Consider the following 230686-nt stretch of genomic DNA (forward strand, 5'->3'; position numbering starts at 1 on the left):
AAAAATGCAGAAAATAAAATAAGTAAAGAAGACTTGGAAGGATTGAATGGCGAGATAACAAGACGCTTGCGAAGCGAAACTGATGTTCGCTTGACAGCTAGATGTGATGAAGTGTTTATGGATAAGTTTGATGAGAAAAAAGCGAAGAGTTGTCTAAAAGATACTGGTATTTGCATAGCGAGAGATTTTATAAACGAAAATGTCGTGGATGACGTTAATTTGGCCATTAAAGATATTGTTAGTAAATGTGTCAAGTTCGATTTGTCAGATAAAGATTTTGTAGAGGAAGAAAGTTATCTAATGCAAAAAGGAGGGGCTAAAGTGTCCGGCTATGCTGCTTTGGCAAGTTATGGGAAGCCTGTCATTCAAATCAGGCAGGGTGCTGATCAAGGCATGGTCGATATATTTAATGCAGACAAACTTGTTCCAAGTATAGAAAAAAATATTAGAAATATTTTTGAGCAAGAGGATGTTAAAAAAGCGCTAGGCAAAAAAGGCATGGAGGCTAAAAATTTAAATATCTATATAAATAGAGGAGTCGAGAAAACTCGCGGTTTTCATGTGGATTCCTATGGAGAGCAAATAAAGGGATTTGTCTACCTTACTGACGTTTTAAGGCTTGAGGATGGTCCTTATACATATGTGAAGAAAAGCCATAAAAAAAACCTGTACAGAAAAATCAATAAATTAATTTCAGAGCAGTACGAAAACGAGACCGAGGCTCCTATCGTCCCGTATGAAGATGTAATGCCTGTGCTGGCGCCCAAAGGGTCTTTAATTATCTCTGATCAAGGCGGTGTGCATAGAGGCTTTCCACAATCTTCTGAGGGGGAGCGAATTGTAGTTGTAATGAACTATAAGTGATAACTTGCTAACAAGGAGGCGAGGTGTTTACTAACGCATCTATTATGGTTACCGGCGGCACGGGCTCATTTGGTCATACCTTTATTCCCATGCTGCTGGAAAAATATAACCCCAAGAGGGTCATTATCTTTTCCCGCGATGAAATGAAACAATGGGAAATGGCCAAAAAATTTGTAGGCGATGAACGTGTGCGCTTTTTTATCGGTGATGTACGCGATCGCGAGCGTGTATATAGAGCGCTGGATGGTGTGGATTATGTTGTGCACGCGGCGGCAACCAAAATCGTGCCGACCGCCGAATACAATCCGTTCGAATGTGTCAAAACCAATGTCACTGGTGCCATGAACCTTATTGATGCCTGTATTGATAAGGGCGTCAAAAAAGTAGTCGCGCTTTCAACAGATAAGGCCAGCAGCCCCATCAATCTTTACGGCGCCACCAAGCTGACCTCGGACAAGCTCTTTGTCGCGGGCAACTCTTATGCCGGCGGCCACGAGACCCGATTTTCAGTAGTGCGCTACGGCAACGTGATGGGCTCGCGGGGTTCGGTCATTCCCTTTTTCATGTCGATCCGTGACAAGGGCGTGCTCCCCATTACCGACGATCGCATGACCCGGTTCATGATTTCCCTTGAAGAAGGCGTGGAGCTGGTCTGGCACGCCTTTGAAGACATGGAAGGCGGAGAGATCTACGTCAAAAAGATTCCCTCCATGAACGTGACGGATCTGGCCCGTGTGATTGCGCCTGAAGCAAAGCAGGAAGTGGTTGGGATTCGCCCCGGCGAAAAACTGCATGAGCAGATGATTGGCTCGGAAGATGCGCACTATACCTATGAGTATCCCGAGCACTTCAAGATCCTTCCGGCCATCAACAGCTGGGACAAGGATGCCAACCGCATCAAGGACGGTAAAAAGGTTCCCGAAGGGTTTGTCTACGCCAGCGACAATAATAGCGAATGGATGAGCGATGAGACGCTCAAGGCCTGGATCGCTGAAAACTGGGAAAAGATTGGGAGCATCTGATGATTCCATATGGTCGCCAGGACATTACCGACGCCGATATCGATGCTGTTGTTCAGGTATTGAAATCAGACTACCTGACTCAGGGGCCGACGGTACCTGCTTTTGAAAAAGCGCTTGGGGATAAGGTCGGTGCCAAACATGCACTGGCCATGAACAGCGCCACTTCAGCGCTTCACCTGGCCTGCCTTGCACTTGATCTTGAAGCAGAGGATTGGCTATGGACCTCACCTGTGACCTTCGTTGCCTCTGCCAACTGTGGGCTTTACTGCGGCGCCCGTGTCGATTTCGTTGATATCGACCCCGAGACGTACAATATCAGTCCGGATGCGCTCGAGAAAAAGCTGATAGAGGCAGAGCAACAGGGGCGGCTTCCGAGCGTCGTAGTGGCGGTACACCTGAGTGGCCAGCCCTGTGACATGCAGGCCATCCATGCGCTGGGGCAGCGCTACGGGTTTCGCATCATCGAAGATGCCTCCCATGCGATCGGGGGCAAGTATCTGGATGAGTACATCGGCAACGGTCTCTACAGCGAAATTACGGTATTCAGTTTTCACCCGGTCAAGATCATAACCTCTGCAGAAGGGGGCATGGCGGTCACCAATGACAGCGTTCTTTTCGAAAAGATGGCGCTGTTGAGAAGCCATGGGATCACGCGGGATGACGCTTCCATGCGCTCGGCGTCCCATGGACCCTGGTACTACGAACAGATTGCCCTCGGGTATAACTACCGGATGACCGAACTGCAGGCCGCTCTGGGGCTTTCACAGCTCGAACGGCTGGATGAGTATGTCGAACGTCGTCACTCACTGGCGCGTCGCTATAATGAAAAACTGGCCGGGTTGCCGCTCAAGACGCCTTACCAGACCGACACTGGCTATTCGGCATTTCATCTCTATATCGTTCGGCTGAATCTCACACGTATCGCCACAGACCACCGAACCGTTTTTGAGTATTTGCGCAAGCAGGGCATCGGGGTCAATCTTCATTATATCCCGGTGCATCTGCAGCCTTACTATGAAGACATGGGATTTGTCCGGGGCGATTTTCCGGCATCCGAAGCCTATTACCGGGAAGCCATCAGCCTGCCGCTGTACCCGGGGCTTACCGAAAGTGATCAGGATGAGGTTATCCGCGTTCTGACGCAGGCACTCGCGCCATGACAGGGGTGGCGATCATTCCCGCCCGCGGAGGCAGCAAACGTATTCCGCGAAAGAACATCAAGGTCTTTTGTGGTGCACCGATGATCGCGCACTCGATCCGTGCTGCGCTTGCATGTCCGAGCATCGAGCGTGTCGTGGTATCGACCGACGATCATGATATTGCCGAGACCGCTCGTCAGTACGGGGCAGAAACCCCCTTCATGCGGCCTGACGCGCTTTCCGATGACTTCACGGGAACGATACCGGTGATGGCTCATGCCGCGCAGTGGCTCAAGGATCATGAAACCCTGCCCGAGTTTGTCTGCTGCATCTATGCAACAGCGCCCTTTCTTTCATCGGAGTATTTAGAACGCGGGCTGGCTCAACTTCAGGGCAGTGACGACGTTGATTTCGCGTTTTCAGTCACCGATTACGCCTTTCCCATCCAGCGCGCCCTGAAAACGACCGACGATGGTCGTGTCCAAATGTTCAACCCGGAACATTTCTCGACCCGCTCTCAGGATCTGGAAGAGGCATGGCACGATGCCGGTCAGTTCTACTGGGGCAGGGCAGAGGCCTGGCTCGAGCAGCGGCCTTTGTTCAGTCCGCGCTCTTGCCCGGTAAGGCTTCCGCGTCACCGAGTGCAGGATATCGATACCCCGGACGATTGGGTGCGCGCCGAATGGCTTTTCAAGGCGATGCAGGCAGAACGCGAACATGGGGCGAGTTCATGAGCGCACAGCGTGATAACAGCCCGCGCGTTGTCGCCTTTCGAGTTGATGCCTCGCTGGAGATGGGCACGGGGCACGTGATGCGCTGCCTGACGCTTGCGCGCGCCCTCTCAAAGCAGGGAGCGACATGTCATTTTCTGTGCCGTGATCACACAGGGCATCTGATGAATGCGATCGAGACGAATGGTTTCTCGATACACGCTCTGTCAAACGCCGACTCGAATGACGCTGCACCTCAAAGCACCAAGGCGCCAGCGCATGCGCATTGGTTGGGGGCCAGTTGGCAGCAGGACGCCGAGCAGTCTCGATCGATCATTCAGGACATTGGCCCGGACTGGCTGGTGGTCGATCACTACGCCCTTGACGCGCGTTGGGAGAACGCGGCTCTACCCGACGCGACTCGGCTTCTGGTCATTGATGATCTGGCGGATCGACCGCACGCTGCCGATGCGCTGCTTGATCAGAACCTGGGGCGACAGGCCGAGGACTATGAACATCTGGTGCCCGGTCACTGCGACCTGATGATCGGGCCACAGTATGCGCTGCTCAGGCCGGAGTTTGCGCAGTGGCGGCCCTACAGCCTTGAGCGCCGTGAGCACCGTCGGGAATGTCAGGAGCTGTTGATCAGCCTTGGCGGCGTTGACAAGGATAATGTTACCGGCATTGTGCTGGATGCATTGCAGCAAAGCGACTTGCCCGCCAAGTGTCATGTCACGGTGGTCATGGGGGCAACAGCGCCGTGGTTGGGTACTGTCAGGGAGCAGGCGGCCAAACTGCCCTGGTCCACCGAGGTCGTAGTCAACGTCGATGATATGGCGCGTCGGATGGCGAATGCTGATCTGGCGATCGGCGCGGCTGGAAGTACGTCCTGGGAGCGCTGTGCTCTAGGTCTTCCTGCAATTATGATTGTCATCGCCGAGAACCAGAAGATGATAGCGAGGTATCTTGCAGAGCATGGTGCAGTGATATGTGCAGGAAACGCTTACAGCTCGGGCCTGAAATTTGAAATTTCAAATTCGATAAGCAATATCCAAAGACCATCGACTAAACTTGGTCATATGGCTGAAAGTTGTTTTCGTTTAGTTGATGGTCTGGGCACGGATAAAGTTAGCTCTACTATATTAAACTATGGTTGCCCATGAAAATTTCAATACTCTGTTCTGATAAAGATCATCCTATAAATCCTTGGGTTAATAGATGGATCGGTGATAATCGCGGAAGATGTGAAATAGATTTGGTCAGAGATGTCGAGGAGCTTAGGGGTGGCGACCTTCTTTTTTTGATTTCCTGCCATCAAATCGTTAACTCAAGTCATAGATCTAAATACTCAAGCACGCTGGTTGTCCATGCCAGTGATCTTCCAAAAGGCCGTGGTTGGAGCCCTTATATCTGGGATCTTTTGGAGGGCGCTGACTGCATTACTGTAAGTCTCTTGGAAGCAGAGGATGGTGTCGATACGGGTGCCATATGGGCAAAGCGGACGTTTGAAGTGAAAAATCATCAGTTGATCGATGAGATTAATTCTGAGCTTTTTGAGACGGAGCTCATGCTCATGAGCGAAGCGCTGTTGCTTTTTGGTTCGCAACATACACCTGAAAAACAAGATGAATCAAAAGCAACTTACTATCGGAGAAGAACGCCAGCCGATAGCGAAATAGATCCGGAAGATAGTTTGCGAACGTCTTTTAATAAAATCAGGTTGATGGATTGGAAGCGATATCCCGCTTTCTTTTATATGAACGGATTTAAATATTCAATAAAGTTGGTTAAGGAGTGATTTGTGCAAAATATAAGAATAGATGGTAGGGATATCGGTGAAAATCATGCGCCTTATGTGATTGCGGAGCTGTCTGCCAATCATAATGGTGATATTTCGAAAGCGTTGGAAATTATAAAAACCGCAAAAGAGTGCGGTGCTGACGCAGTTAAAATTCAAACCTATCGCCCGGATACCATTACACTTAAAAGTGATAAGCCAGACTTTCAGATCAATGATGGTCTCTGGAAAGGGCGAACTCTTTATGAGCTGTACGAGTGGGCACATACGCCGTGGGAGTGGCATGCCAGGCTGTTTGAATATGCCCGTTCACTTGGCATCACCCTGTTCAGTTCTCCCTTTGACACGACCGCCGTCGACCTGCTGGAAGAGCTTGGGGCCCCCGCCTACAAGATCGCCTCGTTTGAAGCCATTGATCTCCCTCTGATCGAGTATGTGGCGTCAAAGGGCAAGCCGATGATTATTTCCACCGGCATGGCCAATGATGAAGAGATTCAGGAAGCCGTCGATGCAGCCCGAGGCGCTGGCTGCAAGGAGCTTGCCATTTTGCACTGCGTCAGTGGTTATCCCGCGCCTGCAGAAGATTACAACCTGCGCACGATCCCGGACATGATCAATCGTTTTGGCTGTGTGACCGGCCTCTCAGACCATACCCTGGATAATACAACAGCGGTTACCAGTGTGGCCCTTGGCGCATCGCTTATTGAAAAGCACGTGACGCTCGACAGAAGTGGTGGCGGCCCCGATGACAGCTTCTCACTTGAGCCTGAAGATCTAACGGCCCTTTGTAGAGACACCAAAACCGCATGGGCGGCTCTGGGCAAGATCGACTATGGACAAAAATCGAGTGAACAGTCTAACGAAAAATTTCGGCGCTCTTTATACTTTATTAAGGACCTTAAAGTTGGCGATGTTGTTACAGAAGACTCAATAAAAAGTATTCGTCCCGGGTATGGCTTGCCTCCGAAGTTTAAAAAACAAATCATAAATAAAACGCTAAAAGAAAATGTTGAAAAGAATACTCCTGTGCGTAGAGATTTGTTTAAAGAAGATGATTTTTAATGAAGATCAAGAATATGCTAAGTTTGGCGCTAAAAGCTCTTTCTCAAGAGCCCGAGGTTTATATTGCATACCTGTTCGGCAATAAAACGCACGAATTATCGTTTCTGAACAAAAAAAAGAAAATGTATACCGGGAAATTGCAGCGAATAATAATTTTCTTCTGGATTGCCTTGAGGAGGTTTTCTTTATTACAGAAGAAAGTAAAAAGAGTGGATGTTGTATACTATGCTGAAACCAGTAATCAGTTTAATTCATTGATTCCTTCATACAATGAAATTTCGAAAATAGAAAAATGTAGCTTTATTCTCGATAAAGAAGCCGCTGGCAAAAAAAGTAAAGTTTGTAATAGTTATAAGCTTGGCTTCGATATGAAGCATCTCATAGGGTCCTTGTACCTTATGCTTGCACGTCATTCAAAATTGGATAAAGAGTTAAATGAAAAAAACCTCAGTAAAGAAATCAAGTATAACTTGGATAAATTTTATGTACCATATCCGTACTTGCTATTTTTTTTAAGTTTTTTAAAAAATGCTCAGCCTAGAGTTGTTGTAGTTTCAAACGATCACAACCCTACCAATAGATCTTTAAAGCTGGCCGCAGAAGTTTTAAAAATTAAAACTGCATACATGCAACATGCCTCGGTTTCTAATTTATTTCCTCCTCTTGAATTTGACTATGCTTTTCTAGATGGTGTTATTAGCCTTAATGAATATGTAGAATGCCAAAATAAAGCCAAGAGAATAAGAAAGTCTAAAAGTCGGGTTTATCTGTGCGGGCAACAGAAAAAAGTTTTAAAAAATAACTCTTCTATAAAAAAAAGAGGAGTTGGAATTGGTGTGAATAAACTGGATGATGTTAAAAAGGTTATATCTTTGATTGAGCGGTTGAATAGGCTGGATTGCAAAGTCTATGTTCGAGTTCATCCCTATCAGGGAAAAGAGTTTTTAAATAGTATCTCAAACCGCTTTAGGAATAACGAAAGCGTCGAAATAATAAATCCAAGGGACATTTCCTTAAGCGATTTTTTTGGATTTTGTTCTGTGCTGATTGCAGCAGATACCAGCCTGCATTTAGAAGCGGCATTAGCTGGAATTGAAACGTATTATTATAATATGGGAGGAGAGAAAACCGATTACTATGGCTTTGTACGTAATGGAGTTTCTAATTATCTTCCCAAGGATTTAAAAACGATAGAAATATCAAAAAATGATGAAAAAGGAAAAAGAGAGACAGCCATAAGAAAGTATAGCGAAAGTTATAAAACTTCATGGCAAGATAAAGAGGGTTGTTTGGTGGCAAGCATACTAAAGGACATCGTGAATGAAACAGATTGTTCAGACAGATTTTTCTATAGGCTTGAACCCAGTTTTTGTTTTGATAAGGTTTTTTTATTAAACCATAAAGGGTCAAATGATGTTGATCTTCAATAATAAATTAAGGCAACTGATTGTATTTTTTTACATTGCATTATATTGCGCTTCTACATCGCTAGCAAATCAGTATACGGATAAGCATACAGCTGTATTTTATTCAAACACAATTTTTTCGCTATTATCTTTCCTGGTTTTTGTATTTTTATACAGCAAGCAAAATATCAGAGGAGGGCTGCAAGTTGGAATAATAGGTTTGTGCATAATCTTACTTCTTTCTCCAGTGTATCTGACTTCAGGAAGTAACTGGGCCATAGCGTATTTTATATGTTTTTCATGCATGGCTTTTGTTTTCTCAACTTCAGATTTTGATTTAAAGGATTATTCTTCTTGCTTGGTTTTTAGTTATTTTTTAATAGTTTTTTTGTCGGTTTTTAATTATTTTTTTGGAGGAGTGTCCGGGGTTCGTAGTCTTAATTATACGGAAATAGATTTTTTTGGGTGGGGCATTAAATCTATTTATGGTTTTGAGGGAAGTACCGCCAATCTTGGCGGGTTAACCCCGATGGTTTTTTTGGTGTCTATTTTTTATTCAAAAGGGGTGGTTAGGTTTTTGGGCGTTTTTATTTCATCAATTATAATTTTTTGGACAGCAACTGATACTCCTTGGGTGGCAATTTTTTTCAGTGTGTTGATTTTTTTGTTGCCCTTGACCAAAGGGTATAAGTTTTCAATGATTGTGGCAGGCTTTTTAATTTTTTGCTTTTCTATAGTTTTGTATGGAAGTATCCCAAATTGGGTAGACAATGAAGTGCCTAAGTCTCAGCTCACTGAAAGCCAGATTTGGATAGAAAAGCACCTTAGAGAAGGTACTAACGGAAGGGTTGAGATTTGGACCAAGCAGATAGATTCAATTGCGAATAATTATGGTGTTTCCAATTATTTTTTTGGTGGCCCAGATTATGCTGTAGTACCAATAAGATGGGGTGAGGGTACTACTGAAAACCCACACAACTCATATATTAATATGTTTTTTAATGCGGGCGCTTTAGGGGTGGGAGGGCTGATGGTTTTGTTTTACTTTATTTCTATTGGTTCTGATAAAAAAGAGTTCTCTTTGTTTGTTTCTCTGTTAGTTGCTGGCATGACTAGTAGTGATATTTTTTACCCCAAAAACCCGTATTATTTTATTATGCTTGCTTTGCTTTTTGCAGCCTCTTTAAAGAGGCTGTATAAGCAAGATGTTTCTGAAACTTAGATTTAATACATAGGATTGGTAAAATTGAAAGTACTGCATATCGTTACTCAAATGGAAGCTGGAGGAGCTCAAGGAGCTGCAGTTAGGTTATCCAGAGAGATGAAAAAAGAAGGTATCGACTCGTCTGTATGCTTTCTTTATATTAAAAGAGAGTGTTATTTTGGTGATGATATCTTTAGCTTGTTTAAAAAACCAATCTCGGGTTTTTTTGATTACATTAAGCTAGTGATGGCTTTAGTTTTTTTTATACGAAAAAATAAACCAGATAATGTGGTGTGTTATACGCATTATGCAAATATAATTGGCGCCTTCGCAGCAAAAATTGCAAACACAAAAAATATAGTTATCTCACATCGTAACCCTGTAGAGACTTATCCTAAGTTATGTCGTTATGTTGATTGGTGTTTTGGGGTCTTTGGTGTTTATCATAGAATGATTGCTGTATCGGATACTGTTTATCGCTCTTTTAAAAAGTACCCTGAAAGGTACAAGAAAAAAATGAAAGTGGTGAAAAATGGGATCGATGTTAGTTCCTATGAAACAAAAGAAGTGAATGGAGCTGTCGGTTTTTTAGAAAGTCATGGTATTCCAAAAGAAAGCTTTAGGTTTATTACGTCAGGCAGGCTTCATCCTCAGAAAAATCAGTTGCTTCTCTTAAAGGCAATGGAGAATGTAAATGAAAATGCAGTTTTGATAATCGCTGGGGACGGGGAATTAAAAGAATCATTTGAAGTTTTTTTAAAAGAAAATGATTTGCAGAATAGAGTTTTTTTAATGGGTGAAATTTCTCCTGAGAGGATGGCTTTTCTTTTAGGCTTAGGAGATGTTTTTTTGTTTCCTTCTGTTTATGAAGCTTTTGGGTTTTCTGTGGTTGAAGCAATGGCGGCTGGGCTGCCTGTTGTTTGTAGTGCTATACCTGCAATGCATGAAATTGTCGGTAATGCAGGGATTTTATTGGATGAAAATGATGCTGGCACTTGGGCCTCAGAAATGAATAAAATAATGCAATCTTCTCAATGTCGGGAAAAAATGTCTTTAAAGTCTACGTCCAGGTCGAAAGAATACGATATCAGAAAAATGGTAGAAGGCTATGTAGAGGCGCTAATATGATATTTGATGTCCTCGAAAAGAAGCTTCTTTCTCAAGAAATTAGATGGGATGGTGTGGCTACTTTTTTAAATCCTTACACTTACTTGTATGCAAGGAAAAATCCTGACATCTATGATGATCTGGATTACATATATTGTGATGGTTTTGTTTTGTGCAGTGTTTTCTCATTCCTTCTTGGGAGAAAGATTTCCAGGGTTTCTTTTGATTTCACGTCAATAGCTGGTTTGTTTTTCAAAATGGCCGAAGATGATAAAAAAACCATTGCTATAGTGGGTTCGGATAAGGGGTCTATAAGTCGTTTTGAAGAATTTTTAGCGCGAGAATATCCTAATGCAGAAGTGGTGTTGATAAGAGACGGTTTTTTTTCTTCTGAAGAAGAAAAAAAATTATTTATTAAAGATGTCTGTTTGGCAAGGGCTGATTATCTTTTGGTCGGCATGGGTAGAGGGCTGCAGGAAGAAATGTTGCAGAAATATAAATCAAATAAGCTTGATGCCTGTGGTTTTAGCTGTGGCGGTTTTTTACATCAAACAGCATCAGCTTCTGGTGCATATTACCCAAAGTTTATCGACAAGCTAAGCTTGAGATGGGTATATAGGATATATGATGAGCCAAGGCTGTTTATAAGATATTTTTTCATATATCCGATGTCTCTTTTTTTAATGTTTTTTGATTACACCGTTTACCGGTTAAAGAGGAAATAATGAGATTGTTTCCTGTTATAATGGCCGGTGGCTCTGGCACACGTTTGTGGCCATTATCGCGTCCTCATTACCCAAAGCAGTTTATCGCGCTCACCGATGAAGGTGAGTCGATGCTCCAACAGACCATTAAACGCCTTGATGGTTTGGAGCATCTAGCGCCTTTGCTGATTTGCAACGAAGAGCACCGTTTTCTAGCAGCTGAGCAGCTGCGTGTGATGGGTGCGCAACACAGCGGTATTTTGCTTGAACCCTTCGGTCGTAATACGGCGCCGGCCATTGCACTTGCCGCCATAAAGAGTATGGCTAAGGGCGATGATCCTGTTTTATTGGTGCTGGCAGCGGATCATTACATGGACGATGTAAATGCATTCCAGAAAGCAGCGCTCCAAGCCCAAGCTGCTGCTGAAAAAGGATATCTAGTCACTTTTGGGATAAAGCCGACGCACGCGGAGACTGGCTACGGATATGTGAAAGCCGGTCAGCACGGACCGCAGGATTATGCATCAGTGTACTCTTTTGTGGAAAAACCGGATGCTGTGACAGCACAGCGCTACCTTGCTGAAGGTGGCTACTACTGGAACAGCGGCATGTTCATGTTCAAGGCCAGCCGTTACCTCGAAGAGCTGGGCAAATACCGGCCTGATATTCTCGAAGCCTGTCAGCGCAGCATGGCTCATGTCAGGGCTGATATGGACTTCCTTCGCATTGATACCGTCGCTTTTGAAGCCTGCCCATCAGAGTCTATTGATTATGCCGTCATGGAGCATACTGATAGTGCGGTCGTGGTTCCCATGGAGGCTGGCTGGAGTGATGTCGGAAGCTGGTCAGCTGTTTGGGAGGTCAATGACAAGGATGACGTCGGTAATGTCAGCCATGGCGATGTGGCCATCCATCAAAGCAGCAACTGTCTGGCGTATTCGCAAAGCCGTCTTGTGAGCCTTATCGGGCTGGATAACATCATGGTGGTGGAAACCAAGGATGCTGTACTGGTGGCAAGCCGTGACAATGCTCAGGAGGTCAAGACGCTGGTAGAAAGACTCAAGGCTGAGCAGCGCAAGGAAGTATCGCAACACCGTGAAGTGTACAGGCCGTGGGGAAAATATGACGCGATCGATTGCGAACCCCGTTATCAGGTCAAGCGTATTACGGTTAACCCGGGCCAAAGACTGTCGGTGCAAATGCATCATCACCGTTCAGAGCACTGGGTGGTCGTTTCTGGCACCGCATTGGTAGGGATAAACGGCGAAGAACAGCTGGTTGCTGAAAATCAGTCCGTTTACATTCCGTTAGGGGCGACCCATTTTATGGCGAACCCGGGCAAGATCCCTCTGGAACTGATCGAAGTCCAGTCAGGCGCCTACCTGGGAGAAGATGATATTGTGCGCTTTGAGGATATATATGGACGTCAGTAGCTTTGTGAGGTAACCAGGGTTGTGGCTAACAAAGGCGCGTTATTAATTGAACGAGCACCATTGCCACTGCTCGCAATGGTGCTGGATGCTATCGCTATCCTCACTGGCGGTATGGCCGCTTATTTCTATCGATTTGGTCACTGGGATGTTGAAGAGCGTTATTTCTGGGCGCTGACCGTCATTACCTTGCTGTTGTTGATGCTCAATAGTTCAGCTGACGCCTACCGGCGATGGCGTGCCCGCCGATTTTACGAAATTCTGTTCAAGCTAATGCTGGTATGGGGCGGCGTCACTGTTTTTGCTACTTCCATGATCTATTTCATTCATGTGGCAGAGCGTTATTCGCGGCTATGGCTTGTGATGACGATGGCGCTTTCTTTTGCCATTGCGGTCTGCGTACGCTGGGTGGCCAGAACTATTCTGGCCCGCTATCGATTGCGTGGACGCCATCGGCGCCACGTGTTCATGATTGGTCCCGGGGCTACTTTATTAAGCATTACGCGCCATATACGTGCCCAGCAAGTGGCCGGTTATTCCGTTGCTGGTGTGCACCGTTTAAATAATGCCATCGACTCAAAAGATCTGGCTTGCGTATCGCGTCGCGTCGCGCACTCTGGCTGCAGTGAGGTCTGGATCTGTATGCCATTAAGCATGGGAAGTGTCGTGCAGAGTCTGATGTATGCTTTGCGCCATCAGACGGTAGAAATACGTTTCTTTCCCGAGCTTTCTGACCTGCCACTGCTCAATCACCGTGTCAGTGAAATAGTGGGTCTGTATAGCATTGATTTGAGTGTTAGCCCCATGGCGGGTGGCGCGCGCCTGATCAAGCGGCTGGAAGATGTCGTTCTCGGAGCGATCCTGTCCGTTCTGGCATTACCGATATGCATCATTATTGCCATTGCAATTAAATGCTCGTCGCCAGGCCCCATACTGTTCAAACAGCATCGTACCGGGTTCAACGGAAAGCGTTTCAAGGTTTACAAGTTCCGCTCGATGAAAGTCCACAAGGAAAATGATGGGCAGGTGACGCAGGCGAGAAAGCGGGACAGTCGTCTTACTCCGATAGGATCCTTTTTGCGCCGTACTTCTCTGGATGAGCTACCGCAGTTTTACAACGTCTTACAGGGACGTATGTCGATCGTCGGCCCAAGGCCGCATGCTTTGGCACACAACGAGCATTACAAGGAGCTGGTTCAATCCTATATGCAGCGTCACAAGGTAAAGCCTGGTATTACGGGGTGGGCACAAGTCAGCGGTTTGCGTGGCGAAACTGACACTCTGGAGAAAATGCAAAAGCGCGTTCAGCATGATCTCTGGTATATCGATAATTGGTCAGTAATACTCGATCTAAAAATCATATTTTTAACGTTTGTCAAAGGCTTTGTCGGCAAGAATGCTTATTAGTCAATTTAGCGGTGCTGGGCATAAAATGGTCAGCCCCAACTTCTGGGAGTGGGGCCCGATTGAATGCAAGTCAATGTGATCTTAGAAAATTCGAACGTTGCCTTCGGCACCAGTGGTGCTCGTGGTCTTGTCGAACAGTTTACCGATAAAGTTTGTGCCGCGTTCACTGTGGCTTTCCTGACCCTAATGCGTGCACAGGAAGGTGCTTCTAAAGTAGCCATCGGATTTGACCATCGTCCGAGTAGCCCCGCCATGGCGGCGACCTGTACCGCGGCGGCTCGTAGTATGGGATTCGAAGTTACCGATTACGGCGTTTTGCCGACGCCGGCCCTGGCGCTACAGGCTATGGCTGATGGCGTGCCCGCTATCATGATCACCGGCAGCCATATTCCTTTTGACCGCAACGGCATCAAGTTTTACCGGCCCCAGGGGGAAATTACCAAGCAGGATGAGCAGGCCATTCTCGAAGTAACAGCGGAACTTCCCGAGCTGGATGGCATTATCAGAGCACCGGAAAGCGATGAGGCACGCACCCGCTATATCGCGCGGTATGTTGAGTGGTTTGAAGGAAAACCTATGACTGGCAAGCGGGTGGGGCTTTATCAGCACTCGGCTGCCGGGCGTGATCTCAATGTGCAGGTACTCGAAGCGCTGGGCGCTGATGTCATCGTACTCGGCCGTAGCGAGCAGTTTGTGCCGGTGGATACGGAAGCCGTCAGTGAAGAGGACCGTATACAGGCGCGCCAGTGGGCTCGGGATCACAACCTGGACGCGCTGCTGACCACGGATGGTGATGGCGATCGGCCGCTATTGGCCGATGAACGAGGAGAGTGGCTGCGTGGCGATATTCTGGGGCTGCTTTGCGCTCGTGAGTTGCAGATACAGGCGCTGGTCGTACCGGTAAGCTGCAACACTGCTATCGAGGTCTGCGCTGCCTTTGACGAGGTAACGCGTACCCGTATTGGCTCTCCGTATGTCCTTGAAGGCATGGCCTTGTTGTCTGATCGATATGAGCGAGTAGCCGGTTTTGAAGCCAATGGTGGTTTCCTGCTGAACACGGCCCTTGAAAATGGCCATCGTCGAATGGCCGCACTACCGACTCGCGATGCGCTATTACCCGCGCTGACCTTGATGGTTGCCGCGTCACACCGTCAGCAACCGCTATCAGCACTCGTAGCTGGTTTGCCAGAGCGCTATACCGCCAGTGATCGGTTAAAGGCGTTTCCCGTTGAACGCAGTCGATCGCTGATCACTTACTGGGAATCCCATCCGCAGGCAATGTGTCATACGCTGGGCCTAAAGGAAGGTATCAGTGCAACCGATGTGACGGATGGCCTGCGTGTGACTCTGGAAAATGGCGATATTATCCATCTACGCCCGTCGGGTAACGCGCCTGAATTGCGCTGTTACGCCGAATCAGGAAGCGAGAAAAAAGCGCAAGAGCAGGTTGCCCATGTACTCGGTAAACTGCGTGACATGCCCGGTTAATACCTGATTAGGTTTTGCGAGCTGACGCCTTTAGCCAACAATAGTCTTACGAAAAACGGCACCCATTCGGGTGCCGTTTTTTACTTCTTTCCGAGCTCAACTCGAAAACCGCTCAGACATTCTCCACCGTCTCTGTGGCTTGCTCGCTGTCTGCGTCATCAACCTGCTCATCGCCTTGCTCCTGACCACGGGCACGGGCCTTGAGTGCTTCGATACGCTCGGCATTTTCGGCAGTAGGCTGGGTGTCGCCCAGTTCCAGAACGCTGCTGGTATAAGCCCGGATCTCGTTGGTGAGCTGCTCGTTGCCATCCAGCTTCTGACCGTAGGAGGGAATCATGCGCTTGAGTGTGCCCTGCCACTGATCGGAGGCCAGCTGCTCGGGGAAGACCCGTTCCATCAGGCCCAGCATGATGGTTGGGGCAGTGGAGGCACCGGGTGACGCACCCAGCAGGGCCGACATGGTGCCATCCTGTGATGTCACGACTTCAGTGCCGAACTGCAAAACGGAGCCCTTTTCCGGGTCCTTCTTGATGATCTGGACGCGCTGGCCGGCGTTGATCAGCGTCCAGTCTTCGCGCTTGGCCTCGGGGTAGTACGCCTTGAGCGCTTCGAAGCGGTCATCTTCTGACAGCATCACCTGGCCCACCAGGTATTTGACCAGGCTGAAGTTGTCCAGACCGACCTTCATCATCGGCAGGGTGTTGCTGGTGGTCATGGAACCGAACAGGTCCGTCCACGAACCGTCCTTCAAAAACTTCGTCGAGAAGTTGGCAAACGGACCAAACAGGATGCGCTGCTGGCCGTCCAGCTTGCGGCTGTCCAGGTGCGGTACGGACATCGGGGGCGAACCGCTCGCGGCCAGACCATAGGCCTTGGCATGGTGACGGTGGGCAATCTCGGGGTTGCTGGTCACCAGGAACTGGCCACCGACCGGAAAGCCGGCGTAGATATTCCCTTCGGGGATGCCGGATTTCTGCAGCAGGGGCAGGGCAGCACCGCCGGCACCAATGAAGACATGGCGGGCGTTGATGCTGTGCTCCTCATTGTTGTCGTTCAGATCCGCCCACGTGACTTTCCAGCTGCCGTCATCGTTGCGCTCAAGATCACGCACTTCACTGCCGGTGCTCAGACTGAAGTTGTCATGCTTGTCTGACAGGGCGCTGATGAGCTGGCGGGTAACTTCGCCCCATTCGGCATCGGTGCCGGCTTCCATACGGGTGGCGGCGACTTTCTGGGAAGGATCACGGCCTTCCATCATCAGCGGCGCCCACTCACGGATGACCTCGGGGTCTTCCGAGTACTCCATGGCCTTGTACAGGCTGCTTTGCTGCATGCCTTCATAGCGCTTGCGCAAAAAGTCGATGTGGTCATCGCCCCAGACAAAGCTCATGTGCGGCGTGTTGTTGAGAAACGAGCCCGGGTCATGCATGACGCCGTTGAGTACCTGATACGACAGGAACTGTCGGGTGATCTCAAAGGCTTCGGTGATTTTGGGCGGACGGGACACATCAACGCTGCCATCGTCACGCTGCGGGGTGTAGTTCATTTCCGCAAAGGCGGAGTGACCGGTACCGGCGTTGTTCCAGCCGTTGGAGCTTTCCTCGGCCACATGGTCCAGGCGCTCGTACAGGTTGACCTTCCAGTCGGGCTGAAGCGCTTCCAGATAGGTGCCCAGGGTGGCACTCATGATGCCGCCGCCGATCAGGGCGACATCGATGGTCTCGCCCTCCTCGGTGGCCATCGCGTAGCCTGAAAATACACAGAGATTCAGGCACAGCGCCGCTGTCAGTTTCTTTTTCATGAAATGTTGTCTCGACTTGCAGAGTGAGGCCCGCCATCAGCGGCGAGCTACCCATCACGATCTGAAAACAAGGCGATGGGCAAAGTTGGTGCGCAAAATGAAGTGCGGCACTTTAACGCAGCTTTGCTTATCAAGACGGTTATGGATTTATAAAAAGCGCCTGTCGCATTTGTTTAATTCAAAAAGGAAGAGAGCGGGAGACAGGCTGAGAAACGCCGGGAAGGCTGAGGCAAGTATGTATTTAGGAAAGAAAAAATCCGCAGAAGGCGGATTCGAAAGATGTTGTTTTGATACGCCGGAGGGCGCTTTTTTAGCGGCGGATTGTTAGAGGATAAGCAGACAATAAGCGTGTCTTTAAAAGGGCGTCACGGATCAAATGGCTGTCCATTCGTGCCTGGCGCTGCGTACTGCTGCGGCGTCATATTCGTCATCGTTGGCACTGTCGCCATTCGAACGCGGTTTCGCAGCACCGATGATAATCAGGGCGTGTTCATCACCCATTGGGCGCTTTCGTGTCTGAGCGGCGCGCCCAAAGCTGTTGGCAAGCCACAGGCTGATACCGCACCACACCACCATGGCTACTGCCATTGTCATCAACAAGGAAGTCATGAGCGTTCTCCTGCGTGGGATATTGGTGCTCATGGTGGCGATATGACATGACGTCACGGCGTCAGATAAATGACGTTTTGGTGAATCATTGTGCTGAAAAAACGCTTCTCGGCCGCATTTTGAGGCGGCCGACCTTCCGATGCCGGTAGAAGCTGTTTGATGAAGTACCACAGTCTGAATGCCTCGAAAACGGGCCATCATGTCGCCCGTAAACAGTCTTTTTTTATCAATAGGTTAGCCGGATGGCTAATTCTTCATATTCCAGGAGGCTCATTAATTTAATGCTCTTCCCGGTCGTTGGTATGGCATTGATCAAATAATGCCCATTCTTTTGTTCAGTATAGCGTATGGGGCGGCCGGATATTTTTTGGCACAGACCGGTTAAAGCCCCTGATAACCGCCTTGATACTGCCGGCCTATTTTGGTGATTAGGCCGCAAATCTGCACATCTTGTTACCTCATGTTGCTCCATCTTTCGCTTGTTCACATTTACCGCATCAGACGGTGGAGACGGGGAAAATGAGTCAGGCAACTATCGCACTTCTTATCATCTTGTTCCTGGGCGGCACGGTTGCCTGGTGGAATGGCAATCGGCATGACAGTGGCAGCCATGGCGGCCACTCCGGCTATCATCAGGATCATGGTCACGGTGGCGGCAGCGGCGGTGGCGGTATCCACTTCCCCGACCCGCAGCAGTGCTCCTGATCGGGTAACCTCCGACAGAATTCAATCGTCATTGATGCGGTTGTCGCCACCATGGCATCAGTGGCAGTAAAAGGCCCATCGCACTGCGATGGGCCTTTTGCGTATGAGGTGTCGTTATATTTTGATACTGCGCATGTTACCGCCGCGTTGGCTGACACAGACGGTCGGCTCGGCCTGCCAGGCCAGCGTATGGTGTGTTTGGGGCCAAAGGGGCTATTCTCATTCCCCTGTTGCCAATAACGGCCTTTTCTTATAGAGCTGACACCATGACAACAACGTCACAACAAGCGCTGCTGGTGTTTACGGATTTGGATGGGTCCCTGCTGGACCATGCCACCTATGATTACACGCCGGCCATGGACTGGCTTGCGCGCCTCAAAAAGGACGCCGTGCCGCTGATCATTAATACCAGCAAGACGGCGGCTGAGGTCATGGTACTCCACCAAAGACTGGGGCTCGGCTCACCGTTTATCACCGAAAACGGCGCTTCCATTCATCTGCCGGCCTCCTGGTGTCTTGATGAAACGCCTGATGAGCGGGGCTGGGCGGACATCGTGCTGGGCGAGTCCTATCGTCGAATTCGCAGTGTGCTGGAGGCCATCCGGTCCACCGAAAGATTTCGCTTTCGGGGCTTTGGCGATTTCAGCATCGAGGAGGTGGCCGAGCATACCGGCCTGGATAGCCAGGGCGCCGAGCTTGCCCATCTTCGCGAGGCTTCCGAACCCCTGATCTGGGAAGACAGCGAAGAAGCACTCGAGCGCTTTCGGCTGCTGCTGATCGGCGCCGGACTGTCACTGACCCGGGGCGGGCGCTTTTATCATGTGCTGGGCGATAACAGCGGCAAGGGACGCGCCATTGCCTGGCTGGTCGATCGCTATCATCTGCTCAAGGGGCAGCGGCCGCTGACCGTCGGGCTGGGGGATGGCCCCAACGATGTGCCGATGCTGGAGAGTGTCGACCGTGCGGTGCTGATTTGCGGCGAGCATGACCTGCCGGTCAGTATCGTTGATACTGTCCAGCTCTATACAACAACACAAAAGGGTCCGGCGGGATGGTCGGAGGGTCTTGATCACTGGCTGGGCTGACAGCGACGGGAGAGAGACGCCATGAGCGATTTTTACCAGAACGGCATCATCACCAACTTCCATAACCTCACGCGGCGCCCGCTTGAAGCGCTGGAAAGTGATCTGGTGGGGTTTTCGAAGCGACGTCCGATGGGGCTGATCCTGCCCTCGCTTTATTCCGAGCTTGAAGGCCCGGCGCTCACCCGCATCATCGATCAGCTTTCGCAGGTCGAGTACCTGGGCGAGATCATCATCGGGCTGGATCGCGCCGATCGGGACCAGTTTCTTCACGCCCGGGAGTTCTTCTCCCGCCTGCCGCAGCGCCATCGCATTCTCTGGAACGACGGTCCGCGCCTGAAGGCGCTGGATGCCGAGCTTGCCGCCGAGTCCCTGTCGCCGCAGGCGCCGGGCAAGGGGCGCAACGTCTGGTTCTGTTCCGGGTATGCCATCTCGTCAGGCCGCGCCGAGGCGATCGCGCTGCATGACTGTGACATCACCACCTATGATCGCTCGATGCTGGCGCGGCTGCTCTATCCGGTCGCCAACCCGCACTTTAACTACGAATTCTGCAAGGGCTATTACGCCCGCATCGCCGACGGCAAGCTCAACGGGCGCGTCGGACGCCTGATGGTCACCCCGCTGTTGCGCGCGCTGAAAAAGATCCACGGGCCGCTGGATTATCTGAACTATCTCGACAGCTATCGCTATCCGCTGTCGGGCGAGTTCGCCATGCGCGCTGACGTGTTGAACGACATTCGTATCCCCAGCGACTGGGGGCTCGAGATCGGCGTGCTCTCGGAAGTGCACCGTAACTACTCCACCAAGCGGCTGTGTCAGGTCGATATCGCCGACAACTACGATCACAAGCATCAGCCGCTGTCGCCGGAAGACGCCTCCACCGGGCTTTATCGCATGAGCACCGACATCGCCAAGGCGCTCTATCGCAAGCTGGCAACGCTGGGGGTGACCATGAACGAGGCCCACTTTCGAACGCTCAAGGCCACCTACTACCGCACCGCGCTCGATATCATCGAGAACTATTACCACGATGCGATGATGAACGGCCTCAAGGTCGATCGTCACAGCGAGGAGCAGGCCGTGGAGCTGTTTGCCCAGAGCATCATGGAAGCCGGCGTCGCCTTTCTCGAAAGCCCCCGCGACAAGCCTTTCATCCCCAGCTGGAGCCGCGTGCAGTCCGCCTTCCCGGATATGCTCGAGCGGATGTATGACGCCGTGGAAGCCGACAATGCCGGTGACGTGTAAGTCCAGGGCGCTCAAGAGCCGGTACTCTTGCTGTCAGGGGCCGGCGCTACAAGGCATACCCACAAGAGTTACATTTTAAAACGCGATAGTGTCAGGGTCATCCGGAGGCTGTCATGGTTCTGTCATATCTGCTGCCCACGATACCCAGGTCAACCGCCCGGGCATTAGAGGTCCCTCATGGCAGCAGCAAAAAAGTCCAATGATCTGGCACTGGCTCTGAAAGCGTGTCGAAGCTCGTTCATGTCGGTGGGTGGTTTCAGCATGTGCATCAATCTTTTGATGCTGGTGCCGCCGCTTTACATGTTGCAGGTCTATGACCGGGTCATCACCACCCGCAGTGTCGATACCCTGATCATGCTGACCCTGATCGTGATGTTTCTATTCATGGTCATGGGCGGGCTTGAACTGGTGCGCTCGCGCATTCTGGTGCGTACCGGTAACCGGCTGGAAACGCTGACGAACACGCGCATCTATCGCGCCATGTTTCGCCGCAGCCTGCTGCGCTCGGGGCAGCAGACGGCGCAACCGCTCAACGATCTCACCACACTTCGTCAGTTTTTGACCGGCAACGGGCTTTTTGCCTTTTTCGACGCGCCCTGGATACCGATCTACATCGGCGTGCTCTTTCTCTTCAACGTCTGGTTTGGGGTGTTCGCCATCGTTGCCGGGCTGGTGCTGCTGGCGCTGGCCGTGGCCAACGAGCGCGCCACGCGCCGGCTTCTGGCCGAGGCCGGCAATGAACAGATTCAGGCCCAGGAGCTGGCCAATGCCAACCTGCGCAACGCCGAGGTCCTGCATGCCATGGGCATGGTGTCCGGCATCCAGGCGCGCTGGGGGCAGCGCCATCATGACTATCTGGTTCGCCAGTCGCAGGCCAGTGACCGGTCGGGGACACTGGCCAATCTGTCCAAGGTGCTGCGGCTGGCCTTTCAGTCCCTGATTCTGGGACTGGGCGCCTGGCTGGTCCTGCAGGGCAGCATCACCCCCGGCATGATGATCGCGGGCTCCATTTTGATGGGGCGAGCGCTGGCCCCCATCGACCAGATGATCGGCGCGTGGAAGGGCTTTGTCAGCGCCCGTTCGGCGCATCAGCGCCTCACCGGACTGCTGGAGGAAGTGCCTGCCGATAGTGAGCGCATGTCGCTGCCGGCGCCCCAGGGCGATATCCGCGTGGAAGGCGTCTCGGCGGCGCCGCCGGGGGTGCGGCTACCGACCCTGCGTGGCATCAATTTCACCCTGGCGCGGGGCGAACAGGTGGGGATTATAGGCCCCAGTGCCTCGGGAAAATCGACCCTGGCGCGGGTGCTGCTGGGCATCTGGCCTACCCAGGTGGGGACCGTGCGTCTTGATGGCGTGGATGTGTCCCAGTGGCCGCGCGAAGAGCTGGGGCCGCATATCGGCTATCTGCCGCAGGATATCGAGCTCTTCGACGGCACCATCAGTGACAACATTGCGCGTCTGGGCGAGGTCGATGCCGAAAAGGTGGTCGAAGCCGCTCGCATGGCGGGCGTGCATGACATGATCCTGCAGCAGCCGCAGGGCTATGACACTCCCATCTCGTCCGGCGGTGGCGCCCTGTCCGGCGGTCAGCGTCAACGCATCGGTCTGGCGCGGGCGCTCTATGGCCGCCCGGTCATGGTGGTGCTGGATGAGCCCAATGCCAACCTGGATGACAGCGGCGAGCGCGCGCTGATCCAGGCGCTGGCGCGGCTTAAGCAGATGAAAACGACCGTCTTTGTCATCTCCCATCGTCCCGCCACGCTCAAGGCCGTCGATCGGCTGCTGGTCATGAAGGAGGGGCAGGTCAGCGCCTTCGGCCCCCGTGATCAGGTCGTGGCCCATCTTCAGTCGCAAAAATCGAGCACCGTGCGTCCCATGACATCAAATACGACGGCACCCTCCGATACCCAGACAGCTGCGGCAGGCAACCAATGAGCACCTCATTCAGCACGACGGCCTCTTCCTCACAAAATACCACTTCACAAAATACCCCCTCACTGCCGATCAGCGATCGCGGCGCGCGGCGTACCGGCATCGTGATCGTGCTGGTGGCCTTTGGCATCTTCGGCGGCTGGGCGATGCTGGCCAACCTGGCGGTGGCGGTCGTGGCCACCGGCACCGTCTCGGTGGAGTCGTTCAAAAAGACCGTGCAGCACCTGGAAGGCGGGATCGTCTCGCAGATCAACGTCGACGATGGCGATCACGTCGAAGCCGGTGACGTGCTGATGGTGCTGGATGCCACCCAGGCGCGCTCCCAGTACGCCATCGCCCGCACCGGCTGGTTCATCGCGAGCGCCCAGGAGGCGCGGCTGATGGCCGAGCAGCAGCAGCTCGAACAGCTCGAGTTTCCTCCGGCGCTGCTGGAGATGGCCCAAAAAGAGGAGCGCCTGCAGCAGGTGCTCAACGTACAGCGCAGCCTCTTTTTCTCGCGCCGCCAGGCCCTGCAGGGGGAGCTGGAGGGACTGGATGAACAGAATCAGCAGCTGCGTGAACAGATTGCCGGTCTTGAGCAGACCATGCGTATCAACTCGCAACGTATCGCCTCGCTCAGCGATGAGGCCGATGACTATCGGGCGCTGTTTCGCGAGGGGCTGGGCAACAACCAGCGCGTGCGCGAGCTCGAGCGTCAGAGAATGCAGCTTGACTCCGACAGTGCCTCATCGAAGGCCCAGATCGCTCAGCTGCGCTCCCGGATCAGTGAAAACCGCGTCCAGATGGAGACGCGGCGACAGTCCTGGCAGCAGGAAGTGGGCGAGGGGCTGCGTCAGGCGCAGTCCGAAATCGGCGATACGTCCGAACGCATGACGGCGCTGTCCGATCAGATGCGTCGCACCGAGCTGCGGGCCCCGGTCGCCGGCACCGTGGTCGGCCTCGAGACGCACACCCTGGGGGCAGTGATCGAGCCGGGCAAGCCGGTGATGAGCATCGTGCCCAATGCAGAAGGCTTTCTGATCGACACCCGCATCGCCGCCCAGGACATCGACAATATCTACGTGGGCCAGCCTGCCGAGATTCGTTTCAGCGCCTTCAACCAGCGCCGCTCCAGCGTGGTGGAAGGGGAGCTGGTCAATGTCTCCGCCGACAGCTTTCAGGATGAGTCTACCGGTGAATCCTATTACCGCGGCCGGGTACGGGTTTCGGAGACCGGGCAGGAGAGCATGAGCGACGAAGAGATGCAGCTGCTTTCCGGCATGCCGGCCGAGGTCATGCTGCGCACCGGCGAGAAGACCCTGATGGGCTACGTCATGCAGCCGGTGACCGACATGCTGGCACGCGCCGTACGACAGGACTGATGAATGATCATGAAAGACAGAGCTTCTCATCAGACCCTGCGTGCCCTGCTGGTCAGCGTGTTGTTTTTTGGTACGACATGGCTGCCGGCAGTGGCACTGGCCGAGCCACAGACGAGTACAGAAACCGCCCTCGAGCCGCTGACGATGTATGGCGCGGCGCCGGCCGACGATGACCGGGCGCCCGGTGACGGGATTGATTCGGCCCGGGCCATCATTCCATCCCTGCCGGCGCTCTATGCCCATGCGCGCGATCATGATGCCGAGCTGCGCCGCCAGATGCTGGAGGCCGAGGCGACCGGGCTCGAGACGAGCCGGGCGCGGGCGGGGCTGTTGCCCTCGATCGATCTGACGTACTCCGTGGGCTATACCGACAGCGATAACTACTACTCCGATGGCGCCGACTCCTGCGAGGAGAACCCTCGCACCGGCGAGCTGCTCGGCGGCGATGATTTTGAAGCGCGCTGTCGCGGCCATTCCACCGATACCACCGCACAGGTGCAGCTGACCCAGCCGCTGTTTTCCATGGAGCGCTGGCGAGCGCTTGCCCAGTCGCGTGAGCAGGTGCAGGCCGCGCAGCTGCAGCTGGCGGTCGCCGAGCAGCAGCTGGCGCTGGAGACGGCCGAGGCCTACATGGACGGCTTTTACAACGCTCAGCAAAAGCGTCTGCTGGCCGGCAAGCAGCGCTCACTGGAGCTGCAGGTGAAACAGGCGCAGCGCGCCTATGAGCTGGGAATCGGCGATCGTATCGATCTGCTGGCGGCGCGTTCCCGGCTGGATCAGGCCGGGGCCGAAATCGCCGTGGCCGACAATCAGTATGCCGATGCCGTGGCGCGGCTGGAGCGTCTGACCGGCCAGACGCCGGACTTTACCCGGTTCGCCCTCGAGGAGCTGTCCGAGGCCCAGTGGCCGGTGCCCGAGGCGATGGAGTACTCCCAGGCCACTATCAGTGACAACGTTCGGGTCCGTCTGGCCGCACAACAGCTGGCCGTGGCCGATGCCGTGCAGTCCGTTCGTCAGGCCGGTTATTACCCCGAGGTGTCGCTGAACCTGTCATGGATGGACCGCAACAGTGACGATCCCTATCGCGAAAGCGAGGACCGCTCGGCCGTGATCCAGGCGCGCATGAACCTGTATCAGGGCGGGGCGACCAGCGCCGAGATTCGCCAGGCGGATCTGCGCCGTCAGTCCCAGAGTGCCGATGTGCAGCAGCAAAAGCGCCTGGCGCTGGAGGAGATCCGACGCCGCCATCGCAGCATCGGCGGTGATCTCTCGCGTTTGAAGGCGCTGTCCCAGTCGATCCGTTCCAGCGAGCTCTATCTGGAGGCGGCTGATCGCGGTGCGGCGCTGGGGCTGCGCGATCTCGTCGATGTGCTGGACGCCCGCGCCGATCTTTATGATCAGCGCATTCAGTATGTGGATGCCTTTCGTCAGCTGCTGCTGGATCGACTCAATCTCCAGGCCGCGGCCGGGCCGCTGGCCAGTGACGACATGACCGACGCCATGACCATGATCGGGCGCATTATCGGCCCGCCACACGACGATACGCCGTTGCCGAGCGGGGTTGAGGCGTCCTCGTAAAAAATACTTACATACTGTTGCCAATCATTGCGCCTTTAAACGCCGTGGTCATCTGGATGCAGGCAAATCGTCATGAGTGGCGGGCGAACATGATCGGGCGGGTGGATCAGCGCCCGGGCCTTGAACTCCAGACCCTGTTATCCGGACTGCGTCATTCTGACTACGTCATCCGGACCCTGTCATGGAGAAGGTCACTCTCATTAAATCGCGCATGGCCCGATGGCGGGCACATAACGACTCAGGAGAATGACGATGTTCGGCTACAGCAACGGCATGTTTGGCAGCAACGGTTCACTGTATGGCAGCAATGCGATGACCATGAACAGTGCGTCGTCCGCCATGTTCTCTCCCTTTCAGTCCCTGTCACCGCTATCAGGCCTGTGGTCAGGCAATGATTCGCCCTGGGCGTCCGAGCCGGCGCTGGTGCCGGCCTTTCTGGATGCCACGAAATCCATTCTGGATGGCTACAGCCAGGCGCTGGGCCAGCTGAGCAGCGCCTTCAGCGATGTGCTGGCCGGCCAGAACGGCACGCCGGGTCAGTCCCCGGAGATGCCCGGCCAGTCGCCTGAAATGCCCGGTCAGTCCCCCGGGGTACCCGAGCCGGAAGTGCCGGCCAATGACGACATGGCGCAAAACGTCATCTTCATGGTGCCCGACGGCTTCGGTACGGACTATTCCACGGCCTTTCGGACCTTCAAGGGCGGTGAGGAGCTGCCGGCCTGGGAAGCCGAGGACATGCTGACCGGGGCCATCAAGACGGAATCCGCCAACTCGCTGATCACCGATTCGGCGGCGGCGGGCACGGCCTTTGCCACGGGTCAGAAAACCGACAACGGCCGGATCTCCACGGCGCCGGACGGCTCCGATCTGACCACCCTGGTTGACCTGGCCAACGCGGCCGGCAAGTCCACCGGCGTGGTGGCCACCTCGACCATCACTCATGCCACGCCGGCCGTCTTTGGCGCCAACGTGGACGATCGCGACGATCAGCACCTGATTGCCCAGCAGTACATCGACGACAACAAGCTGGATGTCATGCTCGGCGGCGGCCGCGACTACTTTGTCGCCGAAGAGGACGGCGGGGCCGGCGTTGCCGACCTGCTGAGCCAGGCCGAGTCGCAGGGCTATACCCTGCTCGACAGCGCCAGCGATCTGGAAAGCGTGGAAGGCGATCGCCTGCTGGGCCTGTTTGCCGATGACGCGCTGGACACCAGCTACGGCGAAAGCGGTGATGACCAGCCGACACTTGCGCAGATGACGCAGACCGCGCTGGACACGCTGTCACAGAACGAAGACGGCTTTTTCATGATGGTCGAGGGCAGCCAGATCGACTGGGCCGGCCACGCCAACGATGCCGGCTGGGCCATGAACGATTCGCTGGCCTTTGAAGATGCCGTGAAGACGGCCCAGCAGTTCTCCGAGGACAACCCGGATACGCTGATCGTGATTGCCCCGGACCACGAAACCGGCGGCATGTCGGCACAGTCCACGCAGGACAACAACGCCTCGACCTATCAGAACTTCACCGCCACCTACGAGCAGATGTACGTTGAGGCCAGCGAGCGTATTGAAGCGGCCGGCATGAGCATGGACGACGACGGTGCTGCCTGGATCATGCAGGGTGCCGTGGCCGAGATGACCGGCGGTGACGTGCTGCTCACCGATGACGAGCTGTCCACGGTCCTGTCGGCTGAAGATTCAGATGCAGGACTTGCGGCCCTGACGCAGACGCTGAATGAATATGGCGGTATCAGCTTCAGCTCCGGCAATCACACGGCCGAGAATGTGCCGCTGTATGCCTCAGGCCCGGGGTCAGACATCTTTTCCGGTCTTCTGGACAACACCGAAGTGGGTCAGGGGCTGGCCACGGCGATGGGACTCGAGTTTGCGGACGCGGGCAGCGCCGAGGTGATGGGGGTGGACAACCAGCTCCAGGCCAATGAGATGGCGGTCGCCTGATCATCGATCAACGAGCCGGCGGCCCCGCCCGGGGCGCCGGTGTCGAACGATCAAAACAGCTTGATCAAAATAACCCGGTCAGAACAACAACAACGCAATACTTTCGATAACAAGAAAAACAGCATCAGAAAGGGCGCCTCGACGGCGCCCTTTTTATTGGTGTTTCCCGGCCGGTCTCAGAAGCCGGTAGCCGGCTGGGCATCCGCCCCCGGGTCGATGCCGATGATGATCGGGTCGTGGTCCGAGGCGCGGAAGGGGCCGTCACCGTAGAGGGCGTCGACCTGCGCGTCACTCTTGTACTCGGTGTTGTAGTCGAGCACCGTCGGCTCATCGGCGTTGATGTGCCAGGTGGTGGTGCCGGTGACCTGTTCACTCATCGAGGGGCTGGCCAGGGCGTGATCCAGCGAGCCCCACTGGCCGTCATAGCTGTAGGAGTAGTCGTCATCCAGCAGCGTATAGCCTTCGCCGGTCAGCGTGGTGATGGGGTCTTCCATGGCGTAGCTGTTGAGATCGCCGATGATCAGGACATCGCTTTCGCCGCTGTCGGTCGGGTCGGTCTCGACCCAGGCGGCGAGCTGCTCGGCGGCCTCGACCCGGGTCGGGTTGTTGTTGCCCTGACCGTCACCGATCGCCTCTTCACCGTTGATCACGCTGCCCTTGGACTTGAAGTGGTTGACCGCGATCGAAAGGGTCTCGCCGCTGTCGTTGTCCTGAAAGGTCTGCAGCATGGGCGCCCGGTTGCCGGTGGCAAAGGCGCCGCTGGTGTTGATGGCGGCGTCACCGGCGGGCGTGACGCTGTCGCTTTGATAGATCAGGCCGACGGCAATGGCGTCGCTGCCGGGGGAGACCACGCTGCCGCTGTCATCCCGGGGCGTGATGAAGTCCCACTGCGCGTCATCCCGGGCGTTGAGCGCCTCGACCAGTCCGGCAATCGAGCTGTCTTCGCCATAGCCGTCGTTGGCCACTTCCATGAGACCGGCGATATCGGCATCGCTATCGACAATGGCGTTGACCAGCTTGTCCTGCTGGCGGGTCAGCTCCTGCTCACTGTTGGCGCCGCGCGGGCTGTGCTCGGTGCCTTCCGGCGTGGTGATCTGATTGCCTGACTGATCGAGTGTTTCGAAATAGTTCAGCACGTTGAAGGAGGCGACCTTGAGCGGGGCATCACCCAGCGCCCGGTCATCGGGCTGCTCAGGGCGCGCATTGGCGGGCTGGAAGTCGAGCCCTTCGTCGCTCTGGAGGCGCCACTGCTGGTAGGCGAAATCGAGCACGCCGGTGGCCTGGTCCAGCGTGTCGCCGCCGCGCAGGGTGTTGTCCGCCGACAGCGGCTCGCCGCCGCGGCCGAACAGGATCTCCTCCGGATTCTGCACGTTGCTGGCGTCATCGAGGAGGATCGAGCGACTTTCGAGCTGGTCCAGCCACTGCTGGTTGCCGGCCTGGTCCGGGGCGTTGACTTCGGTGAACTGCTCCAGACGCCCGCCGCTCGAGAGCGTGACCGTACCGTAGCGGCCCAGCTCATAAGTGTCGGTGACCGTCAGCGGTTCGCCGTCGGCGCCCTGAAAGCTCACCCGCATGCTTTCGCGAGCGGCCAGCGACGACTTGTCGTCGATGGGCAGGTCCAGCTCGGTGATCGTGGGCAGCGGCTGATCCCGAGCAGTGACGTCCAGTGATCTCACATCGGTCAGCTCGGTCTTGCCCTGGTACTGCTCGACCGTGCCGGTCAGACGGACCCGATCACCCACGGTGAAGTCGGCGACGTTGCTGTCATCGGGCAGGTAGACAAAGATCCCCTCGGAGGTGGTCTCGTCACCGTCACGGTCGGCGTCTTCCTCCTGCAGGAAAAAGCCGTCCAGGCCGTCGCGGGCGTCCAGCGTCACGATCGCCTCGAGGCTGACCTCATCGCCCACGCGCTCGCTGCTCATGGTGCTGCCCTGAATGGTGGAAATCAGTTCCACGGGGGGAAGGTCCATAGGGTCTCCGTTACTGTCCGGGAGGTCATTGCCCGGCGCTTCGTTGTTGGCGTCATCGCCCGGGGCGTCATCGTTGGCGCCGTCACCGCCCAGGCCGTTGAAGGTGTCCTGCGGATACTCCTGCCACTGGTCGGCGTCGAAGCGGTCACTGCCCTCGGTGATGGCCTCGTCACGGCGCAGGGTGACATCGCGACCAAAGTACGCGTCATCGCCGACGGTGCCGACTATGTCCTGAATCTCCCCCGCGCCGTCGGTCAACACAAGGGCATCGTTGCCGTTGTAGCTGGTCACGCCGCTGGTGTCATCGCTGCGATCCAGCAGGGCCGGTTCGGCCTGACTGTTGGCCAGCACCAGCGTATCACCGGGCGCCAGGCTGCCATACTCACCCAGTGCCTGCGTGGCGTTGGCCTCGGTGTTGCCGTTGGAGTAGAGCGACAGCGTGAAGCCTGCCAGCGACAGATCGCTGCCGCCGCGGTTGGTCAGCTCGATCGCCTTGTTGTAGCCGCTGCCTTCAACGTATTCGCTGATCAAAAGACTTGCTGGCATGTTATCCCCGCTGTCACTGCCCGGCTGGCGGCCGGGCGCGGCCACGGCCGGCATGTCGCCGTCGTCACCGCCGAAGGTGTCGCTGACCACGCCGCCGTTATCGCGCGTGGTGAAGCGCTGATGAATGACATCCCAGGAGGCGCCGTCAAAGCCGGTCGTATCCGGATAGGCTTCGCGGGCGGCCAGGGTCTCGCGGCCGGGCTCGCCCAGCCACAGCGTGACCTCATCGCCGCCCTGGCCCAGACCCGCGGCGCTGCCGGTATGGCCGATTTCGACCGAGCTGCCCTCAAGGGTGCTCTGCCAGGCGTTGCGGAACTCGGCGACATCCGCCGCGTCACCGTTGGCCACCACCAGGGCCGTGGCGCCCGGCGCCAGCGTGGTAAGGCCTTCAATCATGACGGCGTCATTGGGGTCGGCGCTGTCATCATCGTAGTACAACGGCGTGGTGGTGAAATCGAGGGTGTCGCTGCCGGTATTGACGATTTCAAACCAGTCCTCGGAGAGGTTGCTGCCGTTCTGGCCGGGCCAGATTTCGGTGACCGCGATGCCCAGATCCTGCGGCTCGGGCGGCGGCAGCGGGATGTGGCCGGTATTGACGGTGAAATCGCCCTCCTGACTGTCGCCGCTCTGCCAGGCATCGCTGTCGTTCAGCGCTTCGCGCAGGTCCTCAAGGCTGCCTTGCCGGTCACCGGCGTAGTGCCACTGAGTCTCGCCTGCGGGCAGGGAGAGATCGGCGCCGTCGTCGCGGCCCAGACGATACAGGGGGGTGCCTTCGCCATCGCGCACCGTCAGGCCGGCATCAAGGGACAGCGGTAGGCGAGCGTCGAACTGCTCGCTGTCGATGAGCGCGCCGGCCGGCACGCCATCCTCGGGGGCCGTCCAGGTGATCGGCTCGCCACCGCTTTCAAATGTCAGGGTAGCGCCGGGCGTTACGGGGGAGAGGGCGACCAGGCTGAAGGTATCGGCCTCGGTGTCGATCGCGGTCAGGGCAATATCGCCGCGTTCCAGCGCCAGGCTCGGCAGGGCGTCGAACGTCAGCGTGCTGGAGGTGAAGGTCTGCAGGTCATCGTCGAGATCCTTGGAGCGGGTGCCGTCGTCGGACCAGTCGCTGGTGCCGTTGTCGTAGGCGACGTCCAGGCTGACCGAGCCGTCTTCATTGACGCGAATGTTGCTCAGGGTTTCGGCGGTGCCGCCGGTGGCCTCAACGTTGGTGTTGAGATCGACCCCCTCGACCTGAACGGCCTTGTGGGCGCCGTCCCAGCGGTAGAGCTGAAAGTCGTTGTTGGTGTCGTCGCCGTCGTCCTCCTCGGCGGGGCCGGCGCTGATCAGGTGGGTGCCGTCACCGATGGGGACAATGTCGCGAATCGTGCGACCGTCCAGATCAAGGCGCAGGGGCGCGCCGAATTCGGCACCGTCGGCGCTGCCGGCGGCCATCAGCGCTTCCACGTTGGTCACGGTGACCACGCTGGCCCGGCCATCATCGCCGATGGGCTCTCGCATTCCGAGATGGAGTGTGCCGTCGCGATAGAGGGCGCCTTCGACCTGAAAGCCGTCGGCCAGGTTGAGTTCGGGGGCCTCGCTGGCCGACCAGCGCATGACGGCATCATGGAGCCCGCTGAAACGGCCGGTGACCGCTACCTCGAGATCCTCGGCGCTGTCACCGGTAATGCGGGTGGCAAAAATCATCGAGCGTTCGCTGTTTTCCAGCGAGCCCAGCCAGTAGTAGTGCCCATTACCGGCATCAACTACCGATTCGATGTCGACCTCGTCGCCGTCTTCCAGGCCCAGGGCGTCATTGAGATCGAACGATTTCAGCGCCGCGCCGGACTGGTCCCGATCGTAAAGGCGCAGGGTCTGATCCTCGTCGTCACCGGCCAGAAAGAAGTTGTCGCCGATGGCAATGGCAGCCGAGGTGTCCGAGGCACCGGTGTGAAAGCGCGCCTGCTGGTTGGTATCGCGGCCGTCGGCGGCGGCGTAGTCGATGGTGTACTGGCTGTCGCGCTCGCCATCGCTGACCGTCACGGTGATGGTGGCATTGCCGGCATTGACCGGGGCGATGCGCAGCACGTCCTGATCGTCGAGCGCGGCGCGGGCCACGCTCGGGTCGCTGCTGTCGATGGAGACCGTGAGCTGCTCGCGCGGGGTGTCGTCATCGGTAAAGGCGAACGCGATGCCGCGTGTCGAGGCCGGGTCGGTCGGGTCGCCCATCACGCCGCGGATACTGGCCCCGGCGTCATCGAAGGTCAGACCTTCCGAGCGTTCGGTGTCCACCGTGATCACGGGCGTCGCTGGCGCTCCCGGGTTGTTCTCCGGAGGTGCAGGTTGTGCAGGCGTCTCGGGGAAAAGCTTGTCGCCGATGCGCTCAATCAGACTGTCGAGACGCGCGCGCAGTGATTCGAAGGGCGAGCGCCACTGCTCGGTCCAGTTCGTGATGAGCTCAAGGCCATGGTTAAGCTGCTGGGCGTCCTGATGAAAACTCCAGGGGGCGGGGAGACGGGAGAACAATGACATGGGGGCATCCTTGCAAAATGTTGTCGGTTGTCATGGCTCGGCGTTGGCATGAACAGGACTGTTACGGACAGCGCCGGGCATTCTGCATCCTGAAACATTCTTGTTGCAGCCCCGTGAAGCGGACATTGCAGCCCCAACTTTAGAACTAGTCCCAGCTGATCAGCCAGCAGCTGCGGTAGGGCTTGAGCACGGGGGCGTCGCTCTCCGGGTCGATGCGCCCCAGCAGATCACGCCAGTGATGTCGGGCATACGCTTCCGGCAAATTCAGGGGATGGGACCGGTCGGTCACATTGTGCACGGCCAGCAAGCGTCGGCCGTCAGGCAGCGGGCCGCGCAGGAAGGCAAAAAAGTGCGGACCCAGGTCAATGATCTTCTGCGGTGCATCGGGATGGAAGCAGGGCTCCTGGCGACGGGTCTTCAGGCGCTCTGTCAGCGCCTCGAACACGATATGCGTCGGCGTGCTGTAGGCCTCCAGCAGCGGTTCCAGCGCCTCACGCTGCCAGCGCTTGCGGTTGATCGCCCGCAGCCGGCCGGTGCGGGTGACGCCTTCGTGGTCGTTGAGTGTGGCCAGCAGGCTGTGAACATAGACTGCCGGAATGCCCTGAAGGCCCAGCATGATGGTCTGGGAGCAGATGAAGCGGGCGATCTGCCACGGGTCGGCCCCGCGTCGCGTGCCCTTGAGGGCGTCAAAATAGGTGATGTTGATCTCGTAGGGTGAGTCCTGCCCGTCAGGGCCGGTCTTCATGCTGATGAAACCGCCAAAGCGCTGCATCAGCTCCAGCAGGGTCTCGATGTCATGAGGCGCCAGCAGGCCCTCAAGCGCTCTGACGCCGACACCGTCATGGCTGGCGGTAAAGTTCAGATAGGTGCAGCCGCTGGGCAGTGGCGGCAGGGTGGCCGCCCATTCGGTCAATGCCCGGGCATCATTGGTGGTGAGGGTGTGCAGCAGCAGCGGCGGCAGAGTGAACTGATAGACGATGTGCGCCTCATCGCCGTTGCCGAAATAGCTCAAATTTTCCAGGTGCGGGACGTTGGTCTCGGTCAGCAGCAGTGCCCCCGGGGCAACACGCTCCATGACGGCGCGCAGCAGCCGTACAATGGCATGGGTCTGGGGCAGGTGGATGCAGCTCGTGCCCAGCTCCTTCCACAGATAGGCGATGGCATCGAGTCGAATCAGGCGTGCGCCCTGGTCCAGGTAGTACAGCAGCACGCCAACCATCTCGATCAGGACATCAGGGTTGGCAAAATTGAGATCGATCTGGTCCTCGGAGAAGGTGGCCCAGACGTGCTGCATGCCGCGCCGCGTCGAGACCGGCGCCAGAAGTTTGGTGTTGCGTGGTCGGGTGACGCTTGTAACGTCGGTCTGCTCGGGCAGCTCGATGAAGTAGTCACGCCCCGGCGGCGTGTCGGAGAGATAGTCGATAAACCACAGCGATTCCCGCGAGACGTGGTTGATGACCAGATCAAACATCAGATTGAAGCGCCCGGCCAGGTGGCGCACCTGCGGCCAGTCCCCCACGGTGGGGCTGACCCTGCGGTAGTGGATGACCGAAAAGCCGTCATCGCTGCTCCAGGTGAAAAAGGGCAGGATATGGACGGCACTGAAGGTCTCTTCAAGATGCTCGCGCAAAAAGCGCTCCAGCACTTCCAAAGGAACGCTGTCCTCGGCTTCGATGATGCTGTCGCCATAGGTGATCATCATCTGGGTCTGCTCGCTCCACAGGGGGCGTGGCTCGCGGGCGGTGCCGGCCTGATGCTGGTCAATCAGCGCCTCCAGACGCTGCAGGATGTCGGGGGCGTGCTCGCCATAGACGAAGGCAAGTTCGGCACGGGCGCGGGCGTGAAAATCATCGCGGGAGAGGGCGGCAACCAGGGGGGCGGCAGACATGGCAGGACTCCGGCTTCTATTATTGTCGTCTTCTTATCAAAGCCCTTGGCGGACAGGAATTCAAACTGTATCGGGTTTGAAAAAACCTTAAGGCTTAATTATCAGCTTGCGCTGATGTAAAACCTGACTGACACTTGCCGCTGTTGAAGGAGGGGAGTATTCCCTGCAGGGCGCAGCGCTCGTTATCAGGCCTGCGTTTTTTCTATAGCGGTGTCGTCATCACGGTAGTCTGTTGTTATCAGACAGTTGCCCGGTGCCGCTGGTCCGTGGTGTTGCCATGCAGGAATGGGGCAACCCCGGGCGGAAGAGACCTCCGGTAAATCTTCTTTGCCGGAGAACCGTGCATGAACGTTCCAGCCTGGGTCTGGGGAGCTACCGTTGCGAGCTTCGCTGCCATCTTTTTGTTTGATTTCTTCTCGCATGTGCGCAAGCCGCATGCGCCCACCCTGCGGGAATCCGCACTCTGGTCGGTCTTCTACATCAGCCTGGCCGCCATTTTCGGCGTCGGGCTCTGGATGGTGTGGGGCCACGATCATGGGGTGGAGTACTTCGCCGGCTTTATCACCGAAAAGAGCCTGTCGGTCGACAATCTGTTTGTCTTTGCCATCATCATGGCGAAATTTGCCGTTCCCCGAATCTATCAGCAAAAGGCGCTTTTGATCGGCATCATCATGGCGCTGGTCATGCGCGGTATCTTTATTGCCGTGGGCGCGGCGGCCATCAACCGGTTCAGCTGGGTCTTTTATCTTTTTGGCGCGTTTCTGCTCTATACCGCCTTCAAGCTGGCGATCGAAAGTGCGCAGCACAAAAAGCAGGGTGCCGATGATTTTGAGCCCAACGCGCTGGTGAAGTTTGCCCAGCGCCATTTGCCGGTGACCGATCAATTCCACGAGCAGCGTCTGCTGGCCCGCGAAAACGGCAAGCGTGTCCTGACTCCGCTGTTTCTGGTGGTGCTGACGCTGGGCGTCACCGATCTGTTATTTGCGCTGGACTCCATTCCGGCCATTTACGGCCTGACCCAGGAACCCTATATCGTCTTCACCGCCAACGCCTTTGCGCTGCTGGGGCTTTTACAGCTCTATTTCCTGCTGGGCGGGCTGCTGGACCGGCTGGTGTATCTGGGCTTCGGGCTGTCGCTGATTCTGGGCTTTATCGGGGTGAAGCTGGTCATGCATGCCATGGTCGAAAATACGCTGCCCTTTATCAACGATGGTCAGCCGCTTGAATGGGTGCCGCACATTTCGACAGTGCTGTCCCTGTCCGTCATTATCGGCATTCTGGTGGTGACGACCGTGGCCAGCCTGCTCAAGAGTCGCGCCGCCGGTAAAACCGCTTCCGACGCCGTCCACTGACGTTGTAGCCCTACCGGCCGAACGCCCTGATGTCGCACTGCGTCATCAGGGCGTCACCTGACGTCAAATCACTGTCCTTCGAACACCGGATACTGGAGGTCCTCTCCAGCCATCGAAGGATCTGTCATGAATCAGGATGTCATTTTGACCTGCGCCGTTACGGGGGCAGGTGACACGCCATCACGCAATCCCGCCGTCCCCGTCACGCCGAAAGAGATTGCCGATGCGGCCATCGAGGCTGCAAGGGCCGGTGCCAGCATCGCGCATATCCACGTACGTGACCCGGCCACCGGCGGTGTGAGTCACGACAGTGACTATTTCCGTGAGGTCGTGGAACGCGTACGCGCCGCCGATACCGATATCGTCCTCAACCTGACCGCCGGTGGCGGTGGGGATCTTTCACCTGAGCTCGGCAACGGCGTACTGCGTGCCGGTTCGGGCAGCGACCTGCAAACGCCGGCCGAGCGCCACGCGCCAATCAAGGCGCTGCTGCCCGAAATCTGCACGCTGGACTGCGGCAGCATCAACTTCGGCGATATGGTCTATCTCAACAGTGCCGGGTGGCTGCGCGAACAGGCGGCGCTGGTTCAGGCGGCCGGCGTCAAGCCCGAGCTTGAGTGCTTTGATACCGGTCACATCCGTTTTGCCCGCCAGCTGATCGACGAGGGGTTGATCGAGGGCGCGCCGCTGTTTCAGCTGTGTCTGGGCATTCCCTGGGGCGCCGAGGCGCAGGCGCAGACCATGCTGACCATGCGCGATCTGCTGCCGCATAATGCCCACTGGGCGGCCTTTGGCATCGGTCGAATGCAGATGCCGATGGTGGCGCAGGCCATGCTGCTGGGCGGCCATGTGCGCGTCGGGCTTGAAGACAATCTGTATCTCTCCAGAGGCGTCAAGGCCGACAACGCCGGCCTGGTGGAGAAGGCCGGCGGCATTATCGAAGCCCTCGGCGGGCGGGTCATGAGCCCGAGCGACACGCGTCGGCATCTGGGGCTGCGCTCGCCGGGAGGTGAGGCATGAGCCAGGCACAGACCCCGAAAGACACCATGGCGGTGATCGGCTGCGGCGTGATCGGCAGCGGCTGGGCCGCGCGGGCGCTGGCGGCCGGCATGACGGTGCAGGCGTGGGATCCGAATCCCGAGGCGGTCACGATACTTCAGAACCAGATCGATACCGCCTGGCCGGCGCTGAGCCGCCGCGGGCTGGCAGAAGGTGCTTCCCGCGACAATCTTCACTTCACCACCGATCTTGACCAGGCGCTGGCAGGGGCGGATCTGGTCCAGGAAAACGCGCCCGAGCGTCTGTCGCTCAAGCAGTCCCTGCTGGCGGATATCGATGCCCGCGTGCCGGAGCAGGTACTGATAGGATCATCGACCTCGGGCATCAAGCCCAGCGAGCTTCAGGCACAGTGTCGTCACGTCCCCGGGCGGGTCATCGTGGCGCATCCGTTCAATCCGGTCTATCTGCTGCCGCTGGTCGAGCTGGTGGGCGGCGAGCATACCGAACCGGCGCAACTGGCAGCGGCCGGCACGCACTATGAGCGGCTGGGCATGCGGCCTCTGATCGTGCGCCGCGAGATCGAAGGTCACATTGCTGATCGGCTGATGGAAGCGCTATGGCGCGAGGCACTGCATCTGGTCAACGACGGCGTGGCCACCACCGAGGAGGTCGATGCCGCCATCGTCTACGGTGCCGGCCTGCGCTGGGCGCTGATGGGCACCTTTCTGACCTTTCATCTGGCCGGCGGCGAGGGCGGCATGCGCCATATGCTCGAGCAGTTCGGCCCGGCGCTGAAGCTGCCCTGGACGCGGCTGGAAGCGCCCGAGCTGACGCCCGAGCTGGTCGAGCGGGTCGCCAGCGGCAGCGAGTTCCAGGCCGGCGGTCGGTCGGTTGCCGAGCTGGAAGCCCGACGCGACCGTTTTCTTGGCGAGCTTCTCGAGGTGGTGGAGCGCTACTGGCCCGAGCAGGAAGGCCTGGGAGGGCGGATCTGATGGCGCTGTCGCTTTTGACACGGCCCGTGCTGCCGGCATGGGTCGATTACAACGGCCACATGAACGATGCAGCCTACGCACTGCTCTTTTCGCACGGGGTCGAGGCGCTGATGGCGCATCTCGGGCTGGACGAGCGTGGTCGTGGTATTCACGAATACACGATCTTTACCCTCGAGACCCATCTTTGCTATCTGCAACAGGTGCAGGAAGACGTGCTGGTGAACTGCGACATGCAGTTGCTGGCAAGTGATGCCAAACGACTGCACGTCTTTTTTACCCTGACAGATGACAAGGGCGCGCGACTGGCCACCAGTGAGCAGTTGCTGATGGGCATCGATATCCGCACCGAGCGACCTGCGGCCTTTCCTGGCGAAATCGCGGCCCGGGTCGCATGGCTGCCGGACGCCGAGCCGGGGGACTGGCCTGATCAGGCCGGGCGGCGTATCGAGATCCGTCGCCGAAAGTGACCTACGGTGTGTCCGCATCTGTGTTCGACCGGCGATAATGCCCGGGGGCATGGCCGTAGTGACGCTGAAAGGCGTGGCCCAGACCCGAGGCCGAGGTGAAGCCGCAGGCCAGCGCAATGGCGGTGATGCTCATCTCACTCTCTTCAAGCAGCGCGCGCGCCCGATGCAGCCGAAGAGACAGATACCAGGCCGCCGGCGTGCTGCCGAGCTGTTCCGAGAAGAGCCGCTGCAGCTGCCGACGTGAAACGCTCGCCTTTTGTGCCAGCGTCTCGATCGGTATTGGTTTCTCGAGATGCTGTTCCATCAGGTGGAGGGTCTCGATCAGAGGTCGCTGGTGCAGATTCAGGCGTCGTGCGATCGACAGGCGCTGGTGATCTTCACGGCCGCGCACCCGATCGTGAATCAGCTGTTCGGCCACGGCATTGGCCAGGTCCTGACCGTGATGTTGCGCAATGGCGGCCAAGCTCATGTCCATGGCCGCGGCGCCTCCGGCACAAAAAAAGCGGTTCCGGCCCAGTTCGAACAGCGCTTCACTGGTCTGCAGGTGTGGCCATCGCTCCCTGAAATCCGGCAGGCTTTCCCAGTGCAGGGTGACTCGATCCTTCGGGTCAATGAGCCCTGCCGTGGCCAGTACAAAGGCTCCCGTATCGATGCCGCCCAGACGACAGCCCTGCTGATCAAAATGATGCAGCCTTCGATACAGGGCGCGGGTGGGCAAATTCAACGGGGTAAAGCCTGCACAGATCGCCAGCGCATGAGGTGTGTCGATATCCTCGGGCGTGCCATCAGCCATTAAACGCATGTCGTTGGAGGCAGTGACGGGGTGGCCGTCAACGCTGAGCACTGTCCAGCGATAAAGAGAGTGTTCGGCGATGCGATTGGCAATTCGAAGCGGCTCGACGGCGGAAAAGAATGCCATCATCGAAAAACGCTCGATCAGTAAAAAGGCGATATGTCGCGCGGGTGGCGAAAGGGAAACCGCAGAGGTTGAAAAGGGGGGCAGGGCCATGGTGGGAAAGCTCCGAGCGGCTGCCCCGAGGCAGCCGCTGTCGGGCAGGCGCTACTTTTTAACCACACGATAAAGGAACAGCAGAACCAGAGCGCCGATGACGGCCACGGCAAAACTGCCGATATTGAAACCATCGACACTGCCAAAGCCCAGTGCAGTACCGATCCATCCGCCGACCAGAGCGCCCAGAATACCGATGATGATGGTCACGATAATGCCACCGGGATCCTTGCCGGGCATCAAGAGTTTGGCGATGGCGCCTGCAATCAGGCCAAAGATGATCCACGCGATAATACCCATACTCAACTGCTCCTTGCCGTTTTCGTGTTCTGCACTTTCGGATACTGAAAGGCCTGAAGGTCGCGATATTTTTTGAACGCTATCCTTGGCTGAGCTTAAGACTAGATTGGGTGTGGAAAACTGGCAAGCTGGCAGTATTGCAGTATGTCACTGATTGCAAACTAAAATCGCTATTTATCGTTTGTTGTAGCGCATCATCCAGAGCGTCATGACGGCGATGGCGCCCAGCGCGCCGGCCACGGCGGCAGCAAGGCTTCGAACATCGAATTCAAGTTCGGCGGCAAATCCAGCCACCGTCACCATAAAGGCCAGCACCACGCCACCCAAAACGCCCATGCCGGCAGTGCCGAGAAAGCCGACACTCAGACGCCGGGGAATGATCAGGTTGACCAGCATGCCCACGGCGATGCTGGCGAAAATCCAGGAGATAATGTTCATGTGCTTTCTCTGTCGGTAGGCATCAACGACTCCAACATAGCGCTGTGGGCGGCCGCTCTCAACTGCACAGCGACTGTCGAGGTGTGGGCATGAGGCCAGGAGGCAGGGAAATGAGACTGAAAGGAAAAGGCGTTGAGTGTTCTTTTCGGGAATAAACATGCACGTTCGCGCCCTGGGCGCGGGGATACGTTTCCGAACACAGGGTAAAACGTTACAATATTGGGCCCGTGTATGCGTCGACATGTCGCAACAGACGCCTGCAAAACGGATCGCGTCATGACGATGGAGGCCGCTGCCTTGCGACTGACGTATCACGTTTTCATGGCCACGGGGTATTAAAGGCTCTCGGGGCACCGGTTGCCGGGTCTTTCATCGACGGGACAGAGAACACTCATGCATTGCCCCTTTTGCGGTGCGCAGGATACGCGAGTTACTGACTCCCGGCTGGTGGCCGATGGCGATCAGGTCCGTCGCCGCCGCCAGTGTCTGGCCTGCGGTGAGCGTTTTACCACGCATGAAGCCGCCGAACTGGTCATGCCGCGAGTCGTCAAGGCCGACGGTTCGCGCGAAAGCTTTGATCCTGCCAAATTGCGTGCCGGCATGCTGCGGGCACTGGAAAAGCGTCCGGTCTCCAGCGAGCATATCGAGGCGGCCATCGAGCGTATCCGACAGCGTCTTCGAGCCCGCGGTGAGCGTGAAATCAATGCGCTGGCGATCGGTGAGGAAGTCATGGGTCAGCTTAGAGCGCTGGACCAGATCGCCTATATCCGCTTTGCTTCAGTGTATCGGCGCTTTCAGGACATCGATGAGTTTCGTGCCGAAATCGAACGCCTTTCCAGTGAGCCCGCACCGTCATCGGCTGCTGGCACCACGGGCAGGGATCAGGAGTCTCATGAGCATTGAGGACACCGCAGAAGGCGCGGTCGTACCCTTTGGCAGCATAGAGGGAAGGTCGGACGTGACACGGCAACCCGAGGATTACATGGCTCGCGCGTTGCATCTGGCGCGTCGCGGTCTTTATACGACCGACCCCAATCCGCGTGTGGGCTGTGTGCTGGTGCGCGGCAATCAGATCGTCGGAGAAGGGTGGCACGAGCTGACCGGTGAGCCCCATGCCGAAATTCACGCCCTGCGCGCGGCCGGTGAGGCGGCGCGCGGTGCCACGGCCTATGTCACGCTGGAACCATGTTCACACTACGGTCGCACCGGGCCCTGTGCCAAGGCACTGGCGGAGGCGGGGGTGGATGTGGTCGTGGCCGCCATGCTCGACCCCAATCCTCAGGTCTCCGGCCGCGGCATTGCGATGCTGGAAGCCGCCGGCGTAGGCACCCGTGTCGGCATGCTGGAGGCGGATGCGCGTGAGCTCAACGTGGGGTTTATCTCCCGCATGTCGCGCTCGCTGCCCCATGTTCGACTCAAGATGGCAATGAGTCTGGACGGTCGTACGGCCATGGCCAGCGGCGAATCCAAATGGATTACCGGTGAGCGCGCGCGGCGCGACGTGCAGCACCTGCGCGCGCGTTCAAGCGCGATCCTCAGCGGCGTGGCCTCGGTCATCCGCGATGACAGTCGATTGACCGTGCGCGCCGAGCAGCTGGGCAGCCGGCCGGACTCCCAGGCCGTACAGGTCTCGCATGAACGGGGCGTGCGTCAGCCGCTGAGAGTCATTGTCGATTCGACGCTGTCACTGCCGGCCACGGCGCGCTGTCTGACGGAGCCGGGCCGCACGCTGGTCGCCACGGTCTCGCCGACCGGGCCCGGGGCGCTGGATAATCGGGACCATTTTCGAAGGCGGGAAACGCTGGTGGCGGCCGGCGCTGAAGTGGTCACGCTGGCCGCCAGTTCGGGCGGGCAGGTCGATCTGGAAGCCCTGATGCAGTATCTGGCCGATGTCGAGCAGTGCAACGAGGTACTGCTCGAGAGCGGCTCGCGCCTGAGCGGCGCCATGCTGGATGCCGGCCTGGTCAACGAGCTGGTGATCTACATGGCACCGATACTGATGGGTGATGAAGCCCGCGGGCTTTTGACCCTGCCGGGCCTTCAGAAACTGTCGCAGCGTCGGCAGCTTTCCATTGTCGATGTTCGCGCCTTCGGCCCTGACTGGCGTATTATCGCGCGCCCCGTGAACGATCACGAGGCGCCCTGATCCGTGCATGTTCGCCGCCCCGGTCGCGAATGTTGATTTCCATCCCAGCTACCCTGCATCGAAAGGAGCGGCTTAGCCGGCAAGCGTTATGAGTCAGTCAACGGGCAACTTCGCTTCCGTGGAAGCGCTGATTGAAGATATCCGTCAGGGCAGTATGGTCATTCTCATGGATGACGAGGACCGTGAAAATGAAGGCGACCTGATCATGGCCGCCGAGTGTGTGGAATCCTCGCACATCAATTTCATGGCCCGTTATGCCTGTGGTCTGATCTGTCAGCCCATGCTGCGCGCGCGCTGCGAGCAGCTTGGCCTGTCGCTGATGGTCAATGATAATGGCTCCGGCTTTGGTACCCGCTTTACGGTGTCCATCGAGGCGGCCACCGGCGTCAGCACCGGTATTTCAGCCGCTGATCGGGCGCGCACGGTACGTGCGGCCGCCGCTCGTGACGCCAGGCCCGGCGACGTTGTCCAGCCCGGCCATATCTTTCCGCTGATGGCGGAAGCCGGCGGCGTGCTGCGCCGGGCCGGCCATACCGAGGCGGCCTGTGATCTGGCCGCCATGGCAGGTTTCGAGCCGACCGGGGTGATCTGCGAGATCATGAACGAGGATGGCACCATGGCGCGGCGCCCGGAGCTTGAGCGCTTTGCGGCCAGCCACGACATCAAGATCGGCACCATTTCCGATCTGATCCACTATCGCATTCACAATGAGCAGACCGTTGAACACGTGGAGTCACATCCGGTAGAAACGGATGCCGGCCCCTTTCAGCTGCACTGCTTTCGTGACCGGATTCAGGGCTCTCATCACCTGGCCCTGGTCAAGGGCTCGCCCGAGAGCGATCAGGCCACGACCGTGCGCGTTCATGTCGCTGATGCCATGCGCGACCTGCTGGGGCTGCGCGGCAATGGCCATCAGAGCTGGTCATCGCGCGATGCACTGGAAGAGATCGCGGCCAGCGAGACCGGCGTGCTGGTACTGCTTGGCGATCAGCGGGGCATGACGGACTTTCGCGATCAGCTGGATCTTTTTCTGGCACGGCGTCCGCGGGCTCAGGACCCGCAGACCGATGGTGCCGGCAACTATTTGAGTATCGGCACCGGGGCGCAGATCCTGCGCAGCCTGGGGGTCGGTCGAATGCGTCTTTTAAGCTCGCCCTGGCGGTTCTCGGCGCTGGCAGGGTTTGGTCTTGAAGTCATCGAACAGATCAGCAGCGTTGATGACAGCCGCACGGCGCGGCACTGACAATAGCAACCAATGGCAACGACAGGTTTCCGGAAGGGCCCGAAAGTGACGGGCTCGATGGCTTACATTACACGCTGATGCGTTTTATCAGAGATAACAGGAATTCATGACATGCAACCGATTGCACAACTGGAAGGGCGTTTCAACGAGATCGATGGCCGCTACGTCATCGTGGTCGGGCGCTTCAACCATCACGTGGTCGACTCTCTGGTAGAGGGCGCCGTGGACGCGCTGGTTCGTCACGGCGTTGATGATGCCAATATCGACATTCTTCATGTTCCCGGCGCCTGGGAGCTGCCGCTGGCCGTCAAGCGCGCGCTGACCCGCATTCAGCCGGATGCCATTATTGCTCTGGGTGCGGTCATTCGCGGCGGGACACCGCATTTCGAGCATGTGGCAGGGCAGTGCAATGCGGCCCTCAATCGGCTGCAGCTTGATTTTGATACCCCCATCGCCAACGGTGTCCTGACGGTCAATTCGATCGAGCAGGCCATTGAGCGTGCCGGGACCAAGGCCGGCAACAAGGGCTTTGAAGCGGCCATGGCGGCCATGGAAATGGTCTCTTTGCTGCGTCAGCTGGGCGGCAATGACGCCTCCGATGATGCCGATCACGGGGGTGTGGCGTGACCCAGCAGAAACGGGCCCCTTCAAAGCAGCAGCAGGCCCGAAGGGCAGCACGCGAGCTGACGGTACAGGCGCTGTATCAGTGGGAAATCACGGGGACCTCGATTTCCCAGGTTGAGACCGAGTTTCGCGCCCAGACCGCCGATGATGATCTGGAGCCGCATGAAAACTGGGTTCAGGTCATGAAGATCGCCGATCTGGGACTGTTTCATCAGCTTCTGCACGGCGTGGCCGGACACTGCGGCGAGATGGACAATCTGATCGCCCCGGCCCTGGATCGCAAGCTGGATGAGCTGGATCGCATTGAGCTTTCCATCCTGCGTCTGGGGGCCTATGAGCTGGCGCACCGCCCGGAAGTGCCCTACATCTCGGTCATCAATGAAGGGATTGAGCTGGCACGATCGTTTGGCGCTACCGAAGGGCACAAATACATCAATTCCATTCTTGATCGACTGGCCAGGCAGCTGCGTGAGGTTGAGGTTCAGGCACGCAGGCGCCGTGACTGATCATGGTCTGTCAGGATCATGGCCTGTGCACACCGATCAACATTGATCAGCGCTTTCCTTCACCTGTCAGGGAGATGCCCGGGCGATGAGCGATGCAGCCACTCCTGGCGAGTTTGAACTCATCAGGCGTTATTTCATGCAGGATGTTGAGCACGCCTGCAGCTCGGATCATGTGTCGCCGTCTCAGGCACGCGCCGGTATCGTACTGGGGCAGGGCGATGACTGTGCACTGCTGTCGCCGTCCCCCGGCCGCCGTCTGGCGGTCAGTGTGGACACGTCGCTGGCTGATGTGCATTTTCCGCGTGATGCCTCTGCAGAGGCGATCGGTCATCGTGCGCTGGCGGTCAATTTAAGTGATCTGGCCGCCATGGGCGCCAGACCGCGCTGGTTTGTGCTGGCACTGACGCTGCCCGACGTTGACGAGCAGTGGCTGGAGGGCTTCGCGCGCGGTCTCTATGGCCTGGCGCGCGAGCATGATATCGCCCTGGTCGGGGGAGACATTACCCGCGGACAGGAACTCTCCATTACGATTACCGTACATGGGGAAGTAGACGATGACAGCGCCATTACCCGTCACGGCGCCCGTCCCGGTGATCTTCTGGCCGTCACCGGGACGCTGGGCAGCGCTCATGGCGGTCTGCGCGCCTGGTTTAACGGACAGCGCGACGAGCGTCACCCGCTGGTAGCGGCCTATCTGCGACCCGCACCGCGTATCAAGGAGGCCATGTCGATTCAGCAGAGGGTCTCGGCGGGCCTTGATATCTCCGATGGGCTGCTGGCCGATCTGGGCCATCTCTGTGCGCGCTCGGGCGTCGGCGCCTGTCTTGACGCCACGGCCCTTCCGCTTGATCAGGCACTGGTAGCCTCGCTGGGGGAGCATGAAGCACTTGAAGCGGCGCTCAACGGCGGTGACGACTACGAGCTCCTGCTGGCGCTGGACCCGGAGCAGGAAGACGCGGTTCGTCAGGCGCTTGAGACGCTGGGCGGCGCGCTGCACGTGATTGGTCGGGTGACAAGCGAGCCCGGGATTTCAGGGGTCGCGTCCACCGGGCGGGGCTGGCAGCACTTCCATGCAGCAGATCACGGCACGGGAGCCTCACCATGAACCGTGCACCTGCAAGCGTCTGGCGTCGTCCCGTCCACTTTCTGGCCTTCGGGCTTGGCAGCGGCGCCGCCCCCTTTGCTCCGGGCACCTTCGGCACCCTGGCAGCCATTCCCTTTTACTGGCTGATGTCGACACTGCCGCTGGGGATTTACCTGGCGGTACTGGGTGTGGCCACCATCATCGGTATCTATCTGTGCGATCGCACCTCGAAGGATCTGGGGGTGCATGATCACTCGGGGATCGTGTGGGACGAGTTTGTCGGCTACTGGTTGACCATGGCCGCCGTACCCTTTTCCTGGCAGTCCGCCCTGTGGGGGTTTGTCATTTTCCGGGTCTTTGATGTCATCAAGCCATGGCCGGTGCGGACGGTGGATCGCCGTGTGGCGGGCGGCTTTGGGATCATGGCTGATGACGTTCTGGCCGGTATCTACGCCTGGAGTGTAATGCACGTGTGGCTTTGGCTACATTAATGTTAGCGAAGCACGAGTATTACCACTGTCGAGGCCGCCTGCACGAGTAAAGCTCGTACTGGCCCGGCCTGGCGCGTCGATCTCCAGGGAGTGTTGATGAAAAGGAAAGTGGCAACGTCATTGATGGCCCTTGCCGTACTGGCACTGGTGCTCTGGCTGGGGGCACTGGCCTGGAGCCGCCATGAGGTACAGTCCCGCATGGCCGAGCAGGTCGCTGACATCAATGCGCTGTCGGGGGTTCGTGCCATCAATGCTGTTGAGGATGACGGCTTTTTTTCCTCTCGCGGAACGCTCAGGGTCATTACGACCGACCGTGAGGCGAACACGCCCGCCGCCGTCATTGACTGGCGCGTCGCCTATGGCGTCCTGAGCACCCGCTTTTCAGGCCGTGGCGATATTGAAATCCGCCCCGGCACGGCACTGCTGGCCGATGAGTTATCCGATGGTGATCGAGTCGATTTCGATGCCCGGATCAAACATCTGAGCCATGATCTGACGCTCAATGCCATATTCCCCGAAAGCCTGCACTATCAGGACCAGGGCATGACGTTTCGTCTGGCCGGCGCTCGTATCAGCGTGGTCGACGATGAACAGGGACTGCGTCTTGAGGGGCAGTGGTCCGCGCTGGAGCAGGAAAGCCCCCTGCGTCGTGTGCGTCTGGGCGAGACGCACTGGTCGATGCGCTTCCCGGCTCATGACGACGACGCGTCGGCCGCCGACGGTGACAGGCCCGGTCGACTCGATACCGTGGATATTGAAAGTGCCCGACTGCAGCGACAGGGCGGGCTGCCCCTGACGCTGAGCGATCTGCATATCGAGGGCAGCACCCGTCATGACCAGCAGGAGCTCAGCTATCTGTTGACGGCGCAGCTGGGCAATGCCGCGTTTTCCGAACAGCAGCTGGGCAGTGCCTCGCTTGACGCTGTCATCAGGCGCATCAACGAACAGGCCGCCCGCGCACTGCTGCAGACCGTCGGCCAGGATATCGAGCAGCGCTGGCAGGGCAGGCACGAGCAGGCAGAATCCCAGGCTCCCGTCCCGGCGGATGACGCCGCTGACGTGCAGGATATTGGTGCGCTGATCGCGCCCTGGCAGGAAGCGTTTTTTGCCGTGCTGACCGACTCGCCTCAGCTGGTGGTCAGGAACCTGCAGCTGGAAAGCCCGATGCTGGATCAACAGATGCATCTGGATGGCGAGCTGACCCTGGATGGCACGAATATTACCTCGACTCGCATCGAACGGTTGAGAACGTCCTGGGGGCGAGCAGCCTTCAAGCGCCGGCTTGATGGTCAGTTCACTCTACACAATACGCCACCGCTGCTGGCCCTGATCGCCGGACAGGCGCCCGATCAGGGCACGCTCGAGCTGACCATCCGCAAGGGGGTCTTTCTGATCAACGATGAGCCCTGGTTTTTATTGAACTAGGCTTCTGAGAAGGATAGGGATGCATCAGGAATGTATTGCGCGGCTGCCAGGGGCAGCCGCTGTCGTTTTGATCGGTCAGTGGTTTTCGTGCGTCGGACTTGATAACGCTGTCCGGTGCCCGCATTGCCAGCAACAACAGGTAACGTCGGGTGGCACATCCGGCGAACGGTTTCGATACGGGAGAGCAGGATAGCCCATGAGTGAAGAAGACCAGTCCGACTACACCATCGAGCCCGGTGACGACAACGGCAGCGCCATGACACAGGCCGTGGTACCGGCCAGTGAATATCTGCCCGAACGGCTCTATCTACTGCCGGTACACAATCGCCCTTTTTTCCCAGCGCAGGTCCAGCCGCTGGTACTCAATAAAAAGCGCTGGAGTGACACGCTCGAACAGGTCGGCAATACATCGCACCATATCGTGGGACTGACCTTTATCGGCGATACCGGGGCCGACCCGTCGCCGGACGAGTTCCCGGTCTACGGCACTGCCGTGCGGGTGCACCGCGCCGAAAACAACGAAGAGCAGCTGCAGTTCATCGCTCAGGGGCTGCGTCGTTTCAAGATTACCCGCTGGCTGTCTCAGGAGCCTCCCTATCTCGTCGAGGTTCACTATCCACGCGAGCCGGTCGAGAAGGAAGGTGACGAGACGCGCGCCTATGCGATGGCCATCATCAATGGCATCAAGGAGCTTTTGCCCATCAACCCGCTCTATGGGGAGGAGCTCAAGCACTATCTCAATCGCTTCAGCCCCAACGAGCCCGGGCCGCTGACCGACTTTGCCGCCGCCATTACCTCGGCGCGGGGCCCTGAGCTTCAGTCGGTGCTGGAGACCCTGCCTGTCCTGGAGCGCATGCAGGTGGTGCTGCCGCTGCTGCGCAAGGAGATCGAGGTCGCCCAGCTGCAAAGCGAGATCTCCGAGCAGGTCAACGCGCAGATGCAGGAGCGTCAGCGCGAGTTCTTCCTGCGCGAGCAGCTCAAGGTCATCCAGAAGGAGCTCGGCATTTCCAAGGATGATCGGGAAAACGACGTCGATACCTTCCGCGAGCGTCTGGAAGGCAAGGTCGTTCCCGAGCATGTCCAGGCCCGCATTGATGACGAGCTGGGCAAGCTGTCCGTACTGGAGACCGGCTCGCCCGAATACGGCACCACGCGCAACTATCTTGACTGGCTGACGGCGCTGCCCTGGGGCATCACCTCCGAGGATCAGCTCGATCTCCCCCATGCGCGTCACGTGCTGGATCGCGATCACGACGGCCTGCAGGATGTCAAGGATCGCATCATCGAGTTTCTCGCTGAAGGTGCCTTCAAGGGCGACGTTGGCGGCTCGATTCTGCTGCTGGTGGGCCCGCCCGGGGTGGGCAAGACGTCTGTCGGTCGCTCGATCGCCGAAGCGCTGGGGCGCAAGTTCTATCGCTTCTCGGTGGGCGGCATGCGCGACGAGGCCGAGATCAAGGGCCACCGCCGGACCTATATCGGTGCCATGCCCGGCAAGCTGGTGCAGGCGATGAAGGAGGTCGATGTCGAAAACCCGGTTATCATGCTCGATGAGATCGACAAGCTGGGCCAGTCCTTCCAGGGTGATCCGGCCTCGGCGCTGCTGGAGGTGCTTGACCCGGAGCAGAACGTCGATTTCCTTGATCACTACCTCGACGTGCGCATGGACCTGTCCAAGGTGCTGTTCGTGTGTACGGCCAACCAGCTCGACACTATTCCCGGACCGCTGCAGGACCGCATGGAGCAGATTCGACTGGCCGGCTACATCGCCGAGGAGAAGGTGGCGATTGCCAAACACCACCTGTGGCCGAGGCTGCTGGAACGCGATCGCATTCCCAAAAAGCGCATCAATCTCACTGATGCCGCCCTCAAGCATGTCATCGAGGGTTATGCACGGGAATCCGGCGTGCGCCAGCTGGAAAAGCAGCTGCACCGGATCGTGCGCAAGGCCGCGGTCAAACTGCTGGAAGAGGATCTCGAAACGGTCAAGGTGTCGGTCAACAACCTGGAAGAGTTCCTGGGCGCGCCGATTTTCCGCAAGGAGAAGGTGCTCAAGGGCGTGGGTGTGGTCACGGGCCTTGCATGGACGGCCATGGGCGGGGCAACCCTGCCCATCGAGGCGACCCGGGTGCACGGTCTGCAGCGCGGCATCAAGCTGACCGGCAAGCTGGGCGATGTCATGCAGGAGTCCGCCAACCTGGCCTACAGCTTCGTGCTCGGTCATCTGCAGGAGTTCGGCGCCCAGCCGGGCTACTTCGATCAGGCCTTTATCCACCTGCACGTACCGGAAGGCGCCACGCCCAAGGATGGCCCGTCAGCGGGGGTGACCATGACCACCGCGCTGCTGTCGCTGGCCCGCGGGCAGGACATCAATCGTCCGCTGGCCATGACGGGGGAAATCACCCTGACCGGTCAGGTGCTGCCGGTGGGTGGCATTCGCGAGAAGGTGATTGCCGCCCGGCGCAGCGCCATTTTCGAGCTGATTCTGCCGCAGGCCAACCAGCGCGACTTTGACGAGCTGCCGGACTATCTCAAGGAGGGCATGACCGTGAACTTTGCCCGCACCTATCAGGATGTGGCCAAGGTCGTGTTTGACTGACTGGCCGTCTGAAAGCAAAAGCCGCCCGGTTGGGCGGCTTTTTTTGGCATCGCCTGTGTGTCAGCGTGGGGTGTCGTCGCCGGCCATGGCCTCAAAAAGCCGGGCCACGGCTTCGGCACCCGGATCAACCACGCCGTCAAGCGCCTGCTCCGGCACCAGCGAGGAGCGCCCGGCGCCGGCCTTGCGCATACTGGCGGTTTCATCTGCGCCCGAGCGGGCCGAGCGCGCCGCCGCTGAAAGGTCTTCGCCGTCAGCCAGGGTCTCGATGGCCGGGATCAGCGCGTCCAGCATGGTGCGGTCCCCCTGACTGGCGCCGCCGTAATGCTGCATCCGTTCCACGCCCGCCTGCAGGGCTTTGGGCCAGTCACTTTCTTTTTCGAGCTGCTGCGCAGCACTGGTCATCAGAATCGACAGCAGCACGCCGCTGGAGCCGCCCATGGCGGTGGCAAAAAGATGGCCCAGCTCGCTGGCCAGGCGCGTATCTTCACCGGTAGAGAGCTGGTCCTCATCCAGTGCCTTCAGTACGGCGTTGGCGCCTGCGGCAAAGGTAGCGCCGGCGTCACCATCGCCGACTTTGGCATCCAGCTCATCCAGCGCCTTCTCACTGTTGCGCAGGGTGGTGGCAAGCCGTTTGATCAGTTGGGCCCGTGTCTCATTTTTTTGGCCTTCGCCTGCCGGTGGGCGCTGGCTGAAACGTGGCGAGAAAGTCTCGATATCGTGCACCTTCTCTGGTGTCGGCCAGGCCGGCGCCTGGACAGGGGCGCTCAATGCGTCAAGAGTGGCGTCATCCGCGGGCGCCAGGGTGATGGAAAAGCCGTGCATGTCCAGCGAGGTCATCAGCGGCGCCGGCCCCAGCATCAGCGCCACGTTGTCGCGCCCAAGCTGCTCAAGGCAGGCGCGCTTGAGCACCTGCATCTCCTGCGGTGAACAGCCGCCCAGATTGTTGAGCACCACCACCCATGGGCCATCATCCGGGCGACCCAGTGCTTCTAGCACTTGGGCGACGGCATCATCAGCATTCTCAGGCGTGGTCTGACGGACACCGGGCTCGTTGTGGATGCCCAGCCCCAGTTCCGGCGTCCTGCGAGAAGATGCTTCCTGGCCGGGAAGAGTGGCGCTTGAAAGCGCCATGCCCATGGAGCGCACACTTGCGGCCATGTCACCGGCCGCCTTGCTGATCGCCTGCAGATCATCGCCCCGCTCGGCGCAGTAGCCGGCCATCTTGTGGACCAGCAGGGTGCCGGCCAGCCCGCGTGGCTGGGGTGCCTCCGGCAGGGCCACATCATCGGCCACGATCACTGTGTCAACCTGAAAGCCTTCTTCCCGGGCGCGTTCGGCGGCCAGGCCGAAATTGAGTCGGTCACCGGTATAGTTCTTGATGATCAACAGACACCCTGCTTCCCCACAGCAGGCGCGGATACCGGCCAGGATGGCCTCCACGCCCGGCGAGGCGAAGATGTCTCCGGCCACGGCCGCCGTCAGCATGCCTGGGCCCACGAACCCCGCGTGCGCCGGCTCATGCCCCGAGCCACCGCCTGATATCAGGGCCACCTGCTGGCGGCCGTCGCGATCGGGGTGCCAGTCCGAGCGCATGACGATGCGCGCATCCCGATGATCGGAAAGGGTGACGGCGGCTGACATGGCCAGCCCTTCAAGCAGTTCGCTGACCAGATTGTCCGGACGGTTATAAAAATGATGCATAAAAGGCTCCTTTGAGAGGGCGCTTTCAGCGTAGAGGGTTCCGGGTGGAAACAGGAAGGCGTTATTCGTCGTGAGACGCTATTCGTTTCAGGATCCGGCCGATTCTGCTGCCGGTTCGGGAAAGCGTGGCGTTGGCCAGACGATGGGGGGCTGCTCGCCGCCCGGGTCCAGCGTTCCCGGATGCATTTCGGGGCGGCAGTGCGCCAGTGCCCCTGCCAGTCGCTCCAGCGCGGGCTGGCCGGTCGTGCCTGCCGTCACTTCCTCCCACCACAGGCGATGGACGGCGCGCACCGTGACCGGAACGGAGGGCAGACCCAGCCGCTGCGCCATCGCCAGACGATGCAGTCCACGATTGATCTTGAGCAGATGGCCGTCGCGCGTGACGACTACGCCCAGCGTATCCTTGCCGCGCCCGGTATCGAAGCCATTTTGTGCCATGTCGTCCAGAAAACGCAGGTAAATACCGAGATAAGTCAGAATCTTGTGGTCACTGTCGAGCAGGATGCCTTCGTGGGCCGAGCGCCACGGCTTGCCTCTGACCAGGTGCTTGTGAAGCTCTCTGAAGCGTTCGGTGCGGGTAAGGTCTGCGCGGTTTTCATCCAGATCGCTGATGAACTCATAGCGTGAGCCGTGGCGAAGATCGCCACGGCTGTTGTCCCACTCGCCATCCCAGAGAAAGGCAGAAGAGGAGGGGCGTTTGCCGCCGACGCCCTTGAAGTTCACATCCCGAATCATGCTGCGTGGGTGAATATGAAGGGTCAGGCGATCTCCCAGGCGTTTTTCGATTGAGCGTCTTGGCAAGCCCATTCTTTCAATGCGATCGGCGCCAGGGGCACCCTTCAGCCAGCGCTGAAACAGAAACTCCTCGATGGGGGTACCCACCCGATCCTGGAATCCGGTCTTGAGCCCTTCCTGGAACTGCACGCGACGCATTGCCCAGCGAAGATGTTCGCTGCCCAGATCGGCAAACGCCTTGTCATCGCAAGGCGCAGAGACGTTTTGGGAAGACCTTGAAAGCATGAGCCAGACCAGTGACTTGTATTAAAGGGCGCTGCCAGTAGCGAAGGGAAGTTTATCAGGCCCGCGCACCACGGGCAGTGCAGACATGGCCATTCAGAGCGCTCGTCTTTTATGTCGTGGGCAGTTCGAGGAACTGCTGCATGATGCGGGTGTCACGATAGCGCTCGATCAGCTCCGGGTCCTGCTCCAGTGCCGGGGGGGACCTGAGCCCCTGGCGAATGCCTTCGGCCAGCCCGTCGATCGTATTCTCGACCACCAGACGACGTTGATCATTGATCAGTACATTGCGAATGCCGCCGGGGGCATCCACGGCAACGCAGGGGGTGCCGCAGATCATGCTCTCTGCCAGCACGATGCCAAAGGCCTCGCTCATGGAACTCAGCACGAAAAGGCGGGCATGCTTCATCCAGGGGTACGGATTGGTGCGACTGCCGACGATGTGCACACGATCATGTACGTCCAGTTCATCGACCAGTTGCTCAACGCTCTCCCGCATGGGGCCATCGCCCACAATCACCAGATCTTCCTCGATACCCGAGCGTAGATAGGCGTGGATCAAAAAGTCCTGGCGCTTGACCCTGGACAGTCTGCAGACATGTACCACGTAGGGTCTGGTGGGCAGATCATCAGGCGTCTCATCTGCCATGGCCCTGATGGCTTCTATATCACAGGGATTACCGATCGTGGCCCAATGCGAGGGCGAAATATGATAATGCCCTAGCTGCCTTTCCAGCTGTTCACGGACATTGGGGGTATTGCAGATCACGCGTTTGCCGTTATAAAGACGCCGTAGATAGAAGCCCTTGAGTCTGCTGCCATGCTCCCCGGGCCATGAAACGGTTACCTGCCAGAAGCGGGGGTCCTGCCAGGACCAGATCGTTTCAAAGGCCCCCTGGCCCCGCGCGATAATACGATCGACCGGCCCATGGTCGCGCTCAAGTCGTTCAACGAATTGCCTCAGATAGCGGCCACCGTAATAGCCTCGCCAGATAACACCGGAGCCGGGCAATAGTGGTTTAAGCAGGGTGCGGGTCACCAGATCATACGCCAGCCCGGTGCCGGTGCGGCGAAAGGCCTTGTCAAAATCTTCGTAATGAAGTTTGACGCCGGGGTCCGGCAGTAGCTCGTCTCCGCCCTTGAGCACAAGCACATGCACCTCATGACCGGCTCTGTGGAGGACGTTGGCAAGATTGATGGTGACGCGTTGAATGCCACCGATATTGAGTTTGCGAACGATCAGTAAAACGCGCTGTTTCATGTTGATTTTCATTGGATCTCAATCAAAAAGCAGTTTTTTTACCTCGGGAAAGTGTTCAAGGCAGGCCTTTAATTGCCTGTCGTTGCCATTCTTTTTAATGTTTTCTTCGTGAAGAGCAGATTTGGCCGAAGCTTCAGTTGGTGCAAATTCCATGTTTTTATTGTTGATCCTTATGCACGGGGTTCCTTTTTTAAGTGAGCATATCTTGAACCAGATATCATCTGCAGTAGGAGCAAGTTCTGTAAACAGCTTTGCGTTAAAAACGATGTCATCAAGAGATCCGGGAGGATATAAAACGCCGCTATTTCCTGTAGGCATAAGCTTGTAGCTAGGTTGATTAGCTATGTGAGAGTTTTTGTTTTTGATTAAATTGTAATTTATTTCTTGGGCGCCCGGGGTGCTTTCGCTCCATATGTGCCCTCTATGGCATATGATACAGTTGGGGTGTTTTTGGTGCCCTTCGATTAATCGATCTAACCAGTTTTGGGGATACATGGTGTCATCGTCAGCAGTGACGATCAGTTTTTCGCGATGCTGCTCGAGAGCATGAATCAATTTATTGTAAGATCGATAATCATTTTCAATAAATATAATGTTTAATCCTCTCGATTGTAGCCGCTTCAGGGTTTGAGGAAGATGACCAATCTTTTTTCTGTCTTCTTGAGATATATATAGATAAACGCTGTATCCATCTGTCGTCTGGTGGAATAGTGACTCCAATGTAAGGTAAACATCGTTGATACGCGCAGTGTGTGTAGTTAAAGAAACTACAATTTCTTGGTTTTTAGATTCCAAAGACTTGGAGTTAAACCTGTTTAAAATAAAAAAATAGCATTTTAAATAAAATGCACTTAGCTTGAATAGCTTTCTGTTAATATATCTATGCATACATACGGCTCATTCTAAATTTGAATAAAAAATGAAACTTAGTTCAAAGGCTCGATTTGCACGGGATGAAAAATAACCTTTCGATTTAATGGAGTTTTCACTACACATATTATAGGCCGTAGCCGGTAGTCACCAGTAACATTTCTTGTTTTAAGCTTTACCCGTTGTTGTACATTCCTTTGACAGCTTGCATTTAGTGCCCTAATTTTATGGTCACTTGCCCATTGATGTCCTGCAGGACATCGTAACTGCCTTGCTTGCCCTGAAAGGCAGACTGCAATGAAGTCTGGTGTTCATTGCAGGAAGTATCTGTATACCCGGCGGCGAGGCCCGAATGTGCCCCGCGCACCGGTAATGAAAATCAGAGTCTTGGAGGAAATACCCATGAAGAAAATGATCGCTACTGTTTTTTGTGCCGCTTTCGTGCTGCCTGCCATGTCTGCTGTGGCCTCGACTGAGGCCACTCAAAATGGCGCTGCCAGCGAAGGTCAGGAAATGACCGGTACGGCAGCCACTGAAGCTTCCAGCACCATGGATAACAGCGCGACCAGTGCTGACGCCACACCTACCGGTCAGGGAGGTAACGGTGGCTCGGCTCAAATGAACGATATGGACGGCATGAGCGAGTCCAGCAGCAGCTCGGTGGATAGCCCCGGGGCCCAGAATGCTGATGAGACCATGACCGGGCGGCAGGGACACTCTGCCCAGATGCAGTCCACGGATCCCATTGAAGATGGCGACAGCACTGAGCACGGCGCCAGCCCGTCCAGTAACTGATCCCACTCAGGATTGATGGTGCTTCGTGAGGGGCCCGACAGCATTGGCTGTCGGGCCTTTTGCGTGAGTGGCGCTGCTGATGAGAAGCTCTGCCTCTTCCCGAGTATCGGTTTACCAGAACATGGGGTCAGGCTTTTCCTGTCGTTCACGAAGCCGCTCTCTGGCGATAAAGAGTGCTGCGATGGCACGTCCCTCATGAAAATCGCCGCGCGCCAGTAATGCGCCAATGTCCTCGATGGCATGCTTTTCGACAATCAGCGGTTCGGGCTCATCGCCCGGCAGGCTTTCTTCATAAAGCTGCGTCGCCATGACCACATGAATGCGGTGGGTCATGTAATTGGGAGCCAGCGTCAGTTCAGTCAGGGGTTCGATGACGTGGGCACCATAGCCGCACTCTTCGCGAAGCTCACGATTGGCGGCCGTGATGATGTCTTCGCCCGGGTCGATGACACCCTTTGGCAGCGTCAGAGCATAGTCCTCGATGCCGACCGCGTACTCCTGAATCAACAGGACATGATCGGGGTCCGGCATCGCCACGATCATGACGGCGCCGGCGCCCTGTCCATTGCTGATCAGGCGCTCGAAGGTGCGCTGCTCGCCGTTGGAAAATTCAAGCTCCAGTGCTTCGATCGCAAACAGCCGGCTCTGGGCGATACAGCGCCGCCGCCCGATTTCGGGCTTTCCTGATGGGGACATGTCTTTACCTCCAAAGGCTTTAAGAAACGGGGATGGCGGATACGACGCGGTCTCGATGGATGCCGTACAGATTATCGCATTGTAGTGTTGGCAGCATCTGCCCGGCCCTGCAATGCCTGGGGCTTGAGAGCAGGGCTTTTGCCCCCATATTGGCACTCAGAAACGGTGTGGAGAGATGGCATGAGCGAACAGGTTCGACTCGACAAATGGCTCTGGGCCGCCCGGTTTTTCAAAACCCGGGGGCTTGCGCAAAAGGCCATCGATGGTGGCAAGGTTCACTACAACGGTGCGCGTAGCAAGGTCAGCAAGATTGTAGAGCCCGGTGCACTGCTGATGTTGCCTCAGGGCTGGGATCGCATCGAGGTCGAAATCATCGACGTCAGCGACAAGCGGCGCGGTGCTTCCGAGGCTCAGGCGCTCTATCGTGAAACACAGGCCAGCGTTGAGCGTCGCACTCGTGAAGCCGAAATTCGCCGCATGGACAAGAGCATGCAGCCGCCAAAGGGGCGTCCGGATCGCCGGGCCCGTCGCGATATCCAGAATTTCCAGCGTCACAAGCACGACGACTCCTGACCCTGATGCAGTGCCTCGATGACCGGCTTTCTTGTCATCCTGCCTGCCGCGCCGATTACTCCTTCTCCTTATCGGATGACCCATGGATCATATTCAACGCTTTATCTTTGACGACACCAATGTTCGCGGCGAGCTGGTCAAGGCGGATGACACCTGTCTGGACATCATCAATCGTCACGGCTACCCCGAGGTGGTCAATCGCCAGCTCAGCGAGATGCTGGCGGCCGTCGCGCTGCTGACGGCGACCATCAAGCTGGATGGTGTATTGACTCTTGAGGTCAAGGGCAACGGCCCGGTCAGCCTTTTGATGGCGGAGTCCAACCCCGGCCATGATGACAATGGCCAGCGTTTGCGAGCGATTGCACGGCTGGCCGAGGATCAGCCGCTGCCCGAAGAGGGCGCGACGCTTCAGGCGCTGATGGGCGAGGGGCACATCGTGATGACGCTGGATCCGCATGAGGGCCAGCGCTACCAGGGCATTGTCGCGCTGGAAGCGGAGACGCTGGCGCAGTGTCTCGAGGGTTATTTTGAGCGTTCCGAGCAGCTGCCCAGCCGCCTGTGGTTGTCTGCCTCGAAATCCCATGCAGCCGGGCTGATGCTTCAGACCCTGCCTGAAGATGACAGTCTCAAGGACACCGATGCCTGGCCGCGGCTCAACATGCTGGCCGATACCCTCAAGTCCGAGGAGCTGCTGGAGCTGCCGGCGCGCGATATTCTGGTGCGTCTGTTCCACGAAGAGCAGATCCGGGTGTTCGAGCCGGACCCGATCGGTTTTGGCTGCACCTGTTCGCGCGAGCGCTTTGCCAGTGCGCTGCACCAGCTGGGTCCGGATGAGTTGCGTTCGGTGGTAGAAGAGCAGGGCGAGCTGAGCACGACCTGTCATTTCTGCAACACGGATTACACCTTCAGCGCTGCCGATATCGAGGCGTTGATTGAATCACCCGATGCCCCTTCCCCAACGCTGCACTGATGGATCCTTCTCCCGGGCCAGCGTGCCATGTCTTTTCTTGTGGGCCGGCACGTTGTGCCTTTTCGGTTAATGCTGCCGTGATACATTCTCCGTTTGAAGCGATTTGGTCATAATACGCTTTTCCGGCCGACGGGCGCTGTCTCGCGTGGCGCTTGCCGGTGCGGGAATATAACGCCAGAGGCACATGATAAGTGTCCATGCGCTTAACGAGAGAGAATGGCTTATGCCCGGGATAAACATGACAACGAATATGAGCACTCCCCGTATCAATGCAAGTGCCGCCGAGCTGGTGGAGCATGCCATCTCGCGTGGTGAAGCAAGACTTGCGGCCAACGGGGCGCTGGTGGCGGAAACGGGGCGGCGTACCGGACGTTCCCCTGTTGACCGCTACATTGTCGATGAGCCCTCCACCAGTCACGAAATCGACTGGGGCAACGTCAATCGCCCTTTTGCCGTCGAGCATTTTGACGCGCTGTGGGAGCGGGTCGAAGAGTTTCTGGCCGACAAGGGCGCCTTTGAGACCGAGCTGCACGTGGGGGCTGATCCCGAGCACTACCTGCCGATTCGTGTCATGGCCCAGTATGCCTGGCACACGCTGTTCGCACGCAACCTTTTTGTACGAGCGCAGCCGTTCAACCCGCGTGACAAGCGCGAATGGCAGGTCATGAGTGCGCCAGAGTTTGTCTGTCAGCCCGAGCGTGATCACACCCACTCCGATGGCACGGTCATCATCAATTTTGCCCGTCGTCGGGTGCTGATCGCGGGCATGCATTACGCCGGAGAGATGAAAAAGGCGATGTTCACGGTGCAGAATTTTCTGCTGCCGGAAAAGGATGTGCTGCCCATGCACTGCAGCGCCAACGTTGGCGACAATGGTGAGACGACGCTCTTTTTCGGCCTTTCCGGTACCGGCAAGACCACGCTTTCCGCTGACCCGTCGCGCTATCTGATCGGCGATGACGAGCACGGCTGGGGCGAGGGCACCGTCTTCAATCTCGAAGGGGGCTGCTACGCCAAGACCGTCGACCTGAGCGAAAAGAACGAGCCCATCATCTATCGGGCCATTCGCTTTCCGGCGGTACTTGAAAACGTGGTGCTCGATGCGTCGCGACAGCCTGTCTACGATGACGCCTCATTAACGCAGAATGCCCGCGCAGCCTACCCGCTGGAGCACGTCGACAAGCGAACGGTGGACAATCGTGCCGGCGAGCCCAGTGCCATTGTCTTTCTGACCTGCGACATGAGCGGTGTGCTGCCGCCGGTGTCGATCCTGTCACGTGAAGCGGCGGCCTATCACTTTCTTTCCGGCTATACCGCGCGGGTCGGGTCCACCGAGATCGGTGCCGGCAGTGCACTGGAAGCGACCTTCTCGACCTGCTTTGGCGCGCCGTTTTTCCCGCGCCCGGCCCATGAGTATGCCGAGCTTCTGATCAAGCGCATTGAAGCTTTCGACTCGCATGTCTATCTGGTCAATACAGGCTGGGCCGGCGGGGCCTACGGGCAGGGCGGCAAGCGTTTCAGTATTCCCACGACCCGGGCCATCATCAGTGCCATCCAGAGTGGCGATCTCAAAAATGCCGAGACGGTGACGGTCCCGGGGCTCAACCTGTCGGTACCGGTAGCCGTCAAGGGCGTGGATTCGACGCTGCTTGACCCACGCAAGGCCTGGCAGGATGAAGCGGCCTTTAATGAGCAGGCCCGTGCCCTGATTGATAAATTCATCGATAACTTCAGCCGTTTCGACGGTGTCGATGACGCCATTACCGGTGCCGGGCCGAGTCCGATTCAGAAGTAGAGCCTGCCCGGTCCGGTAACGCCTGCGCCAGAATGCAGATGATCGTGGCGACAGCTTTTGAGCTGTCGCCATTTTTTTACAGTCGATGGCTCTATATCGGGGTTGTCCCGTCAACGCATGGTTTGTGATACCCTGGCGCCCTGTTTGGAAGGGAATGCGTTTTCATGACACAGATTTCTTCGATGGCAGCGCGGCTGGCGACCGAGCTTTCCGAGGCTGCCGGTGCGACTGCCGTTCGTCCTGCCCAGATCGAGGCTACCATCGCCCTGCTGGATGAAGGGGCCACCGTGCCGTTCATCTCTCGCTACCGCAAGGAAGCCACCGGCGGACTGGATGATAGCCAGCTGCGTCTGCTGGAAACTCGCCTGCGCTATCTGCGCGAGCTCGATGAGCGTCGTGAGACGGTGCTGGCATCGATCGAGGAGCAGGGCAAGCTCGACGATGCCCTGCGGGCCAGCATTCTGGCCGCCGATACCAAGCAGCGGCTGGAAGACCTTTATCTGCCCTATCGCAAGAAGCGCCGTACCAAGGCGCAGATTGCGCGCGAGGCGGGTCTCGAGCCGCTGGCCGACGCCCTTCTGAACGATCCCTCTCTGGTGCCTGAACAGCTGGCGGCCGATTATCTCAGTGAGGAACATGGCATTACCGATGCCCGTACTGCGCTGGATGGTGCCAGACAGATTCTGATGGAGCGTTTTGCCGAGTCGCCGGCACTGGTCGGTCGGCTGCGTGATCGCCTGTGGCAGGAGGCCGAGCTGGTTTCCACCATGCTTGCCGGTCAGGAGAGCAGTGGGGCCAAGTTTTCAGACTATTTTGATCATCGTGAAAGACTGTCGAAGGCGCCGTCACATCGGGCGCTGGCCATGTTCCGTGGCCGTCAGGAGGGCGTGCTGGGGCTGGCGCTCAAGCTGCCCGATGAAGATGAGGCGAGCGTGCATCCCTGTGAAGTCGAGATTGCACGGGAGTTTGGCATCAGCGATCACGCGCGTCCCGCCGACCGCTGGTTGAAGGAAGTGGTGCGCTGGACCTGGCGGGTCAAGCTCTATACGCATCTGGAAACCGAGTTGCTGGGCCAGCTGCGTGAGCAGGCAGAAGCTACAGCCATCAGCGTCTTTGCCGATAACCTGAAGGATTTGCTGCTGGCAGCGCCGGCCGGGGCCCGTGCCACGCTGGGTCTTGATCCGGGGCTCAGGACTGGGGTCAAGGTGGCGGTGGTGGATTCAACGGGGAAAGTGGTGGATCACACCGCCATTTACCCACATGCGCCGCGGAACCAGTGGGACGCTTCGCTGGTCACACTGACAGAGTTGTGCAGGAAACACGATGTCGGCCTGGTGGCCATCGGTAACGGCACCGCCAGTCGCGAAACCGACCGGCTGGCTGCCGATCTGCTGGATCGGCTCAAGGGCCAGGACATTGCCAGGGTCATGGTGAGTGAGGCTGGCGCCTCGGTCTATTCAGCCTCCGAGTTTGCCTCGCGTGAACTGCCGGAGCTTGATGTCACCATTCGTGGCGCCGTGTCGATTGCGCGCCGCCTGCAGGACCCGCTGGCCGAGCTGGTCAAGATCGATCCCAAATCCATCGGGGTGGGGCAGTACCAGCATGATGTTTCACAGCTGATGCTGGCGCGCTCGCTGGACGCCGTAGTGGAGGATTGCGTCAATGCCGTGGGGGTAGATCTCAATACGGCTTCTTCGGCGCTGCTGGCCCGTGTGTCCGGTCTCAATAGTACGCTTGCCGACAATATCGTGGCCTGGCGTGACAATCATGGTGCCTTTGATAATCGTCGCCAGATTCTCGAGGTGACGCGTCTGGGGCCCAAGACCTTTGAGCAGTGCGCGGGCTTTTTGCGCATCAATGGTGGCAGCAACCCGCTGGACGCCTCGGCGGTTCATCCCGAGGCCTATCCGCTGGCAGAGCGTATTGCTCAGGCCAGCCGCCGGAACCTGAAGACCCTGATCGGCGACAGCGATTTTCTGCGTAGTGTTCGCGCCGCAGAGTATGTCGATGAGCGCTTCGGGCTGCCGACGGTGAGCGATCTTTTAAAGGAGCTGCAAAAGCCGGGGCGCGACCCGCGGCCTGAATTTCGCGCTGCACAGTTTCAGGAAGGGGTCGAGAAGGTCAGCGACCTGACCGCCGGCATGGTGCTGGAAGGGGTGATCACCAACGTGACCCATTTTGGCGCCTTTGTGGATGTCGGCGTTCATCAGGATGGGCTGGTGCATATCTCGGCGCTGTCGCATCAGTTCGTGCAGGACCCGCGTACAGTGGTCAAGGCTGGTGACGTGGTTAAAGTCAAGGTGATGAGCGTGGATCAGGCGCGCCAGCGTATTGCGCTGTCCATGCGTCTTGATGACACCCCGGATGCCGAGCAGGACAGCCATGCCAGGGGAGCCGGGCGCCGCGATGGCGGCAGGTCCCAGGCACGCGGCAAGGAGAAGGCGCCTTCACAGGAGCCGGTCGGGGCGCTGGGCGCAGCGCTGCTCAAGGCAGGCGCGGGCAAGCCACGCGATCGAAAGCGTTGACATGATAAACTCGTTAGCATGCGCACTTTGGTGCTTGAAAGGGCCGAGTCGCGCTTCATAATGAGCACACTATTGGCAGATACCGGCGCCTGACTGATGTAGTGTCAGCGGGGGCTGGTCGACGAAAACAGTTCCGGAGCCCCGTCTCGGCAACAGGCCGACAGGCGCGCGATCAGCCCAATGCGCGCGGGCTCCCGCAAGAGAAGGTGTTCAACCTTGTCCGAGCAATTCACTCGCCGCATCGATGGATTGAGCGCACCGGCGCAGCAGGGCCTTTTTGGCCGCATTCGCCGGGGCATTGAAAAGGAAGGGCTGCGCGTGGATTCTCAGGGGCGCATCGTTTCAACGCCTCATCCGCATGCTCTGGGCTCGAAGCTGACCCACCCCTACATCACGACCGATTATTCAGAGTCGCTGCTGGAGTACATCACACCGGTCTTCTCCCGACCGTCGGATGCGCTCGCGTTTCTGGGCGATCTTCATCGCTACAGCTATCGCTATCTGGGTCAGGAGCTGATCTGGCCCTCCAGCATGCCCGCCGAACTCGATGGCAACGACAGCGTGCCGATTGCCGATTACGGCAACTCCAACGTGGGTACCATGAAGCGAGTCTATCGCAATGGGCTGGATATGCGTTACGGGCGTATCATGCAGTCGATCGCCGGTATCCATTACAACTTTTCATTGCCTGATGAGCTCTGGACGCATCTCCAGGAGATTGACGGTCAGCAGGCCGTCTCGGCCCAGGCGTTTCGGTCGCGGGCCTATTTCGATCTTATTCGAAACTTTCGCCGTAACAGCTGGGTACTGATGTACCTGTTCGGCGCCTCACCCGGCGTGGATCGCAGTTTCCTTGAGGGGCGCGATGCCGGGCTGCTTCCCCATGGTGAGCAAACGCTGCTCTCGGACACGGCCTCGACGCTTCGCATGAGTGATCTGGGCTACCAGAACAAGGTGCAGTCGCAGCTACGGATCTGTTTCAACACGCTTGAAAATTATATCGGTACCCTGCGCCATGCCATCGTTACTCCGTGGCCTGACTATGAGCGTGAGGGCGTTGAGAAGGAGGGCGAATGGCGCCAGCTCAATGCCAACATGCTGCAGATCGAAAACGAGTATTACAGCGATATTCGCCCCAAGCGTGTAGCGCGCCACGATGAGACGCCAACCCAGGCCATGGAATCGCGCGGTGTGGAATATATCGAAGTGCGCTGTCTGGATCTCAATCCGTTCACGCCGCTGGGTATCGATGAGCAGCAGATCCACTTTATCGACACGTTCCTGGTCTGGTGCCTGCTCTCGCCCAGCCCCTGGATCAGTGACGAGGAGTGCGATCGCCTTGATGACAACCGGGCACAGGTGGTGCGTAGCGGCCGAGATGCCTCGCTGATGCTCTCCTTCGCCAGTGGCGACCGCCCGCTGCATGAGTGCCTGGAAGAGATTTTTGAAGCCATGGTGCCCATTGCCGAGCTGATGGACAGCGCTGACGAGTCCGCTCCCCATCAAAGGGCACTGACCGAACTGCGTGAGAGGGTTCATCATCCCGAGAAGACACCGGCCGGGCGCATGCATCAGCAGATGCAGCAAAGCGGCAGCGATTTTGTGACCTGGTCATTGGCGCGTGCGCGTGAACATGCCCAGTGGTTTGCGAATACGGAAATGGATCCGGCGCGTCATACGCTGCTGGATCAGCTGGTGGACACCTCCCATCAGCAGCAGCAGGAAACGGAAGACAGCGACGACGTTGATTTCTCAACCTTTATGCAGCGTTATTTCGAACATGCGCGTCAATTGAAGGTCAATAATGGCGCCTCATAACGAAGTAACCACATAAACGGGTGGAGCAACGCATGTCGAAACTGTTGAACCGGTCAGCACGTCAATGGTGCCTTGCTGGCAGTGCCTTTTGTATTTTCATGCTGGCGTTCGCGCTGGTACTGCAGTATGGCTTCGGGCTTGAACCCTGTCCGCTATGCACCTTTCAGCGCGTTGCCGTGCTGGCGGCGCTGGTGCCCCTGATTATTGGTGCGCTGCACAATCCCCGGGGGTGGGGCGGCAGTGTCTATGGGGTGTTGGCGTTGATCGGTGCCGGAGCCGGTATCTTTCTGGCCGGTCGACATGTCTGGTTGCAGAGTCTTCCCGCCGACCAGGTCCCCAGCTGCGGGCCGGGGCTGGATTACATGATGGAAGTTCTGCCCCTGCAGAGCGTGATTGCCACGGTGCTGAGTGCTTCCGGCGAGTGCGCCGAGGTTGAAGGCAGCTTTCTGGGCATCTCCCTGCCCGGATGGACACTGGTGGGTTTTGTTGTCCTGGCCCTGATGACGCTCGCTCTGACGGTAGGCGCCATCAAGCGACAGCAGTTGAAAAGCGCGGCCTGAAAAAATTCTGGTTTGAAAAGACGCAGGCGATATCAACGCCTGCTGCTATAAAAAAGGCACCCCGAAGGGTGCCTTTTTTGTGGCGGTCGTCTGGCGGTCGGCTCAGGCCTCGGGGCCGACGCTTTTGCCCTCTTTTTCCTTTTCCTGCTCAGCATCGAGATCTTCACCATGGGATGACTGTTCGGGTGACATCTGCGGTGCTTCATCAAGGCCTCGAAGCTCGACTTCGCCCATCAGGAGATCTTTTTCGAAAGCCTCCTTGTCGATGTTGAAGCCCAGAAACTGCTGTGCCAGATACAGATCCTTTTCGGCATTGCCCAGGCAGCTGGTGCCACCGGGCGAGGGGGTCATGTTGAACACGATACCGGTACCGGGATCGATCTTGGCCTCACCCATGACCAGCTTTTTGGCCGTCTTGTCGATCAACTGGGGACGTACGCCACCAAAGCCCTTGGCAAACTCGACATCCTGGGGACGAAGGCTCGGCACGATGCTCTTGATGCTCTGATAGAAGAGCTTTTCACGCAGGACCGGCACTTCATACATGAAGTTCTTGAACACGTAGTTGCGAATGTCGCGCACCTTGAGCAGGTCCCAGAAGACCTTTGCCACGCTGCTGTCAAAGCGGAATACGCGCAGAAATTCCGTGAAGGTCTTGCTGTTGTAGCGCTCAAGCAGCGGCAGCATCAGCGCCGTCGGTCCGAAGCGGGTCTTGCCGTCGACCAGAACGTCCGGGTCGCCGTGAACGGCGGCAAAGGGCAGGTTCTCGTTCTGGATGGTGTAGACCTTGCCGTTGAGAACCTTGGGCGTGAAATAAAACGAACCGGCCATCGGGAGGCAGGACTTGTCCAGACCATAGCCCATCTGATGGGCAAACAGCAGAGAATGACCACCGGCTGCCACCACCACATAGCGGGCCTGCAGGGTACCCTTGTTGGGGGTAGTGACCTTGAAGAGATCGCCTTCCTTCTCGATCTTGTGCACCGGCGTCGAGAGGTGCAGATCGCAGGTCATGCCCTTTTTCTCGGCATCCTGACCGGCGTATTTAACGAACGCCTCTGACAGCGTGGTGTAATTAACGGCCGTATATTCGTTGGGCGAGCCCAGTGCCAGAATCTTCTCTGCCGGGTCACGTCCTTCCACGACCCTGGGTTCCTGGGCGGCGATATCATCGCGTTCCAGAAGGCGCATTTCCGGGAAGAGTTCACGAAAGGTGTCAAAGCGCTTGCGCAGGAAGTCGCACTGCTTGTCGCCGACACCAAGCACCATCTTGGGATAGCGATAGATGATGTTGTCGCGCTCTTCGGTGGAAAGCTTGGTACCGAAGTTGACCACCATGCCGGCAGTACGCTTGGTCGTGCGCGCCTTTTCCAGCGTGTAATTGGTTTCGATATCGCCACAGTGAATGGTCTGGCTGTTGTTGCGACCATGCGAGTTGACGATGGCAACCTTGTCATACTTCTCGACCAGCCCAATGGCGTTTAGATCGGTATACCGGGCCAGTTCATACAAAAGGGCAGTGCCTGATACGCCGCCACCCACGATAAGGACATCATACGTCGTTGCTGCCATGGCTTCTCACGCTCGGTTTGATGCGAGATTTGCGTCCTGTTCTATCAGCCCGACATGACACGGGGTCTTTACACACCGGAGGGTCATCGTCGCAGATGGGTGGATGACAAACAGGACACGCTGGGTCAAACGGCATTTCCATTGTCTGACCGGAGACCGGGTCTCGATCGGGAAGCCCCATGGGTTGCCCTGCCGGTTCAGCCAATGGTGTCAAAGTGACACACTCCGCGATGGATATGTCGATTATAGGGAATCACGCCGTTCGTCGCGATCCCGCAGGGTAATGATTTGCCAGCCGCGCTGTCTGGCAACGTCGGCCAGAATCGGATCCGGGTCGACGGCGACAGGATTGTCGACCCGCTCAAGCAGCGGCAGGTCATTTTGAGAGTCGCTGTAGAAAAAGGCGCCTTCAAGTGAGACGTCGTGCTCCTCAAGCCATTCTTCCAGACGAGTAATCTTGCCTTCGCGGAAACTGGGCGTCCCGGTGACGCGCCCGGTGTAGCGATTTTCTGCCATTTCAGGCTCCACGGCGATCAGGTGCTCGACGCCGAGTCTTTGCGCAATGGGCCCCGTGACGAAGCGGTTGGTGGCCGTAATGATCAGGAGCAGGTCGCCGCGGGCACGGTGCTTTCCCAGCAGTGCCTCTCCCTGGGGCAGGATAATGGGCTCGATACGGTCCATCATGAACCCTTGATGCAGCTCGTCAAGCTCCTGTCTGGTATGGCGGGTCAGCGGGTCGAGGGCAAAGGCCAGGTATTCATGGATATCCAGCGTGCCGGCATCGTAGGCGCGATGGAATCGATCATTTTCCCGGCGGAAATGTTCTCGGTCGACAATGCCCTGTTCGACCAGAAAATCGTTCCAGGCGTGATCGCTGTCGCCGCCAAGCAGCGTGTTGTCGAGATCGAATATGGCCAGCGTCAAGGGGGAAGCTCCCATCAAAGGCAAGGTGTCGATTGTCCTGGTTTCATTATTACAAAGATGACAACGCTTTAATATGCGCCACAACACGCGCCTGCCTTTGCGCCGCGTATTGATGCGCTTTCGCGCTTTGTGGAAGAATGCCTGTAATCTACTTTCAAAAGGTGGCAAGTCGTGATCGATCCCGACGGTTTCCGGCCCAACGTTGGCATCATTATTGCCAACTGCGGCGGCCAGGTGCTGTGGGCACGACGGGTAGGACAGAATGCATGGCAATTTCCACAGGGTGGGATCAAGGAAGATGAGACGCCTCATGACGCCTTGTATCGAGAACTGAAAGAGGAGATCGGCCTGCATCCCGATGACGTCGATATACTGGCCTGCACGCGTGGCTGGCTCAGATATCGATTGCCAAAGGGACTGATTCGCACCCATTCGCGCCCGCTTTGCATCGGCCAGAAGCAGAAGTGGTTCCTGCTGCGCATGCGATGTCAGGAATCAAGCATTAGTGTGGATACCACGCCCAAGCCCGAGTTTGACGGCTGGCGATGGGTCAGTTACTGGTATCCTCTGGGTCAGGTGGTGTCTTTCAAGCGTGACGTTTATCGGCGCGCCCTGCGAGAGCTGGCACCGCGTTTGCCGGGAGAGGATTCGGTGGATGCAGCCGGCCAATAGCGGCCATTGACATGTTCAGGCGCCTGCCATGCTCGGGCGCTCGCATATGGCAGATGTACAGGGATGAAAATATAACGCCATGCTCGAAATTCTTCGCCGCATTGTTCAGGAGGTTAACGGCGCCCGCAGTCTGGATGCGGCGTTGTCGATCATCGTGCGGCGCATACGCAAGGCAATGCAGACCGATGTCTGCTCGGTGTATCTGCGCGATGACGAGCGTGACTGCTTCATTTTGATGGATACCATCGGCCTGAATGCCTCGGCCATTGGTCAGGTCACCCTGAAGCCCGGTGAGGGTCTGGTAGGGCTTGTCGGTCAGCGCGAAGAGCCTCTCAATATCGAGGAGGCCCCGTCACACTCCCATTTTCGCTACTTCGCCGAAACCGGCGAGGAGCGCTACTCCAGCTTTCTTGGCGTTCCCATCATTCATCAGCGCCGCGTGCTGGGCGTGCTGGTCGTACAGCAGCGTGAAAAACGCCAGTTCGGTGAGGGTGAAGAAGCCTTTCTGATCACCATGGCCGCCCAGCTGGCCGGTGTACTGGTGCATGCCCTGTCGACCGGAGCGCTGGCGCGGCTGAGTGACCCCAGCACCCAGGCACTGCTTAACGGCATTGCCGCCGCCCCCGGCATGGCCATCGGTGAGGCCTTTGTGGTGGTGCCTTCGGCCAACCTCGAGGCGGTCCCCGAGCGCGTGCCCGAGGATATCGACGCCGAGATCACGCGCCTGCGCGAGGCCATCGACTGCGTGCGTCACGATATCCGGCAGGCGGCCGAGCGGCTGGCCAGTCGTATCTCGGCGCAGGAGCAGGCGCTGTTTGACGTCTATCAGCAGATGCTGGGGGACGCCGCGCTGGGTAACGAGGTCGAAAAGCGCATTCGTGACGGGCAGTGGGCGCCCTATGCGCTCTCACGGGTTGTGCAGCGTCACGTCAACTACCTCGAGCGGGTGGACGACAACTATCTGCGCGAGCGTGCCGCGGACATTCGCGATCTGGGACGTCGTGTTCTGGCACACCTGCAAAAGGACAGCAGCGCCCGCCAGCCGGTCTATCCGGATCACACCATTCTGGTCGGTGATGAAATCAGCGCCGCGCAGCTCGGTGAAATCCCGCGTGAAAAACTGGCAGGTCTGGTCGCGCTGCGTGGCTCGAGCACATCCCATGTGGCGATACTGGCACGGGCCATGGGCATTCCGGCCGTGATGGGCATGAATGATCTGCCCATCTCGCGGCTGGCCGGCACGCCCATGATCGTGGATGGCTACCGTGGACGCCTGATCCTGCGCCCGCAGCCGGATCTTATGGTGCGCTACGAAAGCATGATCGAGGAGGAGAAAGCGCTTACCTCGATGCTTGAGAGCGAGCAGTCCCTGCCCAGCGAAACCAGTGACGGGTTTCGTATCCGGTTAATGATCAATACCGGGCTGGCCGTGGAGATGAGTGGCTCGCCTGCTGCGCGAATCGATGGCGTAGGGCTTTATCGCACCGAAGTGCCCTTCATGATGCACCAGCGCTTTCCCAGCGAGAAAGAGCAGACGCGGATCTATCGCGAGCAGCTCCAGGGGTTTGCACCGCTGCCGGTGGTCATGCGCACGCTCGATATCGGCGGTGACAAGTCATTGCCCTATTTTCCCATTGAGGAAGAAAACCCCTTTCTGGGCTGGCGCGGCATCCGGGTGACGCTGGATCACCCTGAAGTACTGATGGTGCAACTGCGCGCCATGCTCAAGGCTGCCGAGGGGCTGGATAATCTTCGTATCCTGCTGCCGATGGTCACCAGCGTCGAGGAGGTGGATACGGTCTGTCGCCTGCTGGATCGTGCCATTCTGGAACTGCGTGACGACGGTGTCCGGGTGGAGCGCCCACTGCTGGGCGTGATGCTGGAAGTGCCCGCCGTGATCTATCAGCTGGAGGCGCTTGCCTCACGCGTTGATTTCTTCTCGGTGGGCAGCAACGATCTGATCCAGTATCTGCTGGCGGTAGACCGCAACAATGCGCGTGTCTCGGGTCTTTATGATGCCTGCCAGCCGGCAGTGCTCAGGGCGCTGGATCAGATCGCACGCGAAAGCCGCCGCCTGAACGTGTCTGCCTCGGTGTGTGGCGAGCTGGCCGGTGATCCGATCGGCGCCCTGCTGTTGATCGGCATGGGCTATCGGGTGCTGTCGATGAACGCCCCCAATCTCTCGCGGGTGCGTGCCGCGATACGTCGTGTGTCGCTGGAAGGGGCGCAGAATCTGGTCAGCGATGTGCTGGCGCTGCATTCGCTGACCGAGACACGAGAGCTGGTCTATCAACGCATGCAGGAGTGGGAACTGGCCCATCTACTGCCTCCGCGGGACTGAGAACTCCTGCGAGGTGAGTCGCCTTGACGCTTCGGAACGTGTGTCATGACGGCCCATGTGTCGTCATGACACATGGGCCGCAAGTTTTTTCAGCGACATCTTCACCATTGCCTTGCGGAAAATTCGTTAAAAAACAGAAGGCTGGGGTTTTATCGCCGTAATGCGCCATGTTGGCATGAACGTTGCTCCTGTCGGGGGCAATGACGTCAACGCAATAGTGGCTGCCCATGGCTAAAAAACTCGAATGGATCAACATTCTCAAAGGGCTCGGCATCATGATGGTGGTCTATGCCCACATGACGTCCGGGTTCTGGCGGAACTTCCTCTTTTTGTTTCACATGCCGCTTTTTTTCATTATTGCCGGCTATCTCTTCAGACCCAATGCCGATCTCAAGGCCTACCTCGGGCGTAAAAGCCTGCACCTGCTGGTGCCGTATGGGTTTTTCATGGCCCTTTTGTACGCGCCGACACTTCATCAGGCGCTGGGCGATGACCAGAGTCTCTCCGGTGCATTGCTTGATATGACGCTGGGGGGGCGCGCCCTGATCTCGGGGCTGGCAGCCTTCTGGTTCGTCACCTGCTTCTGGGCCACACAGCAGCTGGTCAATGTGCTGCTGACACGCCTGTCAGTGCGTACTACGGGGGGCATCATGGTGATGATGCTCGGGCTTGCCGCGGTGAACCAGTGGTTTTTCAGAGAGCTCTGGTTGATTGGCAATCTCAACGTGGTCCTGATGGCCGCGCCCTGTTTTTATCTGGGCTATCTGGTGGCGCACTATCAACTCGAGATCGAAAAGCCGCGTGTGCTGCTGCCGGCGATCCTGGTCGGGCTGTTCTCCATGTGGATGGTGCAGAAATACCCGGGCTTCAAGATGGACATGAAGTATGCCGACTACGGCATGCCGGTATTGAGTCTTCTGGCTGCGTTTGCCATAACGCTTGTCATGATGGCGCTTTCTCGCCAGCTGGCGCGGGTGCCGGTTGTCTCTAAAGCAGTGGGTCTGGTGGGTGACGCCTCCATGGTGATCATGTTTTTGCACATGAGTATCCAGGTCACGCTCGATCATCATGGCATGGTAGAAGCACTGGCCCCGCGCTGGCTGTTGATGATGGGGCTGCCGGTCCTGTTGTATCTGCTGATACGTCAAAACGCCTGGTCACGGTTGCTGTGTCTGGGCGACCCCACTGTGCTGTCCGAACGCCGCGCGCGCCGGGATGCGCGGCGTCAAAAAGGGTATGCGCTGGCCTCCAGCTAGTACCGGGGGGACGCGGCCTGGTTGGAGTGATTGCTCAGGGCGAGTTCCGCTCCTCGAGGCGGCGATAAAGCGTCTTGCGGCCGATACCCAGAATATCGGCGGCGCGACGCTTGTTGCCGTCAACGGCATCCAGCACACGCTGAATATAGCGCTGCTCCATCTGCTCAAGGCTGAGCCACTCCTGTGTCCGGGCATCAAGCGTGTCGCTGGCGGTGGCCGCACATCGAAAGCGCTCGGGAAAGTCATCGGGTTCCAGTACGTCAGTCCGGGCAAGCGTGACGGCCCGCAGCATGGCGTTGTCCAGCTCCCTGACATTGCCGGGAAAGGAGTAGGCCCACAGCAGTGACAGCGCTGAAGGGGACAGGGTCATGTTACTGCGTCCCTGTTCCCGGCTGTAACGCTCGATGAAATGCGCCGCCAGCAGGGCAATGTCGGCGGGGCGGTCGCGCAGAGGGGGCAGGGTCAGGCTGAAGGTTTCCAGCCGATAAAACAGGTCCTCGCGAAAAAGGCCTGCCTCAATGAGCTCGCCAAGAGGGCGGTTGGTCGCCGCCACGATGCGAATGTCCACCTGCTGTTCCTCTTCACTGCCCACGGGCCTGATGCGGTGTGTCTGCAGCACGCGCAGCAGCTTGGCCTGCAGGGCGAGCGGCATGTCGCCGATCTCATCGAGAAAGAGTGTGCCGCCATGGGCCTGCTGGAACAGGCCGCGACGGTTTGAAATGGCGCCCGTAAAGGCGCCTTTTACGTGACCGAAACACTCGCTTTCCAGCACGTCAGGGGCAATGCTGGCACAGTTGACGGCAATAAAGGGGCCTTCCCGGCGGGGGCCTTCCCGATGCAGGGCGTGTGCCAGAAGCTCCTTGCCGGTGCCGCTCTCTCCCTGAATCAGCACGGCGGCCTGCTGCGTGGCAAGTCGTCGCGCCTGATCAAAAAGCTGTGCCATGGCCGGGGTGCCGCTTGAAAGGGCGTCCAGATGAAAGGTCTCGCGCGTTCCACCTGCCTGCTGACGCGTCCTGAGCACGCGCCGTTGGGTCAGACGCTCAACGCTGGCGCGCACCTGATCAAGGTCCAGCGGCTTGGTCAGGAAGTCGTCCGCGCCGCGCTGCAGGGCATCCACGGCCTGTTCGATGCTGCCAAAGGCCGTAATGATGATGATGGCCGGGCGGTCGGGCTGCTGCCTTAGCGATTCCAGCAGCGTCATGCCATCCATGCCAGGCAGGCGAATATCGCTGATGATGACGTCAATGGCACTGTCATACAGGGCCAGTGCCTGCTCGGCGCTGTCGACGCCGGTGACGATATGGCCGGCTTCCTCGAGCTCTTCGGTTAAAAGCTCAAGAATGGCCGCGTCGTCTTCAATGATCAGAATACGATCAGTCATGGTCGGGATTCCGTGGCATGGCCTCTTCTCCGTTTCCCGGGAATGTCTCTCCCTCGCTGTCAGGCGTTGTATCGGCGTTCGCGGTGGCTTCAGGAGGCAGCAGCGTCTCGGGGGGCAGGGTGATCACAAAGGCGGCGCCGCCGAGGGCGCTCTCTTCCAGCGTGATATGCCCGCCGTGGTCCTCGACCACACGGTGGACAATGGTCAGTCCCAGCCCGCTACCCTTGCCGGCGCCTCGGGTGGTGTAGAAGGGGTCAAAGATCTGACCGCGGTGGTCAGCATTGATGCCGGGCCCGTCGTCCTCGATGCGCAGGGTCACACCTTTCGCCGAGTAATCCGCTGAAAGGGTGACCTGCTGGCTGCCGGCCTGGAAGGCATTCTTGACCAGATTGTCGAGCAGCTGCTGAAAGCGCTGTCGATCCACGGTGATCACGTCCTGTATCGGCAGGTGGGTCACCAGCCGGGGATGCGTTGGTTCAAAATGCAGCGCGTCGCGTGCCAGACGCTCCGCTTCGATGATCATGTGCCCCAGCGAGTGCTGTCCTGGATGCAGCGTATGACGCCGGCCCATATCCAGCAGCTGGCGGACGGTATCCTCCATGCGCCGGGTTTCGTGACGAATTCTTGTCAGGCGCTGGCGGGCATCATCGGGCAGGTCATCGCGGCGCTGCAAACGCTGTACCTGTCCATCAATAACCGTCAGCGGCGAGCCGAGTTCGTGGGCAACGCCTGCCGCCAGTACGCCAATTTCGGCCAGCCGTCGGGATTTTTTCAGGCTGCGCTCCAGTGCGAGCTGCTGCTGTTGCTGCTCGCGAACCTCCTGTTCCTTGTGGGCCACGGCATCGAGCATGGCATTGAAGGCCTCGCCGAGTTCGCGAAATTCCCGGGCGCCACCGGGCGTCATGCGGTGCAGGCGATTGCCGCCCTGTACGGCCTTCATGCTGCGATAGAGCCGGTTGACCGGGCGGTCCACATAGCGCCGAAAGCCCCACCACACCATCAGTACCACGAGCACCCCGACCAGTGCGGCCAGCAGCAGTGCCACGGTGGTCATCAGACTCATGTAGCGCTCGATGCCGGTGGCCAGCCGGTTGATCTGTAAAACGCCCAGCACCGCACCCTGTGCATCCGTCATCGGCAGCAGATAGGTATAAAAGTTCTGCCCGCCCTGTTGCGAGTAGCCTCCGGCCTCCCGGGCCGTGCTGATCGCCTTTTGCAACAGCGCGTCGTCCTGCAGCCCCCCGGCCAGGCCGACGCCGGCCATCTGCTGGCCTGACGGCGACAGGATAAAGGCGCCATAGAGCCGCGAGAGGGAAAAGGTGGTGCTCAACCCTTCCTGCAGGGCCTGGGCATCCTGATGAGCCAGTGCCTGTGTCAGGGGCAAGCGTATGCCATGGGCAATGAGGCGGACCTCTTCCTGCTGACGCTGCTGCATGTTGTCTTCCAGCACCCAGAGCGCCACGGCGCTGAAACCCACCAGGGTTAACAGCAGGGGGCAGATAATGGTCAGCAGTATGGTCGTGCGCAGTCTCATGGCGGCCTTGTTCCGTGATCATGGGCTACCTTAACGCGACGCGCGAAAGCACACGAGCACTGCTGCAAAGGCGCGAGGTCCGATGGCTTCATGCTAGACTCGCCGCTGTCATTGGCATCGCCCGGCAAGGGGAGATGTGATCGGGTCTGATAGGGCTCTTCTGCAGGGAAGGTTGCATGTTTCATCATCCGCAGTTTGATCCGGTAGCGGTCTCGCTTGGGCCGCTGGCCATCCACTGGTATGGCCTGATGTATGTTGTGGGGTTTGTCGGCGCCTGGTGGCTGTCCCGCGTGCGCGCTGACCGCCTTGGGCTGACGAAGGATCAGGTCGGCGACATCATCTTTTATGGCGCGCTTGGCGTCGTGCTGGGTGGGCGTATCGGCTACGCGCTTTTTTACGGCTGGGAGCAGGTGCTGGCCAACCCGCTGTGGATTTTCAAGGTCTGGGAAGGCGGCATGAGCTTTCACGGTGGCCTGATCGGCGTGCTTATCGCCTCACTGCTCTATGCGCGGCGCCACCGGTTGACCTTTTTTCAGCTTACCGACTTTATCGCGCCCATGGTGCCCATCGGGCTCGGGGCCGGTCGGCTGGGCAACTTCATCAATCAGGAACTGCCCGGACGCGTGACGGATGTGGCCTGGGGCATGGTGTATCCCCTCTATGGTCCCGAAACGCGCCACCCTTCCGAGCTTTATGAGTTTGCCCTTGAGGGCGTGGTGCTCTTTGTCATTCTCTGGACGGTCTCGCTCAAGCCGCGTCGGCGTGGCCTGGTCTCGGGGCTGTTTCTGATCTGCTACGGCGCCTTTCGCTTTTTCATCGAATTCTTTCGTCGTCCGGACCCGCAGCTTGGCTTTATCGCCTTTGACTGGCTGACCATGGGGCAGCTTCTGTGCATTCCCATGCTGCTTTTAGGGGCGGTGCTGGTGGTCTGGTCGCGTCGCCAAAACGTTGACGACGCGCGTTCTTCTTCACAGGTATAAACGGTTCAAGTACATGCAGCCCTATCTCGAACTCATGCAGCAGGTGCTCGATCATGGCGTGGAAAAACATGATCGTACGGGCGTGGGGACGCGCGCCATCTTTGGCCATCAAATGCGTTTTGATCTCTCACAGGGCTTTCCGCTGCTGACCACCAAAAAGCTGCATCTGCGCTCGATCATTCACGAGCTTCTCTGGTTCTTGAGCGGCGATACCAATATTGGTTATCTCAAGGACCACGGCGTGTCCATCTGGGATTCCTGGGCAGACGAAGAGGGCGAGCTGGGCCCTGTCTACGGGTATCAGTGGCGCAGCTGGCCGGCACCGGGTGGCGGCCAGGTCGATCAGATCAGCCGGGTCATCGAGCAGATCAGGACCAACCCGGATTCCCGGCGCCTGATCGTCTCGGCCTGGAACCCGGCACTGGTCGATGAGATGGCGTTGCCGCCCTGTCATGCCCTTTTTCAGTTTTTTGTCGCTGACGGGAAGCTCTCCTGCCAGCTCTATCAGCGCAGTGGCGATATCTTTCTGGGCGTGCCCTTCAACATTGCAAGCTATGCGCTGTTGACCCATATGGTGGCGCAGGTCTGTGGTCTGGCCCCGGGAGAATTCATCCATACGCTGGGCGATGCGCATCTCTACAGCAATCATCTGGAGCAGGCGCGTCTTCAGTTAACGCGTACACCGAGGCAAAGACCGACGCTCAGGCTCAATCCTGAGGTGATGGATATTTTCGCCTTCCGCTTTGAAGACATCGCCATCGACGACTATGACCCTCACCCGCATATTCGTGCCAGCGTGGCCGTGTAATGCGACCGGAGAGCGATACAATGCAGGAAACACTGGTCCCCGTTGCCATGATCGCGGCCATGTCACGCAATCGTGTCATCGGCGTGGAGGGCAAACTGCCTTGGCATCTGCCGGAAGATCTGAAGTTCTTCAAGGCAGTCACATTGCACAAGCCCCTGATCATGGGACGCGCTACCTTTGCCTCCATTGGCAAGGCACTGCCCAACCGGCTCAATATCGTGGTGACTCGTGACGAAAGCTTTGAGCACCCCGGCGTGCGGGTATGCCATGATCTGGAAAGCGCCCTTGCACTGGCAGACGACCAGGCCATGATCGAAGGCGTGGAGGAGATCATGGTCATCGGGGGCGGCGAGATTTACCGACAGACGCTGTCTTGCGCTTCCCGGCTTTATCTGACAGAAATCGATGTCGAGGTTAAAGGGGATACCTTCTTCCCCGCGCTGGAAGAGGGCTGGCAGGAGATGGAGCGGGTGGCAGGTTCTCCCGCCGAGGGGCATCCCGGCTACGACTTTGTACGTTATGAAAGAGAAGGCACGGCAGAAAGTTGAGTGTTTTCCTTGCCAGGGGATGGCAGCAGGCCCCATAAAATAATTTATAGTTCGATGGTGTCGCGGCAGGCGCCATCAGGAAAAGCCTTGGGAGATGGGCGTGAGCGACCGTTTTGATGAAGTGTTCAGAGCGCTGGAGAAGCAGGCGAGCGATCTGACAGCACGTCTGGAAAGTGCAAGAACCCGCATTCGGGAGCTTGAAGCCACCAATCGGCAGCTGACGGCGCGCCTGACGCGCATTCAACAGATGTCGGGTGCCGAGGGTGAGCGCTCGCCCGTGCAGCCTGCGCCAGCGGATATCCCTTCAGAGAGCGTTTCCATGGCTTTCGACGGCGCAGAGGCCGGCAATATGGAATCCACTGATAACAACGACGCCTCCCGGTTGCCCGTCTCCGAGGTGCCGGCAGAACCCGACGCCTTGCCGCCGACACCAGATGAGTCTTCCACGCCTACAGAGCAGAACATGTCCGAAGTTGTTGAAGCAGCACCGATTGACCCTGCCCAGGAGGACATCTCTCCTCAGGCGCTTCTCAAACAGTGGTATCGTCGCTATCCCAAAACCTTTTTCGAGCGGCATACGCGTCCGCTGGCCATCGGTATCCACGAGGCGCTGGCGGCGCGTGAGCCCTATAGCGAAAAGCTGATTCGTCGTGCGCTGGCGGGCTATGTCAATCTGCCGCGCTATCTCAAGTCGGTGCGGGTCAATGCTGCGCGTATTGATCTGGAAGGGCAGGAAGCCGGCAGAGTCGAAGAAGAGGATGCCAGGCACGCCCAGGAACAGCTCAAGCGCCTGCAGGATCGCCAGCAGGAGCGAGAGGCAGAAAAGCAAAAGCGCAGATTGGCACAGAAGATGTCCGAGCTTGCGCACCGACATCAGCGATAAAAGGCAAGGAAGTTCGAGAATTAATCGTTATGCTGCAAACGAAATGGCACGTGTTTTGCCAGGGAATATTTGTATGATGTAACGCTTTGATGCCTTTTGTTTTTACCCAAAAGAGCGCCCTTTAAGGGCGCTCTTTTTTTTGATTCCGATAAAAGCTCTGTCACATAAAAGTAACGTTTTTGTACCAGAATAACGGCCTGACAGCGGCTTTCTAGTCCAATAGTAAAAAGATCGAAAACGCTGTTTTTTTCTTGTTGCGTTAGTTAAAACGCCGTTATAAGGTAGCCCGGCGAGCAACAAACAATAAAAGCTCGAACGCCACCGGCGTCGGGCATCTGCCACGGCAGACAATCGAACAGTTAGCCAGTTAAGGAACAATCACGATGAAAAAGACGCTCTTAGCGACTGCGATTGCCGGTGCGCTCGGCACGATGGCGGCTGGTGCCCAGGCGGCCACGGTTTACAATCAGGACGGCTCCAAACTGGACGTTTACGGTAACGTTCAGCTGGGTCTGCGTAGTCAGAAAAACTATGACAATAGCGATGCCGACTCTACGAGTACGGCTACCAGTGCAACCGACGATCTCTTTGATAACGGTTCAACCATTGGGTTCCGCGGTGAGCACATCATTAGCCCTGATCTGACCGGCTATTTCCGGGCTGAGTTCGAGTTTAGCTCCGATCAGCAGAAAGGGTATTACGCTGACGGCGGCTCTAATTCTGATGCTTCCGGTCTGTCCAAGGGTGACCAGGCTTATCTGGGTCTGACCGGTGACTTTGGTGATGTTCGTGTTGGTTCCTGGGATGCACTGATCGATGACTGGGTCGATGATCCGGTGTCCAACAATGAATACTTTGATCTGACTCGTGCACAAAATGATGTGGGTGGGACAGAATATGAAGGTAACAAGATTACCTATACGTCGCCGATTCTGAGCGGGCTGCAGTTTGCCGTTGGTACCCAGTACAGCGGTGACAATGATGATGCTCTCGGTCGCTTTAATTATGACGCTCCGACCGGCGAAAATTCCTACGTTATCGATGATGACAGCAGCGCGTCACTGTTCGGTGGCCTGCGTTACATGGTGGCTGACTGGACCTTCGCGGCCGTCTACGACAACCTGAAAAACTTCCAGTACATCAACAGTGCCGGCGACCAGAAAGATTACGGTGAACTGTACGGCCTGAACGCCACCTGGCAGATGAGCGATGATCTGCGCATCGCTGCCAAGGCCGAGCGGATGTCTGCGCGCTGGGCCAGCGATGCTAATGTTGACCGTTACGGTATCGGCGCTCGTTACAGCTATGGTAACGGTGATCTGTATGGTGCCTATCAGTACGTTCGCGCTGAAGAAAACGGCGTACGTAGCGTTGAAGCACCGCTGTGGCGCTCACGTAGCGAAGATGGCAACCAGAGCAAAGAGAACTATAACGAATTCATCCTGGGCGCGACCTATAACCTGAGCAGCCAGATGTATGTCTGGCTGGAAGGTGGCAAGTTCGATCGTGAAAACGATCAGGGCGATGGTATCGGCACCGGTATCGCCTACAGCTTCTAAGCGCCTGTCCTGAAGTCTTCGTGACTTTCATGACACACAGGAAACCGACCCCATGGGGTCGGTTTTTTGTGGCCGCTATTCTCGGTGTGTCTCACAACAGGGTTCATCAGGTCACAAGTCAAGAAAGCGCCCTTATTCTGCGATGCCTTCCCATGGCATGGCGCGTACAATGCAGCGACCATTGCCCGGGGTGCCAAAAGCGCTGAGTCAGCGGCGCTGCACTATGCTTCAGGCACTTCATTTTCGATGAGCCCGCCATCATGAGTACGTCTTCATGACTGATGCGTTTGACGAAGTAGAGACAGGAGAAGGGCGTGTTGCTGCGTGAACTTACCATTGGCGGTGTCTTCATCAGTCCGATGCTGCTGTTTGCGCTGGTGTCCCTGGTGATTTCGGCGTTGCTGCGAACCATGATGCACAAGGCAGGTCTGACACGCTGGGTATGGCAGGAGGCGTGGTTCGATGTAAGTCTGTTCGTGATTGTGCTGGCCGTGGTGACCTACCTTTCAAGTCATGTGTTGTAGAAGCGAAACCTGAATGCGCACGATTATTAGAGTCTTCATTACGCTGGTGCTGGCCGCCATTGCCATCGCACTGGGTGTCTGGCTGTGGCAGTACTACATGTATACGCCCTGGACGCGTGATGCCCGCGTTCGTGCCGATATCGTCACCATCGCCCCCGATGTCTCGGGCTGGGTCATGGATCTTGATGCCCATGACAACCAGCAGGTCAAGGCCGGGGACATACTCTTTACCGTCAATCACGAGCGCTATGAGGCCGCCGTGCGGCAGGCCGAGGCGACGCTTGCCAATCGCGAGTACTCATACCAGCTCAGCGAGAATGAGTATGAGCGCCGCCGCAACCTGGGCAGCAACGCCATCAGCAGCGAGGATCGCCAGACCGCAAAACTCAATGCGCAGATCGCCAGGGCCCAGCGCGATCTTGCCCAGGCGCAGCTCGACAGCGCGCGAATCGACCTGGATCGCAGTGTGGTGAAAGCACCGGTGGATGGCTCGGTGATCAACCTGCAGCTGCGCCGGGGCAACTATGTCAGCCAGGGCAACGCCCAGATGTCGATCGTGCGCGACGGCTCCTTCTACATTACGGCCTATTTCGAGGAGACCAAGATCCCCTCGATCGATATCCATGATGAGGCCAGCATCTGGCTGATGGGCGGCGACCAGCAGATGCAGGGGCATGTGGTCAGCATCGGCCGCGGGATTGCCAATACCAATACCACGCCCGACGGGCAACTTCTGCCTCAGGTCCAGCAGACCTTTACCTGGGTGCGCCTGTCTCAGCGTATCCCCGTGGACATCGCCATCGATCACATCCCCGACGGGGTGTATCTGAGTTCGGGCATGACCGCCAGCGTGCGCATCGATGATCAGCACCGAAAGGACGAAGGCATAGACGGCGTGCGCCCGCAGGGCATGGGCAATGCCGGCGAGCAGGCCCGTGATCCCGACATTCCGCCGGCAGCCACCGGTGACGTCGAGCGGCAGGATCCCTGACCATGGCTCTTGGCCCCTGGGCGCGTGTCTATCTAACGCCGGATATCAACACGCTCAAGTTTGCGACCAAGGGTCTGGTCGCCATGACCCTGTCGCTTTATCTGGCCATGGAGATGCAGCTGGATCGACCCTATTGGGCGGTGATCTCGGCCGTATTTCTACAGATCCGCCCTCAAAGCGGACTGGTAATCGAAAAGGGCTTCTGCCAGATCGGCGGCACCGTGATCGGTGGCGGGGTCGGCATTCTGATCATGGCGTTGAGCATGCAGATGCCGGCCATGGCGCTGATGCTGTTGATGGTCTGGATCTTTATCTGCGCCACATCATCGGCCCTGACCCGTAACTTCAATCTGACCTATGGTTTTGCGATGGGGGCCGCCACGGCCATCCTTGTCGTGGTATTGACCATCGTCAACGACAACTCGAGCCAGGGCGTGTTTGATATTGCCGTGGCGCGCGTCAGCGAGATCGTGCTGGGTGCTGCCTGTGCCACGCTGATCAGCATGCTGCTCTGGCCCGATCGGGTCAGAAATATCATCTATAACCACGCCAATACGGTGATCGACCAGACCTTTCAGGCGCTTGTCATGCATCTTGATACCAGCGTTTCGATGCACGACGCGCGCCAGCAGATCATGTCCGCGCTGGGGCAGGCGTTGACGCTCAACAATGACAGCAGCGCCGTGATTTATGAAGGCCCACATGGGCCCGGGCGTGCCCGGGCGGCCTATCTTTTGTCCCAGCGGGCGCTGTCCATGATGGCGGAAATGCAGACTTATGGGCGTCTGGTGCGCGAACGCCCGGCATTGGCCAGTGAGGCGTTCGAGGAAGCGCTCAAGGACATTCGCGATACCATGGAGCGAGTCCGATCGCGGCAGACCTACAGTGAGCGCAAGCGGGAGATCAACAGCCTTCGACGGCGCATTCAGAAGGCCGAACTACAGCGCCATGGCACACCGCTGGCGCGGCGCATGGCGCAGGGGCTGATGATGCTGCTGGGCTATGCCAGCGTCATGGTCGAGGCGCACCACGCCATCAATGATGCCGAGAATACTCAGCTCAAGGCGCCGCGACTGTCGCGCCATCGTGACTACATGCCGGCCCTGACCATCGGTATCCGCTCCAGCCTGCTGTTTGCCATTGGCGCGATCATCTATGTCTCGACCCAGTGGGGCTCCGGCGTTTTGATGATGGTGATGCCCGTTATCTTCGGCACCATGTTTGCCTCCTTTCCCTCGCCCACGACCATGCTGAAAAATGTCATGAAGGGTGGGGCTGTCGGGGCCATTGCCGCCTTTGTGTTCGGTAATATCCTGCTGGCCCAGGCCCCGCATGAATACCTCATGCTGGTCATGATCTTCGGGGCGCCGCTGTTTCTGGGGCTGATGGCGCTCAACAACCTTCCGGTACTGGCCCACGGGCTGGGCTTTTGTATCATCTACACCATTTTGACCATGCCCAGTAACAGCATGGCCTTTGATATCAGCAGCTTCATGGACCGCACGCTGGCCATCGCACTGGGCCTGACCATCCTCTATACCGTCTTCCGGATCGTACCCTCGCCCAATGCGCTGGTGCTGCGCCGACGCGTCATTCGGGCCATTACCGATGATATGGATCAGCTGTGGGAGCGTTCCTGCAACAACTCGCGGGAGAGGGCCGCGGACTGGTTCAATGGCCGCATGGTGGAACGTGTGCAGCGCCTGGCCAACTTTGACAGCCAGCTGCCGGAAGAGGACCGCTATCTTCTGGATCTGGGCATGACCGGTCTGAATCTGGGTCATGTGATTCTGGCCAACTACCGTCGGGTCACCAGCCTGGACGATACCCCACCGACCCGGGCCGCCCTGAAACAGTGGCAAACGGCGCTGGCCCACGCCTATCAGGCCTGTGCCTGGGGCGATTTTGATGAACGCTTTACCGATGCCAGTCAGGCGCTTTTAAAGCAACTGCGCGGAGCCGGCGAAATGGAAGAAGAGCAGATCGAGCTGGTCGAGGGCATGATCAAGCGTCTGGATATCACGCTGCATCGCTTTGCGCGGATGAGCAGCAGCCGTGACCAACGCGATATTGAGGGCGTGTTGCAGCCGCCGTCATAACCCTTATGGTGCTCGGGAAATATTCAGGCGGTGCACAGATGTGCATCGCCTTTTTTAATGTGTGTTAGCGTCCGCGCGGTTCTCGCGCTCACGGCTTTGACCCCGTTGCCTGTGTGCACTAATCCTTTATGAGGCCCCTTGAAGGCCGCTTTTTGACAGGGTCGAGAATTACCGCATCCAGACAGGGCAAAACGCTATGGCACAAGAGGCAGCGCCAGTCATTATCGTGGTCAATGCAGGCTCTTCCAGTCTCAAGCTTTCGGTGTACTTTCTGGAAGATGGCGATGCACTGCGCCTGGCGGCGCATGGTGCCATTGAAGAGATTGGTGCCGATGAGCCCCATTTACAGGCCGCCATGGCCGATGGCAGTGACATTGCCGATGAACCCCTGTCACAACAGCAGGTGAAGGATCACGGCGCTGCCTATCAGGTGCTGCGCGAGCGGATGACCCGCGCTCTGGAGGATGTCCAGCCGATGGCGGTCGGCCATCGCGTTCTGCACGGCGGGCGCGATTTCAGCGCCCCGGTGGTCATCGACGAGCAGGTTCGCCAGCGTCTTGATGAACTGATCCCGCTGGCCCCTCTGCATCAGCCGCACAATCTGACCGGGATCGATGCTGTCTCGCGCTACGCCCCCGAGGTGTTGCAGGTGGCCTGTTTTGACACCGCCTTTCACCATCAGCGCCCCGAACTCTCCATGATGACCGGGCTGCCGTGGTCATGGTTTGAAAAGGGGCTTCAGCGCTATGGCTTTCACGGCCTCTCCTATGAATATATTGCCCATCGTCTGCCCGAGCTGGATCCGGCGCTGGCGAAGGGGCATGTCATCGTGGCCCATCTGGGCAACGGCGCCAGCCTGTGTGCCATGACGGACTGCCGGAGCATGGAGACCACCATGAGCTTTACGGCCCTGGACGGCCTGCCCATGGGCACCCGCTGTGGCGCGCTGGACCCGGGCACCGTGCTTTATCTTCAGCAGCAACACGGGCTCGATAACGACGCCCTGCAGGACATGCTCTACAAGGAGTCCGGGCTCAAGGGCATCTCGGGCATCAGCAGCAATATGCAGACCCTGCTGGATGACGACTCGCCGCAAGCGCGGCGTGCCATCGATTTTTTTGTCTATCGCACCGCCCAGGAGATCGGGCGCATGGCCGTGGCCGTGGGCGGCTTTGATGGTCTTGTGTTTACCGGCGGCATCGGTGAACACGCCGCGCCCATTCGCCAAATGATCGTGGACAGACTCAAGGCACTTTTCCCGGTTGCGCTGGATCATGACGCCAACGGGGCGGAGGACCCCGATATCATCTCGACAGAGGACAGTGCCATTACCGTCAGGGTGATTCCCACCGATGAAGAGGGCATGCTGGCGCGCCATACCGTCAGCCTTCTGCGCAGACACGCCGATCAGGACGCATAGGCCGCTCAGCCACTCAGCCGCTTGAACGCCAGACATTTATTTCAGGGAGGAGATCATGTCAGCCACCACGCAGGCGAAGACAGAGGAAAGCACCGTGGACACACAGACGCTGGAACATCTGGATGCCTGGTGGCGCGCCGCCAACTATCTCGCCGTCGGGCAGATCTATCTCAAGGACAATCCCCTGATGCGCGAACCGCTCAGGATCGAGCACATCAAGCCGCGCCTGCTGGGGCACTGGGGCACCTCGCCCGGGCTCAATCTGATCTATACCCACCTGAATCATCAGATCAAAACGCGCGATCTCAACATGATCTATCTGGCCGGCCCCGGGCATGGTGGCCCGGCCGTGCTGGCCAACGTCTGGCTTGAAGGCAGTTACAGCGAACACTTTCCGCAAGTGAGCCGGGATGAAGCCGGCATGCGGGCACTGTTTCGTCGATTTTCAACTCCCGGGGGCATCCCAAGCCACGTCAGCGTTCCCACGCCGGGCTCCATTCACGAAGGCGGCGAGCTGGGTTACGTGCTGACCCACGCCTTTGGGGCGGTATTTGATAACCCCGATCTGATCGCTGCCGCCGTGGTAGGCGACGGGGAAGCGGAAACCGGCCCGCTGGAAGGCTCGTGGAAAGGCATCCGTTTTCTCAACCCGAAGCGCGACGGCGCCGTGCTGCCGATCTTTCACCTCAATGGCTACAAGATTGCCAGTGCCTCGGTCATGGCGCGACAGAGTGACGAGACCCTGACGCACTATTTCAAGGGGCACGGCTACTCGCCGCGTTTTGTCGAAGGCGACGATCCGATGCAGGTGCATCGTGACATGCATGACACGCTGTCAAAGGCGCTGGAAGATATCCGCGAGATCCAGCGTCAGGCGCGTGAACAGGGCAGTCAGGAGATGCCCGAGTGGCCCGTGATCGTCATGCGTACGCCCAAGGGCTGGACCGGCCCGGATCGGGTCGATGGTGTCCCGATTGCCGGCAGCTACCACTCTCATCAGGTGCCGCTGGGCGGGCTCAGGGACAACCCCGAGCATCTGAAGCTGCTGGAGGAGTGGTTCAAGAGCTATCGGCCCGAGGAGCTGTTCGACGACCAGGGGCGCCCGCGGTCTGACATCACCGATCAGGCGCCAGAAGGCGAACGGCGCATGGGGTCCAACCCGCATGCCAACGGCGGGCGGCTGCGCCAGCCCCTGACGCTGCGCGACTGGAGCGATTACGGTGTCTCCGTCGATGACAGCAATCGCGGACGCGAGATGACCAGCTCCACCGAGCGGCTCGGGCAGTTCATGCGCGATATCTATCAGGATAATCCGCACAGCTTTCGCCTTTTCTGCCCCGATGAGACCAACTCCAACAAGCTTGGCGCGGTCTTTGAGGTATCAGATCGCTGCATGATGAGTCCGGTCAACGAGGAGGATGAAGACATCTCCCCCGATGGCCGGGTCATGGAAGTGCTCAGCGAGCACAACTGCCACGGCTGGCTGGAAGGCTACGTGTTGACCGGACGACACGGACTTTTTGCCAGCTATGAGGCGTTTGCCACCATCGTGGATTCGATGGCCATGCAGCACGCCAAATGGCTCGAGCATGCGCGCGAAGTCTCCTGGCGCGAGCCGATTCCCTCCATGAACTATCTGCTGACCTCAACCTGCTGGCGCAACGATCACAACGGTTTCAGCCATCAGGGGCCGGGCTTTATCGACAATCTTTTGAACAAGCAGCCGGAAGTGGTGCGCATCTATATGCCGCCGGATGCCAACTGCCTGCTCTCGGTGGCCGATCACTGCTTTCGCAGTACCGACTACCTCAATGCGATTGTCATCGACAAGCATCCACAGCTGCAGTATCTGAGCGTCGAGGAGGCGCGCGAGCACTGCGCCCAGGGCGCCAGTACCTGGCACTGGGCCTGCAACGAGCGCGACGACCAGGAGGATCCCGACATTGTCATGGCCTGTGCCGGCGACATTGCCACCCAGGAGACCCTGGCCGCCGTTGATCTGCTGCGACACTACATGCCCGAACTCAGCGTGCGGATGGTCAATGTGGTGGACCTGATGAGCCTGCCACCGCGCGAGGCCCATTCCCATGGCATGAGTCAGCAGCGTTTCGTGGAGCTCTTTACGGTCGGCAAGCCCGTGCTGTTTGCCTTTCACGGCTATCCGGGGGTGGTGCATCAGCTGCTGCACGGCCGCTCCAGCAGCGAGCGTTTCCATGTGCGCGGCTATCAGGAGGAGGGGACGACCACCACGCCCTTCGACATGGTGGTGCTCAATCGCATGAGCCGTATCCATCTGGCGCTTGATGCCCTGCGCTATGCGCCGGGGCATCTCAAAAATGCCGTGGGTATCATCGATAAGCTTGAAGGATTGCTGGAGCAGCACCACGCCTGGATTCGCGAGCATTTCGAGGACATGCCGGACATTACCGAATGGCGCTGGAGCAAGGGGGAAAACCCGCTAAAGGACGCCTGAGCGGTCACGACAACCGTCCATGAAAAGGGGCCGATCATGATCGGCCCCTTTTGTATTTTCTGCGCCGGCGATTTCAATCCGGCAATGTCAGCGCCTAGAGATCATCCGGGTCACGGCTTTCCATATCCGGGCGAGTGCGCTGCGGGTCGACGTGATCGCCGCCCTCGGACTCTTCGAAATCGAGCGCCTTGATGTTGGCCTCGATCCCTTCCTCATCGGCTTCGGTCACTTCAAGCTCGTTTTCAAGCTCGGCTTCCTTTTTGTCAATGAGGCGTTCGTCTTCATCCAGTGCGCCGGTTTCTACCAGATCGGCATATTCATCGTTTTCATCGGGCAGGACAGCGGCGTCCTCCGTGGAACCCGTGCCATCATTGATATCTTCCAGATCATCGGTCCAGGCATCCGTTTCCGGCGTAGCGGCAGTAACATCACGGCCGTCGCGTGCCGGACGGTGATCGCTGGGACCCTTCTTTTCCTCGTCCATGAGTACACTCCATCGTTATCAGGGGATGATGAACATCCGTTGCCCTGAGTCTAGAACATTACGGGCCGTTACCCCTGATGGATGTGATGGCCCTGTTTGTATTCTTCAACGCCTTGTGCCATCCGGGCGCGGCGAAAGTGCCAGTACACCATGACGCTGATCAGGGCGGCATAAAAACACCACACCGAGGTGAAGGCCCACATCCGAAACAGGGCGACCACGCTCAGCCCTGCCAGATTGGCAAGGCCCATGATGACCAGCCAGCGCCGGCGCGAGGCCACAAGGGCGCCGCAGGTGGCAATAATGTAAAGGAGGGCCACAAGCATCTCGCGGGTGCGCGGGTTGTGATAGGTGATGCTGTGTCCGCACTGACCGATGTCGGTTGGCAGGGTTGTGAGAAACCAGAGGTTATACAGCGACAGGGCCAGACCCGTCAGCACAAAGGGCAGAACGCGTCGCCGCTCACCGGCGGGCAGGAAGCGCCATACCGCCACCGGCATGACCAGGGGCAGCAATCCCTGGGCATAGAAGACATAGAGCTGGCCGGCCAGCTGCGGCCAGGGCGATTCGAGCCTGCCGTCGATACCCAGCCAGACAATGCCTTCCAGCAGCTGATGTAGCGCAAAAAGCATCGGAATGGCCGCAAGGAACCATGCGCCTTGATGGCGCACCTGAAACAGGGTGGCGATACCCACGCCGGCAATCACGGCGCTGCCGGTAAAGCTTGCTGAAGCTGAAAAACACATGGTGAGGCCTGGCGAGACCGACGAATGGACGGTGGGAGGCGAATGGAGCCCGTCAGAGTAGCGGGGCAGTCGCAAAGGTGCCTTAAAACATGATTGAAAGGTGATGATTTGGTTGCGGCCGTTTAGAATAGCCATTCTTATCGGGCACTTGAGGAAAAGAATCCATGGACGACCTTTCTACGACAGGCGCAGTTGTTGCAGGCGTCGTTGTGCTTGAAGGAGAGCATATCGTGGCCGCCGGCTGCAGTGAGAGCGAGGCCATGGCCAGCGTTCCCCACGCATGGCAGGCAAGCCCCTTGCTGAAATGTGCGCCGGCCTCCATGAAACTGGTGCGCCAGGTACAAAGGCGCGGCAGTGTCCCCTTTGTGGTCGTTGATGACATGCTGTGTACCATTGATGATGTTGATACCCTTCTGCCACCCGACGATGGCACTGACACGCCGGGTAGCCCGGAGGTAGAGCAGCTTCTGGCGCGCGCCGATGCGCTGGTGGCAGACAACGACGAGGATGAGGCGGAGAGCACCGGCTGACTGCGGGGCACACGCCGTTTCCCATCTCATACTGTTCACTGCCAATACCGTGATGTGTTCCATGTCCGACACCCCGATCTCCAGGACTCGCCCCAGCGAGTCCGATCAACCTCTCTGGCTGTTTGGTTACGGCTCCCTGATCTACAAGACCGGCTTTGCCTTCAAGGCGTGTCGGCCTGCCAGCATCAAGGGCTGGACGCGCCGTTTCTGGCAGGGTTCGCACGACCATCGCGGCACGCTTGAATCGCCGGGCCGGGTAGCAACGCTCGTGCCACAGGAGGGCGCCGTCTGTCACGGCATGGCCTATCTGATCGCACCCGATGTGCTTGCCGGCCTCGATGTCCGGGAAAAGAACGGTTACCTGCGCGTAATGACCGATCTTTATTTTGATGACGGTTCCCAGGATGAGGCGCTCGTCTATATGGCGACCGAAGGCAACGAAGCCTGGCTGGGCGAGGCCTCGGCGCTGGAGATTGCCCAACAGATTTCGACGGCGGCCGGCCCCAGCGGACCCAATCGCGATTACCTGCTGATGCTGGCCGATTCGATACGGGACATGGGCCATGACGATGACCATGTCGAGGCCATCGAGCAGGCGCTGTTGGCTCTTGAGGCCAATGTCGACAGATCATGACCGTGCTCGTATAGAGCAGGTCGCAACATCAAAAAGGACCGCTTGTGCGGTCCTTTTGGGTACAGGCGGCTCATGCCGGTTCTGCGCCAATGGGGCAGACTAGAAGGTTTCCCACTCCTCTTCATCGCTGGTAACGCGTGCGCTGCCTTTCGATGCCTCGGGTGCTTGGGCAGGCGTTTTTGCCGGGGAAGAGGCGGGCTGTTTGGATTTTTGGGCTTCAGGCTGGGCAGCCCTGGCAGCCTCGGAGGTTCTGGTGGCCTGTGGTGCCCTGCTGACCGGGGCCGGAGCATCGGCCGTTGAGACTTCCGGCGTCGTCTGCGGGGCGGAGTCATCGGGCAGAATAAACAGATCAACCGAATCACGCAGGGCATGGGCCTGGCGCTCCAGCTCGCCGGCAGCCCGCGCAGCATTTTGTACCAGCTCGGCATTTTGCTGTGTGACCTGGTCGATCTGCGAGATGGCCTGATTGACCTGACCGATGCCGCTGCTCTGCTCCTGTGAGGCCGAGGCGATCTCGGCGATGATTTCGGTGGCCCGCTGGACGGAGTCGACAATGACCTGCATCGTGCTGCTGGCCTGTTCGACCAGGGTCGAGCCGTCGTCCACCCGCTTGAGCGAATTATCGATCAGCTCGCGAATGTCGCCGGCAGCGCTGGCGGAGCGTCCGGCAAGCGCGCGGACCTCACCGGCCACCACGGCAAAGCCCTTGCCCTGTTCGCCGGCACGTGCCGCCTCAACCGAAGCGTTAAGCGCCAGGATATTGGTCTGAAAGGCGATGGAGTCGATCAGGGCAATGATATCGCCCATCTGCTGTGAGCTCTGGCTGATGCCCTGCATGGTCTGTTGTACTTCAACAATCACCTCGCCGCCGCGCTGTGCCTGGCGTGACGCCTCCTGGGCAAGCTGGCTGGCCTGACGCGAGTTCTCGGCATTTTGCGATACCGTTGCCGTCAGCTCTTCCATGCTGGCTGCCGTCTGCTCGAGCGAGGCGGCCTGCTGTTCCGTTCGGGCAGAAAGATCCATGTTGTCGCGGGCAATCAGGCGCGAGTCGTCATTGATGCGATGACTGCCCTGGCGCACGGTGCTGACCGTATGCGACAGGCTCTGCTGGGTTTTTGACAATGCATTGAAGAGTCGACCAATCTCGTTGTCACCGCGCTGTTCGGCGCTCTGCGATAGATCGCCCTTCGCCATGCGCTCAAAATGGGTGACCAGTCGCCTGAGCGGGTTAATGACATTGACCGTGACCCCCCACATCACCACGGCGCTGACAATGATGGCGGCCACCACGGCCATCACCATGACCGTGCGCAGCACCGAGGCGGTCGTTTCGAAACGGGCCTGGAGCTGACCGGCCTGACTGCCATCATCGGAAATCAGCTGTAAAAAAATACCTTCACTATAATGAAGGCCGTAAAACCCGAGCGCACTGACGCCCATGATCAGGGCCAGAAATACGGCAATCACCAGTGTCCAGCTCGTTTTGACGGTCATGTCATCGATCAGCTTCATGTTCGCTCTGCACCCTTTTTTAAACTCTGGGGATTATCTGATGATGCCGTGTTATCGGCCACTCCCGGCAGATCTGAAGGAGACAGGGCGCGTGTCATGTAAAGAGGGGTGAAATACACTACAGAAAAGCGCATCGAGGCCGTTATCAACGAAGAAGGTTCAAAAGAGATAATTGACCCACCATGACCGTACGCTACGACCGCAAGGGTGCCCCCGTGTTACAGCAGTTGCTGCGCAGTGCAGCGCATGCCACTGACTGTGCGTGCAGCATCCTGTACGGCGTCTGCGGTAAGGTCATGGCGGATTACGGCAGCGCCTTGATGCCGGCCATGTCGCGCGACAGGATCGCCATGCTCCGCGATTTGATCGGCAATGATGGTCATCTATGCCTCGAGGATGTTCGGGCCGAGGCGCTTCTGGCTGACTTCCCCTGGCCGGAAAACACCGCCTTCGCGGCGTTGACCCTGGTGCGATCGGGGGCCGACGAATTTCTGGGCATTCTCGTGGTCTGCGATGTTCGATCGCGCCGGGAGTTGAGCACAGCCCAGCGCTATGTGCTGCGTACCCACGCCGCTCAGATTGGCTATCACCACGATTGTCAGCAGGTGCGTGAACCGATCACTATCGCCAATACCGACAGTGGCGAGCGCCTTCGGCTGCTGGAGTCGGTCGTGGTTCACGCCAATGATGCCATTCTGATTACCGAAGCCGAGCCGGTGGGTCTGCCCGGACCGCGCATTGTCTACTGTAACGCCGCCTTTACCCGTACCACCGGCTACAGCGAGGCCGAGGTATTGGGTAAAACCCCCCGTATTCTGCAAAACGGGCGCACCGATCGACAGGTGCTGGACCGTTTGAGGGCGTCACTGGAAAAGTGGCAGCCCATCGAAGTCGAGCTTTTGAACACCCGTCGTGATGGCACCGAGTTCTGGGTTGAGGTCAGCATCGTGCCGGTAGCCAACGAGCGCGGCTGGTTTACGCACTGGATTTCGGTGCAGCGCGATATCAGCGAGCGCAAGCGCGCCGAGGAGATCGAGCAGCAGGCCCGTCAGGCGCAGGCAGAAAACATGGCGCTGGAAGCACGGCTGCTGGAGCGTCAGCGTATCGAGCGGGAGCTCTCCTGGGCGGCGACCCATGACAACCTGACCGAGCTTTATAACCGCGCCTGGATCATGGGCCGACTGCGTGAGCTGCTCTCCATGGCCCCGTCATTGCACCCCGAAGCGGCCGTGCTGTTCATGGATCTGGATCGCTTCAAGCTCGTCAACGACAGTCTCGGCCATCGCGCCGGCGACCAGCTGCTATCCGACATGGCCCGACGGCTTGAATCCTGTCTGCGCAGTACCGATACCCTGGCCCGGGTGGGTGGCGACGAGTTCGTGGTGCTGATCGAGGATATCTCTCCGGGACAGGCCGCCGGTGAGGTGGCCCATCGCATTGCACAGGCGCTGCAAAAGCCCTTTAGAATTCAGGGTCAGAATATCTTCTCTTCCAGCAGCATCGGTATCGTGCTGCTGGAGGCGCATTACCACATGCCCGAAGAGCTGCTGCGTGATGCCGATACCGCCATGTATGTGGCCAAGGAGGAGGGCATCGGGCGCTACGTTTTCTTTACGCCCTCCATGCGTGACAGCGTGGTAGAGACGCTGGCGCTGCAAAACGACCTGCGTCATGCCATGGCACGCGAAGAGTTTACGCTGTGCTATCAGCCCATTCATGAGCCGCACTCGCGTGTGATCAGAGGCATCGAGGCGCTGTTGACCTGGCAGCACCCCGAGCGGGGCAGCGTGGCGCCGGAAGTCTTTATCGACATGGCCGAGGAGCTGGGCATCCTGCGTGATATCGGCCAGTGGGTCATGCATGAGGCCTGTCACCAGCTGGCGGTGTGGCGTCAAGCGTATCCGCAGGCCAGTGAGCATCTGACACTGAGCATCAATGTGTCGGCCCAGGAGCTCAAGCATCACAGTTTCAGGAGTGATCTCATCTCGGCGCTGGAAAGCAGTGGTGTGCCAGCGAATCTCCTGCAGCTCGAGATCAACGAAGGGGTGTTTCGCTATCATCCCGAGGTTATCGGTCAGATACTGCATGACATTCGCGCGCTGGGCGTGAGCATCGTGCTGGATGACTTCGGTACCGGTTATTCGGCGCTGAGCTATATCGATCAGTACGAGATTGATGCCATCAAGGTGGATCGCGCCTTTGTGCTGCGCATGGTGCTGCATCAGCGCTCCATGGCGATCATGCAGAGCCTTTTATGGCTGGGCAGAACCCTTGAGCTGGATATCGTGGCTGAGGGCGTGGAAACGCTGGAGCAGCTGGAAATGTTGCAAAGCCTTGGGTGCCCTCTGGCGCAGGGCTATTTTCTCTCTCGGCCCATGACCCCCGAGCAGATCGCGCGCCTGATCTCAAAACGCGAAGGAGCTCCCTCCGGGGCGCGTTCGGCGCTGCCTTTGTTGACGCCCTGGTCGGCAGCCGATCCTGACCCGAGCGGTTGTGCCTGATATGGGACAACGGCCGCTGGCGCTGACAGTCACTGTCAGCGCTGGCGGCCGTTTTTTATTGTCTGTGTGTCACGCACAAAAAGGGCAGGACAGCATGCGCTGTCCTGCCCTTTATATTACCGATCGATAAAAACGTATCCCATCGATCGATCAAGGCGATCAGTAGTGGATAACGGTCCGGATCGACTTGCCTTCATGCATCAGCTCAAAGGCTTCATTGATCTGTTCCAGCGGCATGGTATGCGTCACGAACGGATCCAGATCGATCTTGCCGCCCAGATAGTCGTTGACCATGCCCGGCAGCTGCGAGCGGCCCTTGACGCCACCAAAGGCGGAGCCTTTCCAGACGCGACCGGTCACCAGCTGGAAGGGACGGGTGCTGATCTCCTGACCGGCGCCGGCCACACCAATGATGATGCTCTCGCCCCAGCCCTTATGGCAGCACTCCAGCGCCGAGCGCATGACATCGACATTGCCGATGCACTCAAAACTGAACTCCACGCCGCCGTCGGTCATTTCGACGATCACTTCCTGGATCGGGCGATCATGATCCTTCGGGTTGACGAAGTCGGTGGCACCCATGGAGCGTGCCAGCTCGAACTTGTCCGGGTTGGTGTCGATGGCAATGATGCGCGAGGCCTTCGCCTGAACCGCGCCCTGAATGGCGGCAAGGCCGATACCGCCGAGACCGAAGATGGCGACCGTATCGCCTTCCTTGACCTTGGCGGTGTTGTGGACCGCCCCGATGCCGGTGGTGACACCACAGCCCAGCAGGCAGGCCTTTTCCAGCGGCGCTTCCTCGTTGATCACTGCCAGCGACACCTCGGCCACCACGGTGTACTCACTGAAGGTGCTGGTGCCCATGTAGTGATAGATGGGCTCACCGTTGTAGGAAAAGCGCGTGGTGCCATCCGGCATCAGGCCCTTGCCCTGCGTGGTACGCACGGCCGAGCACAGGTTGGTCTTGCCGGAGCGGCAGAACTTGCACTCACCGCACTCGGCGGTATAGAGCGGAATGACGTGATCGCCCGGCTGGACGCTGGTCACGCCTTCGCCGACGGCCTCGACGATACCGCCACCTTCATGGCCCAGCACGGCCGGGAAGATACCTTCCGGATCATCGCCGGAGAGCGTGAAGGCATCCGTATGGCAGACACCGGTATGCGTAATGCGCACCAGCACTTCACCCTTGCGGGGCGGTTCAACATCAATTTCGACGATTTCGAGCGGTTTGCCCGGCCCGAAGGCGACAGCAGCACGTGATTTCAAGTGACTCTCCTTGAGGTTGCGAAGGGTCTGATGACCAGACCACAGGCTATTTCAGATAGGAACGGATCAGTGAGGCCATCTCATCAGCGCGAGCGGTACGCTCTTCGTCGCTGGCGGCGGCATCACCGAAGGTCTCACGAATATGCGTTTCCATCATCTCTGACATCAGACCGTTGATGGCACCGCGCATGGCCGCGATCTGTTGAAGAATCGGGGCGCACTCGGCGCCGGCTTCCAGCTGACGTTCCAGCGCCTCGCACTGGCCTCGAATGCGACGCACCCGGGTAAGAACACGCTTTTTGGCAGCAGGTGAATGCGGCATGACAACGTCTCTAGATACTATACCCCAGTATGGTAAAGACATTTTGATACGGATGCATCCCCTCGATGGTCGGGGCTCAAGGTTTCCCCATTGACGCCGGAAGATCTCCTGTCACGCGCATCAACGGTCATATATTAATGTAAAAACACTTGAGACCGGCGGCCGGCAAGGCCATCATCGGCGGCCTTCTCGCCACAATGCCCAACGGGTCGGCGAGACCACGACCGGGGTGGCATCGGGTCGGGGTGTGCTGAATCTTTCTGATGAAAAGTTGGTTGCCCACTACCGATAAGACCCTTACCACTGTTGACTTTCCCGATCTGGAATTGACTCCATGAACAAGGTTCTGATTATTGGCGCCGGTGGCGTCGGTGGCGTTGTTACCCACAAGTGTGCGCAGCATCCTGAAGTGTTTGGCGAGATCTGCCTTGCCAGCCGCAACGAAGCCAAGTGCAAGGCAATCGCCGACCAGCTTTCGCGCCCTATTCAGACTGCGCAGGTCGATGCCGATGATGTCGAAGCACTGGTCGCGCTGATTGAATCGTTCAAGCCGGATGTCCTGATTCATGTGGCCTTGCCCTATCAGGATCTGACCATCATGGAAGCCTGCCTGCGCACCAGCGTGCCCTATCTGGACACGGCCAACTACGAACATCCCGACGAGGCGAAGTTCGAGTACAAGGAGCAGTGGGCCTTTCAGGATCGCTACGCGAAAGCAGGCAACATGGCCACGCTCGGCTGCGGTTTCGACCCGGGCATGACCAACATCTACTGCGCCTATGGCCAGAAAAACCTGTTTGACGAGATCCACCGCATCGACATTCTCGATGCCAACGGTGGCGATCACGGCTATCCGTTTGCCACCAACTTCAATCCCGAGATCAACATTCGCGAGATCACCGCGAACGGTCGCTACTGGGAGAAGGGCGAGTGGGTCGAGACCGCGCCGCTGGCCGAAAAGCGCACCTTCGATTTCGACGGTATCGGCGAAAAGGATCTGTACCTGCTCTATCACGAAGAGCTGGAATCGCTTTCGCAGAACATCAAGGGCATCGAGCGCATTCGCTTCTGGATGACCTTTTCCGAGAAATACCTGACGCATCTGAAGGTGCTGGAAAACGTCGGCATGACCAGCATCGAGCCGATCAGCGTCAACGGCTGCGAGATCTCGCCGCTGCAGTTTTTGAAGTCCGTTTTGCCGGACCCGGCATCGCTCGGGCCGCGTACAAAGGGCAAGACCAACATCGGCGTTATTCTCGACGGCATCAAGGATGGCAAGCGTCGCAAGGTGTATATCTACAACATCTGCGATCACGAGAAGTGCTATGAGGAAGTGCAGTCCCAGGCGATCTCGTTTACCACCGGTGTCCCAGCGGTGACCGGCGCCATGCTGATGCTGGAAGGCATCTGGAAGGGTGAGGGCGTGTTCAACGTCGAGCAGCTTGATCCGAACCCCTTCATGGAGCGCATCGGTGATATGGGTCTGCCCTGGCAGATGGTCGAGCTCGACCCCGATCAGGACCCGCTGGGCTGATGATCGACGAACGCATCGACTTTGACATCCACACCTGCCCGTCTCCGGCCTATGTGGTCGATGACGCGCTGCTCAGGCGCAATCTCGAACGGCTTGGCCAGGTGCAAAAGGACAGCGGGGCAAAAATCCTGCTGGCGCTCAAGGGCTTTGCCCTGTGGGACAGCTTTCCGCTGGTACGCCAGTATCTGGTCGGCACCACCGCCAGTGGGCAGGATGAGGCGCGCCTGGGGGCCGAGACCTTCGGCGGCGAAGTGCATGTCTACTCGCCGGCCTTTACCGAGGCCGAAATGGCGGAAGTGCTGCGCTACGCGGATCATCTGAGCTTCAACTCGCCGGGGCAGTGGCGGCGTCATCGCGACACGGTCGCGTCGTCGCCGCGTCGTCCCTCCTGTGGGCTGCGAGTCAATCCCGAGCATTCCACCGGGGCCGTCGCGCTTTATGATCCCTGCGCGGCGGGCTCCCGATTGGGCACTCGCGCGGGCGATATAGCCCCTGGTGATCTCGACGGGCTGGAAGGGCTTCACTTTCACACCCTGTGTGAGCAGAACAGCGACGCGCTGGAAGAGACACTGGCGGCGTTCGAGCAGAAGTTCGGCCAGTATCTGAAGGATATGCGCTGGGTCAACTTCGGTGGTGGCCATCACATTACCCGTGATGACTACGATGTGGCGCGGCTGGTGCGCGTGATTCGTGACTTTCGCGCGCGCTATCCGCACCTGGAGGTCTATCTGGAGCCGGGCGAGGCGATCGCGCTCAATACCGGCTATCTGGTCGCGACCGTGCTGGACATCGTCGACAACAACGGGCCGATCGCCATTCTCGACACCTCCGCCACGGCGCATATGCCGGACGTGCTGGAGATGCCGTATCGTCCCGAAATCATCGGCGCTGGCCATTCGGGCGAGAAGGCGCACACCTATCGTCTGGGCGGCATGACCTGTCTGGCCGGCGATGTCATCGGCGACTACGCCTTTGACGCACCGCTTGAGATCGGCGATCGGTTGGTCTTTACCGACATGGCGCACTACACCATGGTCAAGACCACCACCTTCAACGGCATTCGTCTGCCCTCGATCTGCCGGATCGATGAAAAAAGCCGCGAGATCCGAACGGTCAGAACCTTTGGCTATGTCGACTACATGCAGCGCCTGAGCTGATCAGCCGGCGGTCATGGCCATACCCAACGCCCCGCATCTGCGGGGCGTTTTTTATGGTGCTTGAGCGATTGACTCGCGTCACTCATGACATATGAACCATTTCTGATACGCTCCTGGCTTCGCCACCAGCCTTGCGAGTAAGAAAGCATGAACAACCAGATCCATATTTTCGGTCCGCAGTTCAGTACTTTCGTGCGTAGCGTACAGCTATGCTGCGAGGAGAAGGGTATTCCCTACACGGTCGGGACTCGCGTGGACGGTGAGGACATCGAGTTCAAGGGTGCTCAGCACCTTGACTGGCACCCCTTCGGCAAGGTGCCGGTTCTGCTCCACGGTGATCGTCACCTGATTGAGACCGTCAGCATCTGTCGCTATCTTGATGCTGTGTTTGATGGCCCGGCCCTTCAGCCCGACGATCCATGGATGCGTGCACAGGTCGACCAGTGGGCAGCCATCCTGTCGCTGTATATCGACCAGACCCTGGTACGTGATTATCTGTTGGAGTTTGCCATCCCGAAGGGCGAAGACGGCACGGTGCGAATGGACAGGGTCAGGGAAGCCGAGCCGGAAGTGAAGCGCACGCTGGCGCTTCTGGAAACGCAGCTGGGTGACCGGGAATACCTGGTGACGGATCGCTTTACCCTTGCCGATGCCATTGCAGTGCCCATGCTCGATTACCTCTTTAGGCTGCCTGCCATGGGGGCACTGATAACTGAAACGCCGCGATTGAAGGACTATGTTGAGCGGCTGCGCGCGCGGCGCTCGGGAAGCCGGGTACTCATTGAGGCAGGGGTGGCAGGTATTTGAGGCGTTAGCCGCAACAGTAACGTGCTATCCCAAACGCCCCGCATCCGCGGGGCGTTTTTTGTGTCGTCTCTGTTGCGGCTCGTTGTCAGCGACTGGCCACGCGCCGTTCGAGACGTGACAGCAGCCGCACCAGTGGCCAGAGCATGAGGAAGTAGATCAGGGCGGCCGCAATCAGTGGCGTCGGGTTATAGGCCATGCCCTGCACGATGCGCGCCGAGCGCAGCAGTTCCGGCAGGGTGACCACCGAGGCCAGCGATGTGGCCTTCACCAGCTCAAGCGTGTTGCTGACCAGTTCCGGCAGCACGTTGCGAAGGGCCTGCGGAGCGATGATGAATCGCAGCGCCTGCAGTCGGGAAAGCCCGGTGGAGCGTGCGGCTTCCATCTGCCCGCGGCCGATGGAAGCCAGGCCCGCCCGCAGTATCTCGCCATAGTAACCGGCGCTGTTGAGCGTCAGGGCAACCACCACTGCCGTGAAGGGCGAAAGTGTCACGCCCAGAAACGGTGCCCCGTTGTAGATAAAGATCAGCAGCACCAGCGGCGGGAAGGCACGGAAAAAATCCACATAGGCGATCAGGAAGGGCGTTAGCCATCGCCGACGCAGAAAATTGAGCGTGGCGATCAGCATGCCGGCGGCCAGGCCCATGGGCACAATGATGACGGCCAGCAGTAGTGTCCAGCCCAGCCCGCGCAGCATGATCGGCCAGTACTCGATCAGTGTCTGCAGATTGAAAAACATTTCTGTAAAAGACCCCATCGACCGGCTCCTTTAATGCTGCCAGCGATAGTGGCGTTCGACCCAGCGGCTCATGGCCACCAGCGGCACGAAAAGCACCACATACATCAGCGCTGCCAGGGTCAGTGGCGACGGGTTGGCGACAATGGACTGCGCATTGGTCGCCTGATTGAGAATCTCGGAGACCGAGATGGCACTGCCCAGCGAGGTCGACTTGCTGATCTCGATGGTCCGGTTGGTCAAAAGCGGCACGGCCAGTCGTACGCCCTGGGGCAGCACAATATGTACCAGAGTCTGGAAAAAGTTCAGACCGGTGGCGCGCCCGGCCTCCCACTGCCCGCGGTTGACCGAGGTAATGCCGGACCAGAAGATCTCTTCGGCGAAAGCCGCCAGGATCAGCGCCAGACTGGCCACTGTTGCGACAAAGGGCGAGAGGCTCAGGCCGGCGTAGGGCAGGGCAAAATAGGCACACATGATCACCACCAGCGGTGGCACGGCGCGCAGAAAATCCACCAGAAACTGCATGGGCCAGTTGATCAGGCGCACACCGAACGCACGCAACAGCGCCAGCAACAGTCCGGTACCGATGCCAATACTGACCACCAGCAGCGTCATCTGCAGCGTCAGCACAAACCCTTCCCACAGCATCGGGAAAAAGCGCTGCATGGTGTCGAAATCGAAATAAAGATCGAGCACCTGATCCATTAGCGATGCTCCATCAGGCGACTCAGGAACTCACGGGTACGCGGCTGGGTGGGTGCCGTAAACAGCGTCTCGGGTGGCCCCTGTTCGATGATGGCCCCCTCGTTCATGAAGACCACGCGATCGGCCACATCACGGGCAAATCCCATTTCATGGGTGACGATTACCATGGTCATCTTCCTGTCGCGCAGCCGACGCATCACCGAAAGCACTTCGCCGACAAGTTCCGGGTCCAGCGCCGAGGTCGGCTCATCAAAGAGCATGATGTCGGGATCGAGCGCCAGCGCACGGGCGATACCGACACGCTGCTGCTGACCGCCGGACAGATTCCCCGGATGAGCATCATGCTGTTTGGCCAGCCCGACTTCCTCGAGTGCGGCCATGCCGCGTGTCCGGGCATCTTCCCTGCTCAGGCGATGGACCCGGCGCAGCGCCAGCGTGACGTTGCCCAGCGCTGTCATGTGCGGGTAAAGATTGAACTGCTGAAAGACCATGCCGATCGAGCGACGCACCTGATCCAGGTTGACGCCCTGCTCGGTAATGCACTGATCCCGGAACCGGATTTCGCCGCTATCGGGGGGCTCCAGCAGGTTCAGGCAGCGTAGTAGTGTGGACTTGCCCGACCCCGACGGGCCGATCAGGACCACGACTTCCCCCGGTGCCACGTCGAGATCGGAGGGCGATAGCGCCGTGATGCTGCCAAAGTGTCGACTGATGCCCTGAGCACTCAGTATCGGAGTCATGGGGTCGTATCCATACGGTTCTCCATGTGTTTGTCCATCAGAGCGTCACGACGCCTCAGGGCGTCTGGTCCTTCTGATCAAAGGTCAGCTCATAGCCGGGCATACCGGGTTGGCCGTGACCCACCGAGATCATGGTCATCGCGCTGCCCGGGCGCGGCTTGCTGCCAAACCAGTTCTCGTAGAGTTCTACCAGGGTGCCATCGGCCTTCATCTGTTCGATCGCACGATCCGCGCGGTTACGCAGTTCGCGATTTTCCCTTGAAAAGACCAGTCCCACCGTGGTGCCGGTGCCGACATCAAACGCCACGGACAGGCGCGGTTGCTGCTCGGCAATATGGCTGGCCGTCGGGCCACCTGCGATGTTGGCGTCTGCCTGACCGCTCATGACCGCCTGCACGGCGTCGGTATTCTTGTCGTAGCGCTGAACGTCAAAGCCGTACTCCTCCTGATGCTCGCTGGCCCAGTTTTCTGCTACCGAGCCGCTGTTGACGGCAATCGTCATGCCCTCAAGCCCTTCGGGACCCTCGATGCTGGTATCTTCTGTGGTCAGAAACCCGAGCTGATTGTCCATGTAGCCTTCGGTAAAGAGCATCTTTTCGGCGCGTTCACGGGTGATGTCGGTGGGGGCCAGAATCATGTCGTAGCGGTCGGCATAAAGGCCGCCAAAGATGCCGCTGAACTGCACATCCATGACATCGACATCGTCATAGCCCAGACGCTTTGCCAGCTCGTTGACCAGGTCGATCGAAAAGCCGCGATAGCCGCCGTCCGGGTTTACCGTTGCAAACGGGGGGTAGCCGACATCGGAGGCGGCACGAAGCGTTTTTGATGCCGGCTCGGCCTGCGCGGCCTGAGAGATGAGAGGAAAAGCGGCGGCGCCGGCCAGCGCCAGCATGCGAAGCGTTTTGCCGAAAGTCATGAGCGTTCCCTGAATGTTTTTGAAAAAGTGTTTTAAAAAGTGCTTGAAGACACGACCCTGCTGGCACGTTACAGCGCGACCTGACGGGCTCGTGCCATTTCGCGATCGATACTGAAAAGACTGCCCAGATAGTGATCCACCTGACGGTCGATCAGCTCCATGAAACCGCCGCCGGGGGTGAAGGTCAGCTCCCCGAAATAGATCTCGTCATCAAGGATGTAGAAATCCACCCGGACGTAATCAAAGCCTTCCGACAGCTGCTCGGACAGTGCCAGCGCCCGGTCAAAGCCTGCCGGTTTCTCAACGGTCGAGACGTCCTCGATCTCCCGGGTTTCAACGCGTACAGGCTGCCAGTCCGGCGTGAGGCACACGCGCTGATGGCCGCCTTCCTGAAAGCGCCCCACCATGATCTGAACAATGACGGTCAGTTCGCCGTTGCGGCGAAAGCAGTGAAACTTGTAGTCGCTGGGGGGGATCACGGGGTCACTGCCCAGGCGCTCCTCGAACAAAAGCCGAGGCTTGATGGCGCGATACTGGGTTTCGCGATTGACGCGCGAGAAGTCGTCATCCAGCCAGTTCCGGGAGATGTCGTAGAGCTCGGGAAACGTCCAATCGGACTTGTCCTCGACCAGCAGGTTGTAGCCGCTGCCGTGGTTGCCCTTCATGACAAAGCGGTCGGGCAGTGCCTTCAGGAGTTCGGGCGTCAGCTCATCGGCGGTGGCGTAGCAGGGGATCAGGTACTGCTCGCCGATACGCTCGCGCACGTAGTCCCGCACGGCGATCTTGTCGCTCAGTACCGACATCGACGGCGTCGGATGGAGCTTGCGATAGCCGATCTTCTCGCTAAAGGTTTTGGGGTTTGAAAGGTCGGGCAGCACGCCGAAAGCGCGCCGGTGGCGCAGCATGGTGAAATGACGATCGGAAAGACGCGCCATGACACATCGGGTCAGTGCTTGTCGCCAGGAGACTGAGCGCAAGGGATCCTCTGAGGGTCGTTGTTTTATCGATAAGGGCACGCGGAGTGTAGAACAGTTTTTTTGATGCGAAGCCAGACATTGTGCCGATGTGTGCTTTGCCGATGAGCTGACTTCATGCATTGAGCGTGGGAGTACCGTCTGGTCGAGCCCCCGGGGGGTGTGAAGTGCCCCGGGAGCATCAGCACTGAATCAGTCGTGCTGCCTGACCAGACGATCACGCCCCGCGCCCAGCGCCACGACCATCGCCCCCAGACCGATCAGCCCCAGCAGAATGCCCACGACGTCCCAGCCGCCGGACCAGTCATGCAGAAGGCCGACCAGCAACGGGCCGAAGGCAGCCAGCACGTAGCCAAACCCCTGTGCCATGCCGGAAAGCTCGGCGGCCGTATCGGCATCCGGCGCGCGCAGCGCCAGCAGCGTCAGCGCCATGCTGAACGTGCCGCCCTGGCCCAGACCCAGAATCACGACCCACAGCCACAGGCTCTGTGTCGGGGCATATAGACAGCCTGCCAGACCACACAGGGTGAGCAGCATCACGCTGATCAGCACGGCGCGCTGATCCTTCATGCGGCCACCGATCAAGGGCGCCAGGATGGCGGTAATGACCTGACACAGAATCGAGATCGACAGTGCCAGGCCGGCCGTGACCGGGGACACGCCGCGGTCCTGCAAAATGGTCGGCAGCCAGCCGAACACCGTATAGGCCAGCGACGACTGCAGCCCCATAAAAAGCGTCACCTGCCAGGCCAGGGCGTTGCGATACAGAGGGTGGCTACTCGGGGGACGCACGCGAGCGGTATGGGTAACACGAAGCTGCGGGATCCACACCAGTGCGGCAATCACGGCGGGGAGCAGCCAGAAGGCGAGCGACGGCTCCCACTGCTCACCAAACGCCTGACGCAGCGGCTCGGTGGCCCCGGCGGCCAGCGAGGCGCCTAGATTGAGCGCCACGGTATACAGCCCGGTCATGAGGCTGACCCGGGTCGGGAAGTCACGTTTGACGATGCCCGGCAGCAGCACGTTCATGATGCCGATACAGGCACCGGCCAGCGCCGTGAACACGAAAAGCCCCAGCGTGCCGCTTAGAGGGCGCGCCAGCAGCGTGATCGCCAGCAGGATGAGAATGACAAAGATGGTGCGCTCAGGCCCGATGCGTCGCGACAGTCTGGGCGCCAGCGGCGCCGCAAGCCCCAGGCAGATGACCGGCAGCGTGGTCAAAACGCCCTGGGCGGCCGGCGACAGCGACAGCCCCTCGGCGATATTTTTCAGCACCGGGGACACGCTGGTCAGCGCCGGTCGCAGGTTGATGGCCACCAGCAACAGCCCCACCAGCGCCAGCGCCCCCTGATACCCCTTTTTCGTGAAGCTTACCGATGACATGCAACGACATTCCTGATTGGACAAAAAAGTGCCCCATTCTGGGGCAGAATGTCGCATCAGGATAGCGGCCGCACCCTCGGGGGTCGCCGATGAGCAGGTTGTCGTCACCTCCTGTGTGACTCTCTGTGTGACTCTCTGTGTGACTCTCTGTGTGACTCTCTGTGTGGCTCTGACTCTGGCTCAGCCGAGGGTCGGGGCATTCCCGGGGAATGGCCGTGATTCTGACGATTCAGGCATGGCGCAGTGCCGCCCGCAGGGCAAGGCAGTCCTTTAAATGGTAATCGGTATGCTCGGGGCAGGCGTTATCCGGCACATTGACCATGACCGTACGGGTGCCTGCCGCGCGTCCGCACTGCATATCCAGCGGGCTGTCGCCCACCATCACCAGCTCGGAAGGCGCCACGCCCCAGTGCCTGATGAAGTGCTCAAGCCCGCCCGGGTGCGGCTTGGGCGGCGCATCTTCCCGGCCCAGCACATCTTTACGATCAAAGCAGTCGGTCAGGCCAATCACCTCCAGCGTGATATGGGCCAGTTCGCGCGCGTTGCGGGTCAGAATGCCGAGTCGGTAATCGCGTGCGCAGAGTTCCCGTATCAGCGCTATCGCGCCCTCGGCCGGCGTCGAGCGGCCGGCCAGCTCGCGCTCGTGATCCATCAGCCAGGCATGACTGGCGCGGCGTTTTTCCTCAGGCAACGCCTCAAGATGCTCGAGGATGTCGCTGTCATCGGGGATTTCCAGTTCGCGCCGGATGAGCTGAAAATCATGCACGCCCACGGTCAGCGTGCCATCCATATCGAACACCCAGTGCCGGCAGTCGTTGAGAGAAGCGATGGTCATGAGACACCCATGGTCAGGGAGAGACTGTCATGGTGGCACGCCGGAGCGACGTTGGCAGGGCCTGTCTTGCAGATTTCTTCAGGTAGAGAGAAAGTCGAGAGTTGGATCAACCTTGAGACAACCCCTGCCACGCGAAAGGAGCTTTCCATGAACATTGCAAAAGCAGTCCTCGTGACAAGCGCCGTAATGCTGACAGCAGCGGCCGGGCCGGTACTGGCGGCTGACAACACCGCGGATTGCAGTCAGTTAAATGGCGCACCGGGAGAAGACGGCAAAACCGGCACGGCGGCCTGTCCACGGGGTGGCCATGGCGGGGCGGGTGTGGACGGGGAAAACGGTGGCAGGGGTGGTGATGGGGGCGACGGCGGTGCCGGAGGCAAGGGTGGTGATGGAGGAAAAGGGGGCGCTGGCGGCAAGGGCGGTGACGGTGGCAGGGGCGGCGATGGCGTTAGCGGCCCTGATGGACAGAATGGTCGCGATGGCGCCGACGGGAAGGATGGCTAAACCGATCAAGCGACAATAGCAGGGCCGTGGTCGCTGATGCTGACCCGGTCCGGAAAGCCCCGTCACGAAGCCCGCACGATCGTGACAGGGCCCTTGCCAAACCCGGCGGCCGGGCTGTCCGGGGAAGCCACTCGGAGCACGGACGTCAGGCCGGTAGCGGGGCAGGCACATTAGCATGACGCTGGTGATCATCTGACGATGGCAGGGTGTCCCGGGTTATCTCCTGATCGGTGGTCTCTACCAGGCAGGGCTGCTCGTGTTCGGCTTCCAGGGTGTCGGCCACATGAAAGTGACCGGCACTTTGCGCCTGTTGTCGGGCACGCGCATCAAGCGTTCGGGTCGCTTCCAGGGTCTGCGTCGAGAGCGCGGCATTGCGCCGGGTAGCGGAGGCAATGTTTTGAATGGCGTGCTCCATCTGCTGCACGCTGTCGCGCTGTTGATGACTGGTGTGGGCAATCCCTTCAAGCAGCTCGGTCAGTGCTTTCGCATGCCCGCCGACCTGATCAAGCGTCTCCTCGGACTGTTTGATCAGGGTAGCGCTCTGCGACACCGTGTCATGCGTGGTGGTGATCAGTTCACGGATATTGCGGGCGGCTTCGGCCGAGCGGTTGGACAGGGCACGAACCTCGCTGGCCACCACGGAAAACCCGCGCCCCTGCTCTCCGGCCCGGGCGGCCTCGACCGAGGCATTGAGCGCCAGCAGATTGGTCTGAAAGGCGATGGCGTCGATCAGGGTGATGATGTCCAGCGACTCACGTGATCGGGCCAGCGCCGTATCGATCATGTCGGTGGCCCTGAGCGTCTGACCATTGGCGGTTTCCAGCTGGGCTGTCGTCGCGCCGGCCAGCTCACGGCACTGGCGCGCATGGTCAGCCGTCTGCGCCACGCTGGCCATGATGGCGGCCATGCCGGCCGTGGTCTTCTCGACCGCACCTTCCTGCTGCTGGCACTGGTCGGCCAGCACATGACTGTTGCGCGCCAGAGCGCTGGCATCCTCCTGCTGGGCGTGGCTGTCCTTTTGCAGCTGCCGGGCCAGGTCACGCAGGGCATGCTGCATGCCCATCATTCCCTCGACGAGATCACGAATATCACGCAATCGACAGCGCATGGGTTCGGGGGTATCCAGATGGCCCTGGCTGATGCGCTGAAAGGTATGGCGTATATGATCCAGCGGCCGCAGGACGTATCGGCGTGAGAGCATCACGATGCCCCCGACCAAGGCGAACATGACCAGCGCCGCCAGGGGACCGCCCCACTGAACCCACTGAAGATTGCGTGCCATGCCCTGCGAGGCGGCCAGCACGCCGGCATTGCCCGCCTCTGCAAGCTGTTGCATCGACTGGTCCAGCTCGGCAGTGAGCGCGTTGGCCTGCTCGGAAAGCTGCTGATAACGCGAGATATCCCACTGCGCCAGCGCTTCGAAGGCGGGGGTAATCGCCTCCTCGGTCAGGGCGGTAATATCGGCACGCACCTGATCCACCAGCGCCTGCTGGGGGGAGGGCAGTGCCTGTGCCGGCCATTGAGCAAAGCCCGTGCGCGCCTGCTCAAGGCTTTTTTCTGCACTTTCCCAGGAGAGGCGCGCCTGTTTGACCTTCAGGCGGTTGTATTGTGTCTGATAGGTATCCAGCAGCACCCGGGTACGCATGAGATCGCTGTACACCGTATTGGCCGTGCCCAGCTGCTGAATGTTGAGCGTGTAGAGCGTATTAAAGGCCGTGCGTCCCTGTTGCAGAGCGGCCGCGCTTCCCAGTCCCAGTAGCAGCATCATTGCCAGAAAAAGCCCCAGCACCCCAAAGAGACCGGTGCGAAGTGTCAGCCTGAACATGGTTTAGCCCTTTTTTATTCGACGCAGTAATACCCAGGGGCGAATAACACCACACCTATGTAAATTTTTTGTTACATAAAGTGGCTTATTGTGAGCGACAAGCTCCGGTATTGGCGCCGCAGTAAACCGGCGTCCAATTCCGCCGATATAAGGGGCTCGATGGTTCACACGAATGGCGTAACAGGAGAGGGCAGACCCATGAGCACCCTGCTTGGCATCAATACCGTGTTTTGTGAAGAGTGTGGCGCCCACGCACGGGTCCATACTTCCCAACCCTGTCAGGACTGTGGCGGGCACTTTATCTCTCTTGCCGCCCCGGTCGAATCGCGCCGGGCGCCAGCAGCGTTAACGCCTTCAGCCTCCAGAGCCGTGGGCGCCGGTCGCTGGTGGCAACTCCTGATCGCAAGTCTGGGATTTATCGGCCTGCTCTGTATCTGATTCTCAATTCCTGCATCACCTGTCAAACGCCATGGCGCGAGGAGAAGACGGCAGAAGACAACCAGAGTGCCGTGGGTGGATGTCAGCTCCCCGACAACGGGCGGTAGTCAAAATGGACCGGCGTGGTGTGGCTGTCTGATATTACCTGGCGATTGGAGGCGGGCTGTCGGTGCGGTCAGCGCTGTCAGGATCCTGCTATCGACTCGTTGCGATCACCTGCCTAAGCGAAACAGTGACTCCTCGATTCAGCGCTTTCAGTGCTCTCTTTTTCATGAAAGGCGGCGGTGCCTTTTGTTGATCGTTCTATATCCGGCTCGTAGTAGAGAGGGCAGTTGCTGCTGATGATGGAGCGCATCGAACAGAGCAGCGAAAAGAGGGAGGTATATAAAAGGGAATATAGTGTTGGAAAGTGCTTTTTAACGGCGCTCCCCGTCAGGATTCTTTTTAAGTCTGAATAAATTGTTTTTTATGAATTTTTAAATTTATTGGAAGGTTGGTATGCCACTATGTATACCACAACCTCTGTAAATTACAAAGTTTTGTACTGTTGGGTTATTGATATCACTTGAGCTACTGGCTCGCCTGATGTTTCAATGAGCTACCTATAGGTAGTATCTATATCGTCGGTTAACTACAGAGATATGCTACAACAATATTTTATAGCATGCGTATTTCAAAAGATCGGTAGCTGTTTCTGATCTGCAAGTTATTTATATTTTTTTGGTGTAAGTCATCTTATAAGTATTCAGTTAGCACCTTTGTGATTCCTATCATATCTGTGATGAAAATAACTTCTATCGATAGAAGAAAAATCGGAACTATAAACGGGAAACCTCTTTGAATATTTGCCTGCAAAAAAATTTTAAATTTAGGCAGGCCGCAAAAAAAGTAATCTCTATTCATTTCTAGAATAGCAAGCCCGTAGTCACTTCTAATATGATTCTCTGTGTCAGTTACGATGTCTGAATAACGTTCTTGATATGCAGCCAGATCGTCGTTTGAAAAAACAATTTTAGTTTCTTTGTCTTTGTCAATCGATCTGATTAATTCTTTAAGTTTGTCACCGCATTCAGTAAGCGTCTCTGCTCTTACTTCAAATCGAGATGTTCCTATTACTACAGAATAAACCAGTACTGATACAGCTAAGAATACCTGCATCATATTTAAAACGTCTGGGGTGAACGATAACGATACGCCTGCACTTTGGATTAAAGGAATAAATATTAAGCCTAAAGACAAAGAAGTAGTTGTAAAAAAGGCAAAAGCCCCTTGTCTTTGAAGACGAACTGCGGCGTTATATCTGCATTTGGCCGTAACCCTCATACTCATTTGTAGCTTTTCAGCCGCTGTTTTTACGGTTCTTTCTCTTTCTTTTAAACAAAGCAGCCATTTCAGAAAAGTTTTGCAATATTCCATAGCGGTCTTACCTAAATTAAGTTAAGTCTGGATTGTTTAAAGAATAAATTATTGTATTGTGCACATCGTTTACTGCGTTCGGTGTTTTTTCAAACAAGATCCCTACATTTTCTTTAAATTCTTCTACGTTTTTCAAACCATCCAGTAACGCTGTATTGGCCAATCCTTGACATCTTGAAACACTAAATTTTGTTATATTTTCATATAGTTCTAAGGTGTTCTTTTCAAAATCCATAATTCTAAAGCCTGAATGTACTGAGTCATTCCGGAAGTTTCTAATACTGTCGATATCTTTGACTAACTTTTTCGCCCAAAAAGAATAATCTTTATGGGTTTCAAGCTTCTGAATCGTGTTTGCTGTTACATCTTTTCTATGCTTTCCATTTGGGAAGCCTAAGAACCACCTGACCATGCCAACGATGTTATCATTAACGGATTCTTTAAGAAGCGCTTCAAGAGCAAACCAGTTAAATAATATTCTGAGTTGTTTGTTGCTCTCATAGTTGCTTTTTCTCGACCAGTGTAGTGATCGGGAATACCTCTGGCTAAGATCGTTATCTAAAGATAGTAAATAGTTTATCCAGTCATAGCTTCGTATACTGTTTCTTTGAATTAAAAAACCCATTGCTCCCTCGAACCCCACTTTTTCAAGTGGGAATGTTTCCCCAGTGTCCATGTTTTTTATAAGTCCAATGCTGGAAATTTTTAATTTCGATATAGATGTTTCAACTGCTTTTAGATCTAGGATCTCGTTAAATGTGTTTTCGGCGCTATTGAGTGCTTCTTGAATATTTTTAGATGTTAAACACGTGGCAACTCTGGCGCTAAACATGTATTGTTCGTAATCTAAGCCATGACTGTTCGCAGATTTTTTAAAAGTATCAATTTCAAAGGGAAAATCATTTCCATGAGGTCTAATTTCAACAGTGCCATAGACAGATGTTTCTGATACTGAAATACTATATTTATCAAGCAATTTAATAATTAAGAAGTTGGTCATTTTGATAAGGAAGGGCTTTGATAAGTCGTGGAATAAGAAGTTTTTTAATTTCGGTTTTTTGATTAGCTGATTTTAAACTTAATTTATTTTCTTGGAGGTATTTGGAAAAATAAAAAGCTATTAGTTCGCTTTTGAATTTGATGCAAGATTCTAAAATAAATGAAAGGCGCTCATTTTCTACTTCGTTAGATAAGATGTATTCGCAACATGATTCGGCCCCCTTTTTATAATTGAGTGCAAAAAATAACTGCAATCTGTACCAAATTATTTCGAGTTCGGGGTGGTTGAGAGATGTTAGTTTTTCTTCGTATATAGCTGCTTCTTTTTTGTTAAAAGTTCTTATTGATAGCTTATATCCTGTTTTTAAAGTGTAAGCGTGATCGGGTTTTAATGTATAAAGCTCTTTAAAAAAATAGTTGGCCTCAATATATCTTTCTTTAGCAAGCAAGGCATTTATTAAATCTCTCAACCTTTTAATGTATTTTTTGTTTTTTTTCGGCGTATCTCTGTATTTTTTTTCGATCAATTCCAAGGTGCACCTATATAGTTGTAAGCAATGCGAAAAATATTTTTGTAAGGTTGAGGCTTCCAATTCGGATGATGCTCTCTACGCGCTGTCGACTCCCCGCCCCGCCTGCGTTAAATGGGTCACCCCTGCAAGAGGCGCCGATCCGCGCCAGCACTGGGCCTCGTAGCGATTCGACGGTCCCAAAAAACCTTGCGTTTCCTTGCCATTCCACACCGGCCACACCGAGTGGTGTGGGGTCAAAAGCCGACTCTGTGATACACGTTGCCGCGCTGACCTGAAAGCGGTTGTCTCTTGCGATCCTCGGCAAGCTCTAAAAGTCTTTTCAGCACAATATTCGAGCGCGCTGATTAAGTAAAGTTGTGTAACAGGAAGGTGAGACAAAAGCAGTACTCATCACGAGCTCTTTCGCTCGCCAGAATGAAATGATCACGCCTCGCTTTAGCCTGTTCCGGCCGCTGCGCTATTCGGACTGGTGGCTTCGTCACCGAGGCGTTTGATTCATGGGATAGGGAAGGGAGGGGCAGGGTTAATGTCTATTGCCTGAAAAACCTGAGCAGGGCGTTGGCCAATGCTTCTGGCGCTTCTTCGGCCATATGGTGACCGCAGTCGATACCGTGACCTGAGAGTGTGGTGGTCCATGGCCGCCACACTTCCAGTACATCGCCATAAAGTCGCTCCAGATCATCACGCAGTGACCACAGCACCAGGGTAGGGCACTGAAGGCGCCGGTCCTGATCGCGGTCTTCTCTGTCATGCAGATAATCAATGCCCAGGCCTGCGCGGTAATCTTCAATCATGCCGTGCACAACCTCCGGGTCATGAATGGCCTGTTGGAAATCGGCATACGCTTCCGGCCCCATGATGTGTGGATCAGTGCCATACCACGCATCAGGATCAGCAAGAATGGCGCGTTCCGGTTTCTCTGGCTGGGCGAAGAAAAACCAGTGCCACCACGCCGTGGCAAAGCGGGCATCGCACTGCTCCAGGGCTTCCAGAATCGGGACGCCATCCAGTATGGCGGCGCGTTCGATGACGTTGGGGTAGTCCATGGCAGTGCGAAAGGCGGTATAGCTGCCCCGGTCGTGCCCCACGATCGTGAAGTGATCAAAGCCAAGGTGCTGCATCAGCTCGACACAGTCGCGCGCCTTGGCACGTTTGGAAGAACCGGCATGATCCGGCGTGTCCGCTGGCTGGGAGGATTGACCGAAACCTCTCAAATCAGGGCAAACCACGGTGTAGTAGGGGGCCAGTAGCGATGCGACCCGGTGCCAGGTGGCATGTGTACGTGGGTGGCCGTGTAGCAACAGTACCGGCGGACCGGAGCCGCCGTGTCTGACACGCAGGGTGGCCTCGGATAATTTGATCATTTCAAGCTGAAACCCTTCGAATATCATCGCGGCCTCCCTTCGAGATATGTGCGCCTGCTTACTGAAGAGTAGCGCCAATAACCCAACCCACTTGTCCTGATGTAACGGTTGCGCCCCGATCCACCCTTTTCCAGCCTTCCTGCTTTGGCGAGCAACAGGGTGTGGCACGTTATTGACCAAAACACGTAGACCTATAAGGAGAGCCTTTTGAAGATTCGAACGTTCAAGCTTGAGGATCAGGCAGCGGTCATCGCGCTCTGGCAGCGCTGCGGCCTGACGCGCCCCTGGAACGATCCCGTGCGGGATATCGAGCGTAAATGCAGTGAGGACCCGACGCTGTTTCTGGTCGGTACCGATCAGGATGGCGGCGTGATGGCATCCGCCATGGTGGGCTTCGATGGCCACCGCGGGTGGCTCTACTATCTGACGGTTGATCCCGAGCATCAGCGGCAGGGGTATGGCCGGGCGCTGATCGAGCAGGCTGAGCGGCTTCTGATCGAGCGGGGCTGTCCGAAGCTTATGCTGATGGTGCGTCGTGGTCAGTCAGGACTGGAAGACTACTATCGCGCGCTGGGCTTTGAGGAAAATGAGGTCGTCACGATGGGAAAACGGCTGATCGAGGATGATTGATGGGCAGGTAAATCCCGAGCCGGAGACGGGGTGATCCTGTTTTCAAACTTAATTGATCGGAGGCATACCAAAAGATTGGGGAAAGTTGTAGTTCTTTTTTGGTAGCGGACTACATTAAAGATCCTGCTGTTTAACAAGAATACGTTCAAGGGAGTTGAACACATGCCGCAGCCAACCAGGACCCAATCCTTCGCCTTTAACAAAGGCGGTGACCAAACGTTTGTATTGCCGGAAGACGTCGACACGCTGGCGTTGAACGCACAGTTCAACGAGAGCCGTGCCAGATCCGGCGAGACGCTTTCGGCCACCGCTCAGGGCGAGACGCTTGAAACGCTGATGCTCAGTGGCAATGGCCGCATTGAATGGGACAACAGCGCCATCGAGAGCACGGCGGTCACCTATACCGATGCCAGCGCGCTGGAAGGCGGGCTTGAGTACACGGCCTCTGCCGCAGTGCAGGAGACCATCGTGCTGGGCGGGAGCGGCAATGGTGCGGATGTGCTGTATTTTCCCGAGGATGCATCACGATACGGTCAGGATGGCGATGGCATCGATACGCTGATCGGCTTTGATGGCATGCAGGACACGCTGTTTGTGAACGATGAGATCATGGCCTCCTTTGAGACCATCGATTTTGATTATGCCGTGACCGCCTGGGATGCCGGCTCGCTCGAAGAGGCGTTCACCATGGCAGGCGAAATGGACAGTGGCGATGCCGTGATTCCCGTGTTTTTTGAAGACGACTTCTATCTCTATCGCGACAGCGGCCCGTCCGGGCTGGATGACAACGATTTTGCCCTGCGTCTGAGCGACCTGGCCGGCGGGCCCAATACCCTGTCGGATCGTCGTGACATGATTTCCAAAATGGCGCCGGCGCCCGAGGGCCCCTTTACGGATGTCATGGTCGAGGGCACGGTCAGCGGTACCGAAAATGCGCCCGACAGTTTTGTGCTGGGCGACGATGATGCCTGGTGGGGTAGTGTCATCACTGACTTTGAACTGGGTATCGATCGCATCGATGTGTCCGGGCTGACCGGCACGGATGGTGAAGCGCTGGCCTTCGACGATATCCATTCGATGTATAACGGCAGCGGTATTGACCTGATGATCGACGACGGAGCAGGCACCAATACGGTCACGCTGATCGGCATCCCCAAGTATGACCCGGGCGCACCGATGGGGGAGCTGCACTACGCAATGGGGTCGGAAGACTTTCTGTTTGCCTGATCAGTTGCCAGATGTGCCTCGATAAACGAAAAAGCCCCGCTTCGGCGGGGCTTTTTTGTCGCTGCAGGGGAAGCCGGTAATAACGTGGTGCGGTCAGGTTGACGGTCGCTCATTTCATTGGCTTCTGACACCCGTTGCCGAGGTCCGGCAAGGTTCAGTGTGGTCCTGCCCCTTGAACATGTCGGGCCTATTGCCGAGAAGCGTCTCTGGCGACGGCCAGAAAGTTGTTCAGCACTGGATTGGTGGCATTTGCCGACCAGGCCAGAACCAGTTCGGCCTGTGGGGCTTCAGGGTCGGCCAGTGGGCGGTACACCACACCTTCTATCGACAGGGCAGCCGCCGAGCGGGGCAGCAGCGTATACCCAAGGCCTGCGCCGACCAGGCCAATGATCGCATGCAGTTGTTCAACTTCCTGGGCGATGGTGAATTCCACATTGTGGCGCTCACAGAGTGGCCGGAAGACCGAGAGCAGGTAGGTCGATTTTTTGGCCGGCGCAATGATCATGCCGTCGGTCACGATATCCGCGAAGGCGATTGCGGTTTTCTGCGCCAGCGGATGATCGGCAGGCAGCGCGACCTGATACGGCTCGCGCAGCAGCGTCATGGTCTTCAGGGCATCAAGGCCTGCAATGGGCCTCATCAGGGCGGCATCGAGCGTCTCTTCCTGCAGCGCCTGAACAAGCTGGGCAGAGATCAGCTCGTTCAACTCCAGTCGCACATGGGGATGATGACGCCGAAAGCGCGATACCGTTCGGGGGAGCAGGTGAAGCGCGGCATTTTCCACGAACCCCAGTCTAAGTTTCCCGATCTCTCCCTTTGATGCCCGGCGTGCTGCATCGATGGCAATGTCGTATTGCGTCAGGACACGTCGAGCCTCCTCCACAAAGGCCTTGCCCGCTTCGGTAATCACGACCTGACGCTGGGTACGTGAAAACAGGGTCAGCCCCAGCTCGCGCTCGATTCTCTGTACCTGCTGTGTCAGCGCCGACTGGCTGATGCCCAGCCTGGCAGCCGCCCTGACAAAGTGACGCTCTTCCGCCAGTACGGCGATCGATAAAAGGTAGTTTAAATTCACGGCGTTAGACTTGAGTCTCAAATAAGTGATTCTTATTAGATTATCAAATTCTATTGGTTATTGTGGATCAAAAGTCATCCTCGCACGTCAGGTTCCGTCCCGTTTGACCCTTGAATGGAACGATAACGTTGCCGGATGCCTTTCCAGGCTGATTCAAAAGAGAAGTTCTCATCAGCAGCGCTTATAAAACCGATAACGGGTTCTGGAAAAGGCGCGTCACTCTACATGACCAAAAGGGACAACATCATGTTCAAACGCATTGCCTTGCCTCTGGTGGGCATACTCCTGGGTTCGCTGGCGTTTTCAGGTGCGCAGGCAGGCCAGGGAGACTGGCCGCAAAAGCCGATTCATCTGATCGTGCCCTATTCGCCCGGCGGTAACGTTGATCTCATCGGCCGAACATTGAGTGAGCCGCTCAGCAAGGAGCTGGGCCAGCCGGTGGTCGTGGAAAATCGGGCCGGCGCCGGTGGCACCATCGGCAGTGGCGAGGTGTCACGCGCCAACGCTGACGGCTATACGCTGTTGCTTGGTGACATCGCGACGCATGGTATCAACCCGCATGTCTACGACGACCTTGCCTACGACCCGGTCGCTGATTTTACGCCCATCGTTCAGATTACCTCCGTGCCACTGGTACTGGGGGTTGGCCCCCGGCTCGACGTATCCACCTTCGAAGAGTTCAGGGAGCTTGCGGAGTCTCGTCCGGAGGACATCGATTACGCTTCGGCAGGGATCGGGACGCCTCAGCACCTGTCGTTTGAATATCTTGAATCGCTGCTTGGTTTTGAAGGGCTGCACATTCCCTATCAGGGGTCTTCTCCTGCCCGTACGGCCCTGATTGGCGGTGAAGTCGGCGCCTTCATCGATGGCACGATGGTGCCCGCCGTTCGGGAAGGCTCGATCAAGGCGCTGGCGGTGACCAGCGCAGAACGGGCACAGGCGCTGCCGGATGTCCCCACACTCTCCGAGCTGGGGGTCGACATGGTGTTCACGTCCTGGCATGGCCTGTTTGCACCGGCGGACATCGATCCCGCGATTGCCGAGCGACTCAACGAAGCCATGAACAAGGTGCTTGATGAGCCGGCTGTTCGTCAGCGGCTGGAAGCGGTCAGCATTGAAGTGATCGGTGGTACCGCGGATGAGTTCGCCACCTTTGTTGACACGCAGTCCGAGACACTTGGCGAGCTGGTCGAGATGGCTGATGTGTCAACGCACTAGTTCCGGAACAGATCACGTCGAATCTGTCGCGGATCGGTCTCAACATCGATCTGCGGCGGCGCTCACTCTTTCATGGAAGGTCATCGATGTCTGACTCAAGGCCCAACGTTTTATTCATCTGCGTGGATCAATGGCCGGCCGATCTGCTGGGCTGTGCCGGCCATCCCGTCATCGAGACGCCCACGCTGGATCGGCTGGCGGAGCTGGGCACACGCTATACCCGGTGCTATGCCGAGACGCCGATCTGCATTCCTTCACGGCGGTCGATCATGACCGGTGCCAGCTCCCGGTTGCACGGTGATCGGGAATTTCAGCCTTCATTGCCCATGCCAAAGGATCTGCCCACGCTGCCGCAGTGCTTCAAGGACAACGGTTACCAGACCGCCATGACGGGCAAGCTGCACGTCTATCCAACGCGTGATCGCATCGGTTTTGAAGAGGCATGGCTTGCCGAGGAAGGGCGCGGGCAGATCGATGGTCCGGATGACTACGAGATATATCTGGCGGATTCAGGATGTGTCGGGCAGCAGTTTTTGCACGGCATGAGCAACAATGAATATGAATGGCGACCCTGGCACCTGCCGGAGCACACCCATGTTACCTCCTGGACGACCACTACCGCGGCACGCATGATCAAGCGTCGCGACCCTACTCGGCCCGGGTTCTGGTATGTCTCCTATACGGCGCCGCATCCGCCGCTGGTCCCGCTTGCCTCCTATCTGGAGCGCTATCGCGACCGCGACATGCCGGTGCCGACCGGGTCGGAATGGTCCCGGGATACGGAAAACCTGCCCTATGTGCTACGTGCCGTGCAGGAGTACTGGCGCGATCTGGCCCCGGTGCAGCATGCCAACATGCTGCGAGCGTTCTACGCCCTGTGTACGCATATCGACCATCAGATTCGCGTACTGATCGGGACGTTGAGGGAAGAAGGGCTGCTCGATAACACCATCATCTGTTTTACCGGCGATCACGGCGACATGCTGGGCGATCATGGGTTTTATGCCAAACGACTGATGTATGAAGGCTCGGCGCGCGTGCCGTTCATGCTCATCGACAAGCGCGATGGCGGGCGCGTGACGCCCGGGGCGACCGATGACCGTCTCATGGGGCTTCAGGACATCATGCCAAGCCTTCTGGAACTGGCTGGTCTCCCCATGCCCGAGGGCGGCGACGGCAGGAGTGCGGTGAACGGCGAACGGCGTCATACCTTCTACGGGGAGGCGTCTGCCGGGGTGCGGGCTACCAGAATGATTCGCGATGAGCGCTACAAGTTGATCTGGTACCCCGCAGGCAACCATTTCCAGCTGTTCGATCTGCAGGAAGATCCGCTGGAGGAGGTCGACCGAATCGACGATCCCGATCATGTCGATATCGTGGAACGTCTGAAGGGGTCGCTTCTCGAACACCTTTACGGTGAAGACCTGGAATGGATTCGTGATGGTCAACTGGTCGGCACCGAAGCGCCGGCGCATCAGCCTCATCATAACCGGGGTCTTTCAGGGCAGCGCGGGCTTCACTATCCAGAGCCGCCTCGGACCGACCCGTCCAAACCCGTTGGATCCTGGTAGGAGCGTGCCATGAAAATGCGGTCCTTGAAGGCACTGGCGCCGGTCGACTGGATTTCAGCGCTGGTCATGATCGTATTGGGTCTTGCCGTCGTCGTGGGGGCGCTGGATTACCGCCTCGGGACGGCAGGTCGAATGGGGCCGGGGTTCTATCCCATGCTGCTGGGGGGCCTCATGGTGCTTCTGGGGATGGGCGTTGCCCTCAGGGCGCTTTTCGGGAAAGCCGCTGATTCTACGTCCGAAGACAAGGCTGCCGACGACGCCCGGGAAGAGGCCGCAAACAGCCGGCGTTCTCTTATCTGCGTGCCGCTGTCGATCGCCCTTTTCGGGCTGTTGCTTCAACCGGCAGGACTGATTCCGGCCTGTCTGGCGCTGGTCATCGTGAGTACGCTGGCGGCGCCAACCTTTAGTATCAAACGGCTTGTGGCGCTGTGTATCGGGGTGCCGCTGTTGGTGGTGCTGATCTTTGTGGTCGGGCTCGGCCTGCCCTTCACGCTCATTCGGGGAGTGTGGTAATGGAACTGTTTGCCAACCTCGCGCAGGGAGCGTCGGTGGCGCTGACCTGGTCGGCATTGATGTACTGCTTTCTCGGCGTGTTTCTGGGCATGGTGGTGGGCGTGCTGCCGGGCGTCGGCCCGCTGCCGGCGATCGCCATGCTGCTGCCCATCACGTTTTACATCCCCCAGACCGAAGCCATCATCATGCTGGCGGGGATCTATTACGGTGGTCAGTACGGTGGCTCGACGGCCTCCATTCTTCTCAATCTGCCCGGTACGCCGGCGGCGGCGGTCACGGCGCTGGAAGGCTATCCCATGGCCCAGCAGGGGCGTGCCGGTATTGCGCTTTTTTTGACCGCGATCGCCTCTTTCGTGGGCGGCATCTTCGGCGTTGTTCTGGTAGGCGGATTTGCGCCGTTATTGGCGTCCTTTGCGCTGGAGTTCGGGGCAGCAGAGTATTTCTCGCTGTTGCTGCTGGCACTTATTGGCGCGGCAGCGATTGGCGGCGGGACCTTTCTGCGCTCGTTGTTCATGGTCGTACTCGGTCTGTTTCTGGGCATCGTGGGGCAGGACGTCAACTCCGGACAGTTCCGGTATACCCTGGGCATCCCCTATATGGCTGACGGTCTCAATATCGTGTCTGTGGCCATGGGCCTTTTTGGCGTCTCCGAGGTCATGGCGACAGCGCATCGTCATCGCAGTACTCAAAAGGAGAGCTTCGGACTTCGCAGCATGTTGCCCAGCCGTGACGATATTCGGCGATCTCTGCCTTCCACCGGGCGAGGCTCTGCGCTGGGAGCCGGTTGCGGTGTACTGCCGGGGGCGGGTGCCGCGATGGCTTCTTTTCTGGCCTATGCGCTGGAGCGACGTCTGACCAAAACCCCGGAGCGTTTCGGCAAGGGGGCGGTAGAGGGGCTGACGGCGCCGGAGTCGGCCAACAATGCCGCAGCCCAGGCGGCCTTTATTCCTTCACTGACGCTCGGGGTACCCGGTGACGCCGTGATGGCGGTCATGCTTGGTGCACTGATGATCCACGGTATCGATCCCGGCCCCGGGCTGATTGCCGATCATCCTGATCTCTTCTGGGGGCTGGTCGTCAGCTTTTTGATCGGCAATATGATGTTGCTGGTGCTCAATATCCCGCTGATCGGTCTCTGGACCCGGCTGCTTCAGATCCCTTATTCGGTGCTTTACCCGGCCATACTCACACTGATCTGCATCGGGGTGTACAGCATCAACAGCGCCACGTTCGATATCTTCGTGGTCATGATCTTTGGCCTGATCGGTTATGGTCTGCTGCGTCTGGGCTTTCCCCCGGCACCGTTGATTCTGGGCTTCATCCTGAGCCCGATGCTGGAGGAAAATTTCCGCCGGGCGCTGCTGCTGTCGCGAGGTGACTGGAGTGTCTTTATGACCAGTCCCATCAGCGGCGCTTTTCTCGCGCTCTCGTTTGGTATTCTGGCACTGGCCGTGGCGATGGCCTTCAGAACGGCCGTGAAAGCGCGGCGTGCTGACAGAACATGATGCTGTATCCGTCATGAAGCCTGTTCGGTCAAGGTCAATCGTTTGAACGATAAAGGGCCTGCCCTGCATCCTGATAGTGAATTGCAGGGCAGGCCCTTGCTCTTGTTGAAGTGTCAGCAGCAGACGTAGCCGGATAGAGCGCCAGGGCTCGTCAGCATGGTGCTGAGTGCTGACGCATCTCAAAAAGCAACATCAAAAACGGGGGGAGAAGATAATTCGGAAGGGTAATCGATGGCGCCCCCGTCAGGATTCGAACCTGAGACCTTCCCCTTAGGAGGGGGACGCTCTATCCAGCTGAGCTACGGGGGCGAAGCGGGCGCCATTATAGGGATTTCATGCGTATAGTGAAACCCTGACGCATCAACGCTGCCAATCGAGCCCGCATGAGAGAACGCATCACCACGGACCGCCACTTCAATGGCATGGCCGAGAAGTTTGAAACCTCCCTGTATAACCACTCCCGCGGTCGGCTGCGTCTGGCGCTGTTGACGCGCGCCATCGAGTCTTCCATCCCGATGCAGGGCCAGCCGCTGGTGGATGTCGGGGCGGGCCTGGGGCAGATGTCGCACTGGGCGAACGAGCGCGGCCACCCGGTCACCCTGCTGGAGCCGGCCGAGGATATGCTTGATGCCGCGCGTGAGCGGCTGACGGGTAGCGATGCCCGTTTTCACCAGCATGATCTGCAGAGTCTGCCTGAGGTGGCGCCAGGGCCCTGGCCGCTGATGTTCTGTCACGCCGTGCTGGAGTGGCTGATCGACCCGCAGGCGGCGATCCATCTGCTGGCCGGGCAGCTCGCCCCCGGCGGCTGGCTGTCGCTGATGGTATTCAACGAGGATGCGCTGCGCTTTTCCAACGTGGTGAAGGGCAACCTGCAGAAGGTGCTGGATGATCAGCTGGCGGGCTTTGGCAAGCGCAAGCGCCTGACGCCGATCTCGCCGCTGCGCCATGAGGATGTCGTGCGCTGGCTCGAGGATGCCGGGCTCGAGGTCAGATCGGTGACGGGCATCCGCGTGTTTCATGATTATCTGCGCGAGCGCGACCCGGATGAAGCCACGCTTGAGAGGCTTTTCGAGCTGGAGCACCGCTATTGCCAGCGCGAACCCTACTGGCGCCTGGGGCGCTATCTCCATTACAGCGTTTACCGCCCGAGCTGATATTCTTCATGCCATTCGAGAGATGTGTTCGAAAACGCTCGGACATATACCGTTATCTTTATGGTCCTGTTACAGAACAGGCCGATCACCATTTGAATAGAGCAGGGGATTCATGAGTTTTTCCACGCCCATGGGGCAATTGCTGGATCGACAGTCACCCGCGATCAGGGAAGAGGAGTGGCTGATCGCGCCGCCACTGGATGAAGGGCTTTTGAACGGCGCAAAACGGCGCATCTGGAGTCTGGATCATCTGATTTCTGAGGTCTGGCGCAAGCACGGCCATGAGGTGGTCGAAGGCCTGGCGCCGCCGGAAGGCATGAATGACGCGCTGCTGTTCTGGCCCAAGACCATGGATCTGGGCCGCTGGTGGCTGGATCAGCTCAATGCCTGCTGTGCCCCGAGCAGTACGCTGCGCATCGTCGGCGAGCATCACGGCGGCGGCAAGCGGGTACCGGGCGAGCTTAAAGCGCGGGGCATGTCGCATCAGCGACTGGACAATGCGCGGCGCTGTTCGCTGTATCAGGCCACTACCGTGGCAGAAGACGCCGGCGATCACTGGTCACGCTTCGAGGCGCTGGATCTCACCCTGGTCAGTCACCCGGGCATCTTCGGGCATGGGCGACTGGATGACGGGACAGGCATGCTGCTGGAGGTGCTGCCGACGCTGGAAGGGCAGGTGCTGGATGCCGGCTGCGGTGATGGTGTGATCAGCGCCTGGCTGGCGCGCCAGGGTGCCGAAGTGACCGCGGTGGATATCAACCACCTGGCGCTGGAAGCCACCCGGCGCACGCTGTCGGCCAACGACCTGAAAGGCGAGGTGCTTCCCAGTGACATGCTGGCGGCCGTCGAAGGCCCCTTTGACGCCATCGTCAGCAATCCGGCCTTTCATCAGGAACGCAGCGTGTCGATCGACCCGGCCCGCAAGCTGATCGAGCAGGCCAGCAAGAAGCTCACGCCCAAGGGCGCGCTCTATCTGGTCGCCAACAGCTTTCTGCCCTATATGGATCTGATGAAAAAGCACTTTGGCCGTGTCGAGGTGCTCAGGGAAACCAGCCGCTTCCGGGTTTATCGCGCCAGCCGGCGTTGAGATTCGCCGGCCACGCTAGCGCTCGGCGTAATCGATCTCGGTAATGATGTATGTGGTCGCGCCGCCCGGGGCGTCCACCGTCACCTCGGCGTCCAGCGCCTTGCCGAGCAGGGCGCGGGCCAGCGGCGCATCCACGCTGATCCAGTGCTTCTTGTTGTCGGTCTCGTCGGGGCCGACAATACGAATGCGCATCTCCTCGCCGTCGTCATCTTCCAGCGTCACCCAGGCGCTGAAAAAGACCTTGTTGCGGTCCTCGGGCAGGCGATCGACCACGGTCAGGGCGTCGAGGCGCTTTTGCAGATAAGCGATCCGGGCGATGGTGCCGTTGAGCGCCTTCTTGTTATAGGTGTAGTCGGCGTTTTCACTGCGATCCCCCTGGGCGGCGGCCTCGCCGGTCTTGCGTGACTGCTCGGGGCGGCGCACGCGCACCAGGTGATCGAGCAGGCTTCGCATCGACTCAAACCCTTCGGGCGTGATCAGATCGGTCTTTTTCTCCTGGCGCGGGTCCTTGGCCGGATCGCGCCAGCGGGTCATGTTGCGTCCTTTCATGCAGACAGTGTCCGTATGATGATGGGGCGATTACCATAATCGCCTCGTATTGTGCTGCCAAGGCCATCGCTCGGCGTGATCTTGAAAGTCTCTGGCGCAGCATCCATAACCATGCCCACACTTCTCTTGTCTGGCGCATGCCGTCTCTGCGTTACTGCCGTTCGCCCTGCCTGTCTGGCGCCAGCAGCCTCATCCATTCCAGGGAAAAGCCGATGACGACGAAAGACACGACGCCTGTGCCGCGTTTTAACGAAACCGATGTCGAGCATCTCAAGGACACGCCGCTGCATCGCGGGTTCTTCAATCTTGATCGTGTCGATGTGCGCTATCGCCAGTACCAGGGTGGCTGGAGCGAGACCGTCTCGCGTGAGGTGTTCCGCCATCATGACGCCGTGGGCGTGCTGTTGTATGACGTGGAACGCGATGCGGTGGTGCTGGTCGAACAGTTTCGCGCCGGCGCCATGGGGCGCGCGTTCAGCCCCTGGCTGCTGGAGCCGGCCGCCGGTTTGATCGATTCCGAGGAGTCGTCGGAAGACGTCGCCCGTCGTGAAGTCCTTGAGGAGACCGGGTGTCACGCTCAGAACCTGCTGGAGATTCATCGCTATTTCCCCAGCCCCGGTGCCTGTGATGAGTACATCACGCTGTACTGTGCGCTGGTGGATTCAGGTGATCTGGGCGGCATACATGGGCTTGAAGAGGAGCACGAGGACATCATGGTGCGTGTGCTACCCTTTCGTGATGCCTGGGGATTGCTGGAAGACGGTACCATCAACAATGCCATGTTACTGATTGCGCTGTACTGGCTGGCCCGTGAGCGCCCGGCCCTCAGAGCAAGGAGATAGTCATTTGAGTAGACGAAACGCTTACGTTACCGATCTAAGAACGCTACAGGCCGAGTGTACGGCCAACTTCGTGCGTCTGGATCGGCTGCTGGGCGACACCGTGGCCGGTGAAAGAGTGGAGCTGCCGCTGGCCAGCCATACCGCGCGTTTCGGGACACTGCATCTCGAGGTCGTCGAGCGTGCGCCCTATACGACCGTCGTACGCGTGTTCCAGAGTGGCGTACTCGATGACATGATCGACGCGCCGCGCATGGTGGTGCATCTGTATCACGATGTGCAGATGGCGGAAGTGACCGACTTTCAGCGCAAGCGTCACTTTGAAGGTCGCTATCGCTACCCCAACGCCCATATGCACCAGCCCGATGAGAAGCTGCAGCTCAACCGCTTTCTGGGCGAGTGGCTCGAGCATGGCCTGGCCCACGGCCATGACACGCGCATCTTTGAAACGCCCTGAATCGCGCGGTGCTCATTGCCCTGCAGTCATTCATCCCGGCTCGTGCCTTCCCTGTTTATCATGCCGCTTTATCCCGGCCGCCCCGTGCCGGTGATCCTGTTTCAAGGAGCCTGTCATGCTGATCGTTCAGCTCTCGGACAGCCATCTGTGCGCCGATCCCGCGCAGCGCTATCGCGGCGTTGATGTTCAGGCGCGCCTGAGCTCGATGATGGCACGCGTTGCCGCTTGCCAGCCGGATCTGGTCATCTTAAGCGGTGATGTCAGCGATGACGGCTCGATCGCCTCTTATCAGCGCGCCGCCGAGCAGCTCGATGCGCTCGGCTGTCGCTGGACATGGCTGCCCGGCAATCATGATCATCCCGCCACCATGGCCGAGGTGCGGCCCCTGGAGACGGTCATTCACCTTGACGGCTGGCAGATCGTTCTGCTCGATAGCTGGATCGAGGGGGAGGAGGGCGGCCGGCTGGGCGTTGATCAGCTGGCGCGTCTTGAGGCGCAGCTGGCAGGTGACACCACGCCGACGCTGATTGTGCTGCATCACCCCCCCGTCATCGTGGAAGCGGCCTGGATGAACGAGATCGGTCTTGAAGACCGTGACGCCTTCCGGGCCATACTTGGCCGATACGATCATGTACACGCCGTATTGTGTGGTCACATTCATCATGAGCGGACCTGCCTGCAGGACGGGGTGCCGATCATGTCGGTGCCGGCTGTTGCGGCGCAGTTCGTGCCTGATAGTCCCGATTTTGCCGTCGATGAGCGCGCGCCGGCCGGCTTTCGCCTGATACGCCTGTCCAGCAATGAGACACCGGGGCCTCTGTTATCGAGTCGTGTCGAATACGTTCCGGACTGATCGAGGACACGGTGGGGGTGCTTGCGAGCCACTTTTTATAGCTTAAATGTCTAAAGGAAGAAACGTTGATTCTTTGACGTTATGAAGAGGGCTCGCTAACGTGAGTGCCATCATTATTTGCTCGTGACGCTGTCCTATCGCGAGACACCCTGTTTATAGCGTCATTGCCGTGCGGTGATGGCGTTTGGTCATGAGAGGTTGTGACACGCATGCTTTCTCCCGAGCGGCAAACCCATCTGAAACAGCTCGAAGCCGAGTCGATTCATATCATTCGCGAGGTGGCGGCCGAATTTCGTAACCCCGTCATGCTCTATTCGATCGGCAAGGACTCCTCGGTCATGCTGCATCTGGCGCGCAAGGCGTTCTATCCCGGCACGCCGCCGTTCCCGCTGATGCACGTCAATACCACGTGGAAGTTCCGCGAGATGATCGAGTTTCGTGATCGCATGGCGGCCGAAACCGGCATGGAGCTGATCGAGCACATCAACGAGGAAGGGCGTGAAGCGGGCATCAACCCGTTTGATCACGGCAGCTCCAAGTACACCGATATCATGAAGACCCAGTCGCTTAAGCAGGCGCTGGACAAGTATGGTTTCGATGCCGCCTTCGGCGGGGCCCGTCGTGATGAAGAGGCCTCGCGTGCCAAGGAGCGCGTGTACTCCTTCCGCGATCAGTACCATCGCTGGGATCCGAAAAATCAGCGCCCGGAGCTGTGGAGCCTGTACAACGGCCACATCAACAAGGGTGAGTCGATTCGCGTCTTCCCGCTGTCCAACTGGACCGAGCTGGACATCTGGCAGTACATCTATCTGGAATCGATTCCGATCGTGCCGCTGTACTACTCCGCCAAGCGTCCGGTCGTCGAACGCGACGGCACACTGATCATGGTTGATGACGAGCGCATGCCGCTTAATGAGGGTGAAGTGCCCGACATGAAGTCCGTGCGGTTTAGAACGCTGGGCTGCTATCCCCTGACCGGGGCCGTGGAGTCCGAGGCGGCAACGCTGCCCGACATCATTCAGGAAATGCTCCTGACCCGTACCAGTGAACGCTCCGGGCGCGCCATCGATCACGATCAGGCCGGCTCCATGGAACGCAAGAAACGCGAAGGTTACTTCTGAGGCGCATATGGCACACCAATCATCCCTGATAGCCGAAAACATCGAGGCGTATCTCAAGGAGCATGAAGCCAAGGATCTGCTGCGCTTCATTACCTGCGGGAGCGTCGATGACGGCAAGTCGACCCTGATCGGGCGACTGCTGCACGACTCGAAAATGATCTATGAGGATCAGCTGGCGGCCCTGACGCGGGATTCAAAAACCCGCGGCACCACCGGCGAGCGCGTGGATCTGGCGCTGCTGGTCGACGGTCTTCAGTCCGAACGCGAGCAGGGCATCACCATCGATGTGGCCTATCGCTTCTTCTCGACCGACAAGCGCAAGTTCATCATTGCCGATACGCCCGGCCACGAGCAGTACACCCGCAACATGGCCACCGGTGCTTCCACCGCAAGCCTGGCGGTCATTTTGATCGATGCGCGCTACGGCGTGCAGGTGCAGACGCGCCGCCATAGCTTTATCGCCGATCTGGTGGGTATTCAGCATCTGGTGATCGCGGTCAACAAGATGGACCTGGTCGAGTACTCGCAGGAGCGTTTTGAAGAGATCAAGCGCGACTACCTGAGCTTTGCCGAGAACCTCAAGGCGCCTGATATAACCTTTGTGCCCATGTCGGCGCTGGAAGGCGACAACGTCGTCAACCCGAGCGCCAACATGCCCTGGCACGAGGGCGTGCCCCTGCTGGAGCAGCTTGAAAACGTCGAAATCTCGCGCGACCAGAACCTGACGGATCTGCGCTTTCCGGTGCAGTACGTCAACCGGCCCAATCTGGACTTTCGCGGCTATGCCGGCACCCTGGCGGCCGGTGTCCTGCGCCCGGGCCAGCAGGTGAAAGTGATGCCTTCCGGCAAGCTGTCCACGGTCGAACGACTCGTGACCTTTGATGGTGATCTCGACGAGGCATGGCCCGGTCAGGCCATCACCGTGACGCTCACCGATGAGGTGGATATCTCACGCGGTGACTGGCTGGTGGCGGCCGATACCGAACTGCCGATGTCCAATGCCTTTGTCGCCGACATTGTCTGGATGAACGAGCGGGAAATGACTCCCGGTCGCGGCTACGATTTCAAGCTGGCCACCCGCGATGTCAGCGGCCAGATCAGTGCCATCGACTACGGCATCGATGTGAACACGCTGGAGCATCATGACGCCGAGCAGCTGGCCCTCAACGAGATCGGTCGCTGTCAGGTCACGCTGACCCAGTCCGTGCCGGTGGATGCCTATGACACCAGCCCCGGTACCGGCAGCTTCATCGTGATTGACCGGCTGACCAATCTGACGGTAGGTGCCGGCATGATCCGCAAGGCGACCGACAGCACCGAAGGCAGCGGTAGCGTCGATTGGCAGGCCTTTGAGGTCGAGCTCAACGACCTGATCCGTCGCCACTTCCCGCACTGGGAAGCGAAGGACGTCCGCGACATCTTCAAGCGCTGAGTCCGCTGTCAGTGATCGATCCACGCCCGGCCCTGTGCCGGGCGTTTTTGTATGCCTGCATTCTGATGGCGCGCCGTTTTCAATTTGTTGCATTACTTTACCCGGTTTGACCTTTCTGACATCCAAACGCCATCTGTTAAGCCAAAAATAAGAGATCGGGCAATGGGCCCTGTTCGGATCAGTGAGGAAGACAGGAAATGGCACTCGATATTTTGTTGACCAATGACGACGGTTACGAAGCCCCCGGTATCCAGTCGTTGCATGAAGCCCTGAGCGCTGCCGGTCACAACGTGACGGTCGCTGCCCCCAGGGTAAATCAGAGCGCACAGGGCAGTTCACTGGGCGGCGAAGAGGCGCTGTCATCCGATATCGCTGTGACGCAGTACGATGACGCCGGCAACTACTGGATTGATGGGCGCCCCGCCGTGGCCGTGGATACGGCACTCGATGCACTGCTTGCCGATCAGCATTTCGATCTGGTCGTGTCGGGTACCAACAAGGGCGAGAACATCGGTACCAGCGAGAACATCTCTGGCACCGTCAATGGCGCCATGGCCGGTCTCAAACATGGCCTGCCGGCGATCGCCGTGTCGGCTGCCGCCGACGAGGCCGGTGATGCCGGGTTCGTCAACGCAGCGGCCTATACCGTTGATCTGCTGCAGCGCCTTGAAGATCAGCAGCAGGACGGGCAGCCGCTGCTGCCGGAGGGCACGGGGCTTTCCGTCAATGTGCCGGAAGGCGATATTGATGGCGCCGTACTCACCGAAATTACCCGCAAATCGAGCACCGAATTTCCCATTACCGAAAACGAGGACGGCACCTACGGCTCGCAGGCCATTGAGCAGCAGAGCTCGGGCGGACTGTTCAACGAAGGCGATCAGTTCCTGGACGGCAACATTACCGTTTCCGCCATCGATGGCAATTGGGGTGCCAACGAGCAGGCACGCAGCGCGCTGGAAACACGTCTGGAAGAATTGCTCTCCGATGGCGTGGCGCCTGCCGGTGATCATGCGCCGCTCAACATCATGCTGGTCAACGATGGCGGTTACGAGGCGCAGGGACTGACCACCACGCGCGAGGCGCTGCAGGACGCCGGCTATGATGTCACGGTGGTGGCACCGACCGACAGCCAGCAGGCGACCGGCAGTGCGCTGACGCTGGGCAGTTTCGAGGTCACCGAGTACGAGGCCGGCTATCACGTGGACGCCACCCCCAGTACCACGGTCTATACCGGCCTGGATGCCCTGCTGACGGGTGCCGATCAGCCGGATCTGATCGTCTCCGGCGTGGATGACGGCGCCAGTGTTGGCCTCCAGGCCAGCAGTTCGGGAACGCTGGGAGCCGCCGTGGCCTCGGTATTCAACTACGATATTCCGGCGATTGCCGTCTCGGCGGGCACCGATGACAGCGGCGACGTGCCGGACGGGCTGTATGACACCAGCGCCGATTTTCTGGTGAACGTCATCGGTGATCTGCAGGCCACTCAGGCAGGCAACGGCAGCCAGCTGCTGCCGCAGGGCGAAGGGCTCAGCATCAATGTGCCCCTTGATGCCAATTCGGCTGATTTTGCCTTTACCCTGCCGGATGCCGCCAATGACGGTCAGCGCCACATCGTGGACAACGGTGAAGGCGGCTATCGCTATGAGATCGACGCGCCCGTCAATACCGATAACGCGTGGTCCGAAGGCACCCATTACAATCAGGGCGAGATTACCCTCACGCCCATCGATGGCAGCTATCAGGCGGATGATGCCATCACCCTGGAAATGGGCGATCTGCTGGGGATGGAGTATGGGCGGGTCAATGACTGGTCAGCCGAGGCAGACAATTCTGACGCCACGCCGATGCCCGGGCATGACCAGGGCAGCGATCTGTCGCTGATTGGCGGGCTCGAGGATCTCTTCCAGGATGTGACTGCCGGCATCGGTCAGCTTGTGGCGCAGCTGGGCACGCCGGGGGCGGGCAATGTCCATTCTCAGCATACCAGTCTTGAATGGAGCTCGGGTCCCCAGCACCAGGCCATCAGCTTCAGCGACGAGCAGTATCACCGCGATGCCATGAGCGAGGCCTTCTCCAGCCAGAATGCTGACTATAGCGCTGGAACCTTCGGTCAGATGTTCGAGCAGAGTTCGTTTGCCACCGCGCGGGACGTGTTCGGCCGGTCGGATGGCCAGCAGTCACATGATGTCTGGCACAGCGATGTCTCACCGTTCAGCGATGTCTCCCCGTTCAGCAATGTCTCCCCGTTCGGCAATGACACCGCTCTGGCATTTTCCGCACAGGATGACATGCTGGCGGCCCTGTCGGGCGGTAACGACGCCACGATCGAGGCACCAATGGTCATGCCGGACATGATGTCCGCCATGGAAGCCGGCCAGCCGATGCTGACCGGGCTAAGCGATCAGATGCCGTCCACGGAGTTTTTCATGGGCTAGTAGCCGACAGGTACGTCGATATAAAAACGTCTCGCGCCATCCGCGAGACGTTTTTTATGGTGATTATTCCACCGACAGGGCAGGGCACTGACCGGGGCATCAGCGTGAACGGCAGAGCGCATCGGCTCAAAGCACATTGTCTTAAGTTATTTTTCAAACAGTAGCGTTATCTCATTATACTTCCATTGCCTTTCATGCCGTCAGACAGCGTGCGCCCTGTTCTGCGCGGCGTTTTTTATCGTATTGACCAGGACTTGACATGAATATCGGGAAGGGGCAGCGCGCACTTTGGGTGATGACAGGGAGCCTGGCGCTGGCGCAGGCAGGTGCTGCCCGGGCAGAAGTCACGCTGTTATCGCCTGACGATCAGCCCCGGGGCCCACTTGATCGGGTAGAGGTCCAGGTCGGCGGCAGCATCAGGGCGCAGTATTTCAATGAAACGGGCGGTACGGATGACGGCAGCTACAAGCACCGCGGTTACGATGGCGGCACGCGCTTTCGCCTGCACGTCGACTACCACTTAAGTGATGACCTGACGCTTCTAAGCTATGGCGAGCTGGGCGTGAATACGCCCAAGGTCATGGGCTGGCATGATCACTATGACCGCAGCAGCCCGGACAGCGCGACCACCCGCCGACAGGTCTATTTCGGCTTTGAAAGCGACCGTTATGGTCGACTGACCGCCGGCAAGCAGAACAGCGTCTACTACGACACCGTCGGCGTGAGCACGGACGTCTGGGATTACAACATGTTTGCCCAGGCATCAGGGGTCGGGATAGATGGCAGCCATGACGGCTCCTATCGTGCCCGCAAGAGCCTTCGCTACTCCAACGGCACCGAGGATTTCACGGTCTTTGCCGGCTGGCTGTTTCCCGACGACGATCTTCATCTGAACAATGATCCGTATGACTACCGCCGCCGTACCGGGGCGTCAATCGGCTTTCGGTGGCATCTGACCGATGATCTGACGATGGGCGCGGCCTACGCCAATACGTCGGCCGAGCTCAAGGGCGAGGGCGACCAGCAATCCTTTCGACAGCAGCTGACCGGCAGCTCCCTGACCTGGACGGGCGGCAACTGGTATCTCGCCGTGGGCGCCGGCTACTACGATAATTTCGTGCCGGACCCCACGGGCGGGTTCGATGACTATTTTGCCAGCGATGCCTACGGGGTGGAGTACATCGCCCGCTACAGCTTCCAGCTCGATAACGACTGGGTGCAGAGCATCAAGCCCTTTCTCGCCGGCGACCGCTTGAAGCGCATGGGCAGCGCCGACTCCCAGACCAACCATCAGGTGCTGGGGGTGACCACCCAGTTCAACCACGGCTTTCGCCTCGATCTTGAGCGAATATTTGCCAATACCTCGGACAGCGAGCCCGACTCGGTGCTGGCCAGACTTCGCTACGACTTCTGATTACGGCCATGCGTAGCGCCAGCCACATGTCCGCAAACGGCGAGTCGTGTGCAGCCATACCAGATATATTGGGGGCATGAACCTTGCTCCCGATGTCTGCTATCAGGCCCTGGCCTCGCGCGATCGTCGCTTTGACGGTCAGTTTGTTGTCGGCGTGACCTCGACCGGCATCTACTGCCGGCCGATCTGTCGCGTGCGCTGCCCGAAGCCTGACAACTGCCGCTTCTTTACCCACCCGGCCGCCGCCGAGCAGGCCGGATTTCGCCCGTGTCTGCGCTGCCGGCCGGAGCTGGCACCAAGGCTTTCGATGATGGACGCCACCGACCAGCTCGCGCAGGCGGCGATGGTCATGATCGCCAACGGTTTCCTGGATCACGACAGCAGCGCCGCACTGGCGGGTCGAATCGGCGTCAGCGAGCGCCATCTGCGGCGCCTGTTCAGGGCCTCGTTCGGCGTCACCATGCCGGAGGTAGCCAGAACCCGGCGTCTGCTGCTGGCCAAGCGACTGCTGAGCGATACCGACCTGCCCGTCGGCGAAGTCGCTCTCGCGGCCGGTTTTGGCAGTCAGCGCCGCCTGAACGCGCTGTTTCAAACCTTTTATCGCCTGTCGCCGAGTCGCCTGCGTCGCGCCGGGTCGACGGGTGCGCAGGCCGCGCCGATCACGCTGGCGCTGGCCTATCAGCCGCCGCTGGACTGGACGGCGATGCTCGACTTTCTGGCCGCCCGCCAGATTGAGGGGCTTGAGCGGATTGAGGCCGGGTGCTGGCAGCGCAGTATTCTGATCGAGAAGGCAGGCAGTGCCGGCATGGTGCGTCATGCCGGCTGGATATCGGTTACGCACACCGCACCGGGGCAGCTGGCGCTGACCCTGCCGGTCACGCTGGTGCCGGTCATGGCTGAGGTGCTGCGCACCGTGCGTCACCTGTTTGATCTGGATGCGCCCATGCCACTGATCGAGGCGCACCTGAAGGCACTGGGCCCGACAGGGGCCGGTATTCGGGTGCCCGGGGCGGTGACCGGGTTTGAAATGGCGGTGCGCGCCATCGTCGGCCAGCAGATCACGACCCAACGGGCGCGTCGGGTACTGGCCGCACTGGTGGCGCAGTTCGGCGAGCCGCTCGCCGGTTCGCCGGGCGTCTACCTTTTCCCTTCACCGGCAATGCTCGCCGCGCAGCCGTTTGATGCCCTGATCGCACTGGGGCTTTTGCGCATCCGCGCCGAGGCGATCATCGCTGTCGCCTGGGCGCTGCTGGACAATACGCTGCAGCTGTCCCCGGGCGCGCCGGTGGCGGCGAACATGAAAAGCCTGCGAGACATTCGTGGCATCGGCGACTGGACGGCGCAATATATCGCCATGCGAGCGCTGGCCTGGCCGGATGCCTTTCCGGCAGGCGATCTGGTGCTCAAGAGAGCACTTGGATGTAGCAGTGCCGGTGAAGCGGCAAAGTGTGCGGAGGGCTGGTCACCGTGGCGCGCCTATGGCGCCATTCGCCTCTGGCAGTCGGCGTCATCGGGCGCCATTCAAAAGGGGAAGGGGGATGAAGCAGTGCCTGCCCCGTTAAACGAGGAGCCAACGTGATGATTGAACATGCCGTCATGCCCTCCGCGCTGGGCGATATCGTGCTGCGCGCCGAATCGGATCACCTGACCGGGGTTTTCTTTCACGATCAGAAGCATTTCCCGCCGTCGGCACGCGGGCCCATGGCGACGGCAGAAGAAAGCCGTTCGAGGGTGATTCGTCAGACCTGCGAGGCGCTCAAGGCGTATCTTGCCGGGGCGCGCCAGCGCTTTGATCTGCCGCTGTCGCTGCCGGGCAGCCCCTTTCAGCAACGCGTCTGGCAGCGCCTTGATGAGATCGAATTTGGCGAGGTGCTGACCTACGGCGCGCTGGCGCACTCGCTCGGTCTGTCGCGGGGGCATGCGCGTGCGGTGGGCAGTGCGGTCGGGCGCAATCCGGTATCGATCATCGTGCCCTGTCATCGCGTACTGGCCGGCAATGGTACGCTCAACGGCTATGCCGGCGGGCTTGAGCGCAAGGCCCACCTGCTGGCACTGGAGGGCCGCCCGGAAGGGTCAGCCGGTCTCCGCCAGGTCGAGGGCAAGCATCATCTCACCCCTGGTGTCGAAGGCTTCCAGTGAAGTGCCCGGGCCTTCAACGCCGGGCCGAGTGACCTGCCAGACCTCATGCAGGGCGCTACTGTCGAAGGAGATGGTCAGTTGATCGCTTTCAAGGATCAAAACGCCGCGACGTCCCTGGTGGAAATGCCTGAAACAGGCGTGATGGTGATGGGCGCCGCCGCCGTGGACCAGACTGACCTGGCTGGGCTGTGTGCTTCGACAGGTGCCCGCCAGGGTCATGATGAAGCGCTCGGGTGCCATGGACGTGCTGAAATGCCCCGCGACGGCGCGATTGGCTTCCACGCGCCGCAGGTGATGGCGCGACAGCAGCCGCGAGAAATCCTCACCCCCACGCATCTCTTCCCATGCCTTGAGCAGTGCCGGGCGGTGGCCCCTGGTACAGACGTTGGCGATATCGATACGGTGGGTAAAGCGGGGGCTTTTCAGTGCGGCGAAGTGCTCAAGCAGTTTCCAGCCTGGGGCCTCGGGCGTCAGGCCGTAAAGCTGGTGCAGCACATGACCGAAACGGTCGAACACCTGCAGGCAGGGCACCTTCTGAGCCGCAGGTGTGGGTCGCTCCTGCGACAGGCAGACCCAGTACCATGAGGGCAGTAACAGCTGCATGGCCAGCGACTTTTGATCGCGGATGCTGGCATGGTGCTGATCGGCGTCAATGCGACAGCCCTCAAGACGGCTCGACAGCGCGGCATGCGAGGTCCGGGTGACCATCTGCACCTGACCCAGCTGCGGCAGCATCATGACCAGATCACAGGGGGTCAGTGCCAGCGAATGCACGCCCCGGCCCAGACGTGAGGCCTGAATCTCCCCTTCACTGCAGTCGAGCAGGGCGGCCAGCGTGCGACACTCCATGTGCGGCGCACGCTGGCGGGTTTCTTCAAAGGCTTCAAACAGGACGTTGGCCTGGCACATGGGACAGCCCTCGCAGCGTGACGGATCAATGTAACATGTATTGTTAATGATAACCATTTACATCAAGGCATCAAGCACAAAAATGCCCCGACCTTTAACGAATGGCGGGGCCGTGTGTCGACGTTTGAAAAATCCCGAGGGATCTCAGGGTTTTTGGGCGATCACCACGGCGCGTCGAGGCGCCGGATAGCCTTCGATCGTACGGCTCGGGTCCTCGGGGTCGAGAAAATCGGCCAGTGATTGAAAGGTCATCCATTCGGTCGCGCGCTGCTCGTCGAGTGTGGTATCGGCCTCATCGACCACGCGCGGGCTGTCAAAGCCCACACGCGACAGCCAGTGCATGAGGGCCTTTGAGGAGGGCAGAAACCAGACGTTAGGCATTTGGGCATAGCGCTCACCCGGCACCAGCACCTGATGCTCGTCGCCTTCCACCACCAGGGTTTCGAGCACCAGCTCACCGCCCGGGCGCAGCGTGTCATACAGCTCGCGCAGATGATCGATGGGCGAGCGGCGGTGATAGAGTACGCCCATGGAAAAGACCGTGTCGAAGGCAGCAAGATTGGGCGGCACTTCCTCGATACCGACCGGCAGAAAGTGCACGTTGGCCCCGGCGTCACCAATGAAGTGACGCATGGCGTGAAACTGCCAGTAAAAGCGCGGTGAGGGGTCGATCACCAGCACAAAGCCGGCGCCGGCGCCCGCCATGCGCCAGCCGTGATAGCCGTTGCCGCCGCCGACATCGAGCACGCGCCGACCGGTAAGATTACTCAAGTGAGGCGCGATGCGCTGCCACTTCCAGTCAGAGCGCCATTCGGTATCGATGGTGATATCACCGATGCGATAGGGGCCCTTGCGCCAGGGGGCCAGAATCTTCAAAAGATTGTCACACTGCCGGCGGCTGGCATCATCCATCGCCACCTCTACGCTTACGGTGTCCTGCGTCAGATGCACGTCCTGCACCTCAAGGGCGGGCAGACGTCTGACGGCGCGCTCCCATGCAGGCAAATCGCCAAAGCGCTGACGGTCAAGACCGCGGGCGAGCTGCTCGGGCAGGCGGGCAAGCCAGCTTTCCAGGCCCTGCTCGAGAAAGGCGTGATAGAGGGGAAGGTGGCGCTCATCAATCGACATGCAGGGGTCCGGCTGTGCAGGGAAGTGGAGAGAAACTACTTGAAGGCCAGTATCGAGGCAAAGTTGAGATACTGAAACCAGGTGTCATGCTGCGTGAAGCCGGTGCGCCTCAGGCGCTCGTGATGCGTGGACAGCCGGTCCGGAATCATGACCTCCTCCAACGCCGTACGCTTCTGGCTGATCTCGAGATCCGAGTAGCCGTTGGCACGCTTGAAGTCATGATGCAGATCGATCAAGAGCTGTTCCTGCCCCGGTTCGCCCAGAATCTTTTCCGACAGCAGCAGCACCCCGCCCGGGGTGAGCGCGTCATACAATCGTTTGATGACATGGTCACGCTCGCTCGGGTCAAGAAACTGTAACGTAAAATTGACCATGATCATGCCGGCCGCAGGCAGCGGGCAGTCACGAATATCGCCCTGAAGGACCTCGATGTGGTGTTCGGGGGCCTGCTGTGTGAGCAGGCCGCGGGCCTTCTCCACCATGGGTTGTGAGAGATCAATGGCCTGCAGGGTGAAGGCATCGGGAACCAGACGCTGGCAGATGGACAGTGTTGAGGCCCCCAGTGAGCAGCCCAGATCCAGGATATGGGCGTCGGGGCTCAGGTGGCGTGCGGCAATGACACCGGCCATGCTGGTAATCTGGGCATAGCCTGGTACCGAGCGGCGAATCATGTCGGGAAAGCAGTCGACCACGCGCTCGTCAAAGGAGAAGTCAGCGACCTGATCCAGCGGTGTCGAAAAAAGGGCGTCGCGTCGGGAGGCGTCGGTCATCGGGGTACCCACGATCTATCAGGCTCTGAAGGAGGTTGTTCGGTCATGCAGACAGTGGTCTGATAGAGACCCGCTGCGTGTCGGACACGCCATCTGCCAGAATGAACATCGAACAGGGGCGGTCTTCATGGCCGACCATGTTACGCTTTGAGCATTAAAGCTGCACCTATCACGGAGGAAGAGCAAGGATGTCGATTCGTCACAACAAGGCCTGGAAGGCGCTGGAAAGTCATCGCGATGCGATGCGCGATGTGCATCTCTCGACCCTGTTTGAGCAGGATGGGCGTTTTGACGCCTTCTCCCGTCAGGCAGCCGGGCTGACCCTTGATTTCTCCAAGCAGCGCATTCGCCGCGAAACGCTGGATCTGCTGCTGGACCTGGCTCGTGAAGCGAAGGTGGAAGACGCCGTTGAGCGCCTGCTCTCCGGGCGTCGCGTCAACCTGACGGAAGATCGCCCGGCGCTGCATACGGCGCTGCGTCTGCCGCAGGGCGGCGAGTTCCATGTCGAGGGTGAAGACGTTCAGGCCGGCGTCCATGACAGCCTGGATCGCATGCAGCAGATGGTCGACAAGCTTCAGGCCGGTCAGTGGCGTGGCGTCAACGGCCGTGCCATCAAGCAGGTCATTAACCTGGGCGTCGGCGGTTCCGACCTCGGCCCGCTGATGGTCGTCAAGGGGCTGGAAGACGCCTTTGTATCTCCCAATGCGCTGGATGTTCACTTTGCCTCCACCATTGACGGTTCCCAGCTGGCCGAGCTTTTGCCGACGCTGGACGCCGACGAGACGCTGTTCATCTACTCCTCCAAGTCGTTTGGCACCATCGATACGTCGGCCAATGCCTATACGGCGCTGGCCTGGCTTGCCGAGCAGACCGGTGGCGATATCGAGCGCCTCAAGCGCCATCACTTCATCGGGGTGTCCACCAAACCCGAGAAAATGACCGAGTGGGGCATCGCGCCGGATCACCAGCTGCTGTTCTGGGACTGGGTCGGCGGACGCTACTCCTTCTGGAGCGCCATCGGTCTGCCGATTGCCATTCGTCTGGGCATGGACAATTTCCGCCGCCTGCTCGCCGGGGGCCATGCCATGGATGAGCACTTTGCCTCGGCACCGCTGGAAGAGAATCTGCCGGTGCTGTTTGCGCTGCTGGGCATCTGGAACACCAACTTCCTCGACATCGAATCGCTGGCGGTGCTGCCCTACGACGGCCGTCTCAAGCATCTGCCGGGCTATCTTCAGCAGCTCGAGATGGAGTCCAACGGCAAGTCCTCGACCAACGAGGGCGAAAAGGTCGACTACAACACCTGTCCGATTCTGTGGGGTGAGATCGGTCCCAACGGTCAGCACGCCTTCTATCAGCTGCTTCATCAGGGCACCCGTTCGGTGGCCTGTGATTTCATTGCGCCCATCAAGCGCTATGATCACATCGAAAGTGCGCCGGTGCGTGAAAGTCTCGAGCGTCAGCATCGTTTGTCACTGGCCAACTGCTTTGCCCAGTCCCGCGTTCTGATGCTGGGTGATGACGCCATTGAGAGCTCTGAGACGCCGCCGGCGCACAAGCGCTATGCCGGCAATCAGCCTTCGTCGACCCTGTTGTTCGAGTCGCTGTCGCCGGAATCGCTGGGCGCGTTGGTCGCCCTTTATGAGCACAAGGTTTATGTGCAGGGCGCCATCTGGGATATCGACTCGTTCGATCAGTGGGGCGTGGAACTTGGCAAGAAGATCGCCAATGAAACGGCCGATATTCTGGAAAGCGGGCAGGGTGCCGACAGGCTGGACGACTCGAGCCGTCATCTGATCGAGACCGTGCTTGGCCAGCGTGGCAGTGCTTAAAAATGGCTGTTTATTTATACAGTAATTGCGTTATGCTGATGTCATGAATGATCACGCCAATGCCGTCGACAACGTGCTCTATCTGCACGGTTTTAACAGCCACCCCGGTTCGGCCAAGGCCGAGCTGACACGTCGGGCCTGCGAGCAGGCCCGGCCGCGACCGCGCTTTATCGCCCCGGCGCTGTCACACCATCCCGGCCCTGCCTGGCAGACGGCGCGCGAGGTCATGAGCACGCTGACCGGGCGCACCATGGTGATCGGCAGCTCCATGGGCGGCTTCCTCGCCATGGGGCTTGCCCGTACCCATGATGTGGCGCGGGTGGTACTCATCAATCCGGCCGTTGATCCACTGCGTATCGCGCTGGAGCGCATGGGCGCCGAGATCGAGCACGTCGAGACCGGTGAGATGTTTGTGATCGATGAAAGCTACGCTGATGCCCTGCGCGAGCAGCAGGCCGAGGTGGTCAACACCGACCGTTTTCTGGTGCTGCTGGGCAGCGAGGATGAAATCCTTGATTACCGTCAGGCGCTGGAGATGCTGGAAGGCAGCCGGTTTGTGGTCAATGAAGGTGATGATCACGGCCTGAGCCGGTATCCTGAGCTGCTATCGACAGTGCTGGCCCATGGCGGCCTGACGCTGCCGGAAGATTTCAACCCCGTACCCTAGGCGCCAGCGGCACCGTGGCATTGGCGTAATGGGTCGGATCTCCCATCCGACCCGTTGCGCCAGCGCTGATTGTTCCAGAGAGCCCCTTCGGCGCTTGACGATGAGCGCTTCTCGTTCATTTCTGACGCGATTTCATGTATGACTCAGTACAGTGCCAGTTCCATCGAGGTGCTTTCCGGTCTTGAACCGGTTCGAAAGCGCCCCGGTATGTATACCGATACCACCCGGCCCAACCACCTCGTACAGGAGGTGGTGGACAACAGCGTTGATGAAGCGCTGGCCGGTCACGCAAAAAAGATCAGCGTGCATCTTCGCGAGGATGGCGCCATTGAAGTGGTCGATGACGGCCGCGGCATGCCCATCGATATCCACCCAGAACACGGGGTGTCCGGGATCGAGCTGATCCTGACCCGCCTGCACGCCGGCGGCAAGTTCTCCCAGTCCAGCTATCGCTTCTCGGGCGGGCTGCACGGTGTGGGGGTGTCGGTCGTCAACGCCCTCTCCGAGCGCCTGGAAGTAGAGGTCTGCAAGGGCGGCAAGCGATATCGCACCGCCTTTGCCTTCGGCGAAAAGATCGAAGAGCTGGCCGTCATCGGCGACTGTCCGAAAAAGGCCAGTGGCACGACGGTGCGCTTCTGGCCGGAAGTGGCCTATTTTGACAGCCCCAACGTCTCCGTGGCGCGGCTGTCGCACCTGCTGCGCGCCAAGGCGGTGCTTTGCCCGGGGCTTGAGGTCAGGCTGGTGGAAAGCAGCGGCAACGTCAGCACCTGGTATTACGAGGACGGGCTGCGCGACTACCTTGCCCAGTCCACTGACGGTTTCGAGCCGCTGCCGGCCTCACCCTTTGTGGGCGCCTTTGAAGACGACGAGCACAGCGTCGACTGGGCGATCCAGTGGCTGCCCGAAGGCGGCGAAGCGCTGGTCGAGTCCTATGTCAACCTGATTCCCACCACCCTGGGCGGCACCCACGTCAACGGGTTTCGCACCGGCCTTCTGGACGCGCTGCGAGAGTTCTGTGACTACCGCAGTCTGCTGCCGCGTAACGTCAAGATTTCGGGGGAGGACCTCTGGGAGCGCGTGGCCTTTGTGCTCTCGATCAAGATGTTCGAGCCGCAGTTTGCCGGCCAGACCAAGGAGCGTCTCTCCTCGCGTGCGGTGGCCGGTTTTGTGTCTGCCGTCGTCAAGGATGCCTTTTCGCTGTGGCTCAACGAGCACACCGCCCAGGCCGAACAGCTGGCGGAGCTTGTCATCAGCGCCGCCCAGCGTCGTCAGCGCTCCTCGAAAAAGGTCGCGCGCAAGAAGGTGACGCAGGGGCCGGCGCTGCCGGGAAAGCTGGCGGACTGTTCCAGCCAGGACCCCACGGTCGGTGAGCTGTTTCTGGTCGAGGGCGACTCGGCCGGCGGCAGTGCCAAGCAGGCGCGCAACCGCGAAACCCAAGCGATCCTGCCGCTCAAGGGCAAGATCATGAACACCTGGGAGGTCGACTCCCAGGAGGTGCTGGGCTCTCAGGAGATTCACGATATCGCGGTGGCGCTCGGAATGGACCCGGGCAGCGATAATCTGGAGCGCCTGCGCTACCACAAGATCTGCATTCTGGCCGATGCCGACTCCGACGGGCTGCACATCGCCACGCTGCTGTGTGCCCTCTTTGTGCGTCACTTCCCGTCGCTGGTCGATGCCGGCCACGTGTTTGTGGCCATGCCGCCGCTGTATCGCATCGATCTGGGCAAGGAGGTGCAGTACGCCCTGGACGAGAGCGAGAAGGCGGCCATTCTCAAAAAGCTTGCCAGCCGTCGAGGCACGCCCAATGTGCAGCGCTTCAAGGGGCTGGGGGAGATGAGCCCGGTACAGCTTCGCGAGACCACCATGGCGCCGGATACGCGCCGGCTGGTGCAGCTGACCCGCGAAGCCGGCGACGACACTCTGGAGCTGATGGACATGCTGCTGGCCAAAAAGCGCGCCGGTGATCGGCGCGGCTGGCTGGAGCGTTATGGCAATATGGCTGAGGTAGACGTCTGACATGACCATGGATATTCACGTGCGCGAGGGCGACGTCGAGCGTCTGGCGCTTCGTAGCTACACCGAAAAGGCGTATCTCGACTATTCGATGTACGTCATCCTTGATCGCGCCCTGCCCAACATCGGCGATGGACTGAAGCCGGTGCAGCGCCGCATCGTCTATGCCATGCGCGAGCTGTCCCTGACGGCCAGCGCCAAGTACAAGAAGTCGGCGCGTACCGTCGGCGATGTGCTGGGCAAGTTTCACCCGCACGGCGACAGTGCCTGCTATGAAGCCATGGTGCTGATGGCGCAGCCCTTCAGCTATCGCTATCCGCTGGTGGATGGCCAGGGCAACTGGGGCAGTCCCGATGACCCCAAGTCGTTTGCGGCAATGCGCTATACCGAGTCCCGTCTGACGCGCTTTTCCGAGGTGCTGCTCTCCGAGCTGGGGCAGGGCACCGTGGACTGGATTCCCAACTTCGACGGCACCATGAACGAGCCGGCGGTACTGCCGTCGCGCCTGCCGCATGTGCTGCTCAACGGCGGCTCCGGCATTGCCGTTGGCATGGCCACCGACATTCCGCCGCACAACGTCACGGAAGTGGTCGAGGCCACCGTGCACCGTCTGCGCCACCCGGACTGCAGCCTCGACACCCTGTGTGAACTGCTGCCGGCGCCGGACTTCCCCACCGCCCCCGAGATCGTGACGCCGAAAGCCGATCTGCAAAAGCTCTATACCACCGGGCGCGGGTCGGTACGCATGCGGGCGCGCTATTACCAGGATGGCAGCGACATCATCATCAGCGCGCTGCCCTGGCAGGTCAGCGGCGCGCGCGTGCTGGAGCAGATGGCCGCCCAGATGCAGGCCAAAAAGCTGCCGATGGTGGCGGATCTGCGCGATGAGTCGACCCATGAAGAGCCCACGCGGCTGGTGATCGTGCCGCGCTCCAATCGCGTCGATGTCGAGGCGCTGATGGATCATCTCTTTGCCACCACCGATCTCGAAAAGAGTACGCGGGTCAACATGAACCTGATCGGGCTGGATGGTCGCCCGCAGGTCATGTCGCTGGATCATCTGCTTGATGAGTGGCTGACGTTTCGGCGCAATACCGTGCGCCGGCGTCTGGAGCATCGTCTGGGCAAGGTCGAGGATCGTCTTCACATTCTTGAAGGCCTGCTGATCGCCTATCTCGATCTTGATGAAGTCATCCGCATCATCCGGGAAGAGGATGAGCCAAAGCCCGCCCTGATTGCCCATTTCGGCCTCAGCGAGCGCCAGGCCGATGCCATTCTCGAGCTGCGCCTGCGTCATCTGGCCAAGCTTGAGGAGATGAAGCTCAAGGGCGAGCGCGATGAGCTCGAGCGCGAGCGCAAGCAGCTTGAGAAGCTGCTGGGCAGCGAGAAGGCCATGACCAATCTGATCGAGCGCGAACTGCGCGCCGACGCAAAGGCCTATGGTGACGAACGCCGCAGCCCGCTGGTCGTGCGTCAGGAAGCGCGGGCGCTGTCCGAGGTCGACCTGCTCGGTGCCGATCCGATTACCGTGGTGGTGTCCGAGAAGGGCTGGATTCGAGCGGCCAAGGGTCACGATATCGACCCGAAGAGTCTCTCCTACAAGTCCGGCGACAGCTTCGCCTTTGCCGCCCACGGCAAGACCAATCAGCCGCTGGTGCTGCTGGAGGACAGCGGGCGGGCCTATACGCTCGCCGCCCATCAGCTGCCGTCGGCCCGCGGGCAGGGGGAACCGGTCTCCGGCCGGGTCAATCTGGCGGCCGGATCGAAACTGCGTGCGGCCATGATCGGCGCCCCCGCGCAGCGCTATCTGCTGGGCAGCGACGGCGGCTACGCCTTTAGCGTGGCGCTCGAAGAGATGATCGGGCGCAGCAAGTCCGGCAAGGCGGTGGTCAGTATTCCAAAGGGGTGCGACATCCTGATGCCGCTGCCGATCTCGGGTGAGGCGCAAAGGGTCGCCGTGGTCTCCAACGAGGGCCGTCTGCTGGTGTTTGACGTCGGTGAGCTGCCGGCGCTGAGCAAGGGCAAGGGCTCGCGCATGATGGACATCACCGGCGCGCGCGCGGCCAACCGGGAAGAGTTCGTGCGTGACTGGATCGTGCTGGACGCAGGCCGGGCGCTGGTGGTGCATGCCGGCAAGCGCAAGAAACGCCTGGCAGGCGATGAGCTGGCCGGGTACGTGAGCAGTGCCGGCAAGCGCGGCATGAAGCTGCCACAGGGCTTCCAGAAGGTGGATCGGCTGGAGGCCGAATAGCCTTTACGCCGGCAGATAAATGTCATTTCAAAGGCCGGTGGGGCAGCCCCCGGCCTTGAGCTTTTCCCCTTGGGTGTGTGAGTGAACAACATGACGCAAAGGCTGCTGGTACGTGCCACCGGTCGGGTTGAACCGGGGCAGTTGGCCACTGTGAGCCGGATGCTTGATGACAGCGGTGTTCGGCTGCTGGATATCGATCAGCGGGTCACGCTGGGTCAGACCGTGTTTGAGGTGCTGGTGGACGGTGATGAGGATGCCTCGACGCTGACGCAGCGTCTTCAGGCGGCCTGGCCGGCCGTCGAGAAAGAAACGGGACTTGAGCTGTCGCTGCTTGAGATCGATCAGCAGGCACAACAACGCTGGCAGTCGTTGAACCAGGCCCCGGTTCTGGTCATGACTCTCATGGCCACGCATTTTTCGGTGGATCTACTGGCGCAGGTCGATCAATTGATAAGCCGGTGGAACCTTGGAATCGAGCGAATTCAGCGCCTGTCCGGGCCATCGTCGCTGGTTGAGGCAGCACCCGCTGAAGGGGTCTGCTTCGAGTATCATTTGCGTGGCGAGGCGGTGGATACCGGTGGGCTCAGGCAGGCGCTGTTGACCCTTGCGACAGGGCAGGGGGTCGATATTGCCCTGCAGGAAGAGAACCTCTGGCGCCATCAGCGCCGTCTGATCTGCTTTGACATGGACTCCACCCTGATCAAGGCCGAGGTCATCGATGAGCTGGCGCGTCGCCACGGCGTTTTTGATGCGGTCGCGGCGATTACCGAACGGGCGATGCGCGGGGAGATCGACTTCCAGCAGAGCTTTCGCCAGCGCATGAGCATGCTCAACGGGCTCAGCGAATCAGTGCTCGAAGAGGTCGCCGAAGGACTTGCGCTGATGGACGGTCTGGAGCGCCTGATGACCAACCTCAAGCGACTGGGTTATCGCACGGCCATTTTGTCGGGCGGCTTTACCTACTTTGCCCGCTATCTGCAAAAGCGCCTCGGCTTTGATGAGGTCCATGCCAACGAGCTGGTGATTGACGAAGGCGTGGTCACCGGAGAGGTCCAGCTGCCAATCGTGGATGCCGAGCGCAAGGCCGTACTTTTGAAAGAGATCGCCGAGCGCCACGGTATTGCCCCCGAGCAGACCGTGGCCGTGGGTGATGGTGCCAACGACCTGAAAATGCTGGCAGGCGCCGGGCTGGGCATTGCCTTTCATGCCAAGCCACTGGTGCGTGAGAAGGCGCGCATCTCGGTCTCTACTCTGGGGCTGGATGCCATTTTGTATCTGCTGGGTCACGACGACCGCACGCTGCAGCAGGGATAACGCCCGCTCGCCGGGTCTTGCACTCAAGAAAGCCGGTAACATGCCGATATCCGGGGCATTTAGGCACTCAGGCCTGCTCGGTGGATGATCTCATGTTTCCGGATTCCAATCTCAATGCAAGCAAGGCGCGCCATCTGGACATCAGCGCGCCTGATCAAATCGTCGAGACCTTCGCCGACCTGACCGGTAATGATGCCCGGCTGTCGATACGCTTCGAAGGCCTTGATGTTCAATATCCCGTCACACTGGCCCTGCTGGATCGCGACCTGCATCAGTGTGTGCTCAGGGCCAACAACCTCGAGGATCTCGAGTCACTGCTGACCCAGCGCCTTCCCTTCTATCTGGACATCCAGCACACCTCGATGTCGATGACCAGCGCCATGATGCGCCCGCTCAAGGTCGACGGGCAGGCGGACCGGATCGATATTCGCTCGGCGCTGCCCGTCTCGCTCAAGCTGACCCGCCAGCGCAATCTGTTTCGGGCCACGCTCGAGCGCGGCATGAAGGTCAACATGCTCATGACCGCGCAGCGCGGCGGCAGCGAGGTCGAAGGGCGGCTGGTGGATCTCTCCATCGGTGGCTGTCTGATTGCGGTGTCGGTCAACGATGCCATCAATTTTCAGATCGGCATGTCACTGCATCGCCTGCGAGCGGTCTTTCCCAGTTCGGAGGCCTTTGATGCGGCCGGCTGCGTACGTCACATGCGTTGTAGCGATAACAGCAACGATGTGCTGGTCGGGGTGGTCTTTGACGCAAGCCTTGCCGATTTTGAACGCCAGGTGTGGTTCTACGTGCGCGAGATCGAGCGTGAGGCCGTGCGTCTGGAAGCGCCACCCGAACGTGTCGTGGCGCCTTCGCGGCTTTTTAACGAAGGCAGTGCTGCCCTTGAGATGGACGCCGTGTCGACACCTCAGGAAGAAGCGCTGGCGGCGCTGCCCCTTTTTGATAACGTCAAAAATATTGCCCGCGCCCTGGGCGTTCAGCTGATCAACCTGCAGGCCGGCCTGAGTCTTGAAACATCGGTGCTGTGTGAGCAGGCGCGACTGCTGCTGTCACTGCTGCAGGAGGATCGTCAGGCGCTGCTGTATGCGCTGGCCTGTGTTGAACGTCACTCCACGCCGCTGGTCTGTCACGGTCTGCTGGTCGCCACACGACTGGCGGATATGGAAAGTGGTGATCGCACCACGGAGCAGATCGTGCAGATGATGGCCTGCGCGATGGTGCATGACTTTGGCAAGATCCTGCTGCCCGAGCACGTGCGGCTGCATCAGGGAGCCATGGATGCCTCGACGCTTTCCCACCTACATGCCCACGTGGAACTTCTGCGCTTTCGCATCGAGCGTGACGGGTTCTCCGCCGACATGCGCCGCGACGTGCTGTTGAGTATCAATGAGCGGCTTGACGGCAGCGGCTACCCGCGCGGGTTGGACGGGCACTCGCTGAATCGACTGGCGCGCATGGCCGCCGTCGTGGATGTCATTGATGCCATGGGTCGGCCTCGCGGTGACCGTCCGGCGTGGCTGGCGCTGGACATCTATCGCCACATCTTCAATGCCGGCAGTCAGTTCGATACCGCCTGCGTCAATCGATACGTCAAGCGCTACGGCTTCACGCCGATCGGCTCGCTGGTGGCATTTTCAAGCGGTTTTCAGGCCTGGGTCATGCGTCTTGATGCCAGGGGGCTGCCGTCGCGGGTCCGGGTGGTGCGTGAATTGACCCACAACAACAGCATGAACCAGGTGCTTGAGGGTGCAGATCTGGTACAGCTCGGCACACTTGAGGGCGGTGTGGGGCGTCACGACAGCACCATGACGCCCTGGTGAGGCGTCAGCGCGAGAAGGTTGCCTTGTCGGTTTCTACCATCTCGACGGTAGCACTCATGCGCTCGCCCAGATGGTCGTTGACGGTGGCCAGCAGGGCATTGGAAAGCGCAAGGCGCTGTTCCTGCGACCGTCCAGCAAACAGCCGCACCTGCAGCGAGGCAAAGGGCCTTTGCTCGCCGCCCTGGCGGGGATGGGACAGGGCAAGTGTGGCCACCTTGATCGCGCGGGCCTCGAAAAGGCCGGAATCCAGCGCGCAGCGGTGCAGGGCGTCTACCAGCGGTTCGAGCGTGTCATCGCCGATGTCGCGGGGATGGTGCAAAAGCAGTGTGGGCATACCGATGTCCCGTGATGAAGGTCTTTCAGCGCCATGGTGTTTTCAACCATGGTCGCGCTGATGGGCCTTCTTGCGTTTTAGATAGTCTTCGTCTTCGCGTACCTGGATCCAGACCTTTTCGAAGATGGCCGCCGACTCGGCTTTCTCCTCGTCAATCTGGCGCTCGCGAATCTCGCCATTTTTATCGTATTTGCGCCCGCCGGGATAGTTGGCGTAGCGCCGGGCGCGGGTATGGCCCATCTGAATGAACTTGCGCGCCATGTCCATGCCGACAAAGTCATCGCGGGCGCGATAGTCTTCAAACATCTCCAGAAGCTTTTGCGACGAGGCCCGGGCGTCATCGGGTGTCTTGAATCGCCAGTGGGGCAGCAGCTCGCTCTTGTAGGGTTCAACGGTGAGCACGCCCTGTTCGCCGCGGCCCACGCGGTAGTGCCCGGGGTGCTTTCGGCAGTCCGGCTTGTCGCCCTCCTCCTGCTGTGGCTGACCGGGCAGGGCCTCTTTTGACTTGCTCATGCGTTTGTCCTTTCATCCATCGGTATTGCCCGGCAACTCATCCATGAAGTCATGCTGAAATACCAGAGCACGCCGCGTGCCCGGCAGTGGTCAATGTCATGCGTTATCAGCCATGATAGTTCAGCTCATCAGACAGGAAAGCGGTAATGCCATTACGATTCCAGAGAAAAAGCTTGTCACATCGATACGCCGGAGTCTCGGTGACGCGAGCACGCACGCTGATGCTGGCACTGCTGCTGGGCAGCGGCGCCATGCAGGGCTGCCAGGCCGGCGCCACCTCGCCGTCGTCGTCTTCACCGTCAGAGCAGGCCGCGGCAGAGAAGCCTGATAGGGCAGGTGACAGCGACCCACAGGCGAGCACGGCGACTGCCGAGACGGCATCAAGGGAAAGCGATGATCAAACGCCGGCCGAGCGTGAATCCTTCGATCAGTGGGTCAGCGATTTTCGCCAGAAGGCGCGTTCGGAAGGCATTTCGCAGACCACGCTGAATGAGGCGCTGGCCAACGTGCGCTACCAGCCCCGTATTATCGAGCTGGATCGCTCACAGCCCGAGTTTACCCGGGGCATCTGGGAGTATCTGGACAGCGCGGTCTCCTCGACTCGAATAGACAACGGTCGTCAGAAGCTGGCCGAGCATCGCAGCGCCGCCGATCAGGCGCAGTCGCGCTACGGCGTGCCGGGGTCGGTCATTACGGCCATCTGGGGCATCGAGAGCAACTACGGCAGCAACTTCGGCAGTTTCTCGGCCATCGATGCCTTTGCCACGCTGGGCTATGAGGGTCGGCGTCACGCCTTTGCCCAGGAGCAGCTGCTCGCGGCCCTTCGCATCATTCAGGAAGGCGATATCGATCGCGAACACATGCTGGGGTCGTGGGCCGGCGCGATGGGCCACACCCAGTTCATCCCCACCAGCTTTCTGGCCTATGCCGTGGATGGCGACGGTGACGGTCGGCGCGACATCTGGGGCAGCATCACTGACGTGATGGCCTCTACCGCCAACTATCTGGCCAAAAACGGCTGGCAGCGCGGTCAGCCGTGGGGCGTTGAGGTTACCCTGCCAGAAGGCTTTGACTACACCCGAACCGAGCTGTCCACACGTCAGTCCACCCAGGCGTGGCAGGGACAGGGCGTTCGCGCCGTTGAGGGCCAGTCGCTGCCGAACTTCGACCAGGCCTCCGTCATTACCCCTGCCGGTGCTCAGGGGCCGGCATTTCTGGTCGGTCCCAACTTTCGCGTCATCATGCGCTACAACAATGCCACCAGCTACGCTCTTGCCGTAGCGTATCTTTCCCAGCGTATCGATGGCGGGCCGGGCGTTCAGGGCGACTGGCCGCGCGATGTCAAACCTCTGACGCGTTCCCAGACAAGGGAGATGCAGAGCCTTCTGAATCACAAGGGATTTGGTACCGGCACGCCGGACGGCATCATGGGACCCAATACCCGGGAAGGGCTGCGGACATGGCAGCGCAGTGTGGGCAAAACGCCGGATGGTTTTCCCAGCAGCAGCGTGCTGGAGGCACTGCGCCAGCCGTGAAAAAAATCGGGCAGGGTTAGACAAAAGTCGATGTGACGATTCATCACACCTTCAAGTACCCCCTGCCCGTGATCGACTAGGCTTATTGATGAAGGGAGTCACTTATAAGCGTTGGCTGTTAGACGACAGTGTTTTGCTGTCGCTGCCACGCACAGCCGGAGAATCATCATGAAGGCGACGCGCAACAACCCGTACGGGGTCATTCCTCCTCATCTACTGAATTACCTGATCGAAAACGGTGATGATCGCCAACGCCGTTGCGCGCTGAACACCCTGTCGCTGGATTCACGTTTCAGGGCCCGCACCGAGCGCCATACGGCACCTACCGATGCTCGCCGTGGCCGGCAGGGGGAACCACTGCGCTATATCTTTGATGCCGGCAATACCATGGAGCTGCCGGGACGCCAGGTGCGGCGTGAAGGGCAGGGCAGCACCGGTGATGAGGCCGTGGATGAGGCCTACCGCGATCTTGGCGCTACCTATCGCTTTTTCTGGGAAATCTTTGAGCGTAACGCCATCGATGATGAAGGTGGCGCGCTGCTGGGCACCGTCCATTACGGTGAGGATTACCAGAATGCCTTCTGGAATGGCTATCAGATGGTCTTTGGCGATGGTGATGGCGAGATCTTTCTCTCCTTTACCCGCGCGCTTGATGTGGTGGCGCATGAGCTGACCCACGGCATTACCGAGCGTGAAGCCGGGCTTGTGTACTACAACCAGTCCGGGGCCCTGAACGAATCCGTGTCGGATGTCTTCGGCGTCATGGTGGCCCAGTATGATGCCAACCAGACGGTGGAAGAGGCCGACTGGTCGATCGGCGGGGCACTGCTGGCGCCGGGGATCAATGGCACCGGGCTTCGTTCGATGTCCGATCCGGGCACGGCCTACGATGATCCGCTACTGGGCCGCGATCCGCAGCCGGCGCACATGCGCGATTTTGTGGAAACCAACGAGGACAGCGGCGGTGTCCATATCAACTCGGGGATTCCCAATCGTGCCTTCTATCTGACCGCCATGGCACTGGGGGGCTACAGCTGGGAGCGCGCCGGGCGCGTCTGGTACGCCACGCTCACGGATGACCGGCTGGCCAATGATGCCGAATTCGAGGATTTTGCCCGCCTGACGCTGGACAACGCCGAGCGCCTTTTTGAAGGTGATGAAGTACGCGAGGCCGTGCGGGACGGCTGGCAGGGTGTAGGAGTCAACGTGTGAGCTATCAGCATACCCTGGGCGAGCGGGCGCGCGTTCGTCTGGCACGCGAAGGCGGCGTCGCCTATATGCCGGCGCTGGCCCGCCCTCGCGAGATCACCTTTCACGAATGCTCGCTGTCGCAGCGCAAGAAGGTCTGCAGGCTGCTGGATGAAGTCGAAGGCCTGAAGTGTCCCGGTGATCAGGCCGGGCAGGGGGACCAGCGCTATTTCCGCATTGTCATCATGCCGGTGGGCAACGACAGCGATGTGATTACCCTGCATGTGCCCGAGCGTCGGGCACCGGAAGCGCTGGTGTCGCTGTGGGAGAGCGGGCCCAACGACTGACGGGCTGCTCGATCACTCGGCTTCAATGCGTCATTTCAGGCCTGAATCGGGGTCTTGGCCCGTTCTCCCGGCACCTCGCGCACCAGTCGCGGCAGCAAAAAGCCCGGCAGCTGTTCTCTGAGCCTGTCGTGCAGCGCCCCGGCCTCACTGTCCGGCACATCAAAATGCGCCGCACCTGCCACGGGATCCAGCACGTGAAGGTAGTAGGGCAGAATACCGGCCTCAAAAAGCCGCTCGGACAGTGCCCTGAGTACTTCGACATCATCATTGACGTCACGCAGAAGCACGCTCTGGTTGAGCAGCGTCACGCCTACCCCCCTGAGCCTTTCACAGGCTTTCATGACGCTGTCGTCAATTTCATTGGCGTGATTGATGTGCAGCACCATCACCTTTTGAAGCCGCGTGTTCGAAAGCCATTCAAGCATCGCATCATCGACCCGGTCGGGAATCACTACCGGCAGGCGGGTATGCAGGCGTAATCGCTTGAGATGGGGGATGGCGTCAAGCTCACCGACCAGCCAGGCCAGTCGGGCATCGCTTGAGACCAGCGGGTCACCGCCGGAGAGAATCGCCTCGATCAGCGAGTCATCCTCACGCAGATAATCCAGTGTCCTGCCCCACTGCGCGCGGGAGGCGGCGTGATCCTCATAGGGAAAATGGCGACGAAAACAGTAGCGACAGTTGATGGCGCAGGCGCCACTGGTAATCATGAGCACGCGGGCGGCGTACTTGTGAATCAGCCCGGCTGCCGGGGTATGATCGGCTTCTTCGAGTGGGTCGGTCACATAGCCTGCGACCGCGTGCGTTTCATGCTCGAGTGGCAGCACCTGACGCAGCAGCGGATCATTCGGGTCGCCCTTTTTGATGCGTGATAGATAGGCCTGCGGCACCCGCACCTCAAAGGCCTGATGACCGCCTTCAGCGCCCGACAGCCAGCGTTTGTCCAGCCCTGCGGCGGCCAGAAGCGCCTCCGGGTCGCGAATGGCGCCGGAAAGCTGCGACTGCCAGCTGCCTCGGGGGGCGCTGTTGTCGCAGTCGGCGGAAAAAGAGATAGTCTGCACAGGCTGCATGGTTCGCGTTATCATCGCACATATTCCGAGGCTTCGAAGTCGGCGCGCCTTCATGGGCGACGACCCGGAGCCTTATGGTCATTCACTGTCCCCGCAGGCCCCGATGCTACGGGCGGCTGCGAACAACAACGAGGCGTTATGGCAAGCTATTCTACCAACGAATTCAAGGGCGGTCTGAAAGTGATGCTCGACGGCGACCCCTGCAACATCGTCGAAAACGAGCTCGTCAAACCCGGCAAGGGCCAGGCCTTCAACCGCGTCAAGCTGCGCAATCTGATGACCGGGCGTACCTGGGAGCGCACCTTCAAGTCCGGCGAATCGCTGGAAGGCGCCGATGTGCTCGATATCGACATGGAGTATCTCTACAACGATGGCGAGATGTGGCACTTCATGAGAACCGACGGCTCCTTTGAGCAGTTCGCCGCCGATAAAAAGGCCGTCGGGGATACCGCCAAGTGGCTCAAGGAGCAGGTGGTCTACACCATTACGCTCTGGAACGATAACCCCATTTCGGTGACCCCGCCCAACTTCATCGAGCTGGAAGTCATCGAAACCGACCCGGGTCTCAAGGGCGACACCGCCCAGGGCGGCTCCAAGCCGGCCACTCTGACCACCGGTGCCATGGTACGCGTCCCGCTGTTCATCAATCAGGGTGAAACGCTCAAGATTGATACCCGCAGCGGCGAGTACGTCAGCCGCGCGTAAGACGCTTGTTTGAACGACGGCAATCGCCGGGCCCCATGGCCCGGCGATTGCGTTTTATCCTGTTTCATCAATGGATGATCCTGCATGAGTGCTGATGACTGGCGCCCCGGCGCTACCATGGAAGTATTGCGCGCGCGTGCAGGTCTGATGCGCCGCATCCGCGGCTTCTTTGAAGCCCGCGACGTGCTCGAGGTGGAAACCCCCGTACTGGGGCACGCCGGCAGCAGCGACGTGCATCTGGATTCCCTTTCCCTGCAGGCGACAACGCCGGAGGGGCCCACTCGGCTGTGGCTGCAGACCTCGCCCGAATACCACATGAAGCGTCTGCTGGCGGCCGGCAGCGGTCCCATCTTTCAGCTCGCGCGCGCGTTTCGCGATGGTGAAACAGGCCGGCGTCATAACATCGAGTTCACCATGCTGGAGTGGTATCGCCCCGGGTTTTCGCTCGAGGATCTGATACGCGAAGTCGCCGGGCTGATCGAGACCGTACTGGGGGCGCCGCTGACGGCGCTTCGACAGCGCGCCTATCGTGACCTGTTCCGGGAATATCTCTCGATCGACCCCTTGAGCGACACGCCGGAGACGCAGGCGGCCCTGCGTGACAGTGCCGCCCGCTACGCAGGAACCGACACCACCGCCTGGTCGCGCGATGACTGTTGCGATCTTTTGATGTCGCTGGTCATCGAGCCACAACTGGGGCGGGGCGGCCTTGATGTGGTGGTGGACTATCCGGCCTCGCAGGCGGCACTGGCGCGACGGCGACCCGACAAGGATGGCGCGCTGGTGGCCTCGCGATTCGAGGTCTATCTGGAGGGCATCGAACTTGCCAACGGCTTTGATGAGCTGACCGATGCCGATGAACAGCAGGCACGTTTTGAGGCGGATAACCGCCAGCGCCAGTCTCTGGGCAAACCGCCGGTGGATGCCGATCAAAGGCTTCTCGCAGCGCTGCGAGCCGGTATGCCACAGGGCTGTGGCGTGGCGCTGGGCGTTGATCGCCTGATCATGCTCGCCTTTGGGCAGACAGATATCGACAGTGTCATGGCGTTTGGCACCGCCAGATGCTGATCGGGCAATCAGCACGCCGTCTGGTTTCGATATCGCAGTGATGAGGATGCCCCGAGCCCGGCCCTGAAGGAGGTGCAGGCTCGGAGCCTTGCAGAGGGGGCGTATCAGGCGTGCGGGTCGAGCAGCTTGATCTCGCGAATGTCGATATGCTCCCACACCCTTTGCGTTACGTAGGGCTCGGTCTCGAGCCAGGCGTCCATGGCTGCCCGGTCCTGAAACTGAAAGTGGGCGTTCGAGCCGATCATTTTGCCGTTGTCATCGACAATGACCCCGCCGCTGATGAAGTGCCCCTGATGATAAAGCTCACGCAGGGCTGCCAGATGCGCCTCGCGACAGCCCATGCGACGCTCGAGCGCGCCTTCATCCGTGTAGTCCCAGGCCAGCAGGGTAAACTGCGTCATGTCTTGCTCCTTGTCGAAAAAATCAGATGAAAGGGGCGGGGCGCCCCGGTGGTGTCCTGCATGCGACATCCGATCGTCACAATGCGAGTGTTGAAGGGGCCAACATGACCAGTGCCGAAGGCCTCGTCAAACAGGGTCTGCCGGCTGGCCTTTCATCGCCGGCAGCCCGCTGGTGTCGATATGGCCCTCGCAAAAGGGCGGCGTGTGCAGAATATGATGCAAAAGCTCCAGAGCCCCCGGGGAAAGAGGGCGCCCGCTACGCGCGAGCACATGCGTTTCGGCGTTCATGAAAACCGGATGGTCGATGGGCAAGGCGATCAGCTGTTTCTGCCGGATCTCCTTGTGGGCTGCGACCTCGGCCATGAAGGTCACGCCGTCGCCATTGGCGACATAGTGCTTGAGGGTGGCCAGCGAATTGCTGATCAGGGTGGCCTGGAAGTGGCACTTTTCGATGACCTCGACCGTATCGATCAGCTGGCGCAGTCCGAAGCCATGGTCGATCAGCGCCAGCGGCCAGCTCAGAATGTCTGTTACTGACAGGGGGGTTCCTTTTCGGGTCAGAGGGTGGCCGGGTCTGACCAGCAGATGCACGGGCTGGCGTACAGACGCCACGGCATGTATGCCCGGCATCAGGCGAGGCGAGTAGGCCACGCCCAGATGCGCCTGACCTTCAAAGACCTGTCGTACCACTTCATTGACGCTGGCCAGCATCAGGGTGATCTGCAGGGCAGGATGGCGGGTACTGAAACTACCCAGCACGCCACCGGCAAGAATGTCGTTATAGCCTTCGCTGATGGACAGTCGGATCTGGCCGCGCTCCAGACCATCCAGCGCGGCCAGCCTCCCCAGCAGGCTCTGCTCGGAGGCCTGACGTTCCCGATGAAAGTCGGACAGCAGCTCTCCCGCTTCGGTCGGCCTGACCCCGCGACCGTGACGCTCCATGAGCGACATGCCAAGACACTGTTCCAGCTGGCGGATCTGTCGGCTGATGACGGAAGGCTCGATATCCAGTCGGTCGGAGGCACTGCGGATGGAGCCCGCCGCAATCGCTTCATTGAAGTAATGAATGCTGCGCGGACTGAGCTGACTGAACAGCTGTTCCTGAACGATAGACATGGGCATTTTCCTGCGATGGTCTGCACCGGGGCAGACGGCCTTTTTATTGTGCTGGGCTTTCAGGCGCGATCATGAAAACGCTTTGTCTACTATCCATTAGTGTTGCCTTTGGAGCAACACTGCCTTCCTGCCGATGGCATTGCTTCCCCCTGCGCCCTCGTTATGCTGAAAGTGACCTGTGCAGTGCGGTGTCGCTGCCGGGTTGATCCCCGTGGTCGCATGCCATGGCTCATCGCATCCAACAACAACAAGCGATGACCCGGAACATGTCACGACATAACAATATTCAACGAGGGACGCACCATGATACCGCTCAAAGAGCTCCAGAAAGGCGCTCAAGGCGCCGCGTATGGCCTGATGGCCTCCGCCGCGATCAGTGCCATGCCGCTGCTGGCCACGCCGGTACAGGCAGAAACCATCCGCGCCGTAATGCACTCGGGACTGCGTGTGCTTGACCCGGTGGCGACCACGGCCCACATCACCCGCGATCATGGCTACATGATCTTCGATACCCTGCTGGGCATGGACGAGGCGTTTCAGCCGCAGCCGCAGATGGCGGACTGGTCGGTCTCCGATGACGGCATGGTCTACACCTTCACACTGCGGGACGGTCTCAAATGGCATGACGGCAGCGACGTGACACCCGGCGATGTGGTGGCCTCCATCCAGCGCTGGGCCGCACGCGATGGCGGTGGTCAGATGCTGATGGATCATGTCGACAGTATCGAGGCCACCGATGCTCAAACCGTGACCCTGACGCTGTCCTCCGACTTTGCCTACGTCCTCGAGCTGATGGCCAAGCCCTCCTCGATACCGCTTTTTGTCATGCCCACCCGGGTAGCCGAAACCTCACCCGATGAGATGTTGAGCGTCGAGGACCAGGTCGGGTCCGGGCCGTTTCGCTTCGTGGCCGGGGACTATGATCCGGGCAATCGCGTGGTTTATGAAAAATTCGAGGACTATGTCCCGCGCGATGAGCCGGCCAGCTGGCTGGCCGGTGGCAAGGTCGTGAATGTCGACCGCGTCGAGTGGATCAACATGAGCGATGCCCAGACCGCGCTCAATGCGCTCAATACCGGCGAAATCGATTTTCTCGAGGCACCTTCCGTTGACCTGCTGCCCATCCTGCAGGCCAATGCCGATATCGTGGTGGAAAATCTCAACGAGCTGGGCAGCCAGACCATGGGCCGGCTCAATTTCCTCTATCCCCCCTTTGATAACCCCGATATCCGGCGCGCAGCGCTAATGGCCCTGAACCAGACCGATGTATTGGCCTCGCTGGTGGGCAATCCCGAGTATTACTCGACCTGTCCTTCCCTGTACGGCTGCTCGACACCGCTGGATACGGAGGCCGGGGCGCCGGCATCGCTGACCGACAAGGGCGATGCTCAGGCGGCGCAGACGCTGCTGGAAGAGGCCGGCTATGACGGCACACCCGTGGTCATGCTGCAGCCCACGGACTCCCCGACGGTCAGCCCGCAGCCGGTTATCGCCGCACAGCTTTTGCGACGCGCCGGTTTCATGGTTGATCTGCAGCCGATGGACTGGCAGACCCTGGTAACCCGTCGTGCCAGCCAGCAGCCGCCGGATCAGGGCGGGTGGAACATCTTCTTTACCAACTGGGCTCTGCCGGAAGTCTGGAACCCCCTGGTCAACCCCATGCTCAACGGTCGGGGACGCGACGGCGGCTGGTTTGGCTGGCCCGAGGACGAGACGCTTGAGGACCTGCGCGAGGCGTTTGCCAAAGCCGAGACCGATGAGGCGCGCCAGGAGATTGCCGAGCGTCTTCAGGCGCATGCCTTTGAGCAGGTGACCTACATACCGCTGGGAGAGTACGCCACGCCTTCTGCCTGGCGCAGTGATCTAACTGGGGTGCTGCATGCGCCGATGCCGGTGTTCTGGAACCTGTCGCGCGAGGGGTAGATGGCGCGGCTGACCCGGTATTGGTGTTTCCCATGTCTGCAGAGGTGTTCCCATGCTCGGTTACTGTCTGAAGCGGACCCTGGCGGCCGTGCCTGTCATGGTCATTGTCGCCCTGTTTGTTTTTCTACTGCTGCGTCTGTCGCCCGGCGACCCGGCGGCCATCATCGCCGGTGACATGGCAACGCCTGCACAGCTGGCGCGCATTCGCGAGGCGCTGGGACTCAACGAGCCCATGCATATCCAGTTTTTCCGGTGGGTGGGAGAGCTTTTGCAGGGTGATTTCGGCACGTCGCTAATGTCCGGTCTGCCGGTCACGACGCTGATGGCCCAGCGTCTTGAGCCCACCGTCAGCTTGGCCGTGTTCAGCATGCTGCTCTCGGTGCTGGTGGCGGTGCCGATGGGTGTGCTGGCCGCCTGGAAACACGGCAGCCTGATTGATCGGGTCATCATGGCGCTGTCGGTCGTGGGGTTTTCGGTGCCGGTGTTTGTGATCGGCTATCTGCTGATCAAGCTGCTGGCCATCGATCTGGGCTGGCTGCCGGTGCAGGGTTTTCGCCGCCTCAGCGAAGACGGGCTCTGGGCCTTTCTCGAGCACGCCCTGCTGCCGGCCATGATGCTCTCGACCATCTATATCGCCCTGATTGCCCGCATGACGCGGGCCAGCATGCTGGATGTGCTGGGCGAAGACTATATCCGCACGGCGCATGCCAAGGGCGCCAGCGAGCGACGCGTGCTGTTTCGACACGCCCTGCGTAACGCAGGGGTACCGATTCTCGAGGTGATCGGGACGGGGTTTGCGTTAATGATCACAGGCGTTGTGGTCACTGAAAGCGTGTTCAACATTCCAGGGCTTGGCCGCCTGACCGTGGATGCCATTCTCTCCCGGGACTATCCCGTTATTCAGGGACTGATCCTGGTCACCAGCGGGGTGTATGTCGTGATCAATCTACTGATCGATCTCTCCTATGCGCTGCTCGACCCGAGGATTCGCTACCGATGAATACACCTTCTCCTGCGGCTGTCGCCGGTCCGGTGCCCGAGCGTCGCTGGCGGCTCTGGCCGACCCATCGCCCCGGCTGGATGGTCACGACCGCCACCCTGTGCCTTGCACTTATCGTGCTTGTGGCCGTGCTGGCCCCGTGGATTGCCCCGCACGACCCGCTGGCCATGTCGCCTGCCGAGCGTCTCAAGCCAGCCGGTGATGACTACTGGCTGGGCAGTGATGCCTACGGGCGCGATCTGCTCTCACGCATTCTCTACGGCGCGCGCATTTCGCTGATCGTGGGTATCGGCAGCGCCCTGATCAGCGTGGTGATCGGTCTGCCGCTGGGGCTTCTGGCTGGCTTCTTTCGCGCGCTGGATACCCTGATCATGCGCATCATGGACGGGTTGATGGCGATACCCAGCGTGTTGCTGGCCATCGCGATTGTCTCGCTCACCAGTGCCAGTCTATGGACAGTGATGGCTGCCATTACCGTGCCTGAAATCCCCCGGGTGGTCAGGCTGGTGCGCTCGGTGGTGCTCTCGGCAAGAGAGGAACCCTACGTCGAGGCTGCGGTGTCGCTGGGCAGCAGTCTGCCGGTCATCATGTGGCGACACCTGATGCCCAACACCCTGGCGCCGCTGATCGTCATGAGCACCTATATCTGCGCCTCGGCCATTCTGACCGAAGCCATTCTCTCCTTTCTGGGGGCGGGGCTGGGAACGGAAACGCCCACCTGGGGCAACATCATGTCGGAGGGGCGTACCTACTTTCAGATCAAGCCCGGTCTGATCTTCTGGCCCGGTCTGATGCTGTCGCTGTGCATTTTGTCCATCAATCTGCTGGGCGATGCGGCCCGTGATCATCTTGATCCCCGACTGCAAAAGCGTGGAGGTGGCCAATGACTGCTTCGAAAGCCGCTCCTTCGAAAGACGCTCATGCGATGTCGTCCGATAGGGTACTCAGGGTCCAGGACCTGGTCGTGTCGAGTCACACCCAGCCTGACCGGCACATTCTCAAGGGCGTGAGTTTCGATATCGCCGCCGGCGAAACCCTGTGTCTGGTGGGGGAGTCGGGCTCGGGCAAGTCGGTAACGTCGCTGAGCATCATGGGGCTTTTACCCAGGGGCGTGCTCGAACACCGTGGCGGTGACATTTATCTGGAGGAGACCCCGCTTTTAACGCTGTCGTCTGCCCGACTGCGCGAGCTGCGCGCCAGTCGCATTGCCATGATCTTCCAGGAGCCGATGACGGCGCTCAACCCCTTGATGCGGGTTGGCGAGCAGATCGAGGAAGTGCTGGTCATGCATCGCAAGGGGACCACGGCCGGTGAACGTCGTACGCGCGTTCTCGATATGCTGGAGCAGGTACAGCTGCCGGATATCGAGCGAATGTATGCCAGCTGGCCGCATCAGCTCTCCGGCGGGCAGCGCCAGCGCATCATGATTGCCATGGCACTGGTGCTCGAACCCAGATTGCTGATCGCCGATGAGCCGACCACGGCGCTGGATGTCACCACTCAAAAGCAGATCCTCTGGCTGATTCGACAGCTTCAGGAGCGTCACGGCACCTCGGTGCTGTTCATTACCCATGACATGGGCGTGGTGGCCGATATCGCTGACCGCGTCTGTGTCATGCGCCATGGGGAGGTGGTCGAGACGCAGCCGGTACAGGCGTTGTTACGACACCCGCTGACGGACTACACCCGCTCCCTGTTAATGGCCGTGCCCGGTCTGCAGCCCCGTCCGTCCCGGCCGGTCACCGAGCGCGAAATCGTGCTGGAGGCCATCGAGCTGGAGAAATGCTATGGCCGGCACTCGCGCTGGGCACGGTTGAGGGGCCAACAGGACACGCGCACGGCGGCGGCCAGCGATGTCAGCTTCGCCCTGACCCGGGGGCGCACCCTGGGCATTGTCGGTGAAAGCGGATCCGGCAAGTCCACGGTGGCACGCTGCGTGATGCGCATGATCGAGCCCACGGGCGGCGGTGTGCGGGTTATGGGGCGCGATATCTCAACGCTTGGGCGCGCGGCATTGAAGCCGCATCGAAAGCGGATTCAGATGATCTTTCAGGACCCGTTTCGCTCCCTCAATCCGCGGTTGACCATCGGCGATAGCCTGATCGAGGGGCCGGTCAACTACGGCACTTCCCGCGCGCAGGCGCTAAAGCAGGCCGAGGCGCTTCTGATCATGGTCGGCCTGTCGGGAGAGGCGATGACGCGCTACCCACATCAGTTTTCCGGCGGTCAGCGTCAGCGCATCGCCATCGCCCGGGCACTGGCGATGGAACCCGATGTGCTGGTGGCCGATGAGGCGGTGTCAGCACTCGATGTGTCGGTGCAGGCACAGGTGCTGACCCTTCTGGAAGACATTCAGACGCGCATGGGCGTGGCCGTGTTGTTTATCACCCACGACCTGCGGGTGGCCGCCCAGGTCTGCGATGACGTCATGGTCATGCAAAAGGGCCGTGTGGTCGAGTATGGGCCGACGTCGCGGGTGCTGGGGGCGCCGGAACATGCCTATACCCGGTCACTGATGGCCGCCGCGCCGGGCCGGCAGTGGGACTTTGCGGCCTTTCAACCGTTTGATGACGTGTCGGAGTCGCGCTCATCCGATGCCTTCTCGACAGGACTGATCTCAGGAGCACAAAAGGCATGAGACAGGCAGAGAACATGGCGTCACCTCGTATTGCCATGGGCGGGTTTTTGCACGAAACCAACACCTTCGCGCCCAGTCCGGCCACGCTGGACGATTTTCTGGAAGGCGGCGGCATGGCACCGCTGACACGGGGTGAGGCGCTTTTTTCAGCTCTGGCCGGCGGCAACGTCGGGCTGTGCGGGTTCATGGATGCCGCGCGCGAGCAGGGCTGGACGCTGCTGCCGACCCTCTGGACCGCTGCCAGCCCGTCGGCCCATGTTACCGAAGAGGCTTTCGAACATATCGTTGTTCGTCTGCTCATCGATCTTGAGCATGCCATGCCGCTGGCGGGTGTCTATCTCGATCTGCACGGCGCCATGGTGACGACTCATCTGGATGACGGCGAAGGCGAGATTCTGCGACGGGTTCGGGCGCTGGTCGGGCCGCAGATGCCGATCGTGGCGTCACTGGATCTGCACGGCAATGTCACACCTTTAATGGTGAATGAAGCCGACATGCTGATCGCCTATCGCACCTACCCACACATTGACATGGCCGAAACCGGCCGGCGCTGTGCGGCCGCCATGGCGGTGCTGCTCGGGCAGAAAGGGCGACCGAAAAAGGCATTTCGCCAGCTTGATTTTCTGATGCCGATCGCCTGGCAGTGCACCGATGAACTGCCGTGTCGCGCGCTCTACGCCGATATTGAGAGGCTGGATAAACCACCCCTGTTGTCCGCGTCATTTCTGACCGGGTTTCCGGCCGCCGACATTCCCGACTGTGGCCCGAGCGTGCTGGTTTATGGCGAGGATCAGGCCAGGGTGGACCGTATCGCTGACGCGCTGGTAGCCGACATCAATGCGCAGGAAGCCGCCTTTGCCGGTCGCGTCCTGACACCCGAGGAGGGCGTGCGCGAGGCGATGCGCTTGGCCGGTGAGTCATCGGCACCCATAGTGATTGCTGATACGCAGGATAACCCTGGGGCGGGGGGCAATTCCGACACCATGGGCATGCTCAGAGCGTTGATCGCTTGCGGTGCCGGTGGTGCGGCCATTGGCAATATCTTTGATCCACAGGCCGCGCGCGCCGCGCACAAGGCCGGGGTCGGGGCAATGATTGATCTGTCGCTGGGTGGACGCTCGGGCGTTGAGGGCGATGCCCCGTTCAGGGCCTCGTTTGTGGTCGAGGCACTCTCTGACGGGCGATTTGTCGCAGCCGGCCCCTACTATGGCGGCGCGCGTCTGGACATGGGGCCATCGGCCTGTCTTCGCATCGATGATGTGCGGGTGGTCGTGGTCAGTCGCAAGGCGCAGATGGCCGATCAGGCCATGTATCGCTCGGTCGGGGTCGAGCCCCGGACGCAGCATATTCTGGTCAACAAGAGCTCGGTGCATTTTCGCGCCGATTTCGCCCCGATTGCTCGGGCGATTCTGGTCTGTGCCGCGCCCGGGCCCATGGCAGTGGATCCGGCGACACTGCCCTGGCAGCGGCTGCGCCCGGGTATCAGAACCTCCCCGCTGGGCGTGCCCTTTACGCCCTGAACCGCATCGTCCGGGTCCCGGGCCTTTAATGCCAACAACATCAATAACAGGAGCCGATCATGGCGATCATGGCAGACATTAAAGCGTTTTCAGACGAGATGACCCGTATTCGTCAGGATATTCACGCTCATCCAGAAATTGGGTTCGAGGAACAGCGCACCTCCGGTATCGTCGCGGATTACCTGCGGGCGCTGGGTGTCGAGGTGCATACCGGTATCGGTCAGACCGGGGTGGTCGGGATCATCGAAGGGCGACAGGGGCCGGGCCTTTCGATTGGCCTGCGCGCGGACATGGACGCTCTGCCCATGGAAGAAGAGACCGGGCTTGCCTTTGCGTCGCGTCATGCCGGGCGCTTTCACGGCTGCGGCCATGATGGTCACATCACCATGCTGCTCGGCGCTGCCCGCTATCTCGCCGCGCACTCTGATTTTGCCGGTCGGGTGGTATTGATCTTTCAGCCTGCCGAAGAGGGATTGGGTGGGGCACGAGCAATGCTGGCCGACCGACTTTTCGAGCGTTTCCCCTGCGATGAAATCTACGCCCTGCACAACGCGCCTCATCTGGCCCAGGGGCAGGTCGGGATACTCAGCGGCAAGGCGATGGCAGGCGCCGAGTTTTTCGATATTCATATCCACGGCTGCGGCAGTCATGGCGCGCAGCCCAACAATGCCCGTGATCCCATCGTGGTGGCCACTCAACTGACCCAGGCCATGCAGAGCATCGTCAGCCGCAACACCCATCCACTGGATGCCGCAGTGCTCTCCATTACCCAGATTCATTCGGGCGCGGCCTATAACGTCATTCCGCAGTCGGCCACGCTGTCCGGTACGATCCGAAGTCTTGATGACAACGTGGCAGCGCTGATACATCAACGTATCCGGGAGCTGGCAGCCGGGATCGCCAGTGCCTACTCGGTAGAGATCGAGGTCGATATTCGCAATATCTTCTCGGTGCTGGAAAACCATTCCGAGCAGACGGCGTCGCTGGCACTGGCGGCACGGGACATCGTGGGTGACACGGGGGTGACACAGCTGTCGCGTCCGATGATGGGCAGCGAGGATTTCGCCGACATGCTCAGGGTGGTACCAGGCGCCTACTGCTGGGTGGGGCATGCCGGCAATGTGCCGGTGCATAACCCGGCCTTCACGCTTGATGACGGCATTTTGCCGGTTGGCGCGAGCCTTCTGGCACGCATTGCCGAGCGGCGCCTGGGCGGGAAAGCCCTCTAACGGCTCGATCACTTTTTAGTGCGAGTGTTCAATTCAGAGGGAGTATTCCATGATTCACCACGGCGCGGGCGCTGATCTTCCAGGCGAGATCGTTGGCTGGGACGCCTCCCGACTGTCAGAGGCGATTCATGCGCGCGAGGTCTCGTGTCGCGAGGTCATGCGCGCCTATCTGGGGCATATCGATCGCTGCAACCCGCGGGTCAATGCCATCGTGTCACGCCGTGACGATGATGTGCTGCTCAGGGAAGCCGACCAGTGCGATCTTGAACTGCAGCAGGGCAAAAGCCGTGGCTGGCTGCACGGCATCCCTCAGGCGATCAAGGACCTGACCGATGCGAAGGGGCTGCCCACCAGCATGGGCTCGCCGCTTCTTGCCGGACAGATCGCCGAGCGCGACAGCCTGATGGCAGGTCGAATGCGACAGGCCGGGGCGCTTTTTATCGGCAAGACCAATACGCCCGAGTTTGGATTGGGCTCGCACACTTTCAACGAGGTGTTCGGCGTGACCTGCAATCCCTGGCAGCCAGCGCTGAGTGCCGGTGGCTCCAGCGGCGGCGCGGCCGCGGCGCTGGCCTGTCGCATGCTGCCCGTCGCTGACGGCAGCGACATGATGGGATCGCTGCGCAATCCGGCAGCATTCAATAACGTGTTTGGCCTGCGCCCATCCTTTGGTCGTGTGCCGGTGCTTTCAACCGGCGATAATTTCGGTCAGCAGCTTTCAACGGCCGGGCCGATGGCGCGCAGCGTCGCGGATCTGGCTCGACTGCTCTCCCTTCAGGCCGGCCCCCATCCGAGCGTGCCGCTCTCCATTGCCGAAGACCCCGGGCTTTTGCTGCCGCCGTTTGATGCACCGCCCGCCGGTGCCCGCATCGGCTGGATCGGTGACTGGCAGGGATATCTGGCGATGGAAGAGGGCATTGTGCCCCTGTGTGAAAAAGCACTGGGTGTCTTTCAGGCGCTGGGCTGCGAGGTAGAACATGTCACACCGGAGATGGATCCGGACTCGCTCTGGTCAAGCTGGCAGGTGCTGCGACAGTGGTCCGTGGCCGGCAATCTGGCGTCCATCTGGCAGGACGACAGCCGTCGAGATGCGCTCAAGCCGGAGGCGTGCTGGGAGATCGAGCGAGGCGTGGCGCTTTCGGCCATGCAGGTGCTGGAGGCCAATCGAATTCGCAGTCGCTGGTACGCCTGTCTGATCAAGCTTTTTGAGTACTTTGATTATCTGGCCCTGCCATCGGCGCAGGTCTTTCCCTTTCCGGTGGCGCAGCGCTGGCCCACCGAGATTGATGGACGGTCGATGGATACCTATCACCGCTGGATGGAAGTGGTGATTCCCGGCTCGCTTTCCGGCTGTCCGGTGATCAGTCTGCCGGCAGGGTTTGGCCCGATGGGGCTGCCAATGGGGATTCAACTGATCGGGCGTCATCGGGCCGAGCGCGCCATGCTGGCACTGGCGAGCGCTTATGAAGCGGCCGCCAGCGAATGGATCAATGCGCTGCCCGATGCGTTTAAAAAAGACGGCCCGTGCTGATCAGGGCAAGGCAAGGCCCCCTTGTTCGACGAATTGATTCAGGGCTCAGGACAGCTCTTCGGGGGTGAGCGTATCGGCCGGGATGGTGGGGTCAGGCGCCAGCTGCTGGCCCAGACGAATCTTCATGCCGGGCGTGAGTGTGTCGTTGAAGGTATAGGCCTTTGGCAGACACATGACGACAGAGGACCCCAGATGAAAGCGGCCCATCTCATCGCCCTTGCCCAGTGTGACATCGGCGTTGTTCCAGGCGGTGCCCTGGGGCTGGCGGGACTGCGGTGTGACCTGGCCGGCCCAGATGGTCTCGATTCCGGCGACGATCATCGCCCCCACCAGCACCAGCGCCATGGGTCCCAGCTCGGTCTCGAACAGACATACCAGCCGCTCGTTGCGGGCAAACAGGTTCGGCACTTCGCGGGCGGTGGCCTGATTGACCGAAAAGAGCCGGCCGGGCACGTAGATGGTGCGGATCAAACGCCCTTCAAGCGGCATGTGCACGCGGTGATAATCCCTCGGGGAGAGATAGACCGTGGCGAAACTGCCGTCGCGCAGCTCGGTCGCGGCGGCTTCGTCACCGCCGAGCAGGGCGGTCAGCGAGTAGGCGTGGCCCTTGGCCTGCATGAGCGTGCCGTAATCGATGCGCCCGAACTGGGAGAGCACGCCGTCGGCCGGGGAGACGATCCCTGAGTCGATCGGGCGGGCATCGGGGCGCAGCGGCCGGGTGAAGAACTCGTTGAAGCTCTTGTAGCTGCTCAGATCGGGATTGAGGGCCTCGCTCATGTCAACGTCATAGTGACGGGCAAAGCGCTGGATGAACGTATCGCGAATCCAGGGCGTGCGCGAATCGGCAAACTGTCCCGCCAGTCGGGAGATGGCGTGCTGGGGCAGCGGATATTGCAGCAGGGCAAACAGACGATCACGATTCAAAAGGGGCACCAGAAGGCAGTGATGAGTGAGGGCAATGTTGCATACCCCTGCCGGAGGCTCAAGCCCATGGCCGGCAGGGGCGGATCATCAGGTCTCGATGGGTGTGTCGTCCCGGTTGCCCCACTCCTGCCACGAGCCGGGATAGGCGCGAATGTTGTAGCCCAGCGTGTGACCGATCATCCAGGTCAGGCCGCTGCGATGGTGGCTCTGGCAATGAGTGGCAATTTCGCTTTCCGCGTCGATCCCCATGGCGACCAGATCCCCCATCAGTTCCGATAGATCGCGCAGGCGCAGCTGACGGCCTTGATCCATGGTTTTGATCCAGTCCAGATTGACCGCACCCGGGATATGACCCAACCGCTGATTGTTGCCCTTGAGGCCGTCATATTCGTCGGGGCTGCGCGCATCCCAGATGGCAAGAGTGGGGTCTTCAAGCCGTTCGATCAGCTCCTCGCGTCGAATGATCAGCGCCGGGCGTTCGATGCGGGCGTCATAATGCGATGGCGTGGGGGCTGTCTCGTCGGTCGCGACGGGCAGGTTTTCTCCCTTCCAGGCGTGAATGCCGCCGTTGAGATAGGACCACTGATCGTGACCCAGCAGGGTCAGCGTCCAGGCCAGCCGACCGGCCCAGCCGCCACCTTCATCGTCATAGACGATCACATGCGTCTTCGGCGTCAGGCCAAGCTCGGAAAAAAGCGTCGATAAAGCCGCTTCGTCGGGGACGTCGTTGGCGACCGGCGGCTGGCCCGACAGCAGGCGGCGATAATCGAGAAAGATCGCCCCCGGCACGTGGCCGTCACGATAGCTCTGGGCATTGGCGGGAACATCAATGATCAAAAGATCGGGTGCCTCAAGATGCGCGGATAGCGCCTGGGCCTCGATAATTCGGGGGAACCTTGCCTCATCCTGTGACATCCTCACTCTCCTTTTAGCGACGCGAGCGGGTTAACATGGGCCCCAAGCATTGCATACTCGATGGCACCTCGCGAACGGTGGCAATGCCGGTCTTCAGGAACAGCGGTGTTTTGACAACATCACCTGCAATGACTCGACCATAAATCAGGTATCAGAACGGACAACAGTGCAAGTGGAGAGTCAGCGTGCTCGAATCATTTTTTAAAATAACAAGTCAGGGCAGCAGCGTACGTCGCGATATCCTGGCCGGGATCGCCACCTTCCTGGCGGCCATGTACATCATTGTGGTCAACCCGACCATCATGAGTGCTGCGGGGATTCCCTTTGCCAGTGCTCTGACCGCCACCGTGCTGGTCAGTTTCTTTGGCAGCCTGATGATGGGGCTTTATGCGCGCAACCCGATCCTGGTCGCACCGGGCATGGGCATCAATGCGCTGTTTACCTACACGATGGTCATCGGGGCGGGCATTCCCTGGCAGACGGCGCTGGGCTGCGTGTTCTGGGCGGGGATTCTGTTTGCCGTGCTGGCGGTGTTCAACGTGCGCCGCTATATCATCGATGCCATCCCGGCACAGCTACGCTATGCGATCTCCTGTGGCATCGGGCTTTTCATTACGGTCATTGGCCTGGTCAATGCGGGCTTTCTGGTCAGCAATCCGGCCACCGTGGTGGGACTGGGCGAGATGTCGCCGACGCTTGTGACCTTTCTGATCGGGCTCGCCATTACAGCGGTTCTGGTGGCGCGCAACATGCCGGGCGCGCTGATCATCGGGATTGTTGCAACCACGGTAATGGCCACGGCCATCGGGCGGCTCTGGGGCGATGCCAGCGCGTTCTCTCCCACGGGCAGTGCGACACTGGTCAATTTCGAAGGCATCTTTGCGCTGCCGGATTTCAGCGCCGTGGGACAGCTGGATCTGATCGGGGCGCTCAATGTCATTTACTGGCCGTTTATTTTTGTGGTGCTGTTCACCACGTTTTTTGACGCCCTATCGACGTTTATGGGCGTGTGCCAGGCCGGCAAGCTGCTCGATCGCAACGGCGAGCCGCGCAACATTCGCCAGTCCATGATGGTGGATGCCATGTCGGCGGTCATTTCGGCGCCGCTGGGCACCAGTCCGGCCAACGCCTATGTGGAGTCGGCGGCGGGCATCAGCCAGGGCGGACGCTCGGGCCTGGTGGCGGTGACGGCGGCGCTGCTCTTTCTGCCGTTTCTCTTTTTGTCGCCGCTCTTGTCGCTGGTGCCCTCGATCGCCACGGCGCCGGCGCTGATCATGGTGGGCGTGTTCATGCTCGACCCGATTCGCCACATCAACTGGTATGAGTTTGATGACGCCATTCCGGCCTTTATCGCCATGATCCTGATCCCGCTGACCTACTCGATCACCCATGGCGTGGTCTTCGGCTTTCTGGCGTTTGTGGTGGTCAAGGCAGGCGTTGGCAAGCGTCACGAGATTCGCCCGACCATGTGGATTCTGGCCGCGCTGTCGCTGCTGTTGCTGTTTCAGGAGTAGGGCGCTTCAGGGAAATTCCGGCATCACGCCTGAAAAGGGCCGCCCGAGGGCGGCCCTTTTTGTGTCGGCGGCACGGGGTCAGGCGATCAGCGCGGTGGGGCGTTGAGCTCATGCACGATGCGGCGAAAGCTCTCCAGTCGCTCGGGAAGGATCTCGCCGGTTTCTGCCGCCTCGAGAATGGCGCAGCCGGGTTCAAGGCGGTGGCGGCAGTCGCGAAAGCGGCAGTGGCCCAGATAGGGGCGAAACTCGATAAAGCCGTTTTCGACCTGCTGTTCATCAAGATGGCCCAGACCGAACTCGCGGATACCGGGGGAGTCGATCAGTGCGCCGCTGCCCTGGCTGAAGTGGTAAAGCCGGGCCGTGGTGGTGGTGTGACGGCCCTTGCGACTGTCCACCGAGAGCTCGCCCACCGCCAGTGACTCGTCGGGCAACAGCGCATCGATCAGGGAGGACTTGCCCACCCCGCTCTGGCCAACAAAGACGGCCGTGGTGTCATCCATGGCGGCGATCAGATCCTCAAGACCGTCGTCACGCCGGGTCGAGGCGCCGATGACCGGGTAGCCCAGCGCGCGGTAACGGCTGGCAAGCGCGTGCAGCGCGTGATGCTCATCGAGCAGGTCGATCTTGTTGAGCACCAGCGCCGGGGCGATGCCGGTGGCCTCGGCGGCGACCAGATAGCGGTCGATCAGAAAGGGGTGAGGCTCGGGCTCCACGGCAAACACGATCATGATGCGATCGATGTTGGCCGCCACACTCTTGAGCCGGCCGCGGGCGTCAGGGCGCTCCAGCGTCGAGTAACGCTCCAGGCGTGCCTCGACCACGCCGGTGCCATCGCTTGCCTCGCGCCAGCTGACCCGGTCACCGGTGACCAGGGTATCGAGATTGGCCCTAAGATGGCACAGGTGGCGCACGCCGTCGGTGCCTTCCACTTCCATGTTGCGCCCGAAGTGGGCCACCACGCGGCCGAGCTGTTCGCTGCCGTATTCCCCTTCAGCCAGCTGGCGCTGATCGATCTGCTCGCGCTTTTCGGCGCGTTTGGCACGCTCGGCCTGGACCTTCTCGACACGCCAGCGCTGCTGGCGGGATAGCTTGCGTTGACTCATGAAACTCCTGGGCTATCGTGGGCTTGCGCACCGGCGCCGATCCCGGCTGGTGGAAAGCGTCGCGCAATTGTACGCTTGAGGGCATTCGTGTTTCATCCCGGCCCGTTCAGGGGCATCGGGAGGAATCTCCCTTCAAGTCTATCCGGAAAGTGTCATGAGTACTCAAAACGAACGTCTGATCTGGATCGATCTCGAAATGACCGGTCTGGATCCAGTGCGCGACCGCATTATCGAGATCGCCACCATCGTCACCGACAGCCAGCTCAACATCATCGCCGAAGGGCCGGTGATGGCCATTCACCAGAGCGATGAGCAGCTCGCGCTCATGGATGACTGGAACACCCGCACCCATGGCGGTACGGGGCTAACGGAGAGGGTACGTCAGAGCCCGGTCTCCACGCAGGAAGCCGAGGCGGCGACCCTGCGCTTTCTGGAACAGCACATCGAGAAGGGCGCCTCACCGATGTGCGGCAACAGTGTCCATCAGGACCGGCGGTTCATGCAGCACGAGATGCAGGCGCTGGAAGCCTTTTTCCACTACCGCAATCTGGATGTGTCCACGCTCAAGGAACTGGCACGGCGCTGGAAGCCGGCGGCGCTTGAGGGCCTCACCAAAAAGGGCACCCATCTGGCACTCGACGACATTCGCGACTCCATCGAGGAGCTGCGCCATTACCGAACGCATCTGCTGGCGCTGTAAGCCTTCCTTAATCAGGCGGGCGCTCGCGCGATGATATCGCTGTAGCCCGCCTCAATCAGCGGTGGCTCGGAAACCTCCCGGCCTTCGTCCCGCTTTAGATACTGCTCTGACAGTGCCCAGCGCACGTGCTCGCGTACCAGATCGCTGGGCCAGGCCAGCCGCGCGCGAAGTGCTGCGACAATCTCTTCACTAAAGGGCGCGTTGCCCAGGCCCACGGACAGGTTGCGCAGCCAGCGCTCATAGCCCAGTCGGCGGATGGCACTGCCCTGGGTATGCTCGAGAAATTCCGGCTCGCTCCAGTTGAACAGATCGACCAGCCGGGCGCGGTCCAGTGCGTGGCGCGGGGCAAAGTCCGGCTCGCGGGTGGCGCGCGTAAAGCGTGTGAAGGGACAGACGAGCTGACAGTCGTCACAGCCAAAAACGCGGTTGCCCATGGCGCGTCGATATTCCAGCGGAATGGGACCGTGCTTTTCGATGGTGAGATAGGAGATGCAGCGACGGGCATCGATCACCTTGTCATCCACGATGGCGCCGGTCGGACACCAGGTCTGACAGCGGGTGCATTTGCCGCAGTGGTCGCGCTCGAAGGGTTGATCCACCGGCAGGGGCAGGTCGGTATACAGCTCGCCGAGAAAGAACAGTGATCCGGCCTGCGGGTTGAGAATCATCGCATTCTTGCCAAACCAGCCGATGCCGGCCTTTTGCGCCAGCGCGCGTTCCATGACGGGGGCGGAATCCACAAAGGCGCGAAAGCCGAAGTCACCGATCTCCTGTTGCAGCTTCTGGGCCAGCTGGGTCAGACGCTTGCGGATCAGCTTGTGATAGTCGCGCCCGAGCGCGTAACGTGCCACATAGGCGCGCTCCGGCTGACCCAGCACGCGCGTACTCTCGATTTCGGGCGGCAGGTAGTCCATGCGCACGCTGATAATACGCAGCGTGCCGGGCTCCAGTTCGGCCGGCCGGGTACGCTTGGTACCGTGACGTGCCATGTAATCCATCTCGCCGTGATAGCCCGCCTCGAGCCATCGATTCAGATAGGCCTCGTGCGCGTCGAGATCGGTATCGGTGATGCCCAGCTGCTGAAAGCCCAGCTCACGCGCCCAGATGCGCAGTTTGTCTGCCATCTCGGCGGGATCAAGCGCCCGGGCGGCGTCGGAGCTTGCGGAGGCGCTGGCGTTTTCGGCTCTGGCAGTCTTTGAAGTGGTCATGGCATTCGAGCCTCGAGGCTCGGTGTGACGGGGACGTGATGGATGCCGGGCAGAAAGGGCACGGTATATAGCGGGTTAGTATGACAGCGCAGGGGCCCGCAGACCAAAGGGGCAAGCGCCTCTTTTGCCATGACAGGACGTGCGCGCCCGGAACCCGTCCGGGTGTGCGGGGTCACAACACTGCCTGTCCGACAAGAATCAATGACATGGATGGTCCGCAAGGAGAAAGCCACGATGGCGAACGCACGACTCTACAGCGCAGAGCAGGTACAAACACTGGATCAACGCACCGTGACACAGGGTGTGCCCGGGTTTGCCCTGATGATGCAGGCCGGGCAGGCCGCCCTTGAAGCAATCGTTGAACGCTGGCCGCGGGCACGACATCTGTGCGTGTTTTGTGGCAGCGGCAACAACGGCGGGGACGGCTATGTCGTGGCGGCGCTGGCGCTTCAAAAGGGACTTGATGTGCAGCTTGTGGCCCTGCGAGCGCCGGATGAACTCCAGGGTGAAGCCGCCGATGCCGTACATCTGGCCCGCGAAAGCGGCGTCAATATCGACGACTGGCATCAGGGGCATGAGATCGCACCCGAAACGGACGTGATTGTCGATGCGTTGCTCGGGACCGGAAGCCGGGGCGAGATACGTTCTCCGTTTGATGAGGCCATCGCGCGCATTAATTCAGCCTCACAACCGGTGGTGTCACTGGATATCCCCTCGGGGCTGAACGCCGATACCGGGGCGCTGCTGGGCGAGACGGTCGAGGCCGATCTGACGGTCACGTTTATCGCGCGCAAGTTCGGCCTGTATACCGGGCAGGCGAGCGATGTTACCGGCGAGATCGTGCTGGCGCCCTTGAGCGTCTCCGAGGCAACGCTGGCGGCCAGTGAGTATACGGGGGAGCTGCTTGTGGCCGAGCGGCTTCATGACACGCTGACCCGGCGTCGTCCAACCACCCACAAGGGCGACTGCGGGCATCTGCTGGTCGTCGGCGGCCAGCCCGGCTTTGGCGGTTCAACCATCATGAGCGCCGAAACCGCCGCGCGGCTGGGCGCCGGGCTGGTCAGTCTGGCCACGGCCGCTGTCCATATCCCGCCGGCGCTGACCCGCTGCCCGGAAATGATGGTGCGCGAGGCCCGCAACGGTCTGGATATCGAGGCGCTGGTCGACAAGGCGACTGCCGTGTTGATCGGCCCGGGGCTGGGGCAGGGTGCCTGGGGGCAGGGGCTGATGCAGACCGTCATGAACGCTGCAGGCCCCCGGCTTGTGGATGCCGACGGCCTTCACCTGCTGGCGGCAGGCTACGCCGGTGAGCGACGTGATGGCTGGATTCTGACCCCACACCCGGGCGAGGCGGCCATGCTGCTGGACTGCGGTGTCGCCGAGGTGCAGAAGGATCGCTATCAGGCCGCGCTGGCCCTGCACCGTCGCTACGGCGGTGTCATCGTGCTCAAGGGCGCCGGGACGCTGGTGGTCGGCGGTGAAGGCTCCGATAACTGCTTTATCAGCCCCTTCGGTAACCCGGGCATGGCCTCCGGCGGCATGGGCGATGTGCTGGGTGGCATGATCGCCTCGCTGCTGGTGCAGGGCCTTTCGCCCCTGGAAGCTGCGGCCAGTGGTGTTTTGATTCATGGTCTGGCCGCCGATGATGCCGCGAGTGACCATGGTGAGCGTGGCCTGCTGGCAAGCGATCTGGCATGCTACGCGCGCCGTCGAGCTAATCCCGACAGGCGATAGGATGTCATCGGCATGACGACCTGCCGATATCGGCGCAGGTCACTTATCAGGTTATAGAGTGGGACAACGTGAGCAAGACAACCATTACCCTTGAACCCGGCGATGAAACCGCCCAGGTCGCCATTGGCTGCCAGCTGGCCGAGGCGCTTGAGTATCGTGGCATCGTCTATCTCAACGGAGAACTGGGCGCCGGCAAGACCACTCTGGCGCGTGGCGTTCTGCGGGCTCTGGGGCATGATGGCGCGGTCAAGAGTCCGACCTATACGCTGGTGGAGCCCTATGATTTCGATAGGGGCCGGGTGTATCACTTTGATCTTTATCGTCTGGGAGACCCGGAGGAGCTCGAGTTTCTTGGGGCGCGCGACATGTTTGCCGATGAGGCGCTGATGCTGGTGGAGTGGCCGGTGCGTGGTGAAGGCTGGCTGCCGGCTGCCGATGTTGTCATTACGCTGTCGCTGATCCAGCCGGGGCGACGTCTGGTGCTGGAGGCCGGCAGCGATCACGGGGTGCAGGCCCTGCAACGATTGGCGGTGTCTTCCCGGGAGATTCCATGATGGCTTCGGGGCTTTTACCGGGCCTGCCCGAGGTACCCGCCATGAACACCAATACAGTGATAAGGCAGTGATGAAGTTTCCGGCAGCCCTTTTGACCCTTTTTGCCATGATCATGTTGAGTGTCATGGCCACCGCCGCTCAGGCCGCACAGCTTGAGGGGCTTCGGCAATGGACCGACAGTGACGGGACGCGTCTGGTCTTTGATCTCTCAAGCGAGGCAAAGGCCGATGTGTTTACCCTGGATAACCCGTCACGACTGGTGATCGACCTGGCCAACACTACCCTGAACGCGAATCTTGGCAGCGCCGTTGACGGCCGCGGCATGGTCAGGGACGTTCGCTCCGGCGTGCGCGATGGCACGGATCTTCGCGTGGTCGTGGAGCTGGAGCGCCAGGCCACGCCCAACGCCTTCAAGCTGCCCCCCGGGGGGGGGCACGGCTATCGGCTGGTGGTCGATCTGGCGCCCGGGAAGGGCGGTGGTGGTTCAGCGGGTTCTTCCGGCGGCGATGACCCCATTACGGCCATGATTCAGCAGCAGGAGCAGGCGGCCCGCAGCAAACTGGCCAGCAGTCGACCGACAGAGAACCCGCAGGTGGCAGAGCAGGTCAGCAATGAGCCGACCGCTGAATCGCGTCAGAAGGCCAAGCCTCATCCGCGGCGTGACATTATCGTGGTGGTGGACCCCGGTCATGGCGGCAAGGACCCCGGCGCTTCCGGCCCCGGTGGCACCCATGAAAAGAACGTGGTTCTCCAGATCGGGCGGCGCGTGCAGACCAAACTCAATGCCATGTCCGGGTTCAAGGCCTATATGACCCGCAGTGACGATACCTTCATTCCGCTTCGAGGCCGCACGCGCATTGCCCGTGAGCGTCACGCCGATTTCTTTGTCTCGGTGCACGCTGACGCCGGCGGTTCCAGCTCGCCCCGCGGCACCTCCGTCTACGCGCTCTCCCAGCACGGTGCAACGTCCGAGCGCGCCCGCTGGCTGGCACAGAGTGAAAATCGCGCCGACCTGATTGGTGGGGTGGATGGTGATCTGAACCTTGATGACAAGGATCAGGTGCTGCGGGGCGTGCTGCTGGATCTGAGCATGACCGCCACCGTCAACGATTCGCTGTCCGCCGGCACGGACGTGCTGGGTCGCGTCTCCAACTTCAACAAGCTGTTTCATTCACGCGTTGAGCAGGCCGGGTTTGTGGTGCTCAAGTCGCCGGATATTCCCTCGCTGCTGGTCGAGACCGGTTTTCTGACCAACCCCTCCGAGGAGCGTCTGCTCAAGACCCCGGCGCATCAGGAGAAGCTGGCCGATGCCATCGCCCAGGGCATTCGACAGCACTTCTCGCGCAGTCCGCCGCCTGACAGCCTGCTGGCCTGGCAGCGTGACCAGAATCGCGGAGGGGCATCCAACGAGTATCGTGTGCAGCCCGGTGATACGCTTTCGGGGATCGCCGCGCGCCAGAATGTGTCGCTGGCCGCGCTTCGTCAGGTCAACGGACTCGATACCGATGTCCTGCGTCTGGGCCAGGTGCTGACGATTCCCCGATGAGCCATATCACTACGGTCATGACACGGAAGGGCGAAAATGAGTGAGATCACAACCCCCGGCGGCCGTCGCATTCAGGCGCTGGCGCCGCGTCTGGCCAACCAGATTGCGGCCGGCGAGGTGGTCGAGCGCCCGTCGTCGGTCGTCAAGGAGCTGGTGGAAAATGCCATCGATGCAGGCAGCTCGCGCATCGAGATCGAGCTGGAGTCCGGCGGCAGTCGGTTGATCCGGGTGCGCGATAACGGCAGCGGCATCGAACACGATGATCTGGGACTGGCGCTGTCGCGCCACGCCACCAGCAAGATTACCTCGCTGGACGATCTCGAGGGTGTGGCCAGTCTCGGGTTTCGTGGCGAGGCGCTGGCGGCGACCAGTGCCGTGTCGAGACTCGAGCTGTATTCCAATACCAGTGATGATCCGGTCAACGGCTGGCGCGTGGTGGCAGAAGGCCGCGAGATGACGCCACGTCTGTCACCGGCGCCCCATCCGCGCGGAACGACCGTGGCAGTGCGCGATCTCTTTTTCAATACGCCGGCGCGGCGCAAGTTTCTGCGCACCGAAAAGACCGAATTCAATCACGTGGAGGAGGCCTTTCGTCGGCTGGCCCTGTCGCGCCAGGACGTCGATCTGGTGCTGCGCCACAATCAGAAAACCGTGCATCAGCTGATGGGCGGCAGCAGTCAGGCCGTGATGGAAAAGCGCATTGCCCAGCTGCTGGGTCGCAGCTTTCTGGACAATGCCATTCATATCGACATGGCCGCGACCGGCCTGGCGCTGAAGGGATGGGTGGGGCTGCCGTCTCACACCCGCAGCCAGGCCGATCAGCAGTATTTTTTCGTCAACGGTCGGGTCATTCGTGATCGGCTGGTGGCGCACGCCGTGCGTCAGGCCTATCGCGACGTGCTCTTTCACGGTCGCCACCCGGTCTTCGTGCTCTATCTGGACCTTGACGCCCACGGGGTAGATGTCAACGTGCATCCGACCAAGCACGAAGTGCGCTTTCGCGATGGGCGGCTGGTACATGACTTTCTGTTTTCGAGCCTGCATCGGGCGCTGGCGGAGGTCAGACCCCAGGGGCAGAGCGCCCCGGCCCCCGAGGCGCCCTCAGGCTCTGACACATCTTCAGCGCAGGCGGCCCCCCGATTCGATCAGCAGCGCATGGCCCTCAATGAAACGCCTGGTGAGCAGGCCTCCAGCAGCTCGAATGACGGCAGGCCGGAAGGTGCGCAGTATCGCAGCAGCCGACCGGGGGAGCAGCAGATTCGCGAGTTCATGGCCGGTTATCGCGCCCTGCATCCGGACCACGAGGAGCGCCTGCTGGCGCCCCATGCGCCGGCGGGCAGCAGCGATGCGCAGGAAACACCTGCTGTGCCATCGCCAAGGACCCGTTCGGATCATCCCATGGCGTCGCCAGTGACGGCGCCGGTCGATGCGACTCGGGCCCCGCCGCTGGGGTACGCCGTGGCACAGCTGCACGGCGTCTACATACTGTCGCAGACCGAGCGCGGTATGGTCGTTGTGGACATGCACGCCGCGCACGAGCGCATCACCTATGAACGCATGAAGGCGCAGTATCTGGGCGAGGGCATCGATACGCAGCCGCTGCTGGTGCCGGTGTCGATGTCGGTCAGCGAGGCGCAGGTCGAGCTTGCCGAGCGCGAGCAGGCAACGATTGCGGCAATGGGCGTGACCCTTGAGGCGGCAGGCCCTGAAACGCTATTGGTCCGGGAGGTGCCGGCGCTGTTGCGGGGCGGCAGCGTCGAGGCACTGGTACGTGAAATGCTTGAAGAGCTTGAGCGCTACGGCCGCAGTCAGGTCGTCAGGGATCATCTTTTCGATCTGCTCTCGACCATGGCCTGTCACGGCAGCGTGCGTGCCAATCGGCGTCTCGAGATCGAGGAGATGAATGCGCTGCTGCGGGACATGGAGCGCACCGAGCGCAGCGGGCAGTGCAATCATGGGCGTCCCACCTGGACGGAGATGTCGATGCGCGACCTTGATCGTCTTTTTCTGCGCGGACAGTAGGATGACAACCTCATGAACGTTGCTGCCTCACACCCGCCGGTCATCATGCTGATGGGGCCCACGGCGGTCGGCAAGACCGACCTTGCCATCGAGCTGCATGAGCAGCTGGGGGTCGAGCTTGTCAGCGTTGATTCGGCGCTGGTCTACAAGGGCATGGATATCGGTACCGCCAAGCCCTCGGCACAGGAGCTGGCCCGTGCACCGCATCGGCTGATCGATATTCGCGATCCGTCCGAGCCCTATTCGGGCGTGGCCTTTCGCGACGATGCCCTTGAATGCATCGAGGAGATTACCGCTCGGGGCCGGGTACCGCTGCTGGTGGGCGGGACCATGCTCTATTTTCGTTTGCTGACGGAAGGGGCGGCTGACATGCCTCAGGCAGATCCCGAAATCCGTCAGGCACTGGGCGAGCTGCTAGAGCAGGGGGGGGCCGGAGCGCTGCATGCCGAGCTTGCCCGGGTGGATCCTGAAGCCGCGGCGCGCCTTCATCCCAACGATCCGCAGCGTCTGATGCGCGCGCTGGAAGTCTACCGGGCCAGCGGGGAAACCCTCAGCGCGCACTGGGCGCGCCAGTCGCCCGTGACGCTGCCGTTTACGCCGCACCCGATTGCGCTATTGCCCAACAATCGGTCGCTTTTGCATGAGCGCATCCAGCAGCGCCTTGACAAAATGTTTGCCGCTGGCTTCGTTGAAGAGGTGAAAGCACTTCGTGCACGGGGCGATTTAAGTCCGGATTTACCTTCGATGAAAAGCGTGGGCTATCGTCAGGTGTGGGAGGGACTTGATCGCGGCGATGATTGCCCCCAAATGGCGTTCAGGGCGCTAACCGCTACCCGGCAGCTGGCCAAGCGTCAGATGACCTGGTTGCGGCGCTGGCCGGGCGCTTTACAGCTTGACCCGCAGGAGACCGGGATTGTGCCACGATTACTGAAAATCGTGCGCGACATCGGCACTTAGCGTAATATGATCGGTTACCAGTGAGCCTCACATGAGCCTCCGGGACGTGGATCTTTCTTGCGCTTAAAGCAAGTTAAAAACCGATAAACATACAGCAATTAATATTTTGGGAGAGCCACATGTCCAAAGGACAATCCCTTCAGGATCCGTATCTGAATATCCTGCGTAAGGAGCGTATCCCCGTCTCCATCTTTCTGGTCAATGGCATCAAGCTTCAGGGCCAGATCGAGTCCTTCGATCAATTTGTCATTTTGCTGCGCAACACCGTCAGTCAGATGGTCTACAAGCATGCCATCTCGACGGTAGTGCCTGCGCGTAACGTCCGTTTACCGGCGCAGGATACTGCTGTGCCCGGTCAGGAAAGCTGATAGAGAGGCGCTGATTGTTTTTTGAACGTCCCGATTCGGGAGAAACGGCTGTCCTGGTACATATCGATTTCCAGGACAGTACCGAGCGCGAAGACGCTTCAGAGTTCATGGAGCTGGTCCGTAGCGCCGGTGCCGTACCAGCGGCTCTGCTGACAGGCAGTCGGCGCTCCCCCAGCCCCAAGACCATGATCGGTGAAGGCAAGCTCGAAGAGCTGCGCGAAATGCTGAGTACGCATCACGCCGAGCTTGCCATCTTCAATCATTCTCTTTCGCCCTCTCAGGAACGCAATCTTGAGCGGATCCTTCAATGTCGTGTGCTGGACCGTACCGGTCTGATTCTCGATATCTTTGCGCAACGCGCCAGAACGCATGAGGGCAAGCTGCAGGTAGAGCTTGCTCAGCTTGAATATATGTCGACCCGTCTGGTGCGCGGCTGGACGCACCTTGAGCGTCAAAAGGGCGGTATCGGTCTGCGTGGCCCGGGCGAGACCCAGCTGGAAACCGACCGACGCCTGCTGCGCGGGCGCATCAAGGCGATCCACAAGCGCCTCGATCGGGTTCGTAGCCAGCGCGATCAGAATCGCCGTTCGCGTACGCGGGCAGAGATTCCCTCGGTCTCGCTGGTGGGCTACACCAACGCCGGCAAGTCGACGCTGTTCAATGCATTGACCAATGCCGATGTCTATGCCGCCGATCAGCTCTTTGCCACGCTTGACCCCACGCTCAGACGTCTTGAGATCAGTGATGTCGGGCCCATCGTCATGGCTGATACGGTAGGATTCATTCGTCACCTGCCCCACAAGCTGGTCGAGGCCTTTCGTGCCACGCTGCAGGAGGCCGCCGAGGCAAGCCTGTTGGTGCACGTTATCGACGCTGCCGATCCGCAGCGCGAAGCGCATATCGAACAGGTCAATGCCGTGCTTGACGAGATTGGTGCTGGTGAAGTGCCAAGACTTCTCGTCATGAACAAGACCGATCTGCTGGGGATGTCACCCCGTCTGGAGCGCAGTGCCAGCGAAGAGGTGAACACCGTCTGGCTCTCGGCACGTGAGAGTACAGGCTTCGATCTGCTGGAGCAGGCCCTTTCCGAACGCCTGGCCACGGATCTGGTGGAAACCTCGGTGATGCTGGAGCCCTCCCAGGGCTGGCTGCGCGCTCAGCTCTTTTCCCACGACGCCGTTCAGGAAGAAAGCTTCGATGACGAAGGCAGAACGCATCTGAAGATTCGACTGCCGCGTCGTGATCTGTTACGCCTTCTTTCTCATGCCGATGAAAACCCGGATGATTACCTCTCTCAGGCAGAGCAGGGCCGGGAGCAGTGGCAGGAATAAAATGCCACCGCGTCATGCCAGGAAGAATTTCAGGTCTTTGGCATGACGACATGTTACAAATAGGGACGCTTCCGGCATTATCAGGATGATCGGATATTCAAAGCGCTACTGTAAGAATGGCGCGTAATGATGTTATGAGACTGGCGTTTCGCAACTCTTGCCCAGTGGAGAAGATGTATGGCCTGGAATGAGCCTGGTGGTGGCGGCAACAATAACCAGCAGGACCCCTGGAGTGGTGGTGATCGCCGCGGTGGTAGCGGCGGTGGCAATAATAACCAGGGTGGTGGACCTCCTGATCTTGATGAAGTCATCAGGAAACTGCGCAACAAGCTCAACGGGCTGCTGGGCCGTCGTCAGCTTCGCTCGGTCAACGGCGGTGATGACAACAACGGTGGCAACCAGGGCGGTGGCAGCGGCCGTAGTGCCCTGTTGCTGCCGATCGTTGTATTGATTGTGGGTATCGTTGTCTGGGCGGGATCGGGTTTTCACCTGATCGATCAGTCCGAGCGCGGTGTTGTTTTCCGTTTTGGTAAATATACCAATACCCTCGGTCCGGGCCTGCACTGGAACCCGCCGCTGGTTGATCGGGTGGAAAGCGTCAATGTGACCCGTATCCGCTCTGCCAGTCAGACGGATTCCATGCTGACGCGTGATGAAAACATCGTGCGTGTCAGTATCTCTTCCCAGTATGTGGTCTCGGACTCGCACGCGTTTCTGGTCAACGTTCGCGGCCCGGAAATGACGTTGCAAAACGCCATGGACAGCGCCCTTCGTCAGGAAGTGGGCAACATGGATCTGCAGCAGATCCTGACCACCGGTCGTGAAGAACTGGCCGGGGATATCTATGATCGGCTGGCGTCATATCTTGAAGCCTATGGCACCGGTATCCGGCTCCAGACGGTCAACATGGAGTCCACGGCACCGCCGGATCAGGTGCAGGATGCCTTTGATGACGTTATCCGCGCCCGTGAAGAGCAGCAGCGCACCATCAACCGTGCCAATGCCTATCGTGATGCCATCCTGCCTGAAGCCGAAGGTCGGCGTCAGCGCATGATCGAGGAAGCGCAGGGCTACAAGGCAGCGGTAGTGGCCGATGCCCAGGGTGAAACCAACCGGTTCATATCGCTGCTGGGCGAATATGAGAAGGCACCCGACGTGACGCGTCAGCGTCTGTATCTGGACACCATGACCGAGATTCTGGGGAATACGCCCAAGGCACTGGTGGATCTGGGTGAAGGCAATGATGCAGTGACGGTTCTGCCACTCAACCAGATGGGCCGTGGCGATAACAGCGGCAATCGCAACAGCGACAGCAACCAGAATAACGTGGATGCGCGTCAGCTTGAGCAGCTCTCTCAGCAGGTCGTCGAGCACATGAGAAGCAATCAGCAGCAAAACAACGGTCGCAGCAGCCTGCGGGAGGGACGCTAATGTTCAACAATCGCGCCCTTGTCATCGTGATCGTACTGGGCATTCTTGCCTGGGTTGGCAGCGCCAGCCTTTATACGATCAATGAAACCGAGCGTGGCATCAAGCTGCGCTTCGGTGAGATTGTGGAAAACGACATTCAACCCGGCCTGCACTTCAAATGGCCCATCCTCAACACGGTCAGGATCTTCGATACGCGTGTGCTGTCAGTGGATGCCAGCGCTACGCGCTATCTGACCAGCGACTCCAAGGCCGTTATCGTGGATTCGTTCGTGAAGTGGCAGATCATCGATCCGGGACTTTACTATGAGGCCACGCGAGGCAACGAGCAGGCGGCCGAGCGTCTGATTGCGCCGCGTACCGACGAGGCACTGCGTAACAAGTTCGGCCAGACGACACTGACGCAGATTGTTCGTGAGCGTCCCGCAACGCAAAGCGACAATCAGGACGTCGTCAAAAAGGTGCGAGAGGAAAACAGCGATGTTGCCACCGAGCGTGATGAGCTCATGGTAGATCCAATTTCCCAGCTTGATCAGGCAATGCGTCAGGAGCTCGGGGTGCGCATTCTCGATATTCGCGTCAAGCGTATCGAGCTGCCCAGCGAAGTCACCCAGGCGGTTTATGAGCGCATGAACTCGCAGCGTGAGCAGGCCGCCCGCGGCTATCGCGCCGAAGGGACGCGTCAGGCCGAAGAGATCATGGCGGATGCCGATCGCCAGCGCCAGGAGCTTCTGGCCAGCGGGCGTCAGATTGCTGAAACCACGCGCGGTGAAGGCGATGCGGCAGCGGCGGCCATCTATTCGGCGGCCTATCAGCAAAATGCCGGTTTCTTCGATTTCTATCGCACACTTCAGGCCTATCGTGAAAGCTTCAAGGGTAATGACGACCTGATGGTGTTGAGCCCGGCAAGCAACCAGTTCCTGCAGCTGTTCAAGCAGGGCAACGGTGAGACATCTTCGCCAGCGGCCCCCTGAATTCCGGGAAGATGCCCGGGCGGGATTTCTCCGCTGACGAGTTGTGATAGTATCCTTCAACCGGGGGCTTCCCCCGGTTTTTTTGTGGCTGTCGTTTGTCGATGGCCGTGATGTGGTGCCTGTTTCGGGGCTACCCGGGCCACCTTTTTTTTACTTCTGTCAGGGCGTGTTCGATGACCATTGCTGATCGCTGGCTGCTGCCGGACGGTATGGATGAAGTGCTGCCACCTCAGGCGCTGCGCATGGAGTCGCTGCGTCGCGGCCTGATGGATCTCTACTATCGCTGGGGTTACGACCTGGTCATGCCGCCGCCGGTGGAGTTTCTGGACTCTCTTCTTACCGGCGCCGGTACCGACCTTGATTTACAGACATTCAAGCTGACCGATCAGCTGACCGGTCGTCTGATGGGCGCCAGTGCTGATGTGACGCCCCAGGTGGCCAGAATGGATGCTCACTCCCTGCGCCGTCAGGGGCCGGTGCGATTGTGTTACTGCGCCCATGTGCTGCGAGCCAGAGCCGATGAGCATCAGGGCGGACGCAGCCCGGTGCAGGCAGGACTTGAGCTTTTCGGCCATGCCGGCATCGAGGCCGATATCGAGATCGTGAAACTGGCCCTGGCGAGCCTGTCCTTTGCCGGTGCCAATGATGTCCATCTGGCCATCGGACATATCGGTATCTACCGGGCGCTTGCGGAAGAGGCGCGGCTTGAAGACGACGTCGAGTCACTGATTTTTGAGGCGCTGGAGCGCAAGGCAGTATCAGAAGTCGATGCGCTGATCGAGCAATACATCGAGGATGTGTCGCTTGCCGCCATGTTCAAGCAGCTGCCGCGCCTGCACGGCAGCGTTGAAGTGCTCGAGCGGGCCCGAAAGGTCTTTGCCAATGGCTCGCCGGCCATCATTGAGGCGCTTGATCAGCTGACGTCACTGCAAAATGTTCTGAGCGCCGCTCATGACGATGTCACGCTCTATTTTGATCTGGCTGAGCTGCGCGGTTATCAGTACCACACGGGGCTGGTCTTTGCCGCTTACGTGCCAGGCTATGGTCAGGCGCTGGTCAAGGGTGGTCGCTATGACGACACCGGTCGCGCATTCGGTCGGCCCCGCCCGGCGACCGGTTGTTCCATGGACCTCAAGCAGCTGGCGACCCTTTGCCAGCGCGCGCCTTCCCATGATGGTATCTGGGCGCCCACGGATGATGATAATGGCCTGAGCCAGCGTATTCATGCGCTGCGCGATGCTGGCGAGCGGGTTGTTCAGCAGTTACCGGGACAGTCCACCGATGCGCTGGCCCATTTCTGCGATCGTCAGCTTATCCATCGTGATGGCGCCTGGCAGGTTGAGCCGCTCGCCAACTGAATTTGACACCCGGTGTCTGCCCGTTCCGGGCAGGCCTTTGAATCAGAGATGAAACAATGGGCAAGAATGTCGTAGTACTGGGCACGCAGTGGGGCGATGAAGGCAAGGGCAAGGTCGTCGATCTGCTGACAGAATCGGCGTCCGCCGTGGTTCGCTTTCAGGGCGGGCATAACGCCGGGCATACGCTGGTCATCGATGGCAAAAAAACGATCCTGCGCCTGATTCCTTCGGGCATCCTGCGTCCCGACGTGACCTGTGTCATTGGTAACGGCGTGGTGCTGTCACCGGAAGCTCTGCTCAGCGAAATGGCCGAGCTGGAAGACAGTGGTGTGCCTGTGCGTGAAAGGCTGCGGCTGTCGCCGGCCTGTCCGCTGATTTTGCCCTATCACGTGGCGCTCGATGTCGCGCGTGAAAAGGCTCGCGGCGTGGCCAAGATCGGCACCACCGGTCGGGGTATCGGGCCGGCCTATGAAGACAAGGTGGCGAGGCGTGGCCTGCGCCTTGGCGATATCCTGCATCGCGAGCGTTTTGCCAGCAAGCTCGGAGAAGTGCTCGACTATCACAACTTCGTCCTGACCCGCTATCACGGCGAGCCCGCCGTGGACTTCCAGGAAGTGCTGGACCAGGCCATGGCCATGGCCGAAGAGCTGCGCCCGATGATCTGCGACACGGTCTCCTTCGTGCATGACCTGCGAAAGCAGAACAGGAACATCATGTTCGAAGGCGCTCAGGGATCGCTTCTGGATATTGACCACGGTACCTATCCGTACGTGACCAGCTCCAATACCACGGCCGGCGGCACGGCCACCGGTTCCGGCGTGGGACCGCTCTATCTGGATTACGTGCTGGGGATTACCAAGGCCTATACCACCCGTGTCGGCTCCGGCCCGTTTCCTACCGAGCTTTTCGACGAGTTCGGACGCCACTTGGCCGAGCATGGCCACGAGTTTGGCTCCAACACCGGTCGTGCCCGCCGCTGCGGCTGGTTCGATGCCGTGGCACTGCGTCATGCCGTGCAGATCAACTCGATTTCCGGGCTGTGTCTGACCAAGCTCGACGTGCTTGATGGGCTCGAAAACATCCGTGTCTGTGTCGGCTATCGCACCAAGGATGGCGAACTGATCGATAACCTGGTGGACAGCGAAGGCTACGAGGCGATCAATCCTGAATATCGTGATCTGCCGGGCTGGCGTGAATCCACCGTCGGGGCTCGCACGCTCGACGAACTGCCCGCCAATGCGCGCGCCTATATCAGCTTCCTTGAAGAACAGATCGGTACGCCCATCGATATCATCTCGACGGGTCCGGATCGCGTTGAAACCATTGTTCTGCGCAACCCTTTCGACAGCTGAGCCGTGACGTGACTGCCTTCCGATCCCTGATGATTCATCAGGGATTTTTAGTGTCGGGTCACCGTGTCAGAGGCATCAAAGCCTTAAGCTATCATACTGATTGGCAAGGAAGTGGGTTCACACCGCCTGTAATGAGGACTAAAATAGTACGCAATCAGTCAGGCAAGAGGCCGACATGCTGAAGCTGTCGAAAATGAGCGATTACGGAGCGGTGGTGATGGCGCAGATATCGCGTCATCCCGACTGCTCGCATGCTGCTGCCGATATTGCCGATCGCGTCGGACTGCCTCGACCCACCGTCAGCAAGACACTCAAGCTTTTACTGCGTGCCGGGCTTTTGACGTCGCAGCGCGGCGTCAACGGCGGTTATCGGCTGTCACGCAGTGCCAGTGCCATTACGGTGCGCGACATCATCACCGCCATCGAGGGGCCGGTGGCCATGACCGAGTGCAGCCATGGCCACGGTGACTGCGATCTGATGTCCAGCTGTGGCGTGGCCAGCAACTGGCAGCGCGTGTCGCTGGCCGTACGTCAGTTGCTTGACAGTGTCACACTGGCCGATCTGGCGCACGATGCGCCGATTAAATTGCCCGTACAGCTGCCCATACAGAGTGTGGCACTCAGTGAGGCACGGGGCATCTGACGGACCGCAGACGATATAACACGACGGTTCTGACCAACGACCGATGAGACGAACAGTACCCGTTTGAGGGGAGAGGATCATGGCAACCGAAGCAATGGAGCAGCTTGCTCGTCGCGAGTACAAGCAGGGATTTGTGACCGATATCGAAAGCGATACGGTGCCGCCCGGGCTCGATGAGAGTGTTATCGCCTTTATCTCGCAGAAAAAGGGCGAGCCGCAGTGGATGCTGGACTGGCGTCTCGAGGCCTATCATCAGTGGCTCAAGATGACGTCGCCTTCCTGGGCGCATCTGGACTACCCGCCGATCGATTACCAGGCCATCTCGTATTTCAGCGCGCCCAAAAAGCCGGAAGACCGTCCCCAGAGTCTGGACGAAGTCGATCCGAAGCTGCTGGAAACCTATGAGAAGCTGGGGATTCCGCTGCATGAGCGTGCAGCGCTTGCCGGTGTCGCCGTGGACGCTGTCTTTGACTCGGTCTCCGTGACCACGACCTTCCGGGAAAAGCTTGCCGAGGCCGGTGTCATCTTCTGCTCGATCTCGGAAGCCATCCGTGAATATCCCGAGCTGGTACGCCAGTATCTGGGCACGGTCGTGCCGCAGGGAGATAACTACTTCGCCGCGCTCAACTCAGCGGTTTTCACTGACGGTTCGTTTGTCTATATCCCCGAAGGCGTGACCTGCCCGATGGAGCTGTCGACCTACTTCCGTATCAATGCCGCCAATACCGGTCAGTTCGAACGTACGCTGATCGTGTGCGACAAGCGTGCCCAGGTCTCCTATCTGGAAGGCTGCACGGCGCCGCAGCGTGATGAAAACCAGCTGCACGCGGCCGTGGTCGAGCTGGTGGCACTGGAAGATGCCTACATTAAATACTCCACCGTTCAGAACTGGTATCCCGGCGACGAGGACGGCAAGGGCGGTATTTACAACTTTGTGACCAAGCGTGGTGACTGCCGTGGCGATCGCTCGCGCATCAGCTGGACACAGGTAGAGACCGGTTCTGCCATCACCTGGAAGTATCCGTCGTGCCTGCTGCGTGGCAACGAGAGCAAAGGCGAGTTCTACTCGGTGGCCGTGACCAACGGGCGTCAGCAGGCCGATACCGGCACCAAGATGATCCATATCGGCAAGAACACCTCGTCAACCATCGTCTCCAAGGGGATTGCTGCCGGCAAAAGCAATCAGTCCTATCGTGGACTGGTCAAGGTCTCGCCGCGCGCGACCGGCAGCCGTAACTTCACCCAGTGCGATTCGCTGCTGATCGGTGACAAGTGCGGTGCCCATACCTTCCCCTATCAGGAGATCGGTAACAGCCGCTCGACCATCGAGCACGAGGCAACCACCTCCAAGATCGGTGATGATCAGCTCTTTTACTGCAAGAGCCGTGGTATTTCGGAAGAAGACGCGGTCAGCATGATCGTCAACGGCTTTTGCAAGGATGTCTTCCAGGAGCTGCCGATGGAGTTTGCGGTAGAAGCCGAGGCGCTGCTCAGCGTGACGCTTGAAGGTTCGGTTGGCTAATAACAGTTGATGCGGGCGGCGTCGATGGCCGCCCGTACTGGCAATTTTCGTGTAGCCGCCCGGCGGCGCATCATTACAGAATCAGGGTTACAACATGCTCGAGATCAAGGATCTTCACGCGACGGTAGAAGGCAGCGAAATTCTCAAGGGAATCACGCTGACCATCAATCCCGGTGAAGTACACGCCATCATGGGCCCCAACGGCGCAGGCAAGTCGACTCTGTCAGCCGTGCTGGCCGGTCGCGATGGTTATGAGGTCACTCAGGGCACCATCACGTTTGACGGCAAGGATCTCATGGAGATGGAAGTCGAAGAGCGTGCACAGGCAGGCCTTCTGATGGGCTTCCAGTATCCGGTGGAGATTCCGGGGGTCAAGAACATCTATCTGCTCAAGTCGGCGCTCAATGCTCAGCGTGCGGCGCAGGGGCTTGAGGAAATGCCGGCGCCCGAGTTCATGAAACTGATCAAGGAAAAGATCGGCTTCATGAAGATGGATTCCAGCTTCCTGCATCGCGCCGTCAACGAAGGGTTTTCAGGCGGTGAGAAAAAGCGTAACGAAATCCTGCAGATGCTGGTGCTACAGCCGAAACTGGCTCTGCTCGATGAGATCGACTCCGGCCTGGATATCGATGCCATGAAGGTCGTGGCCGACGGTGTCAATTCGCTGCGTGACGAGAACCGCGCCATTTTGATGGTGACCCACTATCAGCGTCTTCTTGATCACATTACCCCTGATCAGGTGCATGTGCTGATTGACGGGCGTATCGCCAAGTCAGGCGATCGTCACCTGGCCGAAGAGCTTGAAGCGCGCGGTTATGAATGGGTTGTCGAGGAGCCTGCTGCATGAGCCTGCCTGAAACACTCATGAAGCGTCTGCATGCAGCGCCTGCCGGTGAGCCCGAGTGGCTCACTGAAAAGCGCCGTGCCGGGGCTTCTTATTTTGAAACGGTCGGTTTCCCCACGCGTCGCGATGAGGCGTGGAAATATACCGACATGTCACGGTTTTCCGATCTTGAATTCGGTCAGGCTGACAATGCCGAGCTTGATCAGGCGAGCTATGACGCACTCAAGCTCGATATCGATGCCTGCCGGCTGGTATTCGTCGATGGCCTTTTCAATGCCGAGCTGTCCGATCTTGATTCGATGCCCGAAGGCGTGGCCATTACGCCGCTGTCTCAGGCGCTGAAAAGCGATCAGCCGGCGGTCAGCGAACAGCTGGGCCATCTCACCGGTATCGATTTTTCGGCCTTCAGCGCGTTGAATACGGCGTTGACCGGGGAAGGCGCCATCGTGACGATCGGCAAGCGTCAGGCGGTCGAGAAGCCGATCTATCTGCTGTTCATCTCGCGCAACAACGCCGCGCCGGTCATGAGCCATCCGCGCATTCTGGTGAACTGTGACACCGAAAGTGAAGCCACCCTGATCGAGCACTATGCAGGTGAGCAGGGCGCGGCCAACCTGACCAATGTCGTCACCGAAATCGAGATGGCGCCGGCCTCAAGGCTTTCGCACTACAAGCTGCAGGAAGCGAGCCAGAGTGAGTATCACGTGGCCAGCATTCAGGTGGATCAAAAGCGCGATACGAACTTCATCTCGCATAACCTGAATCTCGGTGGTGCCGTGGTGCGCAATGATCTGGTCAGCGATCTCAATGACGAGAACGCCACGGTGGATCTGCTGGGGCTCTTTTTCGGTCAGGATCGTCAGCACATCGATAACCACACCAAGGTCAACCACAACGCGCCGCGCACGTACTCCAACGAGAACTACAAGGGTATTCTCGATGGCCGTGCCCGCGGGGTGTTCAATGGCCGGGTGTATATCAAGCGTGATGCGCAGCAGGTGCTGGGTTATCAGAACAACGCCAACCTGTTGTTGTCCGATCGCGCCGAAATCGATACCAAGCCCGAGCTTGAAATCTATGCTGACGATGTGCAGTGCTCTCACGGCACCACCACTGGTCAGCTGGACGAGAACGCCATCTTCGCTCTGCGTGCCCGTGGCATCGATGAGCAGATGGCGCGCGGATTGCTGACGCTGGCCTTCGCCAATGAGGTCATGGAGCGCATTCACCACAGGGTGCTGACGGATCGTGTCGAACGTGCGGTAGCGGGCAAGCTGCCTGACCGCTTCAATCTCGAAAGCCTGGTAGAAGATACGTCGCTATGAGCATGACCGACGAACTCACGCTGGATGTACAGGCCCTGCGCGCGGAATTTCCCGTGCTGAGCCGCAAGGTCCATGGGGACAAGGCGCTGGTCTATTTTGACAACGCGGCCACGACCCAGACCCCAAAGGCTGTGCTGGATACCTGGGTGGATTATTTTGAGCGTTACAACGCCAATATCCACCGCGGGCTGCATCGGCTTGCCGATGAAGCCACGCAGGCCTATGAGCATAGCCGTGACACCGTGCGTGAGTTCGTCAATGCTGAAGATGTTCGTGAGATCATTTTCACCCGTGGCACCACAGAGGCCATCAATCTGGTCGCCCAGAGCTGGGGTCGTAGCCAGCTCGTCGAGGGTGACGAGATCCTGATTTCACGGCTGGAGCATCACTCCAATATCGTGCCCTGGCAGATGCTGGCGCAGGAGAAGGGGCTTACCATCCGGATCATTCCGGTGGATGAGCGCGGTGAGCTGGACATGGCCGCCTATCGGGAACTCTTTACACAGCGAACTCGTCTGGTCTGTGTCTCACACGTCTCCAATGCGCTGGGAACGGTCAATCCCGTGGCCGAAATGGCGCGTATCGCGCATGAGCACGATGCCCGGATTCTGGTGGATGGGGCGCAGGCGGTGGCGCACACGCGCGTCGATGTACAGTCACTGGATGCCGACTTCTACGCCTTTTCGGGGCACAAGCTTTATGGTCCGACCGGTGTCGGCGTGCTTTATGGCCGTCTCTCCCTGCTGGAAGAGATGCCGCCCTGGCAGGGTGGCGGCGAGATGATCAAGACCGTCAGTCTCGAGGACGGTACCCGCTTTGCCGAGCCGCCTCATCGTTTCGAGGCGGGCACGCCTGCCATTGCCGAGGTGATTGCGCTGGAGCGGGCCATTCGCTGGGTCACCAATCTTCACTTTGAGCTGCTGGAGAGCTGGGAACAGCGTCTGTTGAAGCATGCCACCGAACGCATGAAAGAGATCGATGGCATGCGCATTATCGGTGAGGCACCGCACAAGGCGGCCGTGATCTCCTTTGTGGTTGATGGGGCCCACTCGCAGGATATCGGCCTGCTGGTCGATCAATTCGGCGTGGCCATACGCACCGGGCACCACTGCGCGCAGCCGCTGATGCATCACTATGGGTTGGATGCCACCTGTCGAGCGTCGTTTGCAGCGTACAACACGCTGGAAGAGGTGGATTATTTCGTCGATGCCCTGCAGCGTGTCGTGACCATGGTGCGGGATTGAGCATGATCAGAGAGGGCTATTGATGAGCGCGATCACATCCCTGCAAAAGGGGCACCAGCTACCCCTGCAGCGTAATGTCGAGGCCATCTCGATCCCTTTTGGAAAGCCGGTCTGGCTGGACGAGGACGAGACGGTTCAGGTCATGCAGGCACTCGGGACGTCGGTGTCGGTACTGTACAAGGGCAACATGTATCTGATCGAAGGCTTCAATCTGGATGCCTTCGGGATGGAGTCCATGGAAAGGCCCCATTTGCCTGACGGTGCCACTGATGAAGAGCTTGAAGCCTTTGTCTGGGCGCAGCTTCACACCTGTTTTGATCCAGAGATTCCGGTCGATATCGTCGAACTGGGGCTGGTCTATGGCTGTAAAATCACGACGCTGATTGACGGCCAGAAAATGGCCCAGATCAAGATGACGCTGACGGCACCCGGCTGCGGCATGGGTGAAGTCATCGCCGAAGACGCCAAGCACAAGATTCTGGGCGCCGAGCAGATCGACCGTGTCAACGTTGAGCTGATTTTTGATCCGCCCTGGTCACGGGACATGATGAGTGATGAAGCAAGGCTTGCGCTCAACATGTTTTGAGGCGCCGAAAGGATTGACACAAACGCCCCGAAGCCAAGGCTTTCGGGGCGTTTTTGTAGGGGTATTGCCCGGTTGGAGGCGGTCGCTTAAGCTGGCAGGCGGTCTGTTTCGGTGATTCCCTGGCAAATGAATAGATACATGGCAGGATTGCTCAAGGGCATGGCAATCGTGGGTGCCATGGCATTGGTGCTCATCGTTGTGGTGACGGTGAGCGCCAACTATTGGGTATGGCGAAAGACCCATGCCAGCATCACGCTTGAAAGTAGTCAGTGTGTCCATGAACCAGTGGGCCTGGTTTTTGGCACATCCTATGGCTTGCGTGGCGGCGGGGAGAACCCCTGGTACCGGGCCAGGCTGGATCTTGCCGCCAGTCTCTGGAAGTCAGGGCAGGTGGATCACCTGCTGGTGTCGGGCGATAACCATACGCGCTACTACAACGAGCCCATCCGCATGTGGCGCGATCTAAGACGTCAGCAGATACCGGATGCGGCCATGACGCTGGATTACGCCGGTTTCAGTACCTTTGATACGCTGGCGCGCAGCCGGGATGTCTTCGGCGTTTCAAGAGTGACACTCATTTCACAGCGCTGGCACCTGCCGCGGGCACTGTTCATTGCCCAGTATCTCGGCCTTGAGGCCCGGGGGTGCGCAACACGTAAGCGCTCGGTCTTCAATGATCGCTGGATGTGGGCAAGAGAGATACTCGCCCGCGTACAGCTTCTGGCCGACCTTTACCTCTTTGATCGCCATCCCTATTTTCTGGGCCCGAGCATTGTGCTGCCCACCGATGCAGAAACGCCCGGAAATATCATTCCCGTCTACCGGCGCGTACCCATGCCGGCTCCCGTGGAGCATGCCCTTGAGGATCTGCGCGCTCTACGTAAACCGGATAACGATCAAGACCTGAAGCAGAGCTGGCACGTCTTTTAGTCGATCGTCAGCGCTTTTTCTGATGCTGATACTGATGCAATACGCGAATAATGGCGCGGCAGTTTTTCCATAACCGCTCCATGACGGGCTCGATCTCTTCGGGAAGGGCATGGGTCATCATGGTGGAAAGCGCCTGCATGATGATGCGCTCCTGCTCGAGCAGCTCATTGATCAACACGTGCTCGTTGTTGACCACAAAACTCTTGAGCCGGCTCCACAGCCAGAGGTAATCATCGCGCTCGACGTCGGCATCGCGAGGGAGAAGATCAAGATGGCGGCGGGCCTGTTGCTGCAGCAAACGCATATCCTGGCGCCGCTCTTCAAAGCAGGGGGTCAATGCCTCACGCATGTCATTACGCAGGCGGGCGGCATTATCCTGATAGTAGTCAAGACTATCGGCCAAAGCCTCGAGCAGGCCATCCATCGCCGCCTGGCGATTGTCGAGAAACATGAGGGACTATCTCCACTGATGCCAGAAGAATTGAGGAAGGAGCTGAAATTCTAACGCGCCCGGAAAGTTAGTAACATCCATCAGCAGGGATTTATCAAAGAAAATCCCTGCTGTTAATGTCGTACTTTGCCGACGTCGAATCAGTACCTGCGAGGCCTGTCAGCCCTTCGGTCGTGGCGGGGCTTTTTTGACCGGGGCCGCATTGCGGGCAATGTGTTCGATGATCAGGCCTGCTACGTCCTTGCCTGTGCTGGTTTCAATCCCCTGAAGGCCGGGGGATGAGTTCACTTCCATGATCACCGGCCCGTGATTGGAGCGTAGAAGATCGACGCCTGCCACCTGCAGTCCCATGGCCTTGGCAGCGCGAATGGCGGTGGAGCGCTCCTCGGGCGTAATACGAATACTGCTGGCACTGCCCCCGCGGTGCAGGTTGGAGCGAAACTCCCCCTCGGCCGCCTGGCGCTTCATGGCAGCGACCACCTTGTCGCCGACCACGAAGCAACGCAGATCCGCACCGCGCGCTTCCTTGATGTACTCCTGCACCATGATATTGGCATTGAGGCCCATGAAGGCCTGAATAACGCTCTCCGCTGCCTGCTGGGTTTCTGCCAGTACGACACCGATGCCCTGGGTGCCTTCCAGCAGCTTGATGACCAGAGGTGCGCCCTTGACCATCTTGATCAGGTCAGGGATATCGTCGGGTGAATGGGCAAAGCCGGTGATCGGCAGCCCCAGTCCCTTGCGCGACAGCAGCTGCAGTGAGCGCAGTTTGTCACGCGAACGGGTGATGCCGACCGAATCGTTGAGGACATAGGTACCCATCATCTCGAACTGGCGCAGTACGGCGGTGCCATAAAAGGTTACCGAGGCACCGATCCGCGGAATAACGGCGTCAAAGGGCTCAAGCTGTTCACCGCGATAGTGGATCGTGGGGTGATGAGAGGCGATGTTCATGTAGCAGCGCAGGGTGTCGATCACCCGCACCGAATGCCCGCGTTGCTCGGCGGCCTCGATCAGTCGCCGTGTAGAGTAAAGATTACGATTGCGCGACAACAGGGCGATATGCATGAGAAGTCCTTTTTGAGCAGGGCTTAGGGTGTGCCATGCAGGAAAGCGGTACCCGGGGCCACCAGCACCCTTCTCATGGCACGACGTCCCAGCAGCATGGGGTGTTTCATGGCAGCGCGATCGACCAGGGTCAGGTCCAGTTCCTGGGTCAGTTCTCCCAGTTGCATGGTCGTACGAATAACGTATCGCCAGCTGGCATGGCCATTGGAGCTTCTGACCTTGCGACGGTCGCTGAGCGGTAGGGTAAACCGGCTTGTTCCCCGGGTGCCTTCACCACTCCAGGTGCCGAAGCTGATCCACCACTGGCCATGCTGCTCGAAAGCATGAATGTTGTCGGCATGCAGGGCAGAGGTTCTGGCACCGGTATCGATCTTGCAGGCAAGGCGCAGATCGAGTTCAGGCAGGGCCACCATCTCTCGACGACCCACGATGGCTCTTGGTTTATAGGGTAGCTCATCCATGCTGTTCTCTCTGTATCGCGTCGATCTGATGCCACAGGGTGGAGCCGGGACTTGCCTGTTTCATCGCCATGATCATGGGCAGACGAAGACGCGGGATTCGGGTCAGGTCGCGAACCAGGACCCTGAAATCGTGTGCTGCAAGCCGTGAGATACTGACAAGATAGTCGCTGGAGCGGCGCTCATGCTCAAGATGATGCCAGCCACGAGCGGCGATGGTGGCCAGTTCTTCAGCATTCGGGGAGTGATGAAGGCGGGTCTCCAGCCATGTGCCAGCATGTTCGAGTGGGCTGGCCAGTATGGCGCTCAGAGCTGCCTGATAACGAGGGTAATCGCTTTCCACGGTCGCACGTTGTGCCACCATGGCATCGAGCAGCGTTTCCTGCTGTATGGGTGCATGGGCAAGGCACTCACACAGGGCAACAAAGGCCGGATCGGGCAGCTTATCCAGCCGTTTCGACAAGAAGGTTTCGTCCTCGTTTGTTTTGCGGACAACAAGGTCGGCAATGCCCTGCAGCCCCAGCTGTTGCCACGCCTGCGTACTGTCATCGCTGAGATAATACCCTCGCGCGGCATCATGATACTGACTGGCAGGCATCTCAAGATCATGAGAAATGCGCGCGTGCAAAAGCGCTTTGGTGAGATCTCCTGGCTGAAGCGCAATTGGCACATCCTTGAGGGTTTCTGCGGCGCTGTCGAGCGCCAGAGTACCATCAGGCGCACGCTGGAAGGTGCTTATCAGCTGTTCAAGAAAATTGTCACGCAGTGCCGGAACCAGCATGGACTGCTCATCCAGCGGTAGCCCCAGACACCAGATGATGGGATCACTCTGCGGAGTGGGGGGGAATACCAGCGCCACCTGCGCCTGCGATTGCCAGGGCTGCGACCATGCCACCTGCTGTTGTTCAAAGGCCCTGAAATGTTCAATGGCGCAGGGCACTACCCGACGCCCGAGATGATAGATTCGGGGCGTAATGTCGGCATGGGCAAAAAGATCGACAAGTGTGGGCGTTAACATCAGGGCATTTCCAGAAGGGTTCATATCGGCGCGGCCGCGCAATGTATCGTGTTGATGGCCGGCGCGCCAGCTCAAAGTTGTTCAAAAAATAAACAATTCTCTGGAGTCGGCGACTCCGCAGGGGCAGACAAAACTATCCCGACCTTATCCACACGTTCGTTCAGTCGATCTGTGCAAAACATGATTGTCGGTCGGTGACAGCGCCGCATCAGGCTTCCATCATTTTATTCACTGTTCAGGGCACGCATAATGACTGACATCATATCTTCTTGAGCAGGAATCCCCATGACGCAATATGAATCGCTGAATGTTGCACTGACACGACTTGAAGCTGCCATGCGTGCAGGCAACCTCTGGCAGAGCCAGACCCAGCCGGAACCGTCTGCCTTTGACAGCGAACAGCCCTTTAATGCCGATACGATGTCGATGGGCCAATGGCTGCGCTATGTGCTGATTCCGCGGCTGCGCAGTCTAATGGAAGGGGAGCATCCGTTGCCGGACAACGCCAACATTGCGCCAGCCGCTGAAGTCTATTTTCAGGAAAATCGCTCCAGCGTTCGCTTGCCCATTCTGGAAGCACTGCGCGATGTGGATAACGTGCTGGTCAATGGAGAACTGCGTCCACAGGAGGGGCAATGAGCAAGGGTGCTCCCTGCGAAAACGACATTGAGGTGCATTACTACTTTGCCTACGGCAGCAACATGAATGTTGACAGGATGCAGGCACGCGTCGGGAAGACCCGGCGCATGCTCTCGGCAACGCTCAGGAACTGGCGGCTGTACTTTGACAAGGCTTCCCGGGTGGATGGCGTGGCCCATGCCAATGTCAGGATGGAAGAGGGCGGGCTGGTCGAGGGCGTGCTGTATGAGTTGACGCATCCAGCGCAGATCCGTGACATGGACCCCTTTGAAGGTCACCCTTGTGAATACTGTCGCCAGGTGGCCATGGTCGATACTGCCGACGGTCCTCTGGCGGCCTGGGTTTATGTGGCCCTGCCTGGAAAAACGGGTTCGGGGCGACTGCCGGCACGCGAATATCTGGGACATCTTCTGGCGGGCAGAGACTTTCTCAGTCATGCCTATCTTGAGCGATTGAGCACCCAACACTGCATCGATAGTCTTGAAGATGAGGCGCTGTTATCACTGGGAATTTCACGAACCACACCGGGCTAGGTGTTCAGACCAGGCAGTACAGATACGAAAAAGGCCACCCATAAGGGTGGCCTTTTGCTGATCGCTTTCCGAAGAGAGCGATCAGATGCCAGCTAACTGTTTAGAAGCGGAAGGAAACGCCGCCGCCTACAGTCAGCGGATCGATATCACGATCGCCGCCGTCGGTGTAATCGGCCTTCAGATCGGTGTACTGGACAAAGCCGTTAAGCGCCCAGTTGTCGGTGATCAAAAGATCAGTACCTACCTGAGCCGTCGGTGCCCACTGACGCTTTTCAAAGCTGTCGGTGCCGCCATTGAGGCTCGAGTCATTGAAGGTGACATAGCTGGCACCCAGACCGGCATAGGGCTGAACGCGTGAATCAGTGCCGCCCATCGGGTAGTACTGCGCCATGATGTTGTACTGCTTCATCTTGAAGCTGTCACCATTGCTGCCATCATAGTCATTGCTGTTGCTACCGCTGAGTTCAACGCCCAGCTTGTCGAACGGCATGACACCGATCGCGCCATTCCAGCTATTTTCGTCGTTGAATTTTCCGCTGGCGGTAATGTCTGACTTGACGACATCGGCGCGGGCATAGACATCACCCTGGCCGTAAGCCATGGCAGACTGAGCGGCGAAAACGCTGGTACCAACCAGTACAGAAGCTGCGAAAATCTTGTTCAGAGTCATGATCTTCTCCTTGCTCGAAATGAAGTTGTTCATATCGATGGGGTTATAGTTGGGAAACGCTGTTTCCTAATGCTTGGTCTCAACTATAGAGAACACTGTTTTGTTTGTCACGTTATTTTTTTACAGTGTTTCTTATCTTTTTAATAATTAAAAGCTATGAAACATGTGGCGGTATACAGGAAAAAGACCATGTGTTAACCGCCCGCGTAACAAAACCTATAGCCAGCTGGACAGTGTCACCACACCGAAGTAATCACTGTTATCCTGGTCTTCGAATTCGCGGCTGCGCTTCAGAGTCGTCAGACTCAAATTGTAGCGATCCCATGAGATCGCGCCTCCCAGTTCCAGATCACCTACCCACTGACGTTTGTCAACGCTGTGACTGTTTCTGAAGGTATTGCCATCCAGCAGCATGTTACGTGCCATGAAACGCCCCTGAGCGTTGCCAAAGATGTACCAGTTAAAGCTTCGGTCGCGAGAGAACATCATGTCCGAGGACGAGTAGGGCGCCATGCCGGGCGTGGTGTATTGATTGTCCAGCCTTCGGCCCAGACGAATTCCCAGCCCGGCGGAGGCGTAATCATAAAGATTGCCCAGGGCAAAACCTGCATTTGGGCCGTACTCCATGGCCAGGCTGCCCAGAGTGTCGCGGTACCACCAGTTGCGCTGCATGGCGAGTGTCACGGTAGGTTCGTTATGCAGCTGGTTATGCCACCCCCTGGGATCATCGCTGTCGACCAGGTGGTGAAAGTTCTTTTGCACTTTTTTCGCGCCGGAGCCCGGACCGATCAGACCGATGTCCAGCGAGAAGGCATCGTCAACGCGCCATTGCGGTGTGAGGTTATGGCGGTACAGCGACAGTCCGCCATAGAGATAGCCCGCATAGGGGCGGTCATCGGTGATCAGGTCGCGACGATCGGTATCTTCCGGTGTATACATCTGCTGGCCGAAACGATAGGAGGCAACGTCAACGTCCCCGGAGGCCCAGCCCGGCATCCAGTCGGCGACCGAACGTGTCCAGTGGTCGCCTTCGGGTTCAAAGCTCCAGCTTCCCTCAACCCCATTGGTATAGTGGCCATCATCGCTTCGAGCCGTAAAGAAGTCGTTGGAAAGCTTGAAGGTCAAAACGCCATCTGCCATGGCAGTAGCGGAAAGGAGCAGGCCAGTGCTTATGAGGATCGCGCGACAGATCATGAATAAGGTTCCCGTTTTAATGACGCTATTTTCGTTAACGGGCTTACTTTAGACGATCATAAGGGATAATGCTTACAATGTTTAACGCATAAAAAAACCGCCACGAGGGCGGTTTTCAGAGCAACAGTAAAGCTACGGCCGCAAGTGTCTTATTCAGGCGCGATGCTCATGCTGTTACCAGAGCCGATGAGCCTGACGCGCTGGCCGGGCTGATAGGGTGTATCGGCTTTTTGCACGACCACCAGGTCCTGACCACTGTCAGTGCGCACCTGAATCTCGTAGGCGCTGACCTGGTTGGCACGATCCTCGACCTTGCTGCCGGCTACGGCACCACCAATGCCGCCTACGGCGGTAGTCAGTACGCGACCGGAACCGCCACCGAACTGATTGCCCAGCAAACCGCCGAGTACGGCGCCACCGATACCACCGAGCCCCGAGTCGTTCTCGTTGCCGGCCTGAATGGTAACAGGACGTACGCCGGTGACCGTGCCATAAGTGACATTGCGTGCGGTTTTGGCCTGGTTGCCACTGTAGGTATTACCGGAATAGATATCGCTATTGGCGCACCCACCAAGGGTCAGGGCACCAAGGGCTACAACGACAAGATAACGCTTCATGGGTAACTCCTGCGCCGGTATGGCGCACCGACGGGCTGTTGTTCTGGAACACTGTTTGACAATTAAAAACCGGACAGGTTTCAACCACTCTATCAGGATGGTCCTGATGACGACCAGGCTGACTGTCAGAAGCCATTGTGCACCACTGTAGCCTGCCAGCACATCGACTGCCAGCGACAACCCCACTGGCTCAGACCAGGCTCAGGGTCATGTCGCGATGGGGAATGCCCGCATCCATGTAAACCTCTCCCCGTGCTACAAAGCCCAGCTGCGCATAAAACTCCAGAGCATGGGTCTGTGCACTGAGTTCGCACTGCGTAAACTGCTGCGCTCGGGCGCAGCCAATCACATGGCGCATCAGCCGTGCGCCCAGTCCAAGGCCACGATGAGAGGCGAGAATGGCCACACGACCGATATGCCCATCGGGCAGCAGCCTTGCAGTACCACAGGGGGTATGGCCGTCCTGCATTAGAAAGTGGGTGCACTCAGGATCAAGCGCATCCAGCTCCTCGCTTTCGTCCACACCCTGCTCGTTGATGAAGACGACACGTCGAATATGACTGCAGGCTTCCTTCAGCGTCGCCCAGTCGCCTGTTTCGATGGTGATGTCATCGTTTTGCATGCTCAGTCGTCCGTGATGTCATCGTCATCATCGAAATCCTCACCTTCTTCTACCCAGCGCAGACTGCCGCGATTGATCAGCGTTGCGAGCAGCGCGCCCGCACCTTCAAGCGCCAGTACCTCCTGATCGATGGCCCGGGCACTGGAGAGGCGTTGTGCCAGTGCCGTGCTGCAGGGGTAGCCGTCGCCATCGACAAAGAGTGTGGCCTGTTCGCCATGCGGGTGCCATGCCAGACGCGAGCCCGGTGCCGGCTCCAGCTGATCACCTTCTGACAGGCCGCTGAGCAGCGTTTCTTCACTGGCCGGTGTCATGGGCGGCATCAGCTGGTCAGGATATTTCACCTGCGTCATGGTGCGCCCGAACCACTGGGCCATCTGTTCGGGGTTGTCCAGGGCCGTCAGCATCTGCTCGCGCACGCGGGCAAGCGTGGTGTCATCGATCAGAGCGCTGTCATGGGCTGCCTCGAGGTCCGGGTCGTGATAGCGCGAGGATTCATCAAGCTGCTCACCCAGGTAGTCGGCCCAGGAGGTCACCATTTCATCCACGGAGGGTGCGCGAAAGCCGACCGAAAAGGTCATGCAGTCTTCGCTCTGGCTGATGCCGTGGTGTGCCACGCGTGGCGGCAGATACAGCATGTCACCGGGTTCCAGCACCCAGTCCTGATCGTTGGTGACCTGAAAGTCGGCAAGAATGCGCAGGTCAATACCATCGATAATGGGCGCGTCCTCTGACATGACATCGCCCAGTTGCCAGCGGCGCTGGCCGCTGGCCTGCAGCAGAAACACGTCGTAGTTATCGACGTGCGCGCCGACATTGCCGCCAGGTGGCGCGAAGCTGACCATGATGTCATCAAGGCGCCAGCGCGGAATAAAGGTGAAATGTTCCAGCAGCTCGGCCACGTCCGGGACGTAGTGGTCCACGGCCTGAACCAGCAGGGACCAGTCCTTGCGCCCCAGGCGTGCAAAGGTCTCGTCATCAAAGGGACCATGAGACACCTGCCACGGCTTGTCCGGACCTTGCTGTTCGACCAGGCGCGCCTCGACGTTGTCTTCACAGGCCAGGCCTGCCAGCTCGTCGGGGTCAAGCGGCGACTCAAAATCGGGAAAGGCGCCCCGAATCAGCAGCGGTTTCTTCTGCCAGTAGTCGTGCAAGAATGTTTCGGCCGACATGCCTCCCAGCGGGAGGTGCGTATGATCTGTCATGATTGCTTCCTGCTTTTGGACACGCCTCAGGTACGCGTGATGTCGTGGGCCTGCTCGGCGGCGTTACCGGTATAGCTGGCCGGTGTCATGGTTTTAAGACGTGCTTTCACATCTTCGGGCAGTTCCAGCGTGTCGATAAATTCGGCAAAGCCTTTCTGGTCGATCTGACGGCCGCGGGTCAGCGCCTTGAGCTTTTCGTAGGGCTTTTCGATACCGTAGCGGCGCATGACGGTCTGTACCGGTTCGGCCAGCACTTCCCAGCTTTGATCAAGATCGCCGTCCAGCCGGGCCGGGTTGCTCTCCAGCTTGCTGATGCCCTTGAGCGTGGCCTGATAGGCAATCAGACCATGCGCCAGACCCACGCCCAGATTGCGCAGCACGGTCGAGTCGGTGAGATCACGCTGCCAGCGCGAAATCGGCAGCTTCTGGGCCAGATGACCCAGAATGGCATTGGCCAGCCCCAGATTGCCTTCGGAGTTTTCAAAATCGATCGGGTTGACCTTGTGCGGCATGGTGGAAGAGCCGATTTCACCCTCCACGGTGCGCTGCTTGAAATAGCCCAGTGAGATGTAACCCCAGATGTCACGGTCAAAATCGATCAGGATCGTGTTGAAGCGGCAGACGCTGTCAAAGAACTCGGCAATATAGTCGTGCGGCTCGATCTGGGTGGTATAGGGATTGAACGTCAGTCCCAGACGTTCGATGAACACGCGTGCGTTCTCTGCCCAGTCGATCTCCGGATAGGCCGCCAGGTGCGCGTTATAGTTGCCGACCGCACCGTTGATCTTGCCCAGCATGTCGATGGATTCGATCTGCTTGAGCTGGCGACGCAGGCGATACACCACGTTGGCCATCTCCTTGCCCAGCGTGGTGGGGCTGGCGGTCTGACCATGGGTGCGCGAGAGCATGGGCTGCTCGGCGTGTTCCTGCGACAGCCTGGTGACGGCCTCAACGATCTCGCGCATGGCGGGCAGCAAAACGTTATCGAGCCCGGCACGCAGCATCAGGGCGTGGGACAGGTTGTTGATGTCTTCACTGGTGCAGGCAAAGTGCACAAACTCGCTGACCGCTTCCAGCTCGTCATGACCTTCAAATTTCTCCTTGAGGAAGTATTCGATGGCCTTGACGTCGTGATTGGTGGTGCGCTCGATGGTCTTGACCCGCTCGGCCTCTTCAACGGAAAAGTCGTTGATCAGCTGATCCAGAAACTGTCGTGCCGCACTCGACAGCGGCGGGACTTCCTCGATCTGCTCGTGTTCGGCCAGACGTTCCAGCCAGCGCACCTCGACAATGACACGGGCGCGAATCAGGCCGTATTCACTGAAGTGTTCGCGCAGGGCCATTGTCTTGCTGCCGTAGCGGCCGTCGACAGGAGAAAGAGCGGTCAGTGCAGAAAGTTCCATCGTGATTCCCGGGTCGGTGCCCAATCGTTGTGAAATTGAAGGGGGCAGCCCGGGGAGGAGCTGCCCGAGACGTCGTTATTCGTCGAGTGACTTGAGGGCACGCCGGATGCCGCTGCGACCGGCGACCAGCTTCCAGCGTCGCCCGCCCTGTTGGTGCCAGAGCAGGGCAAAGCGCACGCCGGACAGCAGGATGGCCCTGACGCGTTCGGGCATTTGCCGACTCTGCAGCAGGGAAGGGTCACCCTGTACCACAATGCGATAGCGAAAGGTGGACAGGGTGTCTTGATAGATTTCACCCAGGCTTGCGATCACATTTTCATGCAGTTCGCCGAAATGTTCAGCCTGAGCCTGAACCCGGCCCAGCCGCTGCCCCAGCGTATCCATCATCTCGGTGTTCTTGCGCAGACGATGCATGAGCAGAATCAGTGAAAAGCCGTAACGCATGACATTGGGCGAGACCTGTTGGCGTGTCAGAACGCCATCCAGTGTCTCGATGCCCGGGCGCAGGTTGTTGATCTGGCCGCCGTAGACATCCTCGAAGGTGGCCGGGCTGGTCTCCAGTGTGGCCTTGATCAACGTCGACCAGGCGCGTTCATTGGTATGGCCTGTACGGGCGAGCTCATCGACAACGGTTGCGGCCTGAAAAACTCCGGCCAGCGCCAGTGCCTGACGCGCCTCACTGTTCATGCTGCACTCTCCAGCGCTTGGCGAAACGTCGTGGCAATCACCGCGCCGCCCAGACAGACATTGCCCTCGTAAAGGACGGCGGACTGACCAGGCGTGACGGCGCGCTGGGGCTCGTCAAAGATCAGCGTGACGCTGTGATCGTTATTGATAATGACCCGACAGGGCTGATCGCTCTGGCGATAGCGGATCTTGGCGCTGGCACGAAATTCACTCACTGTCGGCGGCTCGCCAATCCAGTGCATGGCTTCAGTGGTCAGCGACTGCCGATAGAGAAGATCGTGATGCTTGCCCTGGACCGCGATCAGAACGTTGCGTTCAAGGTCCTTGTCCGCCACATACCAGGGCGCCTCGGGATAGCCGTTGATGCCGCCAATGCCCAACCCCTGGCGCTGGCCCAGGGTGTAGTACATCAACCCCATGTGCTCACCGATATCTTCACCTTCCGGCGTCTGAATGCGGCCGGACTGCGCCGGCAGATACTGACGCAGAAAGTCGGCAAAGCGGCGCTCGCCGATAAAGCAGATACCGGTGGAGTCCTTCTTGCGCGCCGTGGCCAGACCGTGCTGTTCGGCCAGCGCGCGCACTTCGGATTTCTCCATCTCCCCGATGGGAAACAGGGTGCGGCTCAGGGCCTGTTCGCTGACGGCATGCAGGAAATAGCTTTGGTCCTTGTTGGCATCAATGCCCTTGCACAGCAGGGTGCGCCCGTCACGATCTTCACGGCGGACATAGTGGCCGGTGGCAATCAGCTCGGCGCCCAGCATTTCCGCGTAATCAAGGAAGACCTTGAACTTGATTTCGCGGTTGCAAAGGATGTCCGGGTTGGGCGTTCGCCCGGCCCGATACTCTTCAAGAAAGTGCTCAAAGACGTTATCCCAGTACTCGGCGGCAAAGTTGGCCGTGTGCAGACGGATACCCAGCCGGTCGCAGACGGCCTGGGCATCGGCCAGGTCGGCCTTTGCCGTGCAGTATTCGGTGCCGTCGTCCTCGTCCCAGTTTTTCATGAAAAGGCCTTCCACGTGATAGCCCTGCTCAAGCAGCAAAAGGGCCGTCACGGAAGAGTCCACACCGCCGGACATGCCGACGATGACCTTTGATGGCGTGGAAGAGGAGACTGCATTGTTGACAGGGGAAGTCATGGCGTACCCGTCGTCAGATATCATTTGGCCAACATTATACGCCAGCCGCCCCCTGCCTTGACAGGCGGGGAGGACGGATCGTGGTCGGATGGCTGCTCCGATGGTTCATGACGCTCTCTGGGGGTGATTCAGATCGCGGATCAGGTCGAGCGGGTAGGCGCGGCCTTCAAGGGCGTCGTGAATGCGTTTTGCCACCAGCGGACTTCTGAGTCGGCCGGCGTGCTCAAGGGTTTCGATCTGCGCCGGGCGGTACCAGTCGATGCCGAAGATACCTTCATCAAGCGTTTCGGTAACACGCTGTACCGGGCGAGCCAGAAAGGTATGGCTGTGATAGACCACGCCGTTGGGGGCCGTGTTGATGTAAAGCCCCAGATAGCCGTCCAGAATGATCTCCCAGCCGCTCTCTTCCCGAGTCTCCCGGTGTACGGCCTCGATCAGGGATTCCCCGGATTCCAGATGTCCGGCTGGCTGATTGAATACCGTTGGCGCGCCCGCTGCGCCCAGGCGGTCACGCTCTTCGATCAGCAAAAATCGTTCACGATCGACCACGACGGCGGCGACCGTCACGTGGGGCAAAAATCGGCTCATCGTTCTTTCCTGCGTGTTCTGCTGCGTTGTGGCCGAGCGCCGCTCGGCTGTGAGGTGCGGGGCATGTGGATGGTTTCGCGTCGCCATTCACCCGGGGATAACGCTCCCAGCGTCCACTGGCCGATGGCCGTGCGAATCAGTCTCAGGGTGGGATGTCCCACATGGGCAGTCATTCGGCGCACCTGCCGATTGCGTCCTTCGGTAATCGAGATTTCAATCCATGTGTCAACAATGTTGGCGCGATGACGTACTGGTGGTTCGCGTCGGGAAACCGTCGGCGAGTCGATCCGTCTGATTCTGGCGGGGCGGGTTGGGCCGTCCTTGAGAGTGATCCCTTTGGCCAGTGCCCTGAGAGCATTGTCATCAGGCTGACCTTCTACCAGGACAAGATAAGTCTTGGACTGCTTGTGATCAGGATGCGTAATCCGGTGGGCCAGCATGCCATCATCGGTCAGCAGCAGCAGGCCTTCGCTATCGTAATCCAGCCGCCCGGCAGGATAGATGTCAGGGATGTTCAGCCAACCGGCAAGGGTGTCACGGCCCTGTGTGTCCGTGAATTGTGTAAGCACCTGGAAAGGCTTGTGAAAGAGATAAAGTGTACTCATAAGCACGACCTGATTGTCGACAACCTCTACGCAGTAACCGGGTCTTGATGCTACATTAGGCCCATCATTTCAGGACAGAATCTTTCGTTCCCATTACGTCGGAGTATTGCCATGCCCAGTGCCAACATCAGCGTTCCCGATAACGGTCAGATGATTACGATCAATGACGACTTCACGCTTTCGGTACCGGATCGACCCATCATTCCCTTCATTGAAGGCGACGGTATAGGGGCAGACATCACCCCTGCCATGCAGAAAGTGGTCGATGCTGCCGTGGCGGGGGCCTATGGCGGGCGTCGCGAAATCCAGTGGATGGAGGTCTATGCCGGTGAAAAGGCGACGCGTGTCTACGGCGAAGACAGCTGGTTGCCGCAGGAGACGCTTGAGGCGGTCAGGGATCATGTCGTGTCCATCAAGGGACCGTTGACCACACCGGTTGGTGGCGGTATCCGCTCACTGAATGTGACGCTGCGCCAGACGCTGGATCTCTATGTCTGTGAGCGTCCGGTGCGCTGGTTCAAGGGGGTGCCCAGTCCGGTGCGTCAGCCGCAGAATATCGACATGGTGATCTTCAGGGAAAACACTGAAGACATCTATGCCGGCATCGAATGGCAGGCAGGGTCAGCGGAAAATCAGAAACTGATCCAGTTTCTGCAGGAAGAGATGCAGGTCGACAGCATCCGTTTCCCCGAGCAGTGCGGCATCGGTATCAAGCCGGTCTCCGAGGAAGGCAGCAAGCGGCTGGTACGCAAGGCGCTACACTACGCCATCGACAACGGTCGGGAGTCCGTGACCCTGGTGCACAAGGGCAACATCATGAAGTTCACCGAGGGCGCCTTCAAACAGTGGGGCTATGAGGTCGCGCGTGACGAATTCGGTGCAGAACTGCTGGATGGCGGGCCCTGGCTTTCCATGGAAAATCCTCGCGATGGCAGCACCATCGTCATCAAGGATGTGATCGCTGATGCCATGCTGCAGGAGGTGCTGATCCATCCCGAGCAGTTCGATGTCATCGCCACACTGAATCTTAACGGTGATTTTTTGTCTGATGCACTGGCAGCCCAGGTGGGCGGTATTGGTATTGCGCCCGGCGCCAATCGCGGTGACGCCGTCGCCATGTTCGAGGCCACTCATGGCACGGCGCCGAAACTGGCCGGCAAGGACAGCGCCAACCCGGGCTCCCTGCTGCTTTCCGCTGAAATGATGCTGCGCTATCTCGGCTGGGATGAGGCTGCGGCACGTATCATCAGTGGCATGGAAGCAACGATCGCGCGTGGTGAGGTGACGGGAGACTTTCACCAGGTCATGTCGCAGGCGACCCTATTGGGCACCTCGGCCTTTGCTGATGCCGTGGTGCGTAACATGCCCGCCTGACAAGTACTGTTACAGACCAGCGCCGCTGCCCGTTAGCAAAATGTATATAACGGGGAGCGCCGTTTTCGACTCTCGTTGCACCGTGCCGGCATGAGATACTGTTTTTGTTGCCGCGCGCTTGCATCGTCGGCAGGGCAGCACCATCTTTAAGGGGAACACTGAGGCTTGTTAGCGCTCAAACTGTTAGCTCGATGAGTGCATTCAATCATCTTTCCGCTTGTTTTCATCGATCCGGGCACATATGTTCAAGATAGATAGTGAGGCACTTCACTGCGATTTTCGTAATACGGTCACTCGTTCAGGCATGACACCTCCCGATTCCGACCCTGATCACAAGGAGCAGGGCGATGTCGCCGAGCAGTCGAGCGACCCAGAGCTTGAAGAACCGCCGCTTTACAAGGTGGTGCTTCACAATGACGACTACACGCCCATGGAGTTTGTCGTCGAAGTACTTCAAACCTTTTTCGCCATGGATCACGAGAAGGCGGTACAGATCATGCTGGCCGTTCATACTCAGGGTAAAGCGACCTGTGGCATCTACACCCGTGATATCGCGGAAACCAGGAGCCAACAGGTCAATCAATACGCTCGAGAATGCCAGCATCCACTGCTGTGCGATATCGACCGGGCAGACTGAGCTGTCTGCAGCGGCCAAGAGGGGACTGCCATGTTGAGCAAAGAACTTGAATTGACCCTGAACACCGCATTTACCGTGGCGCGGTCAAAGCGCCACGAGTTCATGACCGTTGAACATCTTCTGCTGGCATTGCTGGACAATGCATCAGCGGCAGATGTCCTGCGTGCCTGCGGCGCCAATCTCGACAAGCTCCGCACCGATCTTCAGGACTTTATCAATACCACCACGCCGCTGATCCCCGAGGATCAGGACGACCGTGAAACCCAGCCAACCCTAGGCTTTCAGCGTGTGCTTCAGCGCGCTGTCTTCCACGTTCAGTCTTCCGGCAAATCGGAAGTGACCGGTGCCAACGTGCTGGTCGCCATCTTCTCCGAGCAGGAAAGTCAGGCGGTCTACTTCCTCAAGCAGCAGAACGTGGCACGTGTCGATGCAGTCAACTACATCGCACATGGCATCGCCAAGGTGGCCGGGCACAACCAGCAGGGCCAGCACAATAGTGGCGGCGAGCCCGAGGACAGTGAAGAAGCCTCCGGCGATGCGTCATCGCATCCGTTAACCGGTTATGCGACCAACCTCAATGAACAGGCGCGCATCGGTCGGATCGATCCGCTGGTCGGCCGCGATCATGAGCTGGAACGTGTGGTGCAGATTCTGGCGCGTCGTCGCAAGAACAACCCCCTGCTGGTGGGTGAGGCCGGTGTCGGCAAGACCGCCATCGCCGAAGGGCTTGCCAAGCGCATCGTGGAAGAGGACGTGCCGGACGTCATCAGCGACGCCGTGGTGTACTCCCTCGATATGGGTGCCCTGCTGGCCGGGACCAAGTATCGGGGCGATTTTGAAAAACGCCTGAAGGGGCTTCTCGCCGAGCTCAAGAAAGAGCCCAACTCGATTCTGTTCATCGACGAGATCCATACCATCATCGGTGCCGGTGCGGCCTCTGGCGGCGTCATGGATGCCTCCAACCTGCTCAAGCCCATGTTGTCTTCGGGTGAGCTGCGCTGTATCGGGTCGACGACCTTCCAGGAGTTCCGCGGCATCTTTGAAAAGGACCGCGCGCTGGCGCGTCGCTTCCAGAAAGTGGACGTTATGGAGCCGACGGTCGAGGATGCCATTCGCATTCTGAAAGGGCTGCGGGGTCGCTTCGAGGAGCATCACCAGCTCAAGTATACCGATGCGGCCATGGAAGCTGCCGTGCGGCTGGCGTCACGCTACATCAATGATCGTTATCTGCCTGACAAGGCCATCGATGTCATCGATGAAGCCGGGGCGCACCAGCGGCTGTTGCCGGCCGAGGCACGACTCTCCCAGATCGATGTCGAGCAGATCGAAGCGATCGTGGCGTCCATTGCCCGTATTCCGCCCAAAAGTGTGTCCAGTTCGGATCGCAAACTGCTGGCGGATCTGGATCGCAATCTCAAGATGCTGGTCTTTGGGCAGAACGAAGCCATCGACAGCCTGTCGTCGGCCATCAAGCTGTCGCGTGCCGGACTGGGCTCGCCCGACAAGCCGGTGGGCAACTTCCTGTTTGCCGGTCCGACCGGGGTGGGCAAGACCGAAGTGGCTCGTCAGCTGGCCCAGATCATGGGGATTGAGCTGGTGCGCTTTGACATGTCCGAGTACATGGAGCGGCACACCGTATCGCGACTGATTGGTGCGCCTCCGGGCTATGTAGGCTACGACCAGGGCGGTCTGCTCACCGAGGCAGTGACCAAGAACCCGCACTGCGTGCTGTTGCTCGATGAAATCGAAAAGGCGCATCCGGATGTCTTCAACCTGCTGCTGCAGGTGATGGATCACGGCAAGTTGACTGACAACAATGGTCGCGAAGCAGATTTCCGCAACGTGATTCTGGTCATGACGTCCAATGCCGGCGCCGAGCTGGCCTCGCGTCGCTCGATCGGTTTCCAGACTCAGGACCATTCGACGGACGCCATGGAAGTGATTCGCCGCACCTTTTCACCGGAGTTCCGTAACCGTCTGGACAGCATCATCCAGTTCAGCCATCTCGACACTGACGTAGTGCGCAGTGTGGTCGACAAGTTCCTGGTCGAACTGCAGGCGCAGCTGGACGAAAAGCGTGTCCAGCTTGAAGTCGATGATGAGGCACGTGGCTGGCTTGCCGAGCATGGCTATGATCCGCAGATGGGCGCGCGTCCCATGGCACGCCTGATCCAGGAGAAGCTCAAGAAGCCTCTGGCCGAAATGATTCTGTTCGGCGATCTGGCCGACCACGGTGGAACGGTCCATGTCACGCTGGAAGATGGAGAGCTGCAGCTTTCAGCAGCTACCGAGCAGGTCGCCTGATCGGTACGCCATGCCAGTCGTCACTGACGCCCTGTCTTCGGACGGGGCGTTTTTTATGCGCGGAAACGGCTGGCGAACCGGAGGCTATCTATTCGTCGGATGGCGAGCTGTCGGTTGGCTCGGCGCCACCAGCGCGCCGTGACGCAGCGAAAGACGTGAGGAGGGGGCGTGCAGGATAAGGACGCATGGCGTCCTTAGCGAGAGCGATAGACGATACGGCCCTTGGACAGATCATAGGGCGTCAGTTCTACCTTGACCTTGTCGCCGGTCAGAATGCGGATGTAGTTCTTGCGCATCTTGCCGGAAATGTGTGCCGTGACAACATGGCCGTTTTCGAGCTCGACGCGAAACATGGTGTTGGGAAGCGTATCGACGATCACGCCTTCCATTTCAATATGATCTTCTCTTGCCATATGATGTATTCCCCGATAATCGTAATATGAGCACGCCATCAGGGCAGTCTTGCTGGCCGAATGGTCAGACAATGTTGAATGATGGCGGACTGAACGTGCGATATTTTGCCTGATACCTGCCTGAAGCGCAAAGCCGCTAAAAGCTTATACCGCTTTAATGATGCGTCTGGGTGACCGGAATGCTCCGGCGCCAGCGATGCCCCTGCAGATACTCCAGCGGTTTGAAGCGCTGCTTGTAATCCATTTTCTGACTTTCATTGATCCAGTAGCCCAGATACACGTGCTCAAGCCCCAGCGACTGCGCCCTGCGGATCTGCCAGATCACTGCCCAGCTTCCCAGAGATCTTGACCGGAAGGCATCATCAGGATCGAAGAAGGTATAGATGGCAGAGAGCCCGTGGGTGAGAAAATCCACGGCCGCCACGGCCAGAAGACGTCCGTCGAGTCGAAACTCGACCAGCCGTGAAAAGTCGTGTGAGGTATTCAAAAAGGCGCGGTACTGTTCGATGGCCGGTGGATACATCTCACCATCACTGTGGCGCGTTCTGATGTAGCGCTCATAAAGCGCATAGTGCTCTTCATCAAAGCAGGCCGGGCGCTCGATGGCGACCAGATCCTGATTGTCGCGTTCGGTACGCCTGAGAGAACGGTCAGGCGCAAAGTCATTGACCGGTACACGCACGGAGACACAGGCATTGCACTCCTGGCAATGCGGTCGATAGAGATGGGTACCACTGCGCCTGAAGCCCATCAGGGTCAGCGCGCTGTACATCTCGTGATCCACGGGCGTATGTGGATCCATGAACAGCGTTGTGGCCTCATGGGCTCCCAGATAACTGCAGTCATGAGGCTCTGTCAGGAAAAACCGCAACTCCTGAAGGGGTGAATGCATGCTTGAGTTGTTCAACGGGCGCAACGTCCAAAAAGGTGGTCTGGGGCTCGCGACATCAATGATTTGATAATGGTTATCGGCGCAGTGTCGAGGGTTCTTGAAAGTAGGGCGGGATATGGCGCTCAAGCAGGGCATTGAACTGATCACGTGATATATCACGAGCCCCCATGCTGGCCAGATGTGCCGTGTGCATCTGGCAATCCACCAGCGCCAGATCGTGATGCGCGGACAGCCACTCTACCAGCCGCACCAGGGCGATCTTGGAGCTATCAGGGCGTATGGAGAACATCGATTCGCCGAAAAATACCCGCCCCATCAGGATGCCGTACAGGCCGCCCACCAGCGTATCTCCCTCCCATATCTCGACACTATGACCATGGCCCAGCTGATGCAGGGCCACGTAGGCCTGAATGATATCAGATGAAATCCAGGTGCCTTCCTGCGCCTCCCGCTGAGCGGCGCACTGCGTCATCACCGCCTCGAATGCCTGATCGAAGGTCGCTGTCATGCCCGAATTGCGAAGCCGTTTGGCCAGGCTTCGACGTACGCGAAGTTCGTCGGGAAACAGCACCATCCTGGGGTCGGGCGACCACCAGAGAATGGGATCGTCTTCATTGAACCACGGGAAAATGCCGCGCCGATAGGCCGCCAATAGCCACTCCGGCGTGAGATCGCCACCCGCCGCCAGCAGGCCATTGGGCGTTTCAAGCGCGTTATCCAGCGCAGGGAATCCAACGGGACAGGGGGCAAGCCAGTCAATCATGGCGGTATCCAGAGGCTGGATGGCATGACATTTCATTTCCAGATGCCTGATAAAACATTCGATATCTCTCAAGTTTCAAACATGATGGCCGACATTGGATCGCAGGAAGGTTTGTCGGAACGGATGCTGGCTGCCAAAAAACATTGACCATTATTATTGGATATCTTTTATGGCGGACTATTTTCGACGCATGAGCATTGGTTCACGTCTGGCACTGGTAATCGGATTGGTGGCCATCGCGGGGTTTGTCGCCTTAAGCTGGGGGCTGTCGTCTTCCAGCGCCCGCACCCTTCGCACACATGCCACGCACAGCATGAAGCAGCAGACGCAACAGTTCACCGATTCGGTCACGCTTTTCGATCAGAGTCTACAGCAGCAGAGTGCGCGTTTTTTAAAGCTGTTTCAGACCGAAGGCCTGGCCCCACCCTTTGTGCTTGATTCTGATCAGACCATGGACATCAAGTCCAGAGAGACACCGCTGCTGATGGACCAGCGTGGCGCGCTCAACATGGATACTCAGCGGGTGGATGATTTCACTCGGCGTACCGGTACACCCGTCACGCTTTTTGCTCGTACCGGCGACGACTTTGTTCGCGTCAATACGTCGCTCAAGGATGCTCAGGGGGAGCGCGCCGTCGGCACTTTGCTTGACCGCAATGGCGCAAGCTACCGTGCTCTGATGGAAGATCGTGTTTATTCCGGCATTGCCACGCTTTTTGGTACCCCCTACATCACCCGCTATGAGCCCATTCATGACGCCCGGGGCCGCGTTATCGGTGCCAGCTTTATCGGGGTGGACATTACCGCCGATCTGGAAAACTTCAAGGCACGCGTGCGTTCGCTGAGTATCGGTGACAACGGCTACTTCATGATTGTTGATGCCAACGATGGGAGCGTGCTGGCCGGTGGTGACCACGAGGGTGCGTCACTGAAAGAGGTGCCTGATGTCGATGGCAGTCCTGCCTTTGCACCGATCTTTCAGAAGCAGCAGGGGCTTTTTGAATATCAGCTGTCCGACAGCGAACACGCCCGTCAAACAACCTATTTCATGCAGTACCCTGACTGGCATTGGGTGGTGGCCGCTACGGCCGTCAATGCTGATATCGATGATCAGATTGCTGCAACGCGTAATCGGTTTTTGCTGATTGCGCTGGGGCTGGCGCTGGCGGCGGCCCTGGGCGTTTATTTCATGATGCGTCGCAGCCTCAGTAATCCTCTGGCCAGCGTGCAGGGGTTGGCCGGCCATCTGGCCAACGGCGATCTCAGGCAGCGTCTTGACAGCCATCGCAAGGATGAAATCGGCTCGCTGGTGGGCGCCATGAACGGTATCAGTGACGGTCTGCGAGACATTGTCGGTCGCGTTCGTCAGTCGGTGGAAAGCATCGGTCATGCCTCCGGTGAAATTGCCAGTGGCAACATGGACCTGTCACGCCGGACCGAAAGCCAGGCCGCAAGCCTTGAGCAAACGGCGGCCAGTATCGAAGAGCTGACCGCCACCGTACGTCAGAATACCGAGCGTGCCCGTCAGGGAGACAGCATGGCAGGGGAGGTGGTTGCCTCGGCCCGAGAGGGCCAGCAGCGTCTGGGGCGTGCCATGACCACGCTCAAGGATCTGGATGCCACGGCTTCGAAAATGTCCGATATCATCGCCACTATCGATGGCATCGCCTTTCAGACCAACCTTCTGGCGCTCAACGCCTCGGTCGAGGCCGCTCGTGCCGGTGCCCACGGTCGTGGCTTTACCGTGGTGGCCGATGAGGTTCGGCGCCTGGCAGTGCGCTGCAGCGAGGCGTCTGCCGATATCGGTCAACTGATTCGACATACCATCGAGGAGGTCACCACCGGCAACGCTCATATCCAGCAAAGCGGCGAACAGATCGAGGAGATCACGGCGCGGATGGAAAACCTGGGTGTCATCGTCAACGAGATCAGTCGCGCCAGTGAAGAGCAGCTGGCAGGCATCGAGCAGGTCAGCAGTGCACTGGCATCGCTGGATGAAACCACACAGCACAATGCCGCCCTGGTCGAGCAGTCGGCCGCCGCGTCCGGACATCTGGACGAGCAGGCTCGCAAGCTCAGTGAGGTCGTGCGGGTCTTCCATTTGCCGGCCTGATATTTCCCCAATTTCCCGGCTGCAATTGCCGGGTCTGTGCCGTACCATCATCTCCAGGTATGATACCTGCCTCTGGCAGGGTGTGACCCGATGTCATTACCCTGCCAATATGCCTTTATCAGGCCTTCGAATGCTTCATCAGAGTACAGCCATAACACTCGCATGAGTGCAGGGGGGATGGCCGTTGAGCGCCAGCAAGACCAGACAATCGCAGTCACAGGCAAAGGCACGTCGCAGCAAAAGCGGCGCCAGCCCGCGAACAACGCGTAAAAGCGCCACCATGCAGCGCTCTCGACAGCGTGTGACAAAAGCCCGGGATAACGCCCGCCACTTCAGCGCCAGACTTCAGGGCGCTGCCAAGGAAGGGGTTGCCATCATCATGCTGGCGCTTTGCGCCTTTCTGCTGCTGGCCCTTTTCAGTTACATGCCGGCCGATCCCAGCTGGTCGCACAGCGGTCCGGATCAGCAGGTCACCAACTGGATGGGACCTGTCGGGGCATGGCTTTCCGATGTTCTCTATTCCCTGTTCGGCGCCAGCGCGCTCTGGGCACCCGGCATGCTGGGACTGGGGGCCTGGCGGCTGATACGTGCCCGGGAGGCCCATGTCGTCTGGGATCCCATGGCGCTGGCCGTTCGTGGCGGCGGGCTGCTGCTGGTCATGGTGGCCACCTGCACCGTGGGCGCGCTGCATTTTCAGGATGCCAGCAACGACCTGCCCTATGGCTCGGGCGGCATCGTGGGCGAGGGTGTGTCGGCAGCGCTTGCATCGCTGGTGGGCAGGCATGGCACCACGCTGCTGTCGCTGGCGGCCTTTTTGTGTGGCATGCCGCTGCTGACCGGCATGTCCTGGTTTTCCATCATTGATGAAATGGGCAATGGCATCTGGCGTGGCGTGCGCTGGGGTGCGCGTCGGCTGGGGATGGCCGGTGCGCAGATCGGCAGTGCCGGCTCAAGGCTTCAGGAGCGCCGTCGTGAAATGGCGCAGGAGCGTCGTGAGGCCTACCTTGCCGCCCAATCAGAAGATGAGTTCGATTTCGGTCACGACGACGATGACACCGATACCGGGCTGAGAGCGGATGCCGAGGATGCACGGCCACGCCGTGAGCGTACCGGCCTTTTTGCGCGGCTGGTGCCCGGGCGTCGCACGCAAGTTCATGATGAAGAGGAGTTCCCTGAAGATCATGATGAGTTGGTAGCCACGGCGCGACAGCGCCATGACAGTGATGCTGACGATATCCACACACCGGTGTCCGGTATGCGTACCGGCGATGATGATATCCCCTGGGAGCAGCCCTACGAGGAAACGCCTTCGGCGCGTGAGACGCAGGATGCCCGCTCACCCGTCGATACGGCGCCACCCGCGATGGATCGCTCTCAGGCCGCGAGCACTCGCGATGCCCATTCCCCGGTGGCCGAGTCTGAATACCCGGCGGCCGATACCGAGCGCCATGAGCCGCGGATGGATGCGACGCCCACGCCTCCGGAAGCCTTCGAGGAGGCCATGACCGCCACCCGGGCATCGGCGGTCGATGAGCCGCTGGTACGCGCCCCGGAGGATTCCCGTGATGTTTTCGCGGCGCCAGAACGCGACGATGACGAAGTCCGTGAAGAAGAGACACCGGCGCCCGCGCCAGCACCACAGCAGCCGATGGCAACGCCTCAGGCCGCCGATGCCTCGTCAAGCGATGTGACGCGCCGGCGGATTCCGGAAGTCATCCCCGAGCCGCGTCTGGCCGAGGATGATGAGGAAAGCCTCGATGCTCCGGGTGCCGCATCGTTTGAACAGCCCGAATCGACAAGCCATACAACGCCATCGGACAGGGCTCGCGAATACAGTGCGCCGTCGCCGACACCGGCTGCCTCTATGGACTCGACCTCGAATATAGACTCGACCTCGAACATGGATCAGGCCTCGGACGACATGAGTCTGCCCGAGATGGAAAAGCCTTCTCATGAGCGTGCGACACCGCTTGTGGATGACCTGCAGGATGATGATCGACCGGTACTGAGCTGGGAAGACGATGAGCCCGAGTTCTCGACGTCCCTGAGTGCGCGTGAACGTGAAGAGGCGGCGTCGCCGACAGGGGGATCGTCCGCTTCAACGCTGACGTTTGAGGAGGAGGACGATATTCGATATACGGCACCAGAGGCTCCTGCGCCGCAAGCGCCCGAGCCGGTTTCATCAACGCAGCCGTATCAGGAGACGTCAGCACCGGCCACGCCATCGAATCGGAGTGACGAGCAGGCCCGGCCTCGACCGGACAATACCTCCGGCCAGACCCCGACAGCGCCTGTCGAAACGCCGGCGCCGGAGCCCGAGGTGGATGCCGAGGACAGCAGCAGCCCCACAGTCTGGACGGTGCAGCAGATGCAGACCCAGCGCCCCGTGCATGAGTCTGACGGTGAGCCGCTGGGCGAGCTGCCGTCCCTGTCGCTTCTGACGCCGCCGTCGTCTCACGAGCCGACCTACACGGCCGAACAGCTTCACGACATGGCAGAGCTGCTGGAAGTGCGCCTGCGTGAATATGGCGTCAAGGCCGAGGTCGTCGATACCTGGCCCGGCCCTGTCATCACGCGCTTTGAGATCAAGCCGGCACCCGGCGTGAAGGTCTCCAAGATCAGCAACCTGGCCAAGGATCTGGCGCGCTCGCTGATGGTGAAAAGCGTACGCGTGGTCGAGATCATTCCGGGACGCCCGACGGTCGGCATCGAGATCCCCAACCCCAACCGGGCCATGATCCGGCTGCGGGAGGTCTTTGACTCCGACGTCTATCAGGATGCCAGTTCTCCGGTCACGGTGGCACTGGGCCAGGACATTGGCGGCAATCCGGTCGTGGCCAACCTGAACAAGATGCCACACCTGCTGGTGGCCGGTACCACGGGCTCGGGCAAGTCGGTAGGCGTCAATGCCATGCTGATCTCGATGCTTTTGAAGGCCACGCCCGATGAAGTGCGCATGATCATGGTCGACCCCAAGATGCTGGAGCTGTCGGTGTATGACGGCATCCCGCATCTGCTGGCGCCGGTCGTGACCGACATGAAGGAGGCCGCCAACGCGCTACGCTGGTGCGTGGCCGAAATGGAACGTCGCTACAAGCTGATGGCGGCCATGGGCGTGCGTAACCTGGCTGGTTTCAATGCGCGTATTGATGAGGCCTCCGCCGCCGGCGCCCAGATTGCCGACCCGCTGTGGGAGCCGCAGCCCTGGGAGATGCATGAGCAGCCGCCGGTGCTCGAAAAGCTGCCCTACATCGTGGTGGTGATCGACGAGTTCGCCGACATGTTCATGATCGTGGGCAAAAAGGTCGAAGAGCTGATTGCACGTATCGCCCAGAAGGCGCGTGCCGCCGGCATTCACCTGATTCTGGCCACGCAGCGTCCGTCAGTGGATGTCGTCACCGGTCTGATCAAGGCCAATATTCCCACGCGCATGGCCTTCCAGGTCTCCTCGCGGATCGACTCACGCACGATTCTGGATCAGGGCGGCGCCGAGCATCTGCTTGGCCACGGTGACATGCTGTATCTGCCGGCCGGTGCTGGTATTCCCATGCGCGTGCATGGTGCCTTTGTGGACGATGACGAGGTGCACCGCGTCGTCGATGACTGGAAGCGCCGCGGCGAGCCCGAGTATATCGATGAGATTCTCTCCGGCGGCGTCTCTGCTGATGCCCTGACAGGGCTTGAAGCCGAAGGCGAAGGCAGTGACGATCCGGAGCAGGACGCGCTGTACGATGAGGCCGTGGCCTATGTGACCGAATCGCGCCGGGCGTCGATCTCCTCGGTCCAGCGTCGTTTCAAGATTGGCTACAACCGTGCGGCCCGTCTGGTTGAAGCGATGGAGATGGCAGGCGTCGTGTCATCCATGGGCAGCAACGGGGCAAGAGAGGTGCTGGCGTCACCGCCGGCACACTGACCACGCTGCCAGGACAACACCTTGATAAGCCTCGATAATCTTAAGTTTCAGAAGGGGCTTGCATCGAACCTGTCACCTGGTGGCAGGTCAAAGGGACACCACGGCATGCACTGCCAATAAGGACAGGATGTTTCAATGACACTAATGACTCACGGCCGCAGTGGCCTTGCTCGTAAGCTGGGTCTGGCGGGTGCCACCCTCATGACGGCCTGCATGACACTGCCGGCGCAGGCGGCCTCCAATGATGCCGAGCGACTGACCTCGCTGCTTGAACCTCTTAAAACCTACTCTGCCGACTTCAACCAGCAGGTCGCCAGCGGCGGCGGCAGCCTGCAGGATGCCAGCGGACACATGTGGCTCTCGCGTCCCGGGCGCTTTAAATGGGAAGTTTCTGACCCCTATCGTCAGACCGTGGTCTCCGACGGGCAGAAGGTGTATCTCTACGACCCCGATCTTGAACAGGTCAGCATTCGCCCGCTGGATCAGCGCGTGACCCATACGCCGGCACTGCTGCTCTCCGGTCAGGCCAACGAGCTGACCGAGAACTACAATGTGTCGCGTCGCCAGCAGGGAACCACCGAGTTTTTCGCGCTCTCGCCGCGCTCCAACGACACGCTGTTCGAGTCCCTGGAGCTAGTGTTCAACAACGAGCGTCTTTCGGGAATCGATCTGACCGATGGCACCGGCCAGCGCACGGAAATCTCGTTTCGCAATATTGAGGTCAACCCCGATATCAGCGAATCGCAGTTTCAGTTCGAGATTCCCGAGGGGGCTGATGTGATGCGCGAAGGCAACTGATTGATACCGCGTTATCTGCCATGATGGAGGCATGATTCGCACAAGGGTGCCTTCCTCATGAGTGACCTGTTTGATCGTGACGCGCCGCCTGGGCAACCCCTGGCGGCGCGTCTGCGTCCGGCCCGGCTGGAAGACTATATCGGGCAGTCCCATCTGCTGGGACCGGACCGCCCATTGACGCGAGCTTTGGCGCGCGATCAGCTCTATTCAATGATCCTGTGGGGGCCGCCCGGGGTCGGCAAGACCACTCTGGCGCGCCTGATCGCCGGCTACACACGGTCGCATTTTGCCACGCTCTCGGCCGTGTCGGCAGGCGTCAAGGAGATCCGCGCCGCGGCCTTTGAGGCGCAGCAGCGCGGTCAGAGCGGACAGCGCACGCTACTGTTCGTTGATGAGGTGCATCGCTTCAACAAGGCGCAGCAGGATGCCTTCCTGCCCTGGGTCGAAGAGGGCGTATTTACGTTTGTCGGCGCCACGACCGAAAACCCCTCCTTTGAGCTCAACAACGCATTGCTCTCTCGCGCGCGCGTTCACGTGCTCAAGTCACTGAGCGTTGAAGAGCTGCGTCAGGTCATCGACAGGGCGCTGATCGAGCCTGCCGGACTGGGCGAAGCCGGTATCGAGGCATCAAGCAGCGTGCGCGATCTTCTGGCGCAGGCGGCTGACGGTGATGCGCGTCGTGCGCTCAATCTGCTTGAAATTGCCGCTGACATGGCCGAGGCAGGGCGCAAGGGTGAGGCGCCAACACTATCGCAGGCAGTCATCGAGGAGGTTCTGGGGGAGAGTACGCGCCGACTCGATCGGGGTGGCGATCTCTTTTATGACCAGATTTCGGCCCTGCACAAGTCAGTGCGCGGCAGTGCCCCCGATGCCGCGCTCTACTGGTACTGCCGCATGCTCGATGGCGGGGCAGACCCGCTCTACATCGCCCGTCGTGTGGTGCGCATGGCAAGTGAAGAGATTGGCAACGCAGACCCCAGAGCACTGCGCCTGGCGCTCGATGGCTGGGAGGTGCAGGAGCGTCTGGGCAGTCCGGAAGGCGAGCTTGCCGTGGCTCAGGCCATTCTCTATATCGCCAGCGCCCCGAAAAGTAATGCCGCCTATGTCGCCTATAACCAGGCACGGGCGCATGTGGCGTCCACGCCCGGACATGATGTGCCGGTACATCTGCGCAATGCGCCGACGTCCCTGATGAAGTCACTGGGACATGGTCACGAATACCGTTATGCCCATGATGAACCGCATGCCTACGCGGCGGGTGAAACCTATTTTCCCGAGGCGCTGGTGGGAACCCGCTACTATCAACCGGTCGAACGCGGTCTTGAAAAGCGCATAGGCGAAAAGCTTGAGTGGCTGGAGGGGCTGGATCAGGCTGCGACGCATCGACGCAGCGATGAATCGTCATGAAAAAGGATGAGTCCGGAGCCCGTGTGCCTTATGCCCGCCATGGCGGGATCGAGGTTGGAACAGGTGCCGGGGCGGGGTTGTCTGCTGTAGCGGGTATTAAATTTAATGAGCCGGGTATGCGACCAAAGTAAGTGGCGATCGCCTTCAAAAAGCACAAGACTGGTATCTGGTCAAATTTGCCGGAGACGCCGCCATGCTCAAGTTGACTCAGCTTCGTCAGGATCATGCACATATGGCTCGACTGCTTCATGTGCTCACGCTGCAGCATCGTTATCTTGTGACCGGAGAGCGCCCCAGCTTTCGTCTCATGCGTGAGGCCTGTGATTACATCATGGACTACATGGATGACTATATCGTGCCGCTGGAAACGCTCTGCGGTAATCGCCTGACCGAGCGCGGTGCGCATACCGGGCAGGAAATCTGTGAGCTGGCCGGTGAGTATCGCGAACTCAAACAGCGTCTGAAGCATCTGGGAGAAGATCTCGATAATATCCTGATGGATGCCATCATGCCGATGACGCTTTTTGGCGAGCGTCTCAAGGCCTATCTGGACGCGCATCGTCATGTGCTGCGCATGGAACGTGAACATCTCTTCCCGCTGCTCGATGCCAGCCTGGATGAGAAAGAGTACGTTGAGCTGCGCGATACGCTGCCGCTTCAGGCCCGCACGCAGCTGGCGCGTCTCCAGCAGGAGTATCCCGACCTCTACGCCGAGTTTCGCGAAATCCGACCGGCGGTGGCCTGAGTGCCGATTTCCCGGGTGCAAGCCCGTGATCCCGAGCAGACAGTCGTACAGTCGGCAGTAGCACAAACATGAGCGGGGCGGCATTCACATGCCGCCCCGCGTTGTTTAATGCCGGTATCGAACGGCGGTTATAACCGCTCGTAGGCGTAACCTTCATTGCCGTAGATGGCCAGCGTGCTGAGTGCTGAAGGGGTGATGTCAATCTCGTCATTGACCTGGTCATCGGCAATCTTCCAGTGGTTGAGCACCTGTCCACACACGCGTACATGAACGCCTGCTTGTGTCAGGGCGCTGACCAGGGGGACGTTGGGATTGTCGAACCCGAACCACTTGTTATAGACATCGGAGTTCACGACGCTGCGGGTCGCATCCCCATGGATGATCGCTACAAAGTCCAGGTTTTCCAGCGGAACGCCTGCCTCGGCAAAGACGTTGACGGCGCGTGCCACGCGCATCAGACCGGGGTTGATGGTACGCGGGTCATCACTGTCACTGACCACATCAAAAATGACTTTATAATGCTTGTTGGGGTCAGGCACATCCACCGTGTCATGACGCTCGGCAATGCCGCCAAATTTCTCGATGGCCGGATAAAGTGCGTGGTCGATACCCGCTGCCGGCTTGCGTGGAATGACTGCGGCGAAAATCACCATGAGTACGGCTGCAAATACCAGTGCCGCCAGCATCCAGTACCGCTTGAGAAGAGTCAGCATGTCGAGTCCCTGAAAGCGAAAGAAGTGATGGTTATCGTGACAAGATGTTCCCCTGATGGGCAACGATCGAGATATAGCCAATAAGGCGGCGGGAGTCTACAGCATTTGTCAGGGTGACGCCGTATCACAGGTCACCGACGGGCCATGGGCGGCGTCAGTACTTGAGCTGCGATCGGCAGACGCTACACTGGCGGCCTCTTTCATCATGACCGTTATCATGACGGCCGGATCAGGTATTTCACATTGAGCGTACCCGTCGTTGCCCCCGACCAGTACTCTGCGCTGCTTGACGCCAAGCGCCAGCGCATTATCGATCAGTTTGCCCGCTTCAAGGCGCCGCCGCTTGAGGTATTTGCCTCCCCGGCCAGCCATTACCGCATGCGCTGTGAATTTCGCATCTGGCATGAAGGCGATGATCTCTTTCATGCCATGTTTGAGGCCGATACAGACGGTGTTAAACAAACCGTGCGTATGGATCAGTATGACGTGGCAAGCCGGCGCATCAACACCCTGATGACGCAGCTGGTAGACGCCATTCGTGACAGGCCGGTACTGCGTCATCGTCTTTTTCAGGTGGAGTACCTGACGACCCGTCAGGGCGAGACGCTGGTGACGCTGGTGTACCATCGAAAGCTTGATGACGAGTGGGAACAGGCCGCCCGCGAGCTCGAAACGACGCTGGACGCCGCCATTATCGGCCGGGCGCGCAAGCAGCGCCTTGTACTGACGCGTGAATCGGTTACCGAGCATCTCACCGTGGCCGGGCGCGTGTTCAGCTACCAGCAGGTCGAAAACAGCTTTACCCAGCCCAACGCCGACATCGCCGAAAGCATGCTTAACTGGGCTCGAGAGGTCACACAGGGTGATGAGGGCCAGCGCCGCGAGACCGATCTGGTCGAGCTTTACTGCGGCAATGGCAATTTCACGATTGCCCTGGCAGACAATTTCCGCCGCGTGGTGGCTACCGAAATTTCACGCACGTCGGTGGCCTCGGCCCAGCATAATCTGGCCCTGAATGGCATCGACAATGCCCATGTGGCGCGCATGTCGAGCGAGGAGTTCGCCCAGGCGCTGTCAGGTGAAAAAACGGGACGACGGGTCAGCGAGATGGCGCTTGAAAGCCATGATTTCTCGACCGTGCTGGTGGATCCGCCGCGGGCAGGTCTTGATACCGACAGCTGTGAACAGATCGCCCGCTTTGATGACATCGTCTATATCTCCTGCAATCCCGATACCCTGGAAACCAATCTGGAGCAGCTCGGGCGTACCCACGACATTCATCGCTTTGCGCTCTTTGATCAGTTTCCCTACACCGACCACTGCGAATGTGGGGTCCTGCTCAGGCGGCGCTGACCGCCACTCACAGGGGCGACTGTCCTGCCCCGCCATGGCGGGGCCGATGCGTTTCCGGGTCAGCCATGCTGATCGGGTCATTGCCGGCGCCAGCCCCATGCCGGTTGGTCATGGGGCATGATAAAAATGGGTATACAGTAGGGATAAAGCGTTTGCTGAACTAGGATGTCACGGTGGTCATCCCATCAGGATGCGTAGGCATTTGCGGTACGCGAGGAGAATCGATGCAGAGTACAGTGCCGGACAACAAGGAAGACTTTTTCAAAGCGCTCGAGACGCTGCTTGATGAGCGTCTGGCGCCCGAGCAGGCGCGCAACATCAGCGCCTTTGCACGCCACTATTACGCTGGTGCCAGCCACGAGGATCTGCGAGAGCGTCATTTCGAGGACCTCTACGGCGCCACGCTCTCGACCTGGTTTTTTCTGCAGCAGCGAGAGCAGAACGGACGTCCAAAGGTGCGCGTTTTCAACCCCGAATACGAAGAGCATGGCTGGCAGTCGACCCATACGGTAGTGGAAGTCGTTAGCCCGGACATGTCCTTTCTGGTCGATTCGGTGCGTATCGAGCTCAACCGTTGCGGCTTTACCGTCCATGCCATCCTGAACACGGTCATTGCCAGCGAGCGTGACGAGCAGCAGCGGCTGGTGCGCTTTACGCCTCCTCGGGCGTCTGATGCGCCCTCGACACGCGAATCGATCATTTATATCGAGATCGATCGTCACTCCGATACGGCCATGCTCAATGAGCTCAGGGACAACATTCAGGATGTGCTGACCGATGTTCGGGCTGCCGTCTCCGATTTTGACGCCATGCGTGACCAGGCGCGTGCCGCACTCAAGGAGATGGACACGCATCCGCCCCGGGTCGTTGAAAAGCGTGATATCGACGAGGCGCGCGACTTCCTGGCATGGCTGCTGGATGATCACTTTACCTTTCTGGGCTTTGAGGATTACGAGCTTCAAAACCGGGAGGGTCATTCGCAGCTGGTACGCACCAGCGGCAGCGAACTGGGGGTGCTGACGCTGGACAGTCCGCGCTACAGCGAGGAGCCCCAGCAGTTCAGCGACAACGAAGCCGAGCAGGGGGAGTATGTCCTGATCCCCGAGCTGATCTCCTTTGCCAAGAGCGCCTGGCCGTCACGCATTCACCGCCCGAGCTATCCGGACTACATCATTGTCGAGCGTCACAATGAGCAGGGCGATGTCATCGGCGAGCGGCACTTTCTCGGCCTCTATACGCTGTCGGTCTACAACGAGCGCCCGGTCAATATTCCCGTGCTGCGCCGCAAGATCGATACCGTGCTCAGCGCATCGGGTATCGATCCAACCGGACACAACGGCAAGCAGCTTCAGCAGATTCTGGAAGTCTATCCCCGCGATGAGCTGTTCCAGATGGACACGGAAGCCCTTTGCCGTACGGCCATGGGCATTCTGAGCATCCGCGAACGTCGCCGCGTGCGGCTCTTTATTCGCGAGGATCGCTCCGGGCGCTTTTACTCCTGCCTGGTGTATGTGCCGCGTGACGTGTTCTCGACCGATCTGCGCCTGCGCATTCAGAACATGCTCTGCGAAGAGCTCGATGCCAGCTTTGGCGATTTCAATACCTACCTCTCCGAGTCGGTACTGGCCCGCATTCAGCTGATCCTGCGTTTCAACAACGACGAGCCGGTTGAGTACGACAATCGTGCGCTGGAGCAAAAGGTCATCGCCATCGCCCGTGGCTGGCGTGATGATCTGCACGAGGCGCTGGTGGAAGGCTACGGCGAGGAGCCGGCCAATCGCCTGATGGAGCGCTACCGTGACGCCTTCCCGAGCAGCTATCGGGAAGACTTTACGTCGCGCGCCGCCATCTACGATATTGGCCATATGGAAGGCCTTGATCGAGAGGGCTCGATTGGCCTGAGTCTCTATCGTCAGCTCGAGCATGAGAACGACGTTAATCTGAAGCTCTTCCATGGCAATCAGCCGGTACCGCTCTCCGATGTGCTGCCCATGCTGGAACACATGGGCCTGCGGGTGATCAGTGAGCGCCCCTACGAGATCGAGCGCTCGGATAACGTGGTCTGGATTCATGATTTCAATCTGGAATCCTCGGGCCGCGAACAGGTCGATCTGCACGGCATGCGCCACAACTTCATTGACGCCTTTACCCGCATCTGGTCGGGCGCCGCCGAGAGTGACAGCTTCAACCGTTTGATCATTTCCGCGAAGCTCGACTGGCGGGAAGTGGCAATGCTGCGGGCCTATGCGCGCTATCTCAAGCAGATCCGCTTTGGCCTGTCGCAGGACTATATCGCCACGGCCCTGACCCAGCATGCCGATATCAGCCGTGAACTGGTCGCCCTGTTCCGGGCCCGCTTTGATCCGCAGGCCAGGCGCGATGATGACGAGCTCGAGGCGGTTCGTGAGCGCATCGAGGCCTATCTGGAGGAGGTCACCAGCCTCAACGATGACCGTCTGATCCGCCTCTACATGGAGCTGATTGACGCCACGCTGCGTACCAACTACTTCCAGCCGGGGGATGACGGCGAGCCGAAATCCTATATCTCCTTCAAGCTGGCGCCGCGCCAGATCAACGATGTGCCGCGTCCGCGTCCGCTGTATGAAATCTTTGTCTACTCCCCGCGCATGGAAGGGGTGCATCTGCGCACCAGCAACATTGCCCGCGGCGGCATGCGCTGGTCGGATCGCTTCGAGGATTTTCGTACCGAAATCCTCGGACTGGTCAAGGCTCAGCACGTCAAGAACTCGGTCATTGTGCCCAGCGGTGCCAAGGGGGGCTTTATCTGCAAGCAGGCCCCGGCAGGCGACAGTCGCGAGGAAATCCAGAAAGAGGGCATCGCCTGCTATCAGATCCTGATTCGCGGCATGCTGGATATCACCGATAACCTGATCGACAAGGAGGTTGTGCCGCCCGAGCACGTTGTGCGTCATGACGGGGATGATCCCTATCTGGTCGTGGCCGCCGACAAGGGCACGGCGACCTTCTCCGACATCGCCAACGCCCTGGCCCGGGAGTACAACTTCTGGCTGGGCGATGCTTTTGCCTCCGGCGGCAAGAACGGCTACGACCACAAGGCCATGGCGATCACGGCCCGCGGTGCCTGGGAAGCCGTCAAGCGCCACTTTCGTGAGCTGGGGCTCAACACCCAGGAAGATCCCTTTACCGTACTCGGCGTCGGCGACATGGCCGGCGATGTGTTCGGTAACGGCATGCTGCTCTCCGAGAAGATTCAGCTGGTGGCGGCCTTTAACCATCGTCATATCTTCATCGACCCTGATCCTGACTGCGCGGCCTCCTTCAAGGAGCGCCAGCGCCTGTTCGAGCTTGCCACCTCAAGCTGGGGGGACTATGACACCTCCCTGATCAGCGAAGGCGGCGGGGTGTTTTCACGCGATGCCAAGTCGATCGAGATCAGCGAGGCCATGAAGTCACGCTTCGGTCTCACGGCCTCGCGCATGGCCCCTGCCGAGTTGATCAATGCGCTTTTGAAGGCGCAGGTGGATCTGCTCTGGAACGGCGGTATCGGCACCTACATCAAGTCGAGCGAAGAGAGCCACGCCGATGTGGGTGACAAGGCCAACGACACGCTGCGGGTCAACGGCAGTGAACTGGGCTGTCGCGTGGTCGGTGAGGGCGGCAATCTGGGTGTGACCCAGCTCGGGCGTCGTGAGGCGGCCCAGCATGGCGTACGTCTCAATACCGACTTCATCGATAACGCCGGCGGCGTGAACTGCTCGGATCATGAGGTCAACATCAAGATCCTGCTGGATGAGGTGGTCGCGCGTGGCGACATGACCGGCAAGCAGCGCAACGATCTGCTGGCGCAGATGACCGACGAGGTGGCGGATCTGGTGGTGGATGACAACTACCGCCAGACCCAGGCGCTCTCCCTGTCACAACTACTGTCGGCAGAAAACCTGGGCCCCTACCGTCGCTTCATTCGCGATCTGGAAGAGACCGGCCAGCTTGATCGGGAACTGGAAGCCCTGCCGGACGACGCCACGCTTGCCGTGCGCGCCGAGCGCGGTGAAGGGTTGACCCATCCTGAACTCTCGTCACTGATCTCGCATGCCAAGATCGATCTCAAGGGCCTGCTGGTGGAGTCCGACGTGCCCAATGAACCGGGCATCGTCAATCACGCCGAGCGCGCCTTCCCGGCCACCCTGGTCAAGCGTTACGGGGAGGAGATTACCAATCACCGGCTGCGTCACCAGATCGTGGCGACCAAGATTGCCGGGGATGTGATCGACCACATGGGCATTCCGTTCGTGCGCCGGCTGATGGATATCACCGGCACCAGCGCCGGTGAGGTGGTCAGGGCCTATGTCATGGCGCGTGACAGTTTTGGGCTGGCGTCACTTTGGCAGCAGATCGAAGCGCTGGATGCGAAGGTCGAGACCGCCGTTCAGTACGACATGATGCTCTCGCTGGTACGTCTGCTGCGACGCGCGACGCGCTACTTCCTGCGCTATCACATGCAGAGCAATGCCGACGAAGTGGTCGATCAGTACGCCCCGGATCTCGAACGTCTGCGGGACAATATCGGTGAAAGGCTTCGCGGTGAAGCGCAGCGTCAGTGCCTGGCGCTGCGGGACCGCTATATCGAGACTGGCGTGCCCGAGTCGCTTGCCGAACGTGTGGCGGCGACCGAAAGCCTTTATGCGGGCCTTGGCATCATCGATACGGCGCGGCTGACCGAGGTGTCACTGGAGCGGGTGGCCGATACCTACTACCTCATCGGCGAGCGCCTCTCGTTGCCCTGGATGCTGGAGCAGGTCAATCGCCTGGAGGTGAACGACAGCTGGCAGACGATCGCGCGTGAGGCGCTTCGTGACGACCTTGATCGTCAGCAGCTGACCCTGACCGCCAGCGTGCTGCGCAGTGAGGAGTGTCAGGATGTCGATAGCTGCGTCGAGCAGTGGATGAAGCAGCACAAGGCGCCCGTTGAGCGCTGGTGTGCACTGCTAAAAGAGGTTCACTCGACCGACGAGCTTGGCTATGCGCTCTTCACGGTGGCGGTACGCGCGCTCGGGGAGCTCTCCGAGCGGCCCCCTTCCGTCGCATAGTCAGGGCTGCAAGTGCCCGTTTTTCAATCCCGGTACCACCCAACGCCGCCCCACGGGGCGGCGTTTTTTTTATGGTACATTGGTCTTCATCCACTTGAGACACTGGATGACCGCCCATGACGTCCTGCATCAGCTCACTGCATATCTATCCGGTCAAATCGCTGGCCGGTATCAATGTATCCCGCTCGTTACTGACTGCTGAGGGTTTGATGCATGATCGGCGCTGGGTCATCACTGACGAGCAGGGGGAGTTCATGACCCAGCGAAGCTGCGCGCGCATGGCGACCCTGATGCCTGCCATCGACGAGCACCACCTGATCCTTCAGGCACCCGACCGACGTCATCTGTTCGTTGCGCTCACACCGCCTGAAGTGGCGCCCTCGCGTGTACGCATCTTTGGTAGCGAGTGTCAGGGTCTTGATGAAGGCGATGAGGCAGCCCGGTGGCTGAGTGATTTTTTCGAGCGGCCCGTGAGACTCAAGCGCGTGCCTTTTGACAATCAGCGTCGCGTCAGCCCGGAGCGGCTTGGCGATCATGTGGCCCACACCGGCTTTGCCGACGGCTATCCACTGCTGGTAGCTGCCACGTCGTCGCTGGCAGCGCTCAATGCGCGTCTGGAGGCACGCTCACTGCCCGCGCTGCCCATGTCACGCTTTCGACCCAATATTGTCGTGGAGGGCACCGCGGCCTTTGCCGAGCATGACAGCACCACCCTTGCCGGCGAGGATCTGTCGCTGTGGCTGTGCAAACCCTGCGAGCGCTGTCGTATTACCACCATCAATCAGTGCAGTGGCGAGATTGCCGTGCCCGGCGAACCCCTTAAAACGCTGACGATGATGGATCATGGCGCGCAGGCCGGGGCCTTTTTTGGCGAAAATGCGGTCGTCATGCAGGGGATTGGCCAGTGGCTGCATACGGGTATGCCGATATGGATGCGCTAGTCAAAAGCATCGCCAAACACACAGGCTTTGTTATGCTGTGGCCGTTTTGCCGACCGGCTGATATGCCACCTGCTGTCTGCATCGGCATCAATGGATCATTCCAACGAGAGACATCATGAAAAATACAATCCTGTATCTGGCACTGGGAATGGGCGTAGGGCTTGGCACTCTCTCGGGGCAGGTGTTGGCCGCCAAGAGCCCGGCACTTCAGCAGGCCGAGCAGGCCGCAAGCCAGGTCGATATTTCCGGTGCCCTGCAGCGCGATACGGATTCCATGAGCCGATCAATGTATCTGGGCTCGAAACCGGTCTCGCATGATTTCGATGTCACTCAGGGCGGTGACTACATTATCGAAGCGCGCGCCTTTCATGGCACATCCGGGCTTTATGAGGTCAATGCCGAGCTGCGCGATGATGGCGGCCAGACGCTTGCCACGGCCAGCGGCAACAATCAGACCAACGGCTTGATGATTCGCCATCAGCTCGAGCCGGGCACCTATCATGTCGTGATTACCGGTCAGAACCGCAGTCCGGCGCGTGACCAGACCCAGTCCGTGACCGTATCCGTGCAGCGCTCCGATGCCGATGTGCGCGGGGAGGGGCTGGCCGATGCCAACCGCATCGAACGGCTGGGAAGCTCCAGCGAGGCGACTGCCGCCGAAAACAGGGCGAACGCACCGGCGCGCCTGGGGCGTGAGGGCGCCGTTCAGGGGGATGTTACCGCTGCAGGCACCGGCGCTTCGCAGCGCAGCGCCAGCGTGATGACAGGCCCCGGTGAGACGCGTCCCGACCCCGGTCCTTCCGGTCGAGCGCTGGAGGACGCCACACAGTCGGCCACTGCCGAAGAGGGTGAAGGTCTGACGGCGGGGCAGGGCGACGTCAATACCGCCCGCGACAGCGAGCAGGTGGCAACGAGCGGGGCCGGTGACGCGCGCCCGGCACAGTCCACGCAGGCGGATGAAAACGCCTCTCCCATTCGTGAGCGCATCCTGCGCGATGTACCCATGCGCACCAACGGCGAAGTGCTCAAGTTTGAAGTGGTCTCTGCCGGTACCGTGACCGTTGACAGCTTCACGATGGATTCCAGCGGCAACTACCGCATCTCCGGTGAACTTGTCGACAGTAACGGCAACGTGGTGGCCAGCGACAGCGGCAGCGGCTTCCAGGGCGACTTCCATCTGCGCGAAACCCTTGAGCCCGGCATCTACAGCGTGCGTGTGCGCGGTCAGAAGTTCGGCGGTGTGCGCGGCGGCGCCAACAACTTCACGCTGCGTATCGAGCAGCCCGGCAACTGACCCTTCCTGCATGGTCCGGGGGATACCCCGGGCCTGATCCATCTGCTTTCAAGGACATGCCCTTCATGTACAAGGCCGCTCGTGCGCTGCTGTTTCGTCTCGACCCTGAAACGGCTCATGGCCTGACGCTGTCATCGCTGGATCTGGCGCATCGTCTTCACCTGCAGCGTGCGCTGGCAGCGCCCCCCGTTGATGACCCTGTCACACTGATGGGGCTTCGCTTTGCCAATCGGGTGGGGCTTGCTGCCGGACTGGACAAGAACGCCGAGCACCTCGACGCGCTGGGGGCGCTGGGGTTTGGCTTCGTAGAAGTCGGTACGGTCACGCCACGTGCCCAGTCGGGCAATCCGAGGCCCAGAGTCTTTCGCCTGCCCGAGCACGGCGCGATCATCAATCGCATGGGGTTCAACAATCAGGGGGTCGATCAGCTGGTCACCAATGTGGCCCGTAGCCGTTACGACGGTGTGATCGGGATCAACATCGGCAAGAATCTGACCACACCGGTCGAACAGGCGGTGGATGATTATGTGACCTGCCTGCAGGCGGTGCATGGTCACGCCCACTACGTGACCGTCAATATCTCCTCGCCCAACACGCCGGGGCTTCGCAGCCTGCAGTTCGGCGAGCAGCTCAATGGCCTGCTGTCGGCACTGCAGCAGGAGAATCGGACGCTCAACCAGCATCATGGCCGGCAGGTACCGCTGGCGGTCAAGATTGCCCCGGACATGAGCGAGCCGGAAACGGATCTGGTCGCAGAGTGTCTCAAGGCCTGCCATATCGATGCGGTGATCGGGACCAATACCACCATCAGCCGTGATGACGTCGCGGGCAGCCTTCATGCCAACGAGGCGGGGGGGCTGTCAGGGCGTCCGGTGAAACACGCTGCCACAACGATTGTCCGGCGCTTGCGCGAGAAGCTTGCGGACATCACCATTATCGGCGTGGGTGGTATCGACAGTGGCGAGGCGGCACTAGAAAAGCATCGGGCCGGCGCTGATCTGGTACAGCTTTATAGCGGGCTGATCTATGAAGGTCCTGCGCTGGTCGAGCAGTGCGCCAGGGCATTGAAGGATAATCAGCCGGGCAGCGTTGGCAGGCAGAGAGCGCAGTAAAAAACCGGGCACGCTGGCCACGCACCCGGATGTCATGTGATGGGTTCAACGGTGGCGATGGTCGATCAGCTCGACGCCATCGGATTGACGTGCAGACCCGAGACCCCTGTCATGCCGGACCATTGTGCTTCACGGCCTTCACGCCAGCCGCTCATCCAGGACTCGCGCATTTCGATACCCTGACTGGGACAGTCGTCTCTGGAGCGTCCGGTCACACCGGCCTTGTAACCACTGACATAGGCTTTCTGGAAGGGATCACGTTTCTGTCTTTTCATTGGATAACCTCGCTTCACACAAAAAGTGTTTCGTCCCGTAATGGTGGCAGTGCCACAACTCCGGGGGTCGTAGGTTGACAGCGATCGTGCGATCTTTCGTAGCTACCCCTATACCTTTACAGCAGCTGCAGGATGCTGTCGAAAATCGTTTTCATCTAAGTAAATCGCTTATTAATCTTTTCAGGAATATGACACCGCATGATGCCTTCCAGCACTGAACATTTACCGGATACGGCTCATGAGGAGCTCTCCTTTCTGGCCACCTGTCCGCGCAGCATGGAAACCCTGCTGGCCGATGAATTGTCCGGTCTTGGCGCCAGCGTGGCGCGAACCAGTGTCTCAAGCGTCCATGGCAGCGCCACCCGCGATGTGCTTTACCGCCTGTGTCTGTGGTCACGACTGGCCAACCGCATCATCCTGGTGGCCGGTCGTTTCGAGGACGTGGAAGATGGCCCGTCGCTGGTGGCGGCCTCCCACAGCATCGAGTGGCAAACCCTGATCGCGCCTGGTGCCAGCCTGCGCGTCGATTTTCACGGTGAAAGCGCCCAGATTCGCCACACCCGCTTCGGGGCGCAGTGCGTCAAGGATGGCGTGGTGGATCGTTTTCAGGATCACGGTCTGGCGCGACCGACCATTGATCCGGGGGCGGCTGATCTGCGTCTTTACGCGCATCTGCATCGTGGCCGGCTGGTGCTGGGCATCGATCTCTCCGGCGACAGCCTGCATTTGCGCGGCTATCGCCTGGAGGGCGCCAGCGCCCCGCTCAAGGAGAACCTGGCCGCGGCGCTGCTGGTACGCGCCGACTGGCCGGCGCGCGCGGGTCGGGGAGAAGGCCTGTTTGACCCGATGTGTGGTTCGGGGACGCTTTTGATCGAGGCTGCGCTGATGGCCTGCGATGTGGCGCCCAACCTAAAGCGCTCCCGTTTTGGCTTTCACG

General features: G+C 59.2%; 199 protein-coding genes and 1 tRNA gene (2 of these 200 cut by a window edge). 133 read left to right on the plus strand and 67 right to left on the minus strand.

Translation table 11 applies throughout. The annotated features are described in order from the left end of the window. The 14 genes from C8D72_RS13100 to C8D72_RS13160 all read left to right on the plus strand — a co-directional run. On the plus strand, positions 1–864 hold the 3' portion of the coding sequence (locus C8D72_RS13100) for a phytanoyl-CoA dioxygenase family protein (RefSeq protein WP_115854863.1). The gene continues 45 nt to the left of window position 1, outside the view; only the last 864 of its 909 coding nucleotides appear in the window; the start codon falls outside the window, past its left edge; it ends in the stop codon at positions 862–864. 23 nt (positions 865–887) lie between these two features. Further along, a complete protein-coding gene (pseB, locus tag C8D72_RS13105; protein ID WP_115854864.1) occupies positions 888–1886 on the plus strand; it encodes a UDP-N-acetylglucosamine 4,6-dehydratase (inverting) in 999 nt (332 codons plus the stop codon). Then, entirely contained in the window at positions 1886–3046 is a 1161-nt protein-coding gene (pseC, locus tag C8D72_RS13110) for a UDP-4-amino-4,6-dideoxy-N-acetyl-beta-L-altrosamine transaminase (protein WP_115854865.1), read from the plus strand. The genes pseB and pseC overlap by 1 nt, the downstream gene beginning before the upstream one ends. Next, positions 3043–3759 (plus strand): pseudaminic acid cytidylyltransferase, encoded by a 717-nt coding sequence (gene pseF / locus C8D72_RS13115; RefSeq protein ID WP_115854866.1) that lies wholly within the window; start codon positions 3043–3045, stop codon positions 3757–3759. The genes pseC and pseF overlap by 4 nt, the downstream gene beginning before the upstream one ends. Further along, the gene (gene pseG, locus C8D72_RS13120) at positions 3756–4898 is read left to right on the plus strand and encodes a UDP-2,4-diacetamido-2,4,6-trideoxy-beta-L-altropyranose hydrolase (RefSeq protein WP_115854867.1); all 1143 of its coding nucleotides are present in this window, start codon (positions 3756–3758) and stop codon (positions 4896–4898) included. The genes pseF and pseG overlap by 4 nt, the downstream gene beginning before the upstream one ends. Next, a complete protein-coding gene (locus tag C8D72_RS13125) occupies positions 4895–5533 on the plus strand; it encodes a formyltransferase family protein (protein ID WP_115854868.1) in 639 nt (212 codons plus the stop codon). Before pseG ends, C8D72_RS13125 begins: the two co-directional genes overlap by 4 nt. Before the next feature lie 3 nt (positions 5534–5536). Further along, the gene (pseI, locus tag C8D72_RS13130; protein ID WP_115854869.1) at positions 5537–6595 is read left to right on the plus strand and encodes a pseudaminic acid synthase; all 1059 of its coding nucleotides are present in this window, start codon (positions 5537–5539) and stop codon (positions 6593–6595) included. Beyond that, on the plus strand, positions 6595–8025 hold the full coding sequence (locus C8D72_RS17380) for a hypothetical protein (protein WP_147301535.1): 1431 nt from the start codon (positions 6595–6597) through the stop codon (positions 8023–8025). Before pseI ends, C8D72_RS17380 begins: the two co-directional genes overlap by 1 nt. Then, positions 8009–9223, plus strand: a complete 1215-nt coding sequence (locus C8D72_RS13135) for an O-antigen ligase family protein (protein ID WP_170140601.1) — start codon at positions 8009–8011, stop codon at positions 9221–9223. The genes C8D72_RS17380 and C8D72_RS13135 overlap by 17 nt, the downstream gene beginning before the upstream one ends. A 24-nt stretch (positions 9224–9247) precedes the next feature. After that, positions 9248–10333 (plus strand): glycosyltransferase family 4 protein, encoded by a 1086-nt coding sequence (locus C8D72_RS13140; RefSeq protein ID WP_147301536.1) that lies wholly within the window; start codon positions 9248–9250, stop codon positions 10331–10333. After that, entirely contained in the window at positions 10330–11037 is a 708-nt protein-coding gene (locus C8D72_RS13145) for a WecB/TagA/CpsF family glycosyltransferase (protein WP_170140602.1), read from the plus strand. Before C8D72_RS13140 ends, C8D72_RS13145 begins: the two co-directional genes overlap by 4 nt. Next, the gene (locus C8D72_RS13150; RefSeq protein ID WP_115854873.1) at positions 11037–12449 is read left to right on the plus strand and encodes a mannose-1-phosphate guanylyltransferase/mannose-6-phosphate isomerase; all 1413 of its coding nucleotides are present in this window, start codon (positions 11037–11039) and stop codon (positions 12447–12449) included. Before C8D72_RS13145 ends, C8D72_RS13150 begins: the two co-directional genes overlap by 1 nt. A gap of 21 nt (positions 12450–12470) precedes the next feature. Then, complete coding sequence (locus C8D72_RS13155; protein ID WP_281271628.1) at positions 12471–13853, plus strand: undecaprenyl-phosphate glucose phosphotransferase; 1383 nt, start codon at positions 12471–12473, stop codon at positions 13851–13853. Between the two features lie 63 nt (positions 13854–13916). Further along, entirely contained in the window at positions 13917–15341 is a 1425-nt protein-coding gene (locus C8D72_RS13160) for a phosphomannomutase (RefSeq protein ID WP_115854875.1), read from the plus strand. A gap of 112 nt (positions 15342–15453) precedes the next feature. Here C8D72_RS13160 and mqo read toward each other — a convergent pair whose 3' ends face one another. Further along, positions 15454–17142, minus strand: coding sequence for a malate dehydrogenase (quinone) (mqo, locus tag C8D72_RS13165; RefSeq protein WP_115854876.1), 1689 nt, complete (start codon positions 17140–17142; stop codon positions 15454–15456). Positions 17143–17514: 372 nt separating this feature from the next. Next, positions 17515–17751, minus strand: a complete 237-nt coding sequence (locus tag C8D72_RS13170) for a hypothetical protein (protein WP_147301537.1) — start codon at positions 17749–17751, stop codon at positions 17515–17517. A gap of 519 nt (positions 17752–18270) precedes the next feature. Here C8D72_RS13170 and C8D72_RS13175 point away from each other — a divergent pair. The 7 genes from C8D72_RS13175 to C8D72_RS13205 all read left to right on the plus strand — a co-directional run bounded on the left by C8D72_RS13175 (position 18271) and on the right by C8D72_RS13205 (position 27613). Further along, a complete protein-coding gene (locus C8D72_RS13175; protein ID WP_115854878.1) occupies positions 18271–18456 on the plus strand; it encodes a hypothetical protein in 186 nt (61 codons plus the stop codon). Between the two features lie 266 nt (positions 18457–18722). Next, complete coding sequence (locus C8D72_RS13180; RefSeq protein ID WP_115854879.1) at positions 18723–19541, plus strand: HAD-IIB family hydrolase; 819 nt, start codon at positions 18723–18725, stop codon at positions 19539–19541. Between the two features lie 21 nt (positions 19542–19562). Next, positions 19563–20783 carry a glycosyltransferase family protein gene (locus tag C8D72_RS13185; RefSeq protein ID WP_115854880.1) on the plus strand — a complete coding sequence of 407 codons (1221 nt, stop codon included), beginning with the start codon at positions 19563–19565 and terminating at the stop codon, positions 20781–20783. Between the two features lie 177 nt (positions 20784–20960). Next, on the plus strand, positions 20961–22718 hold the full coding sequence (locus C8D72_RS13190; RefSeq protein ID WP_115854881.1) for a type I secretion system permease/ATPase: 1758 nt from the start codon (positions 20961–20963) through the stop codon (positions 22716–22718). Further along, on the plus strand, positions 22715–24076 hold the full coding sequence (locus C8D72_RS13195) for an HlyD family type I secretion periplasmic adaptor subunit (protein WP_115854882.1): 1362 nt from the start codon (positions 22715–22717) through the stop codon (positions 24074–24076). The genes C8D72_RS13190 and C8D72_RS13195 overlap by 4 nt, the downstream gene beginning before the upstream one ends. Positions 24077–24085: 9 nt before the next feature. Then, on the plus strand, positions 24086–25654 hold the full coding sequence (locus C8D72_RS13200; RefSeq protein ID WP_170140603.1) for a TolC family protein: 1569 nt from the start codon (positions 24086–24088) through the stop codon (positions 25652–25654). A gap of 252 nt (positions 25655–25906) precedes the next feature. After that, on the plus strand, positions 25907–27613 hold the full coding sequence (locus C8D72_RS13205) for an alkaline phosphatase (protein ID WP_170140604.1): 1707 nt from the start codon (positions 25907–25909) through the stop codon (positions 27611–27613). A 176-nt stretch (positions 27614–27789) separates the two neighbouring features. Here C8D72_RS13205 and C8D72_RS13210 read toward each other — a convergent pair whose 3' ends face one another. Both C8D72_RS13210 and C8D72_RS13215 read right to left on the minus strand, forming a co-directional pair. After that, the gene (locus tag C8D72_RS13210) at positions 27790–32640 is read right to left on the minus strand and encodes an ExeM/NucH family extracellular endonuclease (RefSeq protein WP_115854885.1); all 4851 of its coding nucleotides are present in this window, start codon (positions 32638–32640) and stop codon (positions 27790–27792) included. A 145-nt stretch (positions 32641–32785) separates the two neighbouring features. Further along, positions 32786–34528, minus strand: coding sequence for a sugar phosphorylase (locus C8D72_RS13215; RefSeq protein ID WP_115854886.1), 1743 nt, complete (start codon positions 34526–34528; stop codon positions 32786–32788). 344 nt (positions 34529–34872) lie between these two features. On the opposite strand from C8D72_RS13215, the gene C8D72_RS13220 reads away from it, so the two are divergent. The 4 genes from C8D72_RS13220 (at position 34873) to C8D72_RS13235 (ending at position 38338) form a co-directional block, all read left to right on the plus strand. Further along, a complete protein-coding gene (locus C8D72_RS13220) occupies positions 34873–35880 on the plus strand; it encodes a TerC family protein (RefSeq protein ID WP_115854887.1) in 1008 nt (335 codons plus the stop codon). Between the two features lie 126 nt (positions 35881–36006). Further along, entirely contained in the window at positions 36007–36900 is an 894-nt protein-coding gene (locus C8D72_RS13225) for a beta-keto acid cleavage family enzyme (protein ID WP_115854888.1), read from the plus strand. After that, on the plus strand, positions 36897–37871 hold the full coding sequence (locus tag C8D72_RS13230; protein ID WP_245955258.1) for a 3-hydroxyacyl-CoA dehydrogenase NAD-binding domain-containing protein: 975 nt from the start codon (positions 36897–36899) through the stop codon (positions 37869–37871). Before C8D72_RS13225 ends, C8D72_RS13230 begins: the two co-directional genes overlap by 4 nt. Beyond that, on the plus strand, positions 37871–38338 hold the full coding sequence (locus C8D72_RS13235; RefSeq protein ID WP_115854889.1) for a thioesterase family protein: 468 nt from the start codon (positions 37871–37873) through the stop codon (positions 38336–38338). Before C8D72_RS13230 ends, C8D72_RS13235 begins: the two co-directional genes overlap by 1 nt. Before the next feature lies 1 nt (position 38339). On the opposite strand, the gene C8D72_RS13240 is transcribed toward C8D72_RS13235, so the two are convergent. The 3 genes from C8D72_RS13240 to C8D72_RS13250 all read right to left on the minus strand — a co-directional run bounded on the left by C8D72_RS13240 (position 38340) and on the right by C8D72_RS13250 (position 40085). Beyond that, on the minus strand, positions 38340–39347 hold the full coding sequence (locus C8D72_RS13240; RefSeq protein WP_115854890.1) for a GlxA family transcriptional regulator: 1008 nt from the start codon (positions 39345–39347) through the stop codon (positions 38340–38342). A 51-nt stretch (positions 39348–39398) separates the two neighbouring features. Further along, entirely contained in the window at positions 39399–39647 is a 249-nt protein-coding gene (locus tag C8D72_RS13245; RefSeq protein ID WP_115854891.1) for a GlsB/YeaQ/YmgE family stress response membrane protein, read from the minus strand. Positions 39648–39821: 174 nt separating this feature from the next. Then, positions 39822–40085 (minus strand): hypothetical protein, encoded by a 264-nt coding sequence (locus C8D72_RS13250; RefSeq protein WP_115854892.1) that lies wholly within the window; start codon positions 40083–40085, stop codon positions 39822–39824. A 393-nt stretch (positions 40086–40478) separates the two neighbouring features. On the opposite strand from C8D72_RS13250, the gene nrdR reads away from it, so the two are divergent. The 9 genes from nrdR (at position 40479) to lon (ending at position 50200) form a co-directional block, all read left to right on the plus strand. Further along, a complete protein-coding gene (gene nrdR / locus C8D72_RS13255) occupies positions 40479–40988 on the plus strand; it encodes a transcriptional regulator NrdR (protein WP_115854893.1) in 510 nt (169 codons plus the stop codon). Continuing rightward, positions 40978–42231 (plus strand): bifunctional diaminohydroxyphosphoribosylaminopyrimidine deaminase/5-amino-6-(5-phosphoribosylamino)uracil reductase RibD, encoded by a 1254-nt coding sequence (ribD, locus tag C8D72_RS13260; protein WP_115854894.1) that lies wholly within the window; start codon positions 40978–40980, stop codon positions 42229–42231. Before nrdR ends, ribD begins: the two co-directional genes overlap by 11 nt. An 88-nt stretch (positions 42232–42319) precedes the next feature. Continuing rightward, positions 42320–43474 (plus strand): bifunctional 3,4-dihydroxy-2-butanone-4-phosphate synthase/GTP cyclohydrolase II, encoded by a 1155-nt coding sequence (gene ribBA, locus C8D72_RS13265; protein ID WP_115854895.1) that lies wholly within the window; start codon positions 42320–42322, stop codon positions 43472–43474. A 111-nt stretch (positions 43475–43585) separates the two neighbouring features. Then, the gene (ribH, locus tag C8D72_RS13270) at positions 43586–44101 is read left to right on the plus strand and encodes a 6,7-dimethyl-8-ribityllumazine synthase (protein WP_115854896.1); all 516 of its coding nucleotides are present in this window, start codon (positions 43586–43588) and stop codon (positions 44099–44101) included. After that, positions 44098–44604 carry a transcription antitermination factor NusB gene (gene nusB / locus C8D72_RS13275; RefSeq protein ID WP_115854897.1) on the plus strand — a complete coding sequence of 169 codons (507 nt, stop codon included), beginning with the start codon at positions 44098–44100 and terminating at the stop codon, positions 44602–44604. The genes ribH and nusB overlap by 4 nt, the downstream gene beginning before the upstream one ends. Positions 44605–44689: 85 nt before the next feature. Next, a complete protein-coding gene (gene thiL / locus C8D72_RS13280; protein WP_115854898.1) occupies positions 44690–45709 on the plus strand; it encodes a thiamine-phosphate kinase in 1020 nt (339 codons plus the stop codon). Then, a complete protein-coding gene (locus C8D72_RS13285; protein WP_115854899.1) occupies positions 45706–46179 on the plus strand; it encodes a phosphatidylglycerophosphatase A family protein in 474 nt (157 codons plus the stop codon). The genes thiL and C8D72_RS13285 overlap by 4 nt, the downstream gene beginning before the upstream one ends. Before the next feature lie 96 nt (positions 46180–46275). Then, positions 46276–47604, plus strand: coding sequence for a DUF945 family protein (locus tag C8D72_RS13290; protein WP_115854900.1), 1329 nt, complete (start codon positions 46276–46278; stop codon positions 47602–47604). Between the two features lie 196 nt (positions 47605–47800). Then, the gene (gene lon / locus C8D72_RS13295; RefSeq protein ID WP_115854901.1) at positions 47801–50200 is read left to right on the plus strand and encodes an endopeptidase La; all 2400 of its coding nucleotides are present in this window, start codon (positions 47801–47803) and stop codon (positions 50198–50200) included. A 60-nt stretch (positions 50201–50260) separates the two neighbouring features. Here the strand turns inward: lon and C8D72_RS13300 are convergent, their stop codons facing one another. The 4 genes from C8D72_RS13300 to C8D72_RS13315 form a co-directional block, all read right to left on the minus strand. Continuing rightward, positions 50261–51901: a dihydroxyacetone kinase subunit DhaK gene (locus C8D72_RS13300; protein ID WP_115854902.1), complete on the minus strand. Its 1641-nt coding sequence runs from the start codon at positions 51899–51901 to the stop codon at positions 50261–50263. Between the two features lie 87 nt (positions 51902–51988). Next, the gene (locus C8D72_RS13305) at positions 51989–52921 is read right to left on the minus strand and encodes a hypothetical protein (RefSeq protein ID WP_115854903.1); all 933 of its coding nucleotides are present in this window, start codon (positions 52919–52921) and stop codon (positions 51989–51991) included. Between the two features lie 109 nt (positions 52922–53030). Beyond that, a complete protein-coding gene (locus tag C8D72_RS13310) occupies positions 53031–54179 on the minus strand; it encodes a glycosyltransferase (RefSeq protein ID WP_170140605.1) in 1149 nt (382 codons plus the stop codon). A gap of 18 nt (positions 54180–54197) precedes the next feature. Beyond that, the gene (locus tag C8D72_RS13315; protein WP_115854905.1) at positions 54198–55067 is read right to left on the minus strand and encodes a glycosyltransferase; all 870 of its coding nucleotides are present in this window, start codon (positions 55065–55067) and stop codon (positions 54198–54200) included. 384 nt (positions 55068–55451) lie between these two features. Here C8D72_RS13315 and C8D72_RS13320 point away from each other — a divergent pair, with 384 nt between their 5' ends. Next, positions 55452–55844, plus strand: coding sequence for a hypothetical protein (locus C8D72_RS13320; protein WP_115854906.1), 393 nt, complete (start codon positions 55452–55454; stop codon positions 55842–55844). A 111-nt stretch (positions 55845–55955) separates the two neighbouring features. On the opposite strand, the gene nudE is transcribed toward C8D72_RS13320, so the two are convergent. Beyond that, the gene (gene nudE / locus C8D72_RS13325; protein ID WP_115854907.1) at positions 55956–56540 is read right to left on the minus strand and encodes an ADP compounds hydrolase NudE; all 585 of its coding nucleotides are present in this window, start codon (positions 56538–56540) and stop codon (positions 55956–55958) included. A 180-nt stretch (positions 56541–56720) separates the two neighbouring features. Between nudE and C8D72_RS13330 the strand changes: the two genes are divergently transcribed. The 6 genes from C8D72_RS13330 (at position 56721) to C8D72_RS13355 (ending at position 64781) form a co-directional block, all read left to right on the plus strand. Continuing rightward, positions 56721–57113: an RNA-binding S4 domain-containing protein gene (locus tag C8D72_RS13330; RefSeq protein WP_115854908.1), complete on the plus strand. Its 393-nt coding sequence runs from the start codon at positions 56721–56723 to the stop codon at positions 57111–57113. Positions 57114–57195: 82 nt separating this feature from the next. Then, positions 57196–58083 (plus strand): Hsp33 family molecular chaperone HslO, encoded by an 888-nt coding sequence (gene hslO, locus C8D72_RS13335; protein ID WP_115854909.1) that lies wholly within the window; start codon positions 57196–57198, stop codon positions 58081–58083. 238 nt (positions 58084–58321) lie between these two features. Next, the gene (locus C8D72_RS13340; protein WP_115854910.1) at positions 58322–59878 is read left to right on the plus strand and encodes a phosphoenolpyruvate carboxykinase; all 1557 of its coding nucleotides are present in this window, start codon (positions 58322–58324) and stop codon (positions 59876–59878) included. A 164-nt stretch (positions 59879–60042) separates the two neighbouring features. Continuing rightward, positions 60043–62403 (plus strand): Tex family protein, encoded by a 2361-nt coding sequence (locus C8D72_RS13345; RefSeq protein ID WP_115854911.1) that lies wholly within the window; start codon positions 60043–60045, stop codon positions 62401–62403. Positions 62404–62583: 180 nt separating this feature from the next. Continuing rightward, entirely contained in the window at positions 62584–64221 is a 1638-nt protein-coding gene (gene gshA / locus C8D72_RS13350) for a glutamate--cysteine ligase (protein WP_115854912.1), read from the plus strand. 32 nt (positions 64222–64253) lie between these two features. Further along, positions 64254–64781: a disulfide bond formation protein B gene (locus tag C8D72_RS13355; protein WP_115854913.1), complete on the plus strand. Its 528-nt coding sequence runs from the start codon at positions 64254–64256 to the stop codon at positions 64779–64781. 102 nt (positions 64782–64883) lie between these two features. Here the strand turns inward: C8D72_RS13355 and C8D72_RS13360 are convergent, their stop codons facing one another. Both C8D72_RS13360 and C8D72_RS13365 read right to left on the minus strand, forming a co-directional pair. Continuing rightward, the gene (locus C8D72_RS13360) at positions 64884–66353 is read right to left on the minus strand and encodes an FAD-dependent oxidoreductase (RefSeq protein WP_115854914.1); all 1470 of its coding nucleotides are present in this window, start codon (positions 66351–66353) and stop codon (positions 64884–64886) included. Between the two features lie 243 nt (positions 66354–66596). Beyond that, positions 66597–67277 (minus strand): histidinol-phosphatase, encoded by a 681-nt coding sequence (locus tag C8D72_RS13365; protein ID WP_115854915.1) that lies wholly within the window; start codon positions 67275–67277, stop codon positions 66597–66599. Between the two features lie 171 nt (positions 67278–67448). Here C8D72_RS13365 and C8D72_RS13370 point away from each other — a divergent pair, with 171 nt between their 5' ends. The 3 genes from C8D72_RS13370 to C8D72_RS13380 all read left to right on the plus strand — a co-directional run bounded on the left by C8D72_RS13370 (position 67449) and on the right by C8D72_RS13380 (position 71546). After that, positions 67449–67949 carry an RNA pyrophosphohydrolase gene (locus C8D72_RS13370; protein ID WP_115854916.1) on the plus strand — a complete coding sequence of 167 codons (501 nt, stop codon included), beginning with the start codon at positions 67449–67451 and terminating at the stop codon, positions 67947–67949. A gap of 79 nt (positions 67950–68028) precedes the next feature. Next, the gene (ptsP, locus tag C8D72_RS13375) at positions 68029–70290 is read left to right on the plus strand and encodes a phosphoenolpyruvate--protein phosphotransferase (protein ID WP_115854917.1); all 2262 of its coding nucleotides are present in this window, start codon (positions 68029–68031) and stop codon (positions 70288–70290) included. A gap of 227 nt (positions 70291–70517) precedes the next feature. Further along, positions 70518–71546 carry an acyltransferase family protein gene (locus tag C8D72_RS13380; protein WP_115854918.1) on the plus strand — a complete coding sequence of 343 codons (1029 nt, stop codon included), beginning with the start codon at positions 70518–70520 and terminating at the stop codon, positions 71544–71546. Positions 71547–71580: 34 nt separating this feature from the next. Here C8D72_RS13380 and C8D72_RS13385 read toward each other — a convergent pair whose 3' ends face one another. Together C8D72_RS13385 and C8D72_RS13390 are read right to left on the minus strand one after the other, a co-directional pair. Then, entirely contained in the window at positions 71581–72927 is a 1347-nt protein-coding gene (locus C8D72_RS13385) for a sigma-54-dependent transcriptional regulator (protein ID WP_115854919.1), read from the minus strand. Continuing rightward, on the minus strand, positions 72920–74461 hold the full coding sequence (locus tag C8D72_RS13390) for a sensor histidine kinase (RefSeq protein WP_115854920.1): 1542 nt from the start codon (positions 74459–74461) through the stop codon (positions 72920–72922). The genes C8D72_RS13385 and C8D72_RS13390 overlap by 8 nt, the downstream gene beginning before the upstream one ends. A 176-nt stretch (positions 74462–74637) precedes the next feature. Between C8D72_RS13390 and lgt the strand changes: the two genes are divergently transcribed. The 10 genes from lgt (at position 74638) to C8D72_RS13440 (ending at position 86746) form a co-directional block, all read left to right on the plus strand. After that, on the plus strand, positions 74638–75441 hold the full coding sequence (lgt, locus tag C8D72_RS13395) for a prolipoprotein diacylglyceryl transferase (RefSeq protein ID WP_115854921.1): 804 nt from the start codon (positions 74638–74640) through the stop codon (positions 75439–75441). A gap of 13 nt (positions 75442–75454) precedes the next feature. Continuing rightward, entirely contained in the window at positions 75455–76249 is a 795-nt protein-coding gene (locus tag C8D72_RS13400; RefSeq protein WP_115854922.1) for a thymidylate synthase, read from the plus strand. Positions 76250–76269: 20 nt separating this feature from the next. Further along, positions 76270–76797: a dihydrofolate reductase gene (locus tag C8D72_RS13405; protein ID WP_245955260.1), complete on the plus strand. Its 528-nt coding sequence runs from the start codon at positions 76270–76272 to the stop codon at positions 76795–76797. Between the two features lie 100 nt (positions 76798–76897). Then, positions 76898–77680, plus strand: coding sequence for a ProQ/FINO family protein (locus C8D72_RS13410; RefSeq protein ID WP_245955261.1), 783 nt, complete (start codon positions 76898–76900; stop codon positions 77678–77680). A gap of 383 nt (positions 77681–78063) precedes the next feature. Then, entirely contained in the window at positions 78064–79239 is a 1176-nt protein-coding gene (locus tag C8D72_RS13415) for a porin (RefSeq protein WP_115854924.1), read from the plus strand. A 314-nt stretch (positions 79240–79553) separates the two neighbouring features. After that, positions 79554–79763, plus strand: a complete 210-nt coding sequence (locus C8D72_RS13420) for a DUF1656 domain-containing protein (protein WP_115854925.1) — start codon at positions 79554–79556, stop codon at positions 79761–79763. 13 nt (positions 79764–79776) lie between these two features. Continuing rightward, on the plus strand, positions 79777–80754 hold the full coding sequence (locus tag C8D72_RS13425; RefSeq protein ID WP_115854926.1) for an efflux RND transporter periplasmic adaptor subunit: 978 nt from the start codon (positions 79777–79779) through the stop codon (positions 80752–80754). Positions 80755–80756: 2 nt separating this feature from the next. Further along, entirely contained in the window at positions 80757–82853 is a 2097-nt protein-coding gene (locus C8D72_RS13430) for an FUSC family protein (RefSeq protein ID WP_115854927.1), read from the plus strand. Positions 82854–83049: 196 nt separating this feature from the next. Continuing rightward, positions 83050–84273, plus strand: coding sequence for an acetate/propionate family kinase (locus C8D72_RS13435; RefSeq protein ID WP_115854928.1), 1224 nt, complete (start codon positions 83050–83052; stop codon positions 84271–84273). Between the two features lie 55 nt (positions 84274–84328). Further along, complete coding sequence (locus tag C8D72_RS13440; protein WP_115854929.1) at positions 84329–86746, plus strand: phosphoketolase family protein; 2418 nt, start codon at positions 84329–84331, stop codon at positions 86744–86746. 94 nt (positions 86747–86840) lie between these two features. On the opposite strand, the gene C8D72_RS13445 is transcribed toward C8D72_RS13440, so the two are convergent. Further along, complete coding sequence (locus tag C8D72_RS13445) at positions 86841–87230, minus strand: hypothetical protein (RefSeq protein WP_115854930.1); 390 nt, start codon at positions 87228–87230, stop codon at positions 86841–86843. 68 nt (positions 87231–87298) lie between these two features. Next, the gene (locus C8D72_RS13450; protein WP_115854931.1) at positions 87299–87976 is read right to left on the minus strand and encodes a DUF6629 family protein; all 678 of its coding nucleotides are present in this window, start codon (positions 87974–87976) and stop codon (positions 87299–87301) included. 164 nt (positions 87977–88140) lie between these two features. On the opposite strand from C8D72_RS13450, the gene C8D72_RS13455 reads away from it, so the two are divergent. Together C8D72_RS13455 and C8D72_RS13460 are read left to right on the plus strand one after the other, a co-directional pair. Next, the gene (locus tag C8D72_RS13455; protein WP_147301538.1) at positions 88141–88506 is read left to right on the plus strand and encodes a hypothetical protein; all 366 of its coding nucleotides are present in this window, start codon (positions 88141–88143) and stop codon (positions 88504–88506) included. A 61-nt stretch (positions 88507–88567) separates the two neighbouring features. Next, positions 88568–89140: a gamma-glutamylcyclotransferase gene (locus C8D72_RS13460; RefSeq protein ID WP_115854933.1), complete on the plus strand. Its 573-nt coding sequence runs from the start codon at positions 88568–88570 to the stop codon at positions 89138–89140. Between the two features lie 99 nt (positions 89141–89239). Here the strand turns inward: C8D72_RS13460 and C8D72_RS13465 are convergent, their stop codons facing one another. Continuing rightward, entirely contained in the window at positions 89240–90652 is a 1413-nt protein-coding gene (locus C8D72_RS13465) for a methyl-accepting chemotaxis protein (RefSeq protein ID WP_115854934.1), read from the minus strand. A gap of 182 nt (positions 90653–90834) precedes the next feature. Between C8D72_RS13465 and C8D72_RS13470 the strand changes: the two genes are divergently transcribed. After that, the gene (locus C8D72_RS13470; RefSeq protein ID WP_115854935.1) at positions 90835–93153 is read left to right on the plus strand and encodes a putative bifunctional diguanylate cyclase/phosphodiesterase; all 2319 of its coding nucleotides are present in this window, start codon (positions 90835–90837) and stop codon (positions 93151–93153) included. A 159-nt stretch (positions 93154–93312) separates the two neighbouring features. Here the strand turns inward: C8D72_RS13470 and C8D72_RS13475 are convergent, their stop codons facing one another. Next, positions 93313–94422 (minus strand): S-(hydroxymethyl)glutathione dehydrogenase/class III alcohol dehydrogenase, encoded by a 1110-nt coding sequence (locus C8D72_RS13475; protein WP_115854936.1) that lies wholly within the window; start codon positions 94420–94422, stop codon positions 93313–93315. A 46-nt stretch (positions 94423–94468) separates the two neighbouring features. Next, on the minus strand, positions 94469–94744 hold the full coding sequence (locus C8D72_RS13480) for a metal/formaldehyde-sensitive transcriptional repressor (RefSeq protein ID WP_115854937.1): 276 nt from the start codon (positions 94742–94744) through the stop codon (positions 94469–94471). A gap of 334 nt (positions 94745–95078) precedes the next feature. Here C8D72_RS13480 and C8D72_RS13485 point away from each other — a divergent pair, with 334 nt between their 5' ends. From C8D72_RS13485 to C8D72_RS13495, 3 genes are all read left to right on the plus strand, one after another. Then, positions 95079–96278, plus strand: coding sequence for a saccharopine dehydrogenase family protein (locus C8D72_RS13485; RefSeq protein ID WP_115854938.1), 1200 nt, complete (start codon positions 95079–95081; stop codon positions 96276–96278). Beyond that, positions 96278–97435, plus strand: coding sequence for a carboxynorspermidine decarboxylase (gene nspC, locus C8D72_RS13490; RefSeq protein WP_115854939.1), 1158 nt, complete (start codon positions 96278–96280; stop codon positions 97433–97435). Before C8D72_RS13485 ends, nspC begins: the two co-directional genes overlap by 1 nt. A gap of 147 nt (positions 97436–97582) precedes the next feature. Next, the gene (locus C8D72_RS13495; protein ID WP_115854940.1) at positions 97583–98242 is read left to right on the plus strand and encodes a glutathione S-transferase family protein; all 660 of its coding nucleotides are present in this window, start codon (positions 97583–97585) and stop codon (positions 98240–98242) included. A gap of 85 nt (positions 98243–98327) precedes the next feature. Here C8D72_RS13495 and C8D72_RS13500 read toward each other — a convergent pair whose 3' ends face one another. From C8D72_RS13500 to C8D72_RS13530, 7 genes are all read right to left on the minus strand, one after another. Beyond that, a complete protein-coding gene (locus C8D72_RS13500) occupies positions 98328–98996 on the minus strand; it encodes an amino acid ABC transporter permease (protein ID WP_115854941.1) in 669 nt (222 codons plus the stop codon). A gap of 12 nt (positions 98997–99008) precedes the next feature. Next, the gene (locus C8D72_RS13505) at positions 99009–99680 is read right to left on the minus strand and encodes an amino acid ABC transporter permease (protein ID WP_115854942.1); all 672 of its coding nucleotides are present in this window, start codon (positions 99678–99680) and stop codon (positions 99009–99011) included. After that, the gene (locus tag C8D72_RS13510) at positions 99680–100420 is read right to left on the minus strand and encodes an amino acid ABC transporter ATP-binding protein (RefSeq protein ID WP_115854943.1); all 741 of its coding nucleotides are present in this window, start codon (positions 100418–100420) and stop codon (positions 99680–99682) included. Before C8D72_RS13510 ends, C8D72_RS13505 begins: the two co-directional genes overlap by 1 nt. Before the next feature lie 55 nt (positions 100421–100475). Continuing rightward, the gene (locus C8D72_RS13515) at positions 100476–101339 is read right to left on the minus strand and encodes a substrate-binding periplasmic protein (RefSeq protein WP_115854944.1); all 864 of its coding nucleotides are present in this window, start codon (positions 101337–101339) and stop codon (positions 100476–100478) included. 68 nt (positions 101340–101407) lie between these two features. Next, entirely contained in the window at positions 101408–102274 is an 867-nt protein-coding gene (locus C8D72_RS13520; RefSeq protein WP_170140606.1) for an ATP-grasp fold amidoligase family protein, read from the minus strand. A gap of 231 nt (positions 102275–102505) precedes the next feature. Continuing rightward, entirely contained in the window at positions 102506–103696 is a 1191-nt protein-coding gene (locus C8D72_RS13525) for a CynX/NimT family MFS transporter (protein ID WP_115854946.1), read from the minus strand. A gap of 229 nt (positions 103697–103925) precedes the next feature. Then, entirely contained in the window at positions 103926–104531 is a 606-nt protein-coding gene (locus tag C8D72_RS13530; RefSeq protein WP_115854947.1) for an HAD family hydrolase, read from the minus strand. 147 nt (positions 104532–104678) lie between these two features. Between C8D72_RS13530 and C8D72_RS17610 the strand changes: the two genes are divergently transcribed. Then, positions 104679–105035 (plus strand): hypothetical protein, encoded by a 357-nt coding sequence (locus tag C8D72_RS17610; protein ID WP_211308850.1) that lies wholly within the window; start codon positions 104679–104681, stop codon positions 105033–105035. Positions 105036–105180: 145 nt separating this feature from the next. On the opposite strand, the gene C8D72_RS13540 is transcribed toward C8D72_RS17610, so the two are convergent. After that, complete coding sequence (locus C8D72_RS13540) at positions 105181–106860, minus strand: methyl-accepting chemotaxis protein (protein WP_115854948.1); 1680 nt, start codon at positions 106858–106860, stop codon at positions 105181–105183. Positions 106861–107058: 198 nt separating this feature from the next. Between C8D72_RS13540 and C8D72_RS17385 the strand changes: the two genes are divergently transcribed. Beyond that, on the plus strand, positions 107059–107298 hold the full coding sequence (locus C8D72_RS17385; RefSeq protein WP_147301539.1) for a hypothetical protein: 240 nt from the start codon (positions 107059–107061) through the stop codon (positions 107296–107298). Positions 107299–108033: 735 nt separating this feature from the next. On the opposite strand, the gene C8D72_RS13545 is transcribed toward C8D72_RS17385, so the two are convergent. The 4 genes from C8D72_RS13545 to C8D72_RS13550 form a co-directional block, all read right to left on the minus strand. Continuing rightward, a complete protein-coding gene (locus tag C8D72_RS13545; RefSeq protein ID WP_115854949.1) occupies positions 108034–108714 on the minus strand; it encodes an SLATT domain-containing protein in 681 nt (226 codons plus the stop codon). 16 nt (positions 108715–108730) lie between these two features. After that, positions 108731–109714 carry a hypothetical protein gene (locus tag C8D72_RS17390; RefSeq protein ID WP_147301540.1) on the minus strand — a complete coding sequence of 328 codons (984 nt, stop codon included), beginning with the start codon at positions 109712–109714 and terminating at the stop codon, positions 108731–108733. Continuing rightward, positions 109692–110246, minus strand: coding sequence for a hypothetical protein (locus tag C8D72_RS17395; protein WP_211308851.1), 555 nt, complete (start codon positions 110244–110246; stop codon positions 109692–109694). Before C8D72_RS17395 ends, C8D72_RS17390 begins: the two co-directional genes overlap by 23 nt. A gap of 530 nt (positions 110247–110776) precedes the next feature. Further along, a complete protein-coding gene (locus tag C8D72_RS13550; protein WP_211308852.1) occupies positions 110777–111637 on the minus strand; it encodes an alpha/beta fold hydrolase in 861 nt (286 codons plus the stop codon). Positions 111638–111817: 180 nt separating this feature from the next. On the opposite strand from C8D72_RS13550, the gene C8D72_RS13555 reads away from it, so the two are divergent. Together C8D72_RS13555 and C8D72_RS13560 are read left to right on the plus strand one after the other, a co-directional pair. After that, positions 111818–112240, plus strand: a complete 423-nt coding sequence (locus C8D72_RS13555; protein ID WP_115854950.1) for a GNAT family acetyltransferase — start codon at positions 111818–111820, stop codon at positions 112238–112240. Positions 112241–112402: 162 nt separating this feature from the next. Beyond that, positions 112403–113467 (plus strand): hypothetical protein, encoded by a 1065-nt coding sequence (locus tag C8D72_RS13560; protein ID WP_115854951.1) that lies wholly within the window; start codon positions 112403–112405, stop codon positions 113465–113467. A 187-nt stretch (positions 113468–113654) separates the two neighbouring features. On the opposite strand, the gene C8D72_RS13565 is transcribed toward C8D72_RS13560, so the two are convergent. After that, positions 113655–114542, minus strand: a complete 888-nt coding sequence (locus C8D72_RS13565; protein WP_147301542.1) for a LysR family transcriptional regulator — start codon at positions 114540–114542, stop codon at positions 113655–113657. Between the two features lie 246 nt (positions 114543–114788). Here C8D72_RS13565 and C8D72_RS13570 point away from each other — a divergent pair, with 246 nt between their 5' ends. The 4 genes from C8D72_RS13570 (at position 114789) to C8D72_RS13585 (ending at position 119349) form a co-directional block, all read left to right on the plus strand. Beyond that, positions 114789–115760, plus strand: coding sequence for a Bug family tripartite tricarboxylate transporter substrate binding protein (locus C8D72_RS13570; protein WP_170140607.1), 972 nt, complete (start codon positions 114789–114791; stop codon positions 115758–115760). 86 nt (positions 115761–115846) lie between these two features. Then, positions 115847–117331, plus strand: coding sequence for a sulfatase-like hydrolase/transferase (locus C8D72_RS13575; protein WP_115854954.1), 1485 nt, complete (start codon positions 115847–115849; stop codon positions 117329–117331). 9 nt (positions 117332–117340) lie between these two features. Next, a complete protein-coding gene (locus C8D72_RS13580; protein WP_115854955.1) occupies positions 117341–117844 on the plus strand; it encodes a tripartite tricarboxylate transporter TctB family protein in 504 nt (167 codons plus the stop codon). Next, positions 117844–119349 carry a tripartite tricarboxylate transporter permease gene (locus tag C8D72_RS13585; RefSeq protein ID WP_115854956.1) on the plus strand — a complete coding sequence of 502 codons (1506 nt, stop codon included), beginning with the start codon at positions 117844–117846 and terminating at the stop codon, positions 119347–119349. Before C8D72_RS13580 ends, C8D72_RS13585 begins: the two co-directional genes overlap by 1 nt. A 232-nt stretch (positions 119350–119581) precedes the next feature. Here C8D72_RS13585 and C8D72_RS13590 read toward each other — a convergent pair. Then, positions 119582–119658: transfer RNA gene (locus tag C8D72_RS13590), tRNA-Arg, on the minus strand. A gap of 74 nt (positions 119659–119732) precedes the next feature. Between C8D72_RS13590 and C8D72_RS13595 the strand changes: the two genes are divergently transcribed. Both C8D72_RS13595 and C8D72_RS13600 read left to right on the plus strand, forming a co-directional pair. Next, the gene (locus C8D72_RS13595) at positions 119733–120503 is read left to right on the plus strand and encodes a methyltransferase domain-containing protein (protein WP_115854957.1); all 771 of its coding nucleotides are present in this window, start codon (positions 119733–119735) and stop codon (positions 120501–120503) included. A 112-nt stretch (positions 120504–120615) separates the two neighbouring features. Continuing rightward, positions 120616–121590, plus strand: a complete 975-nt coding sequence (locus tag C8D72_RS13600) for a class I SAM-dependent methyltransferase (RefSeq protein ID WP_115854958.1) — start codon at positions 120616–120618, stop codon at positions 121588–121590. Between the two features lie 15 nt (positions 121591–121605). On the opposite strand, the gene greB is transcribed toward C8D72_RS13600, so the two are convergent. Beyond that, positions 121606–122139 (minus strand): transcription elongation factor GreB, encoded by a 534-nt coding sequence (gene greB, locus C8D72_RS13605; protein ID WP_115854959.1) that lies wholly within the window; start codon positions 122137–122139, stop codon positions 121606–121608. A gap of 212 nt (positions 122140–122351) precedes the next feature. Between greB and C8D72_RS13610 the strand changes: the two genes are divergently transcribed. From C8D72_RS13610 to C8D72_RS13650, 9 genes are all read left to right on the plus strand, one after another. Next, positions 122352–122981, plus strand: a complete 630-nt coding sequence (locus C8D72_RS13610; protein WP_115854960.1) for an NUDIX domain-containing protein — start codon at positions 122352–122354, stop codon at positions 122979–122981. Between the two features lie 4 nt (positions 122982–122985). Further along, positions 122986–123435 (plus strand): DUF1249 domain-containing protein, encoded by a 450-nt coding sequence (locus tag C8D72_RS13615; protein WP_115854961.1) that lies wholly within the window; start codon positions 122986–122988, stop codon positions 123433–123435. A gap of 115 nt (positions 123436–123550) precedes the next feature. After that, positions 123551–124288, plus strand: coding sequence for a phosphodiesterase (locus C8D72_RS13620; protein WP_115854962.1), 738 nt, complete (start codon positions 123551–123553; stop codon positions 124286–124288). 209 nt (positions 124289–124497) lie between these two features. Beyond that, positions 124498–125409 (plus strand): sulfate adenylyltransferase subunit CysD, encoded by a 912-nt coding sequence (gene cysD, locus C8D72_RS13625; RefSeq protein WP_115854963.1) that lies wholly within the window; start codon positions 124498–124500, stop codon positions 125407–125409. Between the two features lie 7 nt (positions 125410–125416). Continuing rightward, positions 125417–126841 (plus strand): sulfate adenylyltransferase subunit CysN, encoded by a 1425-nt coding sequence (gene cysN / locus C8D72_RS13630; RefSeq protein ID WP_115854964.1) that lies wholly within the window; start codon positions 125417–125419, stop codon positions 126839–126841. A 197-nt stretch (positions 126842–127038) separates the two neighbouring features. After that, positions 127039–129276 carry a 5'/3'-nucleotidase SurE gene (surE, locus tag C8D72_RS13635; protein WP_115854965.1) on the plus strand — a complete coding sequence of 746 codons (2238 nt, stop codon included), beginning with the start codon at positions 127039–127041 and terminating at the stop codon, positions 129274–129276. Between the two features lie 259 nt (positions 129277–129535). Continuing rightward, entirely contained in the window at positions 129536–130690 is a 1155-nt protein-coding gene (locus tag C8D72_RS13640; RefSeq protein ID WP_115854966.1) for a porin, read from the plus strand. A gap of 76 nt (positions 130691–130766) precedes the next feature. Beyond that, positions 130767–132269, plus strand: a complete 1503-nt coding sequence (locus tag C8D72_RS13645) for an Ada metal-binding domain-containing protein (protein WP_115854967.1) — start codon at positions 130767–130769, stop codon at positions 132267–132269. Further along, positions 132269–132829 carry a methylated-DNA--[protein]-cysteine S-methyltransferase gene (locus C8D72_RS13650; protein ID WP_115854968.1) on the plus strand — a complete coding sequence of 187 codons (561 nt, stop codon included), beginning with the start codon at positions 132269–132271 and terminating at the stop codon, positions 132827–132829. The genes C8D72_RS13645 and C8D72_RS13650 overlap by 1 nt, the downstream gene beginning before the upstream one ends. Here the strand turns inward: C8D72_RS13650 and C8D72_RS13655 are convergent. The 3 genes from C8D72_RS13655 to cmoA all read right to left on the minus strand — a co-directional run bounded on the left by C8D72_RS13655 (position 132764) and on the right by cmoA (position 135636). Further along, positions 132764–133738 carry a ChuX/HutX family heme-like substrate-binding protein gene (locus tag C8D72_RS13655; protein ID WP_170140608.1) on the minus strand — a complete coding sequence of 325 codons (975 nt, stop codon included), beginning with the start codon at positions 133736–133738 and terminating at the stop codon, positions 132764–132766. The genes C8D72_RS13650 and C8D72_RS13655 overlap by 66 nt on opposite strands. A 144-nt stretch (positions 133739–133882) precedes the next feature. Beyond that, the gene (gene cmoB, locus C8D72_RS13660; RefSeq protein WP_115854970.1) at positions 133883–134866 is read right to left on the minus strand and encodes a tRNA 5-methoxyuridine(34)/uridine 5-oxyacetic acid(34) synthase CmoB; all 984 of its coding nucleotides are present in this window, start codon (positions 134864–134866) and stop codon (positions 133883–133885) included. A 35-nt stretch (positions 134867–134901) separates the two neighbouring features. Next, the gene (gene cmoA, locus C8D72_RS13665) at positions 134902–135636 is read right to left on the minus strand and encodes a carboxy-S-adenosyl-L-methionine synthase CmoA (protein ID WP_115854971.1); all 735 of its coding nucleotides are present in this window, start codon (positions 135634–135636) and stop codon (positions 134902–134904) included. Between the two features lie 188 nt (positions 135637–135824). Between cmoA and pgi the strand changes: the two genes are divergently transcribed. The 6 genes from pgi to C8D72_RS13695 all read left to right on the plus strand — a co-directional run bounded on the left by pgi (position 135825) and on the right by C8D72_RS13695 (position 145539). Next, entirely contained in the window at positions 135825–137468 is a 1644-nt protein-coding gene (gene pgi, locus C8D72_RS13670; RefSeq protein ID WP_115854972.1) for a glucose-6-phosphate isomerase, read from the plus strand. Positions 137469–137511: 43 nt separating this feature from the next. Beyond that, positions 137512–138135: a YqiA/YcfP family alpha/beta fold hydrolase gene (locus C8D72_RS13675; RefSeq protein ID WP_115854973.1), complete on the plus strand. Its 624-nt coding sequence runs from the start codon at positions 137512–137514 to the stop codon at positions 138133–138135. Positions 138136–138273: 138 nt separating this feature from the next. Then, complete coding sequence (gene parE / locus C8D72_RS13680) at positions 138274–140154, plus strand: DNA topoisomerase IV subunit B (RefSeq protein ID WP_115854974.1); 1881 nt, start codon at positions 138274–138276, stop codon at positions 140152–140154. A gap of 1 nt (position 140155) precedes the next feature. After that, positions 140156–142402, plus strand: coding sequence for a DNA topoisomerase IV subunit A (gene parC / locus C8D72_RS13685; RefSeq protein WP_115854975.1), 2247 nt, complete (start codon positions 140156–140158; stop codon positions 142400–142402). A gap of 90 nt (positions 142403–142492) precedes the next feature. Next, complete coding sequence (serB, locus tag C8D72_RS13690) at positions 142493–143716, plus strand: phosphoserine phosphatase SerB (RefSeq protein WP_115854976.1); 1224 nt, start codon at positions 142493–142495, stop codon at positions 143714–143716. Between the two features lie 92 nt (positions 143717–143808). Further along, positions 143809–145539, plus strand: a complete 1731-nt coding sequence (locus C8D72_RS13695) for an HD domain-containing phosphohydrolase (RefSeq protein WP_147301543.1) — start codon at positions 143809–143811, stop codon at positions 145537–145539. Positions 145540–145543: 4 nt separating this feature from the next. On the opposite strand, the gene C8D72_RS13700 is transcribed toward C8D72_RS13695, so the two are convergent. Together C8D72_RS13700 and C8D72_RS13705 are read right to left on the minus strand one after the other, a co-directional pair. Then, a complete protein-coding gene (locus C8D72_RS13700; RefSeq protein ID WP_115854978.1) occupies positions 145544–145873 on the minus strand; it encodes a 5-carboxymethyl-2-hydroxymuconate Delta-isomerase in 330 nt (109 codons plus the stop codon). Between the two features lie 42 nt (positions 145874–145915). Further along, positions 145916–146386, minus strand: coding sequence for a DUF4385 domain-containing protein (locus C8D72_RS13705; protein WP_115854979.1), 471 nt, complete (start codon positions 146384–146386; stop codon positions 145916–145918). A 200-nt stretch (positions 146387–146586) separates the two neighbouring features. Here C8D72_RS13705 and C8D72_RS13710 point away from each other — a divergent pair, with 200 nt between their 5' ends. The 3 genes from C8D72_RS13710 (at position 146587) to C8D72_RS13720 (ending at position 149456) form a co-directional block, all read left to right on the plus strand. Further along, entirely contained in the window at positions 146587–147921 is a 1335-nt protein-coding gene (locus tag C8D72_RS13710; protein WP_245955262.1) for a lytic murein transglycosylase, read from the plus strand. Between the two features lie 168 nt (positions 147922–148089). Next, positions 148090–149133: a M4 family metallopeptidase gene (locus C8D72_RS13715; RefSeq protein ID WP_115854980.1), complete on the plus strand. Its 1044-nt coding sequence runs from the start codon at positions 148090–148092 to the stop codon at positions 149131–149133. Continuing rightward, entirely contained in the window at positions 149130–149456 is a 327-nt protein-coding gene (locus C8D72_RS13720) for a protealysin inhibitor emfourin (RefSeq protein WP_115854981.1), read from the plus strand. The genes C8D72_RS13715 and C8D72_RS13720 overlap by 4 nt, the downstream gene beginning before the upstream one ends. Positions 149457–149491: 35 nt before the next feature. Here the strand turns inward: C8D72_RS13720 and epmB are convergent, their stop codons facing one another. Further along, entirely contained in the window at positions 149492–150526 is a 1035-nt protein-coding gene (gene epmB / locus C8D72_RS13725) for an EF-P beta-lysylation protein EpmB (RefSeq protein ID WP_245955263.1), read from the minus strand. Between the two features lie 138 nt (positions 150527–150664). On the opposite strand from epmB, the gene efp reads away from it, so the two are divergent. Further along, positions 150665–151231, plus strand: coding sequence for an elongation factor P (efp, locus tag C8D72_RS13730; protein ID WP_115854983.1), 567 nt, complete (start codon positions 150665–150667; stop codon positions 151229–151231). A gap of 84 nt (positions 151232–151315) precedes the next feature. After that, positions 151316–152299: an EF-P lysine aminoacylase EpmA gene (epmA, locus tag C8D72_RS13735; RefSeq protein WP_115854984.1), complete on the plus strand. Its 984-nt coding sequence runs from the start codon at positions 151316–151318 to the stop codon at positions 152297–152299. A 104-nt stretch (positions 152300–152403) separates the two neighbouring features. Here epmA and C8D72_RS13740 read toward each other — a convergent pair whose 3' ends face one another. Beyond that, positions 152404–152700 carry a YciI family protein gene (locus C8D72_RS13740; protein WP_115854985.1) on the minus strand — a complete coding sequence of 99 codons (297 nt, stop codon included), beginning with the start codon at positions 152698–152700 and terminating at the stop codon, positions 152404–152406. Positions 152701–152826: 126 nt separating this feature from the next. Continuing rightward, the gene (locus C8D72_RS13745) at positions 152827–153816 is read right to left on the minus strand and encodes a LysR family transcriptional regulator (RefSeq protein ID WP_170140609.1); all 990 of its coding nucleotides are present in this window, start codon (positions 153814–153816) and stop codon (positions 152827–152829) included. Positions 153817–154119: 303 nt separating this feature from the next. Between C8D72_RS13745 and C8D72_RS13750 the strand changes: the two genes are divergently transcribed. From C8D72_RS13750 to C8D72_RS13780, 7 genes are all read left to right on the plus strand, one after another. Further along, the gene (locus tag C8D72_RS13750) at positions 154120–155739 is read left to right on the plus strand and encodes an ABC transporter substrate-binding protein (protein ID WP_115854987.1); all 1620 of its coding nucleotides are present in this window, start codon (positions 154120–154122) and stop codon (positions 155737–155739) included. Between the two features lie 52 nt (positions 155740–155791). Next, a complete protein-coding gene (locus C8D72_RS13755) occupies positions 155792–156739 on the plus strand; it encodes an ABC transporter permease (RefSeq protein ID WP_115854988.1) in 948 nt (315 codons plus the stop codon). After that, the gene (locus C8D72_RS13760; protein ID WP_115854989.1) at positions 156736–157626 is read left to right on the plus strand and encodes an ABC transporter permease; all 891 of its coding nucleotides are present in this window, start codon (positions 156736–156738) and stop codon (positions 157624–157626) included. Before C8D72_RS13755 ends, C8D72_RS13760 begins: the two co-directional genes overlap by 4 nt. Positions 157627–157703: 77 nt before the next feature. Continuing rightward, on the plus strand, positions 157704–159377 hold the full coding sequence (locus C8D72_RS13765; protein WP_342768075.1) for an ABC transporter ATP-binding protein: 1674 nt from the start codon (positions 157704–157706) through the stop codon (positions 159375–159377). Beyond that, positions 159374–160897: a M81 family metallopeptidase gene (locus tag C8D72_RS13770; RefSeq protein ID WP_211308853.1), complete on the plus strand. Its 1524-nt coding sequence runs from the start codon at positions 159374–159376 to the stop codon at positions 160895–160897. Before C8D72_RS13765 ends, C8D72_RS13770 begins: the two co-directional genes overlap by 4 nt. A 59-nt stretch (positions 160898–160956) precedes the next feature. Further along, positions 160957–162126, plus strand: coding sequence for a M20 aminoacylase family protein (locus tag C8D72_RS13775; protein ID WP_115854991.1), 1170 nt, complete (start codon positions 160957–160959; stop codon positions 162124–162126). A 49-nt stretch (positions 162127–162175) separates the two neighbouring features. Continuing rightward, the gene (locus C8D72_RS13780) at positions 162176–163657 is read left to right on the plus strand and encodes an amidase (protein WP_115854992.1); all 1482 of its coding nucleotides are present in this window, start codon (positions 162176–162178) and stop codon (positions 163655–163657) included. 45 nt (positions 163658–163702) lie between these two features. On the opposite strand, the gene asd is transcribed toward C8D72_RS13780, so the two are convergent. Beyond that, entirely contained in the window at positions 163703–164581 is an 879-nt protein-coding gene (asd, locus tag C8D72_RS13785) for an archaetidylserine decarboxylase (protein ID WP_115854993.1), read from the minus strand. An 87-nt stretch (positions 164582–164668) separates the two neighbouring features. Further along, on the minus strand, positions 164669–165496 hold the full coding sequence (locus tag C8D72_RS13790) for a sulfurtransferase (protein WP_115854994.1): 828 nt from the start codon (positions 165494–165496) through the stop codon (positions 164669–164671). 185 nt (positions 165497–165681) lie between these two features. On the opposite strand from C8D72_RS13790, the gene C8D72_RS13795 reads away from it, so the two are divergent. Beyond that, positions 165682–167010 (plus strand): NCS2 family permease, encoded by a 1329-nt coding sequence (locus tag C8D72_RS13795; protein ID WP_115854995.1) that lies wholly within the window; start codon positions 165682–165684, stop codon positions 167008–167010. Between the two features lie 86 nt (positions 167011–167096). Here the strand turns inward: C8D72_RS13795 and rsgA are convergent, their stop codons facing one another. Next, the gene (gene rsgA, locus C8D72_RS13800) at positions 167097–168113 is read right to left on the minus strand and encodes a small ribosomal subunit biogenesis GTPase RsgA (protein ID WP_115854996.1); all 1017 of its coding nucleotides are present in this window, start codon (positions 168111–168113) and stop codon (positions 167097–167099) included. Between the two features lie 154 nt (positions 168114–168267). Here rsgA and orn point away from each other — a divergent pair, with 154 nt between their 5' ends. Next, on the plus strand, positions 168268–168813 hold the full coding sequence (gene orn / locus C8D72_RS13805; protein WP_115854997.1) for an oligoribonuclease: 546 nt from the start codon (positions 168268–168270) through the stop codon (positions 168811–168813). An 11-nt stretch (positions 168814–168824) separates the two neighbouring features. On the opposite strand, the gene queG is transcribed toward orn, so the two are convergent. Next, positions 168825–169937 carry a tRNA epoxyqueuosine(34) reductase QueG gene (queG, locus tag C8D72_RS13810; protein WP_245955282.1) on the minus strand — a complete coding sequence of 371 codons (1113 nt, stop codon included), beginning with the start codon at positions 169935–169937 and terminating at the stop codon, positions 168825–168827. 318 nt (positions 169938–170255) lie between these two features. Between queG and C8D72_RS13815 the strand changes: the two genes are divergently transcribed. From C8D72_RS13815 to C8D72_RS13900, 18 genes are all read left to right on the plus strand, one after another. After that, positions 170256–171755 carry an NAD(P)H-hydrate dehydratase gene (locus C8D72_RS13815; protein WP_115854999.1) on the plus strand — a complete coding sequence of 500 codons (1500 nt, stop codon included), beginning with the start codon at positions 170256–170258 and terminating at the stop codon, positions 171753–171755. Between the two features lie 68 nt (positions 171756–171823). After that, on the plus strand, positions 171824–172309 hold the full coding sequence (gene tsaE / locus C8D72_RS13820; RefSeq protein ID WP_245955264.1) for a tRNA (adenosine(37)-N6)-threonylcarbamoyltransferase complex ATPase subunit type 1 TsaE: 486 nt from the start codon (positions 171824–171826) through the stop codon (positions 172307–172309). A 70-nt stretch (positions 172310–172379) separates the two neighbouring features. Further along, positions 172380–173855 carry an N-acetylmuramoyl-L-alanine amidase gene (locus C8D72_RS13825; protein ID WP_115855000.1) on the plus strand — a complete coding sequence of 492 codons (1476 nt, stop codon included), beginning with the start codon at positions 172380–172382 and terminating at the stop codon, positions 173853–173855. A gap of 36 nt (positions 173856–173891) precedes the next feature. Then, a complete protein-coding gene (mutL, locus tag C8D72_RS13830; protein WP_115855001.1) occupies positions 173892–175877 on the plus strand; it encodes a DNA mismatch repair endonuclease MutL in 1986 nt (661 codons plus the stop codon). Positions 175878–175889: 12 nt separating this feature from the next. Continuing rightward, positions 175890–176834, plus strand: a complete 945-nt coding sequence (gene miaA / locus C8D72_RS13835; protein ID WP_115855002.1) for a tRNA (adenosine(37)-N6)-dimethylallyltransferase MiaA — start codon at positions 175890–175892, stop codon at positions 176832–176834. A 119-nt stretch (positions 176835–176953) separates the two neighbouring features. Next, positions 176954–177202 (plus strand): RNA chaperone Hfq, encoded by a 249-nt coding sequence (gene hfq, locus C8D72_RS13840; protein ID WP_115855003.1) that lies wholly within the window; start codon positions 176954–176956, stop codon positions 177200–177202. A gap of 14 nt (positions 177203–177216) precedes the next feature. Continuing rightward, a complete protein-coding gene (gene hflX / locus C8D72_RS13845; RefSeq protein WP_115855004.1) occupies positions 177217–178533 on the plus strand; it encodes a ribosome rescue GTPase HflX in 1317 nt (438 codons plus the stop codon). 177 nt (positions 178534–178710) lie between these two features. Beyond that, positions 178711–179964 (plus strand): FtsH protease activity modulator HflK, encoded by a 1254-nt coding sequence (gene hflK, locus C8D72_RS13850; RefSeq protein ID WP_115855005.1) that lies wholly within the window; start codon positions 178711–178713, stop codon positions 179962–179964. After that, the gene (hflC, locus tag C8D72_RS13855; protein WP_115855006.1) at positions 179964–180935 is read left to right on the plus strand and encodes a protease modulator HflC; all 972 of its coding nucleotides are present in this window, start codon (positions 179964–179966) and stop codon (positions 180933–180935) included. The genes hflK and hflC overlap by 1 nt, the downstream gene beginning before the upstream one ends. Before the next feature lie 173 nt (positions 180936–181108). Further along, a complete protein-coding gene (locus C8D72_RS13860) occupies positions 181109–182293 on the plus strand; it encodes an ATP phosphoribosyltransferase regulatory subunit (RefSeq protein WP_115855007.1) in 1185 nt (394 codons plus the stop codon). A gap of 56 nt (positions 182294–182349) precedes the next feature. Next, positions 182350–183645 (plus strand): adenylosuccinate synthase, encoded by a 1296-nt coding sequence (locus C8D72_RS13865; protein WP_115855008.1) that lies wholly within the window; start codon positions 182350–182352, stop codon positions 183643–183645. A gap of 175 nt (positions 183646–183820) precedes the next feature. Then, positions 183821–184288 (plus strand): SUF system Fe-S cluster assembly regulator, encoded by a 468-nt coding sequence (locus tag C8D72_RS13870; protein ID WP_115855009.1) that lies wholly within the window; start codon positions 183821–183823, stop codon positions 184286–184288. Positions 184289–184367: 79 nt separating this feature from the next. Next, complete coding sequence (sufB, locus tag C8D72_RS13875; RefSeq protein ID WP_115855010.1) at positions 184368–185810, plus strand: Fe-S cluster assembly protein SufB; 1443 nt, start codon at positions 184368–184370, stop codon at positions 185808–185810. A gap of 94 nt (positions 185811–185904) precedes the next feature. Then, the gene (gene sufC, locus C8D72_RS13880; protein WP_115855011.1) at positions 185905–186657 is read left to right on the plus strand and encodes a Fe-S cluster assembly ATPase SufC; all 753 of its coding nucleotides are present in this window, start codon (positions 185905–185907) and stop codon (positions 186655–186657) included. After that, complete coding sequence (gene sufD, locus C8D72_RS13885) at positions 186654–187979, plus strand: Fe-S cluster assembly protein SufD (protein WP_115855012.1); 1326 nt, start codon at positions 186654–186656, stop codon at positions 187977–187979. Before sufC ends, sufD begins: the two co-directional genes overlap by 4 nt. Then, the gene (locus tag C8D72_RS13890) at positions 187976–189223 is read left to right on the plus strand and encodes an aminotransferase class V-fold PLP-dependent enzyme (RefSeq protein WP_115855013.1); all 1248 of its coding nucleotides are present in this window, start codon (positions 187976–187978) and stop codon (positions 189221–189223) included. The genes sufD and C8D72_RS13890 overlap by 4 nt, the downstream gene beginning before the upstream one ends. A gap of 22 nt (positions 189224–189245) precedes the next feature. Further along, on the plus strand, positions 189246–189809 hold the full coding sequence (gene sufT, locus C8D72_RS13895; RefSeq protein ID WP_115855014.1) for a putative Fe-S cluster assembly protein SufT: 564 nt from the start codon (positions 189246–189248) through the stop codon (positions 189807–189809). A gap of 138 nt (positions 189810–189947) precedes the next feature. Then, complete coding sequence (locus tag C8D72_RS13900) at positions 189948–190739, plus strand: SanA/YdcF family protein (RefSeq protein ID WP_245955265.1); 792 nt, start codon at positions 189948–189950, stop codon at positions 190737–190739. Between the two features lie 7 nt (positions 190740–190746). Here the strand turns inward: C8D72_RS13900 and C8D72_RS13905 are convergent, their stop codons facing one another. The 4 genes from C8D72_RS13905 to C8D72_RS13920 form a co-directional block, all read right to left on the minus strand. Continuing rightward, a complete protein-coding gene (locus C8D72_RS13905) occupies positions 190747–191190 on the minus strand; it encodes a hypothetical protein (RefSeq protein WP_115855015.1) in 444 nt (147 codons plus the stop codon). 159 nt (positions 191191–191349) lie between these two features. After that, on the minus strand, positions 191350–192258 hold the full coding sequence (rimK, locus tag C8D72_RS13910; RefSeq protein ID WP_115855016.1) for a 30S ribosomal protein S6--L-glutamate ligase: 909 nt from the start codon (positions 192256–192258) through the stop codon (positions 191350–191352). Between the two features lie 23 nt (positions 192259–192281). Continuing rightward, positions 192282–192719: an ATP-dependent zinc protease family protein gene (locus C8D72_RS13915; RefSeq protein WP_115855017.1), complete on the minus strand. Its 438-nt coding sequence runs from the start codon at positions 192717–192719 to the stop codon at positions 192282–192284. Then, on the minus strand, positions 192712–193734 hold the full coding sequence (locus tag C8D72_RS13920; protein ID WP_170140610.1) for a DUF3549 family protein: 1023 nt from the start codon (positions 193732–193734) through the stop codon (positions 192712–192714). Before C8D72_RS13920 ends, C8D72_RS13915 begins: the two co-directional genes overlap by 8 nt. Positions 193735–194019: 285 nt before the next feature. Between C8D72_RS13920 and C8D72_RS13925 the strand changes: the two genes are divergently transcribed. Next, entirely contained in the window at positions 194020–194373 is a 354-nt protein-coding gene (locus tag C8D72_RS13925) for a YqcC family protein (protein ID WP_115855019.1), read from the plus strand. Next, positions 194370–194906: a gamma-glutamylcyclotransferase family protein gene (locus tag C8D72_RS13930; RefSeq protein WP_245955266.1), complete on the plus strand. Its 537-nt coding sequence runs from the start codon at positions 194370–194372 to the stop codon at positions 194904–194906. The genes C8D72_RS13925 and C8D72_RS13930 overlap by 4 nt, the downstream gene beginning before the upstream one ends. 100 nt (positions 194907–195006) lie before the next feature. Here C8D72_RS13930 and C8D72_RS13935 read toward each other — a convergent pair whose 3' ends face one another. From C8D72_RS13935 to C8D72_RS13980, 10 genes are all read right to left on the minus strand, one after another. Then, positions 195007–195576 carry an OmpW/AlkL family protein gene (locus tag C8D72_RS13935; RefSeq protein ID WP_170140611.1) on the minus strand — a complete coding sequence of 190 codons (570 nt, stop codon included), beginning with the start codon at positions 195574–195576 and terminating at the stop codon, positions 195007–195009. 216 nt (positions 195577–195792) lie between these two features. Then, positions 195793–196770 (minus strand): lipid A deacylase LpxR family protein, encoded by a 978-nt coding sequence (locus tag C8D72_RS13940; protein WP_115855021.1) that lies wholly within the window; start codon positions 196768–196770, stop codon positions 195793–195795. Between the two features lie 149 nt (positions 196771–196919). Further along, the gene (locus C8D72_RS13945; RefSeq protein WP_115855022.1) at positions 196920–197387 is read right to left on the minus strand and encodes an outer membrane lipoprotein; all 468 of its coding nucleotides are present in this window, start codon (positions 197385–197387) and stop codon (positions 196920–196922) included. A 190-nt stretch (positions 197388–197577) separates the two neighbouring features. Further along, complete coding sequence (locus C8D72_RS13950) at positions 197578–198009, minus strand: GNAT family N-acetyltransferase (protein ID WP_115855023.1); 432 nt, start codon at positions 198007–198009, stop codon at positions 197578–197580. A 2-nt stretch (positions 198010–198011) separates the two neighbouring features. Continuing rightward, the gene (locus tag C8D72_RS13955; RefSeq protein WP_115855024.1) at positions 198012–199211 is read right to left on the minus strand and encodes a cupin domain-containing protein; all 1200 of its coding nucleotides are present in this window, start codon (positions 199209–199211) and stop codon (positions 198012–198014) included. Positions 199212–199237: 26 nt separating this feature from the next. Beyond that, entirely contained in the window at positions 199238–200614 is a 1377-nt protein-coding gene (purB, locus tag C8D72_RS13960; RefSeq protein ID WP_115855025.1) for an adenylosuccinate lyase, read from the minus strand. 75 nt (positions 200615–200689) lie between these two features. Continuing rightward, positions 200690–201301: a high frequency lysogenization protein HflD gene (hflD, locus tag C8D72_RS13965; RefSeq protein WP_115855026.1), complete on the minus strand. Its 612-nt coding sequence runs from the start codon at positions 201299–201301 to the stop codon at positions 200690–200692. Beyond that, positions 201298–202440: a tRNA 2-thiouridine(34) synthase MnmA gene (mnmA, locus tag C8D72_RS13970; RefSeq protein ID WP_115855027.1), complete on the minus strand. Its 1143-nt coding sequence runs from the start codon at positions 202438–202440 to the stop codon at positions 201298–201300. The genes hflD and mnmA overlap by 4 nt, the downstream gene beginning before the upstream one ends. A 105-nt stretch (positions 202441–202545) precedes the next feature. Next, a complete protein-coding gene (locus C8D72_RS13975) occupies positions 202546–203028 on the minus strand; it encodes an NUDIX domain-containing protein (protein WP_115855028.1) in 483 nt (160 codons plus the stop codon). After that, positions 203025–203633 carry a pseudouridine synthase gene (locus tag C8D72_RS13980; RefSeq protein WP_115855029.1) on the minus strand — a complete coding sequence of 203 codons (609 nt, stop codon included), beginning with the start codon at positions 203631–203633 and terminating at the stop codon, positions 203025–203027. The genes C8D72_RS13975 and C8D72_RS13980 overlap by 4 nt, the downstream gene beginning before the upstream one ends. Positions 203634–203744: 111 nt before the next feature. On the opposite strand from C8D72_RS13980, the gene icd reads away from it, so the two are divergent. The 3 genes from icd (at position 203745) to clpA (ending at position 207948) form a co-directional block, all read left to right on the plus strand. After that, positions 203745–205007, plus strand: coding sequence for an NADP-dependent isocitrate dehydrogenase (icd, locus tag C8D72_RS13985; protein ID WP_115855030.1), 1263 nt, complete (start codon positions 203745–203747; stop codon positions 205005–205007). Between the two features lie 304 nt (positions 205008–205311). Next, entirely contained in the window at positions 205312–205644 is a 333-nt protein-coding gene (gene clpS, locus C8D72_RS13990; protein WP_245955267.1) for an ATP-dependent Clp protease adapter ClpS, read from the plus strand. 30 nt (positions 205645–205674) lie between these two features. Next, positions 205675–207948, plus strand: coding sequence for an ATP-dependent Clp protease ATP-binding subunit ClpA (clpA, locus tag C8D72_RS13995; RefSeq protein WP_115855032.1), 2274 nt, complete (start codon positions 205675–205677; stop codon positions 207946–207948). A gap of 194 nt (positions 207949–208142) precedes the next feature. Here clpA and infA read toward each other — a convergent pair whose 3' ends face one another. From infA to aat, 3 genes are all read right to left on the minus strand, one after another. Beyond that, the gene (infA, locus tag C8D72_RS14000) at positions 208143–208361 is read right to left on the minus strand and encodes a translation initiation factor IF-1 (RefSeq protein WP_007111068.1); all 219 of its coding nucleotides are present in this window, start codon (positions 208359–208361) and stop codon (positions 208143–208145) included. A gap of 154 nt (positions 208362–208515) precedes the next feature. Then, positions 208516–209253 (minus strand): arginyltransferase, encoded by a 738-nt coding sequence (locus tag C8D72_RS14005; protein WP_115855033.1) that lies wholly within the window; start codon positions 209251–209253, stop codon positions 208516–208518. A 73-nt stretch (positions 209254–209326) separates the two neighbouring features. Next, positions 209327–210016 (minus strand): leucyl/phenylalanyl-tRNA--protein transferase, encoded by a 690-nt coding sequence (gene aat, locus C8D72_RS14010; RefSeq protein ID WP_115855145.1) that lies wholly within the window; start codon positions 210014–210016, stop codon positions 209327–209329. A 169-nt stretch (positions 210017–210185) separates the two neighbouring features. Here aat and C8D72_RS14015 point away from each other — a divergent pair, with 169 nt between their 5' ends. From C8D72_RS14015 to C8D72_RS14035, 5 genes are all read left to right on the plus strand, one after another. Beyond that, on the plus strand, positions 210186–212129 hold the full coding sequence (locus C8D72_RS14015) for a methyl-accepting chemotaxis protein (protein ID WP_115855034.1): 1944 nt from the start codon (positions 210186–210188) through the stop codon (positions 212127–212129). Between the two features lie 184 nt (positions 212130–212313). After that, positions 212314–216042 carry a DNA translocase FtsK gene (locus C8D72_RS14020; protein ID WP_245955268.1) on the plus strand — a complete coding sequence of 1243 codons (3729 nt, stop codon included), beginning with the start codon at positions 212314–212316 and terminating at the stop codon, positions 216040–216042. Between the two features lie 135 nt (positions 216043–216177). Continuing rightward, a complete protein-coding gene (lolA, locus tag C8D72_RS14025; protein ID WP_245955269.1) occupies positions 216178–216840 on the plus strand; it encodes an outer membrane lipoprotein periplasmic chaperone LolA in 663 nt (220 codons plus the stop codon). Positions 216841–216897: 57 nt separating this feature from the next. After that, the gene (locus C8D72_RS14030; protein ID WP_115855036.1) at positions 216898–218247 is read left to right on the plus strand and encodes a replication-associated recombination protein A; all 1350 of its coding nucleotides are present in this window, start codon (positions 216898–216900) and stop codon (positions 218245–218247) included. A 232-nt stretch (positions 218248–218479) separates the two neighbouring features. Beyond that, complete coding sequence (locus C8D72_RS14035; protein ID WP_245955270.1) at positions 218480–218992, plus strand: hemerythrin domain-containing protein; 513 nt, start codon at positions 218480–218482, stop codon at positions 218990–218992. Positions 218993–219120: 128 nt separating this feature from the next. Here C8D72_RS14035 and C8D72_RS14040 read toward each other — a convergent pair whose 3' ends face one another. Beyond that, positions 219121–219705, minus strand: coding sequence for a DsrE family protein (locus tag C8D72_RS14040; protein WP_115855038.1), 585 nt, complete (start codon positions 219703–219705; stop codon positions 219121–219123). A 243-nt stretch (positions 219706–219948) separates the two neighbouring features. Between C8D72_RS14040 and trmA the strand changes: the two genes are divergently transcribed. The 5 genes from trmA to C8D72_RS14070 all read left to right on the plus strand — a co-directional run bounded on the left by trmA (position 219949) and on the right by C8D72_RS14070 (position 229474). Next, a complete protein-coding gene (gene trmA / locus C8D72_RS14050) occupies positions 219949–221058 on the plus strand; it encodes a tRNA (uridine(54)-C5)-methyltransferase TrmA (protein WP_115855040.1) in 1110 nt (369 codons plus the stop codon). A 224-nt stretch (positions 221059–221282) separates the two neighbouring features. Then, entirely contained in the window at positions 221283–226127 is a 4845-nt protein-coding gene (locus C8D72_RS14055; RefSeq protein WP_115855041.1) for an NAD-glutamate dehydrogenase, read from the plus strand. A gap of 116 nt (positions 226128–226243) precedes the next feature. After that, positions 226244–227068: an MOSC domain-containing protein gene (locus C8D72_RS14060; RefSeq protein ID WP_115855042.1), complete on the plus strand. Its 825-nt coding sequence runs from the start codon at positions 226244–226246 to the stop codon at positions 227066–227068. A 115-nt stretch (positions 227069–227183) separates the two neighbouring features. Next, a complete protein-coding gene (locus C8D72_RS14065; protein ID WP_115855043.1) occupies positions 227184–228362 on the plus strand; it encodes a prolipoprotein diacylglyceryl transferase in 1179 nt (392 codons plus the stop codon). Between the two features lie 65 nt (positions 228363–228427). Then, on the plus strand, positions 228428–229474 hold the full coding sequence (locus C8D72_RS14070) for a quinone-dependent dihydroorotate dehydrogenase (RefSeq protein ID WP_115855044.1): 1047 nt from the start codon (positions 228428–228430) through the stop codon (positions 229472–229474). Between the two features lie 65 nt (positions 229475–229539). On the opposite strand, the gene rmf is transcribed toward C8D72_RS14070, so the two are convergent. After that, the gene (rmf, locus tag C8D72_RS14075) at positions 229540–229749 is read right to left on the minus strand and encodes a ribosome modulation factor (RefSeq protein WP_115855045.1); all 210 of its coding nucleotides are present in this window, start codon (positions 229747–229749) and stop codon (positions 229540–229542) included. Between the two features lie 201 nt (positions 229750–229950). Between rmf and rlmKL the strand changes: the two genes are divergently transcribed. Next, a protein-coding gene (gene rlmKL, locus C8D72_RS14080; RefSeq protein WP_115855147.1) for a bifunctional 23S rRNA (guanine(2069)-N(7))-methyltransferase RlmK/23S rRNA (guanine(2445)-N(2))-methyltransferase RlmL crosses the window boundary here: on the plus strand, positions 229951–230686 show its 5' end (the start). 1472 nt of this gene lie beyond the right edge of the window; only the first 736 of its 2208 coding nucleotides appear in the window; it begins with the start codon at positions 229951–229953; its stop codon lies off the right edge, out of view.

Origin of the sequence: Kushneria indalinina DSM 14324 (assembly GCF_003385845.1) — a bacterium.
Classification (GTDB): Bacteria; Pseudomonadota; Gammaproteobacteria; order Pseudomonadales; family Halomonadaceae; genus Kushneria; species Kushneria indalinina.

Excerpts from the sequence above, each read along its gene's own strand:
- nrdR (WP_115854893.1), top strand. The coding sequence starts at position 40,479 with ATGCATTGCCCCTTTTGCGGTGCGCAGGATACGCGAGTTACTGACTCC.
- C8D72_RS13360 (WP_115854914.1), bottom strand. The coding sequence starts at position 66,353 with ATGGCAGCAACGACGTATGATGTCCTTATCGTGGGTGGCGGCGTATCA.
- C8D72_RS13515 (WP_115854944.1), bottom strand. The coding sequence starts at position 101,339 with ATGACTTTCGGCAAAACGCTTCGCATGCTGGCGCTGGCCGGCGCCGCC.
- C8D72_RS13390 (WP_115854920.1), bottom strand. The coding sequence starts at position 74,461 with ATGAGACTGCGCACGACCATACTGCTGACCATTATCTGCCCCCTGCTG.
- C8D72_RS13815 (WP_115854999.1), top strand. The coding sequence starts at position 170,256 with ATGGCGAACGCACGACTCTACAGCGCAGAGCAGGTACAAACACTGGAT.
- C8D72_RS17385 (WP_147301539.1), top strand. The coding sequence starts at position 107,059 with ATGAGCACCCTGCTTGGCATCAATACCGTGTTTTGTGAAGAGTGTGGC.
- C8D72_RS13905 (WP_115855015.1), bottom strand. The coding sequence starts at position 191,190 with ATGTTTCTCGACAATCGCCAGGCGGCGATGGATGGCCTGCTCGAGGCT.
- C8D72_RS13600 (WP_115854958.1), top strand. The coding sequence starts at position 120,616 with ATGAGTTTTTCCACGCCCATGGGGCAATTGCTGGATCGACAGTCACCC.
- clpA (WP_115855032.1), top strand. The coding sequence starts at position 205,675 with ATGTTGAGCAAAGAACTTGAATTGACCCTGAACACCGCATTTACCGTG.
- C8D72_RS13485 (WP_115854938.1), top strand. The coding sequence starts at position 95,079 with ATGAACAAGGTTCTGATTATTGGCGCCGGTGGCGTCGGTGGCGTTGTT.
- C8D72_RS13450 (WP_115854931.1), bottom strand. The coding sequence starts at position 87,976 with ATGTGTTTTTCAGCTTCAGCAAGCTTTACCGGCAGCGCCGTGATTGCC.
- C8D72_RS13170 (WP_147301537.1), bottom strand. The coding sequence starts at position 17,751 with ATGACTTCCTTGTTGATGACAATGGCAGTAGCCATGGTGGTGTGGTGC.
- C8D72_RS13890 (WP_115855013.1), top strand. The coding sequence starts at position 187,976 with ATGAGCATGACCGACGAACTCACGCTGGATGTACAGGCCCTGCGCGCG.
- C8D72_RS13150 (WP_115854873.1), top strand. The coding sequence starts at position 11,037 with ATGAGATTGTTTCCTGTTATAATGGCCGGTGGCTCTGGCACACGTTTG.
- C8D72_RS13650 (WP_115854968.1), top strand. The coding sequence starts at position 132,269 with ATGATTGAACATGCCGTCATGCCCTCCGCGCTGGGCGATATCGTGCTG.
- C8D72_RS13540 (WP_115854948.1), bottom strand. The coding sequence starts at position 106,860 with ATGTTCAGGCTGACACTTCGCACCGGTCTCTTTGGGGTGCTGGGGCTT.
- C8D72_RS13455 (WP_147301538.1), top strand. The coding sequence starts at position 88,141 with ATGGACGACCTTTCTACGACAGGCGCAGTTGTTGCAGGCGTCGTTGTG.
- pgi (WP_115854972.1), top strand. The coding sequence starts at position 135,825 with ATGTCGATTCGTCACAACAAGGCCTGGAAGGCGCTGGAAAGTCATCGC.
- C8D72_RS14040 (WP_115855038.1), bottom strand. The coding sequence starts at position 219,705 with ATGCTGACTCTTCTCAAGCGGTACTGGATGCTGGCGGCACTGGTATTT.
- C8D72_RS13750 (WP_115854987.1), top strand. The coding sequence starts at position 154,120 with ATGATACCGCTCAAAGAGCTCCAGAAAGGCGCTCAAGGCGCCGCGTAT.
- epmA (WP_115854984.1), top strand. The coding sequence starts at position 151,316 with ATGAGTGCTGATGACTGGCGCCCCGGCGCTACCATGGAAGTATTGCGC.
- C8D72_RS13925 (WP_115855019.1), top strand. The coding sequence starts at position 194,020 with ATGACGCAATATGAATCGCTGAATGTTGCACTGACACGACTTGAAGCT.
- C8D72_RS14005 (WP_115855033.1), bottom strand. The coding sequence starts at position 209,253 with ATGCATTCACCCCTTCAGGAGTTGCGGTTTTTCCTGACAGAGCCTCAT.
- C8D72_RS13230 (WP_245955258.1), top strand. The coding sequence starts at position 36,897 with ATGAGCCAGGCACAGACCCCGAAAGACACCATGGCGGTGATCGGCTGC.
- C8D72_RS13745 (WP_170140609.1), bottom strand. The coding sequence starts at position 153,816 with ATGTCTATCGTTCAGGAACAGCTGTTCAGTCAGCTCAGTCCGCGCAGC.
- icd (WP_115855030.1), top strand. The coding sequence starts at position 203,745 with ATGCCCAGTGCCAACATCAGCGTTCCCGATAACGGTCAGATGATTACG.
- ribD (WP_115854894.1), top strand. The coding sequence starts at position 40,978 with ATGAGCATTGAGGACACCGCAGAAGGCGCGGTCGTACCCTTTGGCAGC.
- C8D72_RS13525 (WP_115854946.1), bottom strand. The coding sequence starts at position 103,696 with ATGTCATCGGTAAGCTTCACGAAAAAGGGGTATCAGGGGGCGCTGGCG.
- C8D72_RS14060 (WP_115855042.1), top strand. The coding sequence starts at position 226,244 with ATGACGTCCTGCATCAGCTCACTGCATATCTATCCGGTCAAATCGCTG.
- C8D72_RS13940 (WP_115855021.1), bottom strand. The coding sequence starts at position 196,770 with ATGATCTGTCGCGCGATCCTCATAAGCACTGGCCTGCTCCTTTCCGCT.
- C8D72_RS13405 (WP_245955260.1), top strand. The coding sequence starts at position 76,270 with ATGCAGGAAACACTGGTCCCCGTTGCCATGATCGCGGCCATGTCACGC.
- ptsP (WP_115854917.1), top strand. The coding sequence starts at position 68,029 with ATGCTCGAAATTCTTCGCCGCATTGTTCAGGAGGTTAACGGCGCCCGC.
- C8D72_RS13500 (WP_115854941.1), bottom strand. The coding sequence starts at position 98,996 with ATGGGGTCTTTTACAGAAATGTTTTTCAATCTGCAGACACTGATCGAG.
- C8D72_RS13930 (WP_245955266.1), top strand. The coding sequence starts at position 194,370 with ATGAGCAAGGGTGCTCCCTGCGAAAACGACATTGAGGTGCATTACTAC.
- rimK (WP_115855016.1), bottom strand. The coding sequence starts at position 192,258 with ATGCATATCGCCCTGTTGTCGCGCAATCGTAATCTTTACTCTACACGG.
- C8D72_RS13135 (WP_170140601.1), top strand. The coding sequence starts at position 8,009 with ATGTTGATCTTCAATAATAAATTAAGGCAACTGATTGTATTTTTTTAC.
- C8D72_RS13585 (WP_115854956.1), top strand. The coding sequence starts at position 117,844 with ATGGAACTGTTTGCCAACCTCGCGCAGGGAGCGTCGGTGGCGCTGACC.
- mutL (WP_115855001.1), top strand. The coding sequence starts at position 173,892 with ATGAGTGAGATCACAACCCCCGGCGGCCGTCGCATTCAGGCGCTGGCG.
- C8D72_RS13755 (WP_115854988.1), top strand. The coding sequence starts at position 155,792 with ATGCTCGGTTACTGTCTGAAGCGGACCCTGGCGGCCGTGCCTGTCATG.
- C8D72_RS13180 (WP_115854879.1), top strand. The coding sequence starts at position 18,723 with ATGACAACAACGTCACAACAAGCGCTGCTGGTGTTTACGGATTTGGAT.
- C8D72_RS13300 (WP_115854902.1), bottom strand. The coding sequence starts at position 51,901 with ATGCATCATTTTTATAACCGTCCGGACAATCTGGTCAGCGAACTGCTT.
- C8D72_RS13790 (WP_115854994.1), bottom strand. The coding sequence starts at position 165,496 with ATGTCACAGGATGAGGCAAGGTTCCCCCGAATTATCGAGGCCCAGGCG.
- sufB (WP_115855010.1), top strand. The coding sequence starts at position 184,368 with ATGGCAACCGAAGCAATGGAGCAGCTTGCTCGTCGCGAGTACAAGCAG.
- C8D72_RS13400 (WP_115854922.1), top strand. The coding sequence starts at position 75,455 with ATGCAGCCCTATCTCGAACTCATGCAGCAGGTGCTCGATCATGGCGTG.
- epmB (WP_245955263.1), bottom strand. The coding sequence starts at position 150,526 with ATGCAGCCTGTGCAGACTATCTCTTTTTCCGCCGACTGCGACAACAGC.
- lolA (WP_245955269.1), top strand. The coding sequence starts at position 216,178 with ATGACACTAATGACTCACGGCCGCAGTGGCCTTGCTCGTAAGCTGGGT.
- sufT (WP_115855014.1), top strand. The coding sequence starts at position 189,246 with ATGAGCGCGATCACATCCCTGCAAAAGGGGCACCAGCTACCCCTGCAG.
- cmoA (WP_115854971.1), bottom strand. The coding sequence starts at position 135,636 with ATGACCGACGCCTCCCGACGCGACGCCCTTTTTTCGACACCGCTGGAT.
- C8D72_RS13190 (WP_115854881.1), top strand. The coding sequence starts at position 20,961 with ATGGCAGCAGCAAAAAAGTCCAATGATCTGGCACTGGCTCTGAAAGCG.
- greB (WP_115854959.1), bottom strand. The coding sequence starts at position 122,139 with ATGAAAGGACGCAACATGACCCGCTGGCGCGATCCGGCCAAGGACCCG.
- C8D72_RS13520 (WP_170140606.1), bottom strand. The coding sequence starts at position 102,274 with ATGGCGCGTCTTTCCGATCGTCATTTCACCATGCTGCGCCACCGGCGC.
- C8D72_RS13935 (WP_170140611.1), bottom strand. The coding sequence starts at position 195,576 with ATGACTCTGAACAAGATTTTCGCAGCTTCTGTACTGGTTGGTACCAGC.
- C8D72_RS13915 (WP_115855017.1), bottom strand. The coding sequence starts at position 192,719 with ATGGATGAGCTACCCTATAAACCAAGAGCCATCGTGGGTCGTCGAGAG.
- C8D72_RS13345 (WP_115854911.1), top strand. The coding sequence starts at position 60,043 with ATGACACAGATTTCTTCGATGGCAGCGCGGCTGGCGACCGAGCTTTCC.
- C8D72_RS13330 (WP_115854908.1), top strand. The coding sequence starts at position 56,721 with ATGAGCGAACAGGTTCGACTCGACAAATGGCTCTGGGCCGCCCGGTTT.
- C8D72_RS13570 (WP_170140607.1), top strand. The coding sequence starts at position 114,789 with ATGTTCAAACGCATTGCCTTGCCTCTGGTGGGCATACTCCTGGGTTCG.
- C8D72_RS13640 (WP_115854966.1), top strand. The coding sequence starts at position 129,536 with ATGAATATCGGGAAGGGGCAGCGCGCACTTTGGGTGATGACAGGGAGC.
- C8D72_RS13125 (WP_115854868.1), top strand. The coding sequence starts at position 4,895 with ATGAAAATTTCAATACTCTGTTCTGATAAAGATCATCCTATAAATCCT.
- C8D72_RS13780 (WP_115854992.1), top strand. The coding sequence starts at position 162,176 with ATGATTCACCACGGCGCGGGCGCTGATCTTCCAGGCGAGATCGTTGGC.
- rsgA (WP_115854996.1), bottom strand. The coding sequence starts at position 168,113 with ATGAGTCAACGCAAGCTATCCCGCCAGCAGCGCTGGCGTGTCGAGAAG.
- C8D72_RS13675 (WP_115854973.1), top strand. The coding sequence starts at position 137,512 with ATGAATGATCACGCCAATGCCGTCGACAACGTGCTCTATCTGCACGGT.
- C8D72_RS17610 (WP_211308850.1), top strand. The coding sequence starts at position 104,679 with ATGAACATTGCAAAAGCAGTCCTCGTGACAAGCGCCGTAATGCTGACA.
- pseF (WP_115854866.1), top strand. The coding sequence starts at position 3,043 with ATGACAGGGGTGGCGATCATTCCCGCCCGCGGAGGCAGCAAACGTATT.
- C8D72_RS13315 (WP_115854905.1), bottom strand. The coding sequence starts at position 55,067 with ATGCATAGATATATTAACAGAAAGCTATTCAAGCTAAGTGCATTTTAT.
- C8D72_RS13320 (WP_115854906.1), top strand. The coding sequence starts at position 55,452 with ATGAAGAAAATGATCGCTACTGTTTTTTGTGCCGCTTTCGTGCTGCCT.
- C8D72_RS13340 (WP_115854910.1), top strand. The coding sequence starts at position 58,322 with ATGACAACGAATATGAGCACTCCCCGTATCAATGCAAGTGCCGCCGAG.
- hflC (WP_115855006.1), top strand. The coding sequence starts at position 179,964 with ATGTTCAACAATCGCGCCCTTGTCATCGTGATCGTACTGGGCATTCTT.
- C8D72_RS13235 (WP_115854889.1), top strand. The coding sequence starts at position 37,871 with ATGGCGCTGTCGCTTTTGACACGGCCCGTGCTGCCGGCATGGGTCGAT.
- cysD (WP_115854963.1), top strand. The coding sequence starts at position 124,498 with ATGCTTTCTCCCGAGCGGCAAACCCATCTGAAACAGCTCGAAGCCGAG.
- C8D72_RS13900 (WP_245955265.1), top strand. The coding sequence starts at position 189,948 with ATGGCAGGATTGCTCAAGGGCATGGCAATCGTGGGTGCCATGGCATTG.
- C8D72_RS17390 (WP_147301540.1), bottom strand. The coding sequence starts at position 109,714 with ATGACCAACTTCTTAATTATTAAATTGCTTGATAAATATAGTATTTCA.
- C8D72_RS13945 (WP_115855022.1), bottom strand. The coding sequence starts at position 197,387 with ATGAAGCGTTATCTTGTCGTTGTAGCCCTTGGTGCCCTGACCCTTGGT.
- C8D72_RS13160 (WP_115854875.1), top strand. The coding sequence starts at position 13,917 with ATGCAAGTCAATGTGATCTTAGAAAATTCGAACGTTGCCTTCGGCACC.
- gshA (WP_115854912.1), top strand. The coding sequence starts at position 62,584 with ATGCGCGCGGGCTCCCGCAAGAGAAGGTGTTCAACCTTGTCCGAGCAA.
- C8D72_RS13470 (WP_115854935.1), top strand. The coding sequence starts at position 90,835 with ATGACCGTACGCTACGACCGCAAGGGTGCCCCCGTGTTACAGCAGTTG.
- C8D72_RS13760 (WP_115854989.1), top strand. The coding sequence starts at position 156,736 with ATGAATACACCTTCTCCTGCGGCTGTCGCCGGTCCGGTGCCCGAGCGT.
- C8D72_RS13865 (WP_115855008.1), top strand. The coding sequence starts at position 182,350 with ATGGGCAAGAATGTCGTAGTACTGGGCACGCAGTGGGGCGATGAAGGC.
- C8D72_RS13355 (WP_115854913.1), top strand. The coding sequence starts at position 64,254 with ATGTCGAAACTGTTGAACCGGTCAGCACGTCAATGGTGCCTTGCTGGC.
- cysN (WP_115854964.1), top strand. The coding sequence starts at position 125,417 with ATGGCACACCAATCATCCCTGATAGCCGAAAACATCGAGGCGTATCTC.
- C8D72_RS13920 (WP_170140610.1), bottom strand. The coding sequence starts at position 193,734 with ATGTTAACGCCCACACTTGTCGATCTTTTTGCCCATGCCGACATTACG.
- C8D72_RS13510 (WP_115854943.1), bottom strand. The coding sequence starts at position 100,420 with ATGACTCCGATACTGAGTGCTCAGGGCATCAGTCGACACTTTGGCAGC.
- C8D72_RS13385 (WP_115854919.1), bottom strand. The coding sequence starts at position 72,927 with ATGACTGATCGTATTCTGATCATTGAAGACGACGCGGCCATTCTTGAG.
- C8D72_RS13620 (WP_115854962.1), top strand. The coding sequence starts at position 123,551 with ATGCTGATCGTTCAGCTCTCGGACAGCCATCTGTGCGCCGATCCCGCG.
- hfq (WP_115855003.1), top strand. The coding sequence starts at position 176,954 with ATGTCCAAAGGACAATCCCTTCAGGATCCGTATCTGAATATCCTGCGT.
- C8D72_RS13950 (WP_115855023.1), bottom strand. The coding sequence starts at position 198,009 with ATGCAAAACGATGACATCACCATCGAAACAGGCGACTGGGCGACGCTG.
- thiL (WP_115854898.1), top strand. The coding sequence starts at position 44,690 with ATGAGCGATGCAGCCACTCCTGGCGAGTTTGAACTCATCAGGCGTTAT.
- C8D72_RS14065 (WP_115855043.1), top strand. The coding sequence starts at position 227,184 with ATGAAAAATACAATCCTGTATCTGGCACTGGGAATGGGCGTAGGGCTT.
- orn (WP_115854997.1), top strand. The coding sequence starts at position 168,268 with ATGAGTACTCAAAACGAACGTCTGATCTGGATCGATCTCGAAATGACC.
- infA (WP_007111068.1), bottom strand. The coding sequence starts at position 208,361 with ATGGCAAGAGAAGATCATATTGAAATGGAAGGCGTGATCGTCGATACG.
- C8D72_RS13480 (WP_115854937.1), bottom strand. The coding sequence starts at position 94,744 with ATGCCGCATTCACCTGCTGCCAAAAAGCGTGTTCTTACCCGGGTGCGT.
- rmf (WP_115855045.1), bottom strand. The coding sequence starts at position 229,749 with ATGAAAAGACAGAAACGTGATCCCTTCCAGAAAGCCTATGTCAGTGGT.
- C8D72_RS13425 (WP_115854926.1), top strand. The coding sequence starts at position 79,777 with ATGCGCACGATTATTAGAGTCTTCATTACGCTGGTGCTGGCCGCCATT.
- C8D72_RS13530 (WP_115854947.1), bottom strand. The coding sequence starts at position 104,531 with ATGACCATCGCTTCTCTCAACGACTGCCGGCACTGGGTGTTCGATATG.
- C8D72_RS13655 (WP_170140608.1), bottom strand. The coding sequence starts at position 133,738 with ATGTGCCAGGCCAACGTCCTGTTTGAAGCCTTTGAAGAAACCCGCCAG.
- C8D72_RS13290 (WP_115854900.1), top strand. The coding sequence starts at position 46,276 with ATGAAAAGGAAAGTGGCAACGTCATTGATGGCCCTTGCCGTACTGGCA.
- parC (WP_115854975.1), top strand. The coding sequence starts at position 140,156 with ATGACCATGGATATTCACGTGCGCGAGGGCGACGTCGAGCGTCTGGCG.
- serB (WP_115854976.1), top strand. The coding sequence starts at position 142,493 with ATGACGCAAAGGCTGCTGGTACGTGCCACCGGTCGGGTTGAACCGGGG.
- C8D72_RS13550 (WP_211308852.1), bottom strand. The coding sequence starts at position 111,637 with ATGATATTCGAAGGGTTTCAGCTTGAAATGATCAAATTATCCGAGGCC.
- C8D72_RS13870 (WP_115855009.1), top strand. The coding sequence starts at position 183,821 with ATGCTGAAGCTGTCGAAAATGAGCGATTACGGAGCGGTGGTGATGGCG.
- C8D72_RS13505 (WP_115854942.1), bottom strand. The coding sequence starts at position 99,680 with ATGGATCAGGTGCTCGATCTTTATTTCGATTTCGACACCATGCAGCGC.
- C8D72_RS13380 (WP_115854918.1), top strand. The coding sequence starts at position 70,518 with ATGGCTAAAAAACTCGAATGGATCAACATTCTCAAAGGGCTCGGCATC.
- C8D72_RS13245 (WP_115854891.1), bottom strand. The coding sequence starts at position 39,647 with ATGGGTATTATCGCGTGGATCATCTTTGGCCTGATTGCAGGCGCCATC.
- C8D72_RS13445 (WP_115854930.1), bottom strand. The coding sequence starts at position 87,230 with ATGGACGAGGAAAAGAAGGGTCCCAGCGATCACCGTCCGGCACGCGAC.
- cmoB (WP_115854970.1), bottom strand. The coding sequence starts at position 134,866 with ATGTCGATTGATGAGCGCCACCTTCCCCTCTATCACGCCTTTCTCGAG.
- C8D72_RS13240 (WP_115854890.1), bottom strand. The coding sequence starts at position 39,347 with ATGGCCCTGCCCCCCTTTTCAACCTCTGCGGTTTCCCTTTCGCCACCC.
- C8D72_RS13305 (WP_115854903.1), bottom strand. The coding sequence starts at position 52,921 with ATGCTTTCAAGGTCTTCCCAAAACGTCTCTGCGCCTTGCGATGACAAG.
- C8D72_RS14070 (WP_115855044.1), top strand. The coding sequence starts at position 228,428 with ATGTACAAGGCCGCTCGTGCGCTGCTGTTTCGTCTCGACCCTGAAACG.
- purB (WP_115855025.1), bottom strand. The coding sequence starts at position 200,614 with ATGGAACTTTCTGCACTGACCGCTCTTTCTCCTGTCGACGGCCGCTAC.
- C8D72_RS13580 (WP_115854955.1), top strand. The coding sequence starts at position 117,341 with ATGAAAATGCGGTCCTTGAAGGCACTGGCGCCGGTCGACTGGATTTCA.
- aat (WP_115855145.1), bottom strand. The coding sequence starts at position 210,016 with ATGATTGACTGGCTTGCCCCCTGTCCCGTTGGATTCCCTGCGCTGGAT.
- C8D72_RS13705 (WP_115854979.1), bottom strand. The coding sequence starts at position 146,386 with ATGAGCAAGTCAAAAGAGGCCCTGCCCGGTCAGCCACAGCAGGAGGAG.
- C8D72_RS13645 (WP_115854967.1), top strand. The coding sequence starts at position 130,767 with ATGAACCTTGCTCCCGATGTCTGCTATCAGGCCCTGGCCTCGCGCGAT.
- C8D72_RS13575 (WP_115854954.1), top strand. The coding sequence starts at position 115,847 with ATGTCTGACTCAAGGCCCAACGTTTTATTCATCTGCGTGGATCAATGG.
- C8D72_RS13860 (WP_115855007.1), top strand. The coding sequence starts at position 181,109 with ATGACCATTGCTGATCGCTGGCTGCTGCCGGACGGTATGGATGAAGTG.
- sufD (WP_115855012.1), top strand. The coding sequence starts at position 186,654 with ATGAGCCTGCCTGAAACACTCATGAAGCGTCTGCATGCAGCGCCTGCC.
- C8D72_RS13955 (WP_115855024.1), bottom strand. The coding sequence starts at position 199,211 with ATGACAGATCATACGCACCTCCCGCTGGGAGGCATGTCGGCCGAAACA.
- C8D72_RS13700 (WP_115854978.1), bottom strand. The coding sequence starts at position 145,873 with ATGCCCACACTGCTTTTGCACCATCCCCGCGACATCGGCGATGACACG.
- C8D72_RS13595 (WP_115854957.1), top strand. The coding sequence starts at position 119,733 with ATGAGAGAACGCATCACCACGGACCGCCACTTCAATGGCATGGCCGAG.
- hflK (WP_115855005.1), top strand. The coding sequence starts at position 178,711 with ATGGCCTGGAATGAGCCTGGTGGTGGCGGCAACAATAACCAGCAGGAC.
- C8D72_RS13200 (WP_170140603.1), top strand. The coding sequence starts at position 24,086 with ATGAAAGACAGAGCTTCTCATCAGACCCTGCGTGCCCTGCTGGTCAGC.
- C8D72_RS14055 (WP_115855041.1), top strand. The coding sequence starts at position 221,283 with ATGCAGAGTACAGTGCCGGACAACAAGGAAGACTTTTTCAAAGCGCTC.
- C8D72_RS13285 (WP_115854899.1), top strand. The coding sequence starts at position 45,706 with ATGAACCGTGCACCTGCAAGCGTCTGGCGTCGTCCCGTCCACTTTCTG.
- nspC (WP_115854939.1), top strand. The coding sequence starts at position 96,278 with ATGATCGACGAACGCATCGACTTTGACATCCACACCTGCCCGTCTCCG.
- C8D72_RS13210 (WP_115854885.1), bottom strand. The coding sequence starts at position 32,640 with ATGTCATTGTTCTCCCGTCTCCCCGCCCCCTGGAGTTTTCATCAGGAC.
- C8D72_RS14035 (WP_245955270.1), top strand. The coding sequence starts at position 218,480 with ATGGCTCGACTGCTTCATGTGCTCACGCTGCAGCATCGTTATCTTGTG.
- C8D72_RS13175 (WP_115854878.1), top strand. The coding sequence starts at position 18,271 with ATGAGTCAGGCAACTATCGCACTTCTTATCATCTTGTTCCTGGGCGGC.
- lon (WP_115854901.1), top strand. The coding sequence starts at position 47,801 with ATGAGTGAAGAAGACCAGTCCGACTACACCATCGAGCCCGGTGACGAC.
- hflD (WP_115855026.1), bottom strand. The coding sequence starts at position 201,301 with ATGAACAGTGAGGCGCGTCAGGCACTGGCGCTGGCCGGAGTTTTTCAG.
- C8D72_RS13610 (WP_115854960.1), top strand. The coding sequence starts at position 122,352 with ATGACGACGAAAGACACGACGCCTGTGCCGCGTTTTAACGAAACCGAT.
- C8D72_RS13495 (WP_115854940.1), top strand. The coding sequence starts at position 97,583 with ATGAACAACCAGATCCATATTTTCGGTCCGCAGTTCAGTACTTTCGTG.
- surE (WP_115854965.1), top strand. The coding sequence starts at position 127,039 with ATGGCACTCGATATTTTGTTGACCAATGACGACGGTTACGAAGCCCCC.
- sufC (WP_115855011.1), top strand. The coding sequence starts at position 185,905 with ATGCTCGAGATCAAGGATCTTCACGCGACGGTAGAAGGCAGCGAAATT.
- C8D72_RS13975 (WP_115855028.1), bottom strand. The coding sequence starts at position 203,028 with ATGAGCCGATTTTTGCCCCACGTGACGGTCGCCGCCGTCGTGGTCGAT.
- C8D72_RS13310 (WP_170140605.1), bottom strand. The coding sequence starts at position 54,179 with ATGAAACAGCGCGTTTTACTGATCGTTCGCAAACTCAATATCGGTGGC.
- C8D72_RS13560 (WP_115854951.1), top strand. The coding sequence starts at position 112,403 with ATGCCGCAGCCAACCAGGACCCAATCCTTCGCCTTTAACAAAGGCGGT.
- C8D72_RS13205 (WP_170140604.1), top strand. The coding sequence starts at position 25,907 with ATGTTCGGCTACAGCAACGGCATGTTTGGCAGCAACGGTTCACTGTAT.
- efp (WP_115854983.1), top strand. The coding sequence starts at position 150,665 with ATGGCAAGCTATTCTACCAACGAATTCAAGGGCGGTCTGAAAGTGATG.
- C8D72_RS13185 (WP_115854880.1), top strand. The coding sequence starts at position 19,563 with ATGAGCGATTTTTACCAGAACGGCATCATCACCAACTTCCATAACCTC.
- nudE (WP_115854907.1), bottom strand. The coding sequence starts at position 56,540 with ATGTCCCCATCAGGAAAGCCCGAAATCGGGCGGCGGCGCTGTATCGCC.
- C8D72_RS14030 (WP_115855036.1), top strand. The coding sequence starts at position 216,898 with ATGAGTGACCTGTTTGATCGTGACGCGCCGCCTGGGCAACCCCTGGCG.
- mqo (WP_115854876.1), bottom strand. The coding sequence starts at position 17,142 with ATGAAAAAGAAACTGACAGCGGCGCTGTGCCTGAATCTCTGTGTATTT.
- C8D72_RS13220 (WP_115854887.1), top strand. The coding sequence starts at position 34,873 with ATGAACGTTCCAGCCTGGGTCTGGGGAGCTACCGTTGCGAGCTTCGCT.
- C8D72_RS13695 (WP_147301543.1), top strand. The coding sequence starts at position 143,809 with ATGTTTCCGGATTCCAATCTCAATGCAAGCAAGGCGCGCCATCTGGAC.
- ribBA (WP_115854895.1), top strand. The coding sequence starts at position 42,320 with ATGAGTCAGTCAACGGGCAACTTCGCTTCCGTGGAAGCGCTGATTGAA.
- C8D72_RS13825 (WP_115855000.1), top strand. The coding sequence starts at position 172,380 with ATGAAGTTTCCGGCAGCCCTTTTGACCCTTTTTGCCATGATCATGTTG.
- queG (WP_245955282.1), bottom strand. The coding sequence starts at position 169,937 with ATGGCAGACAAACTGCGCATCTGGGCGCGTGAGCTGGGCTTTCAGCAG.
- C8D72_RS13415 (WP_115854924.1), top strand. The coding sequence starts at position 78,064 with ATGAAAAAGACGCTCTTAGCGACTGCGATTGCCGGTGCGCTCGGCACG.
- C8D72_RS13225 (WP_115854888.1), top strand. The coding sequence starts at position 36,007 with ATGAATCAGGATGTCATTTTGACCTGCGCCGTTACGGGGGCAGGTGAC.
- C8D72_RS13435 (WP_115854928.1), top strand. The coding sequence starts at position 83,050 with ATGGCACAAGAGGCAGCGCCAGTCATTATCGTGGTCAATGCAGGCTCT.
- clpS (WP_245955267.1), top strand. The coding sequence starts at position 205,312 with ATGACACCTCCCGATTCCGACCCTGATCACAAGGAGCAGGGCGATGTC.
- C8D72_RS13430 (WP_115854927.1), top strand. The coding sequence starts at position 80,757 with ATGGCTCTTGGCCCCTGGGCGCGTGTCTATCTAACGCCGGATATCAAC.
- C8D72_RS13545 (WP_115854949.1), bottom strand. The coding sequence starts at position 108,714 with ATGGAATATTGCAAAACTTTTCTGAAATGGCTGCTTTGTTTAAAAGAA.
- C8D72_RS13440 (WP_115854929.1), top strand. The coding sequence starts at position 84,329 with ATGTCAGCCACCACGCAGGCGAAGACAGAGGAAAGCACCGTGGACACA.
- hslO (WP_115854909.1), top strand. The coding sequence starts at position 57,196 with ATGGATCATATTCAACGCTTTATCTTTGACGACACCAATGTTCGCGGC.
- lgt (WP_115854921.1), top strand. The coding sequence starts at position 74,638 with ATGTTTCATCATCCGCAGTTTGATCCGGTAGCGGTCTCGCTTGGGCCG.
- pseC (WP_115854865.1), top strand. The coding sequence starts at position 1,886 with ATGATTCCATATGGTCGCCAGGACATTACCGACGCCGATATCGATGCT.
- C8D72_RS13195 (WP_115854882.1), top strand. The coding sequence starts at position 22,715 with ATGAGCACCTCATTCAGCACGACGGCCTCTTCCTCACAAAATACCACT.
- C8D72_RS13770 (WP_211308853.1), top strand. The coding sequence starts at position 159,374 with ATGAGACAGGCAGAGAACATGGCGTCACCTCGTATTGCCATGGGCGGG.
- C8D72_RS13215 (WP_115854886.1), bottom strand. The coding sequence starts at position 34,528 with ATGTCTGCCGCCCCCCTGGTTGCCGCCCTCTCCCGCGATGATTTTCAC.
- pseG (WP_115854867.1), top strand. The coding sequence starts at position 3,756 with ATGAGCGCACAGCGTGATAACAGCCCGCGCGTTGTCGCCTTTCGAGTT.
- C8D72_RS13980 (WP_115855029.1), bottom strand. The coding sequence starts at position 203,633 with ATGAGTACACTTTATCTCTTTCACAAGCCTTTCCAGGTGCTTACACAA.
- miaA (WP_115855002.1), top strand. The coding sequence starts at position 175,890 with ATGAACGTTGCTGCCTCACACCCGCCGGTCATCATGCTGATGGGGCCC.
- C8D72_RS13460 (WP_115854933.1), top strand. The coding sequence starts at position 88,568 with ATGTCCGACACCCCGATCTCCAGGACTCGCCCCAGCGAGTCCGATCAA.
- ribH (WP_115854896.1), top strand. The coding sequence starts at position 43,586 with ATGCAACCGATTGCACAACTGGAAGGGCGTTTCAACGAGATCGATGGC.
- C8D72_RS13465 (WP_115854934.1), bottom strand. The coding sequence starts at position 90,652 with ATGAAGCTGATCGATGACATGACCGTCAAAACGAGCTGGACACTGGTG.
- C8D72_RS13145 (WP_170140602.1), top strand. The coding sequence starts at position 10,330 with ATGATATTTGATGTCCTCGAAAAGAAGCTTCTTTCTCAAGAAATTAGA.
- C8D72_RS13715 (WP_115854980.1), top strand. The coding sequence starts at position 148,090 with ATGAAGGCGACGCGCAACAACCCGTACGGGGTCATTCCTCCTCATCTA.
- parE (WP_115854974.1), top strand. The coding sequence starts at position 138,274 with ATGACTCAGTACAGTGCCAGTTCCATCGAGGTGCTTTCCGGTCTTGAA.
- C8D72_RS13775 (WP_115854991.1), top strand. The coding sequence starts at position 160,957 with ATGGCGATCATGGCAGACATTAAAGCGTTTTCAGACGAGATGACCCGT.
- C8D72_RS17380 (WP_147301535.1), top strand. The coding sequence starts at position 6,595 with ATGAAGATCAAGAATATGCTAAGTTTGGCGCTAAAAGCTCTTTCTCAA.
- C8D72_RS13740 (WP_115854985.1), bottom strand. The coding sequence starts at position 152,700 with ATGACGCAGTTTACCCTGCTGGCCTGGGACTACACGGATGAAGGCGCG.
- C8D72_RS13250 (WP_115854892.1), bottom strand. The coding sequence starts at position 40,085 with ATGAACATTATCTCCTGGATTTTCGCCAGCATCGCCGTGGGCATGCTG.
- C8D72_RS14015 (WP_115855034.1), top strand. The coding sequence starts at position 210,186 with ATGGCGGACTATTTTCGACGCATGAGCATTGGTTCACGTCTGGCACTG.
- mnmA (WP_115855027.1), bottom strand. The coding sequence starts at position 202,440 with ATGACTTCCCCTGTCAACAATGCAGTCTCCTCTTCCACGCCATCAAAG.